The following is a 167,347-nucleotide window of genomic DNA, read 5'->3' as shown; positions in this document are numbered from 1 at the left end:
CACCCCCTTGCGCCTTCGCTTCGCTCGGCGGCTACGGTTCCCGCCGCGGCCGGCTGACCGGCTTGGGGTGCCCGCCGCGGTCGGCTGACCGGCTTCGGTTCCCGCCGCGGTCGGCTTTCCGGCTGGGGTTGCCCGCCGCCGTCAGCTTTCGGGCGGTGGTTGCCAGCCGCGGTCGGCTGAGCGGCTGGGGTTGCCCGCCGCCCTCAGCTTTCGGGCGGTGGTTGCGTGCGTTGGCCGACCGGCGTGGGTTACTCGCCGCCGCCCACCGGCTGGGAATCCGGCTGCGGTTGTCACTGCAGGTTGCTTGCCGGCCTGGGTTGCCAGCGCGGTCGGCTCACCGGCGGGAGTTGATCGCCGCGGCCGGCTGACTGGCTGCGGTGCTCACGGCACCCGGCGGGACGCTTCCCAGTCGGCTGGCCGGCGGGAGCTGATCGCCGCGGTCTACTAATCGGCGCGGGTGGTCGCCGCGGTTCGCGGGCTGGCCTGGGATTGCGCGTCTCGGTCGGTTGTCCGGCTTGGGTGTGCACCCGGCCGGCCTCCGGCGTGGGCTGGCCACGGCGGTCGGTTCAATCGGCGCGAGTTGATCGCCGCGGTCGGAGGTTGTGTGGGTCGGGGCGGGCTGGGGCCGGCACGGGTGTGTCGGAGGAAGTCGATGAGTTGTCGTCTTCGGCTCAGGGTTGCGAGCTTTCCGATCGAGATCGACGGCTGGGCTCCGACTTGCTCTGTTCCGCTGAGGTGGGGGCTGTGTTGTACGATCAGTGTCGAAGTTTCATGAAGGTCGAAGTAAGGGGTGGATTGTGCGGGTGCTGGTGCAGGAGAGTTTGGCGGGGCCGGCGGAGATGCGGGTGGTGGAGGGGGTGGGGATGCCTGAGGCTGGGCCAGGGGAGGTGTTGGTGAAAGTGGGGGCTGCGGGGGTGAACTTTGCGGATGTCATGCAGACGCGGGGGCTGTACGACGGGGGCTTGGAAGTGCCTTATGTGGCTGGGTTTGAAGCGGCGGGGGAGGTTGTCGATGTAGGCGCCGAGGTTCACGGGATCTCGGTCGGGGAGCGGGTGGTCGGGACTGGGTACGGCGCGTTTGCGGAGTACATGGTGATGGGGGCCGGGAACGTGGCTCGGGTGCCGGAGGGGTGGCGGGATGAGCAGGCGCTGGGGTTGGTGTTGAACTGGGCTACCGCGTTGGCGGCGCTGAAGCCGTTGGGGCAGGTCAGCGCCGGTCAGACGGTGCTGGTTCATGCGGCTGCGGGGGCGGTGGGGCAGGCGGCTGTGCGTTTGGCCAAGCATTACGGGGCGACGGTGATCGGTACGGCGTCGGCGGACAAGCATGACGTGGTACGGAGGCTGGGGGCTGATCAGGTGGTCGACTCCCGGGAGTCGGACGTTGCGAGCGAGGTGCTGCGGCTGACGGACGGCGTGGGCGTCGACGTCGTACTGGAGTCGGTGGGTGGGGAGACGTTCGCGAAGAGTCTCGAGGTAGCCAAACGGGTGACCGGGAAGGTTGTCGTCTACGGCGTTGCCGGTGGTGAGGCGTCGGTCAGCAATTGGGAGTTGAACTTCAAGCACCAGATACACGTGATCGGGCTGCACATCGGTGTGCTGGGACAGCATGCGCCGGAGATGTTCGCTGAGTTGATGGCGGAGTTGGACAAGCTGATCGAGATCGGGGTGTATCCGCCGGGAGAGCCGACGGTGTACGACCTGGCCGACGGTCCGAAGGCGCTGGCCGAACTCGAGACGCGTGCCACCGTGGGCAAGATCGCACTGAAGCCCTAGCCAAGAAGACAGGGAGCATCAAACAGATTGAGCGACCCGCAAGCCTAGGTCTTCGATGGTGAAGGTGGGGTGGGAGCGGCGGCGGACGGTGGAGCCTATTGAGCGGGGTGGGTCGGCGAAGCCGCCGCCGCGGAAGATGCGGTAGGGGCCGTAGGTTGCGGGGTCATAGAGGTCCCAGCACCACTCCCAGACGTTGCCCAGCATGTCGTACAGGCCCCACGCGTTGGGTGATTTCAGGCCGACGGGATGTGGCTGGCCGGACGAGTTGGCCTCGTACCAGGCGATGTCGTCGAGCGGGCCGTAGCGGTAGGCCGGAGTACCTGCGGTGCAGGCGTATTGCCACTCGGCCTCGGTGGGCAGGCGGTATCCGTCGGAATCCCTGTCCCAGCTGACTTCCGAGCCGTCGATCCGGTACGCCGGGGCGAGGCCGAAGTCGGCGGACAACTCGTTGCATAAGGCAATGGCGTCAAACCAGCTGACGCCGGTGAGCGGTACGTCGTTCTCGCCGACGACCGGGTAGCGGGCAAGCCGGAAGGTGGGCAGTTCGACCTGCCAGCGGGTGCCGAGGCGATCGTCTCGGAGGGCGATGGTTCCCGCCGGGAGGTCGACCATGGAAAGCATCCGGCCACCCTACGGAATCAGTAGTAGCGCCGGAGCTTCGGCCACAGAGTGGACCAGGGCTCCGCGGGGGAGTCGCACAGCACGAGCGCGGCGCCGTCCTCGTCGTTGGAGACGATGTTGTCGATGGTCCCGACCTGTTCGCAGCCCTGGAAGTGCGCCTCGTACGTCGGTGTCCGTTCGAGCTCCACGAGCAGCACTGGGCCGGTCTGACCGTCGGGCGGACGTTCCCAGTCGGCGAAGCTCATGTGACCCGAGTACGCCGGTGGGAGTCCGAGCGAAGGCCCGTACCGCCGGAGGGCTCCGGCCTCGCCGTAGTTGCCGGTGAAGATCGTGGCCGACGAGCGTTGCTCGGCGGGGATCCGGTCCCACTGCGCGGCGACAGCATCCGCCAACGACGACCAGCCGATCTGCTCGCCCTGCTCCTTGTTGATCGGGATCACGAAGTCGACCGCCGACGCCGGCAGCACCGGCAACGTGAAAACAGCGGAGGTCACGGCCGCCAGGCCGACCCCGACGGCGACGACCCGGCGCGACCAAGACGCCACCCGCTCAGCCCCTGCCGCGACCACGACCAGCAACAGTGGCAGGGCGTAGTACGACTTCCCGCCGACGGCCAGTACGACGAGGCACAGCAGGGGATAGGCCAACGCGACGGATCGTGCCCACGGAATCCGCCACAGCCGGAGTAACCCGACGACCCACACCGGCACCAGGAACGGCGACAACTGCAACAGTTGCAGTGGAACGAACATGATCCGGTTCTCGACGCCGTCGTCCTCGCTGATCCCGCCGGCGACAATGAGCTGCGGCCAGTCGTGCTGGATCTGCCACAGCACATTGGGCAGCGCCACCAGTCCCGCGAGAGCCACGCCGGCCAGCAGCCACCACGAGCGGAGCACTTCCCGCGGACCAACGATCAGCAGGGCCACCAGCAGCGCACCGACAGGCAGGACGACGAGGTACTTGTTCTCCAACGCGACACCCACGGTCAGGCCGAGTGCGAGCCACCAGCGCCCGTCACCGGTCCGAAGCAGCTTCACGGCGAACAGGCAGATCAGCATCCAGGCCAGCAGGTCGTACGTCGCCGTCGACACCAGATGCCCGACACCGAGCACGAACCCGGACACCGCCGCGCAGATCGCAGCGAGCACCTGTCCGCGGCGCGAGCTGCCGAACTCCCGCGCGATCAACGCGACCACGACGACCGTGATCGCGCACGCCAGGGTCGATACCACTCGGAGACCCATTGGCGTGTTCCCGAACATGGCCGTCGAGACACGCGCCAACAACGGTGTCAGCGGTGGCTGGTCGACGTACCCCCAAGCCAGCTTTTGGCCGGCCACCAGGAAGTACAGCTCGTCTCGGTGGTATCCGTATCGCCCGGAGACAGCCGTGAGCACGACCCCGACAACGGCCGCGACGGACACCACGGGAACGGCTGCGAAGGGTGGCACCGAAGGCCGAGTGGCTGTCATGCGGGAATGCTGTCAGCCCATCCCGGTCCGGACCAGGAATTAACCAGGCACCGAAGAGGACTTCTCCGCGCACCGCGGCCAAAGATCGGTTCAGTTCAGGAAGAAGGGGCGTTCTTCGCGACCCAGGAGGAGGACGCGCCCGGTCAGGGTGTCGTCGTCGATGAAGCGGACGACGGCGTCGGTCAGGACGTCGAGCGGGACGAGCTCGGGGCCGCGTTCGTCTTCGGGAAGCAAGGAGCGCTCCCGGATGCCGCGGTCGGTCGCGACCCAGTCGGGCACGACGCAGTTGACTCGGACGCCGTGGCTGTCGGCCAGCGGAGCGAGGGTCGCGGTGAGACGGATGAGCGCGGCCTTGGCGGCGCTGTACTCCGGGGAGACATGTGGCCCGAACCCCAAGCCCGCGGTCGATCCCACGTTGACGATCGCTCCACCGCCGGCCGCTCGCATCGCCGGGAGGGCGAGCTGGGTGGTCAGCATCGGCGCACGCAGGTTGAGATCGAGTGACGCCGACCAGCGCTCGACCGACGCCTCCGGAAAGCAGGGCTGCAACGAGGGACCGCCGCCGGCATTGTTGACCAGGATCTGCGGTTGACATGCCATCAGATCCACGACCGCGTCGTCATCGCGCAGGTCGACGCGGACGAACCGTGCTCCGGAGCCGATCGAGTGGCAGGTTTCCCTCCCGCCGTCGGAGTCGACATCGGCGACAACGACCTCTGCGCCCTCGGCCGCCAGCCGTTGCGCGATCGCCCGGCCGATCCCGACCGCGGCGCCGGTGACGACCGCGAGCTTCCCGTCGATCCGCATGTGTCCATTCACCTCCAGGCCCCACGCTCCCACCAACCACCGACAATGCGACATCATGTTGGTATGTCAAGCGGACAACCAGCGGGCCTGCTCTATCAACGGCTGAGCACCCATGTGCTTGAGCAGATCCGCCGCGGTGCGCTGCGGCCCGGCGACAGGGTGCCGTCGGAGATGGAGCTCGCGGCCCAGTTCGAGGTCAGTCGGATCACGTCGAAGCGGGCTCTCGAGGTGCTGCGGGAGGCCGGTCTGGTCGAGCGCATCCGTGGCCGGGGCACGTTCGTGGTGCGCAACCTGCCAGACCTCACAGGTGTCACCGTCCCGCTCAAGGGCCGGGTGCCCCGCGCGAAGCACGAGGCTCGCTCGGTCGCGTTCGTCGTACCGGACATGTCCGAGGCCTACGGTCTGGACCTGCTCAACGCCATCGAGGAGCGGTGCGCGGAGTACGGCGCTCATCTCGTCGTACGGCGGACGCACGGCCGGCAGTCCGATGAGGAGAAGGCGGTGGACTCGCTGGTGGCGACCGGCGAGGTGGACGGGCTGATCGTGTTCCCGGTGCACGGCGACTTCTACAACGCGAGCCTGCTGCGGCAGGTGCTGGACGGGTTCCCGGTGGTGCTGGTCGACCGTCACCTGTCCGGCATCCCGGTCGCGGCGGTCCACACCGACAACGTGGCCGCATCGCGGGCGTTGACGTCTCAGCTGCTGGATCGCGGGCATCGGCACATCGCGATCGTCTCGCCGCCGCCGGTGAACACGTCGTCGATCGAGGACCGGCTGGAGGGTTTCCGGGCCGCCTTCCAGGGCCGCGGTCAGGCCCACGAGCTGACCGAGCTGCGCAGCACGCTGCCCGGATCGACGACGACCGAGTCCATCAGGGCGGATGTCGGCGTCATCCGCGCGTTCCGCGATCGCGTGCCGGACGTGACGGCGTACGTCGCCTGTGAGTACAACCTGGCGCGGATGGTCGACCGGGCGCTCGACGGCGAGCAGGTCGTGGTCGCGTGCTTCGACTCACCGGGCGACTCGATCGGCGGGCCGCCGTACCTGCATGTCCGGCAGAACCAGCGGGAGATGGGCCGCCGCGCGGTGGACCTGCTGCTGGCCCAGCTGCGCGGTGAGACGGTGCCGAACCTGTCCATCGTGCCGTTCGAGCTCGTCGATGCCGAAGGCAACTGAAGACCTGACTTTCGGCAGTACGCCGCTGTCGGGCCGACTGTGTACCGTCGGGCGCATGAAGTGGCGGCGCGTGGGAGACGTCGGCCTGTGGGCCGCGCCGAGCCTCCTCGTGGTCGCGGAGAGCGGTGCCAGGGGCGACCCGTACTGGTTGCAGGCCGTGTGCATCGCCGTACTGTTCGCCGGGGTGTTCGTCCGCCGGTCACGGCCACTGCTGGCGTTCACGGTGGTCGCCTGGGCGGAGATCGTGATCCTCGCCTTCGCCCTCGGTACGACGAACGGCGTGCAGATCGCGCTGGTTCCGGCGATCACGCTGCTGAGCTATCTGGCCGGCAGGCGGGAGACACAGCTCAAGCACTTCGTGATGGTGTCCAGCTGGTCACTGCTCGGGATGCTGCTGCTCACCCTGATCGTGCGCCGCGAGGAGCAGGCCACCGAAGCGGTGCTCACCTGGCTGGTCATGCTGTTGCTCGCCTTGCTGCTGGTCGTGCTGCCCTGGCTGGTCGGCCGGTACCGGGCGCAGCAGGCACTGCTCGTCTCGGCCGGTTGGGAGCGGGCCGAGCGGATCGAGCGCGAGCAGCGGATGGCGATCGACCAGGAGCGGCTCAGGGAGCGTTCGCGGATCGCGCAGGACATGCATGACTCGGTCGGTCACGAGCTGAGCCTGATCGCGCTGCGGGCGGCCGCGCTGGAGCTGGACCCGTCGCTGCCCGAGGAGCACCGCCGGGCGGCTTCCGAGTTGCGGGAGATGGCGGGTACGGCGACGGACCGGCTCGGCGACATCATCGGTGTACTACGGGACGCGGATGCTCCGCTGGTCCCACGCGACGAGAACGTGCCTGCGTTGGTCGACCGAGCCGCCGCGTCAGGGCTGTCGGTGACGCTGGTCCAGGAGGGCGATGCCGAGCTGTCCCCGTTGGTCGACCGGGCTGTGCACCGCGTCGTACAGGAGTCTCTGACGAACGCGAGCAAGCACGCGCCCGGGGCGTCCGTCACAGTCACCATGACGTCGGCCGCGGACGACGTACGTGTGCGGATCGTCGACACAGGTGCGGTCCGGCCCGTGCCGGAGTCCGTCCCCTCGTCGGGTCGCGGGCTGGACGGGCTTCGTGAGCGGGTCCGGCTCGTGGGTGGAACGCTGACGGCCGGGCCACATCAGGGTGGTTTCGAGGTCGTGGCGACGATGCCGCGGGCGGGTGGCCGGCCGGAGCCAGAGGAGCAGCCGCCCGTGTCCGCGGCGGCTGCCGAACAGGCCACGGTACGGCGCAGCGTGCGGCGCGGACTGATCACGGCCGTCGTGGCGCCACTGGTCCTCGGGGCGGCGATCGGAGTGGTTGCCCTGGGCTATTACCTGATCGCCGGCTACAGCTCGATCCTGCGGCCGAGCGAGTACGACGGTCTGACCGTTGGGCAGCCGCAGCGCGAAGTGGAGAAGGCGCTCCCCGCGATGCAGATGATCGACCCACCGGGCGAGGGCTTCACACCCCCGGCCGGCTGGACTTGCCGCTACTACCGCCCGGACGCGCCGTTCTCCATCAACTACGCCTACCGCCTCTGCTTCGCCGACGGTGCCCTGGTTGCCAAGGCCATCGTCCAGACCGGTTCCGTTCCCCCGACTGCCGAGACGACAGGATGACTGCGTGATCAGGGTTTTGCTGGCCGATGACGAGGCGATGGTGCGGGCCGGCGTACGCGCGATTCTCGGCACGGACGAGGAGATCGACGTCGTGGCCGAGGCGGCGGACGGGGTGGAGGCGGTCGAGGCGGTACGGCGGCATCGGCCGGACGTGGCCGTGCTGGACATCCGGATGCCGCGGATGGACGGGCTGGCCGCCGGTGCCGAGATCCGGCGCACGATGCCCGGCACCGCGGTCGTCATCCTCACCACCTTCTCCGAGGACGCGTACATCGCCCGGGCGCTCGGGGACGGGGCGAGCGGTTTTCTGCTCAAGTCAGGCGATCCTCGCGAACTGATCGCCGGCCTGAAAGCTGTCGCGGAAGGCGCCGCCTACCTGTCACCCCGGGTGGCACAGCGCGTCATCGCCGAGCTGAGCGCGGGAGCGGGTGGCGGTTCGATGGCGCGGGCGGCGGCCGCCAAGGAGCAGGTCGCCGTACTGAGCCCGCGGGAGCTGGAGGTCCTCGGCCTGGTCGGGGCGGGCTTGTCCAACGCGGAGATCGCCCAGCGGCTGTTCCTGGTCGAAGGCACGGTCAAGGCCTACGTCAGCGCCATCCTGCTGCGCCTCGCGGTGAAGAACCGGGTCCAGGCCGCCATCGTCGCCTACGAGGCAGGTCTGGTGACCGGCTGAGCTGGTCGGAAGCCGACAGTGCGGCGGCCGTCCGACGCTCCGGGTGGTGACTCCGTGTGGACACCCTGTCATGGGATAGTGGACCTCTCCCGGAGACCTCACCTCCGGAATCGATCCAGCAACCTGCAGGGGCCACCGGCCTCTCTCACAGAATCGGGGATCCAGGTCGTGACCGACTCGCACAACTCCGGACAGCACAAGGACCGGGAAGCGGCGGCGGCTGAGGTCCGGAGAATGTGGCAACCGACCCCCTCCTGGACCCAGCCGGACCCGAACCCGGTGCCCGCGCGCGACCCCGAACCCGCGGACAACGCCGACGAGCAGCCGGACGCACTGTCCGCGGACTTCCCGGGCGACTCGTGGTCTCGGGCCAACGGCCAGCCGGCGCCCTGGAGCCAGCCGCAGACGCCGGCTCCGGCCCCGCCACCGGCCGCCCCGTCCTGGACCCAGCCGGCCGCCGACGCGAGCACTTCGTGGACCCAGCCCACGACCGAGCCGGACGAGTACGACGACGCCGACAAGCCGGCCGCCGCCGAAGCCGAGACCGGTGACGACCCGGCGGCGGGTCAGCACGCCGCGGGCGCCGCCGGTGGTCTGCCGGCGGGTGGTTCGACCGGCGCCCCGGTCTTCGGCGGCTCGTCCTTCCACGGCTCCGGCTCGAGCCCCAGCGTCGGCAACCCGGCAGCCGGTGGACAGGCCGCTGCCGGACAGGCGGGTCAGGCAGGCGGACAGGCAGCGGCTGGCGCTCCGGCACAGGGCGGCCAGCAACTGTCTCCCGCCGCACAGCACTTCTTCCCGCAGGGCATTCCCGGTCAGCACGCCCCGCAGCAGCGCGAGGTGTCGTACCGGACCGACGAGCTGATCCAGGCCCTGCCGCTGCCGCGGGAGGCTCCGGCGGAGCGCGGCATCCGCAGTGCGCTGCGTCTGCGGCCCGGTAGCGCCGAGCGGCTGGAGCGGATCGCGCGGGCGACCGCGGCGACCGCGTTCCGCCGTCCGGTCACGATCGTCGTGGCCAACCCCAAGGGTGGCTCGGGCAAGACGCCGACCACGCTGCTGCTGGCCGGTGCGCTCGGTCAGGCCCGCGGCGGCGGAGTCGTCGCGTGGGACAACAACGAGCTGCGCGGCAACATGCACCTGCGGACCCATGACACGAACAGCCGGTCCACCGTCACGGACATGCTGCAGGCGATGCCGATGCTGACCCAGCCGGACGCACGGCTCGGCGACGTCGCGGCGTACCTGCGCCATCAGGTGGCCGGGCAGTACGACGTACTGACGTCTGCGACCACGACGTACGCGCAGATCGAGGCGAAGGACTTCGACCAGATCCACCGGTTGCTGAGCCGGTTCTACAAGGTCCTGGTGATCGACACCGGGAACAACGAGGGCTCCAGCAACTGGCGTGAGGCGATGAAGGCGGCCGACGCCCTCGTCATCCCGATCAAGTGGAAGAGCCTGTCCTGCGCGGCCGCCGTGCAGATGCTGGAGGAGCTGGACAACCAGGGCCCGGAGGCACAGCGGCTGATCCGCCGCGCGGTGATCGCGGTGTCGAACGGTCCCGGCGACGTGAACAAGGAGGTCGAGAAGCAGCTCCGCCCGTACTTCGAGTCACGCGCGGCCGCGGTCATCGACATCCCGACCGACATGCACATCGCCGCCGAGGGTCCGCTCGACCATTCCGCCCTGCAGCCCAGCACTCGGCGCGCCGCGCTCGAGCTGGCCGCGAAGGTCTCCGAGCAGATCACCATCGCGCTGAACGTTCCGCGGTAGTAGTAAGGCGAAAGTCGCCCAGGCCTCCCGCAGGCCTGGGCGACTTCTGCTTTCAGGCGTCTCGGCGGGTCAGGACCCTGGTGCCCGTGACCAGAGCGGCCGCGGTCCAGGCGAGCAGGACGACGACGCTCAGCGTGGGGGAGATGGGGTCCGTGGAGCGGCTCAGGAAGTTCTGGCCGGCGCCGCCCGGGAGGAACGCGGCGATCCAGACCAGGGTGCGCAGGCCGCTCTGGCCGAGCATCATCGGCAGGACCATCAGCAGCAGGAACGCCGCCGTCAAGGTGCCCGCGGTACTGCGGAGGATCCAGGCGATACCGAGCGAGAACAGGCCGGCCGCGGTCAGGTAGAAGGCGACCGACAGCAGGTCCGTCACGAGCGGCCGCAGGTCCCAGTCGGCCCAGGAACCTGCCATCAGTCCTCCCGCGACCGCGGCGACCGTCGCGAGCAACAGGCCGTAGACGAACAGCACCGGCGCCAGTACGACCGCCTTGGCCTGTACGACGTTGCGCCGTACCGGCGTCCACTGGAGAGTCGAGCGGATGCTTCCGGTCGCGTATTCCGAGGTGACCGGCAGCAGCGCGAACGCGGCCACGATCACCTGCAGGATCAGTACGGCCGAGAGACCGAATCCGCCGACCGGCTGTGGCGCCACGAGCTGACCCGGCTCGGGATGGTCGTTGTTGTACGCCGTACCGATACCGAACTGGAGGCCTAGCAGAGCGGCCAGCACCAGGGCGGACGCGACGTTCAGCCAGCTCGACCGGACAGTCCACAGCTTGGTCCATTCGGACCGGACCGCGTCGCCGAGCCGGGCCCTCGACCGGGAGCTCGACTCGAGGGTGAGAGTTGCCGTAGGCACAGTCATCGTTTGCCTGCTTCCACGAGTTCGGGCTCGACGTCAGGTCGAGGCTGACGCTTCCGGTGTTGGTGCCGCACGACCTCGACGATCAACGTGACGGCGAGGGCCAGGCCGATGCCGAGGATGACGCCCTTGAGCGGGTTGTCCTCGAACGCCTTGCCGCCGATGTAGCCGACCAGAGCGCAGTAGATGCCCCAGCTGATCGCCGCGAGCCCGGCGAAGAACGAGAACTTGCGCAGCGGGTATCGGACCGAGCCCATCGTCAGCGTGACGGCTGTCCGCCCGCCGGGGATGTACCGGGCCACCACCAGCACCAGTCCGCCGCGTTCGGCGAGTGCTCGCCGGGCCCACAGGCTCATGGCATGTCGCTTGGTCCCTGGCTGCAGCCGGTCAAGGAGCCTGCCGCCGGCACCACGGCCCAGTGCGTAGGACACGTGGTCACCGACGAAGGCACCAGCCGCGGCGACCACGATGACCGCCCATAGCTTCGGCTCACCCGTGGCGGCGAACACTCCGGCCGTGACCACCAGAGTCTCGCTCGGCACCGCCGGGAAGAACCCGTCCAGCGCGGCGAACCCCCACAGCGCCAGGTAGATCCACCACGACGACATGAGCTCATGCGTGAAGTGCAGAATCGCGTCGCTCATCTACGTCCTCGCTTCGCTCCGGGCGCGGATGAGGCACGAGTCACGCTGTGTTGGAGGCTGACGTCGCTTCGCTCGGTCATGAGGCCACGCCGTACTGGACGCTGTCGGCGGTCAGCTCCATGTAGGCCTCTTCCAGCGAGGCGTGCTCGGTGTGCAGCTCGTGCAGGCGCACACCGAGCTCGTGGGCGAGGTCACCGACTCGCTCCACCGCCACGCCGGTCAGGATCAACCGGTCGTCCGCGGACTCCACCCGCTCCGCCTCGGCTGTGAGCCGATCACGCAGTACGCCGAGGTCCGCGCGATCCGGCACCCGGACGACGACCGTCGTCCGGGACGAGCCGGCGATCACCTCGGCCACCGGCGCGTCCGCGATCAAGCGACCCTTGCCGATCACGACCAGTTGGTCGGCGGTCAGCTGCATCTCGCTCATCAGATGGCTGGAGACGAACACGGTCCGGCCCTCGGCCGCGAGTGAGCGCATCAGCCGCCGTACCCAGCGGACGCCGTCCGGGTCGAGGCCGTTCACCGGCTCGTCGAACATCAGCACCTCGGGATCGCCGAGCAGTGCGCCGGCGATCCCGAGCCGCTGGCCCATGCCGAGCGAGAACTGACCGGCCCGCTTCCGGGTGACCGAGTCGAGGCCGACGATCGACAGCACCTCGTCCACCCGGCTGACCGGGATGCCGTTGCTCTGCGCCATCGCGACCAGGTGGTTGCGTGCGCTCCGGCGCGGGTGCAGGGCCTTGGCGTCGAGCAGGGCACCGACCTTGGCCAGCGGTTGGGGCCAGGCCGCGTACGGGCGGCCGTCGATCAGCGCGGTGCCCTCGGTCGGGATATCGAGACCGAGGATCATCCGCATGGTGGTCGACTTGCCGGCGCCGTTCGGCCCGAGGAAGCCGGTCACCTGGCCGGGTGCGACGGTGAGGTCGAGCGAGTCGACCGCGGTCGTGTCGCCGTACCTCTTGCTGAGTCCTTCGAGCGTGATCACGCCGGGGCCCCTCCTGATTCAAGTAGTTGACTCGAACCTAGGAATTCGGGCACCCCCGCCACATCCGGCCAACGGCTGGTCCGACCCCCTACTTTCGTCAGGTGAGCCCGGGCCTGTGGATACGGCGTCCGGGTCTGGTGCCGGAGTCGATACCATCTGTGCGTGAACGGCCCGCGGTTCCGCGGGACGCCTGAGAATGCAACGCTGTCCCGAGGAGTGAACGTGCCGGAAGTCAAGGTCCATCTGATCGGCGTCGAGGGCGAGGCTGAGCGGAGTGTGACCGAGACGACGACGATCGGGGAGCTGTTCGCCGAGATCTTCGGCCAGGACCGCTCCGCCATCGCCGCCCGTGTCAACGGTGAGCTGCGCGACCTGTCCCGCCTCGTCGCGGACGGTGACGAGATCGAGCCGGTCAAGGCCGGGTCGGAGGACGGCCGGGCGATCATCCGGCACTCGACCGCGCACGTGCTCGCGCAGGCGGTGCAGGAGCTGTTCCCGGAGGCGAAGCTGGGCATCGGCCCGCCGGTCGAGAACGGGTTCTACTACGACTTCGACGTACCCACGCCGTTCACGCCGGACGCTCTGGGCAAGCTCGAGAAGAAGATGCAGCAGATCATCAAGGAGCGGCAGCGGTTCAGCCGCCGGGTGGTCTCCGACGACGACGCGCGCACCGAGCTGGCCGCCGAGCCGTACAAGCTCGAGCTGATCGGGATCAAGGGCTCCGCGGCCGACGCCGCCGAAGGGGCCAGTGTCGAGGTCGGCGGTGGCGAGCTGACGATCTACGACAACCTCCGGCGCGACGACTCGGTGGCATGGAAGGACCTGTGCCGCGGTCCGCACGTCCCCGCCACCGGGTACTTGGGCAACTTCAAGCTGATGCGGACGGCCGCGGCGTACTGGCGGGGGAGTGAGAAGAACCCGCAGCTGCAGCGGATCTACGGCACGGCGTGGGAGTCCCGCGACGAGCTCAAGGCCTACCTGACCCGGCTGGAGGAGGCCGCCAAGCGCGACCACCGCAAACTCGGCACGGAGCTGGACCTGTTCAGCTTCCCCGACGAGATCGGCTCCGGCCTGGCGGTGTTCCACCCGAAGGGCGGCGTGCTGCGCAAGGTGATGGAGGACTACTCCCGCCAGCGCCACGTCGAGGACGACTACGAGTTCGTGTACTCGCCGCACATCACCAAGGGCCAGCTGTTCGAGACCTCGGGCCACCTCGACTGGTACGCCGACGGCATGTACCCGCCCATGCACCTGGACGAGGAGCGCGGCGCGGACGGGCAGCTCCGCAAGCAGGGCCAGGACTACTACCTGAAGCCGATGAACTGCCCGATGCACAACCTGATCTTCGGCGCCCGCGGCCGGTCCTACCGTGAGCTGCCGCTGCGGCTGTTCGAGTTCGGCACCGTCTACCGGCTGGAGAAGTCCGGTGTCGTGCACGGCATGACCCGGGCCCGCGGCTTCACCCAGGACGACGCGCACATCTACTGCACCCGTGAGCAGATGCGCGACGAGCTGCGCAACCTGCTCACCTTCGTGCTCGGCCTGCTCGCCGACTACGGCCTGGACGACTTCTACCTGGAGCTGTCCACCAAGAACCCGGACAAGTTCGTCGGCTCCGACGAGGTCTGGGAGGAGGCCACCGAGACGCTCCGGGAAGTTGCCGAGGGCTCCGGTCTCGAACTGGTCCCGGACCCGGGTGGCGCGGCGTTCTACGGCCCGAAGATCTCGGTCCAGGCCAAGGACGCGATCGGCCGGACCTGGCAGATGTCGACGATCCAGCTGGACTTCAACCTGCCGGAGCGGTTCGAGCTGGAGTACACCGCGCCGGACGGATCGCGGCAGCGTCCGGTGATGATCCACCGCGCGCTGTTCGGCTCGATCGAGCGGTTCGTCGCCGTGCTGACCGAGCACTACGCCGGCGCCTTCCCGCCCTGGCTGGCCCCGGTCCAGGTGACCGGCATCCCGGTGACCGACGGCCACGTCGACTACCTGTACGACGTCGCCGCGCAACTGAAGGCGCAAGGGATCCGGATCGAGGTGGACGCCTCCGACGACCGGATGCAGAAGAAGATCCGCAACGCGCAGAAGTCCAAGGTGCCGTACATGCTGATCGCCGGTGACGACGATATGGCCGGCGGCTCGGTGTCGTTCCGGTACCGGGACGGCTCGCAGAAGAACGGCGTACCGATCGCCGACGCGATCACCGAGATCGTCGAGGCAGTCGCGAAGCGCGTACAGGTATGACCGATTCCCCCGACCAGCCGTCCGGCGTACCGGATTCCCCGTACGCACCGGATGAGGTGGTGACGCAGGACGGCGTCGGGGTGGCGGATCCGTTCATGCGGTTGTGGACCCCGCACCGGATGGCCTACATCGAGGGGGAGAACAAGCCGACCACCGCCGAGGCGGGCTCGGGTTGCCCGTTCTGCCGGCTGCCCGGGCTGGCGGACGCCGACGCGTTGATCGTGCACCGGGGTGCGGCGGCGTACGTGGTGCTGAACCTGTATCCGTACAACCCCGGTCACCTGATGGTGGTGCCGTACCGCCATGTCGCGGACTACACCGAGCTGACCGAGGTGGAGGTCGCCGACGTCGCCACCCTCACGAGGCAGGCGATGCAGGCGATCCGGACGGTGTCCGGCGCGCACGGTTTCAACATCGGCATGAACCAGGGCGAGATCGCCGGTGCCGGGATCGCGGCCCATCTCCACCAGCACGTCGTACCGCGCTGGTCGGGTGACACGAACTTCATGCCCGCCATCGCGCACACGAAAGTCCTGCCACAACTCCTGCCGGACACCCGAGCCCTGCTGGCCAAGTCCTGGCCGAGCGAGCCGTGAACAGGAGATCGCCCCGTCTCCCCCGAGAGACGGGGCGATCCGATCAGTGCTCGATCACTCGCCGGCCAGGTGCGGGTCGGCGTAGTTGGCCCACCGGAAGTACACCGGGTCGGCGAACGAGCCGGGGACCTTGCCGAGTCCCTTGATCGCCGTCGCCGTCCCGTTCGCGTGCCCCATCGAGTACAGGTAGCCCGCGCCGGTGTCCTTGTCGATGCCGAGCAGCAGCGTGCCGGTGCCGCACGGCGCCGCCACCAGCGACTCGAATCCCTGCCAGGTCGAGCCGCGGACCTGCTTCACGACCCCCGGGATGATGTGCCCACCGGCAAGCGGCAGCCGCGCGGTGTAGAGCTTGCCGCTGGTCAGCGTCATGAGGAACGTGTCATACGTCGACGTCTGGCTGATCAGCGTGAGCGCCTTGACACCCCGGTAACCGGACTGCCATCCGGTGACCTGCCGGTACGGCGTACCGTCGGTGTAGCCGACGTTCCGGCGGTACATCGTGCCGTCGGTGTGCAACGAGTACTCCGTGTCCCGCTGCCTGGTCGCGGTTACGAACGTCGAGCGGTCGAGGGTGCGGTAGACCCCCCACCCGGGTCCGACCCGGGTGACCTTCTTCTGCGACACCGGCCCACCGCCGTAGGGCGTCAGGTAGTCGGTGTCGTACATCGTCGACCCCATGATGACCGGGCCGCTGGGGGACTCGGCGCCGACCTCGCTCTTCCCGTACCGGATCGTCGCACTCAGCCGGACCTGCCCGTCAGGGTAGATGTCCTTGGCAACGATCTTGTCGGCGACCTTCGCCCCCGTGGCGGTGAAGGTCTGCAGCCGGTGGTCGCCGCCTGCCGTCACCGAACCGACCGACAGTTGGCACGTCGCCGAGGCCCGGTTCGGCGCGGTCGCGGTGCTCGGTTGTGCCGACGCCAGGCCGGTCGTCAGCAGCCCCGTCGTGAGTACTCCGGCAGCCAGGAAGCCGCCGTACTTGGTCCAGTTGGTCACTGTGAACCCCCCAGTTTCTGATTGTCGGTTGTTGGATGCCGGACTGGACCGGAAAGTTCGATCACTCGCCGAACAGCGGTGGGTCGGCGTATGACCCAGCGGAAGTACACCGGGTGCCCCCGTGTGTGCCGTTGGTGGTTGGGTGCCGACTGGACCGGAAAGTTCAGCGCAGGAAGAGTGGGAGCAACGGGCCGACGATGCCGAGCAGGGTCTCGAGCGGGATCTCGCGGGCCGGGCTGGTCAGGCCGGCGACGCGGACGACGCGGCGGCCATGCCGGAAGACGAGCTCACCCTCTCCAGGCAGGTAGTAGCCGGGCCGGCCGATCGGGGCGAGGTGTGGTGGCGGTACCCGCCGCGCCTCCGGGATGGTCTGCTGGCCGAAGGCCTCGACGATCGAGACAGTGGCGTCGTACGTCCCCCAGATGCACGTCAGCGCTCCGTTCATCCGATAATCGCGCCGCAGCTGTGCACGCGCTCCGACGAACCGCTCCGCCGCCGGAGTCGACACCTGACACGCGGCGTCGGACTGCCGTGCGTTCCGGACAGCCTTCGGTACGGCGTCCCGCGCGGCCACCGCGATCGCCACGGCTCCGGCGCGGTCGAGCGCACTGGTTCGAGTGATCCGGACCGCGCGATCACCGACGGAGAAGACGATCCGCGATTCCGCGATCCACGCGTCCGGGCCGACCTCGGACAGGCGCTCGCGCGAGCTGGTGCCGGTGAGCAGCCGGTCGAGGGAGTCGGACTGGCGGGGGAGTGCGGTGACGCCGATCGTCACCGGCCAGCCCTCGACCAGGAGCGTGCAGAGGTCCATCGACGGCAGGCCGCCGTCGTTCCAGGTGTTCGGCTTCGCGGTGACGGCGAGGTGGAGTGATGCGGTCAGCGTGCCGGTGATCGTCGTACACACCTGTGGTCCGGGTGCGCCCGCCGTACCGTCCAGACCCTGGGCCTGAGGAGGGGCTATCACGGTCGGTACGACGGCCGGAGCCCCCGGCGGGCTGGGGATCGACGGGGTGCCGTCGGCGCGACGGGCCACCGAGCAGCCCGAGCTGACCAGGGCCAGGACACAGGTGAGGGCGCAGAGCCGTCCCGTCCGCCGCATGCGAGCACCTCCCAAACCCTCGCCGTGCTGCCTCCAGCATCGCGCGAAACCGGTGCGCGCGCAGGTTCATCGCCCACGTTTGGTCGTAGGTTGGGTGGTGCGTGACCGGATGGTGATCCGGCTCGACTACGATCGCGTCGCCATGCTTAACAGATTCCGGCAGTTCTGGACCAAGGTGATCACCCCGATCGCCAACCTCCTGCTCAAGCTCGGCGTCAGCGCCGACACAGTCACGCTGGTGGGCACCATCGGGGTGTCCGCCGGTGCGCTGATCTTCTTCCCGCGCGGCCAGATCTGGATCGGCGTGGTGGTCATCACCTGCTTCGTCTTCTCCGACCTGATCGACGGCTACATGGCCCGTACGTCGGGCACATCGTCGAAGTGGGGTTCGTACCTCGACTCCACCCTGGACCGGCTCGGCGACGGCGCGGTCTTCGGCGGCCTGGTGATGTACTACGCCAACTCCGAGGCCGGCGACTCCACGCTGATGGCCGCGGTCACGCTGTGGGCGCTCGTGATGGGCGCGACCACGTCGTACGCGCGGGCGAAGGCGGAGAGCCTCGGCCTGAAGGCGAGCGGTGGGCTGGCCGAGCGCTCGGACCGCCTGGTCTCGGTGCTCGTGATCGCGTTCTTCTCCGACGTGCTGAACCTGCCGATCCTGCTCAAGATCGTCCTGTGGGCCCTGGCGATCGCCAGCACGATCACTGTGATCCAGCGGTCGCTGTCGGTTCGCAAGCAGGTCCTCGCGGACCCTGCGAACGCCGGCCTGGACGCCCCGCAGCCGCAGTCGACGCCCGAGCCTCCGGCCGAACCGGACGCGAAGAACTGACGTGATGGACGGCCTCCGCCAGCGGGCTGTCGACCTGGCGTTCGCCCTGGCCTGGACCCTGGTACGGCGCCTGCCGGAGAAGACGGTCACCTGGCTGTTCCACCAGGCCGCGGATCAGGTCGTACGGCGGAACGGTCGCGGCGTACGGCGGTTGCGCGGCAACCTGGCCGTGGTCTGCCCGGACGCCGACCTGGACTCGTTGACGCGGGCCGGGATGCGTTCGTACCTGCGCTACTGGCAGGAGGCGTTCCGCCTGCCCGAGTGGTCCGATGACGAGATCGTCGGCCGCGTCCGCACGGTCAACGAGAAACTGCTGCGCGACGCCTACGCGGCCGGTCGCGGTGTCATCTGCGCGCTGCCGCATCTGGCGAACTACGACCACGCCGGTGCCTGGGCCGGCCGGACCGGTATGCCGGTGTGGACGGTGGCGGAGCGGCTGCGGCCGGAGTCGTTGTTCGACCGCTTCATTGCCTACCGCAAGACGCTGGGCATGGAAGTGCTCCCGCTCACCGGCAGTGACGAAGGTGTCTTCGGTGTGCTGGCCGAGCGGCTGCGGGCCGGCGGCTTCGTCTGCCTGGTCGCGGACCGGGACCTGTCGGAGCGTGGTGTCCCGGTGACGTTCTTCGGCCGCCCGTCACGGATGCCGGCCGGCCCGGCGGCGCTGAGCCTGCGGACCGGCGCGCCGCTGATCCCCGCGACGTTGCACTACGACGGTCCGGACCTGGTGATCACCTTCCACGACGCGGTCGACTCCGATGGCGGTGCCGCCGCGATGACGCAGCGCTGCGCGGACGCGTTCGCGAAGGGCATCGCCGCCCACCCCGCGGACTGGCACATGCTGCAGCGGATTTTCCTCGACGAGTAACGAGTAACAATCGTCTCGTGAGAATCGGTGTGGTGTGTCCGTACTCGCTGGGCACGCCCGGCGGGGTGCAGAACCACGTCCGCGACCTGGCCGAGGCCCTGCTTGCCCTCGGCCACGAGGTCTCCGTGCTCGCACCCGTCGACGACACCGACGCGATCCCGCCGTACGTCGTCTCGTCGGGCCGGGCCGTCGGGGTCCCGTACAACGGCTCCGTCGCCCGGGTCACGTTCGGTCCGCGGACCGCCGCCCGGGTGAAGAACTGGCTGGCCGAGGGCCATTTCGACGTCGTCCACGTGCACGAGCCGACCACTCCGAGCGCGTCGATCATCGCGTTGTGGTCCGCCGACGGGCCGTTCGTCGCCACCTTCCACACCTGGCAGGTCCGGTCCCGCGCGATGAGCGCCGCGGCCGGGCTGCTCCGCCCGGCGCTGGAGAAGATCGACGCCCGGATCGCCGTCTCGGAGAACGCCCGCTCGATGATGGTCCAGCACGTCGGCGGTGAGGCGGTCGTCATCCCCAACGGTCTCTACATCGACCGGTTCAAGGGCACCCCACGTCCGCAGTGGCGAGGCGACGACGGCACGATCAGCTTCCTCGGCCGGATGGACGAACCCCGGAAGGGACTCGGCGTCCTGCTGAAAGCCGTGCCTGCCTTGGTGGCCGAGCACCCCGGCCTGAAGATCCTGGTAGCCGGCACCGGTCAGGCGGACGAAGCTCGCCGCTCGTTGCCGGCGAGTTGTCGCGACAATGTTGTTTTCCTCGGCGCGGTCGACGACCGGGCCCGGGCGGACATGCTCGCCGGCTCGGATCTCTACATCGCACCGCACCTCGGCGGGGAGAGCTTCGGCATCGTGCTGCTCGAGGCGATGGCCGCGGGCGCGCCCGTGCTGGCCAGCGATCTGGCCGCCTTCCGGCAGGTGCTCGACGGTGGCCGGCTGGGTGAGTTGTTCGAACCAGGGGACGCCGATGAGCTCACGTCACGCGCTCTTCGACTCCTCAGCACGCCCGACGAACGCCACAAGCTCCGCCGCGCCGGCCTGACCGCCGTACAGCGGTATGACTGGTCGGCGCTGCTCCCCGAGCTACTGTCCGTCTACGAACTGGTCGCCCGGCGGTAGTTCCGCGACCGCACGGACGGTGGTCAGGGTCGCGTAGCCGGCGGTGAGGAGCGCGAGGTCCGTGCCTTGATCGGCGCGGGCCCGGTTCTCCTCCACCGACGTACGCACGAAGTCCTGGCCGGACTCGGCCACCGCCATCTGCACCTGACCGAACGTGGCCAGCGTCGCCGGCTCCAGCCCCTTCACTCCGTCCGCCGGCCGGTCCGGCACGTTCAGATTGAGCACGAACCCGTCTTGCAGCTCCTTGAGCCTTGGCAGAAGCTCGCGGACATAGTCGGCGGCGGTCGACCAGTTATGCGCCTCGTCGCTCGCCTCGTCCAGCACCTGCAGCGCGTTGCCGCCACGCGCGGCGCTCAGTGGAGAGAGCACGTCGAGCGACGCGGCCAACGCGGGCATCCCGTACGCCGCTGCCGTGAACGCGGCCCCGACGGTCCCGGAGTGCAGGATCGCCCGGCCGGCGTTGGCGCCGCGGTTGATCCCCGAGAGCACCAGGTCGGGTGCCGGCCCGAAAGTGTCGAGCGTCGAGAGCACCACGATGTACGCCGGCGAGGCGGCGACGCCGTACGCCGGAATGTCCCCGAAGTCGTTGCGGGTGATCGCGACCCGCCCGTCGTCGGTGTAGGCGCTCAACGCCGCGCTGACACCGCTGGCCTCCTCCGATGGCGCTGCGACCACGACGTCGAAGCCCTCCTCCTGGGCGGCTCGGGCGAGCGCGCGCAGGCCGGGCGAGTGGATGCCATCGTCGTTGGTGATCAGGATGCGTTGGGTCACGACTACTCCAGAGGTTCGAGTTCGACGAGCTTGACCAGCTCCGCGATCGCGTCGGACCGGCCGGAGCCGAGCCCGTGCCGAGTGACGTTGAGTGTGCCGGCCGCGGCGCCGGTCCGGATCGCGTCCTTCAGGTCGCCGCCGTGAGCCAGTACGGCGACCACGCCGGCGGTCATCGAGTCCCCGGCGCCACGGTGGTCCCGGACCGTGAGCTCGGGGACGCGGACCCGGTACACGTCGTCGTCCACCAGCGCGATCGCGGGCTTCTCCGCCCGGCTGACCACGACGGCTCCGGCGCCGCGGTCCCGCAGCACATGCGCTGCCTTCACGATCGAGACCTCGTCCTCCTTGTCGGCCAGTTCGTCGTCATGCAGTTCCTCGTCACTGACCTTGATGAAGGTGGGCTTCGCCTCGAGTACGGCGTTCAGGTGCTCGCCGGTGAGGTCGGCGGCGATCGCCGTACCGTTGCGTTGCAGGTCGCAGCCGAGCCGGGCGTAGAAGTCCGGCGGGACGAGCGACGGGTCGGCGGCACCGCTCAGCACGCAGATACTTGCCTTGAGCCCCTCGGCCAGCGCCAGTGCGTACAGCTCGTCGCCGTCGTGCCGGCCGAGCGGGGTGCCCGGGTTCTCGGCGACGACGTGCCGGTCGTCGCCGCGGCGCTCGTGGATGTACCAGCCGCTGTCCGCCTGGCGTCGTACTGTCTTGATGCTGAGCCCTTCGGCTTCGAGCAGCGAGACCAGAACGCGCCCGACCTCGCCCTTGCCGAGCAGGGCGCAGAACGTCACCGGGACGTCCAGAGCCGTGATCATCCGGGCCTGCCAGAGTCCTTGGCCGCCGGCGTGCAGATGTAGTTCGGGTTCGTCGCTCAGCTGTTCGACCGTCACGGTCAGTTGCGGTAGCGGTGCGAACACCATGACACCCATGCCCATCGGGGCTCCTTCCACTCCGGGACCTCCCGGTACCCAGAGTGAGCGGAGTCAGGCGCGGCGGGAGCGGAAAGCGTCGAGCAGCGCGGTCCGCGCGTCGGTCGAGATGCTGTCGGCGGGAAGGTCGGCCAGCGATGCGGCGGTGCGGCGCATCTGCTCCAGATAGCGCTCGCAGCCGTCGCACAGCGCGAGGTGGTCGATGAAGTCCTGCTCCGCGACCGTGCTCAGGTCACTCTCCAGGTAGGACGTCACCTGCTCGACGAACTCCCGGCAATCCAGCTCGTTCACGACCCCTCACCTTCCCGCATGTAGTACTCCTCCAGTTTGCCCCGGAGGAACGCCCGGGCCCTATGCAGCAGCACCCGCTGGTTCGCCGCCGTGATCCCCAGCAGCTCGCACACTTCGTCGTACGGGCGTCCCTCGACATCACGCAGTACGACGACCAGCCGCTGGCGCTCGGGTAACTCGGTCAGCGCCGCGGTGAGGCGCTCCCGGACCTCGCCGTCGAGCAGCCCTTGCTCGGGCGACGGCCAGGCCGGCGGGAAATCCCACCAGTGGCCGGGGAACGGGTCGCCGGCCGGACGGAAGCGGCTCGGATCGACGGTCGGGCCGGAGTCGTCGACGCTGCTCATCGGCACGACCTTGTGTTCGCGCGTGCCGCGCCGCTTGGCCGTGTTGGTGAGGATCCGGTACACCCAGGTCTTCAGCGACGACCGGCCCTCGAACCGCTCGATGCCCTCGATCACCGCGAGCCAGGTCTCCTGCACGACCTCCGCGGCCGACTCCTCGGTCGACACGAACGACCGCGCCACCCGCAGCATCCCGCCCGACCACCCGTCCAGCAGCAGCGCGAACGCATCCTCGTCCCCGCTCCGCAACCGCTCGGCCAGTACATCGTCGGCCGGCACCACAGCCATCGGCTCAGCGTAGTGGAGCATGGTTCCGGGCCCAGACCAGCGCGGCGCCCGCCAGCGCGACCGCACCAGTGAGCATCCACCCCGACACGTAGACGCCGAACTGCTTGCTCACGGCACCAAAGACGAGAGCGAACGGCGTGAACACCAGCCAGGACACCGCACCGATCCCGGACACGACACCGGTCCGGATCGTCGACGGTACGGCGTCGTGCAGCAGCCGGCTGACGTGGATGCCGATCACCACCAGGAGGAAGGTGAGCGCGACCATCGCGACGGTCAGCGCGACCAGATCGCGGCTGCTCGTCATGGTCAGGCAGGCGGCCAGCATGACGAGCACCACGATCGCCACCGGGGCCGGCCGGTCGAGACGGAGCCGGCCGGCGAGCAGCCCGCCGACACCGAGAGTCGCGACCATGACGGCCCAGAACGGCCCGTAGTACACGGCCGACGCCTCGAGTTCGATCAGCCACAACGGACCGAACTCGAACATCGCCTGCAGGATCATCGCCGCCATGATCGACGCCGCCGCGATCGGGACGAGCCGCCCGCGGTGCATGATCGCGCGGTAGGTGACGGTGAGGTGCTCCCGGAGCGTGGTCCGTTCACCGGCCTGATGCAGCCGGGGCTCGCAGAACCGGGTGAGCGCGACCAGGTAGAACAGCACGAACGGCAGTGTCAGGAAGTACGTCGCCCGAGTCGGCAACACCGAGGCGAGCCAGCCGCCGGCCAGTGCACTCGCCACCAAGGCCACACTCTCGACGAACCGGACCCGCCCGATCTCCCGCTCGTACGCCGTACCGTCGCCGGTCTCCTCGAGCACGACGTCGTACACGACGGCCTCCATCGTCCCGGAGTACATCGCGAAATACACCCCGAACAGGAGCGCGGCGACGATGTAGGTCGGGACGTTCCAGCTCACCGCACCGACGAAGACGCTCAGCAGCAGAGCCACACCCGCCAGCATCAGCACACCCCGCCGCGACCAGCGGTCCGCCAGGATGCCCGAGATCACCTCGGCGAGCGGTATGAGCGCGGCGTACGCGGCGACCATCAGGCCGATCGTCGCCGCGTCGAAGCCGATCTCGCTCATGAACAGCTTCTCGACCGGCACCCACAGCGCAAACCCCTGCAGAAAGGTCCCCACCCACAACGGCCCCAACCGCGCACGCAGCCCCGACCGCCTACCAAGCCCCGACTGCCGGCCGAGCGGCGAGCGCCGGCCGAGTGCCGAGCGCCGGCCGAGCGCTGCTGGAGGCACCGGGGCCACCCCCGCGCGCAGCGCGGTGCACTCGTGAGGTTCGACTGCGGTGGTGGTGTTCGACATGACTACCTCTGCAGGGCTCGGGTGATCCGTTCAGCCCTGCAGTGTCATGACGAGCGGAAGTGTTACACGAGCTTGGCCGCTACCGCCTTGATCTCCTCCAGGTCGCCAGAGGTCGGGTGCCAGGGCAGCCGCAGTGGGTCGTCCTTGTAGCGGGGCACCACATGGAGGTGAGTGTGGAAGACGCTCTGCCACGCCGGCGCGCCGATGCAGCTGAGGAGGTTGGCGCCATCCGCGTCCAGCCGCTCGATCACGCGACTGACCAGGGACTGGGCCAGCAGCGTCGCCGCCGTCAGATCTTCGGCCTCCGCCTCGCGCAGATCGGTGGAGTGCGCTCGCGGCACCACCAGCAGGTGCCCGGGTGTCGCCGGGTTGATGTCCATGAACGCGATCGCCCGCTCGTTCGCCGCGACCTGCGTCGACGGAATGTTCCCGGCCACGATCCCGCAGAAAAGACAGTTCTCGGTCATCGGCTCAGGCTAGTACCCGGCCGGGCGTTAAACTGCGCGGGCCGGACCTGCCCGCCCGAGGCGGCCCACCCGAGGAGCCCCATGCCGGATGAACTGTTGCGCCCGACCATCGGCGCCGGTGTGGACGTGTCGGTGCGCCCGTGGCGGCTGATGTCGCAGACGTACGTCGCCTTCTTCGGCGGCGTGATCGCGGCGACGACGATCGCGTTCCTGAACGCCCGCCGCCTGGGCGTGGACGCGGCCAAGGTCCGCCTGATCCTGCTCACCGGAGCAGCCGGCCTGGTCGCGTCGGTGGTGGCGTTCAGCCTCCTCGATGGTCGCCTGGCCTCCGATGACCCGTACGCCGCCGCGGCGAACATCGCGGCCACGGCCATCGCCCTGACCTGCTCTTTCATCCAGCAGCGGTTACAGCGCCTGATGGACCGTGCCTTCCAGTTGCGGGGCACGGACTACCGCTCGCTGTGGAAAGCCGGAATCGCCGCCGCGATCGGTGGCGCGGTGATCTATGCGGTGCTCGTCTACCTCGTGGACGTGGCACTGTGAGCGAACCGACCGAGGCCCGCCTGCAGATGGCCGGCCACTGGCTGCAGATCGGCCACCCCGAACGCACTCTCGACGAGCTCCAGGGCCTGTGGGGTGACGCCGCGGTCGACTACCGCGCGTACCTGTTCCGCGGTGCTGCCCTGCATGCGCTCGACCGTAACGCCGAGGCCATCGACGTACTGAAAGACGGTCTGGCACAGCACGGACCGTTCCTCCCGATGCTGCATGTGCTTGGTTCGGCCCTGCGCTCCGAGGGCCGCCTGCCGGAAGCGGAGGCCGCCTTCCTCCAGGGCCTCAGCCTGGACCCCAACGACCCCGACCTGCTGATCGGGTACGCGCACGTCTGCCTCACCGCCGGCCAGGCCGAGAAGGCGAGCGCCCTGGTCGAGCGTGCCGCCTCGCACGCGCCCGAGAGCGCCGCGGTCTCGGCCGCCCGCGCCCAGGTCGCGTTCGCGCTCGGCAAGGATCGCGACATGCACCGCCACAGCACCGAGGCCCTCTCGCACGACCCCGAGGACCCAGGTGCCCGGGCACTCCACGGTACGGCGTCGATGCTGACCGGCGACGCACGATCGGGCTACAACTCGCTCGCCTCCGCGGCCGCCTCGCAACCCGGCGACGCGGATCTTCGCGCGGCGGCCCGCGAGGCGAAGCTGATCAACCACCCGTTGCTGCGCCCGCTCCGTCCGTTCCAGCGGTTCAACCCACTGGTCGTCTGGATCGGTGCGGTAGCGGTCATCTACGGGCTCCGGCTGGCCGGCCTGGCACCGCTCGCGTTCATTGCCGCGATCGGCTGGTTCGGCTTCTGCGTTTACTCCTGGGTCGCACCCCCGCTCGTCCGCCGCTGGCTGAACAGAAGGTGGGGCCCATGAGGAATGACCGGATCGACGCCTTGCGGAAGGCGGTTGAGGCCAACCCGGAGGACGTGTTGCTCCGGCTGGTGCTGGCTGAGTCGCTGGTGGCCGCCGATGACATCGTGTCGGCACTGGATCAGTACGTCGTACTGCTCGATCAGCAGGGGTTGCCGGACGACCAGTTCGTGCCGGTCGGTGAGCTGGCGGCGGCGAACGGGCGGCTGGCGTTGCTGCGGAATCTGCTCGAGGCGGCCCGGCAGCAGGGTGTGGTCGAAGGGACCGGGCGGCTGCAGCAGCTCGTCGACGAGATGATCGCCGAGCGGAGTGGCGTCAAGATCAAGGTCGGGCCCGAGGCGGAGACGCCGTACGAGGTGGACACCCCGAAGGAGACCACGACCTTCGATCAGGTCGGCGGGATGGAGGACATCAAGCGGGTCATCCACCGGATGGTGATCCTGCCGCTGAGTCGCCCGGAGCTGTACGAGAAGTACGGCCGGAAGTCGGGCGGCGGCGTGATGCTCTACGGCCCGCCGGGATGCGGCAAGACGCTGCTGGCGCGGGCGACCGCGGGGGAGTGCGGGCTGCCGTTCGTCAACGTCCGGATCGAGGACGTGATGGACCCGTACCTGGGCGTCTCCGAGCGCAACCTGCACGCCGCCTTCGAGCGCGCCCGGGCGAACGCGCCGTGCGTGCTGTTCCTGGACGAGCTCGACGCACTCGCCTTCGCGCGGCACAAGCACGGCGGATCCGAGGCGCGGCGGCTGGTCGACGTACTGTTGCAGGAGCTGGACGCGATCGGCTCCGAGAACGACGGCCTGCTCGTGCTCGCGGCGACGAACGCGCCGTGGGACGTCGACGAGGCGATGCTGCGGCCGGGCCGGTTCGACCGGGTCATCTTCGTCCCGCCGCCGGACGAGGCCGCGCGGTCGGACATCCTGAACGTGCTGGTGAAGGATGTCCCGGCGGACGGGCTGGACCTGAAGGCGCTCGCCGGGCAGACGCCGATGTTCAGCGGCGCGGACCTTCGCGCGCTGATCGAGCGCGGGGTCGACCGGGTGATCGACGAGGCGTTGAGCAGCGGAGGTGAACCGCCGCTGTCCATGCGTCACCTCACCGAGGTGCTGCCCACGGTCAAGCCGTCCACGCTCGACTGGCTGCACCGCGTCCGGTCGTACATCGAGTTCGCCAACCAGAGCGAGCGGTACGACGACGTCGCGGCGTACCTGCGTACCCGCGACGTTCGTCGCCGCCTCAGCTAACTCGATTTCACCTTGGCCGCCGCCGACTCCGGCATCGGCTCGTACCGGGAGAAGGACCGCGTGAACGACGCGGCACCGTGGGACAGCGACCGCAGGTCGATGGCGTAACGAGTCATCTCCACCTGCGGCACCTCGGCCTTGACCATCGTGCGGTCGTCACCCACCTTGTCCGTGCCCAGCAGCCGCCCGCGCCGGCCCGACAGGTCACTCATCACCGCGCCGACCAACTCGTCCGGCACCATCACCGACACCAGGTCGACCGGCTCCAGCAGGCTCACCTTCGTCGCGGCCGCCGCCTCGCGCAGCGCGAGCCCGCCGGCCATCTGGAACGCCATGTCCGAGGAGTCGACGCTGTGCGCCTTCCCGTCGAGCAGCGTGACCCGGATGCCGACCATGGGATAACCGGCTGCGACGCCCTTCTCCATCTGCGCCCGGACACCCTTCTCCACGCTCGGGATGAATTGCCGCGGCACCGCCCCGCCGACCACCTTGTCGACGAACTCGAAGTCGGACCCCTGCGGCAGTGGCTCCACCTCGATGTCGCAGACGGCGTACTGACCGTGCCCGCCGGACTGCTTCACATGCCGCCCGTGCCCCTTGGCCTTCCCGGCGAACGTCTCCCGCAGCGGCACCCGCAACTCCACCGTGTCGACGGTCACGCCGTATCGGTTGGACAAGGCATCGAGTACGACGTCCGCGTGTGCCTCGCCCATGCACCACAGCACGATCTGGTGCGTCTCCGGGTTCTGCTCGATCCGCAGCGTCGAGTCCTCGGCCGCCAGCCGCTGCAACCCCACGCCGAGCTTGTCCTCGTCGGTCTTGGCATGCGCCTGTACGGCGACCGGCAGCAACGGCTCGGGCATCGTCCAGGGCTTGAGCAGCAGCGGATCCGCCTTGTCGGACAACGTGTCGCCGGTCTCGGCCCGGGTCAGCCGGCCGATCGCGCACAGGTCGCCCGCGACCACCGCGGGCGCCGGCCGCTGCACTTTGCCGAGCGGGAACGACAGTGTGCCGATCCGCTCGTCCTCGTCGTGGTCGGCGTGGGTGCTCTCACCGAAGAACGACGTGAAATGGCCCGACACGTGAACCGTCGTGTCGGGCCTGATGGTGCCGGAGAACACCCGGACCAGGCTGACCCTGCCGACGTACGGGTCCGACGTCGTCTTCACCACCTCGGCGAGCAGTGGCCCACTCGGATCGCAGCTGAGACCCTTGCGCGGTACGCCGTGCGGCGTGAACACCTCGGGCAGAGGGTGCTCGGGTGGCGACGGGAAGCCACTGGTCGCGACCTCGAGCAGCTCCTGGGTGCCGACGCCCGTACCGCTGCAGACCGGGATGACCGGGAAGAACGAGCCGCGCGCGACCGCCCGCTCGAGGTCCTCGATCAGCACCTTCTGGTCGATCTCCTCGCCGCCGAGGTAGCGGTCCATCAGCGACTCGTCCTCGGACTCCTCGATGATGCCCTCGATCAGCGAGCCGCGGAGCTCCTCGATCTGGTCCGCGTACGATGCGTCCGGCGCCTTCGTGGCGCGTTTGCCGTCGGTGTACTCGTAGTACGACTCCGAGAGCAGCCCGATCAGCCCGTCACCGGCGGGCAGGTAGAGCGGCAGCACCTTGTCGCCGAACGCGGCCTGTGCGGCGGCGAGCGCGTTCTGGTAGTTGGCCCGGGCGTGGTCGAGTTTGGTGATCACGACGGCCCGCGGCATGCCGACCTGGTCGCACTCGTGCCACAGCGTCTTGGTCGGCTCGTCGACGCCCTCGCTTGCCGAGATCACGAACAGCGCGCAGTCGGCGGCCCGGAGTCCGGCCCGCAGCTCACCGACGAAGTCGGCGTACCCGGGGGTGTCGATCAGGTTCACCTTGAGACCGTCGTGCGGCAATGAGGCCAGTGCGAGCCCGACCGACCGTTGCTGGCGGATCTCGGCGTCGTCGAAGTCGCAGACCGTGGTTCCGTCCAGGACGGTGCCGGGTCTGGACAGGACGCCGGAGGCCACCAGCAGGGCCTCGACGAGAGTGGTCTTGCCGGCTCCGGACGGGCCGACGAGCACCACGTTGCGGATGGCGGCCGGGCTGTCCACAACGGGGGCGGCTCCGGTGCCCTGGGAAGTGTTCGTCTTGTCTGCCATGACGTTCCTCCTGGTCCACCCACGATTCCCCCAACGGCCACTCAGCACAAGAGTCTTCCGGTGGCGTTTTCACCTGACCTGTCAGCGTGATCGCACGACGGACCCCGCCGGTCGGTACTGTCACCGCATGCGAAGGGCCCTCGTCACCGCGATCACGCTACTCATCACCGCACTGGCGCTGGCCGGATTCGCGACACCCGCGTCGGCCGCGGTCGGCGACGAGGTGAAGAGCTTCCGGATCGACTACACCGTCACGCCGGACGGCGTGCTGCAGGTGACCGAGACGATCGCGTACGGCTTCGGCAGCACCGGTCGGCACGGCATCTACCGCGATCTCGTCACCCGGGAGCCGTACCGCGACAACGATTCGAAGGACCAGCGGTACGACGTCTCGGACATCTCGGTCTCGTCGCCGACCGGGGCGTCCGCCGAGTTCAGCACCGACACGAGCACGTCGAACGGCGGCCGCTACCAGGTGCTGCGGATCAAGATCGGCTCCGAGAACGAGACGATCCGCGGGTACGACGCGACGTACGTGATCAAGTACGAGGTCCGCGGGGCGCTCCGGCACTTCGACGACCACAGCGAGCTGTACTGGGACGCGACCGGCTCCAGCTGGGACGCCGTACTCAACCGGGTCACGGTCAACGTCACCGTGCCCGATGGGGTCACGGAGGTCGAGTGCTTCACCGGTACGGCGGGGTCGCAGCGGGAGTGCCCGGAGAAGACGGTGAGCGGTGGCAACGGTGTCTTCGGCGCGTCCGACCTGCCGCGGGGCGAGCAGTTGACGATCGTCGCCGGGATCAAGGCCGGGGTGGTCAGCAACGACACCCCGATCGTGGTCGACCCGCCGAGTTGGATGGAGCGGGAAGGTCTCACCGTCCCCGCGTTGATCGGGTCGGGTGCGGTGTCGCTGGCCGCGATCGTGGCCGCGGTGCTCTACTCGAAGCTCGGGAGCCGGGATCAGCGGTTCGCCGGCCTGCCGCCGGGGACCTTCCCGCCGGAGGGTATGGCCGCGTCGCCGGTCAAGGACGACCTGTCCGAGGACCAGATCCCGGTCGCGTTCGCGCCGCCTCGCATACCGGTGGCCGAGGGCGGTCTGCTGATCGACGCGAAGGCGACCACCACCGAGACGGCCGCGACCCTGATCGAACTGGCAGTGTGCGGCGGCCTACGGATCGAGAACAGCGGGAACTCGCAGAGCGCCGTACTGGTGAACCCGGCGGCCGCGACGGCGCCGCACGAGCAGATGCTGCTGGCGGGGCTGTTCCCGTCGCTGCAACCGGGTTCGTCGGTGCCGCTGCGGCGGGCGCCGGTCGGCGACCACACGCTGCGACGGGCGCACGACGGGATGATCTCGGCGCTGCGCGAGCAGGTGAAACAGCGCGGGTGGTATCTGCGGATGCCGCGACAGGGCGGTGGCGCGATCCTCCAGTCCGGCACCGGGTGCGCGTGTCTGTCGATGGTCGCGATCGGGGTGGTCGGCGTCGGCCTGATGGGCACAATCGCCAGCGCGGCGACCGGCGGACTGGGCCGGGCGGTGGTGATCGCGGTGCCGGTGCTCTCGGTGATCGTTGCCATCGGCATCTGGATCGCGAAACGGGCACGCGGGCAGCGGAACCCGGCCGGCCGGGCGGTGGCCGACCAGTTGATCGGGTTCCGGAAGTACCTGGCGACCGCGGAGGCGGACCAGCTGCGGTTCGAGGAGGGCGAAGACATCTTCAGCAAGTACCTGCCCTGGGCGATCACCTTCGGCCTGGCCGACCGCTGGCAGAAGATCTGTGCCCAACTGGTGGCAGCCGGCCGGATCACCCCGGACCCGTACTGGTACTCGGGCCCGTCGTACTACAGCTCCGGCTGGACCGCGGGAGCCCTCAGCTCAACCGTCGCCCACACCTTCGACCCCCCACCCGCCCCCGCCAACTCCGGCAGCGGCGGCGGCTCCTCCTCCGGCTTCAGCGGCGGCTCCTCCGGCGGCGGCGGAGGCGGCGGAGGCGGCGGCTCCTGGTAATCGCGCCCACGAACCGTGCCGCGCGCACGCCAGCTCCCGGGGAGATCGGCTCGGCGAAACGACTTCCGGTCGCCGCGGGCAGCAACCCGCGGCGACCGGGTCGGCCGCATGGGCACATACAGGAGCTGAGACTCAGACCTTGCCGCCCGCGATGGCCGGAGCGGTCGGGTCTGACGCATCGCCGTCCCCGGCACCTTCACGCGCCAGGAAGTCCTCGAGGTGGAACAGGTTGTCACCAGCGCGCTTCGCCACGTTGACGAGGGTTTTCATCGCGGCGACCTCCTCGACCTGCTCCTTGAGGAACCACTGCATGAACTGCTCGCCGATGTAGTCGCTCTCGTCCCGCGCCGTCCGGGCCAGCGTCTCGACCTGCTTGGTGACGGTGATCTCCTGCTGCAGCGCCAGCTCCAGCGGCTCCAGCGCGGACTTGAATTCGGACTTGACCTCGCCGACGCCCGGGATGTGCGGCCGGATGTCGTTGTCCAGCAGGTACTGGACCATCATCATCGCGTGGTTGCGCTCTTCGAGGGCCTGCGTGTAGAAGTGTGACGCCAGCTGCGGAAGATCCTGGTCGTCGAACCAGACAGCCACTGCCACATACTGCTGTGACGCCGTGAATTCGTTGCGGATCTGTTCTTGCAGAAGCTTCTCGTACGTGCTCATGCCGCCAATCTAGTGGCGGCCTCCGGATTTCTCACCGTTGGAGAGCCTGGCCTAACCCGCTCGATTCGATCCCAGTTCGACCACCTCGTCACCACCGCCGGGCAGGCTGATCCGGACCGTCGTCCCGTCCACCGCGACATCGATGCCTTCGGCAAGCGCTTCGGGCCGGAGCGCGTCTCTGGTCAGCAGTACGGCGCTCACCAGCACGAGCGGATCGCCGTTGTGCGGAGCAGTGAGGTACGGCGTCGCCGAGTGCGCACCGAAGGCGTTCGCACCCAGTCCGCGATGCACTCCGGCTTCGTCGTACCCATGCAGTCCGACCACCGCCGACAGCAGCCCGTCGTCGTTGCGCGCGGACGCCGACCGATGGCCGGCGGTTGCCACAGGCAAGGACTCGCCGGCGACCGCGAACCCGCCGCTGCGCACCATCGCACCGGCCGGGCCCTCGACCAGCGCACACCGGATCTCCCAGCCGGCGTGCACGACCGACGCCGTCTCGATCCGCCACGGCCCGTCCGATCCCAGCCACGCCTTGTGCCAGGACGACGCCGTACGCGTGCCGACCGAGATCCGCCGGATCCGCCCGCGCGAGCTCGACCGTCCGTCCGCGTCGACCAGCGAGATCAGGTTGTCGATCCGCGGCGCGTGGTCGGACAGCTCCGGACCCGCGTGGTTCGCGTACGCCAACCGGTTGTAGTGCGGATCGCCCTCCGGCTCCACTCCCTCCGGCTCGGCCAACGGCGCGTGGTCGGCGCCATGGTTGACCAACTGCACCACCTGGTCGTGGCGGCTCGCATGCACGATCCACCCCGGCGCGGGCATCGCCCGTATCTGATCCGCCTCGTCCAGCGGCACCGAGTCCTCCGGGTCGCTCCACACCGGGTGATCCGGCGGCAACACGAGCCCGATGAACCCCTTCGACGCCCAGTACGGCGAGCCAGGCCCGGAGTACAGCTGTGTCGTCGGCAGGAACGTGTCGTACCACCCCAGCGTCAGCAGGCCACGCTCATCCGGCACACCGTGCTGCACGAAGTGCCGCGCGATCCCGGAGCACAGCCGGCGCGTCTGCCCGGGCGACAGGGGAGTGGCGTCCAGCAACGCGCCCATCCAGTACGGCGTGGCCGCAGCCATCCGGTAGGTCAGTGAGCGGCCCTGGTACACCGGTGCGCCGTCGTTCCCGACCAGATGCACCGCGTCCTCCAGGAACAGCCGGAGCCGCTCGCGGTAGACCTTCAGCCGGTCCTCGTACGCCGCCCCCGGCGTGGCAGTCGCCATCCGCGTCCACAACCCCGGGTAGAGGTGCATGGCCCAGCCGATGTAGTTGTCGAAGTTCTGCCCGTCCCCGTCGGAGTACCAGCCGTCACCGACGTACCAGTCCTCGATCCGATCAAGCCCGCCGTCGATGTCTTCCTGCGAGTACGGCGCTCCGACCGAGGCGAGGAACTGCTCACTCACGACCTGGAACAGCCGCCAGTTGTTGTCGTGCGTGGTCGACCCGATGAACCCGCCGAGCCATTCCGCCACGTGCTCCTGCGCCCGCGTGTCGAGCCGGTCCCAGATCCACTCGCGCGTCTCGTGCAGTGCGACCGCGATCGCGGCGGCCTCGACCATCTGCTGCGAGCGCGGGGTCAACCGCAGCCACGCCTCGGGGTGGTCCGGATTCGCTCCGTTCGCCACGCCACGCGCGTACCGCTCGATCAACTGCTCACAGCCCTTGCCCTGCACACCGGCGATCCGGAACCCCGCCAGCATGAACGACCGCGCGAACCCTTCCAACTGATCGGACGCCGTACCGGACCGACTCGGCCGACCAGGCAATGCGACCAGTGACGCACCAGGCGAGAAATACGGCACCAGCGACTCCAGCAGGTGGTCAGCCAGCGCCTCCCAGTGCGCCCGACTCCACCCAGTCTGGCGGGACAACACACGATCGGTATCAGGAAGGACGAGGCGGGTCATGCGATTCTCCCCAGGTCGGTAGGGCTGATGGCGTGCTGCAGCGGCTGGCCGGCGGTGAGGCGCTCCAGTTCACTGACCGCGAGTTCGCCGAGCCGGGCGATCTCGTTGCCGACGGCACCGGCTACGTGCGGGGTGATGAAGACGTTCGGGAGGTCGAGCAGTGGGGAGTCCGGCGGCAACGGCTCCGGATCGGTCACGTCGAGTACGGCGTCGATCCGACCCGACACGCATTCCCGCTCGAGCGCGGCCGCGTCGATGATCTTGCCGCGGGCGGTGTTGATCAGAACCGAACCGTCCCGCAACAGCCCCAGCAGGCGCGCGTCCACGAGACCAGTGGTCTCCGGAAGCAGGGGCGCGTGCACGCTGAGGATGTCGCTGCGGCTGAACAGTTCGTCGTTGCTGACCAGGTCGGCGCCGAGTGCAGCCGCCTCGGCCTCAGTCAGGTACGGATCGCTGATCAGCACGTGCAGGTCGAAGTCCCGCAGGCGCTCGGCGACCATCCGGCCGATCCGCGAGGCCCCGAGCAGACCGACCGTCGTGCCGTAACTGCCCGGCATGCCGTGTGGATCCGCCTTCTTCCGCTCGGTCCGGTAGTGCGCCGCGAGCCGGAACGCTCGCTTGCCGGCCAGTACGACGGCCGCGACGGTGAACTCGGCCACCGGCAACGCGTTGGCATGTGCCGCCGACGACACCTGGATGCCGCGGTCGAACGCCTCCGGGGCGACGATCGCCTTCACCGAACCGGCCGCGTGCAGGATCGCCCGCAGCTTCGGCGCCGCTTCCAGCACCTCCGGGCTGATCCGCGGGCACCCCCACCCGGTGAGGAGTACCTCGACACCCGGCAGCGCGGCCAGAATCTCCGGGTCGTCGAGGAAGGTCCTGCCCGGACCAACCGGGAGCACGTTCGCGGTCGCCTCCAGCCGGGCCCGGACCCGGGGAACGAGGACGCGAGCCCGACTGGCGTCGTTCATGGCCAGCATCACGGTCAGGGCGGAGTCTGGTTCGCTGCTCACACCAGCCAACCTAGCAAGCGCTTTCCAAAGCTGTCTTCCGTTAGCGCGAAATTTGAAAAGAACCTGAAAGATCCCGGTGGCCGGAATGTGGGCCCGGGGTCGGGCGTTCTCACCGGAGAAGGGCAGGATGGAAGGGCCTACCGCCCTGTTGGCCACACTGAAGGAGACGACGATGCTGCGACCGGACGACCTCTACGAGATCGTCGACGAGTCGGTGGCCACCGGCCCGGCGGCGACGCCGAAGGTGCTGGTGCATTCGCTGGACGGATTCATGGACGCGGGACAGGCGGGCCGGGTGACGGCCGACCACCTGCTCGAGGTGCTGGAAAGCCGGGTGCTCGCGCGGTTCGACGTCGACCTGTTGCACGACTATCGGGCCCGGCGGCCCGAGGTGACATTCGCCGAGGACCGGTTCATCGACTACACCCCGCCGCACCTGACCCTGCACCTGCTGAAGGACGACGCGGGTGTCGAGTTCCTGCTGCTCGAAGGCGTCGAGCCGGACAACCACTGGAACCGGTTCGCCGGTGCGGTCCGGCAGCTGATCGACCGGTACAACGTGACCCTCACGATCGGCGTCCACGGCATCCCGATGGGTGTCCCGCACACCCGCCCGCTCGGCCTCACCGCCCACGCGACGCGGCCCGAGCTGGTCACCCGGTCGAACATCTGGGACGGCGAGATGCGGCTGCCCGCGAGCGCCGGGACGATGCTGCAGGTCCGGCTGGGTGAGGCCGGCAAGGATGCGATGGGCTTCGCGGTTCACGTGCCGCACTACCTGGCCGAGAACCGTTTCCCGGGCGCCGCCCTGGCGCTGGTGCACGCGATCTCGGCGGCGACCGGCCTGCTGCTCCCTAGCAAGGCCCTGCTCGACGAGGCCGCCGTCACCGGCCGGCTGGTCGACGAGCAGGTCGAGGCGTCGGAGGACGCGACCGCGGTGGTGAACGCGCTAGAGACGCAGTACGACGCGGCCGCCGGTTCGGTCAGCCGCGGCAGCCTGCTGGCGGGCTCCACCCCGTCAGCCGAGGAGCTGGGCGCCGAGGTCGAGCAGTTCCTCGCCGAACTCAACCGCGAGGACGACAACTAGACCCACGTCGGGCCCTTGAACACCAACTGGGGGCCTTGGACAAGCAATACCTTGTCCAAGGCCCCCAGTTCCTGCGTCAGGCCGCGACTTTGGCCCGGCCGGAGGAGGAGCGGCTGAAGATGTTGTCCAGGCTGACCCGGCCGGCGCCGACGACCGCGAGGGTCAGCGACAGCAGACCGAGTACGCCGACCAGTTCCCAGCCGCCGTTCGCGACGAAGATGCCGTTCGACAGGTGGACGAATGCCAGCGCGCCGACCATGTCGAGTGCCAGCAGTACGCCGACCACCGGAGTCAGCACGCCGAGGATCAGGGCGACACCACCGAGCAGTTCGATAGCTGTCGCGTAGTACGCGGACAGCGTCGGCGCCGGCACACCCATCTGCTCGAAGCCGGCGGCGGTGCGGTCGAGGCCGTTGGTCTGGAACTTCTGCCAGCCGTGCGCGATGAAGACGACTCCCAGCCCGATCCTCGAGAGCAGCAGGACGAGATCGCGGGCGGCGGCAGTGCGGGTCTGGCTCACAGAGGTTCTCCTCAAACAGACGATTAATGATTGAGTGTTCAACCATAGCCTACCGAACGCCACCGAAAGCTCACCGAAAGAGCACAAGTGACCGGAACCACAGCCGCTACGTCGTCCGCCGGGACCGATCGCGCGGCGTCGTACCCGCTGGACCTGTCAGGATGAGGCATGCCTGAGTCGCTGGAGGATCTGGTCGAGCTGCTCGACCTCGAGATGATCGACGTCGACCTGTTCCGCGGACGGCAGCCGCAGACCTCGATGCAACGGGTGTTCGGCGGGCAGGTGCTCGGGCAGGCACTGGCCGCCGCGAGCCGGACCGTCGAGCCGGAGCGCATCGTGCACTCGCTGCACGGGTACTTCCTGCGCGGCGGCGACACGTCCGTGCCGATCATCTACCGGCCGGAGCCGACCCGGGACGGCGGTTCGTTCAGCAGCCGGCGCGTGGTCGCATCGCAGAACGGCAAGCCGATCTTCTACATGTCGGCGTCCTTCCAGCGGCCGGAGTCCGGCCTGGACCACCAGGACCCGATGCCGGACGACCTGGTCGCACCCGACGATGCACCGACTCTCGCGAGCGTCCTGGAGGCGCGGTCCGGTCGCAAGGCCGCCGACTGGGCCAAGGAGTGGGCGGCACTCGACGTACGCCTGGCCGGTGTCAGTGGACGCCAGTTCTGGATAAGGGCCGCAGGCAAGCTATCGGACGATCCCGCCTTACACGCGTGCGTTCTGGCCTACGCCAGCGACCTGACGTTGCTCGGGGCAAGCTTGTTGCCGCACGGCATCGTCATCGGCGACCGCCGGATCCAGCCCGCCTCCCTGGACCACGCCCTCTGGTTCCACCGCCCGTTCCGCGCCGACGAGTGGCTGCTCTACGACCAGGCGTCCCCGTCCGCCTCCGCTGCCCGAGGCTTCTCAACCGGCCGCCTCTTCACCGAAGACGGCCACCTGATCGCCTCCGTGGCCCAGGAGGGCCTGATCCGCCCCGTCGGCCTCGATCTCGACTGAGCGCTCGGCCGGCTGCTTGGCAAATCACCACTTCGGGGACTGCGGCTCTGATACCGTGGAGACATGTTGCAGCGCGCGGTAGTGACGACGACGCCGGAGTACGTCCCGGCGCGCTGACACCTGACTGTCGACAAAGCCCCGGGGCGAGTGCCCCGGGGCTTTGTCGTGCTCGGTGGTTTCTCGCCCCATCCACTGGAGGAGCCACACCATGTACGACCATCGCAAGATCGGGCGGGAGCTCGGTTTGTTCGACTCGGATCCGCTGATCGGAGCGGGCCTGCCCTACTGGTTGCCCGCGGGGGCCGCGGTTCGCCACGCCTTGGAGAGCTACATCGCCGGGGTGGAGCGAAGAGCCGGGTACCAGCAGGTCTATTCGCCGGTTCTCGGCAAGCGCGAGCTGTACGAGATCTCCGGCCACTGGGCGAAGTACAGCGACGACATGTATCCGCCGATGGACATGGGCGGCGAGCAGCTCGTCCTGCGGCCGAGCATCTGCCCGCACCACGCCCTGATGTACCGCTCCCGCTCACACAGCTACCGCGAGCTTCCGCTGCGATTCTCTGAGCTCGGTGGGCAGTACCGGGCCGAGCTGTCCGGTGCGATCGGTGGCCTGAGCCGGGTCCGCGCGATGCAGCTCAACGACGCCCACATCTTCTGCCGCCTCGACCAGGTCGCGGAGGAAGCCGCCAACGCGCTCGGCCTGATCAACCAGGCCTACCAGGACCTGGGCATCAGTGCGTCACGCTACGTCCTGGCGCTGCCCTCCGAGGACGCATCGTTCGGCGATCCTTCGAGCAAGTACGTCGGTGACGCCGCCAGCTGGGCGCACGCCGCCGGACTCCTGCGTGAGGTGCTGGACAACGCAGGCATGGAGTACGAGGAATCGCCGGGCGACGCCGCGTTCTACGGGCCGAAGATCGACATCCAGGTGGCCGACTCGGCCGGCCGTGAGTTCAGCCTGTCGACCGTGCAGATCGACTTCCACCAGCCGGAGCGGTTCGGTCTCGAGTACATCGGTGCCGACGGCAACAAGCATCGCCCGGTGATGGTGCATCGCGCGATCGTCGGCAGTATCGAGCGAGCCATGGCCCAGCTGATCGAGGTGCACGGCGGCGCGTTCCCGGCCTGGCTCGCCCCGGTGCAACTCGTCGTACTGCCGATCTCCGACGACGAGGAGAAGCTCGCCGTCGAGGTCGCCCGCCGAGCGTCGGACCGTGGTCTGCGGGTCGAGGTCGCGCATGCGGACGAGGGGAGTCTCGGTGCCCGCATCCGCGAGAACCGGCTGGCGCCGTACCAGGCGGTCATCGGTGCGCGGGAGGCTGCCGCCGGCGAGTTGGCGATCCGCGAGCGCAACGGCCGTCAGCGCGAGGCCGAGGCGGTTGGGGCTGCGCTGGACCGGATTCGGGCCGAGGTGGACGTGTTGGCGAACCGCCAGGCCATCGCACCTGGAGTCGCGGCGGCGAGCTGAGCGTGCCGGCCGCCTGAGGCGGGGAATTGTGATGGCCTGGAGGTTCAGTGTGCCTGCAGCTGTCCGATCAGGTGGGTCAGCTCGCGGCGCTCGTCGTACACGGCGAAGTCGGTCGTCTTGCTCGAGGTCTGGTAGCCGAACTGGACCCGGGACGGAAGCGGCACCGGCTTTCGGAAGTCGACGCGGACCGTGAAGGCGTCCGGCAGCTTCGCGGCGCGCTGGATCGAGGCGAGCGACGCGGCCTTGGTCCACATGCCGTGCGCGATCTGACGCGGGAACCCGAACGCCTGTGCGGTCAGCTTGAACAGGTGGATCGGGTTCCGGTCGCCGGACGCGGCGGCGTACCGGCGACCGAGGTTGGCGCGCAGGTCCCACCACGCTGTCGGCTCCACCGATGGCTCCGGCAGCAGGTCGACAGGCGCGTGCTCGGTCCCGGGGGAGCGGCTCAGCAGCGTGGTCAGGTCGGTCCACACCACCTCGCCGTCGAGGCTGACCTCGCTGATCACGTCGAAGATCGTGCCCTTCGGGTGCGGGCGTTCCGCCGTACTGTGCACCCGGATGGCCGGCTCGGCGTGGATCGGGATCGGCCGCAGCTGGGTGATCGTGTTCGACAGGTGCACGATCCCCATCGGCTTGTAGGGGAACGAAGGGTCGGACATCAGGTCAAGATGCAGGGGGAACGCGAGGACATGCGGGTACGTCACCGGCAGCGCCGGCCCGGCGGTGAAGCCGGTGACGTCCCGGTACGCCGTCAGGTGGTCCTGATCGATCGCGGACCTGGGCAGCTCCAGCGTGAGCCCGTCGGCATCGGGCTCGTAGTCCGCGCGCCGCAGCGTGGCCTTCACCGTCCGGGCGTAGAGTGCGCCGAACCCGGGTGAGTCGTCGTACCGTCGCGTCGGCATGTCACGCGCCCAACATGCTCTGGCCGCAGACGCGGACCACGTTGCCGGTCACACCGGCCGAAGCCGGGTCGGCGAACCAGGCGATCGTCTCGGCCACGTCGATCGGCTGCCCGCCCTGCTGCAGCGAGTTGATCCGGCGGCCGACCTCGCGGATCGTGAACGGGACCTTCGCGGTCATCTCGGTCTCGATGAAACCCGGCGCGACCGCGTTGATCCGGATCTGCCGCTCGGCCAGCTTCGGCGCGAGCGCCTGGACCAGCCCGATCACCCCGGCCTTGGAGGTGGCGTAGTTCGTCTGGCCGTTGTTGCCCGCGATGCCGGCGATACTCGCGACACCGATGATCGAGCCGCCGTCGCGCAGCGCGCCGGACTCGAGCAGATGGTTGGTGATCCGCTCGGGGGCACGCAGGTTCACATCGAGTACGGCGTCCCACGTGTCGGTGCGCATGTTCGCCAGCCGCTTGTCCCGGGTGATGCCGGCGTTGTGGACGACGACGTCGAGACCGCCGTACTGCTCCTGGGAATGCGCGGCGATCCGTTGCGGTGCGTCGACCGCGGTCACGTCGAGCAGCAGCTCGCTGCCGCCGATCCGGGAGATCACCTTGCGCAGAGCATCCGCGTTCTGCGGTACGTCGACGCCGATCACGGTCGCGCCGTCGCGGGCCAGGGTGTCGGCGATCGCGGCACCGATCCCGCGAGCCGCTCCCGTCACCAGCGCGACCTTCCCGGCCAGCGGGCGATCCGGGTCGTTGCTGACCAGCGGTCCGGTCCCGATCCTCGCGACCTGGCCGTCGACGTACGCCGACTTGGGGGAGAGGAAGAAGCGGAGTGTCGAGTCGAGCTGCTCGTGCGCGTCCGGGGCGACGTAGACCAGGTTGACCGTCGCGCCCCGCTTCACCTCCTTGCCGAGCGAGCGGGTGAAGCCCTCCAGCGCGCGCTGGGTGATCTGCTGCTCCGGCGAGTGGGCGAGCTCCGGCGTACGGCCGACCACGATCACCCGGCCGGCCGGCGCGAGCTGCCGGATGACGGGGGAGAAGAAGCGCTGCAGGCTGGTCAGCTCCGCGGTCGAGGCCGCACCGGTCGCGTCGAAGACCAGCGCCTTCGGCCGGATCTCGCTCGAGGCGATGCCCTCGTTCGCCGTACTGAAGGACGCGCCGATGTCCCGCAGCAGGGCCTGGATCGCCTTGCCGGTGTCGGTCTCGGAGATCGCGCCGAACACCACCGGCCCGTCGATCACCGGCGAGCCGTCGGTCCAGCGCGGCAGCGGAGTCGGGTCGGGCAGACCGAGGTTCTTCACCAGGGTCTGGCCGAGCGGCGTCCGGGTGAAGGTCTGGTAGCGGTCCGTCATCTCTCAGCTCTCCTACTTCTCGAGGATGGCGACGACACCCTGGCCGCCCGCGGCGCAGATCGAGATCAGGCCCCGGCCGCCGCCGTTCTCGTCCAGTTGCTTGGCCAGCGCGGCGACGATCCGCCCGCCGGTCGCCGCGAACGGGTGGCCCGCGGCCAGCGAGCTGCCGTTCACGTTCAGCTTGTCCCGGTCGATCTCGCCCAGTGGCGCGTCCAGGCCGAGCCGTTCCTTGCAGAAGATCGGGTCCTCCCACGCCTTCAACGTGGACAGCACCTGGGACGCGAACGCCTCGTGGATCTCGTAGTAGTCGAAGTCCTGCAGCGTCAGGCCCGCCCGCTGGAGCATCCTCGACACGGCGTACGCGGGAGCCATCAGGAGACCCTCAGCGCCCTTCACGTAATCGACCGCGGCCGTCTGTGAGTGGGTCAGGTAGGCGAGCGGCTTCAGGCTGTGTTCCGCGGCCCATTCGTCAGTGGCCAGCAGTACGGCGGACGCGCCATCGGTCAGCGGGGTCGAGTTGCCGGCCGTCATCGTCGCGGTCTCGCCCTTGCCGTAGACGGTCTTGAGCTTGGCCAGCTTCTCCAGCGTGGTGTCGGGCCGGAGGTTCTGGTCCTTCTCCAGGCCGAGGTACGGCGTGATCAGGTCGTTCTGGAAGCCGCGGTCGTAGGACTTCGCCAGGTTGATGTGGGAGCGGTACGCGAGCTCGTCCTGCGCCTCGCGGGTAATGCCCCACTCCAGCGCGGTCAGGGCCGCGTGGTCGCCCATCGACTTGCGGGTCCGCGGCTCGGCGTTCCGCGGGATCTCCGGTACGACGTCCTTCGGCCGGACCCGCGCGAGTACCTTGAGACGATCCTGGAAGGTCTTGGCCCGGTTGAGGTCGAGCAGGATGTTGCGGAGCCGGTCGTTGACGGCGATCGGCGCGTCGCTCGCGGTGTCCACGCCGCCCGCGATACCGGCGTCGATCTGGCCGAGCGCGATCTTGTTCGCGACCAGGATCGCGGCTTCCAGCCCGGTACCGCAGGCCTGCTGGATGTCGTACGCCGGAGTGGTCGGCGCGAGCTTGGAGCCGAGGACGACCTCGCGGACCAGGTTCCAGTCGCGGGCGTGCTTGAGTACGGCGCCGGCGACCACCTCGCCGAGCTCCTGCCCGCCCAGTCCGGTCCGGTCGACCAGGCCGTTCAGGGCGGCGGTGAGCATGTCGGAGTTGGAGGCGTGCCGGTACGTCTTGTCCTGCCGGGCGAACGGGATCCTGTTGCCGGCGACAACGGCCACCTTGCGGGTCTCGGTCACGATGTCTCTCCTGCTCTGGTCGAGCGTGTGGTGGGCCTGCGCTGGGTCTTGTTCTGCTGGGGCTTGTTGTTCACGGCTTTGGTGTTCAGAGCCTTGCGGCCTACCGCGGTCGCGAGGGTGGCGGTGATCGCGGTCGCCCGGACAGTGGCGACATCCGCATGATGCACGACCGGATGCCCCGGCTGCCCGCTCGACACGATCAAGCCGACTCTTGCCATGTGCAACGACCCGAGGGTCTGGGTGTAGAGATGGTTGGCCAGGTAGTCGGTGTCGACCTCGTCGAACACTCCGGACCGCTGGCCGGCCTCGAGGATGGTCGCGATCCGCTCCAGCGCCGAGGCCATCGCCGTACCCAGCTTCGTCATCACCGGCTCGGTGATCTCGCCGAACAGTTCCTCGCCGGTTCGGCGCAGCAGGCTCATCGCGCAGTCGGCGAAGGCCGGGTACTCCAGGCAGAAGTCGACGAACACCTCGCTCAACGACTGGAGCCGGTTGAGAGGCGCCCGACGCGGGTTGTCGGTGGCCGACAGCCGCTCGTCGAGCTCGCCGAGGTAGTCGACCAGGGTGAGCGCGAACAGCTCCTCCTTGCCGGCGAAGTGACGGTAGATCAGTGCCTTGTTGATCCCGACCCGTTTGGCGATATCGTCGATCTGGGCGTCGATGGTGCCGCGCTCGTCGAACAGCTCGCGAGTGGCCCGGATGATGTCCCGCTCCCGGTCGCGGCGACGCTCCGCCGTGGTGCGGCGGCGTCCGATCGCGAGCAGCGCGGAGCTCATGGATCGATCTTAGCCACACTGGTACCCCCTGGTGCAAACGGCGGTTACACTCGTGGGTAACATCGTGGTCCCCTGTTGTGTTCGCCGGAGGATGTTGATGACCGACCCTGTCGTATCCGCGGATGTGATGTCGCTTGCCGGAGAGCTCGGCGCCGAGCGGTCCAAGCCGGGCTGGAGCACCTTCTCGCTCGCCCTGAACACCGAGCAGCAGGAGATCCGGGACTGGGCCCACACCTTCGCCGCCGACGTGATCCGCCCGGCCGCCTCCGAGTGGGACGAACGCGAGGAGACGCCCTGGCCGGTGATCCAGGAGGCCGCCAAGATCGGCCTCTACGGCCTGGACGCCAACGTCAACCTGTTCATCGACCCGTCCGGTCTGCTGATGCCGCTGGTCCATGAGGAACTGTTCTGGGGTGACGCCGGCATCGCGATGTCCCTCAAGGGCACCGGCCTGGCATCGTCCGCGATCTTCTCCAACGGCACCCCCGAGCAGTGGAGCCAGTGGATGCCCCGGTGCTACGGCACGCCTGACGACGTCAAGGTCGCCGCGTTCTGCTCGTCCGAGCCTGGCGCTGGTTCTGACGTGTCCGCGATCCGTACGCGAGCGACGTACGACGAGAAGACCCGCGAATGGGTGATCAACGGGCAGAAGGCCTGGGCGACGAACGGCGGGATCGCGGACATCCACGTCGTGATCGCGACCGTCGACCCGTCGCTGGGGACGAAAGGGCAGGCGGCGTTCGTCGTACCGAAGTCCGAGGTCCGCGGACTGCAGCCAGGAACCAAGCTGCGCAAGCACGGCCTCCGCGCGTCGCACACCGCCGACGTCTTCTTCGACAACGTCCGGATCCCGGCTGAGAACGTCCTCGGCGGCAAGGAGAAACTCGACGCGCGGCTGGCCAACGCCCGCTCGGGGGAGAGCCGGAACCGGAACGCCTCGATGGCCACCTTCGAAATGACCCGCCACATCGTCGGCGCCCAGGCGATCGGCATCGCCCGCGCCGCCTACGAAGTCGCACTCGACTACGCCAAGACCCGCGAACAGTTCGGCCGCCCGATCATCGACAACCAGGGCATCGCCTTCAAACTCGCCGACATGGCCATGGAGATCGACGCCGCCCGGCTCCTCGTATGGCGCGCGGCCAACATGTCCGCGGCCCTGATGCGCGGCGAAACCCCCGACTACCGCCACGGCGAAGGCTCCATGGCCAAACTCAAAGCCGGCGAGGTAGCCGTCCGCGTCACCGAAGAAGCCATCCAAATCCTCGGCGGCAACGGCTACACCCGCGAATACCCAGTAGAACGCATGCACCGAGACGCCAAGATCTACACCATCTTCGAAGGCACCTCCGAGATTCAAAGGTTGGTGATCGCCCGCGCGATCTCGGGAATGCGCATCAGGTAGCTATTTCTGCAGGTCGCAGGTTGATTTCAGGGCCGGTTGGGCACGGCCGCCGTCCAGCTCCCGGAGGCAGCAGGGCAGTGTACGGTGGGAGGTCGCGCCGGACTCAGTCGTGTGTGGACTTGAGCGCGAGCGCCCAGGGGTAGCGCTCCAGCGCGGCATCACCGGTGCGCGGCGCGTGCGGCTCGAATTCGCCGGGCCCGAAAAGAACCCGAACACCTGCCTCACGCAGCGCCGCGACGCTCCGGATGAAGGAAAGGTTGCGGGCCAGTGCCTGGTTGACGAACGGGAGTACGACGACCCGCACGCCCAGCCCTGTGAGCTCGGCCAGTTGTGTCAGTACGTAGTTGTCCGCAATCCCCGCGGCCCATTTGTTGATCGTGTTGTAGGTCGCGGGGGCGACGATCACAGCATCAGCCTGTGGTGTAGACGCAGTTCCCGCGCTGCGGTACGTCGTCCGCACAGGATGACCCGTGAGCCTCGCAAGGGATTCGACGTCAATGAAGTGTTCGACCGCGCTCCCAGTTGCAGCGCAGTAGACGTCCCATCCGTCGTCGTGGGCAAGGCCGATCAGGTCGTGAACTCGCTTGGCGGGCCCCGCGCCGCAGACGAACAAGTGGAGTACGCGTCCGTTCGTCATGCTGAAAGTCCTGCCCGTGTTGCCATGCTCTGGACTGTCTGGCTGAGCGATCCAGTGGTGCTGTTCAGACGCGCTCGGAGGAGGCCATGGGCCAGGGGCCGGCATCGGACCTCTTGTGGGGCCAGCCGCTCGGCCTCCGTCAAAGACCGCACGGCCTCTCGATATCGGCCCGTGTAGGTGTACGAAGCGGTTAGATCGAGCAGATAGTTCGCTCTGCGCTCGGGGGGCAGTGTAGCCATGACCGAGGGATCAACATTCGCGACGTATTCCACGCCGCCGGCCAGGGGTGATCCCGGCAACTCGGCGCACACCCTCGCTGTGGGAAACTGTAATCTGTACGTAGTCATATCTTTGCGGATGGTAGCGCCCTTGGGGGTAGACGTGGGTTGGGTGCATTGCGATGTGTGCTGCTTACGGGTGACGGTGAACAAGGACAACACCCTGCCAAAGCACTACACCGAGACACCTCAAGGCCTGATCCGCCATGGGGCTCAGCGGGAGTGCAAGGCATCGGGAACCGCGCGGTACACCCTGCAGAGCGAGTTCCGATGGACGTGCAGACGGCCGCGCAGTGGGAGGACCTGTCCATGCTGCGGTCGGACGCGAATGACATTGAACAAGAATGGCAAGTTCCCCAAGCACCGGGCACCGGGCACCGGGTGGCGGAAGGTGCGCGATGTCTGAAGCAAATTAGCCGCCGAGGCTGGTGCCTGTCGCGAGCTGAGGCTTTGCTGTGGCGCGGCTCGGCTCTGACTCGAGGACCTTGATGCTGTCGTCGGCTGCGGCCATCGTCCATTAACATGCGCGACCGCTCCGACGTTGTGGACCTGATGCACCATTTTGAGTCCGTCCGCACAACTGCGCCGAAGGTACTGACCGCATGACCAACCTGACCGCCGAGCTCGACAAACGGTTGAAGCACGCTCTGAAGGGCATCTGCCAAGAGGCCGGGCTCCTCTCGGATGAAGCAGAACTCATCAAGTACACAAACAATGCCGTGTACCGCCTACCAAGTCAGGGCGTCGTAGTGAGGTTCGGCGCCGGCGACCTGGCCAGTCAACGGGCCGACCACGTCGCGCGGGTAGCCACCTGGCTGCAAGACAACGACGTACCCGCGGTCAGGCTCGCCCCCGGCCTGACGCAACCCGTCCTCTTCGAGAACTACTCGGCAACAGTCTGGGAGCTACTCGAGGGCGGCGATCCAGCCTGGACCGGCGCCGAGCTCGCGTCCCCACTTCTCGGCTGGCACAAACTCACCCCCATGCGCGGCCTCAAACAGTGGGACCCGTTCAGCAGCGCCCGCAGCAGACTAGCGATGGCCGACGGGCTATCCGCCGACGACCACGCCTGGCTCACGCACCAATGGTCCGAGACCGAATCCGCTTACCGCGCACTGGTCCCCGACCTCCAGATGGGCCTACTTCACGGAGACGCCTACATCGGCAACCTTCTCCGAGAACCCACCGGCCGCTTCGTCCTCTGCGACCTCGACGGCACCAGCGTCGGCCCCCTCGCCTACGACCTTGTCGTCGCCGCGGTCAGCGCCCTCCGCTTCGGCGCAATCCAAGACCACGAAGCCCTAGCCACTGCCTACCGCCTAGACGTCACCACCCTCCCCTCCTGGCCGACCCTCCGCCGAATCCGAGAACTAGTCCTAGTCACCAGCGTCATCACCGACCTCCGCAACCGCCCGGAAATCGCCAAAGTCCACGCCCACCGCCTAGCGACCCTAAAATCCGGCGCCAGCCAACTCTGGCACCGATACAAGTAGGGCACGGACCTCAGTGATTGATCTTGGGTGTATCAGGCGCGTGTGCGCCCGCGACAGTCGGCCGAATCGTGCCGTAGGCGCGAGGGTCCAAGTATCTGGCTGGAGTGCGCGTGGGGAGTGCAACTCAAGCTCAACTACTTCGCCATGAGCTGTCAGAGCCTTTGCGCAAGAAGACGGGGCCGGGCACGTCCATCGCTGTTGAGCTGGGGCCGCAACGTTTCCCCTGTCGTCTAACGGCATTTTTAGGGCGCGGGCCTCGGTTGATAGCGTCGTCGGTCGTGGATAGTGCTGAGGACTTGCGGCTTGCGTTCGACATGTCGGATCTGGCGGCGGGTCTCGCGCTCGACTACTTCGAGGCTGGGGTTTCGGCGACGCTGAAGGTCGACGGGACACCAGTTACGGAGGCCGACCGGGCTGTCGAGCGATTGTTTCGCGAGACGTTGGGTGCGGCGAGGCCAGGGGATGCGCTCCTGGGCGAGGAACTTGGGCGACTCGGTGAGTCCGATCGGGTCTGGATCATCGACCCGGTTGACGGTACGTCGTTCTTCAGTCGGCGTGACCCGAACTGGCGCGTTCACCTTGCGCTGCAGGTTGCCGGGAGCACTGAGCTCGCGGTCGTCACCGCTCCTGCGCTGCGACGCTGCTGGTGGGCGACCCGAGGCGGCGGTGCTTTCGAGTCGTCCTGGCCACGCGAGGAGTCCGAATCGAAGCGCCTTGAAGTCAGCACCACTTCGATGTTGGCCGATGCTCGGCTCCATGCTCTGGACGACGCGTCCAGAGCCCGTCTGCCGCCGAGTGCGGCCCGCCCACCGGCAAGCCCGCTCCCGCTCGTCGAGCTTGTTCGTGGCGAAATCGAGGCCTTCTTGGTCGAGCGCTACCACATCTGGGATCACGCGCCATGGATTCTTCTCGTCGAGGAAGCGGGCGGCCGTTTCACCGATCGAACCGGAGGACGCGCGGGTGATCAAGGCGGTGGCCTGTACTCGAACGCCAACCTGCACAGTCAGTTGCTCACCGCGCTTCAATATCCCGCGCGCCCCTGAACGCCGGGATCAAGCGTACGCCGACGATCGACCGCGCGAAGCTCACCTGGTACCGCAACGGCCCTGGCAAAGCGACCGGCCAGATCATGTTCGCGAAGATGATCGGAATCGGCATGATCACCGCGATCGTCGTGGATGCGACCTTGGTGAGGATGCTCTTGGTGCCCGCGACCATGCGGCTGCTCGGGCGGTGGAGCTGGTGGGCACCTGGACCACTGGCTGCGGTTTACCGCAGGCATGGCATTCGGGAGTCTGCCGGACAGGTCCCACCGCGCGGCAAGCCAACTCTCGTCTCGTAGTCGCGCTCGGATCTGCTACCTCATTGACAAACGGGAGATGGATCCAGGTTGACTCGGCCGTGGCGCAAGCTGCTGCTCTTCGTGCACGTCCTGGCGGCAGTCGGTTTGTTCGGCACGGACCTGGTGCTGCTCGTTCTCGGGATCTCCGGAGCGAGCGGCTCCGATCCGCAGGCGGTGTATCCGGCTGCACTCGCGCTGTACAAGCCGACGCGACGCCTGCCGTCGCGCGAACGTCGGCTCCCAGCCGCCCGCTGAACCGCGGCGGTCTCCATGGTCTGCGCTGTGGAAGGCCTGCAGGTGGTCCTCCGGGACGCCGTGCGGGCGCCCCGGAGAACCGACGCAGGTCAGTCAGCGGTTGGGTCTGCTACCGCGATTCCCCAGATGTCGGTGTTGCCGAAGGTGGGTGGGCAGTCGGTGCCCGGTGCCGGCACCGGGATCGGTGTACCGACGACGAGAGACTGCCGGTAGGCATTGATCGCCGGGCAGACCGCCGCCTCGCGGGTGTCATTCCAGACCGCCACACCGGCCGCATCGGTCGCGACCGCGTAGTTGTAGTCGCCCAGGAATTCACTGGTCAGTCCGTTCGCGCTGGACGCACGGGCATCACCGATCGCACCGCGATGCAGCGTTGTGAACGGGCCGGTCGAGGAGTTCGCGTGTCGTACGACGCCGAGCATCGGCCGCGGCGCCGCGGTAGTCGTCTGCCATGGCGCAAGGAACGCGTTGTACGTCAGGTACACGTCCGCACCGTCGGGCGAGATCGCGATCGCCGGCTGGTTGGCCCGGTCGGCGCCCTCGCTGGCCACCGTGCGGCCGGTGTAGCTGGCGCCGCCGTTGGTCGAGTGGATGACGTACGCCCGCTCGTTGTTCGTGCCTGCCGAGTCATCGGACCAGGTGACGACGATCTCGTCCGTCGCGGTCGCTCCGGTCGGCGCGCCGTTGGCGATGTCGATGCTGGGGAACGTGTTGGTCCGCGCACCGGCGACCCCGTCGATGGTGAATCGGCCCTGGACCGGGTCGAGCTGCCCGATGTTCGTCACGATCGTGATCGGTCGCGGCCGTTCGAAGGTCCGGCCGCCGTTCTCGGAGCGGGCCTGGAAGAACACGCCCTGTCGGGTGCGGATGTCGGTGCCGACCCAGACGACGTACACGGTGCCGTCACTGTCGGTGCGGATCGCGCAGCCTTGCCGGCCGCCGGTCTGGGCGTTGTTGGTCGCCGGGGACAATTGCCTGGTGCGCCAGGTCTGGCCGGCGTCGCTCGAGGCCGCGAAGAGCACCGGCTCCGGCGCGCCGGCGCCGACGCCGCGGAAGCCAACGTTACACACGTACACGTTGCCGAAGAATCTGCTGGAGGCCGCGTTGTCGGCCCACACTTGTTCCTTGTCGGAGAACAGCGCGGAGTTCTGCTTCGAGACGATGACCGGGTTCGACCACGCCGAGTTCACCCCGGCGAGGGCGTCCGCGAGCCGGTTACCCGGACCGGTGGCATCCATGAAGGAGATTGCGATCGCCCCGGCGCCGCGGAAACCAGGGTTGCCCGGGAACGGGGTGGCGATGTTGGTGTAGTACAGCCTCGAACCGTTGGCCCACGAGAACGTGCCGTTCGCACCGCGACGCGGCCCGAACGCCAGCTCGGGATCACCGTTGGAGACCATCCCGTTCTCGAAGTAGTTCGGCAGCGTGCCGATCGGTCCTACCCTCGGCACGCAGGCCGCCGGTCCGAGGCAGTGCCGCGCGGTCCAGCCCGTGTACGTCGGCTGGACCCAGCTCTGACCGCCGTTCGTCGAGAACGTGATGCCCGAGACACCGACCCCGGGAGTGAAGGGACAGGTCGTCGGGTCCCCAGCCGCGCAGGCCTCCAGGTCGATGTTGTCGTTCGCGCCGGAGGCGAGCAGCGAGGGCTGGTGAGCGTCGACCGCAAGACCTGGCTCGTTCTGCTTGTTCTGGGAGAAGGGCGTCGACGGACTGCCGACGGTGACCTCCGTGTCTGCGCCCGGCTGCGCGGATGCGAGCCCTGTCCCCGTCAGGGCCAGACACGCGACCGCAGCCAGGACCATGGCGCGTGAACGCCGCATGGCCCCTCCTGAGATCCGAGCCCCCGAGCAGTTGGTCACCTCCGAGCGAACGCCTCGGCGGCGCCGATGACAAGGTCTGAGCGCAATGAATGTGGCCGACGACCTGGCGTAAGCGCCGACAGGCAAGGGTTCAGATCGCTGGTTGCTCGGCCGGCGCCCGCGGACTCGCGTTCGGTTAGCCCGGTGCGGGGGTAGGCGATGAGGGGTGGAAAGTGCGAGCTCCGGAGTGTTGCAGTAGGCAATCACCTGCCTCGGCACAGCTGCGACGTACCTGTGACCGGGGATCACTCACCCCGCGAGGCGGAGGGCTTCGCGGTGGAGTTTGCGTAGGTGGTGGAGGGTCTCGCCGGTGAAGATCGCCAAGGCGGTCCAGATGAGCACGAACCCGGCGAGGCGCCCGGGCGGCATCGACTCGCCGAACACGAACACGCCGAGGACGAACTGCACCGACGGCGTGAGGTACTGCAACAACCCGAGGTAGGTCAGCGGGATCCGCCTGACCGCCCCGGCGAAGAACAGGAGCGGAACCGCTGTGGCCGGGCCGGCGGCGATCAGGAGCAACGTCGTCGACCAGCCGGCGTGCCCGAACGTAGCCCGACCCACGAACTCCAGCCAGACCAAATAGCCCAGCGTGACAGGCAAGATGATCGTCGCCTCGACGGCGAGGCTTTCGAGCGCCCCCGTCGCAGCCCTCTTCTTCAGTACGCCGTACACCGCGAAGCAGACATGTGGGTTTCTCCTTGCGCGGAGAGGCTCCAACGGCGCCCTGAAATCAGCATGGATGGAGAGATAGATGACGTCTAATGCCAATTGTTCGAAGATCACATTGATATCTTTGATCTATGTTCAACCTGCTCCATCTCAAGGTTCTGGCCGCGGTGGCGCGACATGAGTCCGTGACTGAAGCCGCGAGGGAGCTGCACTACTCACAACCGTCGGTGAGTCATCACCTGTCGCGCCTGGAAGCGGCCACTGGCGTCAAGCTGGTTCAGCGGATCGGTCGTGGGATCCGGTTGACACCGGAGGGGCGGCTGCTCGCCAACCGGGCCGCCGAGATCATCGGCCGGGTCGACGCGGCGTCCAACGAGCTGGCAGCCCAGGTGGGGCTACAGATTGGGCGGGTTCGGCTGGCCGCCAACTCGTCGGTGCTGAGCACCATCGTGCCGAAGGCGGCGCCCAGGTTGGCCCAAGCGCACCCAGGGCTTGAGCTGAGCCTGATCGAGCGTCACCCGGTCGAAGCGTTACAGATGCTGCGGCATGGCGAGATCGACGTCGCACTGATCTTCCGGTACGCCCACGCCCCGGTCGAGGAAGAGGGATTTCGCCTCGAGTACATCTGCGACGACTCGATCTACCTCGTCACCCAGCGACCTGACGACAGCGTTGCGAACCATCGCCACTCCGCCTGGATCGGCGGTTGTGAGCGGTGCCGGGAAGAGGTGATCACCGTCTGCCGGCACGATGGTTTCACCCCACGCTTCGCCTCACTGAGCGACGACATCGTCGTCGTGCAAGCGCTGGTCGCCGCCGGCGTAGGCGTCACGACCATCCCCGGCTTTGCACTCCAAGCCCACCGCCACCCCGATGTCCACACGACCGAACTCACCAGCTTCCGCCGCCAGATCTACGCTGCCACGTATGGCGAGCCCCCGGACCCGCCCGCCACGACCGCACTGATCCAAGCCATCCGGCATTCGGTCCGATAGCGCCGCTGACTTCCACTCGGTTGCGAACAGGCGTGCACCTTCGTCAGTCGAGGCGGTCGAGCGCCGCCGGGCATCACCGCACTCCTGCTCAGGACAGCACGCGGTAGGTCACGTGCGTGACCAGCTTTGCTCCCCGCGACTTCACCTGCTCGAGTTCGAGCGGCGGGACACCCTCGAACAGCCGTGTGCCGGCGCCGAGCGTGAGCGGCACGATGTGCAGCCGCAGCTCGTCGAGCAGGCCAGCTGCAAGGTACTGATTGACGGTGGTCGCGCCGCCTATGATCGCGACATCCCCGTCCCCGGCCGCTTCGCGCGCCTGGGCCAGCGCCGACTCGATCCCGTCGGTGACGAAGTGGTACGTCGTACCGCCGGCCATCGGCTGCGGATCGCGCGGGTGGTGGGTGAGTACGAAAACCGGCGCGTGGTACGGCGGATCGTCGCCCCACCAGCCGTTCCAGTCCCGATCCCAGTCGCCACGCACCGGACCGAACATGTTGCGCCCCATGATGAATGCCTTGGCGGCGGTCATCTCGTCGATCTCGGCCTGGTTCTCGTCGGGAGTATCGGAGTACCAGGCGTGCAGCTTGTCGCCCCAACCGTCACCGCCGTCGTCGCCGAACGGGCGTTCCTCGCTCTGGTTGAGCCCGGCCGAGTACCCGTCGGCCGAGATCGTGATGCCGCAGATCACCTTGCCCGTATGTGCCGTCATTGCTCCACTCCTCGTATGACGTCTTCACGGTGAGCCCTTCCTGTCACGCATCAGCTTGAAGCCAGCCGCAGTATGACGTCTAATGCCAATCCTTCGAGCATCACATCAACAACTTTGATCTATCCCGGGTCCGGGCAACCCCGGCGAGGTGGCGAGGCTGGAGCTCGCCGTGCGGCTGGCAGCGGTCGGAGGGTGGTGGCGCTGATGTGGGTGAATGTTTCCTACGGTGGAATTCTGCTGGAATTCTGTTCCACGCCGAATGTGTTGCAGTACGGCGGCCCGGAAAGGCGCTCCGAGTAGCGGCTGCTCCACTGGGAGTGGCGATTCTCGGTTTTGCAACAAACACTTATCTGAAATTGAGGGGTGATGCGAAATTCAATGGAAAATCCTGGGTGTTTCGGCGTTGCCTGGATTCTGGGTGGGGCAGACACTCGACGGGTGGGTGGGCCCGCGGACGGGCGTGGCGGTCGCGCTGCTGCGCCACCTGCAGAACGGAGGACGCCATGACCACACCTCCAGAGCCGGAGGTCTGCCCGATACTCCACCTGGAACTCGGTCCGCTGGATCTGAACATCCTGGGTCTGCGTATCCAGTTGAACCAGGTGGTTCTCGACATCACGGCGATCCCTGGACCCGGCAACCTGTTGGGCAACCTTCTGTGTGCGATCGCCGGTCTGCTCGACGATGTTGATCTGGGCAACGTTCTCGGCGGCCTGCTCCGCAACCTGATCGACGCGCTCATCCGTCTGCTCGAGGGCCTCGGCGGTGGGGCGGCCGGCGGTAGGCCGGCACCCGTGCAGCCGTGACGATGGACGACGACAAGACCGCGGACGCGGCGTTCGCGGCCAGGATCGAGGTAACGCTGTCGAGCTTGGAGAACTTGAGATCGCAGCTCGGCGCGGCGAGCCGGTCGGAGATCTCTCCTGAAGAACTCGTGCGCTCTCTAGGAGACGTCTGGCGAGCTGAGAGGCCGCTGCTGACCCAGGTCGCGGCGGCTGTCCTCGAGTCGCTCAGGGTGCAAGCCCTGCAACAAGCGTATGGATGGCGCGAGCAAATAACCCGCGCCATCGACGCTCAAGCCAAACCGAAGCAGCGGTGACGAGTGCCTGAAGGAAGAAAATCACCGCTCGCACTCATCCGCCGATAGCACCACCGAATGGGCTGCGGTGGTGGCGTGGCTGCTGCTGACTTGGTACTGCCGTCTACTCTCGCGGCAGTTGCTCGTTGGGGTCTTCGTCGGGATTCCACTCGGGTTCTTTGTCCGGTGAAATGGTGGGATCGTCACCACCCGTCGGCAGCCTTGGGTCGACCGGGCTGTCGGGATCGTCGGGCGGGGGTATCGGCGGGACTGGCGGCATTGGATTGGAACTGCTCATCGCAGGCCTCCTCTGGTCGCCTCCCCGGTACCCCTGCGGCGATCGGCGTACGCCGCTGTCGGGTCGGTAGCGCCGTGCTGGGTATTCGGGGGTCGTAGACTGAGTGGGCCGGCGGCTTTTCGATATCGCTTGCCAAGGCATGTCGTCGTCGGTGTTTGACGATCCCGGTCTGCGTGCTTGCTGCGGCCGTGGAGGGTGGTGGCCCGTATGGGTGCCGACCACAATATGGATCGGGTGACGGCGTGGGCAGTCGAGGATGCGGCCGCGTCCTCGATCGCACAAGCGCAGGGCGTGCTCGCCGAGCGCTATGGTCTGAGCTTCGAAACGGCACTGACCGTGCTCGATCGGAGAGCGCAGCGAGCGGGGATCCCACTGGTCGAGGCCGCCCGGTGGCTGCTGACCGCCGGGGTTCTGCCCTGATTGCGTCTGGGCACTGGACCGACAAAAGCCACGACTGACCCATGGGTGACACGCACGGTGTGCCCGCGGGTGAGTGATTGCGCCTCGGCAGGCCTGGGTCTCGGACTGGGTCAGAGTAGCGTTGCCGGGCGCTGTTTCCGGGCTCGCCTAGGCCGATGGAGAGGTGTTGGTGGTGACCGATCGATCGGCGATCCTTGCGAAGTTGGCCCGTTTGGCCGCAGTCAACGCGGACCGGCACCTGGCAGATCGGCTGTGTGAGGCCGGTCGGCTGATCCTCGGTGCGGACGGCGTGTGGATCACCGTCCGTCATGCCAGCGCACTGCATCTGCCGCTGAGCGCGACCGACGACACAGCGTCCGCGCTGGAGGACTTGCAGGACGTCCTCGGGGAAGGGCCCTGCCGGACCGCGCTCCGTGACGGTAGCCAGGTGACCGCGGTCGTCGAGGACGGGACTGACGCTCGGTGGCCCGAATTCGGCCGGGCCGCGTGGCACCGCGTCGGCCCGCTCACCATCCATGCGTTCCCGATGCGACCGAGTGCCGAGGCTTTCGGCGTGTTCGCCCTCTATCTGCGGCCCAGCACGGTCTTCGTGGAGGCCGGCGAAACGGCACAGCTCCTCGCCGACACGATTGGTGCGGCGCTGCTCCGGGAACCGGTCCCGAAGCTCGAGGCCGGTCCGGTGCGCGGGATGTGGTCCGCGCGCGCCGAAGTTCACCAGGCCACCGGCATGGTCATCGCCCAGTTGCGCATTCCGCCCGAGGACGCGCTGGCTCTGCTGCGGGCGCACGCCTACGCCCACGACACGACGCTGGGTGAGATCGCGCACCAGGTCGTCACGCGACAGCTCGATTTCCGAGGAGACTCGTGACAAGCCACGACACCGTCCACCCGGCGCTGCCCGAGCGCGCGGTGCGTGAGCTAGCCGCCGCGACCGCGGCCCTGGTCAGCGACCACGACATCATCGGCACGATCACCCACGTGCTCGCCGGATGTACCGGATGCGTTCAAGCCGCCGCGGCCGGAATTGTGATCGCCCAGCCCGGGCGCGACGGGCTGGAGTTCCTGGCTGCTTCGGACCATCGAGCTCAGCACCTGGAGCTGTACCACGTCCAAGTCGACGAAGGGCCTGGCGTCGACTGTGTCGCCACCGGGCAGCCCGTCACCGAGACGAGCCTCGACGACACCGCGGATCGCTGGCCCATCCTGCGTGCACCGTTCCAGACGGCCGGCTTCAACGGCATTCATGCCGCCCCGATGAGCTGGCAAGGCGACACGCTCGGCGCACTCAACCTGTTCTTCACCGAGGGCGACCGCGCCGCCGACGCGGAACCGATCGCGCAGGCGTTCGCCGACATTGCCGCGCTGGTGATCGTGCACACCACTCCGCTGTCACCGGCCGACCTCGCCGCCCGCACCAAGGCCGCGCTGGAGGAGCGGACAGTGATCGAACGCGCCAAAGGCGTCATCGCCCACACCCAAGATCTGGCGATGGACGCTGCCTTCGACCACCTGGTCGCGTTGGCCAGTCAGCAAGGGCGCCCGCTGACGGTCGTTGCCGCGGCGGTTGTCGACCAGGCCGCCGCGGGCGATCGCCGTACGTCGTGAACTGAGTCCCCACGCCGGCAGTTCAGCGCTCACGTAGCCAGCTCGGCCGGGCTATCTGGTCTTGGCAACGGTGTCGGCGATGATGCCGGCGGCCACATCACGCAGCTTGACGTTGCCAGTCTGCGAGGCCCGCACCAGGAAGGAGAACGCTCGGTCAGCGTCCAGCCGATAGCGCTCCATGACGATGCCGACGGCTTGACCTATCTGCTGACGAGCCACCAACGCCTCGCCCAGGCTTTCATCGTGCCGTCCCCAGCCCAGAGCGATCGCGACCAGCCGAGCGAACATGGCCCCCAGTTCGCGGGTATCGGCGTCGATCTGGTGAGGGAGAGTCGAGTAGAGGTTCAAGGCGCCCCGGGCGTGCGGGTCAGCGCAGAACTGGAAGGCCAGTTGAGAACCCAGCCCGAAGGTTGACGCCGCCTTCGGGCCGTACTCGGGCCATCGAAGGTCAGTGGCCAGGTCATCGACCTGAACCACCGGTACGCCGGTCACCGCCTCGTAGCACGGTCCCTGACCTAGCTGGTACTGCAACTCGTCCGCTTGGTTCGCCACGGGATCTGTCGGCGCGAGAGTCTCGATCCGGCCGCCCTTGGTGGCGACCGAGATGCTGACGTAGTCGATCCCCGGGATCGCCTCGGCGGCGCTGCGGCTGATCCGGTCCAGCGTCGCCTCGAGGTCCATCGGCACCTGCAGCGAGGTCGCCACCTCGTTGACCACAGCGATGAGCTCCTGCGTCTCCACGAAGCCCTCCCCTCAGCGGCCGACTCCTCGCCAGCCCGGTACCACCACCAGGGTGTACCCAATCCGGCAGACCGCCGCCCCACTGGTCACCGCGCCACGCCAACGCTCGCCCGGCAGGTCGCCAAAACCGGTGGTACGCGACGTGCAAAGGGTCGAGCCTGGAGAACATGCACCTCACATTCCTCCATGACCCACGCGGTGAGTGCCTGACCATGATCCGAAGAGCGGACGGCGCGGAGTTCACTCTCTCCTCGTACTCACGCAAGCATCGCGTGCCCCACGACCTCGCCCACGCGGTCACCGAACGCGAACTGGGGATGCCCGACGGCATCTTCGGCTGTATCGCGGCAGGTGCAATCTTCGACAGCATGCAACAGACAGCGGGGAAGAAGCGGTACGACGCCAAGCGTCGAAGCGCCCGCGTGCTGAAAGGGCCTAACAGCATCGGCCTGAGCGAGGCGATCACCAGTGTCATTCACGAGGCGGTCGAGCACGACGAGGCGACGCCGTACGCCCGAGTCCGCGAAATGTGGGGCGTCACCCAGCCGGATCCCTGTCCCTACCTCGACACGGATCTCGACCGCGCCACCGCGACCCTGCGCGAACTGAGCCGCCGGTGGCAGACGAACTCCGATCCGCTTGTCTTTCCCTGGCCGAAGAAACTCCAAGCCGCCGGAACCGGGCGCTAGATCCGGGGGCGTGAGCCGCCTACCTGTAGGCGGTGGCTTCGGCGTCGCGGATGAGTTCGGCGGCGACGTCGCGGAGTTTGCGGTTGGTTTGGCGGCTGAAGCGGACCAGTGTGCCGAAGGCGCGGTCGGCGGTGATCGAGTAGCGCTCCATCAGCAGGCCGACCGCCTGGCCGATCAGGTCGCGGGTCTCGATGGCCGCGAGCAGGTTCTCGGCCCGCTGCGCACCCGAGTAGGCGACGGCGGCGTGGGCGGCCAGCAACCTGCCGACGTGCTCGGACTCGTCGGTGAACGCGTGCGCCTGTTCGGCGTACAGGTTCAGCGCGCAGAGGCTGTCGTCCTTCACGAACATCGGAAAGGCCAGCATGCTGAGGGCTCCCAGCTCCGCCGCCCGCGGGGCGAACCGCGGCCAGCGGACCTCCCGGCGCATGTCGCCGACCCGCACGATCAGCCGCTCCCGCAGGGCGTCGAGGCACGGCCCCTCGTCGAACTCCGACATCACCGCGTCGACACGGGCCGGCAGCAGGCCGGACTCCGCCTTGTGTACGACGTGTCTGCTGCCGACGACCGCGGTCACGGAGCCGGCCTCGGCCCCGGGCACCAGTTCCATCGCGGCCTGCACGGCTTCCCGCAGTACGTCGTCCGGCTCGTCGGCGTGATGCAGATCCCGGGCCAGCTCGCTCAGCTCATGGGCCAACGGGTCCGACCTGGACGGATTGTCCAGCGATGCCGGCCCGACACTTCGCAGCTTGGGACGATCGTTCATGAGCTTGTCCTGACCATTCCTGGGTAGCACCACTGGGCCGCACAGTCCATGAGTGGACGCGTTGTTTCGTGGAATGGGGGTTGCTCGAAGCACTTTCAGTCGGTCATAGTGGTTCCGCCTCAGACAGTTGGGCATCGAGATTTCGACCTGCCGAGGCTTCTATGCGCGATCACGACCCTCGCACCGTTCGCGAACTGATCGTCGTCCTGCACACCGTCGAGGACGAGTTGCGCGCTGCCCGCTGCACTGGTGACGTGGATCGACTGACTGCCTTGATCCGGCGCAAACAATCGACTTTGCGTGAGCTGCGCCGTCGCCGCCTGCACCGATTGAGCGTGGCCTGATCGGGTCACCCACCGTCTGATTGCGGGCCCGCCGCTCTTCGGAGGGGACAGGGGGAGCGGGCCCGCAATCACCTTTGCGCAGGGTCACAGCAGAAGTGATCCGTGAACCGCCGCGCCGCAGGCGCACGCATGAGCTGTGAATGTCGGGGCACCGGCCGGAACCCAAGACGGATGAGGTGTTCGGACATGACGACCGCACGCGAACTGATGACGGCCGGAGCCGAGTGCGTCGGTGAGAACGAGACGCTGGTCGATGCGGCTCGGAAAATGAGGGATCTCGACGTCGGAGCGTTGCCGATCTGCGGTGAAGACAACCGGCTCAAGGGGATGCTGACGGACCGCGACATCGTGGTGAAGTGCGTTGCCGAAGGTCGTGACCCGGCCTTGGCCACGGCGGGCCAGTTCGGTCAGGGCAAGCCGGTCACGATCGGTGCGGACGACAGTGCGGAAGAGGCCCTCAAGACGATGAGCGCCCACCAGGTACGCCGGCTGCCGGTCATCGACGGCCACGACCTGGTCGGCATGCTGGCCATGGCCGACGTGGCGCGCAATCTCGGCAAGTCCGACACCGGTGACGTCGTCCAGGACATCTCTCAACCGTGACTCACCGATACTGAGGACTGTTGCCTCGGGTACCTACCCGGAATGGACGGCTTGGCACAAACTGGCTGCGGCCGGGGTACTGGCGGGGCATGAACGAACGCGCCGATGGCCGGTCCATCCGGCTGTTCGCGAGTGACGCGGATCTGTCCGAGCCGCCGCCGCTGGACGACCTGGACCAGCTGGTCCGCTTCGTCCAGGACCACGACGGCGTCCTGTTGCGCTACTCCAAGGGGCCGCGAGTGGACGCGGACAGCGGGCCGAGCCGTGACTATGAGGCCGCCGTCGACCTGCCCGGGCTGTCCGCGACCACAGTCGAGCCCGAGCCGTGGTGGCCGCGCCCGGCCGAGGACTGGGTCGCCCGGCGAGTCTGCAAGTACGCCGAACTCGGGGAGCAGGAAGGTCGTTACGCCTGGCTGCTCACCGGGGACCTGGTCGGCCACGGGCCTGACCACGAGCCGCTGGTGGTGAATGTCCGGCCGCTGGCGCGCATCACCACCAAGGCCCTGGACCAGGCCAAAGCTCTCTACCGGCAACGCTTCGACGTCGGCCGCGACTCGACCTGACGCACGTGCGGGGGTACGGCGAACTCAAATGTGTTCGCCCCATGCGGAGGGGTACCGGGTTGGCACGAGCGGGGGAAGCACGGCCCATCCGAGTGACGACCTTTCGGCGACCAACCGATCGAGGAGACGTGATGGCACAGGATCCCGAGCGCACGGTGAAGGACAAGAACTACAACCTGGTGACAGTACTGCAGGCCTCGTTGCAGTGGACTTGGCAGATGGAGACCTACATCGCTGACGCGGAAGCGGCCGGTGACGACGAACTGGCCGAATGGTTCCGCAAGATCCAGGAAAGTAACCGCAAGGCAGGGGAGCAGGGCAAGGAAATGCTCGCCCAGCGCCTGTCCGCGGAGGAGACGACGGCCTCCGGTAGCTGACGACCGAGCTGGGCGGGCTCAGCAAGGTTGGGAGGTAGGCATGAACTCTGCCGAGCCGCTCGAGGTGTTCGTCCGAGCGGCGACGAGCCTGAATGAGTTGGCCAGGCTGGAGCAGGTCCGAACTGACTTCACGGCGGAGGAGTGCGAGGAGTTACTGACGGGGCTGGGCTCAGTCACGTCCGCCTCCAGCCACCTCGCGGACATCATCGCCCAGAATCTCGACTCCGCGACGTCACGCGCGGGCTGGCGCGAAGGCGCGACCGAACTCCGGGACGCCCCGGACCAGATGCTGTCCGTGACCGCGGGGTCGGTCCGGCTGGTGAGCGCGCAGTTGACCGAGGTCGCCGCCACCATCTCGTCCGCGCGCCGCCAGCTCGGTCATTTGCATCTGGCAGGACTCCGGCAACGAAAGACAGGCACACCTCCTGCCGCCGGGGCCGGGCAGCTCTGAGCATCGCGATGCGCTCTGGGTACCGGGACTGTATGAGTGAGACTGCGGTCGAGTCCACGAATCAGTGATGCGGTGCGGTATGCGCTTCATGACGTGGAACCTGTGGGGACGCTTCGGTGACAACTGGCAGCGCCGGCAGCGCGCGATCGCGGCGACGATTCGCACGCAACGGCCGGAGTTCGTGGCTCTCCAGGAGACGTGGGCGGTCGGTGACCGACGACAGGCAGACTTGCTGGGCGCCGAGCTGGGCCTGTCGTCGGCTTTCGCCTTGTCGCGAATGCCGGGGGATCCCGATCCCGGCGTGCGGCTGGGTCTTGCGGTTCTGAGCCGGTATCCACTGCTGGGTGTGGAACGTTGCCCGCTGTCGGACGAGACGGTGGCTTTGCGGGCAGAGATACGGCTGGGTCATCGCAGCCTGCACTTCCTGACCACCTGTCTGGACTGGGAGGAGGACCATGAAGACCAGCGGCTGCAGCAGGTCGACGGCCTGCTGGAACTGGTGTCGAAACTCTCGGTGTCCGGTGACATGGTCGTGGTGGCGGGGGACCTGAACGCTCCCGCCGATCGGCCCGAGATCAAGCGGCTTCTCGGCGTACTGCACGACTGCGGACAGCAGTTGGGTCCTACCTACAGTTCGGGCAATCCGTATCTGGGACGGGGGGAGTGGCTCGAGGATCACCGGATCGACTACATCCTGACGGCACTCGCCACGCCGGAAGAACCTCGTCGGTGCCGATCGTGGCTGGCGGGACTCGACGAAGACCACGGCAAACCGCCGTCGGACCACTACGCGGTGGTCAGCGACATCCCGCTCGCGAGCTGACGCCGGCGCTGCGCACTTCGCGTGACAGTTGCCGTGAGCACCCATCGCCTGGGTGCAGCGGCCTGGGTGGGGAGTCGCCGCCTGCGCTGGTCCTGGCTCGCATCGGGGCCGTAGGCAATGAGTTTCCTGACTGGGTACCAGGGTGTCGGGTTCTGACCGTTGTGGGCGTGAGGAGGTCGTGGATGACGAACACGGTGAGCGGAACGACTGGTACGGCGCACATGCCGTCGGACGTCTCGCCCAAGCTGGGGATGTTCGACCGGTTCGCCGGGGCGGCATCGTCGTTCGCGTCGCGGGCCTGGTTCTTCGCGCTCTGTGTGTTGCTCGTGCTGGTGTGGGCGCCGTCGTACTTCCTGATCGGATCGGTGGACACCTGGCAGCTGATCATCAACACCGCCACCACGATCGTGACGTTCCTGATGGTTGCCCTGCTGCAGAACTCGCAGACCCGCGCGGACGAGGCGGTCCAGGACAAGCTGAACGCGGTCGCGGCGGCGCTCGCACAGTTGATGGACGAGTCCGGAGAGTCGGACAAGCTACGCGGCGCGACCAAGGAGTTGCGCCAGGCGGTCGGTCTCGAGGACAGGGAAAGCTCATGACCGCCGAGGGACCGCTGCCGACGTACCCGCGCCCACGACCCGACTCAGAGGCAGCCGGGGAGCCCGTCGAAGACTCCGGTGCGTAGGGACTTGGTGCGTTCGAAGGCGCCGCCGCGGTCGAGTCGGTGGCCGTCGTCGGAGAAGCTGCTTGCGACGATCGTGGTGAGTGCTTCGTCGAAGTCGCCGGGCGAGAGTTGGGAGCTGGGCAGGTCGCCCTGGGCCAGGTAGGCGACGTCGCCGCCCTGTCGGCCACCCGGTCGATACTGTGAGACCACGGCGATGAGGGCGACCAGAGCGGCCACGACCACCGGGAGAACGAGGCCGCCCGCGCCTTGCTCGCGCGGCGTCGTCCGGGGACTCACCACGGCACGGGGAGCACGCGTCGGCATCGCGGGTGTCCTGTCAGCCGTTGCCCGGCGGAAGCGGCCTCGGATTCAAAGCCGGACCGGGACCCACTCCACGTACCCACAGGCGAAGCGCTCCGAACCGCTGCCGGTGTCCCGTACCGAACCGGTGCTGTCAGCACTTCGGACCCTCGGGTACGACGACGTCGAGCACGCCCAGCGACGGAGGCGGAAAGCCGACGCTGCAGCAGGGTCGTCCGATGTTCTACCACTGAGTTTTTCAGGCCCCCGGAGTGGGAACCGCCCGATGATGCCGAACCGTTTGGTGTGGGCGCCGGACGCAGTGGCCGAACTGGACGCCGCCCTGCTCAGCGACGGGCCTGACGACGTCGACTGGCTGGTCCGGATGCTGGAGAACAGGCCGCCGCCGACCGGGTGGAGCAGGACGGATCAGGATGAGGTCCTGGTGCTCTATGGCCGGGAACTGCACGCTGTCTATCAACTCATCGGAGCGGGCACGACGATCGAGGTCCTCGAGGTACGCCGGTACGAATAGCCCCAGGGGGAAGCGGACCGCCCCGGGTCCGTCCCCGCTGCGACCGGGGACGCCATTCCCCTCGCCGTGCCGGTGATCCCGGTGCGGCACGGGGCTCGTTTTCCGATTGGTTTCGGGGGTACCCGGGCGGCATGGACATGACCAGACTTGGCCCGGTGTATCAGTCCGAAGGTCCCTGCGCGACTGTCCTGATGGACGTGAGTCGTGACAGCGAGTCCGGCGCCCACGAGCATGAGCTCAGAGTGCGAGGTGCGGGAGAGGACCTTGCCCGCACAGGCGCGCCGGACGGTGTCGTCGGCCTCATCACCGACCGGCTCGCCGAGCGGGTGGAGACGCCGGCTCCGGTGACCCGGACCGTGGTGGCGAACGACTCGGGTGTGCTGTTCGACGAAGTCAGCCATCAGCGGGTGGATCAGTCGGTGGTGACCTGGGCTCCGCTGCCCGACCTGGCCCACTGGGTACGGCTGGCTGAGCGCAACGTGCGCTTCGTGCTGGCGCTGGTGGATCACGAAGGTGGTCAGGTGGCGGTCTACAACTCGGATGTCCCAGAGCCTGAGACCGAGACGTCCGCTGGTGGAGACACCTATCACGTCCACAAGGTTCCGGTCGGCGGATGGTCGTACTTGCGGTACCAGCACGAGACCGAGAACGTGTGGAAGCGCAACGCGGAGGCGGTCGTGGAGGCCGTCGAGTCCGAGATCCACCACGGCGTGCGACTTGTCCTGGTCGCCGGTGATCCGCGGTCCACGGCGCAGGTGCTGGAAGGCTTGGAGAAGTCGAAGGCGACCGTGGTCCACCTGGAGTCAGGTGGTCGGGCCGAGGACGGTGGCGACGAGGCGCAGCAGCACGCGATCCGCGAGGCCCTGATGGAGCACGTCGTTGCTCGCCGGCTGGAACTCGTACACCGGTTGAAGGACCGGCTCGGACAAGGCTTTGCCGTGGCTACCGGCGTCCGGGATGTCGCGGACGCGTTCGTGAGCGGTCAGGTGGAGACTCTGCTGCTCGATCCCGACGCCTCGGCCGGCTTGCAGCTCGTGCTGCGGGATCACCCCGGCCTGGACCTGGGCGCAGTACCGGATGAGGAGCCTCTGAGAGCTGATCAGGCCCTGCTCGCGGCGGCCGTGCGTACGGACGCCGAAGTCAGCATGCTTCCCCGGGCCGCGCTCGGCGGCGCCCCGGTTGCGGCGTTGCTGCGCTGGGACAGCCAAGGCGGCACGCAGAGCACTGCCTGATGGCGATGAGGTTGCCGATCACGAGATCGGCGAGCATGCCGAGGTCGAGCGCATGCTCAAGGAGTCGAGGCCACCGATCCGAAGTTCGATGACCTGGTCGGGAGGGTGCTGGCCGAGGTCCGCCACCATCTGCACGAGGAGGAGCAGCAGGTGCTGCCCCGACTCCAGGACGCCTGCAGCGCCGAGGAGTTGCAAGAGCTCGGCCGGATGGTGGTCCGGGCAAAGGACTCAGCGCCGACGCGGCCGCATCCGTCGGCGCCCGACAAGCCGCCGGCGAACCTGATTCTCGGACCCGGGGTGGGCATGATCGACAAACTCCGGGACGCGTTCTCCGGCCGGAACCGCGACTAGCGCGAACTGCCGGAAGCCGGCCCTTAACTCTGTAGTCAGGTACGGGGTTCACCATGGGAGCATGCGCGCCCCACGGCCCGATCCGTCGCCGTCGTTCACCGTCGATCGCCGTACCCTGTCCTGCCTCTGCACGCACGCCCATGCCACGCCCTCCAAGTTCGTTCCTCTACTTCGCCAGCGTGCGCGCCGTACCCAGGTACAGGGTCAATACCTCGTGGGTCAGCGGTCCGGGGTGAGTTGGACGCTGCGGAGCAGTTGGGCGTTGAGGGCGACCACGATCGTGGAGGCCGACATCAGTACGGCGCCGATGGCAGGGCTGAGCGTGATCCCGGCCCAGGCCAGGACGCCGGCGGCGAGCGGGATCGCGATCACGTTGTAGCCGGCGGCCCAGGCGAGGTTCTGGATCATCTTGCGGTACGACGCCTTGGACAGCCGGATCACGCCCGTCACGCCACGTGGGTCGGACGAGGCGAGCACGACTCCGGCGGACTCGATCGCGACGTCGGTGCCGGCGCCGATCGCGATGCCCACATCGGCGCGGGCGAGGGCCGGTGCGTCGTTGACGCCGTCACCCACCATCGCCACGGTCAGGCCACGGGACTGCAGTTCGCTGACCGCCTTGTCCTTGTCGGCGGGCAGTACCTCGGCGAACACCTCGTCCACACCCTCGCGGAACCCGAGGTCCGCCGCGACCGCCCGCGCGACGGGTTCGGCGTCGCCGGTGATCATCACGATCTTGCCGACACCTACGGCACGCAGTTGCTCGATGGCTTGGCGGGCTTCGGGGCGTACTTCGTCTTCCAACGCGACAGCGCCGGTGGCCACTGACCTCGAGTCGTTGAGCCGCAGGAGGTACAGCACCGCGGCACCGCGGTTCGACCATTCCTCGGCCCGGTCCCGCAGGTGGCTCGGAACCGTGGCGTCGAGTTCACGCAGTAGTGCTGGTCCGCCGACGGCGTACTTCACGTCCTCGACGACCGCCTGTACGCCTCGTCCGGTGAGGGACTTGAACTCGCTGGCCTTCGCGCGTCCGCCGCGCTGGTCGGCGGCGTTGACGATCGCCCGGGCGAGTGGGTGTTCGCTGTCGGCCTCGACGGCTCCGGCGATCCGGAGTACCTGCTCCTCGTCGATGCCGTCGCCGGCAACTCCGGTCACGACGTGTTCGCCCTTGGTCAGGGTGCCGGTCTTGTCGAACAGCACGGCCTGCACGGTCCGCATCCGCTCCAGCGCCAGCCGGTCCTTGACCAGGATGCCCGCCTTCGCCGAGACCGCGGTCGACAGCGCGATGACCAGCGGGATCGCGAGGCCGAGGGCGTGCGGGCAGGCGATGACGAGGACGGTGACGGTCCGTACGACGGATTCGTCGAGGTTGCCGAGCGCCCACCAGACGAGGAACGTGATCAGCGCGGCGGCGGTCGCGATGTAGAACAGCATCGCCGCGAACCGGTCGGCCAGCACCTGGGCGCGTCCGCTCGATTGCTGTGCCTCGGCGACCAGTCGCTGGATGCCGGCCAGGGCGGTGTCCTCGCCGACAGCGTCGACCCGGACGCGGATCGCGGAGTCGGTCGCCACCGTGCCGGCCACGACGCGGTCGCCGACGGCACGCGAGACCGGGCGGGATTCGCCGGTGATCATCGACTCGTCCAGTTCGGCCGAGCCGTCGACGATCTCGCCGTCCGCAGGCACCCGCGCGCCGGATCGGACCAGTACGACGTCGCCGAGGCGAAGGTCGGCGATGGAGACGGTCTCGACCCCGTCGTCGGTGACCCGGTCGGCGTCGTCCGGCAGCAGTGCCGCGAGAGCCGCGAGCGCGCCCTGGGCCTGGCCGATCGCCTTCATCTCCTGCCAGTGGCCGAGCAGCATGATCGTGACCAGGGCGGCGAGCTCCCACCAGAAGTCGAGGTCGAAGGTGCCGAGGCTGGTCGCGAGCGAGGCGACGTACGCGACGGTGATCGCCATCGAGATCAGCAGCATCATGCCGGGTGCCCGGTCGCGGGCCTCGCGGACGCCGCCGACCAGGAACGGCCAGCCGCCGTAGAAGAGGACGAAGGTGCCGAGGAGGGGACCGACCCAGTCGATGCCGGGGAAGTCGAGCGTGTACCCGAACCAGTCCATCACCATGTGGCTGGTGGCGACGATCGGCAGCGTGAGCAGCAGGCTGAGCCAGAACTTCTGCCGGAACATCTCCGGATCGTGCCCGGCGTGCTTGTCATGACCACCGTGACCAGCGTGGTCACCGTGGGCAGCGTGACGACCGTGGGCGGTGTGAGCACCGTGGCGGGCGTGGTTTTCCGCGTGGGCGTGGTCGGCCGCCGCCGGGGCGTGATCGGCGTGTTGGGAGTGGACGGCCTGGTCTGTGTGGCCGCTTTGAGCCGGCGGGTGGGCGGCGCCAGGGTGCTGGTGATCCTGGCCGTCGTGGTTGGCCTTCACCATGATGTGTCCTCTCAGCGTGCAGTGGAGCGGTGACACCACTCCGGAACAATATACCCCATGGGGGTATTCCATACAGATGGAACTGGGGTGCGGGATCGCCGACTGGCGCCCGGGCGGGACGTCGGCCTGCCTCGGGCGCCTGTCAACCGGCTGGGATCGTCAGCTGGTGGGCAGCTGGCCGAGCAGGCGTTTCATGGTGGCGATCTCGCGGTTCTGGTCGGTCTCGATCTTCTTGGCCAGCGCGATCGCGGCAGGGTCCTTGCCGGCCGTCTGCTCGGTCTTGGCCATGGTGACCGCGCCCTGATGATGCTTGATCATCATCAGGACCCACATCCGGTCGAACATGCTGCCCTTCTGCTTGCCGAGCTCGGACAGCTCGTCCTCGGTCATCATGCCGGGCATCTCGTCGTGCCCTCCGTGGTCGCCGTGTTCCGGGCTGGGGACCGGCTTGCCCCACTGGGTCAGCCAGCCGGTCATCAGCTTGATCTCGGGGTCCTGTGCGGCCTTGATCGCCGCCCCGAGCTGTTTCACCTCGGGGGTGGTCGCCTGGTAGCCCGCCATACTCGCCATCTGCACCGCCTGTTGGTGATGCGGAATCATCTGGGTCGCGAAGGCGACGTCGGCGTCGTTGAATGCACCCGCCTGGGCGGTGGCGCTGCTCGGGGTCGCGGACGGGGTGGCGTGGTTCATGCCGGGCATGGCGCCCTCGTCGTCGCCGCAGCCCGCGAGGACGACGGTTGACAGCAGGATCAGGGCCGCCGGGGCAGCAGATTTCCAGGTGTGGTGTCGCATAGGTACGCGTCCTTGTCGCTTGAGATGTTCTACGCCGCACGCCCCGAAGGACGCGCTGAAGGTGGCCGTTCGCCCGGCTGTGGGCAGACTTCGGCCTAGGTCCGTAGAACGCAGAGTTTCGACAAGGTCGGCTGGGCCCAGGGTGGCCACTGGTCCGCGACGATGGGCTGCGGCTCGCGGCTCAGACGTACGACGGGGTGCGCTGCCCGGAGGCTTCGCCACGCGAGCGCCCCGAGGATCACCAAGGCGAGGGCGGTGAGCATCGCCAGACACGCCTCACCCATCCCATGACCATGCCCACCCGAAGCAGCCCCCACCGTGACACCGCCGGGCGCAGCCTCCGTCGGTTGTGCGGTGGGCATTTGATGAGCCGCGTGTGACGGAGGCTGCGCCGCCGGCCGGTCGTCGTACGACGGCATGGCCCCTGCGCGATGTGCATGGTGAGTCAAGACTGCCGCGGCGTCATGGTTCCCGGTGAGGCCGTGCATCGCAAAGACCCCAGCCAACAGCCACACGGTGACAACGGCCTTGATCAGGCCGGACCGTACGCTGGCGTCCTTGCTCATCATCGATCCCACCTTAATCAGTCCTCCGTCGGATGTTAGGCAACCCGGTCGGCAGCAGCGGTCTCCGAGTCCGGCTGAGGCGCGGCGGACCGGCTCCGTACCGTGACCGCGGCCAGGACCGCACCGACTGCTGCGATCACCGCGGCTCCGATGAAGGCTGCCGAGTATCCATCGGTGAGCGCGGCGGCGTCGCCGAGCAGGTCGGCGCCGTTCGCGGCGGCCACCGCTGTCATCGCGGCCAGGCCGAGCGCGGAGCCGATCTGGTAACTGGTGTTCACGATCCCGGATGCCAGACCGCCCTCCTCGGGCCGGGCCGACGACAGCGCGATGCCGAGGCTGGGGATGAAGGCCAGGGACATCCCGGCCGCCGCGATCAAGGAGGCGGGCAGTACGTCGATCCAGAAGGAGCCGTCGGACCGGATCAAGGACAACCCGGCCAGGCCCACGGTGAGGATCGCCATGCCGCCGACCAGGGTCTTCTTCGGGCCGGCCGCGGCGATCAGCTTCGGAGCGACCACGATCATGCCGAGCATGATGAAGGTTGTCATCGGCAACAGTGCCGAGCCGCTGGGGAACGCGCTCAGTCCCAGTACTTGCTGCAGATACAGGTTGAGGAAGAACCACATCGGCACCCACGCCGCGCCGAGGAGCAACTGGGCCACGTTCGCCGCGGCCAGATTCGGCGCTGTGAAGATCCCGAGCCGCATCAACGGCTCCCGCCGCTTCGCCTGCACCGCGACGAACACACTCAGCAGCACCACCGCGGCCGCACCGACCGAGAGCGTCGAACCCGCGGACCACCCGACCTCCGGCGCACGGACGATCGCGTAGACACCGGCACCGAGACCCACGGTCACGGTCAGCGCACCGAGCAGGTCGACCGAGCCCCGACGTACGGCGGACTGCGGCATCAGCACGGGTGTGGCGACCAGGGCGAGCAGCGCGATCGGCACGTTGAGGAAGAAGACCCACGGCCACGACAGGTACTCGGTGATCACGCCACCGAGGAACACTCCCGCCGTCCCGCCGGCTGGTGCGGCCGCGCCGTACAGAGCGATCGCCTTGGTCAGCTCCCGCGGATCCGCGCCGAACAACATCATCAGCAGTGTCAACGCGGCCGGCGCGATCAACGCCGCACCAACGCCCTGGACCGCGCGACCCGCCAGTTCCGCACCGACACCGGTCGCAAAGCCGGCGACCACCGACCCGACCAGCAGTACAGCCCAGCCGGCCGCAAAGACCCGGCGAGCGCCGAGCAGGTCCGACAGCCGGCCACCCAGCAGCAACAGGCCGCCGAACGCGACGACGTACGCATTGAACACCCACGACAGGTTGCCCGGACTGAACCCGAGCTCGGCCTGCATCTTCGGCAGCGCCACACCGATGATCGAGGTGTCCATGATCACCATGAACTGCGCCGCGGCGATCACGCCGAGCGCCCACCAGCGTCGCGAGGACGCCGGGGAATCCGTCTGTCTCATTTCGTACTCCTTACCCGTAGGGGGTATCGGTTGATGTCGAGACGATACCCTAGGGGGGTACCCTACGAATTTCAAGAGGGCCGGAGGATCTTGTTGCCGGAGGTAGGCTGCGGCGGAGTCAGGAAGGAAGTGGTGAGCGTGGCCGGACAGGCGCAGCACGGTTACATCGAGGACAAGGAGGCCTACCTGCGGAGGCTCCGTCGCATCGAGGGGCAGTCCCGCGGACTGCAGCGCATGGTCGAGGAGGAGAAGTACTGCATCGACATCCTCACCCAGATCTCGGCCATGACGAAGGCACTGGAATCCGTCGCCCTCGGCCTGCTCGACGACCACCTCGCACACTGCGTCGTCGACGCCGCGGCCGCCGGCGGCCCCGAAGCCGATCGCAAGCTCAAGGAAGCCTCGGAAGCGATCGCCCGCCTGGTCCGCTCCTGACCATCAGCCCGGGCGAGGACTAGCCGAGATCGCGGCGGTATCCGTGAACGACCCGGTACGCCGTCTGTAGTGTCTGGAGCTGTGATCACTTCCGTGGACCTGGGTACGGCGGCAGGGTGGAGTCCATGAGTCGCGCTCGCACGTTGCCCGTGTCTGCCGATGCGGTCGTCATCGGCGGCGGGATCATGGGTGTCAGCACCGCGTATCACCTCGCCACCGCGGGCAGGAGTGTCGTCCTGCTCGAGAAGGGGGCGCTCGGGCAGGGATCGACCTGCTACGCCGCCGGCGGTGTTCGCGGTTTCTTCTCCGACGAGGTCAACATCCAGCTCGGCCTGCGCAGCCTCGAGGTTTTCGAGCGCTTCGGCGATCTCTTCGACACCGAGATCGACCTGCACCAGACGGGCTATCTGTTCCTCGTCGACAACGAGCATGACCTGGCCGTGTTCGAACGCAACGTGGCGTTGCACACCGCCGCCGGCGGCGACAGCCGGATGGTCTCGGCGGCCGACGCGAAGCGCCTTTCCCCGCTGATCGACAGCACCGGCGTTCTCGGCGCTGCCTGGTCGCCGCGAGACGGGCACTGTACGCCGGAGGCAGTGGTCCAGGGGTATGCGAAGGCGGCTCGCGCGGCCGGCGCGATTCTGCTCACCAACTGCCCGGCCACCGGGATCGAGACCGGCGGCGGCCGGATCGTCGGGGTCTCGACTGAAGCCGGCTCGATCCGAACCGACCAGGTGGTCTGCACGGCCGGTGCGTGGTCGGCCCAGGTCGGAAGCTGGGTCGGCGTGGACCTTCCGGTGGTCCCGCTGCGCCGCCAGATCGCGATCACCGAGCCGATCCCGGGTCTCGACCCGAAGACGCCGTTCACGATCGACTTCTCCACCTCGCTGTACTTCCACCCGGAGGGCGAAGGCCTCCTGCTCGGCTGCCCGGAGGACATCGACTCCTGGAGTTTCGACACCACCCGGGACCCTGCCTGGCTGACCACCCTGGCCGAGGCCAGCGAGCGCCGGGTCCCTTCGCTGAGGGAGGTGGGGATCATCAGCGGCTGGGCCGGGCTGTACGAGATGACCCCGGACCACAACGCCGTCATCGGCCGGTCGCGAACCGTGCCGGGTTTCGTCTACGCGTGCGGGTTCTCCGGCCACGGCTTCCTGATGGGGCCCGCGATCGGGGAGGTGCTGCGCGATCTCTGCCTCGATCGCGAGCCGGTCGTCGACGTCAGCTCGCTCGACGCCGTGCGGTTCAGCGAAGCAGGTGCCCGTCCCGAGCTCAACGTCGTCTGACCACAAGGAGCTGATCCCGACCATGTCGCGTACCGACATTCCCACCGCCGAGATCCTCGGCGCCCAGGCGCTGGCCGCCGCCAGAGCTTGCGGCGTCGACGCCGCCACCATCGCCGGCGAGCGGGCGCACCGTTCACCGATCAACGGGGGCGACCTCGGTGGCGCGCGCTGGGACGAAGCGGACTCCGTCGATGACGTCGTCGCCCGCGCCAACGCCGCGTTCCGCGAGTGGCGAAAGGTCCCGGCTCCGGCGCGGGGCGCAGTGATCAAGCGGTTCGGTGAGCTGCTCACCGAGCACAAGACGGAGCTGGCCACTCTCGTCAGCGCCGAGGTCGGCAAGATCACCTCCGAGGCCCTCGGCGAGGTGCAGGAGATGATCGACATCTGCGACTTCGCGGTCGGACTCTCGCGTCAGCTCTACGGTCGCACCACCGTCTCCGAGCGCCCCGGCCACCGGTTGATGGAGACGTGGCACCCGCTCGGTGTGGTCGGCGTGATCAGCGCGTTCAACTTCCCGGTCGCGGTGTGGTCGTGGAACACGGCCATCGCCTTGGTGTGCGGCGACACGGTGGTCTGGAAGCCTTCGGAGCAGGCGCCGCTGTGCGCGTGGGCATCCGCGGCGTTGCTCGACCGCGCGCTGGCTGAGTGCCAGGCGCCGGCCGACGTGTCCCAGGTCGTCGTCGGCGGGCCGGAGATCGGCGAGGCCCTGGTGGATCACCCCGGTGTCGCCCTGGTCAGTGCGACCGGCTCCAGCCGGATGGGGAAAGCGGTCGGTCCCCGGGTCGCGAACCGGTTCGGGCGGTCGCTGCTCGAACTCGGTGGCAACAACGCGGCCATTGTCGCCCCGTCGGCCGACCTGGACCTTGCCTTGCGGGGGATCGTGTTCTCCGCTGCCGGGACTGCCGGACAGCGCTGTACGACGATGCGCCGCGTCATCGCGCACACCTCGGTGGCGCAGCAACTGACCGAGCGCCTGGTCGAGACGTACGCCCGGCTTCCGATCGGCAACCCGATGGCCGCCGGCACCCTGGTCGGGCCCCTCATCCACGGCAAGGCGTACGACGCGATGACCGCGGCGATCTCGCAAGCCGGCGCCGAGGGCGGTAAGACGGTCGCCGGTGGCGGCCGCGTCCTCGGCGACGCCGCGCCGGATGCCTTCTACGTCGAGCCTGCGATCGTCACCATGCCCGGCCAGACCGGCATCGTGCGCACCGAGACGTTCGCCCCGCTGCTCTACGTCATGACGTACGACGACCTCGCCGAAGCGATCGCACTCAACAACGACGTCCCGCAGGGCCTGTCCTCGTCGATCTTCACCCGCGATCAGGCCGAGGCCGAGCTCTTCGTCTCGGCCGAGGGATCCGACTGCGGCATCGTCAACGTGAACATCGGCACCTCGGGCGCCGAGATCGGCGGCGCTTTCGGCGGTGAGAAGGAGACCGGCGGCGGGCGCGAGTCCGGCTCGGACGCCTGGCGCGCGTACATGCGTCGTGCGACGAACACCATCAACTATTCCGGTGAGCTCCCGCTCGCCCAAGGGGTGGACTTCCCGGTGTGATGCCGATGAGCCAGGACGCGACGGAGCTCGCCGCCGAGCTGAGGTCACGGGGAATCAGCGGGGCCGACGACTCCGCGCTGGCGCGAGCGATGTACGCCGGTGACGCGAGCCTCTACCGCGTTGTCCCGTTGGTCGTGGTCCGGCCGCAGCGGATGGAGGAGCTGCTCGCCGTCCACGCGGCCGCCCGGGAGCTCCGCGTCCCGGTCACGATGCGCGGCGCCGGTACGTCGATCGCCGGCAACGCGGTCGGCCCCGGCATCGTCGTCGACACCCGGCGTCTTCAACGGATCGTTGCCATCGACCCCGAAGCGCGGACCGCGACCGTCGAGCCCGGCGTCGTGCACGCCGATTTGCAGCGGGCGGCGGCGCCGTACGGGCTCCGTTTCGGGCCCGACCCGTCCACCCACACCCGGTGCACGATCGGCGGGATGATCGGCAACAACGCCTGCGGTTCGCGGGCGCTCGGCTACGGGCGGACGGCCGACAACGTCGAGGCCCTGACGGTCTTGTTCGGCAACGGGGAGACCGCGTCGGCCGGAGCCGATGCGGGCTCGACGGCCGAGCGGCTGCGGGGACTGGCAACCGGCAACCTCGCCCACCTGAGGACCGAGTTCGGCCGCTTCGGGCGCCAGGTGAGCGGCTACAGCCTGGAGCACCTGCTGCCGGAGAACGGCGGCCGGGTCGATCGCTTCCTCGTGGGCAGTGAGGGCACGCTCGCGACCGTGCTCGAGGCGACCGTGCGACTGGTGCCGGACGAACCCGGGCGGCTCCTGCTGGTGCTCGGCTACCCCACGATGGCCGATGCCGCTGACGCCGTACCCACTCTGCTCACCGCCGCCCCCGGCCGCCTGATCGCCTGCGAGGGCATGGACGCGCGGATCGTCGATCTCGTCCGCAGCAAGGGAAATCCGGTCCCGGCCCTGCCCAAGGGAGCAGGCTGGATCTTCACCGAAGTCGCCGGCGCGGATGCGCCTGACCTGACCGACCGGATCGCGTCGGTCTCCGGCGCCCTCGGGACGCGCCTGGTCACCGATGCGGGCGAGGCGGCCGCGCTGTGGCGGATCCGTGAGGACGGCGCCGGGCTCGCGGGCGTGAGCCTGCCGACACCCGCCCACTCCGGCTGGGAGGACGCGGCGGTACCACCCGAGCACCTCGGCGCCTGGCTACGCGACTTCGAGGAGATCCTCGGCTCGTACGGCTTCCACGGTTTTCCGTACGGCCACTTCGGCGACGGCTGCGTGCACTGCCGGATCGACTTCCCGTTCGAGGCCGGCCGGCCGGTGAGTGCCTCGAGCTTCCGCGAGTTCATGATCGAGTGCGCCACCAGGCTGAAGAGGTACGGCGGATCGCTGTCCGGCGAGCACGGCGACGGCCGGGTCCGTTCCGAGCTGCTCCCGATGATGTACGACGAGATCTCGATCGGCCTGTTCGCACAGGTGAAGCGGATCTGTGACCCGGACAACCTGCTCAATCCGGGCATCATCGTCGAGCCGGCCTCGATCACGGACGAACTGCGACCCGTGCGACCGCGCGCAACGCTCGAACGTCCGGGGCTGCGGCTGATCCACGACGGCGGCGACCTCGGTGCCGCGGTCCACCGCTGCACAGGTGTGGGCCGTTGCGTCGCGCCGACGACGACGGGCGTGATGTGCCCGTCGTACCTGGCGACCCGCGAGGAGAAGGACTCGACCCGCGGCCGTGCCCGCGTGCTGCAGGAAGCCCTGGACGGGTCCCTTGTCGACGGCCTCGATCACGAGGCGGTCCACGAGGCGCTCGACTTGTGCCTTGCCTGTAAGGGGTGTTCCTCCGATTGCCCGGCAGGCGTCGACCTGGCGACGTACAAGTCCGAGGCGCTCTACCAGCGGTACGACGGCCCGGGGTCGACGGAGCGGCGTCCACGCTCGCATTACCTCCTGGGCCGGCTCCCGAAGTGGGCTCGTCTCGTAGCGCCGGTGGCTGGCATCGCCAACCTTTCCCTGCGGATCGGCCCGATCGCGAGGCTGGCCAAGAAGACCGCGGGGATCGACCAGCGGCGGTCGATTCCACCCTTCGCCAGACGGACGCTGAGGCGCTCGGCTCGGCGTATGGGCGACACGCCTGACGTGTGGGTGTGGGCCGACTCCTTCACTGACCATTTCTTCCCGGGTTCGGGGTCGGCGGCGATCCGCTACCTCGAGGCCAGTGGACTGACGGCGCGAGTCATGCCCGAACATGCCTGTTGCGGCCTGACCTGGATCACCACCGGCCAGCTCGATCAGGCGCGCCGGATCATGGACCGTACCGTGAAGACGCTGGCGCCCTACGTGGCTTCGGGTGTGCCGGTCATCGGGCTGGAGCCGTCCTGCCTCGCGACGTTGCGCAGCGACTCCCTCGAGCTCACCGACGCGCCGGAGGCGAAGACCGTTGCCGACGGGATGCTGACGTTTGCGGAGCTGGTGACCAGGTTCGACCTGCCGTTGCCCGATCTGAGCGGCGTCGAGGTGGTCGCCCAGCCACACTGCCACCAGACTGCCGTGCTCGGGTGGACCGCGGATCAAGCACTCCTCGCGAAAGCTGGTGCGACGGTGACCAAGGTGGCCGGCTGCTGCGGGCTTGCCGGCAACTTCGGTGTCGAGGCCGGCCACTACGAGGTGTCCGTCGCCATCGCCGAGACGCACCTGCTCCCCGCCGTACGAGCGCACCCCGACGCCGTCGTACTCGCGGACGGCATGTCGTGCCGAGTCCAGCTCGACGACCTCGCGCACGTCCCGACGATGCACCTGGCCGAGCTGCTTGTGGCGCACAAAGTCACGAAATAGCAGGGCTATGGACGGGAGAGAGGTGTACACGTACATTCAAGGTGCAGTCGTGTGGCTGCTGCGGGGGGAAGGTAAGGACCGGCGGGACAGGCGTGTGGGGCGTCGTGTCTACGCCTGGCGGGTGTGCCCCTCTCTGTGTCATGGGGGAATGGGGAACACAAGATGGCAAGGTTGCGAAGGGTCGCCGTACTGGCGGCTTTGCTTGTGCCGCTCGGGGGGATCGCGCCGGCAACGGCGTCGGCGGCCGAGCCTGGGCAGAGTGCCGAGCTGGAGAAGAGCGTTGTTGCCCTGCACATCAAAACGGTGGCCAACGTCCGGTATCCCACCGATGGTGGGGGCGAGGATCTCGTCAAGGAGCCGATGACGGTCGAGGGGGCGTGTTCAGGCTTCCTCGTGAGCGCCACCGGTGACATCGTCACCGCGGGCCATTGCGTTGATCCGCAGGAGATTCGTCGCGACATCCTCATCGAGGCGCTCATCTACATGGAGAAGACCAAGGCGATCAACAGCGCGAAGCAGTGGCTGGAGTACGCGCTCAAGAACTGGGACGTCGAAGGTACCAGCAAGGGCAGCAAGCCCGAGACGCGTGTCCGTGTCACCCAGCCGGAGTCGGTCGGTGGCCCGGTGAAGTTCAACCACAACGCCCAGATCCTCGACTACAAGTCCTTCAACGACGGCGATGTCGCGCTGTTGCGGGTGTCTGGCATCTCCGGTGCACTGCCGTTGCCGATCGCGGTGCAGGACCCGGCGGTCGGCACGAAGCTCGTGTCGATCGGGTTCCCGGCGGCGGTGGGCCGTGTGATCGACGAGAACCAGCGGGCCAGCTTCAAGACCGGCACCGCCAGTTCGCAGCAGACCTCGCCCAAGGGTGTGCCGCAGACCGAGGTCAACTCCGACCTCAGCGGCGGTATGTCTGGTGGTCCGACCGTCGACGACGACGGAAACGTGCTCGGTGTGAACAGTTTCCTGCTGCGCAATCAGCAGAACTTCAACTTCATCACCGACACCACCGACCTCGGCGCGTTCGTGCGACAGCACGGCGTCAGCCCCGTCGCGCCCAGATCGGCTCCCAAAGCCCCGGGTGAATCCACCGGTGACGGCGCGGTGCCGACGCCGGCGTCCGACTCCGGCGGCGGCTTCCCGTGGTGGATCCTCGCAGTCGTCGTCGCGGTGTTGCTCGTGGCGGCAGGTGGCGGATTCGTCTGGTACCGGCGCAACCAGCGAAGGCCCATCCCGGCCGAGCAGCCGGTGACCCCGGCCTTCGTCGGTACGGCGATGCCGCAGTACGGGCCACAGGTCCGGCCGCCGAACGACCCACCGGGCTGCGATCACCGCAACAACCCGCCGGGCGTCCGCTTCTGCAACACCTGCGGCGCACCACTGTCCTGAACCGGACGCTGGGTCCTCTTACAGAGAACGGTTGGCCTGCTGGGGGCAGGCCAACGGTTTGCTTGGTTGCGCCACGGATGGCATCGCGCCAACCGTTAGTGGCGGGAGCCTTGGCGAGAGTGATCAGCTGGCGGGGGTCAGCGCGTTGGTCAGAAGGGTGGCGAGGGCTTCCAGTTGGAAGTCGGCGGAGGACGAGATCTCCTCGTCGGAACCGTCCAGGGCTCGGGCGGCCAGGCCGGCTTTGCTGTCGATGAGGTCGGCGATGCGGGTGTCGATGGTCTGGGCGGCGATGATGCGCCAGGCGGTGACCGGGTCGGACTGGCCGATGCGGTGGACCCGGTCGATAGCTTGTTCCTGCTCGGCGTTGGTCCAGGAGAGCTCGGCGAGGACGACGTTCGACGCGACCTGGAGGTTGAGTCCCACGCCGGCGGTGAGCAGCGAGCACACCGCGATCGAGACGTCGGGGTCGTTGACGAAGGCATCGATGTTCTTCTGCCGCGTCGTCCGGGACTGGTCGCCGCGGATCGAGGCGTACTGGATCCCGCGCTCGGTGAACAGGTTCTCGGCCGCGTCCAGGACCTCGATGTGCCGGGCGAAGAAGACCACCTTGCCGACGTTGTGGGCCAGCTGGGCCGCGTAGTCGGCGGCCATCCCGGCCTTCGCGGCGCCGATCCGGCGGACCAGGTTGAAGATGTTGTCGGCGGACTTCGTCTTGGCCGATTCGGCCCGCTCCCACTCGGCGACCCGGCGGACCAGGTCGTGGTCGATGCCCTCGACGGTGTCTTCCGGGTCTCGCGCGGCGAGTACGGCGTGATAGCGAGCCACCAGGCGGTCGGCGAGCTCGCGTTCGGCGGCGCGGATCGAGCGGCCGGCGGCGTCGTCGAGCTCGACCGGCAGGTCGGCGACCCGGCGGGCAGGGATGTCGGCGGCCACGTCGACCTTGCGGCGCCGGACGATGCCCAGGTCGATCACACTCGCCCGGGCGGCGGCGTAGAACCCGGGGTCGGCCGGGGTCAGGCCGGACTCCTCCAGCGACTCGGTCAGCTCGGCGCCCGGGCTCTTGTCGTTGATCCAGCCGAGGAACTGCCAGATCGCCGCGAAGTCCTCGATGTCGTTGATCAGCGGCGTGCCGGTGAGGGCCATCAGCAGCGGGCGGGAGGTGCGGGACCGGATCCGCTCGGACAGGCGCAGCACGTTCTGCGAGCGCTGGGACTTCTTGTTCTTGATGAAGTGCGCCTCGTCCACCACCATGCCGCGGAAGCCGAGGTCGCCGAGCCAGCCGACATGCCGGTCGAGCACCTCGTAGTTGACGATGACGATGTCGGCGAACCCGTCGATCGTGTTCCCGTCGCCCTGGATCACGGTGGGTTTGCGCCGCGGTGTCCAGATCCCGGCCTCGCGGGCCCAGTTGGTCTTCACCACGTTCGGTACGACGACCAGCAATGGGTAGGCGTCCGCGGCCTGCGCGGCGAGCAGCGCCTGAGCGGTCTTGCCCAGGCCCGGCTCGTCGGCCAGCAGGAAGGTCCGATGGCCGGCCATGACGGCGGCGATCAGCCGCGCTTGGTGTGGCATCAGGTCGACGGCGGCCGCCGTACGCAGGGAGGCCGGGGCGGGCAGGGTCTTGCTGGCCGAGGCGGTGGCGTACTCGAACGATTTGAACAGGGGGCCGAGCAGTTCCCAGCCGGCCAACCGCTGCGGACGCACCTGCCGGGGGGCGGGGGCGGAGAAGTCGGGGGTGAGGAACGGGTTCGCGAGCTGCCGGGAGACGACCGACTGCGGCACGACCTGGCGAGCTGCCGGGGAGGTCGTGGGGGGCGGCTCAGGTCGTTTCGGCTCCTCGGCCGGCGCCTCCACGCCGGCGGCCAGCATCATCTCGCGCTTGAGCGAGGCGGCCGCGGGGGAGACGACGGCGTCCTCGGCGAGCAGGCCGAGCAGCGTGGTGTCGCGTGCGGCGGTCTTGGCGAGGATCGTCGCGATGCCGTCGAGGCGCCGAAGTTGCTTGGTGCGGTCGGCCTCGGTGGCGGTCTGGTCCGCGTTCACGCGGGCGCGCTCCTCGCGCACCAGCAGGGCGATGATCTGGAACTTCGTCCGGATCGACTGCTGGACGGTGCCGCGCTGGACGGCCGCCTCGACCTCCCGCACCGCGCGGGCGAGGACGGGCATGATCCCCTCGGCATCGCGGACACGACGCCGGTGGGGGGCAGAGTTGCGCGTAGCGCCGGACTGGCGCTGGCCTCGTCGGGCCAAGAAATCCTCCTCTGACTGCCGCGGCATCGTTTGCCGCGGCGGAACGCATCACCGCACGCCCGCAGGCCTCGACCCGATGCCGGGTGTCCGGGTCGGTGACCGGCACGCGATCCCGGTCCCAGCGCTTCGACCGACGCTGAGGTCCGACGCGACCGTGTGGATCGACGGCCGTGAGCGGCGTCGCAGGCGCACCCTCGCCGGGGCAATCGGCGTGGTGAAGGTTTGCCGACGTTCGGTGCTACCTCAATCGTAACCGCAGTCCGCGATCACGCCAGACCGTGGGCCTGCCGGATCGCTCTCAGAGGTGGGCCGGCGGAGAGGATTCAGGGCATCGGAGCGTCGAGGAAGGTCCGGACGACGTCGCGGACGAGGTCGGTGCGGGCCAGGCCGAAGAAGTGGGTGGTGCCGGGAAAAACCGCGAGCTGCGATGCCGGTACACCGACGAAGTCGCCGTTCACGTCCCCGCCGCGCAGCTGGAGGAACCGTACGGCGTGCTCCAGCTTCACGGCGTCACAGTCGCCCACGGTGATCAGGGTCGGCGCGGCGATCCCGCGGATGTCGTCGTCGGACCAGCCGGTCGCCCCACGGTCGTAACCACCGAGCTTGTCGAGCAGGATCTGCAGGTGCTCGTGGTCCGGGTGCGGCGACTTCGCGAGGTACTCCGCCTCCATCGGCGTACCGGCGATCATCTCGACCTTCATCTCGCCGACCGCGTCGGCGTTCTCGGAGCGGTCGCCGTCGGGATGGAACGACACCGACGAGATGATCGCCTTGCGGATCAGCTCCGGGTGCTTGATGGTCAGGTACAGCGCCACCGCGCCGCCGACGCTGAAGCCGAAGACATCGACCTGGGGTACGTCGAGGTGCTTCAGCAGGTCGACGACGTCCGAGGCCAGGTCGGCGGTGCCCAGCGGACGGTCGATGTCGTTGGTCCGGCCGTGCCCCTGGAAATCGGCGGAGATCACCTGGCGGTCGGCGGCCAGGCTCGGGAGCAGTTGCCCGAACTGCAGGTCGATGTTGAACAGACCGCCGTGCAGCAACAGCAGCGGCGTGCCACCTGACCCGTGGATCTCGTAGTACATCTGCAGCCCGTTGACGGGCGCATACCCGGTCTGCGGCGCGGTCGCTTGCTCTGACACAGAACCCTCCCTTGGTCGACCGCCCTCACCCTAACCGCTCACCGGACCGTCTCTCCTGGTCACAACCAGGCGGCCGTACCTGTCTTGGTATCAAGAGACCGAGGAGAACGGAGACTGCAGGTGGTCGATCGTGAGGACGGTGGCGATGCGGCCGAGACATTGGCGGAGGTGCTCGACCGGCATGCGCACGCCGTACGCCGGTTCGCGGCGGCGTGGGAGTCGGGGGATCCAGCGGCCCTGGAGGCAGTCCTGGCGGCTGATGCGGTCGTCGTGAGCGATGGGGGCGGCAAGGTGCGCGCGACGGTTCGCCCGATCCACGGCGCCCGCGAGGCGGCCCGTTTCGTCGCGGCTCTCCCGGTCGGCTTGCCCGGCGCGGAGTTCGCCGTCGAGCCGGTGAACGGTCGCGCCGGCGTGGTCCTGCGTCGGGGCGGCCGGGCCGTGGCCGTGGTCAGCCTCAGCGTGGCCGAAGCCGAGGTGACGGCCGTCTGGATCGTGCTGAACCCCGACAAACTCCGAACCTGGCACCGCACCCCGTCGCCCGGCCGCGAGAACGTCGAGTGATCCTTTTGAGCCCCGGGGTGGGGTGTGGAAACTCGGATGCTTTTGTCGGTGGGGGTGGTTACGGTCGGTTGAGTGCTGACTCTGCTCCGGTACGCGTTCCGAGTCTCACCTGGTAGCACCACTGTGACGATGGGCCTCGCCGTACTCGGTTCGGTGCTGGGTATGGCGGTCACGCTGTTGACCGGTCAGGTCGTCGGAGCTGTTCCAGGTGTGATCGACGCTGCCCCGGGAGCGATGTCGGTCGGCGGATTCGGCTGGCTGCTCGCGGCGCTGCTGGCGGTGTTCGTCCTGCAGAGCCTCACGCCGTCGATTCACCAGGTGGCGTCGGCGATCATGGACGCGGCGGTCGTTCGCACGATCGGAGCCGACATCACCGAGCCGTTGCTGCGCCCGCGCCGGGTGGCGCATCTCGAGGACACCGACGTACTCGACATGCACGAGCGGGCGAAGGGCAAAGGCGGTTTCCATCTGGCCGAGGGGTTGGGGAATCTGCCCTGGCTGCTCGCCAGCCGGGTGACGCTGCTCGGCTCGGCGGTCATCGTCGGGGTGATGTTCTCCTGGCCCGTCGCCGCGATGCTGGTCGCGGTGACCTTGCTGCTGGAGTGGTACGGCGGCCGCCTGATCGCGCGCGAGATCGACGTGTGGTGGGGCAACACCGAGGAGCAGCGGCGGGCCAACTACCTGTTCGACCTAGGGATGCGCGACGCGCCCAAGGAACTGCGCGTCTTCGGGCTGCACGGCTGGCTGGTGGATCGCTATGTCCGGGAGTGGACGTCGGGCTTCCGCCCGGTCTGGCAGCGCCGCCGCCGGAACGTGAAGTGGTCTGTCCTGACCGGCGGCCTGCACCTGGCCGCGAACGGGTTCGCGATCCTGCTGGCCGGCCGCGCCGCGCTGGCCGGCAACCTGCCGCTGACCGAGGTCGCGACCACAGTGCCGGCCATCCTGTCCATCGGCGTGTCGATGAACGGGTACGGCGTCGTCCAGGTGAAGCGCGGGTTGTCGGCGTACCGGGCGATGCAGGAGTTGCCCGGGACGATCGCCGAGCGGCACGCGGAGCCGGTCGCGACCACCCGGCATCGCGTCGAGACGATGCCCGCTCGTGAGGTGCGGTTCGAGAACGTGAGCTTCCGCTACCTGGGCTCCGACGTCGATGTGCTCCGCAACCTCGATCTCACCATCCGCGCGCACGAGGCGCTCGCGCTGGTCGGTGTGAACGGTGCCGGCAAGTCCACGCTGGTGAAGCTGCTCGGCGGCGCCTACCGACCGACCGAGGGCCGGATCACCGTCGACGGCGTGGACCTCGCGGAGCTCGACCTGGCCGCCTGGCAGCGGCGCATCGCCGCGATCGTGCAGGACTTCCTGCGCTTTCCGCTGTCGGTGACCGACAACGTCGTGTTCGGTGCGGTCGAGCGCGCCGGTGACGAGGTCGCGCTGGCCAAGGTCGCCCGGGAGTCGGGGATCGACGAGGTCGTCCGCGGCCTGCCGGCCGGGTGGGACACGGTGCTCGACAAGACCTTCGACGGCGGTGTCGACCTGTCCGGCGGTGAGTGGCAACGGATCGCGCTGGCGCGGGCGCTGTTCGCCGTCCACGCCGGGGCGGGTGTGCTCGTGCTCGACGAGCCCGCGGCCGCGCTGGACGTGCGCGCCGAGGCGGAGCTGGTCGAGCGCTACCTCGAGCTGACCTCGGGGGTCGCGTCGCTGATCATCTCCCACCGGTTCTCGGTGGTCCGCAACGCCGATCGCATCTGCGTGCTCGCCGATGGGCGGATCGTGGAGGACGGCACCCACGAGCAACTGCTCGACCGGGGCGGGATGTACGCAGGAATGTTCCGCCTGCAAGCCGAGCGGTACGTGGTGTCCGACGCGGGGGAGAGCGAGGCCCTCGATGCGTAGTCTGCGGATCGCCTGGCTGTGGCTGGCCACCTCGTTCCGGGCCGCGCCGTTGCTGATGGCGATCTCGACGGTGCTCGTCGCGGGGCGGGCGGTCGCGGCGCCGGCCCAGACGTACGGCGTCAGCCGGCTCGTCGAGGGGATCGCGGCGGACCGGTCGAGCACGATCGCGCTGGGCATCGGCATCATCATCGGCGGTCTGGCCATCGCGTTCGTCGCCGACGTGGTGGGCTGGCCGCTGCAGGACACCGCCCAGGAACGGATGGCTGGCCGCGTGCACGCCGACCTGCTGGACGTGACGACGGGGATCCCCGGATTGACGCATCACGAGCGGCCCGACATCGCCGACCGGCTGGAGCTGGTCCGCGAGCGCGCTTGGCGGATGGGCGTCGGTGCCGAGGTGCTGCTGTGGGGGTTCGGGACGGTTGCCAACACGGTGACCGTGCTCGGGTTGCTCGGGTCCGTGCATCCGCTGCTGCTGTTGCTGCCGCTCCTCGGTGCGGCTCGGATCTGGTCGGCGTACCTGAGCAGCTCGCGGTCGCACAAAGCCTATGAGGACTCGCTGCCGCAGGAGCGGCTCGTCGACAAGCTGTTCGAGGTGTCGAAGGACGCGCGAACCGGGCTCGAGGTGCGGGTGTTCGGGCTGGGGAAGGTGCTGCTGGACAGGATCTACGCGTTGCAGACCGAGCGGTACCGGCGTCGGGTCGCGGCGGCGCGGTGGGGTGGCAAGGTCGACGGTTCGGTGCGCCTGGCGTTCGGTCTCGCGTACGCCGCGGCCATCGTCTGGGTGATCGCGCGAGCGCGCAACGGGCAGCAGACCGCCGGAGACGTGGTGCTCGTGCTGTTGCTGGGGCCGCAGGTCGATCAGATGACCGGTGGGATCGCCCGCAACGTCTACTGGGTCGGCGAGGTGGTGCGCAGTTTCAGCCGGTACGACTGGTTGCGCGAGTACGCGAAGGACAACTCGTGGCGGGGGAGTGTCGCCTCGGCGCCGGCGCGGCTCACCGCCGGGATCGAGCTGCGAAACGTCGGATTCTCCTACCCTGGCACGGATTCCGCCGTACTCAGTGGGGTCGACCTGGTCTTGCCCGCGGGATCGGCCGTCGCGTTGGTCGGCGAGAACGGTGCCGGCAAGACGACTTTGGTCAAGCTGCTCGCGCGGATGTACGACCCGACCACCGGGCAGATCCTGGTCGACGGCGTGGACCTGGCGACGATCTCGCCGGACTCCTGGCGGTCGCAGCTGTCGGCGGGTTTCCAGGATTTCGTCAAGTTCGAGTGGACGGCTCGGGAGGTGGTGGCGGTCGGCGACGTACGACGGGAGTCCGACGAGGCGGCGGTGCTTGCCGCGATCTCGCGGGGTGACGCGGATTCCGTGGTCGCCGGACTGCCGCGCGGACTGGACACCCAGCTGGGCAAGAAGTTCACCGACGGCGTCGAGCTGTCCGGCGGGCAGTGGCAGCGCCTCGCGCTGGCCCGCGCGTTCATGCGCGAACGACCACTGCTGCTGCTTCTCGACGAGCCTACCGCGGCACTGGATCCGGAGGCAGAGCACCGGTTGTACGAGCAGTACGCCGTGGCCGCCCGGATCGCCGCGGCTGAGACCGGAGGTGTCACGGTGCTGGTCTCGCACCGCTTCTCGACCGTGCGGATGGCCGACCTGATCGTGGTGATGCATGACGGGCGGGTGGAGGAGGTCGGCAGTCACGAGGAGCTCCTCGCGGCGGGCGGTCGTTATGCCGAGCTCTTCGAGTTGCAGGCACGGGCTTACCGCTGATGTTTTAGGTTGGGGTCGTGGCGAAGCGATGGGTCTGGGTGGCGGTCGGAGCCGTGGCGGTGGGTGCGGTGGCTGCGCAGTGCAGCGACGACGAGCCGGGTACGACGAGTGCGCCGACGGTGAAGCCTTCCGCGACAACCACGCCTTCTGAGCGGCCCACGTCTCCGACCGCGAGTACGCCGAAGCCTTGGTACGAGGACTACGACCCGGCGCAGTTCGCCGTACAGGTGCGGAAGTACGCCGCCCAGGCCGGGATCCGGCCGCAGTTGCTGATGGCAATCTTGTACAACGAGTCGTACAAGCCGCACGACCCGGAGCTGGAGCGGTCGTGGGCGGAGATCGACTCCGATCCCGCGTTCGGCATCGCGAACATGCACCGGCCGGCGTTCGACGACACCAAGCAGGGCCGGCCGTTCGCCAACCGCAAGTGGGAGGAGCTGCCCGACGACCCGGCGCTGGCCATCCAGGCTGCCGCCTGGCACCTGCACGACCTGGCGCGACGTCTGCCCACCAAACGCTCCACCCAGCTGAGCAAGGACGAATTGCTTGCCTTGGGCTACAACGCGGGCGGGGGCAACATGCGCGCGTTCGCCCGCGGCGTCAAGCCCGGCCCACAAGCCCAGTCCTACCTCGACCGCCTCCGGGACAACTGGGACAAGTCCGCGGAGGCGGTCCGGACATGAACCACATGCACCTCGAGAACCCGCGTTTGTCCACATCGCCGAGACCGGCAGCCGCCTGCCGTTCCTGGCGTTCGTTCGAGCGGCTCGACCAGAGCGGAGCTGACAGTGAACCCTGAGCCATTGCGGATCGGTATTGCCGGGATCGCGATCGAGTCGAGTACGTTCTCGCCGCATCGCAGTACGATCGACGACTTCCGGGTGACGCGGGGCGCGGAGCTGCTGGCGCGATACGCCTTCCTGACGCCGGGGTCGGAGCTGACAGAGGGCGTGGAGTGGGTGCCACTGCTGCACGCGGTCGCAGTGCCCGGTGGGCCCGTCACGGAGGAGACGTACGAGCAACTGGCGGGGGAGATCTTCGAGCTGCTCCGTACGGCGGGATCGCTGGACGGGGTGTTCATCGACTTCCACGGGGCGATGAGTGTGCTCGGCCGGACCGACATCGAGGCCGAGTTCGTCGCGGGAATCCGCGAGCTCGTCGGGCCCACGACATTGCTGTCGGCATCGATGGATCTGCACGGCAACGTCTCGCGCGCACTGGCGGAGACGCTCGACCTGGTCACCTGCTACCGGAAGGCCCCGCACACCGACGCGTGGGACACCAGGGAACGCGCCGCGCGCAACCTGGTGGCCCGGTTGCGTTCCGGCGGCCGTCCGCGCAAGGCGTGGGTGCAGGTGCCGGTGCTCCTGCCCGGGGAAAAGACGAGCACGCGGATCGACCCGGCCAAGCGGATCTACGCGATGGTCGACGAGGTCGAGGCGATGGACGGCGTGCTGGATGCGGCGATCTGGGTCGGCTACGCGTGGGCGGACGAGCCGCGCTGCCAGGCCGCGGTCGTGGTCACCGGTGACGACGCCGGCGTCATCACGCAGCAGGCGAAGCGGCTGGCCGACGCCTATTGGGACGCGCACGACAAGTTCGAGTTCGTCGCGCCGACCGGGACGCTGGCGGAGTGCGTGGACCGGGCAGTTTCGAGCACCGCGCGGCCTTTCTTCATCAGTGACTCCGGTGACAACCCGACCGCGGGCGGCGCCGGCGACACGTCCTGGACCCTCGACGCTCTGCTGCGCATGCCGGCGATCACCGAGTCCGGACTGACCACGATCTACGCTGCCATCGTCGACCCCGAGGTGACCGCGACCGCGATTCGCGCCGGCGTGGGTGCCACGGTCAGCGTCAAACTCGGCGGCAAGATCGACGCGGGCCCCTGCGGCCCGGTCTCCTTGACCGCTCAGGTGGCCGCCATCGATTCGTCCGGCGCAGCCGTCGTACTAGCGACAGGTGGCCTCCAGGTCATCGTCACCACCCGCCGCAAGCCCTACCACTTGGAGTCCGACTTCACCGACCTCGGCCTCGCTCCTCGCGACGCCGACCTGGTTGTCGTCAAGATCGGCTACTTGGAACCCGAGCTCTACGCCATGGCCGCCGACTGGCTGCTGGCCCTCACTCCAGGCGGCGTCAACCAAGACCTCCTCAGCCTCGGCCACCGCCACATCGCCCGCCCTATGTACCCGTTCGATCCCGACATGCCCACCCCAATCCTCACTCCTGAAATCCTCTGACTTCTGACAGGTTCGACGGCGGCCTGTAGGCGTTACGCTGGCGGTTGCACGGTCTGCGGCGTGACCACTTCTGGGGAGAACACGGCATGACGGGGGAGCGATGAACCAGTCCGAGCAGGAGCCGAGCTGGCCGGACTACGTCGACGTGACGATCGTGGAGTTCGCGAGCCACACGGCGTACCTCGATCCGCGGACCGGGACCGGTTACCTGGTGACACCCGATCCGGAGCGCGACATCCCGGCACCGGACGACCCGTTCGTCGGCGGCCTGTCCCTGCACACGGCGGACTGGCGGCGCGCGCTGAGCCATCTGGAAGAGGATGGCTGGCAGCTCCTGTACGACGACGAGGGCAAGGTGGAGCGAGCCGGACGCACCACCGACGGTCGCACGGTGGTTTGCCTGTTCGCCCCGCCGGCCGCCGATCAACCGAGCCTGGAAACCCTCCGCCGCGCCCTGATCGCTCTCGACCTGGCCGCCGAAGTCGACCCCAGCACCCGGCACTCCGACTGAGTCACAGCGCCAGCGGCTCGGGCGCCTCCCGATGGTGCGGCCACACCGGCGAGCGCGGTCCGAACCATGCATCGAGTACGGCGTCGTCCCCGACCGCCCCGAAGGGCGCCGGCCCACGTTCCAGCATCCGGAGCAGCGCAAGCAGGCGCTGCGTCGTCTCGCACGTCATCGGGCCTCCGACAGGCCGGGTCCAACCATCTCGGCGCTGCTGCTCGGAACACCGATGTCTACTCACCACATCGGCCACCACGGGGCCACCGTTACAAGCGACCGACTGGACACGCCGAGTAACCGGGACGCGACCTGCTGGTCGTTCCTAGACTTTCGCTGCGGCTGGGAGGTGTCGATGAGCGCTGATCCGCGTCCTCCGGAGGATTCCTACGATCGGGCCGGGGCGGCACGGGTGCTGTTCGGCCTCGCGAGACCGCGGCTCTTCTCAGGAGCGCCTGCCGAGCTCGTCGCCCCGAAGCCGCAGCGGGTCGAGTATCGCAGCGAGGCCGTGGCCCGGGCCCTCGGCAGCCATCTCAGCGCGTCGCAGCTGGAGTACGTGAACCGCATGATGCAGCCGTGTCCGCCGTACCTCGTCAGCGCGGCGACCGGGCACATCACCTGGCGGGACAGCCGGGGAGTCGTCAACGTCGCGCACACCGGTCCGCTCGGCGCGGTCGTTCCGGTGGTCGCCCGGGAGGCGACGCTGGAGCTTTGGGACCGGCTGGCGACCGATACCGCGCTCGCACGGCGGGTGGGGGAGCTGGACGCCGAGTCGGTGCGGTTGCTGGCGGCAACGACGACGGACCGGACCCCGATCGAGATCTTCCGCAGCGGACTGGACGCGGCCGCCCGGGTGCTGGTGCAGCATGCGTTCCTCGCTGCCCAGACGCCGTACGGAACACCGGCGGAGTTCGCTCGCGGCCTGCGTGACAGCGGCATCTTCGAGGCGGTGGCGAACACCTGGCACCAGGGTCTGCAGGCGTCGACCTACCGCCGCGGCATCATCCCGGCCTCGTTCGTCACGTTCGCGGACCGGCTGAGATACTCGGTCGACACCGTGATCGCTCTGCGGGCCATGAAGGACGCCCAGTTGGCACAGGCACGAGAGCTGGCCGAACCCGCGCACTACGCGCGCCTCGCGCCGGGGGAGCGTCCTCGGTGCCTGGGGCAGAGTCCACACCTGTACGACGGCCAGCGGACGACCGTGCTCACTGAGGTCGTCGACACCTTCGTGCAGACCTTCCTGCGACTCCTGGATCACGTCGAGGTGGTCCCGGCGGCCTAGGCCGTCCACGGGCGGAGCTTTTCGGGGTTGCGGATGGCCCAGATGTGCTTGATGCGGTTGTCGGCGATGTCGAAGGCTATGACGGTGACAGTGACACCGTCCTGCTGGGCCACCAGACCGGGCTGGCCGTTGACGGTGCGTTCGAGCAGGGTGATGCCGGGCTGGCGTCCGGCCAGGCCGGCGAAGAACCGGGCAACCTGCTCGCCGCCGGCGATCGGGTGCAGCTGCGCGGTGACCAGGCCGCCACCGTCGCCGACCGCGACGGCGTCGGGGTCCAGCAGGCCGATCAGGGCCTCGATGTCCTGGGCCTGCCAGGCCTGCTTGAAGTCCCGGACCAGGCTGGCGCTCTGGGCGGTGGGCGTCGGCGGTGTCTGGGCCGCGGCGATCCGTCGCCGGGCCGAGGTGGCGAGCTGGCGGCAGGCCGCGGGGGAGCGGCCGACGATCTCGGCGACTTCGGGGAACGGGTACCGGAAGACGTCGTGCAGGATGAAGGCGACCCGCTCCGCCGGTGTCATCGACTCGAGCACGACGAGGAACGCCATGTTCACCGACTCGTCGAGGGTGACCCGGTCGGCCGGGTCCACGGCGATACCGGCCGAGCGCCACTCGGTGCCGTCGGGAAGCGGTTCGGGGATCCACTCGCCGACGTACCGCTCCCGCCGCGCCCGCGCGGAGCCGAGCAGATCGAGGCAGATCCGGCTGGCGACCGTGGTGAGCCAGCCGCCGGGCGACTCGATCGCCTCCTGCTGCCGCGGGGTCATCGCGTACCAGCGCGTGTACGTCTCCTGGACGACGTCCTCCGCGTCGGCCAGCGAGCCGAGCAGCCGGTAGGCGAGGTTGATCAGCTGACGCCGCTCGCTCATGATCGCGCTCAGGCCCGGATCGACCCGGTCGTCTCGTGATCCGGTCATGGTGTCCGTGATTCCCTTCGTCGGCTCCGCCGTTCACTCCTCCGACGAAGCGCCGTACCGAAGTGTGAGGTCGTCACAATCCACCGGGCTGTGTCGTCGTACTGACCATGGACACACGACAAGCAGTGGACGAAGCAGACATCCGGCAGCGGATCGACACGCTGGTCGACGCGGTGCGGAGCAAGGATCTTGACGGCATCAAGACGATGTTCGCACCGAATCTCGTCTCGTTCGACATCGAGCCGCCGCTGCGGCACCTCGGTGCGGAAACGAAATGGAACAACTGGATCAAGGTGTTCACGTTCTACCGGGAACTCGACTACGAGGTCCGGGATCTCACCGTCCTGGTGAGTGGTGACCTGGCGGTCGCGTACGCCGTGAACCACATCAGCGGCACCTTGCAGAGCGGAGACCACAACGACTACTGGGTCCGATGGACGGCCTGCTTCCGCAAGGTCGACGGCACCTGGTTGATCGTGCACGACCAGGTCTCCGTACCGACCCACTTCGCGACCGGCCAATCAGCCCTGGACCTCGCGCCCTGACCTGGAAGACACCTGGACCTGCGTGCCTGCAGTGCCGGAGATGACGGCTGTGGTGTCGTCGAGGGAGCCGATGGCGGCGCGGGCCTGGGTGGTCTCGACGAAGTGGCGGGCGGCGTTGATCTTCGGGGCCATCGAGCCGGCGGGGAACCTGAGTGACGCGAGGGTTTCGGGATCGACCTGGCCGAGGGGGCGCTGGGTCGGGGTGCCGTAGTCGAGGTAGACCGCGCGGACGTCGGTGAGCATGACGAGGAGGTCCGCGCGGAGCTCGATGGCGATGAGGGCGGCGGTGGCGTCCTTGTCGACGACCGCCTCGACGCCGGTGAGTCCGGTCGGACCCTCGATCACGGGTACGCCGCCTCCACCGGCCAGGATGACGGTGACGCCGTTCTGGAGCAGGAGTTCGGCGGCGTCGAGTTCCAGCACTCGTTGGGGTGCGGGGGATGGGACGACCCGTCGCCACTCGGCGCCGTCCTGCTGCACCGACCAGCCGGAGGACAAGGCGAGTTGCCGGGCCCGTTCCTCGGGGTAGCCCGTCCCGACGTACTTCGTCGGCACGATGAAGGCAGGGTCGTGCGCATCGACGACGGTCTGGGTCACCAGCGTCACGGCGCCGCGGCTGAGGCCTGCGTTGGCCAGTGCTTGCTGGACCCAGTACCCGATCACACCCTGGGTCTCGGCAACGAGGTCGCTGAGTGGGTAAGGCTTCGACAGGCTCGTGTCGGCGAAGCTCTCCAAGGCGAGCAGTCCCACCTGTGGGCCGTTGCCGTGCACAATGACGACCTCGTTGTCCTCGGCGGCCTTGGCCAGTGCCGGCGCGGCCGCCGCGAGGTGTGCGACCTGTACGGCGGCATCCGGGCGCTCACCACGCCGAAGCAACGCGTTCCCCCCGAGCGCGATCACGATCCGCATGCTTCAGAGTGCCACGAGATCCGTCAGTTGAGCGTGAACGGCTGGATCACCTCGGTGCGCCAGCGCTGGGCGTGATTCGGCGGGTCGTGGTAGACCTCCCAGGCGTCACCGGCCGGAGCACCGTGCTCGGCTTTCAGCCAATCGTCCAGGGCCCGGTACGCGTCCCCCAACTGCTCGTAGGTCCCGTCGTGCCACGCCACGACGACGTGCCCGCCGGGCAGGCTGGACGGCACGATCTGACGGTCACCGCTGATCCGTACGGCCAGCGGGAACCCAGCCTCGACCTCGAAAATCCCGTCGGGCCGGATGTGATATCGGACGAACGGGAAACCACAGGGCGCGATCCCATGCCGGCGCAGGTAGTCGGCCACCACGTCGAACGCCGTACGGAACCAGCCGGGCACCTCGTCACGGTGCAGCGTCGCCCGAAGGACGGCGGTCGGCTGCTCAGGGACGACCCGCGACTCGGGATGATCGGTACGCACGTTGTCCTCCAGGGGGTTCGTGTCCACAGCGTACGATCACGCTCGCCGAGGGCCTAGGGGAGTGGTCCCGGCGAGTTCGGGACTTTCGGCCCTGTCACCGCCAGGGGACCGGCGGCATTCTGGACGTACAGGGGGACCTTGCCGGCCCGTCGGGCGGATGGCAGGTGGCACCAGTGGGGGGACAGCCACCGATCACCATCTTCCCGGCGGGCCGCAGGACTGTCAGTCGGCCCGAGGCCTGACGTCAGTACAGGCGGATGCGCCGCCCACTGATGTGCTCCGGCTGGACCACGCCGAGCGCCGCTACCCCGGGGCCTGAGTCACCCCTTGGCTGAAGACGGCGAACTGCAGCAGCCGTCCGTGCAGGCGCCCGCCGCGCAGCCGCAATCGGCTGTGCCTGCCGATCCGTTGCCGGGGGCGCAGCAGCCTTCGCCACGCCAGGCCTGCACGCCTTCCCGGACAGCGACGGCGGCGATGACGAGGCCGGCGATCGGGTCGGCCCAGCCCCAGCCGAGGGTAGCGTTCAGGACCAGGCCGGCGAGCAGGACCGCGGACAGGTAGGTGCACAACAGGGTTTGAGTGCCATCGGCAACGACCGCGTTGGACCCGAGAGCTTTGCCGGTACGGCGCTGGGCCCAGGACAGCACCGGCATGACGACGAGCGAGGCGATTGCGAGCCCGATGCCGACCGGCGAGGTGTCCGGGTCGCTTCCGCCGATCAACGCCCGGGTCGACTCGAAACCGACGTACGCGGCGAGGCCGAAGAACGAGAACGCGAGCAACCGGAGCGCTTGGCGCTCGCGAGACTCGGGCAGGCGGTGCCGGAACTGCCACAGGATGATCAGGCCGCTGGACACCTCGACAACCGAGTCGAGCCCGAAGCCGACCAGCGCGACTGATCCGGCGACGAGCCCGGCCGTGATGGCGATGACAGCCTCGATCAGGTTGTACGTCACCGAAGCCCCGGCCAGGAGTTGCGCCCGTCGGCTGAGGCGGCGCCGCTCGTCGGGGTCGGTTGTCCAGCTGCTCGGTGCAGCGGTGAGCTGCACTGGCTGCCGATCGCTCATGAGTGAGCCTCCTGGGCGGCGGTCCCGTAGACAGGGCACAGTGCGACGGCGTCACCGGTCAGCCCGAGCAGCCGCTCGGCGGCAGACAGCAACGCCAGCGTCGCCTCCGGATGCGTGAGTCTGAACAACGACGCCCGTCCCTGCGGTCGCGACTCGACCAGCCCGCAATCCCGCAAGCAGGCCAAGTGCTTCGACACCGTCGACTGCGCCAGCCCCAAGTGCTCGGTCAGATCGACGACCCGGTGCTCACCCAGCGCAAGATGCCGCACAATCGCCAGCCGCGACGCATCACTGAACCCGTGAAACAGACAAGCCGCCACACTCAACGCAGCACTCTCGTCGACCCTAGGATCCTCAACCCGAGCTGTCATCGTCATATGGCGATGTTAACGCCTCCTGGCGAGGTTGTCAGGTCAGGTCGCGGCGAAGGGCACCCCGAAGTCGCGTCAGGCGAGGTGAGGCTGGGTGGGTTCACGGTGCGCCGCCGGATGGGTCTCGTACATCCGGAGCGCGACCACCAGGCCGGATGCGGCGGTGATCACCGCGACGACCCAGACGGCAGCTCGCAACCCCCAGGCATCGGCCACGACGCCGGCCAGGATCGCGCCGATCGCGAACCCGCCGTCGCGCCACAACCGGTACACCCCGACCGCGCGCGCCCGCCAGGCCGGATGCGCGACGTCGCCGATGCTCGCGAGCAACGTCGGGTAGACCATCGCCGTCCCCAGGCCGAGCAGCACGGCCGCGATCGACCAGCCGGTGAAACTGTTGACCGCAGCAACGATTCCCAAGGCTCCGGCCTGGACGAGCATGCCGACGGCGATCAGCCACTTGCGACCCCACCGGTCCGACAGCGGGCCGGTGACAAGTTGCCCCAGGCCCCAAACGGCGGGGTAGAGCGCGGCCAGGACGCCGATCCGCGACACCGGCAACCCGGCGGTCGCGAACAGGATCGGGAACAGGCCCCACGCGAGCCCGTCGTTGAGGTTGTTCACCATTCCGGCCTGGCTGGCCGACGACAGCGCGGGTTCACGCAGGCTGGTCCGGCTGAACACCTGCCGATCAGTCAGCTCACCCGACGCACGATGCCCGGCAGTCTCCAAGCCGGCATGATCACGCGTCTCGCGTACGGCGACCGCAGTCAGCCCGAGCCCGAGAGCGGCGTACGAGAGACCGAGCAGGAACGGTGCGGGACGGAGCCCGTACCGCGCGGCGAGGTATCCCGTGGCGAGCGCGGTCGCGGCGACGGCGACGTAGCCGGAGGCCTCGTTGAGGCCCATCGCCAGTCCGCGCCTCCGCGGGCCGGCCAGGTCGATCTTCATGATCACCGTGGTCGACCAGGTCAGCCCTTGGTTGAGGCCGAGCAGTACGTTCGCGGCCACGACCCAGCCCCAGGACGGCGCCCAGATCAGCAGCAGCGGCACCGGCACGGCGATGAGCCACCCGGCGAGAAGCACCGGCTTGCGGCCGAACCGATCGGACCAGGTGCCGGCGAAGTAGTTGGCGGCTGCCTTGGTGGCACCGAAGGCGAGCACATACGTGAGCAGAAAGGTGTATCCGGTGAGGTGGAACGTCTGCTCGGCCAGTAGGGGCAGGACCGTGCGCTCCTGCCCGAGCATGCCGCCGACCAGCGCGTTGACGGCGACCAGCAGGCTGAACTGGGCGAGATTCGCCCGGATCCCCAGCTGCATCAGCCGGTCTCCAGGTCGCGGCCGGTCGCGGCGGCCCAGTCCGGCGCGCCGCCTTTCAGTACGGCGAGTTCCCGGTGCCCGGCGCGCTCCAGCAGGCTCGCCGCGGTCATCGCACGCTCTCCGTGCCCGCACATCACCACCAACGGCTCACGTCGTACGTCGTCCAGTCGCTCGGTCAGTGACCCCAGCTCGATGTGCTCAGCTTCGGGTAGATGACCGGCCTCGAACTCGGAGTCCTGCCGGACGTCGAGCACCGCACCGGCGACCTCGCCCGGGCCGATCACCTGCAGCCTCGCCGTAGGTTGCCCGGCGGCGATCCATGCATCCAGTCCGCCGTGCACCTCGCCGGCGAGGTGATAGCCGATCTTCGCTGCCTGCCAGGCGATCTCCGCCGGGTCCTGGTCGTCCCGCCGTACGATGACCAACGGCCGATCGCCGGACGCCAGCCATCCCAGCCACGACACGAAGACGGCCCGCAACGGGATCGACAACGCCCCTGGGACATGCCCCGCGGCGAAGTCGGCCATCGGCCGCACGTCGATCACCTCAGCGTCCATCGACCGCATCGCATCGACCCGGAGCGGCCGCAAGAACGGGGCCTGGCCGAGCACAGCCGGTCCACGGCGATTGACCTCGGCCAGCCTGAGGAAGTACGACGGGAAGCTGCCGAGCGACCCGAGCAGCTCGGTCACGAACGCGTCCTCGTCATCGACCCGGAGCAGCGGGTTGGTCGCCTTCTCCCGACCGATCGTGCTGACCCGATCCGCACCGGGCGGCGCCGAGCAGAACGAGCCGGCGCCGTGTGTCGGCCAGACCGCAACGTCGTCGGGCAGCTCGATCAGCCGTTGGAGCGATGCGTACTGTGCCCGGGCCAGCGCCTCGGTCTGATCAGGAGAGACCAGATCGGTCCGTGCCGCGGCACCGACGATCAAGGAGCCGCCGGTGAAGACGCCGAGCGGACGATCGCCGTCCAGGAGCAGGAACGACAGATGCTCGTGGGTATGACCCGGCGTACCGAGTGCGCGCAACCGCAGCCCACCGAGGTCGACCTCGTCGCCGTCACGCAGACCGCGATGCCCGAACTCGCGCTGACCGTCCGCCGAGGCAAGCACCTGAGCGCCTTGGCTGGCCGAGAGCTGACGTGCACCGGAGAGGAAGTCGGCATGCAGGTGCGTGTCGGCCGCGAACGCCACTGTCAACCCTCGCCGTTCGGCAGCCGCGGAGGCGGCCCGCAGATCGAGGGACACATCCACCACGAGCGCCCGGCCGTCCTCCAGATCGACCAGGTACGACGAGTTCCCCAGCCCCTCGTCCACCAGTGGCACTACGGTCATGGTCCCCCCGAGTTATTCAAAGAACTTCTTGAATAAGACTCCGCCGACTGCCATATTGTCAAGGGATCGCTTGAACAGGGAGGTGGCATGGGGAATCCCCGGGCGAAGGCGGCGCTGTACGACGCCTTGGCAGAGTCGGCCAGGGCATTGGCGAACGGCCGCCGGGCCGAGTTGATCGACGTACTCGCGCAGGGGGAGCGGCCAGTCGAGGAACTGGCCGCCGAGATCGATCAGTCGGTAGCGAACACATCCCACCACCTCCAGCGCCTGCTGCACTCGGGCCTGGTCCGCAAACGCAGGGCGGGGACGCGCAGCTACTACGCCCTCGCCAGTCCCGCGGTGGCCAACCTGTGGCAGGCGATGCGATCCGCGGCCGAAGAGCACGTCGCCGGGTTGAAACGCCTGGCGGAGGACTATCTCGGCGATCGGTCAACGCTGGATACCATGACGCGCGACGAACTGCGGGACCGCCTCCGCGCGGGCGATGTCGTCGTACTGGATGTCCGGCCGCAACCGGAGTACCGGGCGGGCCACATTCCCGGCGCCATCTCGATACCGATCCACCACCTGCAGGAGCGATTGAACGAGGTCGACAACGGTGGCGAGGTGGTGGCCTACTGCCGCGGCCCGTACTGCGTGTACGCCGACGAGGCCGTGCGCATCCTCGCTGCCCACGGCCGACCGGCGTACCGCCTCGAGGACGGCTTCCCCGAGTGGGCCCTCACCGGCCACCCGATCGAACGCGAGACCTGATGTCGAATCGGGCGGTTTGCCGATCGTCTTCTGGATGGAAGCAGTTCTCATCCAGAGGGAGAGCGTCATGCAGGGCACTGTGAAAGCAATCGACATCGCCGTCAGCGATCTCGGAGCCGCGATCGAGTTCTATCGCCGGTTCGGACTCGAGTTCGTCCGGGACGCGTACATGCCGGACGATCACGCCGGGTGCGACCTGCCGAACGGGTTGCACCTGATGCTGGACACGGACGATCTGCGGTCCAAGGTGACCGCGAACTGGACCCCGCCCGCGGTCGGCCGGACGTTCCTCACGTTCGAGTACGCAAGTCCGGACGAGGTCGACAAGACGTACGCCGAGCTCGTCGGCGCTGGCGTACGCGGACTGCAAGAGCCGTACGACGCGCCGTGGGGAATGCGTTACGCGACGGTCGCGGATCCGTCCGGGAACGGTGTGGATCTGTACGCCTCCCTGCCCGCGAGCTGAGCCAGACTGGCGCTTGGAGGTGCGCGTGTGAAATACGTTCTGATGTTCGTCGAGACCGAGCAGTACGCGAAGGAGCTGGAAGCCCTGGCTCCGGCGGAGCGGGAGCAGGCCTACGACCGGGTGCGGCAGTGGTTTGCCGAGCATGCCGACAAGATCCGCGGCGGCAACAAGTTGCAGCACCCGGCGACGGCCACCACCGTGCGGTTCGACACCGGGCAACCGGTGACCACCGACGGGCCGTTCATGGAAGGCAAGGAGGTCATCTCGGGCTTCACCGAGATCGAGGTCGCAGATCTCGACGAGGCGTTGCGGATCGTGAAGACCTGGCCGGCCTGCCCGATCGTAGAGATCCGTCCACTCGAGTCGTGAGCACCAGCCCCGCTGCGGACGAGCTGGCCCGCGTGGTCCGTGATCACGCCGGCCGGCTCGCCGGGTCACTGATGTCCTTGCTCGGTGACTTCTCTGCCGCCGAGGACCTGGTGCAGGACGCGGTCGAGACAGCCTTGCGGCGATGGCCAACCGAAGGCATCCCCGACCGGCCCGATGCATGGCTGTTCACGGTCGCGCGCCGGCGCGGTCTCGACGTCCTGCGCCGACAGGAGAACTACCGTGCCAAGCTCGCCCAGCTGCAGTGGCCGGTGCTGCCTGCGCCCGAAGACCGCCTCCGGCTGATCTTCACCTGCTGCCACCCAGCGCTCGCCCGGGAGGCGCAGGTCGCGCTCACGTTGCGAGTGGTCTGCGGACTGACCACCGCGCAGATCGCGGCCGCGTTCCTCACCTCCGAGTCGACAGTCGCGCAGCGGATCACGCGGGCGAAGCGGAAGATCACGGCTGCGGGCATTCCCTACCGGATCCCCCGCGATGACGAGCTGCCCGAGCGGTTGAGCGAAGTTCTCACCGTGATCTACCTGCTGTTCAACGAGGGTTACCTGTCCAGCACGAGCGAGCAGGCGCACTCACGCGACCTGGTCGACGACGCCGAGTGGCTGACCGCCCTTCTGCAGGGCCTGCTGCCCAACGAACCTGAAGTGACCGGGCTGCTTGTCCTGATCCGGCTGCACCGCGCACGCACGGCCGCGCGCTTCACCGACGACGGCGGACTCGTGCTGCTCGAGGACCAGGACCGCGGCCGGTGGGATCGTACGGCGATCGACGAGGCGACGTCGTTGCTGACCAGGACCGCCCGGCGCCACCGCGCTCCAGGCCCGTATCAACTGCAGGCCGCGATCGCGGCCTGTCACAGTGAGGCTGCCACATGGGCCGATACGGACTGGGAGCAGATCCTTGTGCTGTACGACCTGCTGGTGACCTTGCAGCCGACGCCGGTCACCCGACTGCATCGTGCCGTCGCCCTGTCGTACGTCGAAGGTACGCCGACCGCTCTCGCCGAACTCGACCGACTCTCGTCCGCGCTGCGCGCGTATCCGCTGTTCCACGCGACCCGTGCCCAGTTCCTCCGCGACCTCGGTCGCAAACCCGATGCTCGTGCGGCTGACGAACTGGCCGTCTCGCTCACCGCCAACACGGCTCAACGGGATCTCCTCCAGGAACGGCTGTCCCACTGATCGATGCGCGGTGGCCTGGGGAGGGGTCATCCTTGCGTCATGGATAGAGGGGTGGGGCGGCTTTCGTATCTGGACTGGTTGCGGGTGCTGGCGGTGTTCGGGGTGTTCGTGTTTCACACGCTGCGGCCGTTCGACGATGGTGATTGGCACGTGAAGAACGCGGAGCGGAGTGAAGGGGTCTCGATCGGGATCGCGTTCCTCGGGCTGTGGGGCTTGGCGTTCTTCTTCCTGTTGTCCGGGGCGGGCGCGTGGCTGGCTTTGCGGTGGCGGACCGCGGGCGGGTTCGTCCGGGAGCGGCTGCTCCGGTTGCTGCTGCCGTTCGTAATCGCCTACGTCCTGCTGTCGCCGCCGCAGTACTTCCTCGAGGAACACCACAAGGGCCGGTCGGATGCGTCGTTCCTCGGCGATGTGAAGACGTTCTTCAGCGATCTCGGGGGTGACGCGCCGCTCTGGCTTCGGGACACTTACCACCTGTGGTTCCTCGTCTACCTGCTGCAGTTCGCGCTGCTCGGCCTGCCGGTCTTCCTCTGGTTGCGCGGTCCGCACGGCAGGCGGTTGGTCGACTGGATCGGCGAGCGCTGCACCCGGCGCGGGACGATCCTGTTGCTCGCGGTCCCGCTGGTGCCGGTCCACCTTCTGCTGCTGGCCGCGCCGGGCCCGGAGCACGGCTGGGGTGAGTTCGTTTTCTTCTTCGACTTCTTCGTCGTCGGGTTCCTCGTGTTGTCGGACGACCGACTGATCGCAGCGGTACGACGAGACGCCGTACCGGGGCTCATCCTCGGCATCGGCGCGTTCGTCACCGGCGTGGCGACCGGCATCATCGACTTCCTCGAAGGCTGGTGGGAGGACCCCGGCTATGCGTGGCCGTATGCCTGGTACTCGCCGCTGATCACCCTCGCCGTGTGGGGTTGGCTGGTCGCCGTCCTCGGCGGCGGCATGCGCCTGGCCGCATTCCAGCGACCACTCCCGACACCGCTGGCCCGCGCCGCGATGCCGTTTTTCCTCGTCCACCAACCGATCATCCTGCTCATCGCGTACTACGTCGTCGACTGGAACACCGGGCTGTGGACGAAGTACGTCGTACTGCTGCCGGCAGCCTTCCTGGTGTCAGCCGCCCTGGCCTGGCTCCTGTCGACGCTGCCGGGAGTCTCGACTCTCTTCGGCGTGAAGCGGCAGCGCATGCCAGTCGAGCAACGGGCGGACCGACCGAAGGAAGACCGACTGGGGGAGTAGGCGGGCAGCGGTGTTACGGAGGAGGGCGGTCAGGGGCCCGGAAGCCTGGGTGAAGCTGGCGACTCGGGCTGACTGACGGGCGATCGCTTGAGTACGACGGCGGCGGCGCTGGTCGTATCGCGCCAGACCGAGCGAGATCTCTGGGGTCGAGTCGAGCGCGTCGGCGAGTTCGACGGCGTCCTCGAGAGCTGTGCAACCGCCCTGGCCGAGGTCTGGAGTCATCGCGTGGGCATCGCGTCAACGGCCACCTCGGTGTCCAGCCTGATCCGGTCGGCAGGCACCGCTGAGCTCAGAATGTCGAGCAGGACCGACCGCCGGAGCATCAACGAGTCCCCATAGCGCGTCCGCAGCTCCGAACGGAACAGCCAGCGTCCCCGTGCGTCCCGGAACCCGCCGGCGCCTTCGACCGCGCCGTACTCGCGGACCCGATCACCGACGCCCAGCAGGTCCAGGGCCCGTATGGCGTTCGGCCACAGCGAAATGCCCGCACCGACCTCCCGGAGCGCCGGCGCCCGTTCCAGCACGGTGACGTGCCATCCGCGCCGACCCAACGCGATCGCGGCTGCCAGACCCCCGATCCCGGCTCCGACGATCACGGCCTTCCGTTCGCCCACGCTTCCTGACCTCCCGACTTAAGCTGTCGATTCGAGGGGTACGCCGTTCGTCATCATCACAGGGACCCATCGGACGAAGGAGTCAGAGATGACGTCGATCGTGACGCAGGTGGAGGTCGAACGGCCGGCGGACGAGGTGTTCGCGTACGTCACCGACCCGAGCCGGTTTCCCGAGTGGCAGGAGAACGTGGTCGGCGGCCACCTGGAGGACGGCCCGGTCCAGGTCGGATCGAAGTGTCACACCACCCGCCGCATCGGTGGCAGTGAGCGGGAGGTGACCTCGGAGCTGACGGTGCTCGATCCTCCGCGCGCCTGGGCGGTGCACGGCATCGACGGCCCGATCCGGGCACGGGTCGACGTCACCGTCGAACCGCTCGCCGGCCGCACGGCCAGCAAGGTCACCATCGATCTCGACTTCGAGGGACACGGGATCGGGAAGCTGCTGGTCCCGCTCGTGGTCAAGCCGCAGTCGCGCAAGGAGATGAAGCGCAATCTCGCCCGCCTGAAGACCAACCTGGAGGTCTGATCCTCAGACGCTGCGCAGCACCGACACCACGATGCCGAGGATGACCGCGTTGTCCCCGTCGATCACTTCGTACGCCGGGTTGCGTGGCTCGAGGTACACGTGCCCGTTGCGCCGGCGGTACACCTTGACCGTCGCCTCCTCGTCGATCATCGCGGCGACGATCTGACCGGAGTGCGCCTCGGACTGCTGCCGGACCACGACGATGTCGCCGTCGCAGATGGCCGCGTCGATCATCGACTCACCTCGGACCCGCAGGCCGAACACGTTGCCCCGCCCGGTCAGCTCACGCGGCAGCTGCATCACGTCGTCGACGTGCTCGATGGCGGCGATCGGCGTACCGGCCGCGATGTCGCCGACCACGGGCACCGGCACCGAGTTCTCGCCGGACTCGCGCGTCGCCGTCTCCTGCAGGAACATCCGTACGTCGATCGGCCGGGAGACCGACGGGCTGCGGCGCAGGAAGCCCTTGTCCTCGAGGCTGGCCAGATGCTTGGACACCGACGAGGACGACTTCAGCCCGACCGCGTCACCGAGCTGCCGGCTGCTGGGCGCGTAGCCGTACCTCACCACCCAGTCGCGGATCACCACCAGCATCCGCTGCTGCCGCTCCGGCAGCGCCGCCGTGTCCAGGTCCCCGAACAGCTCCACATCAGTCACCCGCGGAATGCTAGAACCCCGCACCGACAACCTCTCCACCGCCGCGCGGTACTCGTCCCTTTTCGCGTCTCCACCCCGGGTCTCAGCTGTCGCCGAAGGCAAAGATTCGGCAACAGCCTTGACTTCAGTGGGCAGGTAGGAAAAATTCTTCCCGAACAGGGCGGGAATGACGGATCTTTCCGCCATTGGGTGAAGGAACTCGAAGGGCGGATCGATGACCACTCCTGACAACCTGTCGCGGCGGCTGTTCCTGCAGCGCGCGGCGGTCGGCACGCTGCTGGCCACCGGCGGCGGCACGCTGCTGTCGGCCTGTGCCAGCGGCGGCAGCGACTCCGGCGCCGGCGGCGGTGGCGGCGCGGAGAAGACCTCCGACAATCCGTTCGGGGTGAAGGGATCCGACCCGCTGGACGTGGTGATCTTCAAGGGCGGGTACGGCGACGACTACGCCAAGGCGCACGAACAGCTCTACAAGAAGAAGTTCTCCGAGACGACCATCAAGCACGCGGGTATCACCGACATCACCCCGCAGCTGCAGCCGCGGTTCAACGGTGGCAACCCGCCGGACGTGATCGACAACTCCGGCGCCTCGCTGCTGCCGATGTCGACGCTGGCCACCAGCGGCCAACTGGCCGACCTGACCGAGCTGTTCGACGCGCCCGCGATCGACGACGCGAACAAGAATGTCCGCGACACGCTCGAGCCGATCGCGCTCGAGGCGGCGATGCTGAACGGCAAGCCGCTCGTCCTCGAGTACGTCCTGACCGTGTACGCCATCTGGTACAACAAGCCGTTGTTCACCAAGCACGGCTGGGAGCCGGCCAAGACGTGGACCGAGTTCCTCGCGCTGTGCGAGGAGATCAAGAAGGCCGGGATCGCGCCGCTCGCCCACCAGGGCAAGCACGGCAACTACATCGGCGGCGTCGTGATGGACATGGCCGTCAAGCACGGCGGTCACGACGTGATCAAGGCGATCGACGGCCTCGAGCCGAACGCGTGGAAGCACGAGTCGATCAAGATGGCGGCCGAGGCTCTGCTGGAGCTCAAGGGCAAGGGCTACATCATGCAGGGCACCGAGGGCCTGGACCACATCCAGTCCCAGACGGCCTGGAACCAGGGGAAGGCGGCGTTCATCCCGTCCGGTTCGTGGCTGGAGAACGAGCAGAAGACGGTGGCGCCGAAGGACTTCGAGACGACCGCGACGTACACGCCGCTGCTCGACGGTGCCAAGCTGCCGGTCGACTGCGCGCGGATCGCGGCCGGTGAGAACTTCATCGTCCCGGCGAAGGCGAAGAACAAGGCCGGTGGGCTGGAGTATCTGCGGATCATGCTGTCGAAGGAGGCGGCCGGCAAGTTCACCGAGCTGACCGGCTCGCCGACCATCGTGAAGGGTGCGACCGAGGGCGTGAAGCTGAGCCCGGGCGCCGCCTCGTCCGACGCGCTGCTGAAGTCCGGCGGTGAGAACAACTGGTCGACGTACTTCGCCGCCTGGTACTCGACGATGGACAAGCCGTCTCGCAGCATCTTCGCCGAGCTGGCCGCCGCCAGGATCAACGCCGACGAGTTCTGCAACCGCATGCAGAAGCTCGCCGACGACACCGCGAAGGACCCGGGCACGAAGAAGCAGACCCGCTCCTAGGCGCCAGCCAGGCCTACGATCGGGCGCGTGAGCTCTCCACCGAACCATGTGCTGACCGCCTTCGGCCTGTCGGGTGAGGCTGTGCTTCTGCCGGGCGGGCAGGGCGAGACCTGGCGGGTGGGGGAGGTGGTGTTGAAGCCGGCCAGGTTTGTGGTGGAGGCGATCTGGCGGGCCGAGGTGCTGGCGGCCTTGCCTGAGGGGTTGGGCTTCCGAGTGGCTCGGCCCGTGCCAGCCGCGGGTGGTGACTGGGTCGTCAACGGGTGGGAGGCGTCTGAGTTGCTGGTCGGGGCGACCGACGTGCGGCGGCCGGACGACGTACTGAAGGCTGGGCAGGTGTTTCACGAGGCGGTTGCGGAGCTGCCTCGGCCGGAGTTCCTTGACGTGCGGGACGACCCGTGGACGTACGGCGACCGCGTTGCCTGGGAGGAACTACCGGTCGGCGGCAGTCCGGCGTACCGGGAACTCGTGGGACGGCTGATCAAAGCGCGGCGGCCGGTGGACTTGGCGGCGCAGGTAGTGCACGGGGACCTGCTCGGGAACGTGATGTTCGCGAACGGACTGCCGCCCGCGATCATCGACTGGCCGGTGTACTGGCGTCCACCGCCGTGGGCGGCGGCCGTCGCGGTGGTCGACGCCCTCTGCTGGTACGACGGCAAACCCGACCTGGCCGCCCGCTGGGCCCATCTCCCGGAGTGGGGTCAGATGCTCGTCCGCGCCCTGATCTACCGCATGACCACCGAGGACGCTGCCCACACCTGGACGCAGGCTCACCACAACGCCTACCAACCCGTCGTCGAGCTGGCTCTCCGCTACACCCGCTGAGGCTCGCGGGCCTCGATCGTCCGCCGGCTCGCCATGAGGACGGTGCCCAGGGCAAGCACTCCGAGCACCGCGCCGATCCAGGCCACCGAGGGGTAGCCGGCGCCGGCGTCGATGGCCAGCCCGCCGAGCCACGGTCCGGCGGTGATCCCGACGTTGAAGGCCGAGATGTTGCCGGCCGCCGCCAGCGTCGGCGCCGATCCGGCCACCGCGAACACCCGTGAGTTCACCGCCGGATTGTTGGCGAACCCGAAGGCGCCGAAGGCAACGATGGCGGGTACGGCGATCCACGCCGTCCCGGCCCACACCGCGAGAACGGCGAAGGCGCCGATGAGACCGGTCAGGCCGATCCGCAGGGTCGCGAAGGGGCGCGCGTCAGCGGTCCGGCCGCCGACCGTGATCCCGGCCAGCGCGCCTACGCCGTACAGGGCGAGGACGACCGGGACCCACGCGGCGGACAAGCCGGTCGAGTCGGTCAGCAGGGGAGAGAGGTAGGCGAACACGACCAGAATCGCACCGGTCGACAGAGCAGTGGTGGCGTACGCGAGCCAGAGCTCCGGGTCCACCATGGCGCGCAGTTCCCGACGGAGTTCCGGCGTGCTGTCTGTGTCTGCGTGCACGCCGGGGATCGTCGCGATCACACCAAGCATGGCGATTGTCGACAATCCGGCGACGGCCCAGAACGCGGCCCGCCAGCCGAGGTGCTGACCGATGACGGTCCCGGCTGGGAGGCCGACGATGGTGGCAATCGTGAGGCCGCCGGCGACGATGCTCATCGCCTTGGCGCGCGCCTGCGGCCCGGCCAGTCCCACCGCGGTAACCGCGGCGACGGCCCAGAATCCGGCGTACACGAAGGCTCCGACGACCCGGGTTGCCACCAGCACGCCATACCCGGGCGTGAGCGCGCCCACGACATGTGTGACCGCGAAGACGGCGAGGAAGGCCAGCAGCGCCGTACGGCGGGACCAGCGCAGCGTGAGGACGGCGAGGATCGGAGCGCCGAGCAACATGCCGGCCGCGAACGCGGAGATGAGCAGGCCGGCGGCCGGGATCGACACCCCCAGGTCGCGGGCGAGCTCGGGCAGCAGGCCGGCCAGCATCAGTTCGGACGTGCCCTGGGCGAAGATGGCCAGGCCGAGGACATAGACAGCGAGCGGCATCGGGTTCCTCTCATATTGGATCAATCAGTGCAAAACGAGCGCGGGTGTCACTGAGGGATGGGGGTTGATCAGAACGTTCGGAGTGCGGAGGTGACAACCGCCGCTTGGCTCGCGCGCGTCGCTCCCGCGCGGGCTGACACCCGCAGTCCACTCAGGACGACGAAAACGTAGTCGGCGAGCGCGGCGGGGTCGTGGCCGGCGTCGACCTCGCCAGCGGCCTGCGCGGCACGGAACGCAGTGGTGAGCGCATGAGTCTTGACGGCATGGTCCCGCTCGAGTAGCTCGGCGACCTCCGGGTCGTGCGGTGCGAGCTCGACGAGCGTGTTGACCACCAGGCACCCGAGCGGGTCGGCCGGGTCGGGATCGACCGCGTCCCACAGGATCCGGCGGACGCGCTCCCGGATCGGCAGGTCGCTGCGCTGGATGAGCTCGAGTTGGGTCGCCGTCCTGGTCTCCATGTAGTGCCGCAGTGACCGGTCGAACAGGTCGCGCTTGCTGGCGAACGTGTTGTAGATGCTGCTCCGGCCCAGCCCGGTGGCCTCGCACAGGTCCTGAGTCGACGTGCCCTCGTAGCCGAACGTCCAGAACAACTTCATCGCGGCATCCAGCGCGCGATCCTCGTCGAACATCCTCGGCCTCGCCATGCGGACGACTCTAACACGTTATAGACCGATCGATCCAAAATGGCGGCCCGGGCCCGGCTGAGCGGCATCGATAGCATGTGCGGATCGAGGCGAGTGCCGGAAGCTCTTCGACAGAGCGGCCGGCACTCGCCTTGACTGGGGATCCGGGTTGGGACTGGGGAGCTCTGTGCGCTTTCGGGACCGGCCGTCCGCCGAAGTGAGGAGCTTTTGTGAGGCTGTATCGACCCGGGGTGGTGGTGCTCGCCCTCGCCCTGGTCGCCGGAGTGGCCGCAGTAGTGACCACCGGTCGCCCGGCCGCCGCCGATGAGACGAAGACCGTTTCCTACCGCGGCTACGAGGTGAAGGTGCCGGCCAGCTGGCCGGTCGTCGACCTCGCCGCCAATCCGACCGCTTGTGTCCGGTTCGACCGCCCGGCCGTGTACCTCGGTCGCAGTACCGCCCAGGCCGACTGCCCCGCCCACTTGGTCGGCCGCAGCCAGGGGATCGTGCTCGAGCCGCTGACCTCCGCCCGGGAGTCCACGCCGGGCCTGCTGCGCCGCGTTGTGCAAGGTGCCGGCGTACTGGCGACCGCCTACTACGCACCGGGTGACGAGCAGGCGGCGAACGACGTCCTGGCCAGCGGCCGGGTGGTGGCGAAGTCCAAGTCCGCACAGGCTGTTCAGCCGGCCGCGGTCGCGCCGTCTGTGGTTGCTACTGGCAACTTCAACGGCTACGCCTTCGACACCTGCGCGGCGCCGAGCCAGGCGACCATGGACGCCTGGTCGCCGACCTACAAGGCTGTCGGCATCTACATCAGCGGCGACCTGCGCGGGTGCGACCAGCCGAACCTGACCACGGACTGGGTCGCCACCAATGCGAGCAAGGGTTGGCAGTTTCTGCTGATCGACGTCGGCATGCAGGCGCCGTGCACGAACTTCCGCAGCAAGATGTCGACCGTCCCGGCCACCGCGCTCGCGCAGGGCAAGGCAGCCGCGGCCAACGCCGTGGCGGCCGCGCAGGCGCTTGGCTTCGCCCAGCGCAGCGCGATCTACAGCGACATCGAGGGCTACACGTCCACGGCCGACTGCAAGGCCTCGGTGCTTTCGTACCTGAGCGGCTGGACGCAGGAGCTCAACGCGCGCGGGTATGTCGGTGGTGCGTACGTCGCAGCCGGCTCCGGCGGAGTCGACCTGGCGAGCGTTTACAGCAGTACGGCGTACACGCGGCCGGACAACCTGTGGTTCGCACACTGGGGCTCGACGCCGGTCGGCACGAGCAGGTTCATCCCGTCGACGTACTGGACCAACCACCAGCGGGTGCACCAGTACCAGGGCAACGTCAGCGAGACCAACGGTGGTGTGACGGTCAACATCGACAAGAACTGGGTCGATCTCACCGCCCCGCCGCCACCGGTCAGCAGCTTCAGTGCCACCGGCTCGGCGGGTTCCGCGACGCTGCGCTGGACCGCGCCGGCGAACACCACGCTCGGCCAGATCGTCGTCCGCGGCGCCTCGGGTAACACCCCACCGCCGCTGCCGACCTCCGGTGCGGCGATCTACAACGGGACGGCGAGTCAGTACACCGTCACGGGGCTGCCGAACTCCGCCAGCTACGCCTACCGGGCGTTCGTGAAGGACGGCACCGGCAAGATCGGACCGGGCGTCGACACCCGGCTGATCGGCACGAAGTCCACGATCACGGCCAGTGCGACCACGATCATGTACACCCGGGCCACAACGCTGAGCACGACGGTGACCCGGATCAACGACGGGGCCAAGCTGGCCGGCGTACCGGTCGTCCTCTACTCGAAGGCGAAGACCGCTACGAAGTGGTCAGTAGCCGGTCAGTTCACGTCGGACGCCAACGGTGTGGTGACTTCGGCGCAGAAGCCGAGCGTGTCGACGTATTACATGTGGGGCTACGACGGGTCGACCAGTCTGCTGGGGACGCGGAGTGCTGCCCTGCTGGTCCAGGTGCAGCCTGCGATGTCGGCGTACCTGGTCCCGGGCGCGATCACGCTCGGGCAGTCGGCGGCGCTGTACGGCTACCTGAACCCGCCGCACGCGGGCATGACCGCCTACCTGCAGCGGCGCTCGGGGACGAGTTGGGTCGCGGTGACGACGGGCAAGCTGGCCACGAACGGCAAGTTCGCGTTCAGTATCAAGCCGACGGCGCGTGGCACGTACACCTACCGCGTGGTGTGGCTGGCCGACGCCGACCACCAGGGCACGCAGACAGCGTCGAAGGTGCTGACCGTCAGCTGACGCGCGACAGGCCGGCCGCCACACTCTGCCCGATCTCGATGGCATGTGCCTCGAGTGGCGAGTGCGTGCGGCCGGCCTGCCACAGCAGGAAAATCTCCCGCGGCGGCAGAGACGGCTCGAGCTCGTGGTACCAGCTCCGTTGGTCTACGCGTTTGTCCTGATCGGAAGCAATCGCTTTTCGTGATGATCGATGCGTCCTAGCGTCTTGGGTATGGAGAAGCTCAATTCAGTCAACGGTGTGGAACTGTGCGCGGAAACCTTCGGTGACCCGGCCGACCCAGCGGTCCTGCTGATCCACGGCGCGTCGGCGTCCATGCTCTGGTGGCCGTCGGAGTTGTGCCTTCGGCTGGCCGACCGCGGGCGGTACGTGATCCGCTACGACCAGCGCGACACCGGGCGATCCACGTCGTACCCGCCCGGCCGGCCCGGGTACTCGATGCGGGATCTGGCCGCTGACGCGGTGGGGCTGATCGATGCCTTGGGCATCGAGCGGGTCCATGTGGTCGCTCAGTCGATGTCTGGCGGTGTCGGATTGGTGCTCGGTGTCGACAATCCTACGAGGGTTGCATCGGTGACATTCGTGTCGACGTCGACCGGGGCCGACGACCTTCCGCCGGCCGATGTGCCCCACTTCGAGCGTCCCGACTTCACGGACGCGGCCGCCGTGGAGGAGTACGTCGTACGGTCGACCGTTGCCGAGCTTGGCCCGCTCTGCGACGTCGAGGCGACGCGGGAGTTGGTACGACGAGACATGGCGCGCGCTCGTGATTTCGAGGCGTCGCTGACCAATCATTACGCGATGTCATTCGACGGGCCCGAACATGGTGGGTTCGGTGATCTGACCATGCCGGTCCTGGTGATTCACGGTGAGCTGGATCCGCTGCTTCCGCTGGCCCACGGGGAGGCGGTGCGTGACGCGGTGCCTGGTTCGTCCCTCGTCGTGTTGAAGGGGGCTGGGCATGGCGTGCCGGAGGCGTTGTGGGACGAGTTCGTCGACGCCGTCGTTCAGCGCACCGGGGAGCGATGATGCGGTACGCGGTGTGGGTTCCGCTGTTCGACGAGTTGGCCGATCCGCGGGTCGTCGCGCGGCTGGCGGCGTCGGCGGAGGAGGCGGGCTGGGACGGGATGTTCGTCTGGGACCAGCTCTGGTGGCGGCCGCCCATCTCCGCGGTGGCGGACCCCTGGATCACGTTGTCCGCGATCGCCGTCGCGACCGAGCGGCTGCGGATCGGGCCGATGGTCACCCCGGTGGCGCGTCGCCGCCCGGTCAAACTGTTGCGCGAGACAACGACATTGGACGTGCTGAGCGCCGGCCGGCTGATCCTCGGCGTCGGCCTGGGCGGCGACCGGTTCGCGGGGGAGTTCTCGCGGTCGGGTGACGAGGTCGACGACCGGGTGCGGGCCGAGCAACTGGACGAGTGCCTGCAGATCCTGACCGCCGGCTGGTCGGGGGAGACGGTCGTCCATCGCGGCAAGCACTACCTGGTCGACTCGGTCCGCTTCGAGCCACGCCCGGTGGCGGGCCGGATCCCGATCTGGGGCGCCGGCTTCCCCGGCAACCTCAAGCCGATCCGACGCGCAGCCCGGTACGACGGCTACTTCCCGGTGAACCTGACTTCGCCGGACCAGGTCGCAGCCGCCGTCGCGGCGGTGTCGGCCGAACGCGGATCACTCGACGACTTCGACATCGTCATCGCGCTGCCACCGTCGGCCGACGTCCGACCATATGCCGCGGCGGGTGCGACGTGGTGCCTGACCGACTTCGATCCTGAGTTGCGGTTGTCCGACGTACGAGTTGTGGTTGCGGACGGACCGCCGCGCTGAGGACGTGTGGCCGGTGGGGGATCGGGTACCCGGCGGGTGGATAGCGAGAGGAGTGAAATCGGCATGGCAGACAGCAAGAAGATCGCGTTCCTCGTCGCGAAGGAAGGGATCGAGCGCGTCGAACTGACCGAGCCGTGGCAGGCGGTCTCCGACGCCGGTCACCAGCCGGTGCTGCTCAGCCCTGAGAGCGGTGAGGTGCAGACGTTCGACCACCTGACGGCGGCAGAGAAGAAGCCCGTCGACCAGCCTGTGGGCGATGCCTCGGTGGACGACTTCGCGGCGCTGGTGCTGCCTGGTGGCGTGGCGAATCCGGACGCGCTGCGGCTGGACTCCGGGGCAGTCGGGTTCGTGAAATCGTTCGTGGAGTCCGGCAAGCCGGTGGCGGCGATCTGTCACGCTCCGTGGACGCTGATCGAGGCGGACGTGGTCCGCGGCCGAACGGTGACGTCCTGGCCCAGCCTGCAGACCGACCTGCGCAACGCCGGCGCGAACTGGGTCGACGAGACGGTCGTGACCGACGGCAACCTGGTCACCAGCCGCAAGCCGGATGACCTCGCCGCCTTCACCAAGACGCTGCTCGAAGCCGTCGGCTAGCCGCTGCGGAGTCGTACCGAACACGGAGCGTCACGACGGTGCCTCTGTTGTCGTGGCGCGGACGGGTGTCTAATCGAAGAAAGCGCGAGTACTCCGGGCGCGGAGTGGGGGCACGGGAGGGCGCATGGCGAGTGTCAGCGAACGGACCGGGATCACCGAACGCACGGGCCCGCCGCTAGCCGCCGGGACGGCGCGGCGGCCGCTCGGGCAGGTGATCGGCCGGCTGCTGTCCACGACCGACCACAAGGTGATCGGTCAGCTGTACCTCGTCACGTCGTTCGCGTTCTTCCTGGTCGCCGGTGTGATGGCGTTGATCATCCGCGCCGAGCTGGCCGAACCGCGGCTGCAGTTCGTGAACGAGGAGGTCTACAACCAGCTCTTCACCATGCACGGCACGATCATGCTGCTGCTGTTCGCGACTCCGCTGTTCGTCGGGTTCGCGAACGTGATCATGCCGGTCCAGCTCGGCGCGCCCGATGTCGCGTTCCCGCGGCTGAACATGTTCAGTTATTGGCTGTTCCTGTTCGGCGGGCTGATCACGATGGGGGCGTTCCTCACTCCGGAAGGCGCGGCCGACTTCGGCTGGACGGCGTACGCGCCGCTGTCCACCTCGGAGCGGTCACCCGGCGTCGGCGGCGACCTGTGGGTGATGGGTCTGTGGATGGCCGGCCTCGGCACGATCCTCGGTGGCGTCAACTTCGTCACGACGATCATCACCATGCGGGCACCGGGGATGACGATGTTCCGGATGCCGATCTTCTGCTGGAACGTGCTGGTCACGTCGATCCTGGTGCTGATCGCCTTCCCGATCCTCGCCGCCGCCTTGCTGATGCTCGAGGCGGACCGCGCCCTCGGCGCCCAGGTCTACACCGCGGCCAACGGTGGTGCGCTGCTGTGGCAGCACCTGTTCTGGTTCTTCGGGCACCCCGAGGTCTACATCATCGCGTTGCCGTTCTTCGGCATCATCACCGAGATCCTGCCGGTGTTCAGCCGCAAACCGATCTTCGGGTACTACGGACTTGTGGCCGCGACCTTGGGGATCGGCGTGCTGTCGATCGCGGTCTGGGCCCACCACATGTTCGCCACCGGGGGAGTGAACCTGCCGTTCTTCTCCTTCATGACGTTCCTCATCGCGGTCCCGACCGGGGTGAAGTTCTTCAACTGGATCGGCACCATCTGGGGCGGCTCGGTATCGATGGACACCCCGATGCTGTGGAGCGTCGGGTTCCTGGTGACGTTCCTGTTCGGCGGCCTGACCGGGATCATCCTGGCCTCGCCGGCGCTGGACTACCAGCTCAACGACTCGTACTTCGTGGTCGCGCACTTCCACTACGTCGTGTTCGGCACGGTGGTGTTCGCGATGTTCGCCGGCTTCTACTTCTGGTGGCCGAAGATGACCGGCCGGATGCTCGACGAGCGGCTCGGCAAGCTGCACTTCTGGCTGCTGTTCCTCGGGTTCCACACGACCTTCCTGGTGCAGCACTGGCTCGGTGTCGAGGGCATGCCGCGGCGCTATGCGACGTACGGCGCGAACGAAGGCTTCACGCTCTTGCATCAGGTCTCGACGGTCGGCGCGACCGTGCTCGGGATCTCGACACTGCCGTTCCTCTACAACGTCTACAAGTCGCGCAAGTCCCCGCTGGTCGGTGTCGACGACCCGTGGGGCTGGGGTCGGTCGCTGGAGTGGGCGACCAGTTCGCCGCCGCCGCGGCACAACTTCGAGCGGCTGCCGCGGATCCGGTCCGAGAGCCCCGCCTTCGACTTCCACCACCCCGACGTAGCCCTCGCCGAGTACCCCGACAACCGGGCACCCGCCGACAACCTGCTGGACGCCCCCGAAGACCAAGGCCGCACCGAGTACCTCAGATCCCAAGCGCAGTCCCAATCCCCGCCCGACAAAGACGCCTAACGCCGCCCACCGCACGCGCAGGGTTGGAGGGTCCAGCGCCAGCCTCTGGCCACCCCAGCTCACCAGCCGCACCTGTTGCCCGCGCTCACGCCGCGGCCGGGCAGCATCTGCCGCTGCGGCGGGGGGAGGCCGCTGGCGCACCAGCACGCTCGACTGCCGACCCCGCAGCCGCCCACCAGCCCGCAGCCGCGCCCCGACAGCGCCAGCGCCCGAGCCCCGGCCTTCAGCGCATGCCGGCGCAGGCACGTTCACCGCACGGACCAGCTGCCCGGTGATCGGCGTATGCCGGGGCAGGCATGCTCGCCGCACGGACCGGCTGTCTGGTGGTCGGTTATGCCGGCGCGGGCATGCTCACCGGACGGTCCGGCTTGGCCGGTGGTCGGCGTATGCCGGGGCAGGCATGCTCATCGCACGGACCGGCTGCCCCGTGGTCAGCGCATGCTGGCGCAGGCACGTTCACCGCACGGTCCAGCTGTCCGCTGGGCACGCATGCAGGCGCGAACCTCCCGGCGGTGCGGGCCGCACAACCACGCTCACGAGCAACCACGATCAGCCTGGCTACCCGCCCAATGGGCCCGCTTCCTGGAGTTCGTGGTCAGGGCAGGCGGTTGAGGAGGGTTGTCAGGTGGTGGTGGGTTTGTTGGGGCGGGGGGCCGGTGGAGGCGAGGAGGTTGAGGGTTTGGGTGTAGGTGTCGACGTCTTCGCGTTTGTCGAGGTAGAGGGCGCTGGTGAGGTGCTCCAGGTAGACGATGTCGGGGAGGTCGCGCTGGGGGAAGCGCAGGATGGTGAAGGCACCGCCGCCGGCTGGGTGGCCGGGGTTGTCGATCGGGATGATCTGGACGGTGATGTTCGGGCGTTCGACGGCCGAGCGGAGCGCGTCGAGCTGATCGCGGAGCACCTGGCGCCCGCCGATCGGGCGGAGCAGCACGGACTCCTCGATGACGGCCCAGAGCTTCAACGGCGGCTCGCGATCGAGGACGCGCTGGCGCCGGGTGCGGAGGGCGACGACGCGTTCGACCTCGTCCTCCGAGCGGGCGCCCTCCGGGGTGAGCCGCGCGACGGCCCGGGCGTAGTCAGCGGTCTGCAGCAGCCCGGGCACGAACTGGATCTCGTACGTCCGGATCAGCTCGGCCGCCGCCTCCAGCCCGAGGTAGGCGTCGAACCAGTCCGGCGTGACGTCGCCGTACCGATGCCACCAGCCGCGGTTGTTCGCCTCGCGGGCCAGCTCCAGTAGGCGCTCCCGCTCGCGCGTTTCGGTCACGCCGTACAGGCTGAGCAGATCCTCGACGTCGCGTTGCTTGAACCCGACCCGGCCGAGCTCGAGCCGGCTGATCTTCGACTCCGACGCCCGGATCGCCCATCCGGCGTCCGCCCGGCTCACCCCCGCTCGCTCACGCAGCCGTCGCAGATGACTGCCGAGCATCATCCGCAGCGCTGTCGGGCCAACCTCACCGTTCCCCGCCATGCAGCCACCCTACAGCACTATCGAACATATGTTCTAGTCTGTTCGAGACTCCGCAAGGTCCAGCCAGTGGTCGACATCGGCGGGCGTGAAGTGCCGGATCGCCCAGTCGACCATGCGCAGGCTCATATGCGCCCAGAGCGGTCGGAGTACGTCGACTGGAAAGGCATCGAGTACGGCGTCCAGCCGCGCGACGACCTCGTGGACATGATCGTCGGTGTGTACGCCGAAGCGCAGAGTGACCAGGTCGAACCGGCGATCGCCGCGACCTGCCCCGTCCCAGTCGATGACACCGGTGATCGTGCCGCCGATGGCCAGCAGGTTGCCCGGGTGGAAGTCCACGTGGACCGCATCGTCGCCCTGCAGCGGTCCGGGTTGCTCGGCGCCTATCTTCCTGATCCAGTCGTCGAGCCGTGCAGTACGGCGACTGTGCGCCCGGAGCGGACCATGGAGGCAGAACCCTGGACCGTCGTCGCGCAAGAACAACTCCAGCGAAGGGATGTCGGGTCGGTTCGCGAGCCGGCCAGCCTGCAGCTCGTTGAACGCCAGCGCCTGCTCGAGTCCCTGTGGGTCCAGCCGAGTGATCGGTGCCCCAGGCAACAGTTCCTGCACCGTGGCGATCGCGGACCCGAGCTGCACGGCCAACTGCGTCTCCGGCACCGGAGCACCCGTCGCGCGCACGGCCTCGGACACCGCGATCGGTCCGGCCTGCAGATCCTCGAGCCGCGTGCCTGGCCGCCATTTCAGCACCGAACGCCGGCCGTCAGGCCACCGCACGAAGGCAGCCCCGACCTCCCCACCGGAGCACGGCCCCTCCACGATCAGCCGTACGCCGGTCTCCTCAGCCAACTGAGCGGCCACCCGCTCAGCATCCAACCGCTCAACCCGACCCCATGGCGAACCCATTCAGCGCAGTCTGCTGGCCGCACCCGCCCGTGTCGAGCCGGTTTAGGCCGTGTCTGGCAATTCCCCGCCTACTGCGCGGCACTCGGCACCTGCTCGCGACGGCGCTGAATTACCAGACACGACCTAGTCGCGGAGGTACTCGGCTCGCCAGCGGTAAATGCTCGGATCCGCGGGGCTAGGGGACTTGGTGAGCTGGATGAGCTGGAGGTCGGCCGTGGCGAAGGAGTCGATGGCGGCTCGGGTGAGGGGCCAGGGCGGGCCTTCGATGGCGTCGTCGGGTACGTCGTCGGCGCGGGCTGCGGCGATGACGAGAAGCGTGCCGCCGGGGGCTACCGGTTCGCCGACCTGTTTGATCGCGGCCGGCTGCAGCTCGATCGGCAGCGCCTGCACGGTGTAGATCTCGACCACCAGGTCGAAGGCACGATGCCACTCGGCCGGCGGCGCGAGCAGGTCAGCGGTGACGTAGTGCACCTTGGAGTCAGGGTGGTTGCGCTGCGCCGCCTGGACCGCTGAGGGCGAGATGTCGAAGGCCGTTGTGTCGTACCCGAGGTCGGCGATCAGCTCCGCGTCCCATCCGGTCCCGGCACCGACGATCAGGGCGGTCTTACCGGTCCCGTCCGGCCCCGACTCCTCGACCCACTCGGTCAGCAGCGGATGCGCCGTACCCCGATCCCACGGCACCACCGCGGCGCCTTCCGACGCGGCCGAGTAGAGCCGCTCGAACCAGCCCGTGGGGTCGTCCTGGTCCAGGGACTCGCGCGCGATCCGCCGCGCCACGAGATCCGGATCCTCCGCCGGCTCACCCATCCGCACCACCTTCGTGAATCGCTCTGACGGTCTGCACGGTATCAACCTCATCGGGCGACTTGTCCTCGCGATAACGCAGTACTCGCGCGAAGCGCAACGCCATGCCGGCCGGGTACCGCGGGGAGGTCTGCACGCCGTCGAAGGCGATCTCCACCACCACTTCCGGCCGCAGGTACACCGTGTACTCGTCGCGGCGTACCTCCAGCTCCTGGAAGCGTTCGGTCTGCCAGCGCAGCAGCTCGTCCGTCAGCCCCTTGAAGGTCTTGCCGAGCATCACGAACTCACCGGTGTCCGAGTCGCGAGCGCCCAGGTGCAGGTTCGACAGCCAGCCGGTCCGGCGCCCGTGACCCCACTCGGCCGCCAGCACGAGCAGGTCCAGTGTGTGTGTCTGCTTCACCTTCACCCAGCCGGACCCGCGCCGGCCGGCTTCGTACGGCACCGTCAGGGACTTCACCATCACGCCCTCGTGCCCGCGCTTCACCGCGTCCAGGAAGAACTCGTGCGCGGCGTCGGCGTCGGCGGTCACGAGCCGGGGGATCCGCTGCTCCTCGGGGATGAGCTTGCTCAGCCACTCGTGCCGCGCGGCACCGTCGAGCCCGAGCAAGTCCTGCCCGTCCTGATGGATGATGTCGAAGAAGTACGGCGTCAACGGCACGGACTCCGGCCCGGTCGCCGCCCGCGTCGCCGTCCGTGAACCCGTCACCTGGAACGGCTCCGGCCGGCCACCGGCCCGGAGCGCGATCAGCTCACCGTCGAGCACGACCTGCTCCGCATCCAGCGCGAGGACGGCGTCCACCACCTCGGGCACCCGCACGGTGATGTCGTCGAGCGTCCGGGTGTAGACGACGACCTTCGAACCATCGCGGTGGGCCTGGATCCGGATCCCGTCCAGCTTCCACTCGAGGGCGGCCGGCGTACCGGTCTTGCCGAGCGCCTCGGCGACGCTGGTCGCGGACTGCGCGAGCATCGGCTGCACGCCACGCCCGACCTCCAGCCCGAACTGCGCCAGCCCGGCCTCTCCCTCGGTCAGTACGGCGACCGCCACCGGAGCGGCCGCACCACGCAACATGGTCGCCGCGCGGATCTTCTCCAGCGGGATCCCGGTCGCCCGCGCGACCGCGTCGGCCATCACCCCGTCCAGCGCGCCCTGCCGCAGCTCCCCGCCGACGAGTAACCGCAGAAACCGCTGCTCGGCCTCGGTCGCCCGGCCGAACAGCGCGTCGATCGCCTCCCGCCGCCGCGCCTGAGACCCGGCCCCGGCCATCTCGGCGAGCTCCGCGAACGCGCGATCGACCTCCTCGACCGTCAGCGACGGCGTCTCGGCCGGCTCCGGCGCGTTCATCAGCGTCCGCCAGCCCACCCCGGTCCGGCGCTGCCGCAGCTCGCCGGACAGGTACGTCACCGCGATCTCGGTCTCCAGCGGATCGGTCGCAGTGGTCAGCAGCCCGGCGATGAACTCGGCCTTCTTCAGGCGCGACCGGGTCCCGGCCAGCGCGGCCGACGTCTCGACCACATCGGTGAGCAACATGACTCCAGTCTCACCCATCGCGCCGACACTTTCGGGCTCCACAACTTTCCCGGCGGCTTACGCATCAAGGAGACAAACGGTCTGCTCTGGGAGGACGACCATGATGCTCGGACGAGCCGCACTGGCCACGTTGCTCGTGGGCCTCACGACCACACCGGCGTACGCCGTGCCGACGAGCACAGCCACACCAGCCGGTGTCGCAGCGACCTGTGAGATGTCCCTGGGATCGGTGAACACCGGAGGCGACCATCTGTCCCGCCGGATCACGGCCACCACACCGCCCACCGCCGGTTCAAAGGCCACAGTGGCCGTGGACCGGTTCGCGGACGGCGTCGCCCGGCTGCACAGCACCTGGGTGATCGAGCCGGAGGTACCAGCCACCTGGGCGCACTACGGCGAGGTAGTGCTCAACTCGACCATGTACGAGGTGATCTACCGCACCGGCGGCTCGGATCCGAAGGTGCACTTCACCCGGATCGGCGGCGGCTGGGACAAGTTCACCTACTTCGAGAAGTCGACGTACGACGAGGGCGCGAAACCGAACCCGGTAGGCCACACCCACTACTACGGACTGCGCAGCGACGGCATGTTGTTCCGCTGGCGGTCGGACAACGGGACCTGGCGCGCAGCCGGCTCGTACTCGGGGTTCGCCGCGGTCAAGGCGATGACCCTGATCAGCCAGACCCGCACTTATGACACCTTCCTGGCGACCACCCGCGGTGGAGCGCTCTACACGATCCGGATCCCGATCACCTCGCCGATGAAGCCGATCGTGAAGGTCGTCCGCACCGGCACCTGGCAGGGCTTCGAGTCTCTGGTCGCGGAGAAGTGCGGTCAGTACGGCTTGTTGCTGACCGGTATCGACAAGGACACCTCCAACGCCTACGTGTACGCCGTCGGCCACGCGAACGGTACGTCGACGGTGATCAAGGGTCTGGGAAAGGTCCCGGGCACGTTCGACGACCCGATCCACTTCCGCTGGACCGGCGTCCCTTGGGCCGGCCCGCCGATCTTCGGCGAATAGGTCACTACTGAGTTTGGGGGAACCATGGGATGCCCGCTCGCCTTGGCCGGCGGCTCAGGCTTCGACCGCGCGTACGCCCTCCGCGACGACGGCGTACTGTTCCGCTGGTTCATCCAGCCCGTCAACGGCCAGCCCGTCTGGAAGGCGGCCGGCTCGTTCGCCGGGTTCTCGGCGGTGAAGGCGGTCGCGCTGATCAGCCGCACGTCGACGTACGACACGCTGCTGGTGAACACCCGCGGCGGCGCGCTCTACACGGTCCGGGTCCCGCTCAGCTCGCCGATGAAGCCGATCGTGAAGATCGTGCGGTCGGCCACCTGGCAAGGGTTCGAGACCTTGAACGTCAACCGGTGCGGCCAGTACGGTTCGCTCCTCCTCGGCATCGACAAGCACACCAGGTCCGGTTACCTGTACGCCGTCGCGCACGCGAACGGGACCTCGACAGTGATCAAGGGGCTCGGCAAGGTGCCGGCGACGTTCGCGGACCAGGTGAACTACCGCTGGTCCAGCTACGACGACGATCCGCCGTTCGGGGAGTGAGTCTTCCCCCGGCTCCCTGCCCCTCAGGGTGGGTCAGGGAGCCGGCGGGAGGTCGTCGAGGAAGGCGGCCGACGGGGTGAAGAACAGGGTGCCGGTGACCGCGGTGGAGAAGTCGAGGATGCGGTCGTGGTTGCCCTCGGGCTCGCCGATGAACATCCGGCGCAGCATCAGCTCGGTGACCGACGGGGACTTCGCGTAGCCGATGAAGTAGGTGCCGAACTCCTGCGACCCGATCGTGCCGAACGGCATGTTGTCGCGCAGGATCTGCAGCTCGTTGCCGTCTTCGTCCTCGATCACGTTCAGCGCGATGTGTGCGTTGGACGGCTTCACGTCATCGGCCAGCTCGATGTCGTCCAGCTTGGTCCGGCCGACCACGTGCTCCTGCTGCTCGACCGTGAGCGCGTTCCATGCCTTCAGGTCGTGCAGGTACTTCTGCACGATGACGTAGCTGCCACCTGCGAAGTCCGGGTCCTCGGCTCCGATCAGTACGGCGTCCTCGGCCTCGGCGCCGGTCGGGTTCTCGGTGCCGTCGACGAAACCGAGCAGGTCGCGCATCTCGAAGTACTTGAACCCGTGCACCTCGTCGACCACGGTCGCGGCGCCGTCGAGCACGTTCATGATCTGGCCGGCGAGCTCGAAGCACTGGTCCAGGTGGGCGGCGCGGATGTGGAACAGCAGGTCGCCGGGTGTGGAAGGCGCATGATGCTTCGCGCCGTGAAGTTCCGCCAACGGGTGCAGTTCGGCCGGACGCGGGCCGCTGAACAGCCGGTCCCACGCGTCGGAACCGATACTCGTCACGCAGGACAGGTTGCCGGCCGGCACGCGGAAGCCGACCGAACGGGTGAGACCGCTGACCCGCTCGAGCAGGTCGCGGGTCTTCTCCTCACCGCCGGACTCGATCCGCACCACCAGGAAGATCGCCGAGCCGGTCAACGGCATCAGCACCGACTGCGGCAGTACTCGCGTTGACGCGGTCGGTCCTGGGGTCGGATCAGTCACCACTTGGCTCTCCTCCGCGTACGACTTGTCCGGATCTTCTAGAGTCCACTCATGGACCCGCAACAGCCCGGCCAATCCTCGCAGCCGGGTCAGCACCCACCCCCGGCACCCCACCCGCAGCAGGGGCCTTACCCGCCCGCGGGTCCGTACCAGCAGCCGCCGAATCAGCAGCCTCCCGGTCAGCAGCCTCCGTACCCCCAGCCGGGCGCCTATCCACAGCCCGGCCAATACCCACAGCCTGGCCAGTACCCGCCGCCCGGCCACTATCCGCCGCCGGGCCAGTACCCACCCCCGGGTCCGTACCATCAGCCCGGCCAGTACCCGCCTCCGAGCCACTATCCGCCGCCGGGTGGTCAGTATCCGCCGCCCGGGCAGCCGCCGTTCTGGTCGCCTGAGCAGCCGCCGCCGTGGGGTGCGCCGCCGCCGTACCCAGGCCAGTTCGCGGAGCGCGAACCCAGCGTCGTCGCGGCACCACCCAGCACCCCGTACCACCGCCTGGGCCGGAACGCGAAGCACCGGTGGTGGCGCCCGGTCGCCGGCACACTGTTCCTCGCTGCGGGAGCGGTCGTCCTCACCGCGGTCGTGCTCATCGGCTGGGAACTCGTCCACAGCATGATCACCGGCGAGTTCAGCGAGCCGCAGGGCAACGACCTCTTCCCGAGCGACACCGAGAATCTCGCCGTCACCCTGGTGATGCTCGGCATCCTGACGCCGGTCGTGTTGTTCACCGCCTGGCTCGTGCAACGCCGCCCGTGGTTCAGCGTCGCCTCCGTGCTCAACCGGATCCGCTGGCGCTGGCTGCTGCTGTGCTGCCTGCCCGGCCTCGGCTACCTGGTGCTCTCCTACGCGCTCGGCATCCTGGTCGAGCAGATCTTCCCGAGCCAGGACCCGGTCGGGACCGACGACGGCTCGTGGGTCGGTCTCGGCGCGTTCGTCGTACCGGCGCTGGTGATCATCTTCCTGGTCCCGTTCCAGTCGGCGGCGGAGGAGTTCGTGTTCCGCGGCTGGCTGATCCAGGCGGTCGGCTCCTACGGACCGGACCAGGTGGACGGTCGCGCGCGCTGGCTGAAAGCAGCGTTGCGTACGCCGTGGCCCGGCATCGTGATCAGCAGCGTGGTGTTCGTGTCGGCGCACGGGTACACCGGCTGGGCGATGGCGGACATCTTCGTGTTCGCGATGACGATCGGCTGGCTGACCGTCCGGACCGGGGGACTGGAGGCGGCCATCTCGGTGCACGCGCTGAACAACCTGTTCGCCTTTTTGTTGCCTGCGGCAATGGGTCAGCTGGACGGCTGGGACGAGCAGGGCGGAGCGCCGTGGACCCTGCTGCTCGTCGACGTGCCCTGCCTGGCGCTGTACGCCGTCGCGATCGTCTGGCTGGCCAAGCGCAACCGGGTCGCCCGGGTCAGCTGAGCCGGGCGAAAAACCGGGAGAGAACTGTCGGCCCGGTCTGGCAAGGTGTCCGCTGTGACGAACGTGAAGATCGAGGCCGTCCTGTTCGACTGGGGCGGCACGCTGGCGACCTGGCACGACATCGACCTGTACTCCGTCTGGCGGTCGGTGGCGGAGTTGATCGACGACGCCCGGGCGGACGAGCTCGCGGAGCGGCTGGTCAAGGCGGAGGGAACGGTCTGGCTGCGCTCCCGCGACGAGCACCGGAGCAGCACGCTCGAGGAGGTCTGCCTGCTGGCCGACGTGGTGATGACCCCGGCGGCACTGGCGGAGTACGAGCGTCAATGGCACCCGCACACCGAGCTCGAGCCGGACGCGGTCGAGACACTGCGGGAGCTCCAGGCCCGCGGGCTCAAGCTCGGAGTGCTGTCGAACACGATCTGGTCGCGCCGGCGGCACGAGGAGATCTTCGCGCGCGACGGCGTACTGGAGTTGCTGGACGGCGCGGTCTACACCAGTGAGATCCCGTACACCAAGCCGCACCCGGAGGCGTTCCTGGCCGCGATGCACGCGGTCGAGGTGACCGATCCGGGCCGGTGCCTGTTCGTCGGTGACCGGCTGTTCGACGACGTCTGGGGCGCGCAGAACGTCGGCATGCGGGCTGCTCACATCCCGCACAGCGCGATCCCGGTCGAGCAGATCGGCCACACCGAGGGGACGCCGGACGCGACGGTCCACCGGCTCTCAGCGCTGCCCGCGCTGATCGACAGCTGGAACGAAGCCGCCGCCTGAACCGTCTCGTCACGTACTCGACGCGCTACGGCTGGCAACTGGACACCGACCTTGGTTAACGTCCAACCTCCGAACTCCCCGCCCATGGAGGTTTCCAACCATGTTCAGTACCCGTCGTGGATTCGCCGCGCTCGTCGCGGCGGCTGTCGCCGGCCTGACCCTCACCGGTGGCGTCACCGCCCCCGGCCAGACCGCTGCGGCCGCGGATGGTCCGGCGCAGCCGCTGCACGTGATGTCGTACAACCTGCGGTACGCCAGTGACACCCCGCCCAACGAGTGGAGCGCCCGGCGGCCGGTCATGCGGGAGCAGTTGCGTCTCGCTCGGCCGCAGCTGATCGGTACGCAGGAGGGGCTCTACTCCCAGCTGCAGGACATCTCCGCCGACCTCGGGCCGTCGTACGACTCGATCGGGCTGGGGCGCGAGGGCGGCAGCAAGGGGGAGTTCATGATGATCTTCTTCGACAAGCGCCGGCTGCAGCCACTCGCGTACGACCACTACTGGCTGTCCGACACCCCTGAGGTGATCGGGTCGAAGACGTGGGGTGGCTGCTGCCCGCGGATGGTTACCTGGGTCCGGTTCAAGGACAAGGCGACGTCGAAGGAGTTCTACGCGATCAACACCCACCTGGAGGCGTTCGACGCGACGACGCGGTCGAAGTCGGCGGACTTGATCCTGCAACGGCTGGCCGCGCTCGACCCGGCGCTGCCGGTGATCATGACCGGTGACTTCAACGAGGCCGCAGCCGCCGGGGTGACCGTCTACGACAAGCTCGTCACCAGTGGCAAGCTCGCCGACAGCTGGGTCACCGCCGAGCGCCGCAGCGCCCTCTACGCCACCTTCCACGGCTACAAGCCGCTGACGCCGAACGGTGCCCGGATCGACTGGATCCTCACCACCCCGGGCCTGCGCGTCTCCAAGGCGTCGATCAACACCTTCAGCAAGGACGGCCAGTTCCCCAGTGACCACCTTCCGGTGGAGTCCTGGATCCACCTGTCCTGATCTGCGAGCGCCCATGAAAGGACCCCCGGCCGGGAGGGCGGCGCGGGGGTCCTTGCTGGGGGTTTCGGGGTCGGTCTTTACGCGGCCAGCGTCGGGTCGGCGAGCAGGCGCAGCCGGCCGAGGGCCTCGCGCTCGATCTGGCGGACGCGCTCGGCGGAGATGCCGTGCACGGCGCCGATGTCGGCGAGCTTCGCCTGGCGGCCGTCGTGCAGGCCGTACCGGCGCCGGATCACGTCCGCGGACCGCGGGTCGAGCTGGTCGACCAGGCTGAACAGGCCCGAGCGATCCGAGGCGTCGGCGACCAGCTGGTCCGGACCCGGCGCGGTCTCGGCCGCGATCAGGTCGCCCAGCGAGGTCTCACCCTCGTCGTCGATCGGGTTGTCCAGGCTGATGTGGTCCCGGCCGATCCGGATCAGCTCGGTGACCCGTTCCTCGTCCAGGTCCAGCTCCGCCGCGATCTCGTCGATCTCCGGCTCCCGGCCGAGCTTGCGCTCCAGCGTGCGCCGGGCCGACCCGATCTGGTTCAGCTGCTCCACCACGTGCACCGGCAGCCGGACCACCCGGGCCTGCTGCGCGATACCGCGGGTGATGGCCTGCCGCACCCACCAGGTCGCGTACGTCGAGAACTTGAAACCCTTGCGGTAGTCGAACTTCTCCACCGCTCGGATCAGGCCGGTGTTGCCCTCCTGGACCAGGTCCAGCAGCGGCATCTGCGACCGTCCGTAGCGGCGGGCGATCGACACCACCAGCCGGAGGTTCGCGGTCACGAACCGCTGCTGCGCGCGCTGGCCCTCTTCGGCCAGCCACTCCAGCTCTTCCTCCGTCGCATATTTGGGCGCTCCGCCCTTCTTCCGTCCAACCCGCCCCTCGGCCAGCAGTTGCTCCGCGAGCAGACCTGCCTCGACCATCTCAGCGAGCTCGACCTCTTCCTCAGCAGTCAGCAGGGGCGTGCGCGCGATCTCTTCGAGGTAGAGACCGACGCTGTCCTTGCCGTCGATACCGTCGTCCGCGGTGCGGACACGAGTCGTGCGAGCCACCGAAACTCCCTTCGTCGTTACATGGAGAGCAACGCTCGAGTGAGGTTCAAGATTCCACGACGAGTGTGTAAACAGCCTGAACGTTCCCTGAGAGTTCCCGGCACCGGTCAGGCGCGGAAACCGGGGGTTGCCGGTCCGTTCGCGGCCGCTTGCCGGACGTCGCGGCCCGAACGTGCGCGCATTTCGGCGTGATCACGCAACTTCCGCGGGGTTTCACCGGACTTCCGGTGCCTGAGTCCAGCGGCACACCGGCGGCCGAAGCTGAGAATCTCGATAGAATCCCGTGGCTTCCGGCCGCCGGATGTGTTGCATCACACACTATTGGTCCCTCCATCGAACAGCAACGCCGCAGGTACCCGGGCTGTTCCCGGGTGAAACGGTCACTCGGCGGGGTTGTCTGGTCTCCGGTGGTCGCTGTGCCGCCGCGGAGTCATGGTGCGGTCAGGCGAGGCCGAGCGTGTCCAGTTCCCAGGCGAGGGTGAAGGCCAGTTCCCGCCAGGCGTCGTACCGGCCGGAGCGCCCGCCGTGACCGGCTTCCATTTCGGTTTTGAGCAGGACGTCGACGTTTCCGGTGGCGGTGGCGCGGAGTTTGGCGACCCACTTGGCCGGCTCGACGAAGAACACCCGGGTGTCGTTCAGGCTGGTGATGGCCAGGATCCGCGGATATTGCTGCGCGGTGACGTTCTCATACGGCGAGTAGGACTTCATGTACTCGTACACCGCGGCGTCCTCGAGTGGATTGCCCCATTCCTCCCACTCGATCACGGTCAGCGGCAACGACGGGTCCAGGATCGTCGTCAGCGCGTCCACGAACGGCACCTCGGCGACGATCCCGCCGAAGGCTTCGGGCGCCAGGTTCGCCACCGCGCCCATCAGCAGGCCGCCCGCGCTGCCGCCCTGGGCGACGATCCGCTCGGGCCGCGTCCAGCCGGCCTTGACCAGATGCTCGGCGGCCGCGATGAAGTCGGTGAACGTGTTCCGCTTGGTCAGCATCTTCCCGTTGTCGTACCAGTGCCGCCCGAGCTCGCCTCCGCCGCGCACATGGGCGATGGCGAACACCACACCACGGTCCAGCAACGACAGCCGCGGGATCGAGAACCAGGGATCCATCGAGCTTTCGTACGAGCCGTACCCGTACAGCACGACCGGCGCGTTCCCGTCCTTCGCCACGTCCTTGCGCGCGACCAGCGAGATCGGCACCGACGTCCCGTCGGCCGCCGTTGCCCACTCCCGGTACTGCGTGTAGGCCCCGAGGTCCACCCCACCCAGGACAGGCTGCTGCTTGAGCAGGCGACGCTCGCCGGTCGCGACGTCCACGTCGAACGTCGAACCAGGGGTCACGAGCGACGTGTAGCCGAACCGGTAGCGCGTGTCGTGCCACTCGTCGTTTCGCCCAGGCGAGACGGTGTAGATCGGCTCGTCGAACTCGAGCGCCTCCGGTGCGCCGAAGCCGTCCGGCCTGCGGCGCATGATCGCCAGCTCGGTGAGCGCGTCGCGGCGGCGGTACAGGATGACGTGGTCGGCGAAGGCGTCGACGCCGAGCAGCCGGCTGGTCTCGTCGCCCTGGATCAGCGTCGTCCACGAGCCGGGGGAGTCGAGTGGGGCGGCCGCGAGGGAGAAGTTCGCCGCGTCCGCGTTGTGGGTGATCAGCAACTGGTCGCCCGCATGCTCGACGTCGTACTCCACGCCCTCGCGACGTGGCGCGACCACGACCGGCCGACTGGCGGGGTCGTTGGCGTCGAGCAGCCAGACCTCGCTGGTCAGCTTGCTGCCGAGCGCGATCATGATGGCCTGCTCGTTGCGGGTCAGGTCGACCCCGACCCAGAACCGCTCGTCCGGCTCCTCCATCACCAGGACGTCGTCGCCGGTCGTGCCAAGGGTGTGCCGCCAGACCTGGTACGGCCGCCAGGCGTCGTCGACCTTGGTGTAGAAGATCGTCGACCCGTCGGCGGACCAGGCCGAACCGTAGTGCACCTCGGGCAACTCGTCCGGCAGCAGCTCACCGGTCGCGAGATCCTTGATCCGCAAGGTGAACCGCTCGTCGCCCTTGAGGTCGACGGAGTAGGCCAGCAGCCGGCCGTCGGGGGAGACGTCGGCGGTGCCGAGCGCGAAGAACTCGGAGTCGCCGGCCTCGACGTTGCCGTCGAGCATCACCTCTTCGCCGGGGATCTCGCCGTCGGTCGCCGGCGGCTCGTCGCCGTCCACCTTGACCCGGCAGTGGATCCCGTACTGCTTGCCCTCGATCGTGCGCGAGTAGTACCAGTACCCGCCGCGCCGGGCCGGCACGCTCAGATCGGTCTGCAGGGTCCGGTCCGAGATCTCCTTGAAAATTGCCTCACGCAACGATTCCAGATGTGCCGTCCGGGCCTCGGTGTAGGCGTTCTCGGCGCGCAGGTACGCCAGCACCTCGTCGTCGGACTTGTCCCGCAGCCACTCGTACTCGTCGACGAACACGTCGCCGTGATGACGGCGCTCGACCGGCTTCCGGGCGGCGACCGGCGGCTTCACAGAGGTATCGATCTCGGACATGCCGCGAGACTACCTGGAACCGCCGACAACCGGTCGCCCTCTATCCACAGGCGAAAGTCAGAGCGAGTACGTCGCCACCACCGGAGCGTGGTCGCTCCAGCGCTCGGCGTACGTCGCGGCCCGGTGGATGGCGCAGCCGGTGGCCGCGGCGGCGAGCTCGGGTGACGCGATCTGGTAGTCGATGCGCCAGCCCGCGTCGTTGTCGAACGCCTTCCCGCGCCACGACCACCACGAGTACGGCCCCGGCCCTTCGCCGCCGAACCGACGCCCCAGATCAACCCAGCCGGACTCGAACAGGCGGTCCATCCAGGCCCGCTCCTCGGGAAGGAAACCACTCTTCTTGCGGTTCGCCTTCCAGGCCTTCAGGTCGACCTCGCGATGGGCGATGTTCAGGTCACCGCACATCAGCACGTGCCGCCCATCGGCCCGCAGCTCCGCCAGCCGCGCGGTGATCGCGTCCAGGAACGCGTACTTCTCCTCCTGCCGCGGTGGCGTCTCGAACTCACCGGTGAACACATACGTGCTCACCGCCGTCAGAGCCGAGGAGTCGTCGAGGACGACGTCCGCCTCGATCCACCGTCCGCACCCGGCGAAGCGGTCCGGCCCGATGTCGATCCGCTCGTCCTTGATCGGCCGCCGGCTCGCGATCGCGACCCCGGCCCGGCCCTTGTGACCGTCGATCGTCGGCTCGGCATGGGCGACGTTCCAGTCGCCGCCAAGGTGGTCCCGCAGTACGTCGTCGGTGGCGCGAACTTCCTGCATCAGCAGCAGATCGGGATCAGTGGACTCCAGCCACGGCGCCATACCCCGCCGGTACGCAGCCCTGATCCCGTTCACATTCACCGTGGCGACCGTCAGCACGCCCAAACCCTAACGTGCCTCCACCGACAGATTGCGCAGCGCAAGGTACCCGCCGACCGCCGGCACGAACGACAGCACCTTGGCCCGCGTGGAAGCACCCGCCGTGGACAGCGCCGTCACGATCGTCACCAGGTACGCCGTGCCGTGTGTCGGACCCAGTGCGGACGACACCGCCGGCCAGTGCACCGTGAACAGATTGAGAAAGAGCAGACACACACTGACCGCCTCGACAGCGGCGGCGACCTTCAGCACCTTGAGCATCGTCAGACCCCCGTCGTCGAGCCGGGACGAACGACCATCAGCACCACGACGACAGCCCACAACAACGCGAAGATCCCGGTCGTCATCGACAACTTCTTCGCCCGGGGGAGTACGCCGTCCCGCATCTCGCGCGACCCGTCCACTGCGGCCAGCACCCGCCCCTGAGCAGGCAGGACGGCGAACGCCAGTACGGCGGCCGCAGCAGCCGTCAGCACCATCGACACAATCAGCCAGTAGTCCGTGAGCACGCCGAGCCCGGCGCCGACGGCGATCCCGAAGACCGGCACCGTCAGTCCTCCGATCGCGTATCCCCGGCTGATCCGGTGCAGCATCTTCAGTACGCCGGTCTCCGGCTGGTCGGCCTGGAGCGCCCGCCGGGCCAGCGGCGGAAACATACTGGCCGCGACCGTCACCGGGCCGATGAAGATGATGGCGGCGAGCACATGCACGCTGAGCAGGAACTTGTTCATCCGGATCCGATCTCGCTGAGTGAATTCCCTCCCCGCCCCACCGCCGCGGTCGGGGAGCGAGTTTCAGTCAGACTGTAACCCAAGTATCAGCCGAGCTGAAACTCGCCCGGCTGCCATGATGTCCCGATGGAAGACCCCGGTCAGCCGCCGATCAGCCCCGCGCTCCTGCTGATGATGCTCGGCCGCCAGCTCCGCGACCAGGCAGATGCCGAGCTGCGCCGGCAGGGCCTGTCCATGCGCCACTTCTCGGCGCTCGGCCACCTGGCGCACCAGCCCGGCCTCTCCTACAGCGAGCTGGCCCGCCGCGACGGCATCACCACCCAGAGCATGCAGTCCACCCTGCTCCAACTGCAGGAGCTGGGCGCGGTCGAGCGCCTGACTGCCCCCGGCCGTGGTCGCACCGCCGACCTGCAGGTGACCGAGTCAGGTCACGAGCTCCTCAACCGCTGCCGCGCCGTACTGAACGACGTCGATGAACGCCTCCGCGATGCCATCGGCGCCGGCGAGGCAGACCGAATGGCCAAGGCGACCCTCCGCGCCCTGACTGCTTTCACTGAGTCGTACTGAGGCTGGTCGTGTGCTGAAGGCGTCAGCGGGTCGTGCTGAGGATGGCGTCGAGGGAGCGTTCGCAGAGGTCCTCGAGTCCGTCGGCGGAGATGGTCGGGTTGTCGATCCAGGTCAGCAGGGTTTGTTCGACGTACCCCTGCCAGCCGTGACACGCGAGCTCGACAGTCTCCGTGATCTCGATGCCGCGTTGGGCGACCGCGCCGATCACCCAGGTGCTGAAGACTTGCCGGATCTCCGAGTGCAGCGCGCGTACGTCGGGATCGCCGGCAGCTGACATCAGCAGGGTCGCCCGGTAGAGCTGGGGTGCTTCGAGGACGGCCCGGACGAAGGCACGGATGCCGGACCGGAGTTGCTCCTCGGGTGGCAGCGACGGGTCCGGCGCGGTCCGCAGCATGACTTCCGCGGCGGCTTGCTCGATGACGGCGCACTGGAACTTCTTCTTCGAGCCGAAGTAGTGGAACAGCAGGGCGGGGGAGACGCCGGCCTCGGCGGCGACCAGTTCGACCGTGAGCTCGCGGTGCGGATCGGCGAGCAGGACCCGGCGGGCGGCCTCGAGGATCTGCGCCCGCCGCTGGTCGGGCCGCAGCCGCGCAGACGAGGGCTGGGTCATACGGCCAGTCTATTGAGTGGACACTCAACAGTCACCTACTGTTGATCATCCACTCAACAAGCTGGAGGTCTTCAATGCGCCCGATGCCAGGCCAGGTCGTCCTCATCACCGGAGCGTCCCGTGGAATCGGGGCCGCGGTGGCTCGCAGGCTCGCGCAGCAGGGGGCGACGCTGGCGCTGATCGGGCTGGAGCCGGACGAGCTGAAGAAGGTCGCCGAGGACTGCGGTCCGGAGGCCGGCTGGTGGGAGGCCGACGTCACCGACACCGAGTCGTTGCGGGAGGCCGTCGAGGGAGTGGTCGAGCGGTATGGCCGGATCGACGTGGTGATGGCCAATGCGGGCATCGCGGCGCCCGGCTTCAGCCGGAGCATGGACCCGAAGGTCTGGGAGCGGGTGCTCGACGTCAACCTGTACGGCGTCTGGCGCACAGCGCACCTCACCCTGCCGCATCTGCTGGAGAGCAAGGGGTACCTGCTGCTTGTGTCCTCTCTGGCGGCGATCGTGCACATCCCCGGACTCGCGTCGTACAACACGGCCAAGGCCGGGGTGGAGGCGATGGGTGACACGCTGCGGGCCGAGCTCAAGCATCTCGGCGTACGGGTCGGCGTGGCGCACATGACGTTCGTGGACACCGACATGGTGCGGGGAGTGGACGAGCACCCGGTGTTCGGCAAGGTGCGGACGGGTATCCCGCTGGCGGGCAGGGTGTATCCGCTGGAATTCGCGGTGGAGAAGTTCACCCAGGGGATCCAGAAGCGGTCGCGGGTCGTGCACGTGCCCGGCTGGATCGGTGCGCTGAAGGTGTTCCGCTGGCTGATCCCGCACGTGGTCGAGGCCGGCTCGCGGTTCAGCGTGCCGAAGGCGGACCGGGCCGCGCTCGCCGACATCCAGGCCCGCGGCGCCGCTGAGTCCACCCGAGCCTCCGGGCTCGGCGGTCGGGCCGACGCCGCAAAGGCCGCCGCAGCGGAGAAGGCCGCCGCAGCGGAGAAAGCCGCCGGACGATGAGCCGCCAGTACGACGTCGTACTCCTCGGCGCGAGCGGCTTCACCGGAGCCCTGACCGCGGAGTACCTGGCGAAGAACGCCCCGGCAGACCTCACCTGGGCAGTTGCCGGCCGCAACAAAGCCAAACTGGAAGGCTTCGGAAAGGACGTGCTGTACGCCGACGTCACCGACCCGAAGTCGCTGAAGAACCTGGCCGAGTCGACCCGGATCGTCATCACCACAGTCGGTCCTTACATCCAGTACGGCGAGCAAGTGGTTGCAGCCTGCGCGGACGCGGGCACCGACTACCTGGACCTGACCGGCGAGTCCGAGTTCGTCGACCGGATGTACGTTCGCTACCACGAGCGCGCCGTCCAGACCGGTGCACGTCTCATCCACGCCTGCGGTTTCGACTCGATCCCGTACGACCTCGGCGTCCAGTTCACCGTCGAGCAGTTGCCCGAGCGCGTCCCGATCCAGGTCGACGGTTTGGTCCGTGCCGGCGGCCGCCCGTCCGGCGGAACCTTCCAGACCGTCATCACAGGGCTCTCACGTCCCAAGCAGCACCTCGAGGCGCACCGAGCCAGACGCCGTGCCGAGTTGCGTCCCGAGGGCCGATCGGCCAAGGCGGTCCGGGGTAGGCTCCATCGCCAGCAGGGCTTCTGGGCCGTGCCGCTGCCGACCATCGATCCGCAGATCGTCGGCTACTCCGCCCGCCTGCTCGACCGCTACGGCCCGGACTTCCGCTACTCGCACTACGCCGTGGTCCGGCGGCTGCCGATGGTTGCCGGCGGCATAGGTGGAATGGCTCTGCTGACGGTCGCCGCGCAGCTCCCACCGGCTCGCAAAGCGTTGCTCAACCGACTGAAGTCCGGCGAAGGCCCGAGTCCCGAACGTCGCGCGGAGTCCTGGTTCAATGTCCGCTTCGTCGGTCGCGGTGGTGGCAAGCAGGTGATCACCGAGGTCGCCGGCGGCGATCCCGGGTACGACGAGACCGCGAAGATGCTCGGCGAAAGCGCCCTCTGCCTCGCTCTCGACGACCTCCCCGAAACAGCCGGCCAAACCACCACAGCCGCCGCCATGGGCCCGGCCCTCCGCAACCGGCTGACGAACGCCGGCATGACGTTCGCGACCCTCAGCACCGATCAGTACTAGCCCGGATTCATCCCGGAGTTGTCGGTCCGGCAAGGCGTCAGGCCCCCGTGGAGTGGCAGGGTGGGGGGTATGAGGACGCTTCTCAACCTGATCTGGCTGGTGCTGGCCGGGTTCTGGCTGGCGGTCGGGTATGCGATCGCCGGCATCGTCTGCTGTGTGCTGATCGTGACGATCCCGTTCGGCATCGCAGCGTTCCGGATCGCCGGGTTCACGCTCTGGCCGTTCGGCCGGACGATGGTGGACAAGCCGTCGGCCGGTGCCGGCGCCGTACTCGGGAACATCATCTGGGTGATCTTCGCCGGCTGGTGGCTGGCGCTCGGCCATCTGGTCACCGGAATCGCGCTCTGCATCACGATCATCGGCATCCCGCTCGGGCTGGCGAACTTGAAGCTGATCCCGATCTCGCTGCTGCCACTGGGTAAGCACATCGTCCCGACCGACCAGCCGTTCGCGTTCCGGTGAGGTCGCTCACCGTCCTCGGCTCGTGCGGCGCCTGGCCCGAACCAGGCCGCGCCTGCGCCGGCTTCCTGCTCGAGTACGACGGCTTCCGGGTCGTCCTCGATCTCGGGTACGCCGCTCTGCCGCAGCTTTTGAGCCATCACCCGACCGGCGACGTCGATGCGGTCGTCGTCACGCATCAACACCCCGACCACTGTGTCGACGTCAGCGCACTCGCCCGGGTCCGGTACTACGAAGCACGCGAGGCCCCGCCGATACCGCTGTACTGTCCGCCGGGTGTTCTCGACGTACTGCGAGCCCTCGAGCCGAACCCGGATCCGGCCACGGTCTTCGACGTCCACGACCTCGCCACGACCACGCGGATCGGGCCGTTCACCGTGGAGACCGTGCTACTGCCGCACTACGTCACCAACCTCGGCGTCCGGCTGACCGCACCCGGCACAAGCGTCGCCTACACCGGCGACAGTGGACCATCGCCGGAGCTCGCAAAACTTGCCCAGGGCACCGATCTGTTCATCTCCGACGCGACCCTGCAGGGGCCGTCACCGCAGACAACCCCGCGCTCTGTGATGACCGCAACCGAAGCAGCTCGTGGAGCGCAAGGTGCGAGCCGGCTACTGTTGACCCACTTCTGGCCTGGCTCGGATCGGCAAGTGTCCGTCGCCGAGGCGCGACAGGAGTTCAACGGCGAGGTGCTCGCGGCCGAGGAGGGCCTCACGATTTCGTTGTGAGACGCGCGTGCCGGAAGGACGAGCGATGGAGGAGCACAGCCTGCACGACCATTCCGCCGACGCCGATCCAGAGCGCCGTACGGGTGCCGAACTGGTCGGCCAGAAGGCCGCCTCCGGGTGCACCGATGACGATAGCGGCGCGGTTGAAGGAACGCGTCGTGGCGTTCATGCGGCCGAGGAGACCTGACGGCGTGATCGACTGGCGGTAACCCATCTCGATCGGACTGTCGATGCCGAGTGAGAGGCCCAGGACGAACTGGCCGGCGCAGAGCAGGACGATGCCGACCGAGTTGTCACCGGCGAGTGGGACGGTCAGGTAGGCGACCGGGCTGAGCCAGCGGCAGGCGATGATCGCCGGACCCACGCCGAGGCGCCGGCCGACCCAACCGGACGCGGTCGCGCCGATCACCGCGCCGATACCGCTGAACGCGTACGTCACGCCGAGCCAGAAAGCGCTCAACCCCAGCGTGTTGAGCACGAACAGGACGAAGACCGTGGTGAGCAGACCCTGGAACACGAACCACACGTGCGAGGTCAAGGTGATCGGCCCGAGCGTGCTGCTGCGGTAGACCCAGCTCAGCCCTTCGCGGATCTCCCGGCGCAGGTTACGCGGCTGATCGGTGCCTTCGGCAACCTCCGGCGTGCGCGGCCGGACCGTCGCGAGCACGATGCCGGAGACCAGGTACGACGTGGCGTCGACGAGGATCGCCGCCGGTGCGCCGAGCAGCTTGATCAATGCACCGGCGAACACCGGCCCGCCGGTCTGCGCGACCGCACTTGCCTGCTCCAGGCGCGCGTACGCCGGGGTGAGCAGCTCGGCGGGTACCAGTGACGGGGGGAACGACTGGTGTGCGGCGTCGTACGCGAGGGACAGGGTGCCGAAGACGAGGACGATCGCGACCAGCAGCGGCAGGCTGAGAACGTCCAGCATGGCCGCGAGCGGGATGATGCCGAGCACGACCGCCCGGGCGAGGTCGGCTCCGACCAGCAACGGTTGCCGTCGGTACCGATCGACGATCACGCCGGCGACCAGGCCGAGCAGCAGATACGGAAGCCAGCGGGCCGCGTTGAGGATCCCGACCTCGGTGCCGGACGCCTGCAAGGTGACGACGGCAACGACCTGCAGGGCGAGCCCTGTGACGGACGAGCCGACCATGGAGACCGCGTCGGCGATCCAGAACCGGACGTATCCGCGATGCTCCCTCAGCCCAGTCACGCCCCGAACCCTATGCGGGGCCGGACTCAGTGCTGCTTGGCGGCCTCGACGATCTTGCGGACGTTGGCGATGTCACCGCAGCCGGAGTCGATCAGCCGGGCGCGTTCCTCGGCGAAGGCGTCACCCAGCTGGCGGCGGACCTCCTCGGACACGTCCGTCCGGGCCGGGTTGAGCACGTCGCGCTCTTCCTCGTCCAGGTGGTGCGAGAGCGCCTCGGAGAGTTCGTGCACCTTCTCGCTGAACTCTTCGCTGCCGGTGTCCTCGACCTCCATCAGCTCGAGCAGGGCCTCGTTCCCCTCGTCGTGCTCGTGCTCGGAGTGCTCGACCTCTTCGGCGTCGATCGCGTGCCGCTTCCGCAGTGACGGGTAGACCTTCGACTCCTCGGCCTCCGCGTGCGCGATCAGGACCGTGGCCAGATCAGCCAGTACGGCGGACCGGTCGCTGCGCACGTCCCGCAGCTCACGCAGCGCCTCCTCGAACCACCGGTGGTCCGCCAGGATGATCTCCACGACGTCCCCACCCGTCGCCGGCAGGATCTTCGGCATTCGTCACCCTCCATCGTCTCGAACGTCTTCGCCGCCTGTACCCAGGCCGGTACCGGTTAACCTGCACGCATGCCGACTGCTCTGGTACGACGTCCCAGCCCGCGCCTCGCCGACGGTCTCGTCACCCATATCGAACGCACCCGGGTCGATGCCGACCTCGCCGTACGTCAGTGGCAGCGGTACGTCGACGCCCTCGAGACCACCGGCTGGACGACGGTCGAGGTACCGCCGATCGACGAGTGCCCGGACGGCGTCTTCATCGAGGACACGATGGTCGTGTACGGCGACCTCGCGGTGATCGCCCGCTCGGGCGCGCAGGAGCGCCGACCCGAAGCTGAGGCGGCCGAGCGGTCCGTGGCCGCGCAGGGGTACCGCGTCATCCACCTCACCGAACCCGGGACGCTCGACGGCGGCGACATCCTCAAGATCGGCTCGACCGTGTACGCCGGGCTCGGCGGCCGGACCAACGAGGAAGGCATCCGCCAACTGGCCGAGGCGTTCGAGCCGCTCGGGGCGACCGTGCGGGCTGTGCCCGTGCGCAAGGTGCTGCATCTGAAGTCCGCTGTGACCGCACTCCCAGATGGCACAGTCATCGGGTACGAGCCGCTGGTCGACGACCCGCAGGCGTTCGACGCCTTCAAAGCCGTCCCCGAGGAGTCCGGGTCGCACGTCGTACTGCTGGGTGAGGACCGGCTGCTGATGGCGGCGTCCGCACCGAAGTCCGCCGAGTTGTTCGAGCAGCTCGGTTATGCGCCGGTGGTCGTCGACATCAGCGAGTTCGAGAAGCTCGAAGGCTGTGTCACCTGCTTGTCGGTGCGACTGCGTCGTTGAGCAGCCGGCGCGCGGTCTCCGCCGCCTGGACATCCCGCTTCTTCCCACGGGACTCGGCGACACCGCACGCCTCCACCAGCGCCGTGCGGTAGACAGTCGTGTCCGGGTGAGTGGCGCCGAGTGCGATCTCCGCATCGCCGACGGTCCGGGCCAACGTCTCGATGGCCGGCGCGATCTCACCGCCGTCCAGGAGCGCACGGCCGAGGGCCGCGCGATCCCGCAGCAGTTGCGGGTCGTGCCGATCGAGCTCCTGCTCGTCCACGGCGACGATGTTCGCGAGCAGCTTCGCCTCGGAGCGGACACCGCCGACCATCAACCTGGCGCCGGTGACCGCCTCGGTCGCCGCGCGGGTCAGCTCGTGATCCGGCCCGAACACCTCCACCAGTTGAGGTGTCACCAACTCGAACCACGCGATCGCCCGGCCGTAGTTCCCGGTCGCGAGCAGACCCTGCGCCACCCGCAGCCGGACGCGCAACGTGGCCGGGTCGTCGGCCGGTAGCGCCTTCTCCCGATCGGCCAGTGCCGCCTGGTAGCAGGGCAACGCCCGACCTGGCTCGTGATCGTTCCAGTACGCCTCGGCCATTTGGTACGCCGGATCGCCGTCGAGCTCAGCGTGGTCGGTCACCGGCGCACGACGTACGACGGTCTGCGCCGGCTGGTCGACCACCTTGCGGCCGATGTAGCTTCGCCCTCCGGTCGGGATGATCCGGAACCGGCCGATCTTCGACACCGGGATCCACAGGAAGGTGGCGTACAGCGTCCGGACCGACGAGCCACAGTTCTCACACACGTCGCGGTGGCCGTAGAGGCGGCTCCCGGTCCCGGCCGGGCCGGCCGCGTCGGGTGCGCGCCAGGCGATCGACGACGCGGTACAGGGCGCGCAGAACGGGTAGACCCCGCGCCGTTCCTCACTCATTCGGCCCATTGTGGTCATCGAGGGGTTCGTTGTCGTCTTCCGCTGCGCCGATGACCACTTTTGCCAGCGCGGGATCGTCGACGGCGAAGGTCCGCACCGGCCCGGGCGGCGTGTCCGCGGTCTCGAAGCGGACGGTCACCCGGCCGCGACCTGACCCCCACACCCAGCCGTGGCCGTAGTCCGGATGGCTGACGTCCTGGCCGGGGTAGAAGCCGGTGAGGTCGCGGGTACGCTCGGGCAACTCGATCACCTCGGGCGGCTTCTCGGCGTACTCGCTCTCGGTGAAGAGGTCGTCCTGGATCCAGTCGGCCAGTGACGAGACGCCTACACCGAGCAACCGGATACCGCCGGAGATATCACTCTCCTCGAGCAGCCGGCGCGCGACCCGGGCGACGACTCGTGGGTCGTCGGTCGGCCCCGCCAACGTGGACGACCGGGTATGAGTGGTGAAGTCGTGCATACGGGTCTTCACCGTCACGGTCCGGCCGGACAGCTGTGCCTTCTGCAGGCGCTCCGCGACCCGGTGAGCCATCCGGTCGGCGATCGCGGCGAGCAGCGAGCGGTCGACGATATCGGTCTCGAAGGTGTCCTCGACACTGACCGACTTGGTCTCGCGATCGCTCACCACCGGACGGTCGTCGGCCGCGATCGCCAGCCGGTGCAGGCTCGAGCCGTGCGCGGACCCGACCTGCCTGATCAGCTCAGCCTCGTCGAGCTGCTGCAGATCGGCGACCGTCCGTACGCCGGCCATGCTCAACCGCTGCGCGGTCGCCGGACCGACACCCGGGATCACCGTCACCTGCATCGGCGCGAGGAACTCCGCCTCCGTCCCCGGCGGCACGACGACCACGCCGTCCGGCTTGTCGAGGTCACTGGCGATCTTCGCGATCAGCTTCGACGTACCGGCGCCGACCGAGGCGGTGAGACCACCACTGGCCTTGCGGATCGCGTCCTTCAGGTCGAGCGCGATCGCGTGCACGTCCTCGACCGTGAGCCCGGTCAGCCCGGCCGCGGACAGGTCCACGAACGCCTCGTCCAGTGACAGCGGCTCGACCAGCGGAGACAGCGCCCGCATCTGGGCCATCACCGCCTGACTCGTCCGCCGGTACACCTCGAACCGGGTCCCGAGGTACGCCGCGTGCGGGCAGCGGGATCGTGCTTCCGCGGTCGACATGGCCGACCGCACGCCGTACTTGCGTGCCTCGTACGACGCTGTCGACACGACGCCGCGCACGCCGATGCCGCCCACCACGACCGGTTTCCCGCGCAGCGACGGTTTGTCCCGCTGCTCGACGGCCGCGAAAAACGCGTCCAGATCGACATGCAGCACCGACGGATCCCCTCGCACGCCACCAGTGTCGCCGGTTGCGCCGACAAAACCGGGTACCGGTCAGGCAGACTGAGGCGTACGTCGTACCCCGCACGCTCCGACTGGGAGGCGCAGATGGGTGAGGAAGTCGACCGGGTTGAGTTCACCCGGGCGGACCGGACCGCGTTCCGCAACCAGGTCCATCGCAACCTGGACGCGTTCGCACGGATGTTGCGCGAGGCCCGGTTCGCCCCCGAACGACCGATGACGGGGATCGAGATCGAGCTGAACCTGGTCGACGAGCACTGCGACCCGGCGTTCAAGAACTCCGAGGTGCTGAGCGCGATCGAGGACGACGCGTTCCAGACCGAGCTCGGGCAGTTCAACATCGAGATCAACGTGCCGCCCGGCCAGATCGACGGCATCGGCCTGGACACGATGGAGTCGAACATCCGCGACAGCCTGAACGCGGCCGAGGAGAAAGCGGCCCGGACCGGCTCGTCGATGGTGATCGTCGGGATCCTTCCGACGCTGATGACCGACCACATCCACCGCGAGGCGCTCAGCACGAACCCTCGCTACGCGTTGCTGAACGACCAGATCTTCGCCGCCCGCGGTGAGGACGTGCAGATCGCGATCGACGGTATCGAGCGGCTGGCGGTGACGGCGGACAGCATCGTCCCGGAAGCGGCGTGCACGTCGACGCAGTTCCACCTGCAGGTCACGCCGGAGGCCTTCCCGCGGTACTGGAACGCGGCCCAGGCGATCTCCGGTGTGCAACTCGCGGTCGGGGCGAACTCGCCGTTCCTGTTCGGCAAGGAGCTGATGCGGGAGACCCGGATCGCGTTGTTCGAGCAGGCCGCCGACACCCGCACGCACGAACTGAAGACGCAGGGCGTCCGGCCGCGGGTCTGGTTCGGCGAGCGATGGATCACCTCGATCTTCGACCTGTTCGAGGAGAACTCGCGCTACTACCCGGCCCTGCTGCCGGTCACCTCGGACGAGGATCCGATCGCCGTTCTCGATCGCGGCGACACACCGGCCCTTTCGGAGTTGCGGCTGCACAACGGGACGATCTATCGCTGGAACCGTCCCGTGTACGACGTTGTCCGGGAGAAGCCGCATCTTCGGGTGGAGAATCGCGTGCTGCCGGCCGGCCCGACGGTCGTCGACACGATCGCCAACGGCGCCTTCTACTTCGGCCTGGTCCGCGCCCTCGCCGACGACGAACGGCCGATCTGGTCGCAGATGTCGTTCAGCGCGGCCGAGGAGAACTTCCACGAAGCCGCCCGGCACGGCATCGACGCGGAGGTCTTCTGGCCGGGTGTCGGTACCGCCCGCGCGACCGAACTCGTGCTGAGACGCCTGCTGCCCTTGGCGTCTCGCGGCCTGGACGCCTGGGGTGTCGACACCGCGGTGCGTGATCGCCTGCTCGGCATCATCGAGCAACGGTGTCTGACCAACCGCAACGGCGCCGCGTGGCAGGCCGATGAGTTTCATCGACTGTATACAAAGGGATCCCACGGTCGACGCGACGCCTTGCGCGGCATGCTGCGCCGGTACTGCGGTCACATGCACGAGAACACGCCCGTACACGAGTGGCCGATCGACTGAACTGAACCGGTTAGTCAGCCCGACAACGAAGGACAGCCGAAGGTCACGCACCGTCGGTCTCCAGGCGGAACTCCGGTCAGCCGGACGGAACTGCTGCGCGCTTGCCCAAGGCAACTTGGATGACGAGTTCGATAACGACCCGGACTACAGGGGTGGCGCGTTGGGTGACAGCCCTGCAAAGGTGTGGCCACCGGAAGGTTAGAGAGTCCCGTCGCGGGTAGTACTCGGGCACTGGCGTGGCTGCCACCACGGTGGCCATGGCAGTGGTGGAGTACTACCCGTACGACGATCAGCCGTCCGTCACCGTCGCGACACAACAGGTCCAAATGCAGCGGATGCCGACCACGGTCGGGAGCAGTATCGTTCGGAACGGGTCGACACGACACCCGGAGGTGAGGCAGGGCGATGACGACCATCGTCGTGGGTTACGTGCCGAAGGCCGAGGGCCGTGCAGCCCTTCGGCGGGCGGCGGAGGAGGCGACGCTTCGTGACGCCAAGCTCGTGGTGGTGAACTCACACCGGGGCGGACGTGGCTTCGACAGCGACGAGGCCGCGGCGAGTGACGCCGCATTGACGGAGGTACGGGAGCAGCTCGACTCGACCGGCGTGCCCTACGAGGTGCGGCAGCTGGTGCGTGGACTCGATCCGGCGGAGGACCTGGTGGCCGTCGCCGAGCAGGTGCACGCGGAGTTCATCGTGATCGGCCTTCGGCGCCGGTCCCCGGTCGGCAAGCTCATCCTCGGCAGCAACGCCCAGCGGGTGCTGCTCGACGCTCCGTGTCCGGTGCTGGCCGTGAAGGCCGAGGAAGGGGAGGACTGAGGTGACTTCGACACGCAGCAAGAAGCTGTGCCTCGCACAGCAGCCCGACGCCGACGAGATGCTGAGCAGAGATCCGTTCGCCCTGCTGGTGGGTATGCTGCTCGATCAGCAGATTCCGATGGAGCGGGCGTTCGCCGGTCCGGTCTCGATCGCGAAGCGGATGAACGGCCCGTTCGATCCGTCCACGGTCGCGCACTACGACCCGGACGCGTTCGTCGAAGTCGTGGCCGGCCCACCGGCCGTGCACCGGTTCCCGACCGCGATGGCGGCCCGGATCCAGACCCTGGCCAAACACCTCGACGAGGAGTACGGCGGTAACGCTTCGGCGCTCTGGTCCGATGTCAAGTCAGGGGACGACCTGCTGGCCAGGTTGTCGGCCCTGCCGGGCTTCGGCGCGCAGAAGGCGAAGATCTTCGTCGCCCTGCTCGGCAAGCAGCTCAAGGTCCGCCCGCGCGGCTGGCGCGAGGCCTCCGAGCCGTACGGCGAGGACGGCGCGTACAAGTCGGTCGCGGACGTGATCGACGTGGCGTCGTTGGTGAAGGTGAGGCAGTTCAAGCAGGAGCAGCAAATGGTCCAGCAGCGGGTGGTCGCCCGGCCGCTGCGGCGGACCCGCAACGGCTGAGGACGCCGAACGCGTTTAGGTGAACGTTGAAGTGCTCAGGCCCCTACCGGTGCGGGAACGCCCGTCCGGCAGGGGCCTGAGCACGTGTTCGGGGGGTCGTGGCGCGCTTGGGCTTGGTCCGCGGATTACAATGTAGTGTTGCCGCCGCCTGACCAGCGAGCAGGCCGCGGACAGCCGTACCCAGAACCTGCATCACCAGCACCATCAACGTCGTACCGCCGTATTACAAACCCTGCGTCAGACGAGAGGTAATTCGTGTCGTCCAGCTCGTCCGAGAATCTTCCCGCCGAGTCAGCCCGGGCAGTGGCCGCCACCGCCCGCAGCACGGCTCCGAGGACCAGCGCCCGAGTGACCGACCCTGCTGCCAAGAAGGCGGCAGTGAAGAAGGCCGCGGCCAAGCCCGCCGGCACCAAGGAGGACGGTATCCCCGCGAAGAAGGCCGCCGCCGCGAAGAAGTCGTCGCCGGCGAAGAAGGCCGTCCCTGGAAAAGTCACTGAGGCCGGGCTGTCGATCGACCCCAAGACCGGCAAGCCGCGGTCGCTGGAGGAGGTCGACGAGGCCGACTTCAAGCCCGAGGCGGTCCAGACGCTGGAGAAGGAGCTCACCGAGGACGAGGGCTTCGTGGTCTCCGAGGCCGACGAGACCGACGAGCCCGAGCAGCAGGTGATGGTCGCCGGTGCCACCGCGGACCCGGTGAAGGACTACCTGAAGCAGATCGGCAAGGTCCCGCTGCTGAACGCCGAGCAGGAGGTCGAGCTCGCCAAGCGGATCGAGGCCGGCCTGTTCGCCGAGGAGCAGCTCAGCGACGAGAGCGCCAAGCTCAAGGACAAGGTCCGCGACGAGTACGACTGGATCTCCGAGGACGGGCGCCGGGCGAAGAACCACCTGCTGGAGGCCAACCTGCGCCTGGTGGTGTCGTTGGCCAAGCGCTACACCGGTCGCGGCATGCTGTTCCTGGATCTGATCCAGGAGGGCAACCTGGGTCTGATCCGCGCGGTGGAGAAGTTCGACTACACCAAGGGCTACAAGTTCTCGACGTACGCCACCTGGTGGATCCGGCAGGCGATCACCCGCGCGATGGCCGACCAGGCCCGGACCATCCGGATCCCGGTGCACATGGTCGAGGTGATCAACAAGCTGGCCCGGGTGCAGCGGCAGATGCTGCAGGACCTCGGTCGCGAACCCACTCCGGAAGAGCTCGCCAAGGAGCTCGACATGACCCCGGAGAAGGTCATCGAGGTGCAGAAGTACGGCCGCGAGCCGATCTCGCTGCACACCCCGCTCGGTGAGGACGGCGACTCCGAGTTCGGCGACCTGATCGAGGACTCCGAGGCGATCGTGCCGGCCGAGGCGGTCTCGTTCACGCTGCTGCAGGAGCAGCTGCACGCGGTGCTGGACACGCTGTCCGAGCGCGAGGCGGGTGTCGTCTCGATGCGCTTCGGCCTGACCGACGGCCAGCCGAAGACACTCGACGAGATCGGCAAGGTGTACGGCGTGACCCGGGAACGGATCCGCCAGATCGAGTCCAAGACGATGTCGAAACTCCGCCACCCGTCCCGCTCGCAGGTACTGCGGGACTACCTGGACTGATCGCATGGGACAGATGGTCGCCGGCCTCGTTGCGCTGGTGATCCCTGTCCTGGATACGGCTTCACTGGCCGCCGCCGTGTTCACGGCGGCGGCCTTGCTGTTCACGCTTGTCCTGGTCGCCCGTCAGTCCGCTCCGGCGTCCACCCCGCTGCTGGCCCGGGCGACCTCATCGGTCCGCCACCGGGCGGAGCGGGCCGCCTTCCTCCGCCTCCGCGACCCTGACGCCGCGGGACGTCCACGCCCCCGAGCACCCGGACGGTAGCGCGCTCTTCCGCTACCTGTCCCTGCTCACCTCGTGGAGTCTTGCTGTGCCTTCCTTCCTGGAGGCACCGGTCGCCGGTGCCTATCACCTGATCTCTTCCCTCGTCACCATCCTCGAACCGCTGACCGACGCGTACGCCGCCGTGGTCGCGATCGTCCTGTGCACCCTCGCCGTACGCCTGCTGTTGCTACCGCTGAGCATCCGGGCTCATCGCGGCCTGCGGGCACGCGCGACCCTCATGCCGCAGCTGAAGGCGATCACCGAGCGCCATCGGGGCAATCCGGAGCGTCTGCAGCGGGAGATTGCCAAGTTGCAGGCGGAATCGGGGACGACGCTGTTCGCCGGCTTCCTGCCGACGCTCGCGCAGTTGCCGTTCTTCTGGTTGATGTACTCGCTGTTCTCCCGCGCGGTCGTGGCGGGGGAGTCGAACCAGCTGATCAGCGGCAGCCTGCTCGGTGCGCCGCTCGGTCAGCACTGGCCGATCCTGACCGGGACGCCGGCGTTCCTCGCGCTCGCCGTACTGCTCACGGCGGTTGCCTGGTTCTCGGCGCGGCTGCAGCTTCGTCAGCTCGACGACACGGCGACGCCGCTGACCCGCCGGCTCGCCCGGATCCTTCCGTTCGGAACCTTGGCGACGGCGGCGTTCGTACCACTCGCGGCCGGGTTGTACCTGCTCACCACGACGACCTGGACGCTCGTCGAGCGCGCGATCCTGCAGCGCTGAGTTCGTTGCCTTCGGCTACGGTCAGCGGAGGCGTGCCTCCAGGCCGTCGAGGATCCGGGTGAGGCCGTAGGAGAAGGCGTCCTCGGATCCTGCTTCCAGGTCGACGTCACCGTAGGCGGCGTACAGGGCACGCATCTGGGGGTAGGGCTCCGCCGCGGCGAGGGCGGCGGGCCACACCGCCGCACGCCATTCCTGCATGTCCTTGCCGCTGCGTTTCAGCTGGGTCACTGTCGCCGCCTCGATGGAGGCGATGCCGATGACGTAGCCGAGCACGGTCTGGGAGGCTTGGTCGGCCTCGATCAGCTCGAAACCGGCGGTGGTGTAGACGCCGAGCATCGCGTCCGACACGCGCATCAGATTCGGCCCGAGGTAGTTCATGCCGACGTTGGCGAGGGTGCTGGCCATCCAGGGGTGGCGCACGATCATCGACCGCAGGCTGCGCGCCGAGGACTCCGCGGCCGCCCGCCACTGCCCTGGGTCGGTCACCTCGGGTACGTCGATCTCGCCGTACACCTCGTCGACGACGAGCTCGAGCAGCTCATCCTTGTTCGCGACGTGCCAGTAGACGGCGGTGGCCACCGCGCCGAGCGCCGCACCGAGCTTGCGCATGGTGAGGGCTTCCAGCCCTTCGGCGTCGAGCAGCTTGATCGCTTCGGCGACGATCTGCTCCTGGCTGAGCGCGGGCTGCTCCCGCCGGCGGCCACGCTTGGGCCGGGTCCAGACGGACGTGAACTCCTCGGTCGGCATCGACTACCTCCTTGTCGGCCCTCAGCCTAGCGCATTTCCTGAACACTGTGCAGGAGTTGACGAGCGTTCAATTCTCACTGCACACTGTTCAAGCAAGCTGCACACCGTTCAATTACAACTTCTGAGGAGGTGCGTGATGACTGCTCGTCATCCGCGTCGATGGCTGATTCTGATCGCGCTCTGCCTGAGCACCCTGGTCCTGGTGCTGGACAACGGTGTGCTGACGGTGGCCATCCCGGTGCTGACCGAGGACCTGGGCGCCACCGCCCAGGAGATCCAGTGGATCCTGGCCAGCTACATCCTGGTCTTCGCCGGCCTGCTGCTCACCGCGGGTAGCCTGTCCGACCGGTACGGCCGCAAGAAGGTGATGATCACCGGCCTGGCCATCTTCGGTGTTGCCTCACTCGTCGCGACGTACGCCGGCAGCCCGGAGCTGCTGATCGCCGGCCGGGTGCTGATGGGGATCGGCGGCGCGGTGGTGATGCCGAGCACGCTGTCGATCATGATCACCGTCTTCGATGACGAGGAGCGCCGCAAGGCGATGTCGATCTGGAGCTCGGTGCTGATGGTCGGGCTGATCGGCGGTCCGGTGCTGGGCGGTGCGCTGATCGCCAAGTTCTGGTGGGGTTCGGTCTTCCTGATCAATGTGCCGGTGGTCGTGATCGCGATCGCCGCGGCGGTCATCTGGATGCCGGAGTCGAAGAGTGCGTGGCGCAAGCCGGACCCGGTCGGTGCGGTGCTGTCGATGGTCGGCCTGGTCTCGCTGGTGTGGGTGATCATCGAGCTGCCCGAGCGCGGAATCTCCTGGCCGATGCTCGTGGTTGCCGTCGCCGGCCTGACCGCGTTCGTCGTCTGGGAGCTGCGGACGCCGGTGCCGATGGTTCCGCTGCAGCTGTTCCGTGACCGCAACTTCAGTGGCGGCAGCCTCTCACTCGTGCTGGTCCAGATCGGCAACGGCGGCCTGATCCTGGCGCTGACGCAGTACCTGCAGTTCGTCCTCGGCTACACGCCCACCAAGGCCGGCCTCGCGCTGATCCCGATGGCGGTCGCGGTGATCCTGGTCAACGGCATCGGCGTGGCCCTCGGTCAGAAGATCGGCAACCGGCCGATGACCGTGGCCGGTCTGGTCGTCCTGGCCGGTGGCTTCGCGCTGATGTCGACGCTGTCCGCCGACGACGGATTCGGCATGGTGGCCGTCGCGCTACTGGTCATCGGTGCGGGCGGCGGTCTGGCCCAGCCGGCCGCGACCGCCGCGCTGATGGGAGCCGTACCGCAGGAGCACGCAGGCGTCGGCTCCGCGCTGAACGACACCGTCCAGCAGGCGGGTGCGGCGCTCGGCATCGCGATCCTCGGCAGTGCACTGGCCGGCAACTTCACCGCCAAGATGCCCGACAGCACGCCTGAGGCGGCCCGCGGGTCCATCGGTGAGGCGCTTGCCGTCGCTGGCAGCACCGGCGACCACGGTCTCGCAGACATCGCCCGGACCACCTTCGCCCAGGCGATGTCGGGCACGTTCGTGGCCGGCACGATCGCCGTCCTCGGCTCCGCGGTCCTCGCCTTCGTCCTGCTCCGCGACAAGAAGAAGCCCACGGACGCCGGCACCGACTCCGACTCCGGCGACGCCCTCGTCACCACCTACTGACAGGGGAGTGGACCGTCCAGCAGGTCTTGCGTGGCCGGCGGATTGGTTGCCGGTAGCCCCTATCGGCGGACGGTCTGCCGGATCGGGCTGGATGGTACCGGCCGGCCTAGGCGGAAGTGGTGAGGGCGGCGATGATCGGGCCGGCGGCGGACCCGAGCCAGGTCTGGCGAGCGTTGATCTTCTCGCCGACGCCCTCGTCCCACATCCGCTGCCAGCCGCCGCCCAGGGTTTCGGCGCGGTACTTCATCAGGTGCCAGGCCCGCTCGTTCAGCGCGATTGCCAGGTCCATCAGCCGGAGCCGGTCGGCTTGAGAGAGGCCGTAGGCGTCGGCGATGAGCCGGCAGCGGCGCGGCCGGTCCAGGCCGCGCATCGCCGGGTCGAGATCCTCGTCGCCGCCGAATGGGGCCCACCACAGCATCAGGTTGACCACCTCCCGGGCGCGGCTGGCCGGGCGGGCGAGATCGAAGTCGATCAGGGCGAACGCCCGGCCGTCGCGGAAGACGACGTTCTCCGGGGTGATGTCCTGATGGCCGATGAGCTCCGGTGGGTCGTCCAGTTCGGGCAGGCCGGGCGGCTCGACCGGCGGCGGCAGATCGGTGGGGATGCCGAAACTCGCGGCCGCGTCGTCGTAGGCGCGGACCAGGTGAGCGACAGAGATCATCCGGTCCTCGTCCGCGATCCAGTCCGGCCGTGGCCGGCCGGCGACCTCGCCGTCGATGTACGTGAGCACCTCGCGCCCGGCCGAATCCACCCCGAGGAAACGCGGCGCGCCCTCGAACCCGACCGACTCCAGATGTCGCAGCAGCGCCCGGACCATGACGGCGCGCTCACCGGGCGGCCGCCGTACCGTCTCACCGATCCGGACCAGGCCCTCGGTCACGTCACCGCCCATGAGCGGCATCTCCTCACCGTCGTCGGTCCAGGTCCGCACGCGTTCCCCATTCCACTGCATCAAACGATTTGTCCTCACAAACCCGACGGTCACGATAGCGTGGTTGGCGCGCTCACCTGTGCCTTCGTCGTCGGCCGTGCGGACCCGCTGCCCGCCCTCGATCGCACACCAGCAAAGTGTTGAGCTAGCGACTCAGGGGCAGGTGGACGGTGAAGGTCGCGCCGTGCGGAGCGGTGTCGGTGACGGTTACATGTCCGCGGTGTGCGGCGACCAGCGCTGCCACGATCGACAGCCCGAGTCCGGAGCCGCCGGTGCCCCGGGTGCGAGCCGAGTCGGCCCGGTAGAAGCGTTCGAAGACGCGCGCCTTCTGCTCGTCGGTCAGGCCGTGGCCGGTGTCGCTCACCTCGAGGATCGCCTCGCCGCCGCGAGTGCCGACAGACACCGTGATCGGTGCATCCGTCGGCGTGTGGTGGAGCGCGTTGCTGACCAGATTGCCGAGCACCTGGCGCAGGCGTGCCTCGTCACCCGCGACCACGGGAGCTTCGGAGCCCGGCAAGATCTTCAGCGAGATGTCTCGGTCCGGCTGCACGGCGTGGGCGTTGTGCAGCGCGTCTGCCGCGACCGGTAGCAGGTCGACAGGTTCCATCCTCAGCGGTCGTTGCTGATCCAGCCGGGCCAGGAGCAGCAGGTCATCGACGAGCAGGCCCATTCGCTTCGCCTCGTCCTCGATCCGCCGCATGATGTCCGGATCGGCCGAACCGCCGCGCTGCCGGCTGAGTTCCGCGAAGCCGCGGATCGAGGTCAACGGCGTCCGCAGCTCGTGCGAGGCATCCGCGACGAACCGTCGCATCCGGTCCTCGGACTGCCTGGCCGCCTCCTCCGACCGCCGGGCCGCGAACTCCGACGCGGTCCGCTGGGCGAACGCGGTCTCGATCTGCCCGAGCATCTGGTTCAGCGCGAGCGACAACCGTCCGACCTCGGTCCGCGGATCCCGCTGCGGGACTCGCTGGCTCAGGTGCCCGCCCGCGATCGCGACGGCCGTCTGTTCGACGTCCTCGAGCCCGCGCAGACTTCGCCGTACGACGTAAGTCCCCAAGCCGGCCAGCAACACCAGCAGGACCACCGCGGCCGCCGCCTGGACACCGATCAGCCGCTGGATGGTCCGATCCATGTCGCCGAGGCTCTGAGCCACCATCACGGACCCGGTGCCGTTGTTGAGCGGTATCGCCACCACGCGCCAGGTCGCGTCGCCGGAGACGGCGTCGGTGTTGAACGGCTTGCCGTCGAGCGCGCGGACCTGGTTGAGGTTGAGCTTCGGCAGGTTCGGCAGCGGATCGGTCTCGGCCAGCGGTGCCCGGAACGGCGAGTCGTCAGGAGTGCCTTCGGAGTCGTTGAACTGCACGACGATGAGGCTCGGGAGTGGGCGGTTGCGGCCGGGAGCGGGCCGGGGTGGGCGGTTGGTGGAGCTGTCCTGCTGGAAGGCGGCAGCGGTCTTCGTCAGCTGCGTGTCGACGCGGTCGACCAGGTAGCCGCGCATGATCGTGGTGGCCAGCACACCGGAGGCGAGCAGGGCCAGCGCCACCAGCGTCAGCAGGACGACGACGATCGTGACGCGCAAGGGATACCGGTCGGTGAAGCGCCGGTGGGTCAGCAGCATCAGTTGGGGCCTCGGGGGGTGCGGAGTACATAGCCGACCCCGCGGACGGTGTGGAGCAGCTTCTGGTCGCCGGTGTCGACCTTACGGCGCAGGTACGACATGTACGACTCCACCACCCCTGCGTCGCCGGCGAAGTCGTAGTTCCAGACCGCGGACAGGATCTGGCCCTTCGACATCACCCGCTCGGCGTTCTCCAGCAGGCAGCGCAGCAGCTTGAACTCGGTGAGCGACAGCTGGACCGCCTGACCGGCCTTGAACACCTCGTAGCTGTCCTCATTCAGCTCCAGGTCGGCATAGCGCAGTACGGCGGCCTCGGTGGTGGTCTGCTCGCGGTGACCGGACCGGCGGAGCAGGGCACGGACCCTGGCGACCAACTCGTCCAGGCTGAACGGCTTGGTGACGTAGTCGTCTCCGCCGGTCTGCAGGCCGAGCACCTTGTCCTCGACCGCGTCGCGTGCGGTGAGGAAGAGCACCGGCACGTGCCGGTGCTCACCGCGCAGGCGGCGCACCACCTCGAAACCGTCCAGGCCGGGCATCATCACGTCCAGCACGACCAGGTCGGGTTCCACCTCCCGGGCCTTGCGCAGTGCCTCGGCGCCGTGGGTCGCCGTGGTCACCTCGTACCCGGCGAAGCGCAGACTCGCGGACAGCAACTCGACGATGTTCGGCTCGTCGTCGACCACCAGCAGATGCCCGCTCATCCGCGTCCTCGCTTCGCTCCGGGCGCGGATGAGGCACGAGGGGCGCTGTGCTTGACGATGATCTCGCTTCGCTCGCTCATGCCCTCAGTCTGCCGTCCCTACCCGTGGGCAACCTGGAAGGTTCCTGGCAATCGGCTGTGAGTCGTCCCGAGCTCACCGCGGACCGCGGCCGAACCCCCACTTCTCGCCCGCTGCCTTGCGAACGGTGCCGTCGCTGACCGAGGTGGCGGTGGCCTTGCCGTCGGCGACCACGGCGAACACGGTGACCTTGTTCCCGGTCTTCACGTCGTCGATCCCGTCCCGGGCAGCATTCACCAAGGTGTCCTCGGTCAGCGTGTAGGTCCGGCTGTAGCCGTCCTCGCTCTTCACCGTGATCGACTCCTTGCTGACGGCGGTGACCTCGCCGCGCTGCGTGGCGACGGTCTGGTAGCTGCCGTCGTCCTTCTTGACGACGAACTCGCCGTGCAGCGCGCCGCCGAGACCGAACATGCCGCGGTGCGGGCCCTTGCCCGGCTTGTCCGCCTTGTCGGGCTTGCCCGGCTTGTCCGGCTTGTCCGGCGTGGCGGAGGGGGTGGTGGACGGTGAGGCCGACGGTGTCGGGGTGGGGTCCGCGCTGCTGGTCGCCCACGCGACGCCGCCCGCCACGGTGATCGCCACCACCGCCGCGGCCGTCCCGGCCAGGCGCCAGCGGTTGTCGATGAGCTTCTGGTACGACGCCATGTCGAGTGCCTTCCGTATTGCGTACCAAGCAGAGCACCTGGCACTGCACTTCCCAGCCTGCCCCACCAACCTTGGACTACGCTCCAATGCGGCTGAGAAAACCCTGGCAATCGGGTGAGCACAGGGCGTCACCGGCCCTTGAAGGTGTCTCGCGGCGAGGGCCGGCTCGCCGGCCGGCCCTCGCCACGAGGTACTAGCTGCCTGCCTGCGCACCGTCGAGCAGAGAAACCCCGGTGTCACCGCCGACGAGGCACGGCAGGGCCCGGGCTACTTCGTGCCAGGCGTGGCGCTGCTCCCGGTTTCGGGCTCGGCGGTGCTGCCGGAGCCCGGCTTACCTTGCCTCGGGCCGCCCTGGGGGCGGTTGGCGCCGTCGTCGATAGCGGTGGCGGTGGCGGTCTCGCCGGAGACCACAGCTCGGACCCGGACTGTCTCCCCGGTGGTGATGTCGGCGATCTTGCCGGTGCGGTTCACCTTGGTGTCCGCGTCGACCGGGTAGGTCCGGGTGTAGCCGTCGGCGCTCTTGACCGTGATCGACGTACTGCTGACGGCCGTCACCTCGCCCTTCTGGGTTGCGATGGTCTCGTAGCCGCCGCCGTTCTTCGCGGTGACGAACTCGCCGTGCAACGCGTCACCGAACATCCCGGCGCCGCGCGGGCCAGGTCCCTTGTCCTGCTGGGGTGCGGTCTGCTGTGACGGCGAGGTGGAGGGTGCCGGGGTGTTGTCGCCCGTGGCCGCCCACGCGACGCCGCCGGTGACGGTGGTCGCCGCCACCGCGGCGACCGTGCCGTCCGCCCGCCAGCGGTTGTCGATGAGCTTCTGGTGCAACGCCATACTGTCGTGCCTTCCGTTGCGCGCCGGGCAGGTGCCCGGCGCTGGTCCTTCCCACCGTGACCGACGGACCTGGCACGAACGTTGGACGGCACTGCGAAAACGCTGGCAATCGGCGCGCTGCGTAGCGTGACCAGCTCTCAGACGAGGAACAGTACGGCGACCAGCCAGACCGCGGCCGCCAGCGACGTACCGATGAACTCGATCAGGATCGACAGGCCGGTGGCCCGGAGCGCGTGTTTGGTCGACGTCCAGGCGTCCGCGTGCGTGCCGAGGCGCTGCCGCTCGGACAGGTAGACGCCGAGCGGGAAGCCGACGAACATGCCGACCACCGGGATCACGAAGAACCCGACGATGCCGAGCAGGACACCGACGAACATGGATCGCCGGGGGACGCCGGATTCGCGGAGCCGTCGCTCCGGGACGATGTACTTCACCACCTGGCTGGCGCCGATCAGGACGACCGCGGCGGCCAGCACGGTCCAGCCGGTCGCGCTCTGCACCTCCAGCGCCCAGACGAGGATCGCCGCCAGGCTCAGGAGCGCGCCGGGCAGCACCGGGATGACGATGCCCAGGATCCCGACGAAGATCGCCACCCCGACCAGGAACGTCGCAACACTGTTCACTGGACACACTCTGCCTGAAACCCGGCCCTCTAGGGTGGAGTTATGCCTCAGCTCCACGAACTGGTCACCGCACTTGCTGCTCCCTGGGTGGTGCTTTCGCCGCGCTCCGGTCAGCTCACCGGCACCGGCGCGGAGGGGGTGTACGCGCGGGACCGGCGGATCCTGTCCCGGCTGAGTGTCACGATCGACGGCGTACCACCGGTCCCGATCCACGCGGTCGAGCACACCGCCGCGACGCACGAGTACGTCGCCGTGGTCGAGGGACTGGGCGACTCCAACCGCCACGACCCGACCGTGATGCTGTACCGCACCCGCGAGGTCAGCACAGACGGCATGACCGAGCGGATCAGGCTCGTCAACAGCTCACGCGCGACGGTCGAGTGCCGGCTGGATGTTGCCCTGGGCACCGATCTTGCCGGGACAGCCGCGGTACGCAGCGAAGCGGCGGCGGTCCTGCCCGAGCTCAGCCCTGGGTACGACGGCCCGGCCCGGCTGCACTGGGACAACTCCGGGACCCGGGTGACGGTCCGCCTCGACCCCGGTGTGACCGCGAGACCGCGGCTCGAGCCGGGCGAGGAGTTCACCCTCACCCTGCAGGTCACCGCCGAGTTCCCGAAGCCGACGACCGGCTTCAGCATCGACCCGCCGGCGCGCCGGCAGCCGTACGAGTTCGGCATCTACTGCGACGACAAGCGGGTGGAGCGCTGGGTCAACCGATCGCTTGCCGACGTGCAGGGCCTCCAGCTCGCGGCCGGCGACGACCGTTACCTCGGCGCCGGACCGCCGTGGTACCTGACCCTCTTCGGCCGCGACTCGCTGATCTCGTCCGGCATGCTCATCCCGGTCGACCCCGAGTTGGCCGCGGGCACCCTCCGCGCACTCGCCGCCTGGCAGGGCGCCAAAGTCGACCCAGGCTCGGCCGAGCAACCTGGCAAGATCCCGCACGAGCTTCGCGCCGAGGCGGCCGATCACGGCGGCGGCCTGGTCCTTCCGGCCGCGTACTACGGCACCCACGACGCGACCCAGCTCTGGATCACCACCCTGCACAAGGCCTGGCGCTGGGGCATGCCCGCCGCCGAAGTCCGTGACCTGCTGCCGAACCTCAGCCGCGCCCTCACCTGGATGAAGGAGTACGCCGACCCGGACGACGACGGCTTCCTCGAGTACGTCGACGAGTCCGGCCACGGCCTGGCCAACCAGGGCTGGAAGGACTCGGTCGACGCCGTGCAGTGGCCGGACGGCACGATCGCCACCGCGCCGATCGCGTTGTGCGAGGTCCAGGGCTACGCGTACGCCGCAGCCGTCCAGGGAGCCGAGTTGCTCGAGGCCCACGGCGAGTCCGGCGACGAGTGGCGCGAGTGGGCGGCCGCCCTGCAGGAGCGGTTCCGCAGCGCGTTCTGGGTCGACGGCTATCCAGCCATCGCCCTCGACGGCGAGAAGAACCCGGTCGCGGGCCGGGCGTCCAACATGGGACACCTGCTCGGCACCGGGCTGCTGGACGCCGAGGAGGAGTTGGCGGTCGCCGACGTCCTGAGCGGCGAAGACCTGGACAGCGGCTTCGGGCTGCGAACGTTGTCCACGGCAATGACCCGCTTCAACCCACTCGGTTACCACACCGGCAGCGTCTGGCCGCACGACACCGCGATGGCGATCCAAGGCCTGTACGCGACCGGGCAGTCCTTGCGCGCATCGTCGTACGTCGACGGCCTGATCCGCGCAGCGGAGGCGTTCGGCTACCGGCTGCCCGAGTTGTACGGCGGCCGCGGAACACTGGAGGAGTCGACGCCGACGCCGTACCCGTTGTCATGTCGCCCACAGGCCTGGGCGGCCGCCTCAGCGATCGCGGTCGTGGTCGCGGCACTCGGGATCGAACCGGACGTCCCGGGCGGGACGCTCGTCCTCAACCCCGCCGACGCGATGCCGTGGGAGTCCCTCAAGGTGACCGGCCTCCGCCTGGGCGCCGACCGGCTGTCGCTCCACTGGGACTCGGGCAAACTGACCGTGCTGGAGGCCCCGGAGGGTATCCAGCACGTATCACCTGTCTTCAGACCGTGAGTACGGCGGCAGCCGCCAGCGCCAGGTAGACGGCGGCGACGATCCGGTTGCGCGTGCGGCTCGTCGTACGCACCGAGCGGACCCGGCGGCCGATCGCGTCGGCGCCGACGGCGTAGCAGAGGTCGAGCGTGAGTCCGATGACGAGGGCGCCGATGCCGAGCAGCAGCATCTCCGTACGCAACTGGTCGGGTCCCGCGCCGCGGCTGGTGAACTGGGGGAGGAAGGCCAGGAAGAACAGGGCCGCTTTCGGGTTGAGCAGGTTGACCACGACACCATCGCGGAAGACTCGTCCGAGGGGCGCGGGCGGGACATCGCCAGCGGCCTCTGTCACGGGTGCCATGAGCATCTTCACGCCGAGGTAGGCCAGGTAGAGGGCACCGACCAGAGTGATGGCGGTGAACATCACCGGGGACGCCTTGACCACGGTCGCCAGGCCCAGCGCCGCGACGACGATGTAGACCAGCGTGCCGGTCTCGATCGCGAGCGCGGAGACCACCCCGGCCCGGCGGCCCTGGGTGAGACTGCGGAGCGAGATGTAGAGATTGTTCGGCCCCGGCATCCCCACCAGCACCACCGTCGCACTGGCGAATCCCAGCAGCTGCGCGATCCCCATCGAACTTCTCCCTCTCGAACTGGACTGCCTTCTGGTACTAGCCTGGCGGCGCGAGAAGCAGTCCACCCGAGCCAATAAGAGGAGAAGTGGACCGTTCTGGAGATGCGGCTGTGCTGGCGGATCTGATCGGCGGGCGGCTGGCCGGCCGGGGAGGCGGCGGCCTGTATCGCCGGCTGGCCGACGCGATCGCCGCCCTGATCGGCTCGGCCGAGCTTCCGGTCGGCGCGCGCCTGCCCGCCGAGCGCCGTCTCGCCGAGGCCTTGGCGGTCAGTCGTGCCACCGTCGTCGCGGCGTACGACGAACTCCGCGCCCGTGGACTGGTGGAGAGCCGCCGGGGGAGCGGTACGACGGTCGCCCGCGCGGCGAGCCGGGGTCGTTCACGAGCGGACAAGCGGATGCCGGCCGGGTACGGCGAGTCGCTCTTCCACCGGATCGCGGTCGGACCGGGGGAGGTCATCTCGCTCACGTACGCCGTCGATCCCGGGATGCCGGAACTGGCTGCCGAACTGATTGAACTGGCGACCAGCGACCTACCCGCACTGCTGGACGACGTCGGGTATCACCCGCGGGGACTCCAGGTGCTGCGGGAGCGGATCGCCGAGCACTTCGACGAGTCCGGCCTGCCGACATCACCCGACGAGATCGTTGTCACCACTGGTGCCCATCAGGCGATTGCGTTGGTGACCCAGATGTATCTGCGCACCGGAGCGGCTGTGGTCATCGAGCAGCCCAGTTGGCCCGGCTGCTTCGATCTGTTCGGCGCTGCTGGCGGGCGGGTGGTCGGCGTACCGCTGGATGACACCGGGATCCGGCCGGACCTGCTGACGGCTGCGTTCACCGAGCACCAGCCGGCCATGCTGTTCGTGATGCCGACGTTCCACAACCCGACCGGGCGGTTGATGTCGGCGAACCGGCGGCGGCAGGTGGCTGAGCTGGCAGCCAAGCACGGGGTCGTGGTGGTGGAGGACAACGCGTACTCGGCCTGGGACCCGTCCGGGCCGGCCATCCCGCCGCCGCTGGCGGCGTACGCGCCGGACGGCGGTGAGGTGCTGACAATCGGGTCTGTGTCGAAGGCGGTGTGGGGTGGGCTGCGGATCGGGTGGATCCGGGCGTCGCGGCCGCTCGCGGAGAGGCTGGCGCGGCACAAGGCGCTGGCCGATCTCGGCAGCCCGGTGATCGACCAGGCCCTCACGGCTCGGTTGCTGCCGCGGTTGACGGAGCTGACGTCGGCGCGGGCGCGGGTCGCGACGGCGCGGCGGAAGCTGATGGGTCAGTTGCTGACCGAGCGACTGCCGGAGTGGGAGTGGTCGGAGCCCGAGGGTGGGTCGGCGTTGTGGATCCGGCTGCCGGAGACCGACGCACGGGTGTTTGCGCAGGTCGCACTGCGGCACGGCGTCGAGGTGGTCGCCGGCCGCTCGATGGATCCGACCGGTCGGCACGATGATCATCTGCGGGTGCCGTTCGCGTATCCGGAGCCGGTCCTGGACGACGCGGTCGCCCGGCTCGCCCGCGCCTGGCAGGAACTCCGCCGGCACGGCCCGCCGCCCGACGTACCCATGGTCTGAACACCTGAAGGATGGCGGTCACCCTCGGGTGACCGCACCCCCCAGTTTTCTTCCCCGAGGCATGAAGGATGGCGGTCACCCTTGGGGTGACCGCCATCAAAGCCTCTATGACTTTGGCGCCTTCGTTGGCGCGTTTGTGAAGCTTGGGCTTACCGATCGTCCTCCGCGGCGACGGTCGGGGCGGCCTCCAGGCGGCCCGTCTCGTCGTGGATGGTGATCGCGATGTTGCGCAGCTTCTCCGCGTGTTCCCGGCTGTGGTGGGCGCAGAAGAGCAGCTCCCCACCGCTGGTCAGGGTGACACGGACGTAGGCCTGCGCGCCGCAGCGGTCACAACGGTCCGCAGCCGACAGGGTCGAACTCGGGGCGAGTGCTGTAGTCACTTGAGGCCTCATCTCATCTAGTTCCGTACTCACCAGATAGCAACATCCTGACATGCGGATCGCTTCCCGGTAGGGCCAGCGTGTCCATATGTGAGACGAACCACCTGTTCCCTTATGACGCATCTTGACGACGAATCGTTTCGGATGCGGGTGAATTCTTGTTTCCGACGAGTGTCGGGCGTGTCTTCTCTCACTGTGTGCCATGACATCGTCACAGCGTGCTGAAGTTCGGAGTGTCGTGCGCCACTCGAGATCGAGTCCAGATCGATACCTGCCGAAACACCTATTTCTTCAGTTGTGCGTGCTTCCGCAGTACCCCCGCGGCGATTCCGCGAACCTGTGTTCAGCGGTACAGGTCATGGGGCCTCCCGGCCTGGACTGAGGAGCGGAGGGAGCGAAGCGACTGGAGCGACGAGGGAAGGCCGGGAGCCAAGGCCCCATGACCCGCCGCGCGGTAGCGCGGCATTCAACACGGTCATGGGGCCTCCCGGCCTGGACTGAGGAGCGGGGGGAGCGAAGCGACTGGAGTGACGAGGGAAGGCCGGGAGCCGAGGCCCCGTGACCTAGCCGGCGCCGGAGGCCCGGCCAAAGGCACTGCCCCGCCTGCCAGGTTTTGGGGGTACGGCGGCATAGGGTGTGAACATGCGTTCGGACCGGGCCGGTTGCCGGACGTAGCGCAGGGAGATTGTGAACCAGTGAAGGAGCCCAGTGGCCGCCCCGACGCCTCGCAGTACCGAGCTCGACCCGACGTACAACGCCCGCCATCTACTCGTCCTCGAAGGACTCGAGGCGGTCCGCAAGCGACCGGGGATGTACATCGGGTCCACCGACAGCCGCGGCCTGATGCACTGCCTGTGGGAGATCATCGACAACGCGGTCGATGAGGCCCTCGCCGGGCACGGTGACCGGATCGACGTCGTCCTGCACAAGGACGGCTCGGTCGAGGTGCGGGACCGTGCCCGCGGCATCCCGGTCGACATCGAGCCGAAGACCAAGCTGAGCGGTGTCGAGGTGGTGTTCACCAAGCTGCACGCCGGCGGCAAGTTCGGCGGCGGCTCGTACAACGCGTCCGGCGGTCTGCACGGTGTCGGCGCCTCGGTGGTGAACGCGCTGTCCGCGCGACTGGACGTCGAGGTCGACCGCGGCGGGGTGGTCTGGACCACTTCGTTCCGGCGCGGCGTCGCCGGTGAGTTCGACGGCGAGGGCGCGAACGCGACCTTCACCCCGGCGAAGGGCCTGCGCAAGGCCGGCCGGGCGAAGAAGGGCGTGACCGGCACCCGGATCCGGTACTGGGCGGACCGGCAGATCTTCACCCGGGACGCGGCGTTCAACTACGACGAGCTGGTCACCCGGGCACGGCAGACGTCGTTCCTGGTGCCGGGCCTCGAGCTGGTGATCCGGGACGAGCGCGGCGACGAGGTCACCGAGGAGTCGTTCAAGCACGACGGCGGGATCAGCGAGTTCTGCGAGTTCCTGGCCACCGACCAGAAGGTGACCGAGGTCATCCGGCTGGCCGGCACCGGCAACTTCACCGAGACCGTGCCGATGCTGGACGACGCCGGGCACATGACGCCGACCGACGTCGACCGCGAGCTGGAGGTCGACATCGCGGTCCGCTGGGGCGACGGGTACGAGACCGAGGTCCGCTCGTTCGTGAACATCGTGGCCACGCCGAAGGGCGGCACCCACGTGGCCGGCTTCGAGCGCGCACTGTCGAAGAGCTTCGCCAACGCGCTGGACGGCACCCGGCTGCTGAAGAGCGGCGAGGAGATCATCAAGGACGACGTCCTGGAAGGTCTGACCGCTGTGGTGACGGTCCGGCTGGCCGAGCCGCAGTTCGACGGCCAGACCAAGGAGGTGCTCGGCACGCCGGCCGCCTCGCGCATCGTCGCGAAGGTCGTGCAGGGCGAGCTGGAGGCGTTCCTCACCTCGAACAAACGCGAGCACAAGGCGCAGGCCCGCGCCGTGCTGGAGAAGGTCGTAGCCGCCTCCCGGACCCGGGTGGCCGCGCGTCAGCACCGCGAGCTGCAGCGGCGCAAGACCGCACTGGAGTCGTCGGCCTTGCCGGCCAAGCTGGCCGACTGCCGCAGCAACGACGTGGACCGCTCCGAGCTGTTCATCGTCGAGGGTGATTCGGCCCTCGGTACGGCGAAGCTCGCCCGGAGCTCGGAGTTCCAGGCGCTGCTGCCGATCCGGGGCAAGATCCTGAACGTGCAGAAGGCCTCGGTCGGCGACATGCTGAAGAACGCCGAGTGCGCCTCGATCATCCAGGTGGTCGGCGCCGGGTCGGGCCGCAGTTTCGACCTCGAGCAGGTCCGCTACGGCAAGATCATCTTCATGGCCGACGCCGACTCCGACGGCGCGCACATCCGTTGCCTGCTGGCGACGCTGTTCTTCCGGTACATGCGGCCGCTGGTCGACGCCGGTCGGGTCTACACCGCCGTACCGCCGCTGCACCGGTTCGAGCTGACGAACCCGAAGAAGGGCCAGGAGAAGTACCTCTACACCTACAGCGACGCCGAGTACCAGCGGAAGACGGCCGAGCTGATGAAGAAGGGCGTCCGCTGGAAGGAGCCGCCGCAGCGCTACAAGGGCCTCGGCGAGATGGACGCCGACCAGCTGGCGGAGACCACCATGGATCCCCGGCACCGCACCCTGCGCCGCATCACCGTCGACGACGGCGAAGCCGCCGCCCAAGTCTTCGACCTCCTGATGGGCAACGACGTAGCCCCCCGCAAAGAGTTCCTGGTCCAAGGCGCCTACGAACTGGACGAAAACCGCATCGACGTTTGATGTCCTCGACGTCGCGATGATCAGACCGCGGAAGAGCCGGTGGTGGGATTCACCTGACCGCCGGCACTTCTCGGGTTACTTCTGCTTGATGTCCCATTCGGCGTAATAGCCGTCAGGGTTGTCCTAGACAAGCTTCGTGATCCTGTCGCTGTCATTGGGTATCTCGGCGAACATCCACCCAGTCACGCACTGACCGTTCTTGTACGTCTGGCCGTTGGGGTACGTCGGCTTGAGGAAGTCGTACCCCCTGGCCTCGATGAGGTTGCCCTTGGCATCCTCACTCCCCAGTTGGAGAACCCGAGCTCCAGACTGCTTTGGAGATTTTGCCGGTGTAAGCATCTCCGATGTGCATGGCGTCGTCCGGCGGCTTCGGCGCAACTGAACTGCTCGTGGTCTCCTGAGCGCCAGGAGAGTCTTCTGTGCCCGCCGAACCCTCGCAGGCCGTCAGTGCCAGCAGGCCGGTAGCCAGGAAGACAAGTCTCCTCATTGCTTCCCCCTGAACCAATCACTCGCATGCGCTGTGCCGGGCACTCGGCAGGCTGGTTCCGCTTGAGGTCGGTTGCAGTACGACGTTTACTGCATCATGTTCCACAGGATGATGTTGTGGGCATGAGCTGCCTTCTCGACGCCGCGGAACTGCACCTCGTACGTGGATCCGCCAGCTTGAATCGCGATTGTGCTGGTCGAGGCGAACTTTCCGAACATCGATTTGTCGGACAGATAGGACACGGACTGCACCTTGCGGTAGGGAATGCTGGTGAGCGCTGTCTTCTTTCCCACGAACGAGTTGTCCTGGATGATGACTCGCCGGTCGGTCAACCCGATGAAGCCGGTCCCTACGCCGATGCCGTCGTAGACGGCGAGAACGCTTTCGTTGCTGAGCAGGCCTGCCGCAACCTTGTCGAGCTGCTCCTGCTTGTCGAATACGGGCTGGTGACTCATCTGATCCCCCTAAACTGCGTTGCGCACCCCTACGCAACGTGAGGAGCGTAGCGGACAGTGTCTCGGCATCCAGTCACGAATTGATCTCAGTTGGCTCCTGCCCTGCCTACGGCTGTGGGGGTGGATCGGCGATGATTCGGTCTATGACTTCTCGGCTGGCCTGTTTTGATCTCGACAACACGCTCATTGATCGGGATGGGGCGTTTGTGGAGTGGGCGCGGTGGTGGACGGACCGGACCGCGCTGGGGGAGGACGCGGTCGAGTGGTTGGTTGCTCATGACAACGGGGGGTTCACGCCGCGGGCGCAGTTGTTCGCGGGGCTTCGTGAGGCGTTCGGGGTAAGGGCGTCGGTGGAGGAGTTGGTGCACGCCTACGACCGGGAGCATCCGCCGTTCACCTCGGTCGAGCAGGCAGTGCTCGACGGGCTGGCTTCGTTGCGTACGGCGGGGTGGCGGGTCGCTGTGGTGACGAACGGCAACGTCGTACAGCAGACCGGGAAGCTCGAGCACACCGGGATCGCGGACGCGGTCGACTACTGCTGCATCTCGCAGGCAGCCGGCGTCCGCAAACCCGATGCCAGGATCTTCGCCATCGCGGCCGAACACGCCGGGGCGACGCTGGACGACGGGTGGATGGTCGGCGACCACCCGTCGTACGACGTCGCCGGCGGGATCAACGCCGGCCTGCGCACGATCCGGATCGGAGACCACCACCAGATCGACACACCCCGGGCCGACCACCACTTCGACTCGGTGCTGAAGGCCTTCCCGGTGATTCTGGCTAGCTGAGGGCCGCGCGCAGGCTGGCGTGGGCGCCCCGGACTATCGCTTCGCGGTTGGACTCGTAGGTCGGATCGGTGATCGCGGTCTTGTTGGCCGGGTCGAACGACAGCACCGGGACGTGCAGGTGACCGGCCGGCATCGATGGGTCGAACAGGTCGCGCTGCAAAGTGTTGCGGTAGGCAACCTCATTGGAGAGGTAGCCGCCGCCGGCTCCTTCGGATGCGATCGAACCAGGCGTCGGACCGAGCGGCTGGCGAACCGGCTGAGTCTGACCGGCCGGGATCTCGAGCACGCTGGTATTGACACGCATGCGGAACGGCGCGACGTCGGCCTGCGACATCCGGGCCAGCGGAAGACTCGACGTCAGCCACTCCGGACCCGGCGGCATGCTGGGGGAGACGACCGGTGCGCTGGTGGTCCCACCGCCCCACAGATTGTTGTTGTCACCGATCGAGCTGACCGAACGACGCCGGCCGTTGAACACCTCCAGGTCGAAGACACCGACCCGGCCTTGGCTCGCGGTCATGACCAGATCGGCCCGTTGTGGTCCGCTGCGGTAACGCGGGGCGAGGGCGTTCTCGACCATGTTCTCGTCGAAGTCGGTGTACCTGACCGGGAAGACGACGGTCTGGATCTCGTACGTCCTGCCGTTCACCACCCAGCGCTGACCGTCGAGAGTCAAGGCATTCGCGCCGGATGGGTTGCCGATCCGGATGTCCGCATCGAGCGTGAACGGGTCGAACCCGGTCACCAGGATCTTCCGCACGCCGGGGGCGAACCGGGTGCTCGTGATACCGCGGGAGGTGTACTCGAGTGACCGCATCAGGCCGGCGCGGTCCACCGTACTGAGGTCGAAGTCGGGCTGCCACTGCCTGAGGGCGAGCGCCATCGAGATGCGGGCCCAGTAGAGCCCGCGGTCGTCGGTGGCGGGCAGCGCGTCGGGTGCGGTCTGTTGGTGTTGGGCGCGGTGGGTCGCCGTACGCCAGAGGGCTTCACCCTGGGCACGGACGAGCACCGCGGCGGCGCGCGGATTCGGCGCGGAACACAGCAGGCGGGCAAACAGTGCGACCTGCCGGTCGAAGCCGGAGCGGCGCAGGATCTCGGCCGGCACCGACGGACCGCCCGCGATGCCGTTGTCGAGGCGTTGCTCCTCGACGGTGCCTTTGACGCCGGTGTCCAGGCAGCCGGTCGTGGGGGCCGCGTGGACCGAGGGAGCGCCGGTCAGGGCGGTTGTCAGGGCGATGGCACCGATGAGCAGGGAGCGTGAGAACGAGCTGGGGCGGAGTCTCATAAGGGCTGTCTATCAGATCCCAGTGCGTCCTCCGAGACATTCCGAACAACCCCGGGTATTGCAGACAGTATGCAAGGGGTTACCTTCAGAAGGCGGCGATCGCCCTCGCCGCCTGACCAAGGAGCATCAGTGAGCATCACATCTCGTCGGCGGTCAGCCGCGGCCGCGCCCGTCACCTCGCGGCGCCGGTTCCTGACGACCGCCCTGCAGACTACTCTCGCCGCCGGAGCCTGCGGCACCGCCCTCACCGCCTGCGCCACCGACGGTACGACGCCCACCTCGGGGGGATCGTCGACCGGCGGCCAGACGACCGGCGCCCAGACGATCGGCGCCCAGACGACCGGCGCCCAGACGATCGGCGCGCAGACGATGGGCGGCACCCATCCGCCGTCGCCGCCACCTGTTGCGGACGGCAACCAAGCACTGCAGCGGCTGCTGGCCGGCAACGCCCGCTTCGTCGCCGACCGGGACGAGAACCTCGACGAGGGAATCGCCCGCCGGGTTGCGGTGAGCAAGGGACAGGAGCCGTTCGCCACCGTGATCGGCTGTGTGGACTCCCGGGTGCCGATCGAGCTCGTCTTCGACCAGGGGCTCGGCGACCTGGTCGTCGTACGCAGTGCCGGCGAAGCGCTCGACCACTCGGTGATCGGGAGCCTGGAGTTCGGTGTCGCCGAATTGCACACGCCGCTCCTGATGGTCCTCGGTCACCAGCGTTGCGGCGCCCTCACCGCCACCATCAAGGCGCTCGACGCCGGTCAGCGCACTGCCGAAGCAGGCGAGCTGGGCTACCTCGTCGAGACCCTCGCTCCGGCGGTCCGCCAAGTCGCCGGGAAGCCTGGCGACCGCCTCACCAACGCCATCCACGCCAACGTCGACCTGACCCTGGCCAAGCTCCGCCAGTCCCCGGTCATCGGCCCACTCGAGAAGGCCGGCAAGCTCAAACTCGTCGGCGCGTACTACGAACTCGACACCGGCAAGGTGATCCTGCAGCAGTGACCCGAGCAGTCGGCCAGATCCAGGTCACGGCCTCGCCCGGTCCGCCGCCCTTGACCTCAACCGAGTTGAGGCAGGATGCCGACCGCGGCGGGGCCGCGACGCGGGATTGACTGCGACGATCACCGCCGCGGTTCGACACGTTGGCGATCTCGTGAGCGGTTGTTGTCGCGGCAGCCGGGTCAGCGACTCGTCCTAGTGCGAGTCCGAGGCGGTGCACCACCGGGGCAACTCCTGGCTGCGCCCGACCGGGTTGTGGCTCCGCAGAATATTAGGGACTTTAGTCCTATAGACAGAGAGTGACTTTGTAGGGCACTCTTTGGATTCACGGTTACTAAATGTAATCGTCACGGGGTGAGCGTTGATCTGCCAAGGGGTTTGGTCGCCATACGGGGCCTTGGCAGGGAGCAGTGGCGAAACCGGCACCCGCACGACCAAACGGGAGCCGCAATGTCCGACAAGTTGTTGCCGCCTGCGCGCCGTCGCAGGCATCGCGTCCTAACGGGCGCCACCATCATTCCGATCGCCGCCCTCATCGGCACCAGCCTTGTGCTCCCCGCGCAGGCATCCACCGTCACCAGCGCCACCTTCACCGGCGGCGCTGGTACCGTCACGTCCGGTGGCACCCTGTACGCAAAACAGAACGCCACGCCGACGCTGACGATTAACACCAGCAGCGACACGAAGTGTGTCGACGTCGCCGGCGCCTTGATCGCCCACCAGCAGTCGTCGACCGCGAAGTCGACCTGGACGTTCGCCACCACCGCGGGCGCCGGAGACGGAGCCCAGGCCGTGACCGCGACCGCCTCGCCGAGCTTCAACACCAATGACAAGTGCACCGGCTCGTCGGCATCGTTACAGGCGTCATACACCCTCGACAACACCGGCCCGGTCGTGACGGGAGCCTTGGCGCCTGCGCCCAACGCGGCAGGCTGGAACAAGAGCAACGTCGGCATTTCCTGGTCAGCATCTGATTCCGGTTCGGGCGTCGGGTCTGGCCCGACTCCGGCGGCCGACACGGTGAGCATCGACACTGGCGGCCTCACCAAGACGGCGACAGCGACCGACAGGCTGGGAAACACCGGCAGCGGCTCAGTGCTGGTCAAGCTCGACAAGACCAACCCAACGATCAGCAGCATCCGTACGCCAGGGCCCAACGTGGCGGGCTGGAACAACTCCGACGTCACGGTCACGCTCGCCTGCTCCGACCCGCTGTCAGGCATCAAGAGCTGCACTGGCGGCGGCACTGTCGTCGTTTCCACGCAGGGCGCGAACCAGTCGGTGAACGGATCCGCGGTGGACAACGCGGACAACGCGGCCAGCGGCGGAGTCACCGGCATCAACATCGACAAGACCGCACCCAGCCTGAGCGGTGCCCCGACGACGGCGGCCAACAGCTTCGGCTGGTACAACGGCGACGTCGCCATCGCGTGGACCGCGGCGGACTCGCTGTCCGGCCTGGCGAACGGCACGCCGGCGAACAGCACAATCACCGGTGAAGGCTCCGGCCTCAAGGACATCACTTCGGTGAGTGACAAGGCCGGCAACACCACCACAGCTGACAGCGCCGCGGTCAACATTGACCGGGCCGCGCCGACCACCGGCATCAGCGGTACGTCGAACAACTGGACCAACGGCGACGTCACAGTCAGCCTGTCGCCGAGCGACAACCTCTCCGGCGTCGGCTCGACGTCGTACGCCGTCGACGGCGGTGCGACGCAGACCGGCACCAGCTTCACGCTGTCGAGCGAGGGCGATCACACCGTCACCTTCTTCAGCACGGACAAGGCCGGCAACACCGAGGCGGCCCGTACCGCGCACGTCAAGATCGACAAGACCGCCCCGACGATCGGCCACTCGTTCACGCCGCTGAGCTACTCCGACGGCGCGTGGACCAATCAGAACGTGACGGTCACGTTCGACTGCGCCGACACCGGCTCCGGCGTCGCGACCTGCTCCGCGCCGGTCACCAAGTCGACCGAGGGCGCTGCCCAGCAGGTCACTGGCTCGGCCACGGACAACGCCGGCAACTCGGCCAGCAACACCGCGGCGGTCAGCATCGACAAGACCATGCCGACGATCACCGCCGCGCCAGACCGGGCCGCGAACGCGGCCGGCTGGTACAACGACGATGTCACCGTGAGCTTCACGGCGGGCGACTCCCTGTCCGGCGTAGCGAATGTCTCCCCTCCGAAGGTCCTCGGCGAGGGCACTGACCAGTCGGCCAGTGGCTCAGCGACCGATGCCGCCGGCAACGTAGCGACGGCCCAGGTGACTGGGATCAACGTCGACAAGACCGCGCCGGTCCTCAACGGCTCTTTCTCGACCGGTTGGCACACTGATGATGTTGTCGTCACCTGGTCCTGCACCGACGCCCGTTCGGGTGTCGCCGTCGCGCCGAAGGACGACGCAGTCACCGGTGAGGGCTCGAACCTTTCCTCGACCGCAACCTGCACCGACAAGGCCGGCAACACGGCGACGAAGACCGTGAGCGGCATCAAGATCGACCGCACCGCGCCGAGCACGACGGTCGCCGTACCTGCCCCGCTCGAGAGCGGTTGGTACGCCGACGCCGTCAAGGTCAAGCTGACCGGTCACGACACGCTGTCCGGCATCGGCGCCACCTACTACCGCGTCGACAACGGCGAGGTGAAGCTGTACGACGGTGAGTTCGACTTCGCCACCAAGGGCGAGCACACCATCAGCTACTGGAGCAAGGACGCTGCCGGCAACACCGAGAACGCGGCCGGCAACAGCATCACGCTGAAGATCGACGGCATCGCCCCGTCGACCGCGGTGATCAACCCGATCTCGCCTGCCAGCGGCTGGTTCGTCACCAGCGGCATCCCGGTCGCCTTCAAGGCCACCGACGCCGAGTCCGGCATCGGCGCGACGTACTACCAGATCGACGGCGGCGACCAGCAGACGTACGGCGAGCAGTTCACGGCGGACCTGTCGACTGGCAACCACACCATCACCTACTGGAGCGTCGACCTCGCCGGCAACGCCGAGGCAAAGAAGACGACCGAGGTAAAGGTCGACACCGTGCCGCCGGTCATCACCGGCAGCCGTACGCCCGCTGCGAACACGTATGGCTGGACCAACACCGACGTCAACGTGTCGTTCACCTGCACCGACGCCGGCTCGGGCCTCGCAGCAGTCGATTGTGGTCCGAACGCCAAGGTCAGCGACGAGGGTGCGGGCCAGAAGGTCGTCGGCACCACTCAGGACGTGGCCGGCAACACGAACTCGGCCACCGTCGACAACATCGACATCGACAAGACCGCACCCAGCCTGACCGGTGCGCCCACCACGCCGGCCAACGGCGCCGGCTGGTACAAGAGCGACGTCAAGGTCCACTGGACCGGGACCGACACTCTTGCCGGCATCGACCCGCTGACCCAGCCCGACGACAGCACGGTCGTTGGCGAAGGCAACAACCTCGGCGCCTCGGCGGAAATCTCCGACAAGGCTGGCAACAAGGGGACCGGATCGGTCTCCGAGGTCAAGATCGACCGCACCGCTCCAGTCGTGACCGGGGCTCCGACCACCAACCCGAACGGGGATGGCTGGTACCGCGGCCAGGTCGTGGTCGACTTCAAGTGCGCCGACAACCTGTCCGGTGTGGCGGTCTGCCCGACCAGCAAGTCGATCAGCACTGACGGCGCGAACCAGAGCGTCACCAGCGACCCGGCCACCGACGTGGCAGGCAACGACAGCGCCGGCAAGACCGTCGGCGGAATCAACATCGACAGCAAGGCGCCCAGCACCGTCGCCAACAACAAGTGCACCGCGGTCAACGACTGGTGCACCGGCGCGACCGCTGACGTCGTACTCACCGCGACCGACCAAGCCGGTCTGTCGGGTGTCAAGGAGGTCCACTACAAGGTGGACGGCGGCGACGAGCAGGTGGCCGCAGGCGCCACCAAGACCGTCACCGTCCCGCTCGACGGCAGTGGCAAGGCCGCCGTCACCTACTGGTCGGTCGACAAGGCCGGCAACGTCGAGGCGCAGAACTCCGTCGCACTGAAGTGGGACAACATCGCCCCGACGGTGACCCACACGGTTGCCCCGACACCGAACGCCGACGGCTGGAACAAGAGCGACACCACGGTGACGTTCAACGCCACGGACGACGACAAGGGATCCGGCGTGGCAACTGTGACCAAGCCGGTCACCGTCGACACCGAGACCGCCGGCCAGGACGTCGACGGCTCGGCGACCGACACTGCCGGCAACGTCGGCACCGACAAGGTGACCGTCAAGCTGGACAAGACCGCTCCGAGCATCACTGGAGCGATCGTCAGCGGCACCACGGGCAACAACGGCTGGTACGTCGGACCGGTGAAGGTGCACTTCACCTGCAACGACAACCTGTCCGGGCTCGTGACCTGCACCGACGATGTGACGCTGACCGACAACGGCACCAACTCGGCCAGCGGTACGGCGACCGACAAGGCCGGCAACTCGGCCACGACGACCGTGAGCGGCATCAAGATCGACCAGACCCGGCCGACGACGAGTGCCGTTGTAGCCGAGCAGCCGGAGAGCGGTTGGTACGCCGAGGCCGTCCTGGTCACGTTGACGGGGCACGACCAGGTCTCTGGCGTCGCCGGCACCTACTACAGGGTCGACGACGGTGAGGCGCAGCTGTACGACCGCGCCTTCAACTTCGACACCGTGGGCACGCACACCATCACCTACTGGAGTGTGGATGTCG

Annotated in this window: 165 protein-coding genes (1 of these 165 only partly in view); 89 read left to right on the top strand and 76 right to left on the bottom strand. The window is 68.4% G+C overall.

Going from position 1 to position 167,347, the window contains the following annotated elements; all coding sequences use genetic code 11:
* Positions 1-368, top strand: a 368-nt coding sequence (locus AB0F43_RS26185) for a hypothetical protein (RefSeq protein ID WP_360482022.1), incomplete at its 5' end; no start/stop codon positions are given.
* 471 nt (positions 369-839) lie between these two features.
* On the top strand, positions 840-1,772 hold the full coding sequence (locus AB0F43_RS26180; protein WP_360482061.1) for a zinc-binding dehydrogenase: 933 nt from the start codon (positions 840-842) through the stop codon (positions 1,770-1,772).
* 18 nt (positions 1,773-1,790) lie between these two features.
* Here the strand turns inward: AB0F43_RS26180 and AB0F43_RS26175 are convergent, their stop codons facing one another.
* The 3 genes from AB0F43_RS26175 to AB0F43_RS26165 form a co-directional block, all read right to left on the bottom strand.
* Entirely contained in the window at positions 1,791-2,393 is a 603-nt protein-coding gene (locus tag AB0F43_RS26175) for an SUMF1/EgtB/PvdO family nonheme iron enzyme (protein ID WP_360482019.1), read from the bottom strand.
* Between the two features lie 17 nt (positions 2,394-2,410).
* On the bottom strand, positions 2,411-3,868 hold the full coding sequence (locus AB0F43_RS26170; protein WP_360482016.1) for a glycosyltransferase family 39 protein: 1,458 nt from the start codon (positions 3,866-3,868) through the stop codon (positions 2,411-2,413).
* Between the two features lie 90 nt (positions 3,869-3,958).
* Positions 3,959-4,675 (bottom strand): SDR family NAD(P)-dependent oxidoreductase, encoded by a 717-nt coding sequence (locus AB0F43_RS26165; RefSeq protein ID WP_360482013.1) that lies wholly within the window; start codon positions 4,673-4,675, stop codon positions 3,959-3,961.
* A 63-nt stretch (positions 4,676-4,738) separates the two neighbouring features.
* Here AB0F43_RS26165 and AB0F43_RS26160 point away from each other — a divergent pair, with 63 nt between their 5' ends.
* The 4 genes from AB0F43_RS26160 (at position 4,739) to AB0F43_RS26145 (ending at position 9,924) form a co-directional block, all read left to right on the top strand.
* Complete coding sequence (locus AB0F43_RS26160; protein ID WP_360482010.1) at positions 4,739-5,851, top strand: GntR family transcriptional regulator; 1,113 nt, start codon at positions 4,739-4,741, stop codon at positions 5,849-5,851.
* Between the two features lie 55 nt (positions 5,852-5,906).
* Positions 5,907-7,484 carry a histidine kinase gene (locus AB0F43_RS26155; RefSeq protein WP_360482007.1) on the top strand — a complete coding sequence of 526 codons (1,578 nt, stop codon included), beginning with the start codon at positions 5,907-5,909 and terminating at the stop codon, positions 7,482-7,484.
* A 4-nt stretch (positions 7,485-7,488) separates the two neighbouring features.
* Positions 7,489-8,154 (top strand): response regulator transcription factor, encoded by a 666-nt coding sequence (locus AB0F43_RS26150; RefSeq protein ID WP_360482004.1) that lies wholly within the window; start codon positions 7,489-7,491, stop codon positions 8,152-8,154.
* Between the two features lie 168 nt (positions 8,155-8,322).
* The gene (locus AB0F43_RS26145) at positions 8,323-9,924 is read left to right on the top strand and encodes an AAA family ATPase (RefSeq protein WP_360482001.1); all 1,602 of its coding nucleotides are present in this window, start codon (positions 8,323-8,325) and stop codon (positions 9,922-9,924) included.
* A gap of 52 nt (positions 9,925-9,976) precedes the next feature.
* On the opposite strand, the gene AB0F43_RS26140 is transcribed toward AB0F43_RS26145, so the two are convergent.
* From AB0F43_RS26140 to AB0F43_RS26130, 3 genes are all read right to left on the bottom strand, one after another.
* On the bottom strand, positions 9,977-10,789 hold the full coding sequence (locus AB0F43_RS26140) for an ABC transporter permease (RefSeq protein WP_360481998.1): 813 nt from the start codon (positions 10,787-10,789) through the stop codon (positions 9,977-9,979).
* Positions 10,786-11,430: a DedA family protein gene (locus AB0F43_RS26135; RefSeq protein ID WP_360481995.1), complete on the bottom strand. Its 645-nt coding sequence runs from the start codon at positions 11,428-11,430 to the stop codon at positions 10,786-10,788. Before AB0F43_RS26135 ends, AB0F43_RS26140 begins: the two co-directional genes overlap by 4 nt.
* Before the next feature lie 76 nt (positions 11,431-11,506).
* Positions 11,507-12,418, bottom strand: coding sequence for an ATP-binding cassette domain-containing protein (locus AB0F43_RS26130; protein ID WP_360481992.1), 912 nt, complete (start codon positions 12,416-12,418; stop codon positions 11,507-11,509).
* 222 nt (positions 12,419-12,640) lie between these two features.
* Between AB0F43_RS26130 and thrS (AB0F43_RS26125) the strand changes: the two genes are divergently transcribed.
* Both thrS (AB0F43_RS26125) and AB0F43_RS26120 read left to right on the top strand, forming a co-directional pair.
* Positions 12,641-14,662: a threonine--tRNA ligase gene (gene thrS / locus AB0F43_RS26125; RefSeq protein WP_360481989.1), complete on the top strand. Its 2,022-nt coding sequence runs from the start codon at positions 12,641-12,643 to the stop codon at positions 14,660-14,662.
* Entirely contained in the window at positions 14,659-15,258 is a 600-nt protein-coding gene (locus AB0F43_RS26120; RefSeq protein ID WP_360481986.1) for an HIT domain-containing protein, read from the top strand. The genes thrS (AB0F43_RS26125) and AB0F43_RS26120 overlap by 4 nt, the downstream gene beginning before the upstream one ends.
* A gap of 54 nt (positions 15,259-15,312) precedes the next feature.
* On the opposite strand, the gene AB0F43_RS26115 is transcribed toward AB0F43_RS26120, so the two are convergent.
* Positions 15,313-16,254, bottom strand: coding sequence for a hypothetical protein (locus AB0F43_RS26115; protein ID WP_360481983.1), 942 nt, complete (start codon positions 16,252-16,254; stop codon positions 15,313-15,315).
* Between the two features lie 163 nt (positions 16,255-16,417).
* A complete protein-coding gene (locus tag AB0F43_RS26110) occupies positions 16,418-17,356 on the bottom strand; it encodes a hypothetical protein (protein ID WP_360481981.1) in 939 nt (312 codons plus the stop codon).
* 97 nt (positions 17,357-17,453) lie between these two features.
* Here AB0F43_RS26110 and pgsA point away from each other — a divergent pair, with 97 nt between their 5' ends.
* Genes pgsA through AB0F43_RS26095 form a run of 3 tightly spaced genes read left to right on the top strand, consistent with a single transcriptional unit; the run spans position 17,454 to position 20,168 of the window.
* Positions 17,454-18,185, top strand: a complete 732-nt coding sequence (pgsA, locus tag AB0F43_RS26105) for a phosphatidylinositol phosphate synthase (protein WP_360481978.1) — start codon at positions 17,454-17,456, stop codon at positions 18,183-18,185.
* Positions 18,186-18,189: 4 nt separating this feature from the next.
* Positions 18,190-19,050, top strand: coding sequence for a phosphatidylinositol mannoside acyltransferase (locus tag AB0F43_RS26100; RefSeq protein ID WP_360481975.1), 861 nt, complete (start codon positions 18,190-18,192; stop codon positions 19,048-19,050).
* 17 nt (positions 19,051-19,067) lie between these two features.
* A complete protein-coding gene (locus tag AB0F43_RS26095) occupies positions 19,068-20,168 on the top strand; it encodes a glycosyltransferase family 4 protein (RefSeq protein ID WP_360481972.1) in 1,101 nt (366 codons plus the stop codon).
* Here AB0F43_RS26095 and AB0F43_RS26090 read toward each other — a convergent pair.
* From AB0F43_RS26090 to AB0F43_RS26065, 6 genes are all read right to left on the bottom strand, one after another.
* Positions 20,133-20,939, bottom strand: coding sequence for a 5'/3'-nucleotidase SurE (locus tag AB0F43_RS26090; RefSeq protein ID WP_360481969.1), 807 nt, complete (start codon positions 20,937-20,939; stop codon positions 20,133-20,135). The two genes, AB0F43_RS26095 and AB0F43_RS26090, sit on opposite strands and share 36 nt — an antisense overlap.
* 2 nt (positions 20,940-20,941) lie before the next feature.
* Positions 20,942-21,865 (bottom strand): PfkB family carbohydrate kinase, encoded by a 924-nt coding sequence (locus tag AB0F43_RS26085; protein WP_360481966.1) that lies wholly within the window; start codon positions 21,863-21,865, stop codon positions 20,942-20,944.
* Between the two features lie 48 nt (positions 21,866-21,913).
* Entirely contained in the window at positions 21,914-22,150 is a 237-nt protein-coding gene (locus AB0F43_RS26080) for a zf-HC2 domain-containing protein (protein WP_360481963.1), read from the bottom strand.
* Positions 22,147-22,779, bottom strand: a complete 633-nt coding sequence (locus AB0F43_RS26075; RefSeq protein ID WP_360481960.1) for a sigma-70 family RNA polymerase sigma factor — start codon at positions 22,777-22,779, stop codon at positions 22,147-22,149. Before AB0F43_RS26075 ends, AB0F43_RS26080 begins: the two co-directional genes overlap by 4 nt.
* A 4-nt stretch (positions 22,780-22,783) precedes the next feature.
* Positions 22,784-24,037, bottom strand: a complete 1,254-nt coding sequence (locus tag AB0F43_RS26070; protein WP_360481957.1) for an MFS transporter — start codon at positions 24,035-24,037, stop codon at positions 22,784-22,786.
* Between the two features lie 128 nt (positions 24,038-24,165).
* Entirely contained in the window at positions 24,166-24,570 is a 405-nt protein-coding gene (locus AB0F43_RS26065; RefSeq protein WP_360481954.1) for an HIT family protein, read from the bottom strand.
* Positions 24,571-24,651: 81 nt separating this feature from the next.
* On the opposite strand from AB0F43_RS26065, the gene AB0F43_RS26060 reads away from it, so the two are divergent.
* From AB0F43_RS26060 to AB0F43_RS26050, 3 genes are read left to right on the top strand one after another with little or no spacing between them, the layout of a single operon-like run.
* Positions 24,652-25,113: a hypothetical protein gene (locus AB0F43_RS26060; protein ID WP_360481951.1), complete on the top strand. Its 462-nt coding sequence runs from the start codon at positions 24,652-24,654 to the stop codon at positions 25,111-25,113.
* A complete protein-coding gene (locus tag AB0F43_RS26055; RefSeq protein ID WP_360481948.1) occupies positions 25,110-25,985 on the top strand; it encodes a tetratricopeptide repeat protein in 876 nt (291 codons plus the stop codon). The genes AB0F43_RS26060 and AB0F43_RS26055 overlap by 4 nt, the downstream gene beginning before the upstream one ends.
* Positions 25,982-27,226: an AAA family ATPase gene (locus AB0F43_RS26050; RefSeq protein ID WP_360481945.1), complete on the top strand. Its 1,245-nt coding sequence runs from the start codon at positions 25,982-25,984 to the stop codon at positions 27,224-27,226. The genes AB0F43_RS26055 and AB0F43_RS26050 overlap by 4 nt, the downstream gene beginning before the upstream one ends.
* Here AB0F43_RS26050 and AB0F43_RS26045 read toward each other — a convergent pair.
* On the bottom strand, positions 27,223-29,352 hold the full coding sequence (locus AB0F43_RS26045; protein ID WP_360481943.1) for an elongation factor G-like protein EF-G2: 2,130 nt from the start codon (positions 29,350-29,352) through the stop codon (positions 27,223-27,225). The genes AB0F43_RS26050 and AB0F43_RS26045 overlap by 4 nt on opposite strands.
* Before the next feature lie 127 nt (positions 29,353-29,479).
* On the opposite strand from AB0F43_RS26045, the gene AB0F43_RS26040 reads away from it, so the two are divergent.
* On the top strand, positions 29,480-31,363 hold the full coding sequence (locus AB0F43_RS26040) for a DUF2207 domain-containing protein (protein ID WP_360481940.1): 1,884 nt from the start codon (positions 29,480-29,482) through the stop codon (positions 31,361-31,363).
* A gap of 132 nt (positions 31,364-31,495) precedes the next feature.
* On the opposite strand, the gene AB0F43_RS26035 is transcribed toward AB0F43_RS26040, so the two are convergent.
* Genes AB0F43_RS26035 through AB0F43_RS26025 form a run of 3 tightly spaced genes read right to left on the bottom strand, consistent with a single transcriptional unit; the run spans position 31,496 to position 34,998 of the window.
* Positions 31,496-32,026, bottom strand: a complete 531-nt coding sequence (locus AB0F43_RS26035; protein ID WP_360481937.1) for a ferritin — start codon at positions 32,024-32,026, stop codon at positions 31,496-31,498.
* A gap of 51 nt (positions 32,027-32,077) precedes the next feature.
* A complete protein-coding gene (locus tag AB0F43_RS26030; protein WP_360481934.1) occupies positions 32,078-33,985 on the bottom strand; it encodes a DUF2264 domain-containing protein in 1,908 nt (635 codons plus the stop codon).
* Positions 33,982-34,998, bottom strand: a complete 1,017-nt coding sequence (locus tag AB0F43_RS26025) for a hydroxyacid dehydrogenase (RefSeq protein WP_360481932.1) — start codon at positions 34,996-34,998, stop codon at positions 33,982-33,984. The genes AB0F43_RS26030 and AB0F43_RS26025 overlap by 4 nt, the downstream gene beginning before the upstream one ends.
* 172 nt (positions 34,999-35,170) lie before the next feature.
* On the opposite strand from AB0F43_RS26025, the gene AB0F43_RS26020 reads away from it, so the two are divergent.
* Complete coding sequence (locus AB0F43_RS26020; protein WP_360481929.1) at positions 35,171-36,085, top strand: PAC2 family protein; 915 nt, start codon at positions 35,171-35,173, stop codon at positions 36,083-36,085.
* A 76-nt stretch (positions 36,086-36,161) separates the two neighbouring features.
* On the opposite strand, the gene AB0F43_RS26015 is transcribed toward AB0F43_RS26020, so the two are convergent.
* A complete protein-coding gene (locus tag AB0F43_RS26015) occupies positions 36,162-36,605 on the bottom strand; it encodes a DoxX family protein (RefSeq protein WP_360481926.1) in 444 nt (147 codons plus the stop codon).
* Between the two features lie 168 nt (positions 36,606-36,773).
* Between AB0F43_RS26015 and AB0F43_RS26010 the strand changes: the two genes are divergently transcribed.
* Together AB0F43_RS26010 and thrS (AB0F43_RS26005) are read left to right on the top strand one after the other, a co-directional pair.
* Positions 36,774-37,610, top strand: coding sequence for an acyl-CoA thioesterase II (locus tag AB0F43_RS26010; RefSeq protein ID WP_360481923.1), 837 nt, complete (start codon positions 36,774-36,776; stop codon positions 37,608-37,610).
* 208 nt (positions 37,611-37,818) lie between these two features.
* The gene (thrS, locus tag AB0F43_RS26005; protein WP_360481920.1) at positions 37,819-39,078 is read left to right on the top strand and encodes a threonine--tRNA ligase; all 1,260 of its coding nucleotides are present in this window, start codon (positions 37,819-37,821) and stop codon (positions 39,076-39,078) included.
* 44 nt (positions 39,079-39,122) lie between these two features.
* Here thrS (AB0F43_RS26005) and AB0F43_RS26000 read toward each other — a convergent pair whose 3' ends face one another.
* The 4 genes from AB0F43_RS26000 to AB0F43_RS25985 are packed head-to-tail and all read right to left on the bottom strand — an operon-like array spanning position 39,123 to position 43,394.
* A complete protein-coding gene (locus tag AB0F43_RS26000; RefSeq protein ID WP_360481917.1) occupies positions 39,123-39,980 on the bottom strand; it encodes a MaoC/PaaZ C-terminal domain-containing protein in 858 nt (285 codons plus the stop codon).
* Position 39,981: 1 nt separating this feature from the next.
* On the bottom strand, positions 39,982-41,328 hold the full coding sequence (locus tag AB0F43_RS25995; RefSeq protein WP_360481914.1) for a 3-oxoacyl-ACP reductase: 1,347 nt from the start codon (positions 41,326-41,328) through the stop codon (positions 39,982-39,984).
* A gap of 12 nt (positions 41,329-41,340) precedes the next feature.
* The gene (locus AB0F43_RS25990) at positions 41,341-42,618 is read right to left on the bottom strand and encodes an acetyl-CoA C-acetyltransferase (RefSeq protein ID WP_360481911.1); all 1,278 of its coding nucleotides are present in this window, start codon (positions 42,616-42,618) and stop codon (positions 41,341-41,343) included.
* A complete protein-coding gene (locus AB0F43_RS25985; RefSeq protein WP_360481909.1) occupies positions 42,615-43,394 on the bottom strand; it encodes a TetR/AcrR family transcriptional regulator in 780 nt (259 codons plus the stop codon). Before AB0F43_RS25985 ends, AB0F43_RS25990 begins: the two co-directional genes overlap by 4 nt.
* A gap of 97 nt (positions 43,395-43,491) precedes the next feature.
* On the opposite strand from AB0F43_RS25985, the gene AB0F43_RS25980 reads away from it, so the two are divergent.
* The gene (locus AB0F43_RS25980; RefSeq protein ID WP_360481906.1) at positions 43,492-44,799 is read left to right on the top strand and encodes an acyl-CoA dehydrogenase family protein; all 1,308 of its coding nucleotides are present in this window, start codon (positions 43,492-43,494) and stop codon (positions 44,797-44,799) included.
* Positions 44,800-44,902: 103 nt separating this feature from the next.
* Here AB0F43_RS25980 and AB0F43_RS25975 read toward each other — a convergent pair whose 3' ends face one another.
* The gene (locus tag AB0F43_RS25975; protein WP_360481903.1) at positions 44,903-45,436 is read right to left on the bottom strand and encodes a flavoprotein; all 534 of its coding nucleotides are present in this window, start codon (positions 45,434-45,436) and stop codon (positions 44,903-44,905) included.
* A gap of 880 nt (positions 45,437-46,316) precedes the next feature.
* Here AB0F43_RS25975 and AB0F43_RS25970 point away from each other — a divergent pair.
* Both AB0F43_RS25970 and AB0F43_RS25965 read left to right on the top strand, forming a co-directional pair.
* Entirely contained in the window at positions 46,317-47,207 is an 891-nt protein-coding gene (locus tag AB0F43_RS25970) for an aminoglycoside phosphotransferase family protein (RefSeq protein ID WP_360481900.1), read from the top strand.
* Between the two features lie 278 nt (positions 47,208-47,485).
* Positions 47,486-48,250 carry an inositol monophosphatase gene (locus tag AB0F43_RS25965; protein WP_360481897.1) on the top strand — a complete coding sequence of 255 codons (765 nt, stop codon included), beginning with the start codon at positions 47,486-47,488 and terminating at the stop codon, positions 48,248-48,250.
* On the opposite strand, the gene AB0F43_RS25960 is transcribed toward AB0F43_RS25965, so the two are convergent.
* Complete coding sequence (locus AB0F43_RS25960) at positions 48,219-48,425, bottom strand: hypothetical protein (RefSeq protein ID WP_360481894.1); 207 nt, start codon at positions 48,423-48,425, stop codon at positions 48,219-48,221. The genes AB0F43_RS25965 and AB0F43_RS25960 overlap by 32 nt on opposite strands.
* Positions 48,426-48,597: 172 nt before the next feature.
* Here AB0F43_RS25960 and AB0F43_RS25955 point away from each other — a divergent pair, with 172 nt between their 5' ends.
* Complete coding sequence (locus AB0F43_RS25955) at positions 48,598-48,804, top strand: hypothetical protein (RefSeq protein ID WP_360481891.1); 207 nt, start codon at positions 48,598-48,600, stop codon at positions 48,802-48,804.
* Positions 48,805-48,893: 89 nt separating this feature from the next.
* Here AB0F43_RS25955 and AB0F43_RS25950 read toward each other — a convergent pair whose 3' ends face one another.
* Positions 48,894-50,624, bottom strand: coding sequence for a sialidase family protein (locus AB0F43_RS25950; protein WP_360481888.1), 1,731 nt, complete (start codon positions 50,622-50,624; stop codon positions 48,894-48,896).
* 288 nt (positions 50,625-50,912) lie between these two features.
* Complete coding sequence (locus AB0F43_RS25945) at positions 50,913-51,434, bottom strand: hypothetical protein (RefSeq protein ID WP_360481885.1); 522 nt, start codon at positions 51,432-51,434, stop codon at positions 50,913-50,915.
* Positions 51,435-51,466: 32 nt separating this feature from the next.
* Here AB0F43_RS25945 and AB0F43_RS25940 point away from each other — a divergent pair, with 32 nt between their 5' ends.
* On the top strand, positions 51,467-52,330 hold the full coding sequence (locus AB0F43_RS25940; protein WP_360481883.1) for a LysR family transcriptional regulator: 864 nt from the start codon (positions 51,467-51,469) through the stop codon (positions 52,328-52,330).
* A gap of 88 nt (positions 52,331-52,418) precedes the next feature.
* On the opposite strand, the gene AB0F43_RS25935 is transcribed toward AB0F43_RS25940, so the two are convergent.
* Positions 52,419-53,039, bottom strand: coding sequence for a dihydrofolate reductase family protein (locus tag AB0F43_RS25935; protein WP_360481881.1), 621 nt, complete (start codon positions 53,037-53,039; stop codon positions 52,419-52,421).
* A gap of 503 nt (positions 53,040-53,542) precedes the next feature.
* On the opposite strand from AB0F43_RS25935, the gene AB0F43_RS25930 reads away from it, so the two are divergent.
* The 5 genes from AB0F43_RS25930 (at position 53,543) to AB0F43_RS25910 (ending at position 56,440) form a co-directional block, all read left to right on the top strand.
* Complete coding sequence (locus AB0F43_RS25930) at positions 53,543-53,845, top strand: hypothetical protein (protein ID WP_360481878.1); 303 nt, start codon at positions 53,543-53,545, stop codon at positions 53,843-53,845.
* Between the two features lie 2 nt (positions 53,846-53,847).
* Positions 53,848-54,138, top strand: a complete 291-nt coding sequence (locus tag AB0F43_RS25925) for a hypothetical protein (RefSeq protein WP_360481874.1) — start codon at positions 53,848-53,850, stop codon at positions 54,136-54,138.
* 511 nt (positions 54,139-54,649) lie between these two features.
* On the top strand, positions 54,650-54,835 hold the full coding sequence (locus tag AB0F43_RS25920) for an ANTAR domain-containing protein (protein ID WP_360481871.1): 186 nt from the start codon (positions 54,650-54,652) through the stop codon (positions 54,833-54,835).
* A gap of 172 nt (positions 54,836-55,007) precedes the next feature.
* On the top strand, positions 55,008-55,703 hold the full coding sequence (locus tag AB0F43_RS25915; RefSeq protein ID WP_360481868.1) for a GAF and ANTAR domain-containing protein: 696 nt from the start codon (positions 55,008-55,010) through the stop codon (positions 55,701-55,703).
* Positions 55,700-56,440: a GAF and ANTAR domain-containing protein gene (locus AB0F43_RS25910; protein WP_360481865.1), complete on the top strand. Its 741-nt coding sequence runs from the start codon at positions 55,700-55,702 to the stop codon at positions 56,438-56,440. Before AB0F43_RS25915 ends, AB0F43_RS25910 begins: the two co-directional genes overlap by 4 nt.
* A 51-nt stretch (positions 56,441-56,491) precedes the next feature.
* Here the strand turns inward: AB0F43_RS25910 and AB0F43_RS25905 are convergent, their stop codons facing one another.
* A complete protein-coding gene (locus tag AB0F43_RS25905; protein WP_360481862.1) occupies positions 56,492-57,181 on the bottom strand; it encodes a GAF and ANTAR domain-containing protein in 690 nt (229 codons plus the stop codon).
* Between the two features lie 212 nt (positions 57,182-57,393).
* On the opposite strand from AB0F43_RS25905, the gene AB0F43_RS25900 reads away from it, so the two are divergent.
* Complete coding sequence (locus tag AB0F43_RS25900) at positions 57,394-57,870, top strand: hypothetical protein (protein ID WP_360481860.1); 477 nt, start codon at positions 57,394-57,396, stop codon at positions 57,868-57,870.
* A 19-nt stretch (positions 57,871-57,889) separates the two neighbouring features.
* On the opposite strand, the gene AB0F43_RS25895 is transcribed toward AB0F43_RS25900, so the two are convergent.
* Together AB0F43_RS25895 and AB0F43_RS25890 are read right to left on the bottom strand one after the other, a co-directional pair.
* Entirely contained in the window at positions 57,890-58,633 is a 744-nt protein-coding gene (locus AB0F43_RS25895; protein ID WP_360481857.1) for a GAF and ANTAR domain-containing protein, read from the bottom strand.
* Between the two features lie 119 nt (positions 58,634-58,752).
* Positions 58,753-58,959, bottom strand: coding sequence for a hypothetical protein (locus tag AB0F43_RS25890; protein ID WP_360481854.1), 207 nt, complete (start codon positions 58,957-58,959; stop codon positions 58,753-58,755).
* Between the two features lie 204 nt (positions 58,960-59,163).
* Between AB0F43_RS25890 and AB0F43_RS25885 the strand changes: the two genes are divergently transcribed.
* From AB0F43_RS25885 to AB0F43_RS25860, 6 genes are all read left to right on the top strand, one after another.
* Complete coding sequence (locus AB0F43_RS25885; protein ID WP_360481851.1) at positions 59,164-59,580, top strand: CBS domain-containing protein; 417 nt, start codon at positions 59,164-59,166, stop codon at positions 59,578-59,580.
* Between the two features lie 89 nt (positions 59,581-59,669).
* Positions 59,670-60,143 (top strand): DUF6098 family protein, encoded by a 474-nt coding sequence (locus AB0F43_RS25880; RefSeq protein ID WP_360481849.1) that lies wholly within the window; start codon positions 59,670-59,672, stop codon positions 60,141-60,143.
* Positions 60,144-60,274: 131 nt separating this feature from the next.
* Positions 60,275-60,520, top strand: a complete 246-nt coding sequence (locus AB0F43_RS25875) for a hypothetical protein (RefSeq protein ID WP_360481846.1) — start codon at positions 60,275-60,277, stop codon at positions 60,518-60,520.
* A gap of 40 nt (positions 60,521-60,560) precedes the next feature.
* Complete coding sequence (locus AB0F43_RS25870; RefSeq protein WP_360481843.1) at positions 60,561-60,971, top strand: hypothetical protein; 411 nt, start codon at positions 60,561-60,563, stop codon at positions 60,969-60,971.
* 88 nt (positions 60,972-61,059) lie between these two features.
* Complete coding sequence (locus AB0F43_RS25865) at positions 61,060-61,794, top strand: endonuclease/exonuclease/phosphatase family protein (protein ID WP_360481840.1); 735 nt, start codon at positions 61,060-61,062, stop codon at positions 61,792-61,794.
* 182 nt (positions 61,795-61,976) lie between these two features.
* Positions 61,977-62,393 carry a low affinity iron permease family protein gene (locus tag AB0F43_RS25860; protein ID WP_360481837.1) on the top strand — a complete coding sequence of 139 codons (417 nt, stop codon included), beginning with the start codon at positions 61,977-61,979 and terminating at the stop codon, positions 62,391-62,393.
* A 44-nt stretch (positions 62,394-62,437) separates the two neighbouring features.
* Here AB0F43_RS25860 and AB0F43_RS25855 read toward each other — a convergent pair whose 3' ends face one another.
* On the bottom strand, positions 62,438-62,782 hold the full coding sequence (locus AB0F43_RS25855) for a hypothetical protein (RefSeq protein ID WP_360481834.1): 345 nt from the start codon (positions 62,780-62,782) through the stop codon (positions 62,438-62,440).
* A 262-nt stretch (positions 62,783-63,044) separates the two neighbouring features.
* On the opposite strand from AB0F43_RS25855, the gene AB0F43_RS25850 reads away from it, so the two are divergent.
* The 3 genes from AB0F43_RS25850 (at position 63,045) to AB0F43_RS25840 (ending at position 64,876) form a co-directional block, all read left to right on the top strand.
* A complete protein-coding gene (locus AB0F43_RS25850) occupies positions 63,045-63,293 on the top strand; it encodes a hypothetical protein (protein ID WP_360481831.1) in 249 nt (82 codons plus the stop codon).
* 197 nt (positions 63,294-63,490) lie between these two features.
* Positions 63,491-64,525 (top strand): Vms1/Ankzf1 family peptidyl-tRNA hydrolase, encoded by a 1,035-nt coding sequence (locus AB0F43_RS25845; protein WP_360481828.1) that lies wholly within the window; start codon positions 63,491-63,493, stop codon positions 64,523-64,525.
* 105 nt (positions 64,526-64,630) lie between these two features.
* The gene (locus AB0F43_RS25840) at positions 64,631-64,876 is read left to right on the top strand and encodes a hypothetical protein (RefSeq protein WP_360481825.1); all 246 of its coding nucleotides are present in this window, start codon (positions 64,631-64,633) and stop codon (positions 64,874-64,876) included.
* A 219-nt stretch (positions 64,877-65,095) separates the two neighbouring features.
* Here the strand turns inward: AB0F43_RS25840 and AB0F43_RS25835 are convergent, their stop codons facing one another.
* Positions 65,096-67,060 (bottom strand): heavy metal translocating P-type ATPase, encoded by a 1,965-nt coding sequence (locus AB0F43_RS25835; protein ID WP_360481822.1) that lies wholly within the window; start codon positions 67,058-67,060, stop codon positions 65,096-65,098.
* Between the two features lie 27 nt (positions 67,061-67,087).
* Here AB0F43_RS25835 and AB0F43_RS25830 point away from each other — a divergent pair, with 27 nt between their 5' ends.
* On the top strand, positions 67,088-67,342 hold the full coding sequence (locus tag AB0F43_RS25830; RefSeq protein WP_360481819.1) for a hypothetical protein: 255 nt from the start codon (positions 67,088-67,090) through the stop codon (positions 67,340-67,342).
* A gap of 126 nt (positions 67,343-67,468) precedes the next feature.
* Here the strand turns inward: AB0F43_RS25830 and AB0F43_RS25825 are convergent, their stop codons facing one another.
* The 3 genes from AB0F43_RS25825 to AB0F43_RS25815 all read right to left on the bottom strand — a co-directional run bounded on the left by AB0F43_RS25825 (position 67,469) and on the right by AB0F43_RS25815 (position 70,148).
* Positions 67,469-68,101, bottom strand: a complete 633-nt coding sequence (locus AB0F43_RS25825) for a DUF305 domain-containing protein (protein WP_360481816.1) — start codon at positions 68,099-68,101, stop codon at positions 67,469-67,471.
* A 95-nt stretch (positions 68,102-68,196) separates the two neighbouring features.
* The gene (locus AB0F43_RS25820; RefSeq protein ID WP_360481813.1) at positions 68,197-68,385 is read right to left on the bottom strand and encodes a hypothetical protein; all 189 of its coding nucleotides are present in this window, start codon (positions 68,383-68,385) and stop codon (positions 68,197-68,199) included.
* Positions 68,386-68,702: 317 nt separating this feature from the next.
* Positions 68,703-70,148 (bottom strand): MFS transporter, encoded by a 1,446-nt coding sequence (locus tag AB0F43_RS25815; RefSeq protein ID WP_360481810.1) that lies wholly within the window; start codon positions 70,146-70,148, stop codon positions 68,703-68,705.
* 132 nt (positions 70,149-70,280) lie between these two features.
* Between AB0F43_RS25815 and AB0F43_RS25810 the strand changes: the two genes are divergently transcribed.
* The 5 genes from AB0F43_RS25810 to AB0F43_RS25790 all read left to right on the top strand — a co-directional run bounded on the left by AB0F43_RS25810 (position 70,281) and on the right by AB0F43_RS25790 (position 77,614).
* Positions 70,281-70,583, top strand: coding sequence for a metal-sensitive transcriptional regulator (locus tag AB0F43_RS25810; RefSeq protein ID WP_360481807.1), 303 nt, complete (start codon positions 70,281-70,283; stop codon positions 70,581-70,583).
* Between the two features lie 125 nt (positions 70,584-70,708).
* Positions 70,709-71,869 (top strand): FAD-binding oxidoreductase, encoded by a 1,161-nt coding sequence (locus AB0F43_RS25805; protein ID WP_360481804.1) that lies wholly within the window; start codon positions 70,709-70,711, stop codon positions 71,867-71,869.
* A 22-nt stretch (positions 71,870-71,891) separates the two neighbouring features.
* Positions 71,892-73,427 carry an aldehyde dehydrogenase family protein gene (locus AB0F43_RS25800; protein ID WP_360481801.1) on the top strand — a complete coding sequence of 512 codons (1,536 nt, stop codon included), beginning with the start codon at positions 71,892-71,894 and terminating at the stop codon, positions 73,425-73,427.
* A 5-nt stretch (positions 73,428-73,432) separates the two neighbouring features.
* On the top strand, positions 73,433-76,225 hold the full coding sequence (locus AB0F43_RS25795) for an FAD-binding and (Fe-S)-binding domain-containing protein (protein WP_360481798.1): 2,793 nt from the start codon (positions 73,433-73,435) through the stop codon (positions 76,223-76,225).
* Between the two features lie 162 nt (positions 76,226-76,387).
* Entirely contained in the window at positions 76,388-77,614 is a 1,227-nt protein-coding gene (locus tag AB0F43_RS25790) for a trypsin-like peptidase domain-containing protein (RefSeq protein WP_360481795.1), read from the top strand.
* A gap of 123 nt (positions 77,615-77,737) precedes the next feature.
* Here AB0F43_RS25790 and AB0F43_RS25785 read toward each other — a convergent pair whose 3' ends face one another.
* A complete protein-coding gene (locus tag AB0F43_RS25785; protein WP_360481792.1) occupies positions 77,738-79,777 on the bottom strand; it encodes a DEAD/DEAH box helicase in 2,040 nt (679 codons plus the stop codon).
* 407 nt (positions 79,778-80,184) lie between these two features.
* Complete coding sequence (locus tag AB0F43_RS25780; protein ID WP_360481789.1) at positions 80,185-81,000, bottom strand: alpha/beta hydrolase; 816 nt, start codon at positions 80,998-81,000, stop codon at positions 80,185-80,187.
* 120 nt (positions 81,001-81,120) lie between these two features.
* On the opposite strand from AB0F43_RS25780, the gene AB0F43_RS25775 reads away from it, so the two are divergent.
* The 6 genes from AB0F43_RS25775 (at position 81,121) to AB0F43_RS25750 (ending at position 87,982) form a co-directional block, all read left to right on the top strand.
* Complete coding sequence (locus AB0F43_RS25775; protein ID WP_360481786.1) at positions 81,121-81,561, top strand: nuclear transport factor 2 family protein; 441 nt, start codon at positions 81,121-81,123, stop codon at positions 81,559-81,561.
* Between the two features lie 72 nt (positions 81,562-81,633).
* The gene (locus AB0F43_RS25770; protein WP_360481783.1) at positions 81,634-83,454 is read left to right on the top strand and encodes an ABC transporter ATP-binding protein; all 1,821 of its coding nucleotides are present in this window, start codon (positions 81,634-81,636) and stop codon (positions 83,452-83,454) included.
* Positions 83,447-85,228 carry an ABC transporter ATP-binding protein gene (locus AB0F43_RS25765; RefSeq protein WP_360481780.1) on the top strand — a complete coding sequence of 594 codons (1,782 nt, stop codon included), beginning with the start codon at positions 83,447-83,449 and terminating at the stop codon, positions 85,226-85,228. Before AB0F43_RS25770 ends, AB0F43_RS25765 begins: the two co-directional genes overlap by 8 nt.
* 17 nt (positions 85,229-85,245) lie before the next feature.
* Positions 85,246-85,911, top strand: a complete 666-nt coding sequence (locus tag AB0F43_RS25760; RefSeq protein ID WP_360481776.1) for a transglycosylase SLT domain-containing protein — start codon at positions 85,246-85,248, stop codon at positions 85,909-85,911.
* A gap of 105 nt (positions 85,912-86,016) precedes the next feature.
* Positions 86,017-87,471 (top strand): M81 family metallopeptidase, encoded by a 1,455-nt coding sequence (locus tag AB0F43_RS25755; RefSeq protein WP_360481773.1) that lies wholly within the window; start codon positions 86,017-86,019, stop codon positions 87,469-87,471.
* Between the two features lie 100 nt (positions 87,472-87,571).
* Entirely contained in the window at positions 87,572-87,982 is a 411-nt protein-coding gene (locus AB0F43_RS25750; protein WP_360481770.1) for a hypothetical protein, read from the top strand.
* Position 87,983: 1 nt separating this feature from the next.
* On the opposite strand, the gene AB0F43_RS25745 is transcribed toward AB0F43_RS25750, so the two are convergent.
* Positions 87,984-88,151 carry a hypothetical protein gene (locus AB0F43_RS25745; protein ID WP_360481767.1) on the bottom strand — a complete coding sequence of 56 codons (168 nt, stop codon included), beginning with the start codon at positions 88,149-88,151 and terminating at the stop codon, positions 87,984-87,986.
* 177 nt (positions 88,152-88,328) lie between these two features.
* Here AB0F43_RS25745 and AB0F43_RS25740 point away from each other — a divergent pair, with 177 nt between their 5' ends.
* On the top strand, positions 88,329-89,258 hold the full coding sequence (locus tag AB0F43_RS25740) for a copper chaperone (protein ID WP_360481764.1): 930 nt from the start codon (positions 88,329-88,331) through the stop codon (positions 89,256-89,258).
* Here AB0F43_RS25740 and sigJ read toward each other — a convergent pair.
* Complete coding sequence (gene sigJ, locus AB0F43_RS25735; protein ID WP_360481761.1) at positions 89,255-90,169, bottom strand: RNA polymerase sigma factor SigJ; 915 nt, start codon at positions 90,167-90,169, stop codon at positions 89,255-89,257. The genes AB0F43_RS25740 and sigJ overlap by 4 nt on opposite strands.
* A 107-nt stretch (positions 90,170-90,276) precedes the next feature.
* On the opposite strand from sigJ, the gene AB0F43_RS25730 reads away from it, so the two are divergent.
* The gene (locus AB0F43_RS25730; protein WP_360481758.1) at positions 90,277-90,714 is read left to right on the top strand and encodes a nuclear transport factor 2 family protein; all 438 of its coding nucleotides are present in this window, start codon (positions 90,277-90,279) and stop codon (positions 90,712-90,714) included.
* Here AB0F43_RS25730 and AB0F43_RS25725 read toward each other — a convergent pair.
* The 6 genes from AB0F43_RS25725 to AB0F43_RS25700 form a co-directional block, all read right to left on the bottom strand.
* Positions 90,691-91,623 carry a carbamate kinase gene (locus AB0F43_RS25725; RefSeq protein WP_360481755.1) on the bottom strand — a complete coding sequence of 311 codons (933 nt, stop codon included), beginning with the start codon at positions 91,621-91,623 and terminating at the stop codon, positions 90,691-90,693. The genes AB0F43_RS25730 and AB0F43_RS25725 overlap by 24 nt on opposite strands.
* Before the next feature lie 23 nt (positions 91,624-91,646).
* Entirely contained in the window at positions 91,647-92,135 is a 489-nt protein-coding gene (locus AB0F43_RS25720) for a GyrI-like domain-containing protein (protein WP_360481752.1), read from the bottom strand.
* Positions 92,136-92,428: 293 nt separating this feature from the next.
* Positions 92,429-93,175: a cation transporter gene (locus AB0F43_RS25715; protein WP_360481749.1), complete on the bottom strand. Its 747-nt coding sequence runs from the start codon at positions 93,173-93,175 to the stop codon at positions 92,429-92,431.
* Complete coding sequence (locus tag AB0F43_RS25710) at positions 93,172-93,546, bottom strand: metalloregulator ArsR/SmtB family transcription factor (protein WP_360482059.1); 375 nt, start codon at positions 93,544-93,546, stop codon at positions 93,172-93,174. Before AB0F43_RS25710 ends, AB0F43_RS25715 begins: the two co-directional genes overlap by 4 nt.
* Before the next feature lie 75 nt (positions 93,547-93,621).
* Positions 93,622-94,866, bottom strand: coding sequence for an MFS transporter (locus AB0F43_RS25705; RefSeq protein WP_360481746.1), 1,245 nt, complete (start codon positions 94,864-94,866; stop codon positions 93,622-93,624).
* Positions 94,866-96,200, bottom strand: coding sequence for a rhodanese-like domain-containing protein (locus AB0F43_RS25700; RefSeq protein ID WP_360481743.1), 1,335 nt, complete (start codon positions 96,198-96,200; stop codon positions 94,866-94,868). The genes AB0F43_RS25705 and AB0F43_RS25700 overlap by 1 nt, the downstream gene beginning before the upstream one ends.
* An 87-nt stretch (positions 96,201-96,287) precedes the next feature.
* Here AB0F43_RS25700 and AB0F43_RS25695 point away from each other — a divergent pair, with 87 nt between their 5' ends.
* The 5 genes from AB0F43_RS25695 (at position 96,288) to AB0F43_RS25675 (ending at position 100,217) form a co-directional block, all read left to right on the top strand.
* Positions 96,288-96,953, top strand: coding sequence for a metalloregulator ArsR/SmtB family transcription factor (locus AB0F43_RS25695; protein ID WP_360481740.1), 666 nt, complete (start codon positions 96,288-96,290; stop codon positions 96,951-96,953).
* A 67-nt stretch (positions 96,954-97,020) separates the two neighbouring features.
* On the top strand, positions 97,021-97,419 hold the full coding sequence (locus AB0F43_RS25690; RefSeq protein ID WP_360481737.1) for a VOC family protein: 399 nt from the start codon (positions 97,021-97,023) through the stop codon (positions 97,417-97,419).
* Between the two features lie 27 nt (positions 97,420-97,446).
* Positions 97,447-97,788, top strand: coding sequence for a YciI family protein (locus tag AB0F43_RS25685; RefSeq protein WP_360481734.1), 342 nt, complete (start codon positions 97,447-97,449; stop codon positions 97,786-97,788).
* Positions 97,785-98,984, top strand: coding sequence for a sigma-70 family RNA polymerase sigma factor (locus AB0F43_RS25680; protein WP_360481731.1), 1,200 nt, complete (start codon positions 97,785-97,787; stop codon positions 98,982-98,984). The genes AB0F43_RS25685 and AB0F43_RS25680 overlap by 4 nt, the downstream gene beginning before the upstream one ends.
* 39 nt (positions 98,985-99,023) lie before the next feature.
* The gene (locus tag AB0F43_RS25675; RefSeq protein WP_360481728.1) at positions 99,024-100,217 is read left to right on the top strand and encodes an acyltransferase; all 1,194 of its coding nucleotides are present in this window, start codon (positions 99,024-99,026) and stop codon (positions 100,215-100,217) included.
* 218 nt (positions 100,218-100,435) lie between these two features.
* Here AB0F43_RS25675 and AB0F43_RS25670 read toward each other — a convergent pair whose 3' ends face one another.
* Positions 100,436-100,831 carry an FAD-dependent monooxygenase gene (locus AB0F43_RS25670; RefSeq protein ID WP_360481725.1) on the bottom strand — a complete coding sequence of 132 codons (396 nt, stop codon included), beginning with the start codon at positions 100,829-100,831 and terminating at the stop codon, positions 100,436-100,438.
* Between the two features lie 88 nt (positions 100,832-100,919).
* Between AB0F43_RS25670 and AB0F43_RS25665 the strand changes: the two genes are divergently transcribed.
* Positions 100,920-101,357, top strand: coding sequence for an SRPBCC family protein (locus AB0F43_RS25665; RefSeq protein ID WP_360481722.1), 438 nt, complete (start codon positions 100,920-100,922; stop codon positions 101,355-101,357).
* A gap of 3 nt (positions 101,358-101,360) precedes the next feature.
* Here the strand turns inward: AB0F43_RS25665 and lexA are convergent, their stop codons facing one another.
* Positions 101,361-102,014, bottom strand: a complete 654-nt coding sequence (gene lexA / locus AB0F43_RS25660; RefSeq protein ID WP_360481719.1) for a transcriptional repressor LexA — start codon at positions 102,012-102,014, stop codon at positions 101,361-101,363.
* Between the two features lie 214 nt (positions 102,015-102,228).
* Here lexA and ngcE point away from each other — a divergent pair, with 214 nt between their 5' ends.
* Positions 102,229-103,650 (top strand): N-acetylglucosamine/diacetylchitobiose ABC transporter substrate-binding protein, encoded by a 1,422-nt coding sequence (ngcE, locus tag AB0F43_RS25655; RefSeq protein ID WP_360481716.1) that lies wholly within the window; start codon positions 102,229-102,231, stop codon positions 103,648-103,650.
* 27 nt (positions 103,651-103,677) lie between these two features.
* Positions 103,678-104,472, top strand: coding sequence for a TIGR02569 family protein (locus tag AB0F43_RS25650; protein ID WP_360481713.1), 795 nt, complete (start codon positions 103,678-103,680; stop codon positions 104,470-104,472).
* On the opposite strand, the gene AB0F43_RS25645 is transcribed toward AB0F43_RS25650, so the two are convergent.
* The gene (locus AB0F43_RS25645; RefSeq protein ID WP_360481711.1) at positions 104,460-105,629 is read right to left on the bottom strand and encodes a Cmx/CmrA family chloramphenicol efflux MFS transporter; all 1,170 of its coding nucleotides are present in this window, start codon (positions 105,627-105,629) and stop codon (positions 104,460-104,462) included. The genes AB0F43_RS25650 and AB0F43_RS25645 overlap by 13 nt on opposite strands.
* A 68-nt stretch (positions 105,630-105,697) precedes the next feature.
* Positions 105,698-106,273 carry a TetR/AcrR family transcriptional regulator gene (locus tag AB0F43_RS25640; RefSeq protein ID WP_360481708.1) on the bottom strand — a complete coding sequence of 192 codons (576 nt, stop codon included), beginning with the start codon at positions 106,271-106,273 and terminating at the stop codon, positions 105,698-105,700.
* A gap of 209 nt (positions 106,274-106,482) precedes the next feature.
* Between AB0F43_RS25640 and AB0F43_RS25635 the strand changes: the two genes are divergently transcribed.
* From AB0F43_RS25635 to ctaD, 5 genes are all read left to right on the top strand, one after another.
* Positions 106,483-108,516, top strand: a complete 2,034-nt coding sequence (locus AB0F43_RS25635; RefSeq protein WP_360481705.1) for a DUF1906 domain-containing protein — start codon at positions 106,483-106,485, stop codon at positions 108,514-108,516.
* A gap of 211 nt (positions 108,517-108,727) precedes the next feature.
* The gene (locus AB0F43_RS25630) at positions 108,728-109,543 is read left to right on the top strand and encodes an alpha/beta hydrolase (RefSeq protein WP_360481703.1); all 816 of its coding nucleotides are present in this window, start codon (positions 108,728-108,730) and stop codon (positions 109,541-109,543) included.
* Complete coding sequence (locus AB0F43_RS25625; RefSeq protein ID WP_360481700.1) at positions 109,540-110,340, top strand: LLM class flavin-dependent oxidoreductase; 801 nt, start codon at positions 109,540-109,542, stop codon at positions 110,338-110,340. The genes AB0F43_RS25630 and AB0F43_RS25625 overlap by 4 nt, the downstream gene beginning before the upstream one ends.
* A gap of 63 nt (positions 110,341-110,403) precedes the next feature.
* On the top strand, positions 110,404-110,934 hold the full coding sequence (locus AB0F43_RS25620; protein WP_360481697.1) for a type 1 glutamine amidotransferase domain-containing protein: 531 nt from the start codon (positions 110,404-110,406) through the stop codon (positions 110,932-110,934).
* Between the two features lie 124 nt (positions 110,935-111,058).
* The gene (gene ctaD, locus AB0F43_RS25615) at positions 111,059-112,843 is read left to right on the top strand and encodes a cytochrome c oxidase subunit I (protein ID WP_360481694.1); all 1,785 of its coding nucleotides are present in this window, start codon (positions 111,059-111,061) and stop codon (positions 112,841-112,843) included.
* 595 nt (positions 112,844-113,438) lie between these two features.
* Here ctaD and AB0F43_RS25610 read toward each other — a convergent pair.
* The 4 genes from AB0F43_RS25610 to AB0F43_RS25595 form a co-directional block, all read right to left on the bottom strand.
* Positions 113,439-114,308: a helix-turn-helix transcriptional regulator gene (locus AB0F43_RS25610; protein ID WP_360481691.1), complete on the bottom strand. Its 870-nt coding sequence runs from the start codon at positions 114,306-114,308 to the stop codon at positions 113,439-113,441.
* Positions 114,309-114,341: 33 nt separating this feature from the next.
* A complete protein-coding gene (locus AB0F43_RS25605; RefSeq protein ID WP_360481688.1) occupies positions 114,342-115,166 on the bottom strand; it encodes a phosphotransferase in 825 nt (274 codons plus the stop codon).
* A 168-nt stretch (positions 115,167-115,334) separates the two neighbouring features.
* The gene (locus AB0F43_RS25600) at positions 115,335-116,018 is read right to left on the bottom strand and encodes a class I SAM-dependent methyltransferase (RefSeq protein WP_360481685.1); all 684 of its coding nucleotides are present in this window, start codon (positions 116,016-116,018) and stop codon (positions 115,335-115,337) included.
* Entirely contained in the window at positions 116,011-117,546 is a 1,536-nt protein-coding gene (locus AB0F43_RS25595) for an ATP-dependent DNA ligase (protein ID WP_360481682.1), read from the bottom strand. The genes AB0F43_RS25600 and AB0F43_RS25595 overlap by 8 nt, the downstream gene beginning before the upstream one ends.
* A 100-nt stretch (positions 117,547-117,646) precedes the next feature.
* On the opposite strand from AB0F43_RS25595, the gene AB0F43_RS25590 reads away from it, so the two are divergent.
* Together AB0F43_RS25590 and AB0F43_RS25585 are read left to right on the top strand one after the other, a co-directional pair.
* Positions 117,647-118,570: a hypothetical protein gene (locus AB0F43_RS25590; RefSeq protein WP_360481679.1), complete on the top strand. Its 924-nt coding sequence runs from the start codon at positions 117,647-117,649 to the stop codon at positions 118,568-118,570.
* A gap of 24 nt (positions 118,571-118,594) precedes the next feature.
* Positions 118,595-119,107 carry a hypothetical protein gene (locus tag AB0F43_RS25585; protein WP_360481676.1) on the top strand — a complete coding sequence of 171 codons (513 nt, stop codon included), beginning with the start codon at positions 118,595-118,597 and terminating at the stop codon, positions 119,105-119,107.
* A 33-nt stretch (positions 119,108-119,140) separates the two neighbouring features.
* Here AB0F43_RS25585 and AB0F43_RS25580 read toward each other — a convergent pair whose 3' ends face one another.
* Positions 119,141-120,106, bottom strand: coding sequence for a Dyp-type peroxidase (locus AB0F43_RS25580; RefSeq protein ID WP_360481673.1), 966 nt, complete (start codon positions 120,104-120,106; stop codon positions 119,141-119,143).
* A 51-nt stretch (positions 120,107-120,157) separates the two neighbouring features.
* Here AB0F43_RS25580 and AB0F43_RS25575 point away from each other — a divergent pair, with 51 nt between their 5' ends.
* The 3 genes from AB0F43_RS25575 (at position 120,158) to AB0F43_RS25565 (ending at position 123,290) form a co-directional block, all read left to right on the top strand.
* On the top strand, positions 120,158-121,519 hold the full coding sequence (locus AB0F43_RS25575) for a CPBP family intramembrane glutamic endopeptidase (RefSeq protein WP_360481670.1): 1,362 nt from the start codon (positions 120,158-120,160) through the stop codon (positions 121,517-121,519).
* A 54-nt stretch (positions 121,520-121,573) separates the two neighbouring features.
* Positions 121,574-122,290, top strand: coding sequence for an HAD family hydrolase (locus tag AB0F43_RS25570; protein ID WP_360481667.1), 717 nt, complete (start codon positions 121,574-121,576; stop codon positions 122,288-122,290).
* A 100-nt stretch (positions 122,291-122,390) separates the two neighbouring features.
* Positions 122,391-123,290: an endonuclease/exonuclease/phosphatase family protein gene (locus AB0F43_RS25565; protein WP_360481665.1), complete on the top strand. Its 900-nt coding sequence runs from the start codon at positions 122,391-122,393 to the stop codon at positions 123,288-123,290.
* A gap of 77 nt (positions 123,291-123,367) precedes the next feature.
* Here the strand turns inward: AB0F43_RS25565 and AB0F43_RS25560 are convergent, their stop codons facing one another.
* From AB0F43_RS25560 to AB0F43_RS25540, 5 genes are all read right to left on the bottom strand, one after another.
* Positions 123,368-124,327 (bottom strand): sigma-70 family RNA polymerase sigma factor, encoded by a 960-nt coding sequence (locus AB0F43_RS25560; RefSeq protein WP_360481663.1) that lies wholly within the window; start codon positions 124,325-124,327, stop codon positions 123,368-123,370.
* Positions 124,328-124,768: 441 nt separating this feature from the next.
* Positions 124,769-126,856: a S9 family peptidase gene (locus tag AB0F43_RS25555; RefSeq protein ID WP_360481660.1), complete on the bottom strand. Its 2,088-nt coding sequence runs from the start codon at positions 126,854-126,856 to the stop codon at positions 124,769-124,771.
* 57 nt (positions 126,857-126,913) lie between these two features.
* Positions 126,914-127,717, bottom strand: coding sequence for an exodeoxyribonuclease III (locus tag AB0F43_RS25550; protein ID WP_360481657.1), 804 nt, complete (start codon positions 127,715-127,717; stop codon positions 126,914-126,916).
* A 9-nt stretch (positions 127,718-127,726) separates the two neighbouring features.
* Complete coding sequence (locus AB0F43_RS25545) at positions 127,727-127,978, bottom strand: DUF3817 domain-containing protein (protein WP_360481654.1); 252 nt, start codon at positions 127,976-127,978, stop codon at positions 127,727-127,729.
* A gap of 2 nt (positions 127,979-127,980) precedes the next feature.
* Positions 127,981-128,448 carry a hypothetical protein gene (locus AB0F43_RS25540; protein ID WP_360481651.1) on the bottom strand — a complete coding sequence of 156 codons (468 nt, stop codon included), beginning with the start codon at positions 128,446-128,448 and terminating at the stop codon, positions 127,981-127,983.
* A gap of 126 nt (positions 128,449-128,574) precedes the next feature.
* On the opposite strand from AB0F43_RS25540, the gene AB0F43_RS25535 reads away from it, so the two are divergent.
* Positions 128,575-129,015 (top strand): MarR family transcriptional regulator, encoded by a 441-nt coding sequence (locus AB0F43_RS25535; protein WP_360481648.1) that lies wholly within the window; start codon positions 128,575-128,577, stop codon positions 129,013-129,015.
* Between the two features lie 22 nt (positions 129,016-129,037).
* Here the strand turns inward: AB0F43_RS25535 and AB0F43_RS25530 are convergent, their stop codons facing one another.
* Positions 129,038-129,625, bottom strand: a complete 588-nt coding sequence (locus AB0F43_RS25530; RefSeq protein WP_360481645.1) for a TetR/AcrR family transcriptional regulator — start codon at positions 129,623-129,625, stop codon at positions 129,038-129,040.
* Between the two features lie 83 nt (positions 129,626-129,708).
* On the opposite strand from AB0F43_RS25530, the gene AB0F43_RS25525 reads away from it, so the two are divergent.
* From AB0F43_RS25525 to AB0F43_RS25510, 4 genes are all read left to right on the top strand, one after another.
* A complete protein-coding gene (locus AB0F43_RS25525; RefSeq protein WP_360481642.1) occupies positions 129,709-130,629 on the top strand; it encodes an SDR family oxidoreductase in 921 nt (306 codons plus the stop codon).
* Positions 130,626-131,762, top strand: a complete 1,137-nt coding sequence (locus tag AB0F43_RS25520; RefSeq protein ID WP_360481639.1) for a saccharopine dehydrogenase NADP-binding domain-containing protein — start codon at positions 130,626-130,628, stop codon at positions 131,760-131,762. Before AB0F43_RS25525 ends, AB0F43_RS25520 begins: the two co-directional genes overlap by 4 nt.
* A gap of 69 nt (positions 131,763-131,831) precedes the next feature.
* Positions 131,832-132,224, top strand: a complete 393-nt coding sequence (locus AB0F43_RS25515; RefSeq protein WP_360481636.1) for a YccF domain-containing protein — start codon at positions 131,832-131,834, stop codon at positions 132,222-132,224.
* The gene (locus tag AB0F43_RS25510; RefSeq protein WP_360481634.1) at positions 132,221-132,952 is read left to right on the top strand and encodes an MBL fold metallo-hydrolase; all 732 of its coding nucleotides are present in this window, start codon (positions 132,221-132,223) and stop codon (positions 132,950-132,952) included. The genes AB0F43_RS25515 and AB0F43_RS25510 overlap by 4 nt, the downstream gene beginning before the upstream one ends.
* Here the strand turns inward: AB0F43_RS25510 and AB0F43_RS25505 are convergent.
* Both AB0F43_RS25505 and AB0F43_RS25500 read right to left on the bottom strand, forming a co-directional pair.
* Entirely contained in the window at positions 132,936-134,168 is a 1,233-nt protein-coding gene (locus AB0F43_RS25505) for an MFS transporter (RefSeq protein ID WP_360481631.1), read from the bottom strand. The genes AB0F43_RS25510 and AB0F43_RS25505 overlap by 17 nt on opposite strands.
* Before the next feature lie 26 nt (positions 134,169-134,194).
* A complete protein-coding gene (locus tag AB0F43_RS25500; protein ID WP_360481628.1) occupies positions 134,195-134,713 on the bottom strand; it encodes a hemerythrin domain-containing protein in 519 nt (172 codons plus the stop codon).
* Positions 134,714-134,782: 69 nt separating this feature from the next.
* Between AB0F43_RS25500 and ddaH the strand changes: the two genes are divergently transcribed.
* Positions 134,783-135,544, top strand: coding sequence for a dimethylargininase (gene ddaH / locus AB0F43_RS25495; RefSeq protein ID WP_360481626.1), 762 nt, complete (start codon positions 134,783-134,785; stop codon positions 135,542-135,544).
* On the opposite strand, the gene AB0F43_RS25490 is transcribed toward ddaH, so the two are convergent.
* Together AB0F43_RS25490 and AB0F43_RS25485 are read right to left on the bottom strand one after the other, a co-directional pair.
* A complete protein-coding gene (locus tag AB0F43_RS25490) occupies positions 135,513-136,460 on the bottom strand; it encodes a tetratricopeptide repeat protein (protein WP_360481623.1) in 948 nt (315 codons plus the stop codon). The two genes, ddaH and AB0F43_RS25490, sit on opposite strands and share 32 nt — an antisense overlap.
* Positions 136,453-137,808, bottom strand: a complete 1,356-nt coding sequence (locus AB0F43_RS25485; protein ID WP_360481620.1) for a DNA polymerase IV — start codon at positions 137,806-137,808, stop codon at positions 136,453-136,455. Before AB0F43_RS25485 ends, AB0F43_RS25490 begins: the two co-directional genes overlap by 8 nt.
* 96 nt (positions 137,809-137,904) lie before the next feature.
* On the opposite strand from AB0F43_RS25485, the gene AB0F43_RS25480 reads away from it, so the two are divergent.
* From AB0F43_RS25480 to yidC, 6 genes are all read left to right on the top strand, one after another.
* On the top strand, positions 137,905-139,383 hold the full coding sequence (locus AB0F43_RS25480; RefSeq protein ID WP_360481617.1) for a glutamate--cysteine ligase: 1,479 nt from the start codon (positions 137,905-137,907) through the stop codon (positions 139,381-139,383).
* Between the two features lie 405 nt (positions 139,384-139,788).
* A complete protein-coding gene (locus AB0F43_RS25475) occupies positions 139,789-140,202 on the top strand; it encodes a universal stress protein (RefSeq protein ID WP_360481614.1) in 414 nt (137 codons plus the stop codon).
* 1 nt (position 140,203) lies between these two features.
* Positions 140,204-140,824, top strand: a complete 621-nt coding sequence (locus AB0F43_RS25470; RefSeq protein ID WP_360481612.1) for an HhH-GPD-type base excision DNA repair protein — start codon at positions 140,204-140,206, stop codon at positions 140,822-140,824.
* A gap of 255 nt (positions 140,825-141,079) precedes the next feature.
* Positions 141,080-142,414, top strand: coding sequence for an RNA polymerase sigma factor (locus tag AB0F43_RS25465; RefSeq protein WP_360481609.1), 1,335 nt, complete (start codon positions 141,080-141,082; stop codon positions 142,412-142,414).
* A 4-nt stretch (positions 142,415-142,418) separates the two neighbouring features.
* Positions 142,419-142,676: a DUF6412 domain-containing protein gene (locus AB0F43_RS25460; protein WP_360481606.1), complete on the top strand. Its 258-nt coding sequence runs from the start codon at positions 142,419-142,421 to the stop codon at positions 142,674-142,676.
* Positions 142,677-142,722: 46 nt separating this feature from the next.
* Positions 142,723-143,400, top strand: coding sequence for a membrane protein insertase YidC (yidC, locus tag AB0F43_RS25455; RefSeq protein ID WP_360481603.1), 678 nt, complete (start codon positions 142,723-142,725; stop codon positions 143,398-143,400).
* 21 nt (positions 143,401-143,421) lie between these two features.
* On the opposite strand, the gene AB0F43_RS25450 is transcribed toward yidC, so the two are convergent.
* Positions 143,422-144,147: a TetR/AcrR family transcriptional regulator gene (locus AB0F43_RS25450; RefSeq protein ID WP_360481600.1), complete on the bottom strand. Its 726-nt coding sequence runs from the start codon at positions 144,145-144,147 to the stop codon at positions 143,422-143,424.
* A gap of 136 nt (positions 144,148-144,283) precedes the next feature.
* On the opposite strand from AB0F43_RS25450, the gene AB0F43_RS25445 reads away from it, so the two are divergent.
* Positions 144,284-145,789: an MFS transporter gene (locus AB0F43_RS25445; RefSeq protein ID WP_360481597.1), complete on the top strand. Its 1,506-nt coding sequence runs from the start codon at positions 144,284-144,286 to the stop codon at positions 145,787-145,789.
* 106 nt (positions 145,790-145,895) lie between these two features.
* Here AB0F43_RS25445 and AB0F43_RS25440 read toward each other — a convergent pair whose 3' ends face one another.
* The 6 genes from AB0F43_RS25440 to AB0F43_RS25415 form a co-directional block, all read right to left on the bottom strand.
* Positions 145,896-146,741, bottom strand: coding sequence for a phosphotransferase (locus tag AB0F43_RS25440; RefSeq protein ID WP_360481594.1), 846 nt, complete (start codon positions 146,739-146,741; stop codon positions 145,896-145,898).
* A 124-nt stretch (positions 146,742-146,865) separates the two neighbouring features.
* The gene (locus tag AB0F43_RS25435; RefSeq protein WP_360481591.1) at positions 146,866-148,338 is read right to left on the bottom strand and encodes a HAMP domain-containing sensor histidine kinase; all 1,473 of its coding nucleotides are present in this window, start codon (positions 148,336-148,338) and stop codon (positions 146,866-146,868) included.
* Positions 148,338-149,039 (bottom strand): response regulator transcription factor, encoded by a 702-nt coding sequence (locus AB0F43_RS25430; protein WP_360481588.1) that lies wholly within the window; start codon positions 149,037-149,039, stop codon positions 148,338-148,340. Before AB0F43_RS25430 ends, AB0F43_RS25435 begins: the two co-directional genes overlap by 1 nt.
* A gap of 153 nt (positions 149,040-149,192) precedes the next feature.
* Complete coding sequence (locus AB0F43_RS25425; RefSeq protein ID WP_360481585.1) at positions 149,193-149,759, bottom strand: hypothetical protein; 567 nt, start codon at positions 149,757-149,759, stop codon at positions 149,193-149,195.
* Positions 149,760-150,026: 267 nt separating this feature from the next.
* Positions 150,027-150,590: a hypothetical protein gene (locus AB0F43_RS25420; RefSeq protein ID WP_360481582.1), complete on the bottom strand. Its 564-nt coding sequence runs from the start codon at positions 150,588-150,590 to the stop codon at positions 150,027-150,029.
* Positions 150,591-150,727: 137 nt separating this feature from the next.
* Complete coding sequence (locus AB0F43_RS25415) at positions 150,728-151,213, bottom strand: DUF456 domain-containing protein (protein WP_360481579.1); 486 nt, start codon at positions 151,211-151,213, stop codon at positions 150,728-150,730.
* A gap of 42 nt (positions 151,214-151,255) precedes the next feature.
* Between AB0F43_RS25415 and AB0F43_RS25410 the strand changes: the two genes are divergently transcribed.
* Positions 151,256-153,268 (top strand): glycogen debranching N-terminal domain-containing protein, encoded by a 2,013-nt coding sequence (locus tag AB0F43_RS25410; RefSeq protein ID WP_360481576.1) that lies wholly within the window; start codon positions 151,256-151,258, stop codon positions 153,266-153,268.
* Here the strand turns inward: AB0F43_RS25410 and AB0F43_RS25405 are convergent.
* Complete coding sequence (locus tag AB0F43_RS25405) at positions 153,258-153,881, bottom strand: LysE family translocator (protein ID WP_360481573.1); 624 nt, start codon at positions 153,879-153,881, stop codon at positions 153,258-153,260. The genes AB0F43_RS25410 and AB0F43_RS25405 overlap by 11 nt on opposite strands.
* Positions 153,882-153,967: 86 nt before the next feature.
* Here AB0F43_RS25405 and AB0F43_RS25400 point away from each other — a divergent pair, with 86 nt between their 5' ends.
* A complete protein-coding gene (locus AB0F43_RS25400; protein WP_360481570.1) occupies positions 153,968-155,446 on the top strand; it encodes a PLP-dependent aminotransferase family protein in 1,479 nt (492 codons plus the stop codon).
* 149 nt (positions 155,447-155,595) lie between these two features.
* On the opposite strand, the gene AB0F43_RS25395 is transcribed toward AB0F43_RS25400, so the two are convergent.
* On the bottom strand, positions 155,596-155,838 hold the full coding sequence (locus AB0F43_RS25395; RefSeq protein ID WP_360481567.1) for a hypothetical protein: 243 nt from the start codon (positions 155,836-155,838) through the stop codon (positions 155,596-155,598).
* 696 nt (positions 155,839-156,534) lie between these two features.
* On the opposite strand from AB0F43_RS25395, the gene AB0F43_RS25390 reads away from it, so the two are divergent.
* The gene (locus AB0F43_RS25390; protein ID WP_360481564.1) at positions 156,535-158,619 is read left to right on the top strand and encodes a DNA topoisomerase IV subunit B; all 2,085 of its coding nucleotides are present in this window, start codon (positions 156,535-156,537) and stop codon (positions 158,617-158,619) included.
* Positions 158,620-159,192: 573 nt separating this feature from the next.
* Here the strand turns inward: AB0F43_RS25390 and AB0F43_RS25385 are convergent.
* Positions 159,193-159,561, bottom strand: coding sequence for a PH domain-containing protein (locus AB0F43_RS25385; RefSeq protein ID WP_360481562.1), 369 nt, complete (start codon positions 159,559-159,561; stop codon positions 159,193-159,195).
* Between the two features lie 143 nt (positions 159,562-159,704).
* On the opposite strand from AB0F43_RS25385, the gene AB0F43_RS25380 reads away from it, so the two are divergent.
* Entirely contained in the window at positions 159,705-160,349 is a 645-nt protein-coding gene (locus tag AB0F43_RS25380) for an HAD family hydrolase (RefSeq protein WP_360481559.1), read from the top strand.
* Here the strand turns inward: AB0F43_RS25380 and AB0F43_RS25375 are convergent.
* Positions 160,342-161,634 carry a hypothetical protein gene (locus AB0F43_RS25375; protein WP_360481556.1) on the bottom strand — a complete coding sequence of 431 codons (1,293 nt, stop codon included), beginning with the start codon at positions 161,632-161,634 and terminating at the stop codon, positions 160,342-160,344. The genes AB0F43_RS25380 and AB0F43_RS25375 overlap by 8 nt on opposite strands.
* A gap of 129 nt (positions 161,635-161,763) precedes the next feature.
* Here AB0F43_RS25375 and AB0F43_RS25370 point away from each other — a divergent pair, with 129 nt between their 5' ends.
* Together AB0F43_RS25370 and AB0F43_RS25365 are read left to right on the top strand one after the other, a co-directional pair.
* Complete coding sequence (locus AB0F43_RS25370) at positions 161,764-162,630, top strand: carbonic anhydrase (RefSeq protein ID WP_360481553.1); 867 nt, start codon at positions 161,764-161,766, stop codon at positions 162,628-162,630.
* 447 nt (positions 162,631-163,077) lie between these two features.
* A protein-coding gene (locus AB0F43_RS25365; RefSeq protein WP_360481550.1) for a PxKF domain-containing protein crosses the window boundary here: on the top strand, positions 163,078-167,347 show its 5' portion. 2,108 nt of this gene lie beyond the right edge of the window; only the first 4,270 of its 6,378 coding nucleotides appear in the window; the start codon lies at positions 163,078-163,080; the stop codon falls past the right edge of the window.

The organism is Kribbella sp. NPDC023972, from assembly GCF_040639075.1.
Taxonomy (GTDB): Bacteria; Actinomycetota; Actinomycetes; order Propionibacteriales; family Kribbellaceae; genus Kribbella.
This window is presented reverse-complemented; position numbering and strand designations above follow the sequence as displayed.

What these genes read in the sequence shown, in the direction of transcription:
- AB0F43_RS26180 (WP_360482061.1), top strand. Translation starts at nt 840, where the DNA reads ATGCGGGTGGTGGAGGGGGTGGGGATGCCTGAGGCTGGGCCAGGGGAG.
- AB0F43_RS26175 (WP_360482019.1), bottom strand. Translation starts at nt 2,393, where the DNA reads ATGCTTTCCATGGTCGACCTCCCGGCGGGAACCATCGCCCTCCGAGAC.
- AB0F43_RS26170 (WP_360482016.1), bottom strand. Translation starts at nt 3,868, where the DNA reads ATGACAGCCACTCGGCCTTCGGTGCCACCCTTCGCAGCCGTTCCCGTG.
- AB0F43_RS26165 (WP_360482013.1), bottom strand. Translation starts at nt 4,675, where the DNA reads ATGCGGATCGACGGGAAGCTCGCGGTCGTCACCGGCGCCGCGGTCGGG.
- AB0F43_RS26160 (WP_360482010.1), top strand. Translation starts at nt 4,739, where the DNA reads ATGTCAAGCGGACAACCAGCGGGCCTGCTCTATCAACGGCTGAGCACC.
- AB0F43_RS26155 (WP_360482007.1), top strand. Translation starts at nt 5,907, where the DNA reads ATGAAGTGGCGGCGCGTGGGAGACGTCGGCCTGTGGGCCGCGCCGAGC.
- AB0F43_RS26140 (WP_360481998.1), bottom strand. Translation starts at nt 10,789, where the DNA reads ATGACTGTGCCTACGGCAACTCTCACCCTCGAGTCGAGCTCCCGGTCG.
- AB0F43_RS26135 (WP_360481995.1), bottom strand. Translation starts at nt 11,430, where the DNA reads ATGAGCGACGCGATTCTGCACTTCACGCATGAGCTCATGTCGTCGTGG.
- AB0F43_RS26120 (WP_360481986.1), top strand. Translation starts at nt 14,659, where the DNA reads ATGACCGATTCCCCCGACCAGCCGTCCGGCGTACCGGATTCCCCGTAC.
- AB0F43_RS26110 (WP_360481981.1), bottom strand. Translation starts at nt 17,356, where the DNA reads ATGCGGCGGACGGGACGGCTCTGCGCCCTCACCTGTGTCCTGGCCCTG.
- AB0F43_RS26100 (WP_360481975.1), top strand. Translation starts at nt 18,190, where the DNA reads ATGGACGGCCTCCGCCAGCGGGCTGTCGACCTGGCGTTCGCCCTGGCC.
- AB0F43_RS26085 (WP_360481966.1), bottom strand. Translation starts at nt 21,865, where the DNA reads ATGGGCATGGGTGTCATGGTGTTCGCACCGCTACCGCAACTGACCGTG.
- AB0F43_RS26075 (WP_360481960.1), bottom strand. Translation starts at nt 22,779, where the DNA reads ATGGCTGTGGTGCCGGCCGACGATGTACTGGCCGAGCGGTTGCGGAGC.
- AB0F43_RS26065 (WP_360481954.1), bottom strand. Translation starts at nt 24,570, where the DNA reads ATGACCGAGAACTGTCTTTTCTGCGGGATCGTGGCCGGGAACATTCCG.
- AB0F43_RS26060 (WP_360481951.1), top strand. Translation starts at nt 24,652, where the DNA reads ATGCCGGATGAACTGTTGCGCCCGACCATCGGCGCCGGTGTGGACGTG.
- AB0F43_RS26050 (WP_360481945.1), top strand. Translation starts at nt 25,982, where the DNA reads ATGAGGAATGACCGGATCGACGCCTTGCGGAAGGCGGTTGAGGCCAAC.
- AB0F43_RS26045 (WP_360481943.1), bottom strand. Translation starts at nt 29,352, where the DNA reads ATGGCAGACAAGACGAACACTTCCCAGGGCACCGGAGCCGCCCCCGTT.
- AB0F43_RS26040 (WP_360481940.1), top strand. Translation starts at nt 29,480, where the DNA reads ATGCGAAGGGCCCTCGTCACCGCGATCACGCTACTCATCACCGCACTG.
- AB0F43_RS26035 (WP_360481937.1), bottom strand. Translation starts at nt 32,026, where the DNA reads ATGAGCACGTACGAGAAGCTTCTGCAAGAACAGATCCGCAACGAATTC.
- AB0F43_RS26030 (WP_360481934.1), bottom strand. Translation starts at nt 33,985, where the DNA reads ATGACCCGCCTCGTCCTTCCTGATACCGATCGTGTGTTGTCCCGCCAG.
- AB0F43_RS26020 (WP_360481929.1), top strand. Translation starts at nt 35,171, where the DNA reads ATGCTGCGACCGGACGACCTCTACGAGATCGTCGACGAGTCGGTGGCC.
- AB0F43_RS26010 (WP_360481923.1), top strand. Translation starts at nt 36,774, where the DNA reads ATGCCTGAGTCGCTGGAGGATCTGGTCGAGCTGCTCGACCTCGAGATG.
- thrS (WP_360481920.1), top strand. Translation starts at nt 37,819, where the DNA reads ATGTACGACCATCGCAAGATCGGGCGGGAGCTCGGTTTGTTCGACTCG.
- AB0F43_RS26000 (WP_360481917.1), bottom strand. Translation starts at nt 39,980, where the DNA reads ATGCCGACGCGACGGTACGACGACTCACCCGGGTTCGGCGCACTCTAC.
- AB0F43_RS25995 (WP_360481914.1), bottom strand. Translation starts at nt 41,328, where the DNA reads ATGACGGACCGCTACCAGACCTTCACCCGGACGCCGCTCGGCCAGACC.
- AB0F43_RS25985 (WP_360481909.1), bottom strand. Translation starts at nt 43,394, where the DNA reads ATGAGCTCCGCGCTGCTCGCGATCGGACGCCGCCGCACCACGGCGGAG.
- AB0F43_RS25980 (WP_360481906.1), top strand. Translation starts at nt 43,492, where the DNA reads ATGACCGACCCTGTCGTATCCGCGGATGTGATGTCGCTTGCCGGAGAG.
- AB0F43_RS25975 (WP_360481903.1), bottom strand. Translation starts at nt 45,436, where the DNA reads ATGACGAACGGACGCGTACTCCACTTGTTCGTCTGCGGCGCGGGGCCC.
- AB0F43_RS25970 (WP_360481900.1), top strand. Translation starts at nt 46,317, where the DNA reads ATGACCAACCTGACCGCCGAGCTCGACAAACGGTTGAAGCACGCTCTG.
- AB0F43_RS25960 (WP_360481894.1), bottom strand. Translation starts at nt 48,425, where the DNA reads ATGGTCGCGGGCACCAAGAGCATCCTCACCAAGGTCGCATCCACGACG.
- AB0F43_RS25950 (WP_360481888.1), bottom strand. Translation starts at nt 50,624, where the DNA reads ATGCGGCGTTCACGCGCCATGGTCCTGGCTGCGGTCGCGTGTCTGGCC.
- AB0F43_RS25940 (WP_360481883.1), top strand. Translation starts at nt 51,467, where the DNA reads ATGTTCAACCTGCTCCATCTCAAGGTTCTGGCCGCGGTGGCGCGACAT.
- AB0F43_RS25935 (WP_360481881.1), bottom strand. Translation starts at nt 53,039, where the DNA reads ATGACGGCACATACGGGCAAGGTGATCTGCGGCATCACGATCTCGGCC.
- AB0F43_RS25930 (WP_360481878.1), top strand. Translation starts at nt 53,543, where the DNA reads ATGACCACACCTCCAGAGCCGGAGGTCTGCCCGATACTCCACCTGGAA.
- AB0F43_RS25925 (WP_360481874.1), top strand. Translation starts at nt 53,848, where the DNA reads ATGGACGACGACAAGACCGCGGACGCGGCGTTCGCGGCCAGGATCGAG.
- AB0F43_RS25900 (WP_360481860.1), top strand. Translation starts at nt 57,394, where the DNA reads ATGATCCGAAGAGCGGACGGCGCGGAGTTCACTCTCTCCTCGTACTCA.
- AB0F43_RS25895 (WP_360481857.1), bottom strand. Translation starts at nt 58,633, where the DNA reads ATGAACGATCGTCCCAAGCTGCGAAGTGTCGGGCCGGCATCGCTGGAC.
- AB0F43_RS25885 (WP_360481851.1), top strand. Translation starts at nt 59,164, where the DNA reads ATGACGACCGCACGCGAACTGATGACGGCCGGAGCCGAGTGCGTCGGT.
- AB0F43_RS25880 (WP_360481849.1), top strand. Translation starts at nt 59,670, where the DNA reads ATGAACGAACGCGCCGATGGCCGGTCCATCCGGCTGTTCGCGAGTGAC.
- AB0F43_RS25875 (WP_360481846.1), top strand. Translation starts at nt 60,275, where the DNA reads ATGGCACAGGATCCCGAGCGCACGGTGAAGGACAAGAACTACAACCTG.
- AB0F43_RS25870 (WP_360481843.1), top strand. Translation starts at nt 60,561, where the DNA reads ATGAACTCTGCCGAGCCGCTCGAGGTGTTCGTCCGAGCGGCGACGAGC.
- AB0F43_RS25865 (WP_360481840.1), top strand. Translation starts at nt 61,060, where the DNA reads ATGACGTGGAACCTGTGGGGACGCTTCGGTGACAACTGGCAGCGCCGG.
- AB0F43_RS25860 (WP_360481837.1), top strand. Translation starts at nt 61,977, where the DNA reads ATGACGAACACGGTGAGCGGAACGACTGGTACGGCGCACATGCCGTCG.
- AB0F43_RS25855 (WP_360481834.1), bottom strand. Translation starts at nt 62,782, where the DNA reads ATGCCGACGCGTGCTCCCCGTGCCGTGGTGAGTCCCCGGACGACGCCG.
- AB0F43_RS25850 (WP_360481831.1), top strand. Translation starts at nt 63,045, where the DNA reads ATGATGCCGAACCGTTTGGTGTGGGCGCCGGACGCAGTGGCCGAACTG.
- AB0F43_RS25835 (WP_360481822.1), bottom strand. Translation starts at nt 67,060, where the DNA reads ATGTTCCGGCAGAAGTTCTGGCTCAGCCTGCTGCTCACGCTGCCGATC.
- AB0F43_RS25830 (WP_360481819.1), top strand. Translation starts at nt 67,088, where the DNA reads ATGACCACCGTGACCAGCGTGGTCACCGTGGGCAGCGTGACGACCGTG.
- AB0F43_RS25825 (WP_360481816.1), bottom strand. Translation starts at nt 68,101, where the DNA reads ATGCGACACCACACCTGGAAATCTGCTGCCCCGGCGGCCCTGATCCTG.
- AB0F43_RS25820 (WP_360481813.1), bottom strand. Translation starts at nt 68,385, where the DNA reads ATGGGTGAGGCGTGTCTGGCGATGCTCACCGCCCTCGCCTTGGTGATC.
- AB0F43_RS25815 (WP_360481810.1), bottom strand. Translation starts at nt 70,148, where the DNA reads ATGAGACAGACGGATTCCCCGGCGTCCTCGCGACGCTGGTGGGCGCTC.
- AB0F43_RS25805 (WP_360481804.1), top strand. Translation starts at nt 70,709, where the DNA reads ATGAGTCGCGCTCGCACGTTGCCCGTGTCTGCCGATGCGGTCGTCATC.
- AB0F43_RS25800 (WP_360481801.1), top strand. Translation starts at nt 71,892, where the DNA reads ATGTCGCGTACCGACATTCCCACCGCCGAGATCCTCGGCGCCCAGGCG.
- AB0F43_RS25795 (WP_360481798.1), top strand. Translation starts at nt 73,433, where the DNA reads ATGAGCCAGGACGCGACGGAGCTCGCCGCCGAGCTGAGGTCACGGGGA.
- AB0F43_RS25790 (WP_360481795.1), top strand. Translation starts at nt 76,388, where the DNA reads ATGGCAAGGTTGCGAAGGGTCGCCGTACTGGCGGCTTTGCTTGTGCCG.
- AB0F43_RS25785 (WP_360481792.1), bottom strand. Translation starts at nt 79,777, where the DNA reads ATGCCCGTCCTCGCCCGCGCGGTGCGGGAGGTCGAGGCGGCCGTCCAG.
- AB0F43_RS25765 (WP_360481780.1), top strand. Translation starts at nt 83,447, where the DNA reads ATGCGTAGTCTGCGGATCGCCTGGCTGTGGCTGGCCACCTCGTTCCGG.
- AB0F43_RS25750 (WP_360481770.1), top strand. Translation starts at nt 87,572, where the DNA reads ATGAACCAGTCCGAGCAGGAGCCGAGCTGGCCGGACTACGTCGACGTG.
- AB0F43_RS25745 (WP_360481767.1), bottom strand. Translation starts at nt 88,151, where the DNA reads ATGACGTGCGAGACGACGCAGCGCCTGCTTGCGCTGCTCCGGATGCTG.
- AB0F43_RS25740 (WP_360481764.1), top strand. Translation starts at nt 88,329, where the DNA reads ATGAGCGCTGATCCGCGTCCTCCGGAGGATTCCTACGATCGGGCCGGG.
- sigJ (WP_360481761.1), bottom strand. Translation starts at nt 90,169, where the DNA reads ATGACCGGATCACGAGACGACCGGGTCGATCCGGGCCTGAGCGCGATC.
- AB0F43_RS25730 (WP_360481758.1), top strand. Translation starts at nt 90,277, where the DNA reads ATGGACACACGACAAGCAGTGGACGAAGCAGACATCCGGCAGCGGATC.
- AB0F43_RS25725 (WP_360481755.1), bottom strand. Translation starts at nt 91,623, where the DNA reads ATGCGGATCGTGATCGCGCTCGGGGGGAACGCGTTGCTTCGGCGTGGT.
- AB0F43_RS25715 (WP_360481749.1), bottom strand. Translation starts at nt 93,175, where the DNA reads ATGAGCGATCGGCAGCCAGTGCAGCTCACCGCTGCACCGAGCAGCTGG.
- AB0F43_RS25710 (WP_360482059.1), bottom strand. Translation starts at nt 93,546, where the DNA reads ATGACAGCTCGGGTTGAGGATCCTAGGGTCGACGAGAGTGCTGCGTTG.
- AB0F43_RS25705 (WP_360481746.1), bottom strand. Translation starts at nt 94,866, where the DNA reads ATGCAGCTGGGGATCCGGGCGAATCTCGCCCAGTTCAGCCTGCTGGTC.
- AB0F43_RS25700 (WP_360481743.1), bottom strand. Translation starts at nt 96,200, where the DNA reads ATGACCGTAGTGCCACTGGTGGACGAGGGGCTGGGGAACTCGTCGTAC.
- AB0F43_RS25695 (WP_360481740.1), top strand. Translation starts at nt 96,288, where the DNA reads ATGGGGAATCCCCGGGCGAAGGCGGCGCTGTACGACGCCTTGGCAGAG.
- AB0F43_RS25690 (WP_360481737.1), top strand. Translation starts at nt 97,021, where the DNA reads ATGCAGGGCACTGTGAAAGCAATCGACATCGCCGTCAGCGATCTCGGA.
- AB0F43_RS25675 (WP_360481728.1), top strand. Translation starts at nt 99,024, where the DNA reads ATGGATAGAGGGGTGGGGCGGCTTTCGTATCTGGACTGGTTGCGGGTG.
- AB0F43_RS25665 (WP_360481722.1), top strand. Translation starts at nt 100,920, where the DNA reads ATGACGTCGATCGTGACGCAGGTGGAGGTCGAACGGCCGGCGGACGAG.
- ngcE (WP_360481716.1), top strand. Translation starts at nt 102,229, where the DNA reads ATGACCACTCCTGACAACCTGTCGCGGCGGCTGTTCCTGCAGCGCGCG.
- AB0F43_RS25645 (WP_360481711.1), bottom strand. Translation starts at nt 105,629, where the DNA reads ATGCCGCTCGCTGTCTATGTCCTCGGCCTGGCCATCTTCGCCCAGGGC.
- AB0F43_RS25640 (WP_360481708.1), bottom strand. Translation starts at nt 106,273, where the DNA reads ATGGCGAGGCCGAGGATGTTCGACGAGGATCGCGCGCTGGATGCCGCG.
- AB0F43_RS25630 (WP_360481703.1), top strand. Translation starts at nt 108,728, where the DNA reads ATGGAGAAGCTCAATTCAGTCAACGGTGTGGAACTGTGCGCGGAAACC.
- AB0F43_RS25625 (WP_360481700.1), top strand. Translation starts at nt 109,540, where the DNA reads ATGATGCGGTACGCGGTGTGGGTTCCGCTGTTCGACGAGTTGGCCGAT.
- AB0F43_RS25620 (WP_360481697.1), top strand. Translation starts at nt 110,404, where the DNA reads ATGGCAGACAGCAAGAAGATCGCGTTCCTCGTCGCGAAGGAAGGGATC.
- ctaD (WP_360481694.1), top strand. Translation starts at nt 111,059, where the DNA reads ATGGCGAGTGTCAGCGAACGGACCGGGATCACCGAACGCACGGGCCCG.
- AB0F43_RS25610 (WP_360481691.1), bottom strand. Translation starts at nt 114,308, where the DNA reads ATGGCGGGGAACGGTGAGGTTGGCCCGACAGCGCTGCGGATGATGCTC.
- AB0F43_RS25600 (WP_360481685.1), bottom strand. Translation starts at nt 116,018, where the DNA reads ATGGGTGAGCCGGCGGAGGATCCGGATCTCGTGGCGCGGCGGATCGCG.
- AB0F43_RS25595 (WP_360481682.1), bottom strand. Translation starts at nt 117,546, where the DNA reads ATGTTGCTCACCGATGTGGTCGAGACGTCGGCCGCGCTGGCCGGGACC.
- AB0F43_RS25590 (WP_360481679.1), top strand. Translation starts at nt 117,647, where the DNA reads ATGATGCTCGGACGAGCCGCACTGGCCACGTTGCTCGTGGGCCTCACG.
- AB0F43_RS25585 (WP_360481676.1), top strand. Translation starts at nt 118,595, where the DNA reads ATGGGATGCCCGCTCGCCTTGGCCGGCGGCTCAGGCTTCGACCGCGCG.
- AB0F43_RS25575 (WP_360481670.1), top strand. Translation starts at nt 120,158, where the DNA reads ATGGACCCGCAACAGCCCGGCCAATCCTCGCAGCCGGGTCAGCACCCA.
- AB0F43_RS25565 (WP_360481665.1), top strand. Translation starts at nt 122,391, where the DNA reads ATGTTCAGTACCCGTCGTGGATTCGCCGCGCTCGTCGCGGCGGCTGTC.
- AB0F43_RS25555 (WP_360481660.1), bottom strand. Translation starts at nt 126,856, where the DNA reads ATGTCCGAGATCGATACCTCTGTGAAGCCGCCGGTCGCCGCCCGGAAG.
- AB0F43_RS25545 (WP_360481654.1), bottom strand. Translation starts at nt 127,978, where the DNA reads ATGCTCAAGGTGCTGAAGGTCGCCGCCGCTGTCGAGGCGGTCAGTGTG.
- AB0F43_RS25540 (WP_360481651.1), bottom strand. Translation starts at nt 128,448, where the DNA reads ATGAACAAGTTCCTGCTCAGCGTGCATGTGCTCGCCGCCATCATCTTC.
- AB0F43_RS25535 (WP_360481648.1), top strand. Translation starts at nt 128,575, where the DNA reads ATGGAAGACCCCGGTCAGCCGCCGATCAGCCCCGCGCTCCTGCTGATG.
- AB0F43_RS25530 (WP_360481645.1), bottom strand. Translation starts at nt 129,625, where the DNA reads ATGACCCAGCCCTCGTCTGCGCGGCTGCGGCCCGACCAGCGGCGGGCG.
- AB0F43_RS25525 (WP_360481642.1), top strand. Translation starts at nt 129,709, where the DNA reads ATGCCAGGCCAGGTCGTCCTCATCACCGGAGCGTCCCGTGGAATCGGG.
- AB0F43_RS25520 (WP_360481639.1), top strand. Translation starts at nt 130,626, where the DNA reads ATGAGCCGCCAGTACGACGTCGTACTCCTCGGCGCGAGCGGCTTCACC.
- AB0F43_RS25515 (WP_360481636.1), top strand. Translation starts at nt 131,832, where the DNA reads ATGAGGACGCTTCTCAACCTGATCTGGCTGGTGCTGGCCGGGTTCTGG.
- AB0F43_RS25500 (WP_360481628.1), bottom strand. Translation starts at nt 134,713, where the DNA reads ATGCCGAAGATCCTGCCGGCGACGGGTGGGGACGTCGTGGAGATCATC.
- ddaH (WP_360481626.1), top strand. Translation starts at nt 134,783, where the DNA reads ATGCCGACTGCTCTGGTACGACGTCCCAGCCCGCGCCTCGCCGACGGT.
- AB0F43_RS25490 (WP_360481623.1), bottom strand. Translation starts at nt 136,460, where the DNA reads ATGAGTGAGGAACGGCGCGGGGTCTACCCGTTCTGCGCGCCCTGTACC.
- AB0F43_RS25480 (WP_360481617.1), top strand. Translation starts at nt 137,905, where the DNA reads ATGGGTGAGGAAGTCGACCGGGTTGAGTTCACCCGGGCGGACCGGACC.
- AB0F43_RS25475 (WP_360481614.1), top strand. Translation starts at nt 139,789, where the DNA reads ATGACGACCATCGTCGTGGGTTACGTGCCGAAGGCCGAGGGCCGTGCA.
- AB0F43_RS25460 (WP_360481606.1), top strand. Translation starts at nt 142,419, where the DNA reads ATGGGACAGATGGTCGCCGGCCTCGTTGCGCTGGTGATCCCTGTCCTG.
- AB0F43_RS25450 (WP_360481600.1), bottom strand. Translation starts at nt 144,147, where the DNA reads ATGCCGACCGAGGAGTTCACGTCCGTCTGGACCCGGCCCAAGCGTGGC.
- AB0F43_RS25445 (WP_360481597.1), top strand. Translation starts at nt 144,284, where the DNA reads ATGACTGCTCGTCATCCGCGTCGATGGCTGATTCTGATCGCGCTCTGC.
- AB0F43_RS25440 (WP_360481594.1), bottom strand. Translation starts at nt 146,741, where the DNA reads ATGCAGTGGAATGGGGAACGCGTGCGGACCTGGACCGACGACGGTGAG.
- AB0F43_RS25435 (WP_360481591.1), bottom strand. Translation starts at nt 148,338, where the DNA reads ATGCTGCTGACCCACCGGCGCTTCACCGACCGGTATCCCTTGCGCGTC.
- AB0F43_RS25430 (WP_360481588.1), bottom strand. Translation starts at nt 149,039, where the DNA reads ATGAGCGGGCATCTGCTGGTGGTCGACGACGAGCCGAACATCGTCGAG.
- AB0F43_RS25425 (WP_360481585.1), bottom strand. Translation starts at nt 149,759, where the DNA reads ATGGCGTCGTACCAGAAGCTCATCGACAACCGCTGGCGCCTGGCCGGG.
- AB0F43_RS25420 (WP_360481582.1), bottom strand. Translation starts at nt 150,590, where the DNA reads ATGGCGTTGCACCAGAAGCTCATCGACAACCGCTGGCGGGCGGACGGC.
- AB0F43_RS25410 (WP_360481576.1), top strand. Translation starts at nt 151,256, where the DNA reads ATGCCTCAGCTCCACGAACTGGTCACCGCACTTGCTGCTCCCTGGGTG.
- AB0F43_RS25405 (WP_360481573.1), bottom strand. Translation starts at nt 153,881, where the DNA reads ATGGGGATCGCGCAGCTGCTGGGATTCGCCAGTGCGACGGTGGTGCTG.
- AB0F43_RS25395 (WP_360481567.1), bottom strand. Translation starts at nt 155,838, where the DNA reads ATGAGGCCTCAAGTGACTACAGCACTCGCCCCGAGTTCGACCCTGTCG.
- AB0F43_RS25385 (WP_360481562.1), bottom strand. Translation starts at nt 159,561, where the DNA reads ATGAGTCACCAGCCCGTATTCGACAAGCAGGAGCAGCTCGACAAGGTT.
- AB0F43_RS25380 (WP_360481559.1), top strand. Translation starts at nt 159,705, where the DNA reads ATGACTTCTCGGCTGGCCTGTTTTGATCTCGACAACACGCTCATTGAT.
- AB0F43_RS25375 (WP_360481556.1), bottom strand. Translation starts at nt 161,634, where the DNA reads ATGAGACTCCGCCCCAGCTCGTTCTCACGCTCCCTGCTCATCGGTGCC.